Here is a 173,422-nt window from a genome sequence, read left to right as displayed (position 1 = left end):
CGCGACGCCGCCCGCGGTGCGCGGGTGCTCGCCGTGGTCGCGGTGGCCTGCATCATTTTCAGCTGGGGCGTGGCCCAGTGGCCGTACCTGCTGCCGGAGAGCGTCACCGTCTCCGCCGCCGCCGCGCCGACCGGAACCTTGACCGCGTTGCTCGTCGCTGTGGGCGTCGCGGTGGTGATCGTGCTGCCCGGCTTCGTGCTGCTCTACGTGCTCGACCAGCGCCGCCTGCTCCCGGAGGAAGGTGTCGAGGACGCCGCCGACCGCGCGGCCGGCACCGAGGCCGGCTGAGCCGGACCGCAATCACCCCCGAAAGGTGATTGCCGCGCCGCCCGGTCCATCGATCGTCGAAGCAGGCCCGCGACTTCGCGCGTCACGATTGTGAAGGAGCTCCCGTGAACGCCACGACCTCGCCCTTTCCGCGGATCGCCGACTACGCGTTCCTGTCCGACTGCCACACCGGTGCCCTGGTGGCGCCCGACGGGTCCGTCGACTGGCTGTGCCTGCCCGCGTTCGACGCCCCGAGCAGCTTCGGCAACCTGCTCGACCGCGGAGCCGGATCCTTCCGGTTCGGTCCCTACGGGATCAACGTGCCGACCTCGCGCGCCTACGTGCCGGGCACCAACGTCATGACCACCACCTGGCACACGCCACGCGGCTGGCTGCTGGTCCACGACGCTCTGACGATGGGCCCGCGGCGCGGCCACGACACGGTCACGCCCCACACCCGGCCGCCCGCCGACAACGACGCCGACCACCTGCTCGTGCGCACCGTCGAGTGCCTCGAAGGCGCACTGGAGGTCGAGCTGGTCTGCGAGCCGGCGTTCGACTACGGGCGGGAGCCGGCCGTCTGGACCATGGACGGTAACGACCACCACGCCGACGCGAGCGGCGCCGGCCAGACCTTCCGGCTGAGCACCGACATGCTCATCGGCATCGAGGGCGGCACCGCGCGGGCCCGGCACGTGCTCACCAAGGGCGAGAAGGCGTTCTGCGCGCTGTCGTGGGCCGAGAGGCTGTCCTCGCCGGCCGATTTCGCGGAGGCGCAAGCCCGGATCGACGCGACCGTCCAGTTCTGGCGCAGCTGGCTCTCCCGGGCCCGCATCCCGGACCACCCGCTGCGCCCTTCCCTCGAGCGTTCGGCGCTCACCATCAAAGGCCTGACCTACATGCCGACCGGCGCGACGGTCGCGGCGCTGACCACGTCGTTGCCCGAGGCGCCGGGCGGCGAGCGCAACTGGGACTACCGCTACACCTGGATCCGCGACACCACCTTCACGCTCCAGGCGCTGCACTACCTGAACCTCGACTGGGAAGCCGGCGACTTCATGCAGTTCGTCGGCGACCTCGAACCGAACGCCGACGGCGGCCTGCAGATCATGTACGGCATCGACGGCCGCCGCGACCTGGCCGAGTCCACTCGCGACGATCTCGGCGGCTACGAAGGCGCCCGGCCGGTCCGCGTCGGCAACGGCGCGTTCGACCAGCGCCAGAACGACGTCTTCGGCGCGGTGCTCGACTCGCTGCTGCTGCACACCGCCAGGAGCAAGCACCTGCCGCGCCGGCTCTGGCCACTCGTCCAGTCGCAGGCCGCGGCCGCGACCGCGGTGTGGCGCGATCCGGACCAGGGCATCTGGGAGGCGCGCGGCAAGCCGCAGCACTACGTGTCGTCGAAGCTGATGGGCTGGGTGGCGCTCGACCGGGCCGCCAAGCTCGCGAACATCCGCGACGACGACGAGCTCGCGAGCCAGTGGCGCAAAACGGCCGACGAGATCCGCGCGGACATCCTCGAGAACGGCGTGAGCGAACGGGGCGTGTTCCGGCAGCACTACGACACCGACGCGCTCGACGCCTCGACGCTGCTCGCCGCGTTGTTCGGCTTCCTGCCGGGCACCGACGAACGCATGCGCAAGACGGTGGACGCGATCGCCGACGAGCTGACCGAGAACGGCTACGTCCTGCGCTACAAGACCGACGAGACCGACGACGGGCTGTCCGGAAAGGAAGGCACGTTCCTGATCTGCTCGTTCTGGCTGGTCTCCGCGCTCGCCATGGTCGGCGAGATGGACCGGGCGACCAGCCTGCTGGAGCGCCTGCTGCGGATCTCGTCGCCGTTGGGGCTGTACGCGGAGGAGTTCGAGGTCGACCGGGCGCGGCACCTCGGCAACTTCCCCCAGGCCTTCTCGCACCTCGCCCTGATCCAGGCGGCGAGCCGGATCATCCTGTCCGACTTCATGGCGGAGCTGTCGCTGTGACCGCGCGGCGAGCCGGGGACCGGAACGTCGTGGTGCTGGGCGGCGGACTGGCGGGCGTCGCGTGTGCCCGGAAGCTCGGCGACGAGGGCATCGGCGTGACGCTGGTGGACCGCAACGATTACCACCAGTTCCAGCCAATGCTGTACCAGGTCGCGACCGCACAGCTGCCCGCGGAAGACATCGCGCGCCCGCACCGGGTGATCTTCCGCGACCACCCGACGGTCGAGGTCCGCACCGCGCGCGTCACGGAGCTCGACGTCGCGGGCCTTGGGCTGACCCTGTCCGGCGGCGAGCAGGTCAGCGGATCGCACCTGGTGATCGCGGCGGGTGCGCAGCCCGAGTACTTCGGTGTCCCGGGCGCCGCGGAGCACGCGTTCCCGCTCTACTCCGTGGCCGACGCCGTGCGACTCCGGCTGCACGTACAGGACCTGGTGCGGGAGGTCTCGGAAAAACGGCTCGGCGACGACGCTCTCGACATCGTCGTCGTGGGCGGCGGCCCGACCGGCGTCGAGATCACCGGCGCGCTCACCGAGCTGATGACCGCCCTCGCGGCCCAGGAGCGGATCCCGCCCTCGCCACGGATCTTCCTGGTCGACCGCGGCAGCAGGCTGCTCGGCGCCTTCTCCCACCGGTCGCACCAGTACGCCCACAAGCGCCTCACCGAGCGCGGCGCCGAGCCCCGGCTGGACACGGGAGTCGCGGCGGTGCACGCCGACCGGGTGGAGCTCGACGACGGCACCACGATCCGCACCCGCACCGTCATCTGGGGCGGCGGCGAGTCGGCGGCGCCTGTCGTGCAGGCCGCCGCCGAGCTCGGGACCGGCCGTGGCGGGCGGGTCGACGTGCTGCCCGACCTAACGGTCGCCGGACACCCGGACGTGTATGCGATCGGAGACGCGGCCAACATCCCGGCGCGGCATCACGGGACGCTGCCGCAACTGGGCTCGGTGGCCCAGCAGTCCGGCGAATGGGCCGCCGGCAACATCCTGCGCCGGCGAGCCGGACAGCCCGCGAAACCGTTTCAGTACAAGGACAAGGGCATCATGGCCATGATCGGCCGCAACGCCGCCGTCGCCGAGGTCGGCAAGCACCGCCACCAGGTCGACGGGCCCCTCGCGTTCGCCGCCTGGCTCGGCGTCCACGCGATGCTGCTGAGCGGGGTGCACAGCAAGGTCGACGCCTTCATGTCGTGGGCGTGGGACTACTTCGAGCGCGACCACGCCGCGATCGTCGAGTGGTCCACGAAACCGCACCGCGTCGTGTGGGAAGACGACGACGCGGACGTTCCGCACATCTCTCTCGACCGGGGCGACGCCGCGACGCCGGCCGGCCGTTGACGACGAGGACGGCTCGGAACCACTCCGCGCCGGCGGCCGGCCACCGGCGCGGCTCGGCCGGGCCCGGTCAGCGGGAGGTCCAGGGCGTGCGCCAGCCGCCGAACCCGGCCGTGATCTCCTGGGCCGCGGCCGGCCCCCAGGTTCCGGGTTCGTAGGCCTGCACCGGCGGCGGGGCGTCGAGCAGCGGCTGCATGACCCGCCAGGTCTCCTCGACGCCGTCCTGGCGGGAGTACCGGGTGCTGTTCCCGATCATGGCCGCGTGGAGCAGAACCTCGTACGGTGTCGGACCTTCGCCGCCCTCGTCCGCGAACTCCATGTCGAGCTCGATCGGCGCGATGCGGGCCACGTCGGCGCGGAACGCGTCGACCTGGATCCGGACCCCGGTCGACGGGTCGAGCCTCAGGACGAGCTGGTTCGGCTGCGCCGCGTGGCCGATCAGCCCGAACCCCAGCTTGGGCGGGCGCTTGAACACCAGCCGCAGCTCGGTCTGCGTCACCGGCAGCCGCTTGCCGGTCCGGATGAAGAACGGCACGCCGGCCCAGCGCCGCGAACGTCTCGGTGGCCGAGTCGCGCGGAACGCCGTCGATGTCGAGGTAGCCGCGGTACTGCCCGCGTACGTAGTGGGCCGGATTCGCTTCCACCACCGCGCGGAACAGACCGACCTGCGACTCCTTGAGCGTCACCGGGTCGCCCCGTGACGGCGGCTCCATCGCGGCGGCCGCGACCACCTGCATCAGGTGGTTGACGACGACGTCGCGCAACGCGCCGACCGGGTCGTAGAAGTGACCGCGGTCCTCGACGCCGAAGCTCTCCGCCATCGTGATCTCCACGCACTCGAGGTAGTTTCGGCTCCACAGCGGCTCGAGCACGGCGTTGGCGAAACGCAGGTGGAGGATCTCCTGCAGCCCCATTTTTCCCAGGTAGTGGTCGACCCGGAACAGCTGCGCCTCGTCGACGAACTGGTGCAGCTCGTCGGCGAGCGCACGCGCGGACTGCTGGTCGTGGCCGAACGGCTTCTCGATGACGAGCCGGGCGCCGGTGGTCAGCCCGGCCTCGGACAGCCCCTTGACCACGCGGGCGAACAGGAACGGCGGGATCTCCAGGTAGAACACCGGTGTCGCGGCGCCGTGGACGGCGGCTCCGATCCGGTCGTAGGTGGCCGGATCGGTGAAGTCGCCGCTGACGTAGGACAGCCTGGCGGCGAACCGGTCGAAGACCGCCTTGTCGAGGTCTCCGGTCGCTTCGATCGACGACCGCGCCCGTTCGACGAGCTGATCGAGTGTCCAGTCGTCGGCGGCCACCCCGACGACGGGACAGGTGAGCAGGCCGCGGGCCTCGAGGCGGTAGAGCGAACGGAAGGTCATCACCTTCGCCAGGTCGCCGGTGATCCCGAAGATCACGAGGACGTCGGCCAGCGGCGGCTCGGTGGATGTCGATGTCATCCCTGCCTCCAGCTCCGTCACGGCGCCGCGCGGGCTCCGGTCGTGTCCGGGAGCATCGTCGCCGCCGACCGAGCGGCCCGGCCTCATCCGTGGAGGATGAGAGGGGCGCCTCAGCGTTCGTGGCCGATCCACTCCTCGGCCCAGCTGTGGTCGAACTGCGTTTCGTTGCAGCGCGGGTGGTAGACGGCGGTGAGCTCGCGGACGATCTGCTCGCGGTGCGCGGGCAGGCCGCCGGGGACCTCGTAGGTGCAGATGTGGACCTTCCACCGGGAACCCGCGCGCGCGATCCAGCACTGCGCGCGCGGGTGGCGGAACGGCAGGTCCGCCCGGGACAGGTCGCCGGTGTGGCCGACGTAGATCACGGCGTACCGATCGGGCCGGGCTTCGGGTTCGGGGCGGTAGAGCACGGCGTACACCGCGGCGACGGCGGGCGGCGCCCACCCGCCGAGCAGGCGGGGGCCCTCGAACGGGTACCCGGAAGCCGGGCCGAGGCGGATCACTCGTCTTCGCCCACGGCCTCGACCCGCCCGACCGGCAACGACGGCAGCCCGGCCTCCTTCGCCGCGCGGCGGAACTCGGCCGTGGCGAGCGTGATCGCCTTCTCGCGGTCGGGCGCCTCGACGAGCAGGCGTGCGCCGTAGCTCATGGTGCCGATCCCGCTGGCGATCCCGCCCGACGCCGCGACCGCGTCGGCCAGGCTCACGATCTCCTCGCGCGTGAACACGCGGTCGCCGTCCGCTTCGATCCCCACGCTCCACCGCATCGCCGGTGCTCCTCACCGAGCCCGTGGCAGCGCTGCCGCGAGCTCCTCCAGGCTGCGCAGGTCGTGGCCGGCCACCAGCAGGTCCACGTACGGCGCGGCGATCCTCATCCCGAGCGGCGCCGCGCCGAGCGCACCGCCGTGCGGGTTCGTCCACACCAGCCGGTGGCACAGCCGGGAAAGCCGCTCCACCGCCTTCGCCAGCACCTCCGGGTCACCGCGGTCGAACCCGTCGGAGCAGATCACGACCACGCCGCCGCGGCAGCGGCCGCGCCGGCCGAAGGTGCGCACGAACTCGTCGAGCGCGGCGCCGATGCGGGTGCCGCCCTCCCAGTCGACCACGGCCTCGGCCGCTCGCGCCAGGGCCTCGTCGGCGTCGCGGGTGCCGAGCTGGTCGGTGATCCGCGTGAGGCGGGTGCCGAAGCAGAACACCTCGACCTTCGCCGCGGCGCGGCGTGCGGAGTAGGCGAACTGCAGGAGCGTGCGGGAGTAGCCGGCCATGGAGCCGGAGACGTCGAGGACGAGGATCAGCGGCCGCAGCCGCACGCGGCGTTCGCGCCACCGCAGCGCGCGGGGCTCGCCGAACGTCCGCAGCGAGTCGCGGACCGTGCGGCGCAAGTCCGGTTCGTGGCCCTTGCGGGCGGGCCGGGTGCGGCGCGTCCGCCGGCTCGGCGGGGTGAGGCGCAGGCGCGCCATGATGCGGCGGATCGCGGCGAGCTCTTCAGGCGTGCAGGTGCCGAAGGACTTGCGTTTCAGACTGTCCACATCGGACGCGGTGAGCCCGAGGAGGGTGTCGGTCTCGTGTTCTTCTCCGGTGCGTTCGGGTTCGGGCAGCGCCAGCGTGGCGTCGACGCCCGACTCGGCGAGGATCGTGAGCACCGCCGCCGGCGACTCGCCCGCGCCGAGGAAGTAGCGGCGGAACGTCTCGTCGTAGCGGGGAAGGTCTTCGTGGCGCTTCAGCAGCGTGGTGCGGCCGCCCCAGTAGAGGTCGGCGAGGTCGGTGGTGTCGAGGACCGTCATCGCGCGGCAGCAGCCGAGCGCGTCGCCGGAACCCACGGGCAGCCCGGCTTCGCGCAGGGCCCGCGCGAAACCCACCAGCACGCGGGTGAGCTCAGCCACCGGAGGCGAGTTCCGCGAGGTGCGCCCGCACCACGTCGAGGTCGTCGCGGTCTTTCACGATGGCGCCGAGCGTGTCGCCGGCGGAGCGTTCGTCGAGCGTGCGCTCGCCGAGGAACCGCAGCATGCGAGCCCAGTCGATGGTCTCCGCGACCCCGGGCGGCTTGGCGAGGTCCAGCTCCCGCAGCCGGCGCACGGCGGCCACGACCTGACGGGCCAGGGTCTCTTCGACGCCGGGTTCGCGCACGAGCACGATCTCCAGCTCGCGGTCCGCGGCAGGGTAGCCGAGCCAGTGGTAGAGGCAGCGGCGTTTGAGCGCGTCGTGCAGCTCGCGGGTGCGGTTGGAGGTCAGGACCACGAGCGGCGGGCTGGGCGCCACGATGGTGCCGATCTCGGGCACGGTGACCTGGAAGTCCGACAGCAGCTCGAGCAGGAAGGCCTCGAACTCGTCGTCGGCGCGGTCGATCTCGTCCACGAGCAGCACGGCGCCGGCGCCCGCGCGGACGGCGGCCAGCAGCGGCCGTTCGACGAGGAACTCGGGACCGAACAGCTGCTCGACCACCTCGCCGGACTCGGCCTGGTGGTCCTGCAGCGCGCGGATGCGCAGCAGCTGGCGGGCGTAGTCCCATTCGTAGAGGGCCTGGGCGGTGTCGATGCCCTCGTAGCACTGCAGCCGGATGAGGCGGCGGCCGAGCACGGCGGCGAGCGTCTTGGCGACCTCGGTCTTGCCGACGCCGACCTCGCCTTCGAGCAGCACGGGCCGGTGCAGCCGCAGCCCGACCAGCAGTGCGGTGGCGAGGCCGCGGTCGGCGAGGTACGCGCCGTCACGCAGGGCGGCGGTGAGCCCCGCGACGGTGTCCGGGTCGGCCATCCCGCTACGACTGCTCGTCCGCGCCGAGCACGAGGTCACGCACCGTGCTCGTGCCGGGCTTCAGCTTCCCCTCGCGGGCGAGCTGGTCGTGCCACGCCGTGTGCAGGTCGCCGTTCTCGGCGAGCCCGTCGAACCCCACGGCCGACATGCTCTTGCACGAGCGCTGGGGCCCGCAGGCCGCTTCCAGCTCGTCGGCGTCCTGGCCGTGGGCACGCCAGACCTCGCGCAGGACTTGCAGCGCTTCGTCGTCCATGGGGCGAGTCAACACCGCGCGCGCGGTTGTCCGGCGCTGGATTAACCCTTTGCTTAAGGAGTATTGTCCAGGATCCGGGGTTACCGAGAGTATTTGACCATGACACTGGGCCAGCTCAACGCGTTCGTCCTGGTGGCAAGGCTGGGGTCGGTCACCGACGCCGCGAAGGCGCTCGGCGTGAGCGAACCCGCGGTGTCGCAGGCGCTGGCCGCGCTGCGCCAGCACCACGGCGACAAGCTGCTCATCAAGCGTTCCGGCGGCATGACGCTGACCGCGGGCGGCAGCCGGCTGCTGCCCATCGCGTCGCAGATGGTGGCCCTCGGTGCGGAGGCCGACGCCGCCGTGCGCCAGGCCAACGGCGTCGCGGCGCGCTTGCAGCTGGCGGTGACCAGCGAGATCGCGGAGTTCGTGGCCAACCCGCTACTGGAGGCGTTCACGCGAAGATCCGGCAACGCCATCGACGCGTCGTCCGGGCTCGCGCGCACGGCCGAGCTGCCGGTGCTCATCACCAACCGGCTGGCCGACGTGGCGTTGGGCCCCGACGTGACCGGCGACGCCGGTGACCTCGACTGCACGCCGATCTTCCGCGCGTCACTCGTCGTGGTCGGCTCGCCGCACTGCCGCCACCAGGGCAGCCCGGCCCACTGGCCGTGGCTGCTCGACCCGGCCGGCGCAGACCCGGGCAGCGACACCGGCCGGCTGCTGGCCCGCCTCGGCGTGCCCGACGACGCGATCCAGGTCTTCCCGAACCAGACGGCCGCGTGGTCGGCGGCCGCCAGCGGGGGCGGGGTGTCGGTGGCGCTGGAGCACCTCGTGGCGCCGCAGCTGCGCCGCCACGAGCTCGCCGTGGTGCCGACGCGCCACACGCCCATGTCGACGTGCTGGTACGTGACGACGCTGCCGACCGACCGCCGCACGGGTGCCGCTAACTCGCTGCGGCACTTCCTGACGACGCCGGCGGCGATGCACGTGATGCGCGCGCCGGGCAGCGGCGTGCCGCCTTCGCGGTTCCGGCCGCCGGTGTACGTGACGATCTGGTCCTAGGTGCCCGGTCAGGTCAGCGGGCGCACGCCGGCGACGTCGTACTCGGCCACCTCGGCGGCGAGGATCTCGGCGTTCTGCTCGTCGCCGGCGCCGCTGCCCCGGAACGCCTCGACGGCCGCGCGCGACTCCCAGCGCTCGTAGACGACGATGCGGCCGGGGTCCACCAGGTCCGCGGTGAGGGAGAAGCCGAGGCAGCCGGGCGCGTCGCGGGCCTGCTCGACCACGCTCACGCAGCCCGCCAGATAGGGCTCGCGCCGGCCGGGGTCGACGACGAGGTGCCCGGCGACGATGAGCATGTGCCGCTCCTCGGCTGGATCCGATTTCCGTTGCGGCGAAAGAGGTTCAGTGGTCTATTCGCGGTTTTTCAGCGGGGGAGCGGCTTGCGCGTGTTCCCCGTGACGAGGTTCCCGATGCTCACTCCGACACCGACCCCCACCTCGGCCGCCCACGCGAAGCCCAGCGCCGTCGTGAGCGCGATGCTCCACGCCAAACCCGGCTCTTCCTTGCGGGACAACGATTTCACCCCCTCGGTCGTTCTTCGTGGTGTGCTGGTCTGCTCCTGCACGGATGCTGTCATGTCCCCACCGTCCGTCGAGTCAGCGGCGTCCACGCTAACAACGTGAGCCGTCGTGGCCAGGGACTTCACCCGGACGTTGTAATCGACGAGGATCGTGACAGGCAGCGACTCGAAGAAGGAGAGACCACATGGGACTCAAGGACATCACCGCGTCCACAGCGGAGCTGTACACGGCGCAACGCGTCTACGGCGACCCGGTCGAGAAGGATGGCATCGTTGTCATCCCGGCCGCCATGGTGACCGGCGGCGGGGGCGGTGGGCAGGAGGCGCAGGACAAGGAAGGCGTGGGCTTCGGGCTCTTCGCCCGCCCCACGGGAGCGTTCGTCATCCGCGGCTCGGAGGTCACGTGGGTGCCCGCCGTGGACGTCACCGCCTGGGGCCTCGCGGTGGGCGGGATGGTCGTCTCGCTGGCGTGGATCCTCACCCGCGCGACGCGGCACCGGCGGGGCAGAAAGCGCTGACGGGATGCCCGGGGGATTTGCTCGGGTGATTCGCCGGCCGGTCTTCCGGGGATTTCTCGGGTGATTCGCCGGGCGATTTCCCCGGCGGTTTCCCGGTGATTCGGCCGGACAGGTCCGGACCCGTCGCGGCGGTCCGGACCCGTCCGGCCTTGGGGTGGGAGCGGTCAGTCGATGCGGAGCTCGCCCATCGGGCTCCAGCCGGCGCCGGGGGCGTCCAGGCTGACGATCTCCGGGGTACGGGCGATGACGTCGGGCATCCACGCCATCGCCTCCGCGAAGTGCGGCGACTTCACGTGCGCGCGGCCGGCTTCGGGGTCGGCGAACGCCTCGACCAGCACGAACTGGTGAGGCACGTCGACGCTGCGCGACCACTCGAAGAACAGGTTCCCGGGCTCGCGCCGGGTGGCGAGGGTGAAGTCGTCGACCAGGCCGAGCCAGTCCTCGCTCCGCTCGGGCCGGACGGTGAACTTGACGACGATGAAGATCATGCTGTCCTCCGAACGGGGCACAGACGGCGCACGAGGCCACGCTGCCTCGTGACCGGGCGTGAGCCGGGCGCCGCGACCACCCGTACTCACGACCGGCCGCGGCCCCCGGCGGGCGTCCCGCGCCGGGAACCGAGTCCGGGTTCGCCGGGGCTGGGTCCTCGCCCCGGCTGCCGTTGCCACGGCTGCCTCACTTGCCATCGGTACCGGACTTGCCATTGGTACGGACTTGCCATCGATACCGGCAACCTGCCATCGCGGTGGCGGGTTGCCCTGGCAACCGGCTGGTCGGACGGTCCACTTGCCACTGGGTGTGGCACCTTGCCGTTCCGTCGGTCGGTTGCCGTGGGTTTTCGGTCTTGCCACGGCGACTTGCCGTACTCGTGGCGCCGTGCCGTTGGCGCGACGCCTCGCCATGGCGATGGCGATTTGCCGTTGGCGGTGGCTGGTTGCCATGGCTGTGGCGACTTGCCCTTGCCGTGCGCCTTGCTGCTGCCATGGCGCCTTGCGCTTGCCGTGGCGGCTTGCCCATGGCGTGGCTGGCTGTCACGCCGTTCCGGCAACTGGTGATCCGCCGTCGTGGTTTGCCAGTGGGTGCGGCCTGGTCCCATGGCCCCTGGCACGCGACGGATCCGGTGGCGGGATGCCGTTCGACATGGCAAGTTGCCAAACGGGTCGCCGGTGTGTCAGGGCAACCCGCCGGTTCCGGCGGCTCGTTGCCGGAGTCGTCGGCAAGAACCCGTTCCGCACCGCGCTTGCCGATCGGCGAGGCACCCTGCCGCTCGACCAGCCGGCTTGCCACGCCACACCAGCACCGTGCCGCTCGCTCGACGGGACCGAAACCGGTTCCGCTCCCGGTCCCGTCGAGCAAGCAGCGCCCGGCCGGCCGGTCAGTAGATGTTGGACGGCCGCACCATGCCCTCGGCGAGGTCGCCGAAGCCGGGAGCCACGATGGCGCCCGGGTTCTGGACGATCTCCTCCACCACGAGCGTCTCCGTGGTCAGCAGGAGGGCCGCGATGGAAGCCGCGCTCTGCAGGGCCGAGCGGGTCACCTTGAGGGGATCGATGACGCCGGCCTCGAACATGTCGCCGTACTCACCCGTGAGGGCGTTGAAGCCGTGCCCCGGGGCGGAGGAGCCGACGGCTTCCAGCACCTCGTCGCCGTCGTAGCCGGCGTTGATGGCGATCCAGCGCAGGGGCTCGACCAGTGCACGCCGGACGATATCGCGGCCCACGGCGGCGTCGCCGGTGAGGTCGAGGCTGTCGACTTCGGCGCGGGCCTGGACCAGGGCGGTGCCGCCGCCGGCGACGATGCCCTCCTCGATCGCGGCGCGCGTGGCCGACAGGGAGTCCTCCACGCGGTGCTGCTTCTCCCGCAGCTCGACCTCGGTGGCCGCGCCGACGTGGATCACCGCGACGCTGCCCGAGAGCCGCGCGATGCGTGCCTGCAGGCTGTCCTGGTCGTGCTCGTTCTCGGCGCGTTCCAGCTCCCGCTTGATCTGCTCGATCCGCGCGGACACCGCGGTTTCGTTGCCGGCACCGCCGACGAGCGTGGTGCTGCTCTCGGTGATGGTGATGCGCCGGCAGCGGCCCAGCTGCCCGAGGCGCACCGCGTCGATGCTCTGTCCCGCGTCGCCGGTGACGACCTCGCCGCCGGTGAACACGCCGAGGTCGGACAGCTCCGCGATGCGGCGGTGCCCGAAGCCCGGCGCCCGCACCACGACCGACTTGAACGTGTTGTGCACGTTGTTCGCCACGAGCATGCCCAGCGCGGGCCCGTCCACGTTCTCCGCGATGATCACCAGCGGCTTCTGCGTGCGGGTCACCTGCTCCAGGACCGGCATCAGCGTCTGCACCTTTGAGATCTTCTCGTTGGTGAGCAGGATGTACGGGTCCTCGAACACCGTCTCCATGCGGTCCTTGTCGGTGGCCATGTACGGCGAGATGTAGCCGTTGTCGAACTCCACGCCGTCCGCGAAGTTCACCTGCAGCCCGAACGCGGGCGACTCCTCCACGGTGACCACGCCGCCGAGCCCGACGCGGCCCATCGCCTCGGCGATGATGTCGCCGATCTCCGGGTCGTTGTTGGCCGAAAGCGTCGCGACGTGCGCGAGGTCGCCCGCCTCGGTCACCTCGCGCGCCGATGCCTGCAGCACCTCGACCACGCGCTGCACGGCCTTCTGGATGCCGTTCTTCAGCAGCTGCGGGTTGGCGCCCTCGTCGACCGCACGCAGCCCTTCGCGCACGATCGCCTGCGCCAGCACGGTGGCGGTGGTCGTGCCGTCGCCCGCCACGCCGTTGGTCTTCATCGCCACCTCCTTCACCAGCTGCGCGCCCATGTTGGCGAACGGGTTGCGCAGCTGGATCTCCTTGGCGATGGTGACGCCGTCGTTCGTGATCGTCGGGGCTCCGGTGAGCTTCTCGATCACGGCGTTGCGTCCCTTGGGGCCGAGCGTCACCTTCACCGCGTCGGCGAGCGCGTTCACGCCCGACTCCAGCAGCTGGCGCGCTTCGACGTTGAACCGCAAGTCCTTGGCCATGTCTGTCCTTTCCGTACGGAGGTCGTGGTCGCGGCTGAACCTGCCGGCGGTCAGGGCACGAGGATCGCGCGGCCGCGGACGAGGCCGCGGTCCAGATCGTCGAGCGCCTTCTCGAAGTCGGTCAGGGCGTACGTGCTGGTGTGCAGCGCGACTTTTCCTTGCGCGGCGAGCACCATGAGCTCGGCGAGATCCGAATAGGACCCGACGAGGTTGCCGACGAAGTTGATTTCGGTGGAGATGATGTCGATGGTCGGCACCGCCAGCGTCCCGCCGTAGCCGACCACGTAGTAGTTCCCGGCGCGCCGCAGCATCTTCACGCCGGCTTCGATCGCGCCGCCCTCGCCCACGAAGTCGACGACGGCTTCCGCGCCTTCGCCGCCGGTGAGCTCGAGCACCGCCTGGGCTTCCGAGCCGTCGGCCACCACGAGGTGGTCGGCGCCGAGCTCGCCCGCGAGCTGCAGCGCGTCGGCAGACCGGTCGACCACGATCAGCTCGGCGGGGCTGATCGCCTTCAGCACCTGGATGCCGATGTGGCCGAGCCCGCCCGCGCCGATCGACACCACGCGCTCACCCGGGTGCAGGTGGGCCGCCGCCTTGCGGGCGGCGTGGTACGCGGTGAGCCCCGCGTCGGCCAGCGCCGCCACGGCCGCCGGCTCGAGCGAGGAGTCCAGCTTCACCACAGCCCGCGCGTTGGTGCGCAGGTATTCCGCGTAACCGCCGTCGCGGTCGACGCCGGGGAACGCCGACTGTACACAGTGGACGTCGTCGCCCGCTCGGCACGCCTTGCACAGCCCGCACGTGGCGAGCGGGTGCAGGATCACCGGGTCGCCCACCGACACCGACGTGACACCCTCGCCGATCTCCGCGACCCAGCCCGCGTTCTCGTGGCCGAGCGTGTAGGGCAGCGTGACGCCCGACTTCTCCGCCCACTGGCCCTCGATGATGTGCAGATCCGTGCGGCACACGCCGGCGCCGCCGATCCGCACCACCACGTCGAGCGGACCCCGCACGTGGACGTCGGGCACCTCGACGAGCTCGGGGGTGCGGTCGTAACCGCGCAGCTGCACCGCTTTCACGACGGTACCTCCTCTCGCACCTCGTCGCCGGTCCGGTAGTACCGCGGCTTCGTGGTGTCCTCGATGGACACACGCACACCCTTGGCGAACCGCAGCAGGCTCTCGCGCTCGGGGGACTGCTGCGCGTCGACCTGCCAGCCCTCGTCCACCAGCTTGCGCACGGCCCGCTCCATGCAGGCCAGGTGCGCCTCGCGCCGGAACCCCGGCGGCAGCTCGGCGAGCTCACCACCGGCCTGTTCGGGCACCGGGCCGCCGAAACCGGCGGCGGTGACCTCGTCGCCGGCGCGACGGCCCTCCAGCACGATGTCGACCGTGTCGACGCTCGGCAGGCCCAGCACCGCGTCGTGCGCGTCGGCCACCATCAGGTACGCGAAGTTGGGCGCGCAGAAGTACGCGGGCAGCCGCAGCCGCACCGAAACCGAGTGGCCGCGGTCGTTGTGCAGGCGCACGTGGACACCGGCCACGAACCCCAGGTCCGTGATCGGCTCGTGGAACTCGGGGTCCACCACGTCGGCCAGGGCGCGCCACACCCTGCTGGTCAGCGTCTCCGCCGTCGCCGCGGTCATGCCGGGACCTTCGAACCCGTACCGGTGGCCGCGCGGGCACCGGCCATCCCGGCGGTCACCTCCGCGGGCACTTCGAGGCCGTAGAGCTGCGCGGCGTTGAGGCCGAGGATCTTCTTCTTCGCGTCGGTGGTCAGCGTGCCGTAGTCGCCCTGCATGTCCTCCGGGAACTCGAAGTCCACGAAGGACTCGACGAGCCACTTCGGCTGCCAGATCGCGTAGTCGCTGGCGAAGGTGATGCGGTTCTCCCCGAGCCAGTACAACAGCTCGCCCACGACTTGGGCGAAGTAGCGCGGCCGCGTGTGGATGAACGGCATCGCCACGGCGAGGCAGGCGTAGACGTTGGGCTCCCGCGTGGCGATCCAGCAGAAGTCCTCGAACCGGGGCAGGCCCACGTGCTCGACGACGAAGTTCAGGTTCGGGAACGCGCCGGCCGCGTCGTCGATGTCGGCGACGTCGGCCGAGGCCCGCTCACTCCTCTCGATCGCCGGTCCTTTGTGGATGTGGACGTTGCGGATCCCCAGTTGCTCGCACTTCTCGAGGTAGCGGTAGGCCCACGGGTCCGACAGCTGCCAGCCCTTCGACTCGCCCTTCCACTCCGCCGTGTACAGCTTCACGCCCTTGAGGTCCCACCGCTCGGCCAGTGCTTCGAGCTTGTCCAGCCCGGCCTCGCGGTCGCGAGGGTCGAAGGCGCCGTTGACGATGAACTTGCCGGGGTTGTTCTCCGCGACGGCCCCGTCCTGCTCGGTCGTGTTGAACCCGTTGACGTAGAACTCGGTGAGGTAGGTCGGCTGGAAGATGGCCTTGTCCACGTAGCCCGTCGTGAACAGGTCGTCGATCAGCGTCTCCTCGGAGTACTTGCCGAACTTCTCCAGCGACCACAGCCACTCGGCGGGGCTGAGGGTGCGGTGGTGGTCGTAGAAGCACTCGATGAAGCCCTTGCCGTACCGGTTGGCCTGGTTGGCGGGAGAGCCGTCCCAGAAGTGCACGTGGCTGTCGACGATGAAGTAGCTCTCGCCGTCCTTGCGGTACATGGGAGTCCTTTCGCGGAAGGGCGCCCGGGGACCGGGGCCGGGACGGGTGTGCTCCGTCCCGGCCCGGCCCCCCTCGGCGCGAACCGGTGTCCGTGCGCGGGCTACTCGACCGGTTCGAGATCGAAATCGATGTACTCCGCGGCGTCCTCCGGGTTGGCGAACAGGACCGTCTCGTCGTCGAGGTGGACCATGCGGCCGTAGTGCGTCGACATGATCTCCTCGAAGTCCGGCTGCTCGAAGTCGAAGCCGATCGCCTCGGAGATCTCGTCCCAGTTGAAGACGATCTTGTTCGTGCCGTCCACGCGGATCATGGACGGGTACTCCGCCACCGTGACCCCCGGCTTGCCGCGCATGACCTCAGCCACGACGTAGCCGTTCTGGTTGTTCATCAGGGTGACGCCGCACATGTTCGACGCGGTGCGGTCGACGGTAAACTGCCTGCTCGCGGTCATGAAAGCAGCCCTTTCGGTTCGTCGAGGGAGAGGTCGGAAAGGAGGCTGCGCAGGTTGGTCACCGACGCGTCCCAGGACTCGGAGAAGGTCACGACCTTCTCCTGCGGCTGCGACCAGATCGGCTGCAGCGTGCGGGCGGCGGCCACGGAGACCGGCACCCACTTCTCGAGCCACGACGTGAGCACCTGCTTGTTGTGCGCCGAGTGCTCGGCGTCATTGGTGAGCATGCTGAACAGGGCGCGGGTGTAGCCGCGGTCCCGCTCGTAGTCGTGCTCGCCGGCACCGACGACCGTCGGCGTGACGTAGTCGCCGTTGCGGGCGGCCACCTGCATCACCAGGTGGCTGCGGAAGAGCACACCCACCAGGGACTCGAACACCACGTTGGCGGCGAACAGCGACTCGGCCCAGTCGCCGATCGCGGTCAGGCGCTCCACATTCTCCCGCACGCCCTGCCACGCCGGGTCCTCGTGCCACACCGAGCGGTGCACCGCACCGTCGAAGTCGATGCCCGACTCGGTCAGGTCCAGGTTGTAGAGCGCCAGGTCCTGGGCGAAGCGAAGCTTGTGCGCGGTGTTCACGGCGATCGCGTTGTTGATCATGTTCGTGGGAGCGGACCGCTGCTCGGAGCAGAACACGTGCATGCCGAGACCGTGCTCGGCGTGCATCCAGGCACCCAGGTGCCGCTCCACGAACTTGACCCAGCTCGGCGCCCAGTTGTGGTAGGCGCCGGCCTTCTTCGCGTTCTCGAGGTTGAGCTGGATCTGCCGGACGACGTTGGAGTTGTTCCGGAAGATCGTCTGTTCCCACTCCTCGTTGGGGTCGAGGAACTGGTGCCAGTTGCCGGACTTGAGCTCCGTCCACTCCTTCGGGTAGCCGCCGGGGCCGTCCGCGAAGCCGTAGATCCAGCCCTGCGAGAGGTGGCGGTCGGGGTCGGGCTGGACGTCGAAGGTCACGTCCTCGTACATCGTCGCGCGCAGCTTGCGCGGCTTGAAGTAGTTGTAGCTTCGGCTCTTCGAGCTCGGGAAGTCCAGCAGCCCGGCTTCGGCGCCCGTGAACTCCGGCTTCGGGAAGCTCTGCTGGGGCTTTTCCGTACTGACCATGAGCACACCTCTCTGTGTGTGTGGCCTGCTTCGGGTGGGATCGGCCGGCGGTGGTCAGTCCTCCGCCGCGGCCGTGATCGTGAACTTGTCGTAGAAGACCTGATCTGACGGCACGCCCAGGCTTTCCAGCAGGGGCAGGGCCGCGTCGATCATCGGCGGCGGGCCGCACAGGTACACGTCGCATTCGGCGAGGTTGTCCTCTCGCCGTTCGAGCACCTGGGTCACGAGCCCGGTTTCGCCTTCGCCGTCACCCGGCCAGCCTTCGGGAGCGGTGTCGGACAGACACGGCACGAACCGGAACTTAGGCAGCTGCCGGGCGAGCTCCGCCATCTCGTCGAGGTGGAAGAGGTCCCGCTCGGTGCGGGCGCCGTAGTAGTACACGACCTCCCGCTCGTTGCCGCTTTCCGCCATTTGCCGCAGCAGTGCCAGAATCGGGGACATCCCGGCCCCGCCGCCGACGAAGACCAGCCGCCGGTCGGAGCTGACCCGCAGCGTGAACGTGCCGTACGGCCCGGTCACCTCCAGCGGGTCGCCGGCGGAGAGGGGGCCTTCGAGCAGCCCGGAGAACTTGCCACCGGGGTAGCGCTTGATGATGAACTCGAGGATCCCGTCGGCCACCGTGACGTTGGCCATGGAGAACGAGCGGTGCTCGTCCGTGCCCGGGATCCTGATGTCCACGTACTGTCCGGGGTGGAACCGGATGCCCGCGTCCTCGTCCACCTTGAGGCGGACGAGCGAGATGTCGTGGGTCAGGTCGGTGATCGACTCCACCGTGGTTCCCGCCGTGACGACCGGCAGGCCGGACCGGATCATGTCCTCGTCGTAGTTGGTCAGCTCGATCTCGACGTCGGAGTACGCGTGCCCTCGGCAGAGCAGCACGAACCCTTCCTCGCTTTCGTAGTCGGCCAACGCGAACGTGGAGTACCGGTCCATCTGCAGGTCACCCTCGAGCAAGAAGGACTTGCACGCCGAGCACTGCCCCTCCTTGCAGCCGTGCATGAGCATGACGCCCTGCCGGAAGGCCGCATCGAGGATGGTCTCGTCCTCGTCGGCCTCGATGTCGATGCCGACCGGTTCGAACCGGATCTTGTGCTTGTCGCCCATGGACGCCGCTCCTGGGGATGGGGGTACCCACCGGGGCACCCGGGACTCGAACCCGGGAACCCCGGCGGGGACCGTTTCGGGGTGCGGCCTCAGGCCACCGTGACGTTCGGGTTCGCCTTGTACGCGGCGATGTGCGCCTCGCGCTCGGCGTCCGACATCTTGTTGAGCGCGATGTTCGGGCTGCCGAAGGTGATCCCGCGGACGTCGTTCAGGGTCCACAGCTTCTTCGGGTCGTCGAGGTCGAGGTGCGGCTGCGGGATGAGGGTCTTCCCGTCGTCGCGGACGTAGCCGAGGTCGGAGATGATGTCGGCGAGGTCCATGCCGTCGTAGAGCGTCTCCCACTCGCGCTTGCCGGTGAGCCGGCCCATGTTCGGGGTCTCGCGGCCTTCGTACTCGCCGCGGAACGCCGTGGTGTCGGTCCAGGCGCAGGTATCCGAGCAGTAGGTGCGCCACTGGTTGTCGACCTTCTCGGTCACCATGTCCTCGCGGATGAGGCACGGCACCATGCAGGTCCAGCAGCGGTGCGGGTACTCGTAGCCCACGTTCTCGAACGCGATCGGCTTGTTCTTGCCCGGGTAGCGCAGGCGGTTGTACGCCTCCCACCACTTGCCGAACTGGTTGTACCAGCCCGGGTACTTCGACTCGAACCACTCGAAGTCGGTGTCGGTCATCGGGTCGATGCGCCAGTAGTTCACCGGCCAGCCGGTGGCGAAGAACTGCGCCACGCGGTGCACGTAGTGCTTGTTGATGATCCGGTTCCACGCCTCTTCGACGAGGTCGTGGGGGATCTTCAGCCCGTACTTCTCGAGCGGGATGAGGTAGCTGCGGTAGTAGTCGTCGTAGATCCACCGGCGCCACATCTCCGCGTAGCTGTCGCGGTCCTTGCGGCGGTCCTTCGTGCCGTACTCGATGAAGGTGCCGATGGCCGCGTCGACCACGCAGTGGTTGTTCCACCACGCGTACCGCAGGTCGCGCTCGAGCAGCTGCCGGTTGTCCTCGTCCGCCAGCGCCATCAGCAGGATGGAGTAGCCGTTGCTGATGTGGCGGGACTCGTCGGACTGCACGGAGTGGAACACCGTGGGCAGCAGGTAGTCGCCGTTGGCCGCCGCCTCCGAGGGCATGGCGACGAACAGGGTGTTCGTGAACGCGGTCTCGGCCACCACCGTGAGGTAGATGTTGGCCGCGGTGATCGCGTCACCGGTGATGAAGCCCTCGCCGAACTGCCGGCCGATCGTGCCGGCGTAGTTGTTCGAGAACGCCTTCTCCGTGATGTCGAACCCGGCGGGGTCGATGTAGTGGTTCATGTAGAGGCGCTTGAGGTTCATCTGGATCGTCGAGTGGCGAACCTCGTCGATCATCTGCACCGCGAGGCCGTTGTGCACCTCGGGGTTCGGCACCGCGTCGATCGCCATCGGCATCGCGCGGGCGGCCGAGATCTCCGGGAACGGGATGATGGACAGGAACAGCTTCTGCCACTCCATCCAGCGTTCCTGGACCTGGCGGAACATGTTGCCGCGGATGGCGCCGTCCATGGCGCCGAACACGCGGTTGTCCTTTTCCTCCTCCATCGGGAAGTAGGATCGGAGGATCTGCTTGAGCGGGTCCTTCTTGGGGGCCTTGTCGAACTTGTAGTCGGTCCCGAATCGCTTCGCGGGGGTCGCGAAGGTCGGTTCCCACGACAGTTCCGTGATCTTCTTGTGCGCCTTGCTCAGACTTTGTCGACTCACGCCGTGTACCTCCACCTGATCGCCTCGTCGGCAGTTCCTGGCTCGGCTTGGTTCGCGCCGCTCGCGGGTGGTGATCCGGTCCCCGGCCGCCTGGCCGCCGGGCACCGGATGCAGCTCGCACGTCGCCGTCCGGATGCAGGGAATGACACCGCGAGTACCCTGTGATGGTGGTCTCAATATGAGACAGGCAGTGGTCGACGCTGCGGTTATGGTGACTGGCACACGACGTCGTGTGCCTGGCCGGGGCGCACGACGCCCTACTGCCGGGAGGTGAGGCTTTGACCGACGCAGGCGCCTCCATTTCGTCGCCGGACAGGCTGGCGAACGCCAGGGAGCAGTTCTTGTCCACGGAGGAGGTCGACGCGGAAAGCGTCCGCAAGACGATTCTCGCTTCGTGGTGGCGGTCCCGGACGCACCGGGTGGCCGCCGACCACGTGAGAACTCCGTACGTGGCGGATCCCGACCTCGAGACGCCGCTGCTGCAGAGCGCGGGCGCGGTGCTCGACGCCCTGGAGGACAAGCTGAGCGACCTCGCGGTGAGTGTGGTGCTCACCGACGACCAGGCGCTGGTGCTGGACCGCCGGACGGAGGACCGCGCGCTCGAGCGCTACCTCGACGGGGTGCAGCTCGCGCGCGGGTTCAGCTACGCCGAGGAGTTCGTCGGCACGAACGGGATCGGCACGGCGCTCGAAGGCCGGCAGCCGACCGCTGTCTTCGGTCACGAGCACTACGCGGAGAACCTGGACACGCTGGCGTGCGCGGGCGTGCCCATCCGCCACCCGATCTCGGGCCAGGTCCTCGGCCTGCTGGACCTCACCTGCTGGAAGAAGGACGCCGGCCCGCTGCTGCTGGCGCTGGCCAAGGCGACCGCGCACGACATCGAGACCGAGCTGACCAACCAGGTCGGCCTGCGCGAGCTGAGCCTGTTCTCGGCCTACCTGCGGGCGTGCCGGCGCGGGCAGGGGATCGTGCTCGCGGTCAACAACGACCTCGTGATGCTCAACGACCACGCCCGCCAGCTGCTCGTGCCCGAGGACCAGGCCGCGCTGCTGGCCCGGGCCGTCGAGGCGCTGAGCTCGCAGTCGGACCGCTCGCTGTCGATGGACCTGCCCAGCGGCGCCCGCGCGCGGCTGTCGTACACGCCGGTCTCGAGCGACGTCGGCCCGGCCGGCGGCGTCGTGCGGGCCCGGCTGCTGCAGGAGCCGGAGGTCGTGTCCGCGCGCATCGACACGCGCCAGCCCGTGCTGCCCGGCATCGTCGGCACGGGTGCGTTGTGGGTGCGGGCCTGTCACTCGGTCGGCCGCTTCGCGCGCGACCGGAAGTGGACCGTGGTCGAGGGCGAGCCCGGCAGCGGCAAGCTCGCCATGGCCCGCGCCGCGCACTCCGGCTCGACGGCGAGCGCACCGTGCGAGGTTGTGGAGCTCGACGGCGTCAAGCCGGGGGAGTGGGAGGCCCCGGTGCGCCGCGCGCTGCGCAAGGGCCCGGGCACGGTGGTGTTCCGCCACCTGGACAAGCTGTCGCAGGAGGAGCAGCGGGCACTGGCCGCGGTGCTCGACGACGCGCGGCTCGACGCCCGGGTGTGGGGCGTCGCGACGGTGTCGGAGGGTGAGCAGGACGGTCTCGACACCGACCTGATGCGCCACTTCCCGACGTCGGTCACCGTGCCGCCGCTGCGTCACCACATCGAGGACGTCCGCGTGCTCGTGCCGTTTCTGCTCGCGCAGCTCGGCAAGGGCCCGCTGCTGCACTGCTCGCCGGCCGCGCTGCAGCTGCTGCTGCGCAACGAGTGGCCGGGCAACGTCGCGCAGCTGCGGCAGGTGCTGCGCAAGGTCGTGCACACCCGCCGCGCCGGCGTGATCGAGCCCGAGGACCTGCCCCCGGAGTGCCGCACGGTGGTCAAGCGCGTGCTCAACCCGCTGGAGTCGCTGGAGCGCGACGCGATCGTGCGCAGCCTGCTGGACGCCGACGGGAACAAGTCCCGCGCGGCCCACTCCCTCGGCATGTCGAGGGCCACGATCTATCGCAAGATCCGGGACTACGGCATCGACATCCCGTCGTGAGCCGTCTCGAGCGGGGCGCTGCGATCGGGTGCTGGGAGGACGGCGCATGATCGACCTGGAGCACGACCACGGCGTCGCGGTGGTCCGCATGCACGAGAACCCTTGCGGGAGCATGGTTCCCGAGACACTGGACCGGATCACCGCCGCGCTGGGCTACATCGGCGGCTCGTACGCGGTCGTCCTCACCGGCGGCGACGACGTGTTCGCCCGAGGCTTCGCCGGGGCGGCGGACCGGCTGGAACGGGCGGTGCTGGCCATCGCGAACCACCCGAGCCCCGTCGTAGCCGCGATCGGCGGAGACGCGCTGGGCGCCGGCTACGCCCTGGCGGCCGCCGCCGACCTGCGGGTGATGGCGCAGGGGCGGCTCGGGCTCGGGGCCGCCGCGCCCGTGCCGCCCGCCGTCGAGGCGGTGCTGCGCCACCACGCCGGCCCGGTCTGGCGCACGGTCCGCTCGGGCGAGCGCACGTTCACGCCGGCGGCGGCGCTCGTCGCCGGACTGGTGGAAACGTGTTGCGCCCCAACCGATCTGCTCCACGTGGCGGTGGAGCGGGCGGCGCGCCTGGCCGGCGGGGCGAAGCAGTTCTGCTGAGGCTTTCCCGGTGCCCGGGCCTCAGCCGAACTCCTTGCGGATCTGCGGGAGCACCTCGGTGCCGAGCAGCTCGATCGCCTTCATCACCTTCGCGTGCGGCACACCCGACCAGTCCATCTGCATGGCGTAGCGGTCGGCGCCGGTGAGCTTGCCGACGCTGATGATGCGCTCGGCGACCTCGTTGGGGCTGCCGACGAACAGCGCGCGGGCGCCTTCGGTGTACTGGTCGTACTCACGGCGCGTGGGCACGGCCCAGCCGCGTGAACGCGCGCCCCACTTCATCGTCTCGAGCCAGTACGGGTAGAAGGTTTCCTTGGCGTCCTGGGAGTTCTCGGCGACGAAGCCGATGGCGCCCATCGTCACGTCGTGCTCGTCGTCGGCGTGCTCGCCGGCCGCGGCCGCGCGGCGGTAGAGGTCCACGAGCGGCGCGAAGCGTTCCGGCTCGCCGCCGATCACGGCGTAGACCACGGGCAGGCCGAGGAGCCCGGCGCGGATCGAGGACTCCGGGTTGCCGCCGGTGCCGACGGAGATGCGCAGGCGCCGGCCGTACGGGCGCGGGTAGATGTGCGCGTCGTTCAGCGGCGGGCGGAAGCGGCCCGACCACGTGATCGGGTCCTCGCGGTCGATGAGCAGCAGGAGGGCGAGCTTCTCCTCGAACAGCTCGTCGTAGTCGCCGAGGTCCGCGCCGAACAGCGGGAACGACTCGGTGAACGACCCGCGTCCGGCGAGCAGCTCCGCGCGGCCGCGGCTGAGCTGGTCGAGCGTGGTGAACTGCTGGTACACGCGCACCGGGTCCTCGGTGGAGAGAACCGTGACCGCGCTCGCGAGCGTGATGTGCTCGGTGACGCTCGCCACCGCGGCCAGCACGGTGGCCGGGTTCGAGATGGCGTAGTGCTCCAGGTGGTGCTCGCCCAGGCCGTAGAACCCGAGCCCGAGCTCGTCGGCGAGCTTGATGCGCTCCACCGTCTCGGCGAGCCGCTGCGCCACCGACACCTGTTCACCGGTCACCGGGTCGGGCGTCCGGTCGCCGAAGCTGTAGATACCGAGTTCCATGTCCACTTCCTCGCGAGGTCCTGGCGTCGAACCTACCAGGCTTTGCTGACACATCAACATTTGGCGCCGGTAATGTCTGCGGTCACGGACTCAACCTTCCCGCCCGCTCACCCGTTGATCACGGGGGACCGGACGACAGGAGTTGTCGATGCAGGTGAAGACCTTCGCGGCGGGAGTGCTTGTGGCCGCCGCGACCGTGCTGACGGCGTGCGCGGCGCCGCAGGCGGCCACCACGCCGCTGGCCGAGACCTCGAGCCTCGCGCCCGCCACCACCGAGACCACGCCTACCTCGACCGCCCCGCCACCGCCTCCGCCCCCGCCGTGCGCGGTCAGGACCGGCGCGTGCGCGAGCCTGTCGCTGCGGCTCGCGTGGCTGCTCAAGGACGGCGCGGTCGTGTACGGCCCGGTGGCGATGGAGCCGGGCGACGCGAGTCAGCCCACGCCCGTCGGCAGCTTCAAGGTCGCGTGGAAGGACAAGGTGCACACCAGCAGCGAGTACGGCGACCCGATGCCGAACTCGGTGTTCTTCGCGGCCGGCGGGATCGCGTTCCACGCCGGGCCGTTGGACAAGCCCTCGCACGGCTGCATCCACCTGACCGACGCCGACTCGGAGGTGTTCTTCGCCGGGCTGCCGGTGGGCGCGTCCGTCGAGGTCAAGGCCTGATCGGTCCACTGTGGATCCGAAGTGGTCCACTATGGACTCAGTGTCGGCGGTGCGGCACCTCGGGGGAGTCGGTGTCGAGCGGCACGGACGAGCCCCGGACGAGTCCCAGCTGGACCGTCGGGCGGCGGCTCACCGTCGTGAGCGCCCAGTTGGTGGCGGTGCGCAGGCGGTTGCCCGGCATCGCGAGCAGGTGGTACGCGCGGGTCACGATCTTCGCGGGCCAGCCCGAAAGCGGCACGTGCAAGGGGTTGGCCGCCGCACGGCCCGTGCCCAGGTCGACCACGAACCCGAGGTCGTGGTGGCGGTAGGTGCCGGGGCGGCCGTACCCGAGTGACGCGGCGACGTTGGTCCCCGCGAGCTTGCCCTGCCGTTCCGCGTGCTGCGCGGTCATGGCCGTGTACTGCCCGGGCCGCGTCAGATCGGGCACGGCCGCCACGTCGCCGCACGCGAACACGTCCGGGTAGCCCGGCACACCGAGCCGCGGGGTCACGACGACGCGGCCCTGGGCGGTGGGCAGGCCGACGTCGGCGACGAGCGGGTCGGGCCGCACCCCGACACACCACACCAGCGACCGCGTCGGGACGCGTTCCCCCGAGGTGAGCGTGACTTCGTCGGCGGTGGCGTCCTTCACCGACGTCTTCGTCAGCACCTCGACGCCGCGCTCGCGCAGCACCGCGTCGGCGGTCCGGCCCAGGCGTGGCGACAGCTCGGGCAGCACGCGGTCGGCGATGTCGAGCAGCAGCCAGCGCACCGGCTGCCCCGTGAGCTCGGGGTGGCGCGCGACGAGCGCGTCGGTGAACGCCGGGCCCTGGACCGCGACCTCGGTGCCGGTGTAGCCGGCGCCCACGACGACGAACGTGCAGCGAGCCGTGCGTTCCTCCGGATCGTCGGCCGCGGCGGCGAGCTCGATCTGCCGGGTGATGTGGTCGCGCAGGTAGAGCGCCTCCGGCACCCCGCGGAACCCGTGGGCGGTCTCGGCGACGCCGGGGATCGGCAAGAGCTTGTTCACGCTGCCGGCGGCGAGCACGAGCCGGTCGTAGGACAGCTCGTGGGTGCGGTCCTCCGGGTCGGTGTAGCCCACGTTGTGCGCGTCGAAGTCCACAGTGGTCACCGTGCCGAGCGCGAGCCGCACGCCGCGCAGGGTGCCGGGGATCGAGACGGTGATGCTGCGCGGGTCGAGCAGCCCGGCCGAGACCTCCGGCAGCAGCGGCAGGTAGAGGAAGTAGTCGGTGGGGTTGACGACCACCACTTCCACGTCGTCGCCCGCGGTCCTGCGCAGCCGTTTGGCCGCGTTGTACCCGGCGAACCCGCCCCCGACGACCACGACCCGCATCACGTCTCCTCCCGGTTCGGCTGCTCGGACACGCGGCGGGCACCCGGCGGCGGAGCGCGGCATCCCGCGCTCCGCCGCCGGGTGCGCTCAGCCCTGCGGCTGCGTGATGTTGACCATCCAGCCGATGTCGAACTTGTCGACGCACATGCCGAACTCGTCGCCCCACATCTGCTTTTCCAGCGGCACCGCGACGTTGCCGCCCTCGGAGAGCTTGGCCCAGTAGCCGCGCAGCTGGTCACCGTCGTCGCCGCTGAGGCTCACCGAGATGTTGGTGCCGGGGTTGTGGTCCATGCCCGGCGGCGTGTCGGCCGCCATCAACGTGAACCCGTTCTCGGTCTCGAGCTGGGCGTGCATGATGTTGTCCGCCGCGGGGGAGTCCGGCATGCCGGATTCCCCGAACGTGTTCACGGTCAGCGTCCCGCCGAACACGTCCCGGTAGAACTCCATCGCCTGCCGGGCGTCGTCGCGGAAGCTGATGTACGGGTTGAGGATCGAAGCCACCGGACACTCCTTCGTCGTGGACGGGAATGAATCCTCGCAGAAGACGAAGGGGTGGACAACGGGGTCGCTCCGGCGGGTGAAGAAATCGCGCATCCGTAACGGATTCAGGTGTTGCGCGAGCGGGACTTCCGTTGCCGTGTGGCGTTTTCCGGTGTTCTCGGTGAAAAGATTTCGGTTATTGCCGTGCTCACGGGTCGGTGGTGAGTTTTCCGCGAAGTTGTTCCAGGGTCTGTGACAGCAGGCGCGAGACGTGCATCTGGGAAATGCCCACGCGGTCGGCGATCTGCGTTTGCGTGAGACCGCCGAAGAAGCGCATCACGAGGATCGCGCGTTCGCGCGGGGGCAGTTCGCGAAGCAGCGGTTGCAGCGCCTCGTGGTTTTCGATGTGCTCGAGTTCCGCGTCCTCCTCGCCGAGGGTGTCCGCGAGCGAGAGGGGCTCGGCGTCGTCGTGCACGGGCTTGTCGACCGACAGCGTCTGGTACGCGTTGCCGGCGATGAGACCCTCGTGGACTTCGCCGACCTCGAGCCCCAGGTGCTCCGCGAGCTCGGTCGGCGTCGGCGCGCGGCCGAGGGTCTGCGACAGCGCGCTCGAGCCGTGGCTCAGCGCGAGGTGCAGTTCCTTCAGGCGGCGCGGCACGCGCACGGACCAGCCGGTGTCGCGGAAGTGGCGGCGGATCTCGCCCATGATCGTGGGCACGGCGAAGGACAGGAAGTCCGGGCCGCGGTCGGGGGTGAACCGGTCGATGGCGTTGATCAGCCCGATGCGGGCCACCTGCACGAGATCCTCGCGCGGCTCGCCGCGGCCGGTGAAGCGCGTGGCGATGTGCTCGGCGACCGGGAGGAACTCCGTCACCAGCGTTTCGCGCAGGCGCGGGCGGCGCGGATCGTCCGGGTCGAGGGCGGCGAACTCTTCGAACAGCGGCACCGTGTGGGCGTACTCGTCCCGGCGCCGGGTGATCGGTTGCTGGTTCACCTGGCAGTCCCCGGACCCAGCTCGAGGTGGATCGCCAGGGTGTTGCCGGTGGAGTCGTGCCCCGGGGTGCTGGTGGCCGACACGGCGGCGGCCAGCGTCGTGAGCACGTGCCAGCCGAAGCTGTGCTCGCTCGGCAGCCGCGCGTGCCCGGTGCGGGTCTCCACGGTGATCGCGATGCCCTCGGGTGCCACGCGGAAGCGGCACGTCATGGTCTCGCCGAAGTCGGCGAGCTCCACGAGCTGCGCGCACGCCTCGTCGACAGCCATCTTCGCGTCGGCGATCGCGTCGAGCCCGTAGTCGGCGCGCGCGGCCACCGCCTGGGCCAGCATCCGCACCAGGGGGATCTGCCCGGTATCGGCGGGCAGGCGCAGCTCGATCACCTCGTCGAGCAGGTTGTCGACGGCCGGCATCGCGTGGCTCGGCGAGCTGCCGGCTGCTTCGTTCTCCATGAGCCCCGGTTACCCACTCGGCCCGGCTTCGACACCTGGGTTTCTCGCCTCGAATCGGCCGGTGCGGGGGAGTGGCACCGCGTGTCGGACAGGTGATCGGGATGCAGTAATCTCGCCCGAGGACCCGTTAAAGCGCTAGCGGCCAGTGGTGGCGCGCGCCCGGGTCTCGCCTGGTCAGCAGCGCCCTTCAAGTACCCAAGAGAAGGGGCCTGGAAAACATGACCGGCGGCCAGGAACGGCTATCCGCGCGGCTTGACGAAGTCACCGTGGCGATGGAGTCGCTGACCGCGATGCTCGACCACCAGGAACTCGATCTCGGCCAGATGCTGCAGGCGGTCTGCGAGCACGTGGTCCAGGTGGTCGCCGGAGCAGACATGGCCAGCATCACGTTGGTGCGCGACGGGGTCGGGGAGACCGTCGCCAGCACCGACCAGCGAGCGGTGAACTTCGACCGCGAGCAGTACCGCATCGGCGACGGGCCGTGCCTGCGCGCGGCCGAGACGGGCGCGCCCGTGCGGGTCGGGGTCGGCGCGGTGGCCGACCAGTGGCCGCAGTTCGCCTCCGCCGCCGACGAGCTCGGTGTGGCGAGCTTCCTCGCCGCCCCGCTGACCGTCGACGGCGACATGAGCGGCGCGATGAACCTGTTCGGGTTCGGCGAACACGGGTTCAGCGACCTCGAGGTGAAAATCCTGGAGCTCTACACCGCCACGGTGGTGTTCGGCCTGCGCAGCGCGCGGCGCTACTTCGACGCGCAGGAGCTGGTGGCCCAGCTCAACCGCGCGCTGGAGACGAGAGCCGTGATCGACCAGGCGAAAGGCATCCTGATGGCCGCCCACCGCATCACCGCCGAGGAGGCTTTCCAACGGCTCGTGAAGCGTTCGCAGGACGGAAACCGCAAGCTCTACGACGTGGCGGCCGAGTTCGTGGCCGCCGTGTCCAGTTTTACCTGACCCCGCCCCGTTCGGGTACGCGTGCCCGCGCGCGACACTGGGTATGTCCCTGAGGGGGACCAGTCCGGAAGCGGGTGAACCACATGGTGCAAGTGCGGGTCCAGGGTCTCGCCGTCGTCGCCCAGGAGGTGGCGCCGGTGGTGCTGCTGCGCGAGGAAACGGGGCAGCGCCGCTGGCTGGCCATCACCATCGGCGCGCCGGAGGCGCAGGAACTGGCCGCCGCGCAGGAGCAGGTGACCTCGGCCCGGCCGGGCACGGTCGAGCTGATCCTCGAGGTGGTGTCGGCGTTCGGTCGGCATGTGACGAGCGTCGAGGTCACCGAGCTGCGCGACAGCATCTTCCACGCCGACCTGGTGCTCTCGGACGGTGTGCGCGTATCGGCGCGGCCCAGCGACGCGATCGCGGTGGGGCTGCGCGCCCACGCGCCCATCGACGTCGCCGAGGCCGTGCTCGCCGAGGCCGCGGTGGACGTGACAGTGGCGGGCGGCGAGGACCCGGCCGAAGCGCTCGGCGGGGAGCCGGGCGTGGGCACCGAGGACGAGATCCGCCAGTTCCGCGACCTGCTCGACGAGGTCAGCCCCGACGACTTCCGCGACCCCGGCTCCGGGCCCGCCTGAGCGGGAATAGCGATCGCCGCTCGTGATGTTGAACGAGGCGGCCGATGCGCTTCGTGTCCGCCGGGCGCACCCCTCGTCGCAGCGGTGTCTCGTCCGGCTGCCCCGGTATCCGGCCGGCGCCGCGTCGCGCGAACCTGCCGAGAGGCGGGCACAGCGCACCGGCCCCGAGGCGATGGCCCCCGACCTGGCTCCGGTCGGGGGCCATCCTCGTGCCCGGGATGATCGAGGGCGCTCAGCCGCGCAGCTGCGGCGGCTCGCCGTCCACACCGAGGTCGACTTCCGCGTCAAAGGCGTTGTGCTCGTGCCCGGGCAACGGCTGGGCGAGGTCGGTCCCGAGGTCGAAGCCGGCGTGCTCGGCGGCTTCGGCGAGCCCGTCGTTCTCGTCGGACCCGTGCCGGTGGTGGTGGCGCTCGATCATCCCGACATCTTCGGCAGTCCCGACGTCGGCGAACAACCAACGGAGGGTGAACGTGTCACGCGGGCTCGGGGGAGCACTGCCCCAGGATCGTCTTGACGAGCTCCAGCGCGTGGTCGGTGCTGCGTGCGGTGAAGGTGAGGTCCACGAACACGTCGCGAAGGTCGGTGTCCCGGGCGGTGCGCTCGATGGCGCCGACCACGTCGGCCACGCCGGCGCCGGCCCGCGGGTAGACGCGCAGGATCGCGCCCAGCTCCGCCGGGTCCCGGCCGGCTTCCGCGGCCAGCTGCCGCAGGTTCGCCAGCGGCGCGACGATCGCGGTCGCCGGGTCGTACTCGGCCGGCGGCGTGATCACCGGCAGCCAGCCCGCCGCCCGCCGCGCGATCCGGCGCATCGCGGCCGGCGCGTACCCGGCGAGGTACACCGGCGGCGTGCGGACCGGCTTGAACGAGTCGTGGGTCTCGGGCACGGTCCAGTGCCGGCCGCGGTACTCGGCGGGATCGGTGGTCCACAGCGCTTCGAGGGCGTCGAGGCATTCGTCGAGGCGCGCGCCGCGTTCGGTCATCGGCACGTTCACGGCCTCGTACTCCTCGGGAGACCAGCCCGTGCCCAGCCCCGGGACCAGCCGGCCGCCGCTGAGCGCGTCGATCGTGGTGAGCGACCGCGCCAGCAGGGCGGGCGGGTACCAGGGCGCGTTGAGCACGTTGGTGCCGAGCCGCACCCGCTCGGTCACCGCGGCCGCGGCGGCCAGCAGCGCGAACGGGTCGAGCCGCACGGCGAACTCGGCCGGGATCGCGTCGGAGCCGCCGTAGCCGACCGTCGGGTGCACCGGCGCGAGCAGGCGGTCGCCGACCCAGAGGCTCGCGGCGCCGAGCTCCTCGGCGCGCCGGGCGAAGCGGGTGACGCCCGAGCCGTCTCCGGCGAACGGGCCGAACTGGGGCAGGGTGAAACCGATGCGCATGGAAGTCTCCCGGCGTCCGCTGTGGTGGTCCCCGCGGTGATCTTGCCACCGGATCCGGGGTTCGCGGCCGCGGATGTGCGCCGGGGAACCTCTCAGGTGGTGAGCCGCCGCTGGCCGGGGACGCCGACGGGCGAGAGACCCGTGGCGGCGCCCGGGCGTTCGCAGCCGAGCGGCATGAGCTCGAGCAGGCGGCGAGCGGCGTGCGAGTGGCCGGGGTCGACGTAGAAGTCGGTGTCGAACAGCTGCGCCAGCAGCTGCATGCGGCGCAGGACCTTGAGACCGGCGACGGCGAGGAACGTGGTGCGGCTGAGGTCGATGATCACCACGCCGACCGTGCTGCGGATGCGGGCTTCGACGACTTCGGCGAGGTGGGGCGCGGTGCAGAGGTCGACCTCGCCGACCACCTCCACCACGGAAGCACCCGGGACGGGCCGGTGGACGTGCAGGCTGAGCAGGCGTTTCGGGTCGGCGTGGCCGATCCCGGCGGAAGGAGCTTTCGTGCGGCGTAGGGCGCTCATGGCGGCCCGCCTCTCGTAGGCCGCGCACCGGGTGGCGGCCGACGAGGGCCGGAGTTCGGGCATCCCAGCCGATCGGCGCCAACGCTCCCGGAGCACGGTGAAAATCGCGGCGGCTGGTGGCTCAACCAAGACCCAGAGTAGTGCACGTGCACTAGAGCCGCCAGCCACCGCCGGAGTGGTTACCGCCGAACCTGCCTGCCCGCCGCGATGTAGGCGTTGGAATCGCCGAGGAACGAGAACACGACGCCGATCACGGCCGCCAGCGCCGAGAGGTAGCTCAGCCAGGTGCCGCCGTCGCCCGTGATGAGCGACAGGACCTGCAGCGCCGTGAGCACGGTCAGCACGATCCGCGCCCAGTTGCGCCCGGCCCGTAGCTTCACCGCGAAGAGCAGGTACAGCAGCGCGATGACGATCGCGATGACAACCGCCACGACGAGCGCGATGTTCGCGCCCTGTTCGAGCTGGGACTGGCTGAGGTTGGGGTTGGTGCGGCGGGCGGCGTCGACGAGTTCGTCCTTCTGCCCGAACAGCAGCAGAGCGCCGACGATGCCGATCACGGTCGAGACGACGAACGCCCAGAACGCGACCATGATGGTGCTGGGCGCGGCCGGACGTGGGGGTTCACTGGAGGAAGGGGGCTGGTCGGACCCCTCGGGAAACCGCGGCAGATCGCTCATGTGAGGACATTAGGCCCACCGCCGCGGCCCCGCATCACGACGAGGAGACGGTGCCCGTGGCCGTTTCCAGGGTCGGGTGGATCTCCAGCACCGAGTCGAGGTGCAGCAACCCGATCGGCCGCAGCAGGCCGCGCTGCTGGGTCACGATGCGGAACGGGATCCCGGCCTCGGTCGCGCGGCCGCGGACGTCGATCAGCACCGAAAGGCCGCTGGAGTCGCAGAACGGCACCGCGGACAGGTCCACGACGAGCACGTCGGGGCGGGCCTCCATGGCGGTGACCAGCTGGTCGCGCAGTGCTCCCGAAACCGCGGTGTCGATCTCCCCGGCGGCGGTGACCACCGCCGTGCCGCCGGCGGTCGTGGTGGTGATGTCGAGCGTGGGCAGGCGTCGCGCGCCGGCCGCTCTGAGGTCGTCGGTCACGACGGGTTCCCTCCGCGGTCGCGGACCCGCTGGGCCGGACGAGCTCCCCGCGGGCCCGATGCCCGGCCAGCGGCCGGGACAGGGTCTGGTGACGGCTGGGTGCTCAACCGTGGTTCGTCCCGAAAATATCAGCCCCGGCCCGGCCGGGCAGAACAAGCGTTCACCGGCGTGGCGGGCCGGTCTTGGCGATGGGTGGGGACCGGGGGGGTCGACGTCGGGGGAGTCGTGTCGGTGGGTCTGGCCGGTGGGGGGAGGGCGTTGAGGCCGGTGGCCGGGGGTTCGGCCGGTCGTCACTGGTGTGGTGGGCCGGTCTCGGCGACGGGTCGGGACGAGGCGAGGGGGGCGAAGTCGAGGGGTCGGCGCCGGCGGGTCCGGCCGATGGCGGGGGTTCGTCCGGGGCTGCGGGCCCGGGCGTTCCGTGGCGTCATCGCGCCGTCGGCACCGGCCCTTGCCGGTCGGCCTCGACCTCGTCGTCGTCGGCCCGATGGCACGCACCGGCCGCGACCTCACGCTCGGTGTGGTGGTCCGGCGTCGACGACCGTGAGCGAGAGGTCGAGGGGGTCGAAGTGGATCAGGGATTCGAGCCACCACGTCATGCCCGCCTCGGTCAGTGCGCCGAGGTCGACCGTCGGGGGTTGGTCCCAGGCCGGGCTGGCGTTGCCGGCCACCGCGACGTCGAAGGGGCGGTCGGGGGGACGCACGGCGCTGACCAGCCGGGCCAGCTCCTCCGGTGCCGGCGGATGGGGGCCGGCGAGGGGGAAGATGCCGTCGCCCGCGGCGGCGCGGGCGAGGACGCGCGGGTGGTCGGTGGACATCGCGGTCCAGATCGGGATGGGGTGCGGCTCGGGCACGCCGGCGTCGAGGTCGACGTGCAGGTGCTCGCCGCGGTGGTGCACCTCGGCGCCCGACCAGATCGCGCGCACGACCGCCAAGGCCTCGTCGAACTTCGCCGAGCGGGGGCCCAGAGGTTCGCCGAAGCGGCTGAAGTCGCCGGTCTCGTCGGAGCCGAGGCCGGTGCCGAGGATTAGCCGTCCGCGCGAGAGCCGGCTGACGGTCGAGGCCTGCCGGGCGAGCACCCACGGCCGCCGCCGCGCCGGGGGAGTGACCATCGGGCCGAGGCGGATCGTGCCGGTCGCCTGGGCGATCGCGCCGAGCGTGGTCCACGGGTCCGCGATCGGCGGCGCGCCGGGCACGACGTGGTCCCACAGGAACACCCCGTCCCAGCCGGCGGCCTCGGCCCGCACGGCGAGCTCGACGAGCACCGCCGGATCGCCGAACGGTCCGAACGGCGGCAGGTACAGGCCGTGGCGCAGGGTGCTCACCGGCGTCTCCTCACGGATGGGTGCGGGAATCCGGCCACCGTAACGAGTCCGCGTTCAGCGGGCTGAATTGCCTTGCCCGGCAACGGGAACGCGCCCGGGCGGGTGCCGGTCAGCGGCACGAGAGGGGGCCGGACGTGCGGACAAACCGCCTGAACGAAGGGAAACCGGGGCGGGGATCTTGTCACCGCGCCCGCGGTTTGGTTGTGTCGGTGCGGACCCCGGTCGCGGCCGCCAACGCGGGCACGGGTTCCCCACGACACCGATCAGGTGCCGGGTCCGCTGGGTTTTCCCCGTGAACGAAGGAATCTGCATGCCGCGCTTGCGAAGAGTGCTGTGTTCGGTGACGGCCGCGGCGGCCGCCGTGACCGTGGCGGCCGGGTCGGCGACCGCCGCCTCGGGACCCGAGATCACGTCGGCCGCTCAAAACCCGGCTGCCCAGGCTCCGGCAGCCGTGTCGCGGACCGTCCACGAGTGGCTCACGAACCCCGGCGATGCCACGCCCGTCGACACGCAGCTGAGCTGGCAGAGCCCGGCCGCGGCGGCGCCGACGACGGTCCGCGTCGATCCGAACGTGAAGTTCCAGACCGTGTCCGGTTTCGGCGCGGCCATCACCGACTCGTCGGCCCACGTGCTCTACGGCCTCACACCGGGCAACCGCGACGAGGTCATGAAGAACCTCTTCGATCCGCGCGCCGGCGCGGGCATCAGCTTCCTGCGCCAGCCCATCGGCGCGTCGGACTTCGCGGTCGGCCAGGACTACAGCTACGACGATCTCCCGGCCGGGCAGACCGACTACGACATGAAGCACTTCTCCATCGCCCACGACGAGGCGCAGATCCTCCCGCTCGTGCGCCAGGCGAAGAAGCTCAACCCGCAGCTGGAGATCGTCGCGAGCCCGTGGAGCATGCCGGGCTGGATGAAGACGTCCGGCTCGATGATCGACGGCAAGCTCATCGACTCGCCGAAGATCTACCGCGCCTACGCGCTCTACCTCGTGAAGTTCGTGCAGGCCTACCGCAAGGCGGGCGTGCACGTGGACTACCTGACCGTGCAGAACGAGCCGCAGGCCCTGGAGCGCAACAACTACCCGGGCACCGACCTGCCGTGGCAGCAGGAGGCGAAGGTGATCGAGGCCCTCGGCCCCGCCCTGCGCGCCGCGGGGCTCGACACGAAGATCCTCGGTTTCGACCACAACTGGAGCGAGCACCCCGGTGACATCGCCTCGCACCAGCGGGCGGGGGAGGACCCGCAGCCGGAGTACCCGTACGACCTGCTCTCCACCCCGGCCGCGAAGTGGCTGGCCGGCACCGCCTACCACTGCTACTACGGCTCGTCCGACGCGCAGACGCCGCTCAAGGCGTCCTTCCCCGGCAAGGACATCTTCATGACCGAGTGCGAGGGCGGCGACTCGTCCACGATCCTCGGCGTGATGCGGAACTGGGGCCGCAGCTCGATCGACTGGAACATCGCGCTCGACGAGAACCACGGCCCCCACCTGGGCGGCTGCGGCACCTGCAACGGCACGATCACGGTCGACTCGCAGACGAAGGCCGTGACCTACAACGACCAGTACCGCGACATCGAGCACTTCTCGAAGTTCGTGCCGCCGGGCTCGGTGCGCATCGCCTCGTCCGTGGTCTACACCAGCGGGACCAGCACGCCGATCGAGGCGGTCGCGTTCACGACCCCCGACCGCTCGACCGCCGTGGTCGCGCTGAACACCGCGAAGACCGAGCAGAAATTCACCGTCGTCTCCGGTGACCGCTCGTTCGACGCGACCGTGGGCGCCGGCGCCACCGTCACCTTCCAGTGGAGCGGCCGCTGACCGACCGGGTGGTGCGGGGCGGCGGACGACCCGCCGCCCCGCGCCGCGCGCGGTACGTTCGGGTTCCCGGACGAAGGAGTGGCGATGACGGGACTGCCGGCCACCATGCGGTCGTGGCGCGTCACGGCGCCGGGGCCGATCGGCACCGGACCGCTGACGCCCGCGAGCGGACCCGTGCCCGAACCGGCGCCCGGTGACCTGCTCGTGCGGGTGCTCGTGTGCGGTGTGTGCCGCACCGACCTCCACGTCGCGGAAGGGGATCTGCCCGTGCACCGGCCGGCGGTGACACCGGGACACGAGGTGGTCGGCGAGGTCGTCGCCCTGGGTGAAAATCCGGGCGACGCCTTCGCGATCGGTGACCGCGTGGGCATCGCCTGGCTGCGCCACACGTGCGGCACGTGCAAGTTCTGCTTGCGGGGCGCGGAAAATCTGTGCCCCGAGTCGCGCTACACGGGCTGGGACGCCGACGGCGGCTACGCCGAGTACGCCGTGGTGCCCGCGGACTACGCCCACCGCCTGCCCGCCGGCTACGGCGAAGACGAGCTCGCGCCGCTGCTGTGCGCCGGGCTCATCGGCTACCGCGCGCTGATGCGGGCCGAAGTGCCCGAAGGCGGGCGCCTCGGCGTGTACGGCTTCGGCGGCAGCGCGCACCTCGCCACGCAGGTGGCCCTCGCTCGGGGCGCGACCGTCCACGTGGTCACGCGCGGCCGCGCGGCGCAGCGGCTGGCGCTCGACCTGGGGGCCGCGTCGGCAGGGGAGGGTCCGCCACCCGAGCCGCTCGACTCGGCGATCCTGTTCGCCCCCGCGGGCGGGCTGGTGCCCGTCGCGCTCGCCGCGCTGGACCGCGGCGGCACGCTCGCGATCGCGGGCATCCACCTATCCGACGTGCCCGCGCTGAACTACCAGCGGCACCTGTTCCAGGAGCGGCAGGTCCGCAGCGTCACGGCCAACACGCGGGCCGACGCGCGGGAGTTCCTCGCCTTCGCGGGCCGCCACCGCCTCGAAGTGACCACCCGTCCGTACGCGCTGGCCCGCGCGGACGAGGCTCTCGCGGACCTCGCCGCGGGCCGGTTCACCGGTGCCGCCGTGCTGCGCGCCTGACGGGGATTTTCCGCCGGCGTGACTCGTTCGGCCGTTGATAGGTCACTATGACCTAGGTTACGGTGACCTAGATGTGGATCGACGTCCTGCTGCTCGCGAGCCTCGCCAGGCAGCCCATGCACGGCTACGAGCTGCGCCGGAAGGTCGAGGAGTCGAGCGGCCGGGCGCTGTCCAACAACTCGCTCTACCCGGCGCTGCGCCGCTTTGCCGAGGCGGGCGCGGTCACGCGGAGCGCCGAGACACAGGACGGCAAGCCGCCGCGGCACGTCTACACGATCACCGACGTCGGCCGTGAGCTGTTGCACGACCTGCTCGCGGACCTGCCGCCCGACCTGGCCGGCGACTCGACCGAGTTCCTCTCCCGGCTCGCCGGGTTCGGCCGGCTCGAGCCCGCGGAACGGCTGCGGGTGCTCGACGCGCGGGAAGCGGCGCTCGCCGCACAGGGCGAGCGGCTGGGGAAGCTCGCCGAGGCGCAGGAGGACCCGTGGAGCCGGCTGGTGCTGGCCGAGGTCGGGCGCCGGGCCGAGCAGGAACTGAGCTGGCTCGCGACGGTGCGTGCGCGGGCCCGGAAACCGTCACCCGAGGAGGAAACCCGATGACCACCACCGAGCGTGCGCCGCGGCTGCCGTTCGACCGCCCCAACGTGCTCGAGATCGCGCCGCTGTACCAGGTTCTGCGCCGCGAAGGCCCCATCGCGCGCGTGACCACGCCGGCCGGTGACCCGGCCTGGCTGGTCACTCGGTTCGCCGAAGCCCGTGCGGTGTTCGCCGACCTGCGCTTCGGCCGTTCGCACCCGAAGCCGGAGGAGGCCTCGGCGGTGTCCGACGCCGCGGTGCTGAGCGGTCCGCAGGGCGACTACGAGACCGAAGAGGCCGAGCACGCGCGGCTGCGGCGCCTGCTGGTGCCGGCGTTCTCGGCCAATCGGATGCGCAAGCTCGGCGAGCACATCCAGGAGCTCGCCGACCGGTGTCTCGACGACCTCGAAGCCGCGCACGACGCCGCGGGCGGCGAATCCGTGAACCTGCACGACTTCCTGTCGTTCCCCCTGCCGGTGCTGGTGATCTGCGAGCTGCTCGGCGTGCCGTACGCCGACCGCGACAAGTTCCGCGACCTGTCCGACCGCATCGGCGTGCTCGACAGCGGCGGCGACGCGAAGCTCGCGATGGACGAGTTCGCCGCCTACATGGGCGAGCTGGCGGCCAGGAAGCGCGCGGAGCCCTCGCAGGACGTCGTGTCCGATCTCGTCGCCGCCCAGGCCGACGACCCGACGTTCACCGACGACGACCTCGCCCGGCTGGGCGCGGGGCTGCTCTTCGCCGGCCACGAGACCACGTCGAACCGCATCGACCTCGGCGTGCTGTTCCTGCTCACCGACCTCGCGCGCCGTGACGCACTGGCCGCCGACCCCGAGGGTCGCGTGCACGGCACCGTCGAGGAGATCCTGCGGATGTCCGCGCCGGGTGGCCTGGGCCTGCTGCGCTACGCCCACGAGGACGTCGAGATCGGCGGCGTCGCGATCCGGCGGGGTGACGCCGTGATGATCTCGACCTCGTCGGCCAACCGCGACGCGAGCGTGTTCGCCGACGCCGAGGAGTTCGACGCCGACCGCAAACCCAACTCCCACATCGCGTTCGGCTACGGCGGGTTCTTCTGCATCGGCGCGAGCCTCGCGCGCACCGAGCTGCGCGTGGTGTTCAGCTCCCTGTTCCGCCGCTTCCCGAACCTGCGCCTTGCCGCGGACGTCGACGAGCTCGACGTCCGCGGCAACCGCCTCACGGGCGGGGTCTCGAGCGTGCCGGTCACCTGGTGACCGCGCCGGGCCGCACTCCTGCCGGGGGGTGCGGCCCGCGCCGCGCTGCCGTGGAGTGAGAGCATTGATAGGGATGATCCGTAGCGGCGCTATGACTTGCGTAACAGCGCTACGCAAGCAAGATATCTGAGCTACACTGGGTGCATGGACATCCGCACCCAGATGCTGGAGGCCGCCGAGAAGCTGCTCGACGCCTCGCCCGATCGCGACATCTCCACGCGCGCCGTGTGCGAGGCGGTCGGGGTCGGCGCGCCGATGCTGTACCGCCTGTTCGGCGACAAGAACGGCCTGCTCTCGGCGGTTGTGGACCACGGGTTCGACCGCTACCTGGCCACCAAGCGCGCGGCCGAGCCGTCGGCCGACCCGATCGCCGATCTCAAGAACGGCTGGGACACCCACATCGCCTTCGCGCAGGAGCACCCGGCCGTCTACCGGCTGATGTACTCCCCGGCGTTCACCGAGATCCCGAGTGCCGCGCAGGAGGCGTTGCGGCTGCTGCGGGAGGTGCTCGTGCGCTGCGCCGCCATCGGCCGGCTGCGCGTCGACCCGGACGCCGCCGCGCAGCGCGTGATGTCGGCGAACATCGGGGTGGCGCTGAACATGGTCACCCAGCCGGAGGTCTACACCGATCCCGAGCTGTCCCGGCGCGTGCGCGACGCGGTGCACGACAGCCTCCTCACGCCCGAGGACGGCTCCGGCGAAACGGAGAGCTCGACGGCCCCGCTGCCCACCGCGGCCCTGCAGCTCGCCGCGCTCCTGCGCACCGAGGACACCACCCTCGGCACGGAGGAGACGCAGCTGCTGCTGAAGTGGCTCGACGGCCTGGCCCGCGACTGACGGGTCCGAAGTGGACGGATCGCCCCGGCCGGGGCTCAGGGCTCGGTGAGCACGAGGTCCAGCAGGCCGGGGAAGCGCGCGTCGAACTCGGAGCGCCGCAGCCGGTTGTAGCGGCGCGGCCCGCGGTCGAGCTGTTCGAGCAGGCCCGTGGACCGCAGCACCGCGAAGTGGTGGCTCGCCGTCGCTTTCGACACCGGAAGGTCGAAGGTGCCGCACGCGCGCGAGAAGTCCGGCCCGTCCGAGAGCTCGCGCAGGATCGTGCGGCGCACCGGATCGGTCAGCGCGTCGAGCGCTTGCTGCAACGTCACCTCGGCCGGATCCGTGTGGGTCAGCGTCCGCGCCATGCCGCCTCCCGGCGTTCTCGTGTCACTCCGGCGTCCACCTGCGATGGTACCCGCGTCCGGCGAATGGCTCAGACCGCCGAGATCGTGGCCGATCCCGTGTCCAGAAACGGATGCGACGCGGTCACGGTGATCGTCCCGGGGGTGTCGCGCATCGAGCGGATCCACACCGCCGCCGCGCCGCCGAGGGCGCCGAAGTCCAGGAACGGGTCGCCGATCAGGACTCCCGGCCCGTCGACCGCGACGCTGAGCACCCCCCGGGCGTGCGGGCGCGGTGCGCCGTAGCGGTCCACCGACCGGAGCGTGACGCGGGTGGTGTCCTGGCCGTCGGCGGTGATGGCGCCGTCGTCCGCGGCCACGGCCAGCGTGTCGAACGCCGGGTCGGCGCTGAACCTGCGGCGCAGCACCGTCTGCCCCTTCACCCGGCCCTCGATCGTCAGATCCGGGCGCGCGTTGCCGGTCACTGTGAGGTTCACCAGGAACGGCGGGTGCTTCAGGTGGCCGAACCGCGCCCGGTCGGGGTGCACGGTGACCGGCCGACGGCCCGCGACGGTGACCACGAGCTGGTCGCAGTTCGACCAGATCAGCGCGTTGCGGCCGGGTCCGCCCCGCGGCGAGCCGGGCCCGAGGTCCCAGTAGAACGCGGGCTCGATCACCGCACCGCGTGACGGGGCCCGCTGCGCCCGGTAGAAACCCGCGCCCAGCTTGGGAATCCGGAAGAAGTCGACCACGCCGGGGTATTTCACCCCGCGCAGCGAGTGGTACCAGCCGGACGGGTAGTCGAAGCCGCACCACGCGATCAGCCCGCAGTAGCGCGGGTCGGCCGCGGCGTGTTCGTGCACCCACGCGTGCAGCATGCTCTGCTCCCGCTGCACGTCGGCGGCGTCGGTGCGGCGGAAGTACGGCGCGCCCACGAGCGTGCCCACGGCCTCGCTCACCAGGTACGGCACGCCGCGGCGCGGCGGGCGCAGGGGCGGTGGCGCGTTGCGCGACGGTGGGCGGCTGTAGTCGTTGAACGAGAAGACCCCGCCGTTCTCCTTCACCGGGTACAGCGCCGACACATAGCCCTTCTGCCCGGCGACGGCGCCGGTGCACGGCCGCATCGGGTCGAGCTCGGCGGCCAGCTGGTCGGTCTTGCCGTAGAGCGTGTACTGGCCCAGCGTCTCGTTCACGCGTGTGCCCCACACGATGATCGACGGGTGGTTGCGGTCGCGCACGATCATGTCGTGCACGTCGCGCACCGCGAGCTCCTGCCACGCGGTGTCGCCCACGTGGTCCCAGCCCGGCAGCTCCTCCCAGACGAGGATACCGAGCTCGTCGCACGCGTCGAGGAACGCGGGCGACTGCGGGTAGTGCGAGCAGCGCACCATGTTGACGTTGAGCTCGTTCTTGAGGATCTCGGCGTCGCGCCGCTGCACGCGCTCGGGCATCGCGCCGCCGACGAACGGGTACCACTGGTGGCGGTTGAGCCCGAAGAGCTTGAGCGGGCGGCCGTTGAGGCGGAAACCGTCCACAGTGAACTGGGCGTCGCGCAGCCCGGTGCGCACGGGGTAGGTGTGGACCTTGCGCCCGGCGACCGAGAGCGTGACCAGGATGTCGCACATCGCCGGCTCGTCGACGTCCCACAGCTTCACCGCCTCGAGGCCGTCGAGCGTGACGGTGGTGTTCGTCTCGCCCTTGCGCAGCCCGGTGATGTCGGTGACCGCGGTGGCGATCTCGGTACCCGCCTGGCTCAGCGTCGCCGTGAGCCGCACGGGTCCCTTCACCGCCTTGGCCGCGTCGACGGTGCAGTGCACCACCACGGCGCGGTTCGGCGTGAGCACGGCGACCTGCTGGGCGTACACATCGGACAGGTACGCCTGCGGCGTACCGTAGAGGTTGACCGCGCGGTAGATCCCGGCGGGCTGGTAGAAGTCGATGGCCGTCGGGTTCGGGTACTCCGGCAGGTCCGGGGGAGTGTCCTGCTGCCAGCGGCCGTCGACGGCGACGGCGAGCACGTTGTCGGAGGCGGTGAGCAGCCCGGTGATCTCGCACGTCAGCGGCAGGTAGCCCCCGCTCTGCGAGGCGACGCGGCGGCCGTTGAGGTACACGGTGGCGGCGCTGAGGACCCCGTCGAAGCGCAGGAACGCGCGGTTCTTGCGCAGCTGCGGCGGCACGAAGAAGTGCTGGCGGTACACCCACAGGTGCTGCCAGTCGTTCGGGTGCCAGCCCTCCCACGACAACGGCGTGACGCAGTGGGGCACCGACACCAGTGTCATCGACCGGTCGTCGAAGTCCACTTCGGTGCAGCCGGGCACGAACGGGCCGAACAGCCAGTCGGCGCCGAATCCGCCGGTCGCCTCCACCGGCTCGGGGTGGTTCAGCGCGGCCGAGAGCGCGCCCGAAGCCGCGATGACCGCGCCGGCGCCGAACAGGAACGTGCGCCGGGGGTGACCGGTCTTCGGGACAGCCGTGCCCCCGGGTTCTTCCTCCGCCATGCCTATGCGCTCTGCCGGCCGCCGGACTCGTCGTACCCCGACTGCGTGGCGAGGATGTCGACGGCGTGGTCGCGCAGCCAGGAGAACAGGGCCGAGAGCTGGTCGCCGGTGCCGCGGCCGAGCGGCGTGAGGCCGTAGGTGACCTGCGGCGGCGTGGTGGGCTCGACGCGGCGCCACACGAGGCCGTCGCGCACGAGGGTGCGCAGCGTCTGCGCGAGCATCTTCTCGCTCACGCCTTCGATGCTGCGGCGGAGCTCGAAGAACCGCAGTTCCCGCTCCCGCAAGGCGATCAGCACCCACACGCCCCAGCGGCTGGTGACGTGGTCGAGCACCGTCCGCGCCGGGCAGTCGGTGTGAAACACCTCATACCCGTCACGGGTCGACCGGCCCGCGAACTGCGTCCATTCCTCCATGTCGTGAGCTTACTTAAAGGTGCGTCCTTCCGGTCGGGGGACGCGCACGGCACCTTCGTGACCACTGTGGATCGTAAGATTGGGGTAACGAAAATGATCGTGGTGACGGGGGCGACCGGGAACGTCGGCCGCCCGCTGGTGGCGGCGCTGGCCGCGGCGAATGTGCCCGTGACGGCGGTGTCGCGCACGGCGCCGGCCGAACTGCCCGAAGGTGTCGTGCATCGGGTCGCGGACCTGGCGGCGCCGGAATCGCTGCGCGATGTGGTGGCGGGAGCCGACGCGTTGTTCCTGTTCCCGGGCGGCCCGGCTCCGGCGGAGCTGGCCGACGTCGCGAAGGCCGGGGGAGTGCGGCGGCTCGTGCTGCTGTCCTCGCTGGGCGCGGCCACCCGGCCGGAGGCTTACGGGTTTTTCACGGCGTACGAACAGGTCGTGCGCTCGTCGGTGCCGGCGGCGACGATCCTGCGGCCGAGCGGATTCACCACCAACACCTTGGGGTGGGCTCCTTCGGTGCGCGCTTCGCGTCTGGTCGAAGCTCCCTTCGGCGACGTGGCGCTCCCGTTCGTCGACCCGGCCGACATCGCGGCGGTCGCCGCCGCGGCACTGCTGGACGACTCGCACGACGGCGCCGAGTACGAGGTGACCGGTCCGGAGGCGCTGACGCCGCGTGAGCGGGCGGCGGTGATCGGCGCCGCGCTCGGCGAGCCCGTCCGGTTCGTCGAGCAGACGCCGGACGAGGCCCGCGCGGGGATGCTGGAGTTCATGCCACCGCCGATCGCCGAGGCGACGCTGGCGGTCCTGGGTTCCCCGCTGCCCGCCGAGCGCCGGGTGAGCCCCGACGTGCAGCGGGTGCTGGGCCGCCCGGCCCGGACGTTCGCCGAGTGGGTGGCGGAGTCCGTCGCCGCGTTCCGCTGAGGGGCGGGCGGAGATGCCATTCACCCCGGTGCTGGGTTCGACCGTGTACCACCGCGAAACCGGCCGTGGCGCGCCGTTCGTGTTCCTGCACGGCAACCCGACGTCCTCGTACCTCTGGCGTGAGGTGCTGCCCGCGGTCGGGGGCGGGCGCCTGCTCGCGCCCGACCTGATCGGCATGGGCGATTCGGGAAAACCGCCGCTGGCGTACACCTTCGACGACCACGCCCGCCACCTCGACGCGTGGTTCGACGCCCTGGGTCTCGGCGAAATCGTGCTCGTCGGCCACGACTGGGGCGGTGCGCTCGCCTTCGACTTCGCGGCGCGACATCCGGGCCGCGTGCGCGGGGTCGCGTTCACGGAGACGATCGTGAAGCCCCTGACGTGGGCGGAGTTCCCGGCCGCGGGCCGGGAGTTGTTCCGGGCGCTCAAAACCCCGGGCGTCGGCGAGCGGATGGTGCTCGACGACAACGTGTTCCTGCGCGAGCTGCTGCCCGGCTCGGTGTCCCGCGCGCTCGCACCGGCGGACTCGCAGGAGTACCTGCGGCCGTATCCGACGCGGGAGAGCCGGCTGCCGTTGCTGCAGTGGCCGCGCGCGATGCCGCTCGACGGCGAACCCGCCGAGGTCGTCGCCCGGATCGAGCGCTACGGAGAGTGGCTCGCGGCGAGCGCCGACGTGCCGAAGCTGCTCGTGACGTTCGAGCCCGGACCCGGTGTGATGCTGGGGCCGGAGCTGCGGAAGTGGTGCACCGACACGATCGCCGCGCTCGACCACGCGCACCACGCGGTGCCGGCGGGGCACCACACACCGGAGGACCAGCCCGCCGCGCTGGCCGCGTCGATCTCCGCGTGGGCCGACGCGCGCGGGCTGCGGTAGGCCCGGGTCAGGCGAGGCGCGCGGGTCCGCCGACGAGGTCGACCAGGTCGGTCAGGGCCTCGCCCAGCGGAAGGTCGACGCGGACCTGCGCGTGCGCGTCGCCTCGGGTCTGGCCGCGGTTGACGATGAGGACGGGTTTGCCGGTTTTCGCGGCGTGGCGCACGAACCGCAGGCCGGACATGACCGTGAGCGACGAGCCGAGGACGAGCACCGCCGCGGCCTCGTCGACCAGGCGGTAACAGCGTTCGACCCGCGGGCGCGGCACGTTCTCGCCGAAGAACACCACGTCGGGCTTGAGCACACCGGCGCAGGCGGTGCAGTCGACGAGCGTGAACGTGCGCACGGCTTCCTCGGCGAGCTCGACGTCGCCGTCGGGGTTGATGCGGGTGGCGGTGCCGCCGAAGTCCGGGTTGGCCGCGCGCAGGCGGTCGTCGAGCTCCTCGCGCGGCGTGGTGCGGCGGCAGCCGAGGCAGATCACGCGGTCGAGGTTGCCGTGCAGCTCCACCACGCCGCGCGTGCCCGCCGCGCGGTGCAGGCCGTCGACGTTCTGCGTGATCACGCCGGACAGCAGGCCCGCTTCGCGCAGGGCCGCGACGGCGTGGTGCCCGGAGTTGGGCTCGGCGCGCGCGATGGTGCGCCAGCCCAGGTGGCTGCGCGCCCAGTAGCGGCGGCGGCCCTCGGCGCTGCTCGTGAACTCGTCGTAGGTCATCGGGGTGTGCCGGCGCAGGCTGCCGGACTCGCCGCGGTAGTCGGGAATGCCGGACTCGGTGGAGATCCCCGCCCCGCTCAGCACCACCACGCGGCCGCGGGAGACGACCTCGGCCACCTCGGCGACGCTTCCGGTGCGCGGGAGTGGTTCGCCCGTGCCGGTCCAGGTCAGGGTCGGTCGTGTCCGCACCTGATCAGCCTACGCACCCACGAGCTCGCGTTCGAGGTCCTCGAGGCTGCGCCCCTTCGTCTCCGGCATCAGCCGCCACACGAACACGAACGCCAGCGCCGTCATCACGGCGAAGAACAGGAAGTTGAGCCCGGCCCCGAAAGCGTCGAGCAGCGGCGGGAACACGAGCGCGACCGCGAGGTTGAACAGCCAGTTGAAGACCACGCACACGCTCACGGCCGCCGCGCGGATCCGCAAGGGGAACAGCTCCGGCAGCGCGACCCACTGCACCGGGCCCCACGAAACCGAGAACGACGCGACGTACACGGCGATCCCGGCCAGCGTCAGGCCGAGCAGCAGCGGACCCTTCGTCATCCCGCCGAGGTTGACCACGGCCAGCAGCACCATCGCCGCGCACATCCCGAGCGCGCCCACGAGCAGCAGCGGCCGCCGGCCGGCGCGGTCGATGAGCCGCATCGCGGGCAGGGTCATGAGCATGTTCACGGCGCCGATCCCCACATTGGCGAGGATCGCGCCGGACGAACCGAACCCCACGTTGGTCAGCAGCGTCGGCGCGTAGTAGATGATCGTGTTGATGCCCACGAAGTTCTGGAAGAACACGAGCAGCATCCCGACCGTGAACACCTTCCGCAGCCGGCCGCCGGTGAGCATCCGCAGCCGCAACGGCCGTGCCTGCTCGGCCTCGTCGCGGGCGCCGGCGCGGATGTCGGCGAGCTCGGCGTCGGCCGCGTCGTCGCTGCCGCGCAGCCGGGTCAGCACCGTGCGGGCCGTGCGTTCGTCGTGCTTGTTGACCGCGAGCCAGCGCGGGCTCTCGGGCTGTGTGTAGATCCCGGCGACGAGCAGCACGGCCGGCACCACGCCCAGGCCGATCATCCACCGCCACGCGCCCCAGCCCGACAGCGCGTAGTCGGCGATGTAGGCGACGAGGATGCCGACGGTGACCAGCAGCTGCATCAGCGAGGTGAGCTTGCCGCGCACCTGCTTCGGCGCCAGCTCCGACAGGTACATCGGCACCACCACCGACGCGATCCCCACGCCGATGCCCATCACGAACCGGAACGTCACCAGTATCGGCGCCGCGCCCGACACGGCGGCGCCGATCGTGCCGACGATGAACACCACGCCCGAGCCGAGGATCATCCGGCGCCGGCCCAGCGAGTCGGCCAGCCGGCCCGCGAGGCCCGCGCCGGCCATCGACCCGGCCAGCAGCCCGGAGACGACCATGCCCTGCACGATGGGGCTCAACGGGATGTCGCGGCCGATGTAGAGCAACGCGCCGGAGATCACCCCGGTGTCGTAGCCCCACAGGATCCCGCCCAGTGCGCCGAAGAACCAGATGCCGAAGTTCGCCGCCCGCCGCCCGCTCACCGTCCGATCATGACCCGGGCCGCGAAGATCGGCAGCGCGAACGTCGTTTTCGTTGCCCGGCAACACGAATCCCCCGGACGGGGCAGAAGCGGATTCGGTCGCGGCGCGGCTGGGTACCTCACCGGCATGTGGTTCGCGTTGGGTACACCCGTGGTCCTGATGGTCGCCGCCGTGCTGATGGAGCGGTTCGAGCAGCACTGCTCCCGGGTCCCGGCGAGAGCCGAAGGCACAGCGGAACGGCCGGAAAAAGCACGGGATGTTCCGCGTCCGGTGGTGGCGCAGCAGGTGGCGCTGCCGCACTGATGTTCCGCCGGGCGCGGACCACCGGGTGAAACCGGGAACGTGGTGCGGCGCCGGTCACGGCCGCGGGCGGCGGCCAGGGACGGTGATCGGCGTGGGCACCTGCGGGGACAGGGCCGGGCTCCCACCGTCGGGGTGCGGGAGCCCGGCCCGTCGCGCGCTTACTGGGCCGCGCCCGAGGTGAGGGTCTGGTACCACGCGTCCCACGGGTGGTTGGTCGCCGCGTAGTTCGCGGGCGGGTTCGTGGCCAGGCCCGCCGAGTCGAAGTCCCAGCCGCGGACCAGGTGCCCGCTCTGCCGGGCCGAGGTGATGAACGCCGACTCCGTGGCGGGCGCGCCGTAGAACAGCGCGTCCTGCTGCAGCTCGGCCGGGTCGCCCTTCTGGTACTCGTCGAACGCGACCTGCGGGTAGCGCACGCGCTCCCCGGAGACGCGGTCGGTGGCGTAGCGCAGGGTCTGGGCCGGCGTCGGACCGTCGGCGCCGGTCGACACGGTCACCCGGCGGGTGCCCGACGTGCCGGTGGCCTTGGCGAACAGCGGGTCCGCCGTCTTCGCGTTGCCGCTCCAGGTCACGGCGCCGGAGGCGTCGAGCGTGCCCTGCCACTGCCAGTTCTGGCCGGAGGACTGGCTGCGGTGGATCTCGCGCACGCCGGTGCCGGCGAAGGCGACAGTGGGGGACACGCCGTTGTCGTACTGCCGGCTCGCCGACCAGGTCAGCTCGCCGTCGGCGCCGAGCTTCGCCGTGTGGGACCAGAGGGTGGCCGCGGTCTGCGACTGGTGGACCTCGACGAGCCTGCCGGAGTCGTCGAGCGCGATCGCCGGGGTCTGGCCGCTGTCGTAGCGGCCGTGGCGGTTCCAGGTCACGCGGCCGTCGGCGCCGTACGTGCCGGTCCAGTACCAGAGCGCGCCGGCGCCGGAGTCGTGCACCTCCACGACCTGGCCGCTGCCGTTGATCGCCACCGCCGGGTGGTACCCGACGTCGCGGCGGTACTCGGCGCGCGTGCCGCTGTCACCCGAGAGCAGCGTGAGCACCTTGCCGCGCAACGAGTCCGTGGTCGCGCCGGCCGGGTAGTCGGCGGCGAGCAGGAGCCGCGGGCCGAAGGCGGCCTGCAGCTCCTGGTTGACCGCGGCCAGGTTGCCGGCGGCGAAGGAGGTGTTGTCGGTGAGGTCGTCCTTGAGGTCGAGCATCACCACGATCGGCGCGGCCGTGGGGTGCGCGGCCGACCAGGTGTTCACCACGGCGAGCCAGTCACGCAGGTTGTCCGACGCGGGGTTGCCGGCGTGGTCGACGAGGTCGCCCGGGCTGCCGTGCCCGATGCCGTAGTCGTGGGTGGTGGCGTAGCCGTTGTCGTGGACGTCGAACTCGACGAAGCGGATGCCGTGGTCGAGCTGGTAGGCGATCGAGCCCTTGGCGCCGTCCACGTCGCCGGAGTAGCTGTTGTGGGTGGCCTTGAAGATCGTCGAGCTGAACGGCGTGGCCGCCGCGGTGGCGGGTGCCGTGACCAGCGCGAACGCGGTCGCGGCCGCGGCGAGTGCCACAGGCGCGCGGAAGTGGTTCATGTGCGGGGACCCCCAGGTCGAGTGCGGAAAGCGGCGAAATCGTAGCGATCATCCGCCGGGTTCATGGCATGTTCGGACGATGCCGGACAACATCGGGAAAATCTTTGCCGACCAGGTGGCCGACGTGCTGGGCGCGCTGCCCGGGGTCGAGGCGGTCGCGCTGGGCGGATCGCGCGCCCAGGGCAGCGCCGGCCCGGACAGCGACTGGGACGTGGCGGTCTACTACCGCGGCACGTTCGACCCCGGCGACCTGCGCGCGCTCGGTTACCCCGGTGAGGTGTCCGAGCTCGGCGAGTGGGGTGGCGGGGTGTTCAACGGCGGCGCCTGGCTCACGATCGACCGCCGCCGCGTCGACGTGCACTACCGCGACCTCGGCTCCGTCGAGCACGAGCTGGCCGAAGCGCGTGCCGGGCGCTTCCACTGGGAGCCGCTCGCCTTCCACCTCGCCGGCATCCCGAGCTACCTCGTGGTGGCCGAGCTGGCCATCAACCAGGTGCTGCGTGGCACCCTGCCGCGTCCGGAGTACCCGCCGGCGCTGCGGGAGAGCGCGCCGAGGTTCTGGCGCGCCTCGGCGGAGCAGACGCTCGGCTACGCGAAGAGCGCGCACGTCGAGCGCGGGCACACCACCGAGACCGCGGCGTCGGTGGGCGTCGCGGCGCTGCAGACCGCGCACGCCGTGCTCGCCGGGCGGGGCGAGTGGGTCACGAACGAGAAGACCCTCATCGAGCGCGCCGGGCTGCGCGGGCTCGACGACGTGCTCAGCGGCCTCGTCCACGACCTCGAAGGCGCGTTCGCCACGGCCGCCGCGCTGCTGCGGGCGGCCCGCTGACGGTCGACCGAAGTGGCTAGTGTCGACAGTTAAGGCCTCCGGGGCGATGACACCTCGGTAACAGGACGATCCGTACCGAGGGGAATCGAGGCGCCGCTTCGCTTGCGTGACCAGTAATTTTCCTTATCGGGAAAGATCTTTTTTCCGGTCGATCATGGCCATCGTCTCACTGCGACCCTTGACACAGCCTGGGCTGGGGCAGAGACTCTCCCGAAGTGTCGACACCTTGCGAATAGCAGTGCAGCCATCAGCAAGGAGGAGCAGTAGTGAGCAACCCAGAAGTCCGACCGGTTGGGGTGGCGGTCGGCCGATGACCTCGTCGAATGTATGTCTGGACGCGCGTGACCTGCTGCTGGGCCACAAAGCCCGGCGCGGCAACGCGTTCTCCACGGCGGTCCTCGACCTCAACCTCCAGATCATGGACGAGGAGTTCGTGGTCATCGTCGGGCCCAGCGGGTGCGGCAAGACCACGTTCCTCGAAGCCGTCGCCGGGCTGGTCCCGGTCGCCGGCGGTGCGCTCGAAGTGGGCGGCAAGGCCGTCAAGGGACCCGGCCCCGAACGATCGCTGGTGTTCCAGCACGCCTCGCTCTACCCGTGGCGCACGGTGCTGGACAACGTCCTCTTCGGACCGCAGGTGCAGGGCCGGCTCACGCGGCAGGTCCGGGCCCGGGCCGAGGAACTGCTGGAGATCGTGGGCCTGTCCCACGTGACCGGCAAGTATCCGCACGAGCTGTCCGGCGGCATGAAGCAGCGCGTGAACCTCGCGCGGGCCCTGGCCACCGACCCCACCCTGCTGCTGCTCGACGAGCCCTTCGGTGCGCTCGACGCGCAGACGCGCGAGAACCTGCAGGACGAGCTCCTGCGCATCTGGCAGGCGGACACCGTCAGCGCCAAGAAGACGGCGATGTTCGTGACCCACGACGTGAACGAGGCCGTGCTGCTGGCCGACCGCGTGCTCGTGTTCTCCCAGTCCCCGGCCCACGTCGCCCTCGAGGTGAAGATCGACGCGCCCCGCCCGCGGGACGCGGCCTGGCGGCGCAGCTCGGAGTTCCTCGCCTACGGCGACCGGATTCTCGAGGCGCTGCACCACAAACCGGCCGACGAGAGCGTGAACCCCCACCCCACCCAGGACTCCGCGGCTGCGGAAGACTCAGCGAGGAACCATGACAACGGCGTCAACACTGACCAGGCCGCCGAGCACGCCCGGGCCGACCGCGGCAGCGGAGTCCAGGGGACTGTCCGCCTGGGTTCAGCGCCGGCGTAGCGGCCTGCTCGGCGCGGCCGGGCTCGTCATCGTTCTGGTGCTGTGGCAGGTGTGCACCGCCACCGGTGTCGTCGACGTCTCCTTCAGCAGCAGCCCGACGCGCATCGTCGGGGCCGAGATCGACCTGTTCGGCTCGGGCGAAATCTGGCCCGCGCTCGGCGCGACCGGCCTCGAACTGCTGTGGGGCCTGCTGATCACGTTCGTGGTCGGCATCCCGGTGGGTCTCGTGCTGGGCCGCAGCAAGATCCTCCACGACATGACCGAGCCGATGGTCAACATCCTCTACTCCGTGCCGTACGTGATGTTCCTGCCGATCATCATCTTCTGGTTCGGCATCGGCGACGTCTCGCGCATCCTGGTGATCATCTGGGCCGCGATCCTGCCGCTCATCATCAACATCACCGCCGGCGTGCGGAACCTCGACCGCGACTACACCCGGGTGGCGACCGTGTTCTGCACGCCGCGGCTGCGGTTCTTCTACGCCATCGCGCTGCCCGCGACGCTGCCGTACATCCTCGCCGGGGTGCGCCTCGCCGTCGGCCGCGCGCTGGTCGGCGCGATCGTCGCGGAGCTGTTCCTCGCGAGCCAAGGTCTCGGGTACTTCGTCCAGACCCAGACCTCGAATTTCAACATGGACAACGCCATGGCCGGCATCATCATCCTCGCCGTCGTCGCGCTGCTGCTCAACGGCGCCGTGCGGATGATCGAACGCCGCTTCACCCACTGGGCAGGTTCGCAGTGAACAAGAAGATCCTCTCGGCGGTCGCGGCCGCCGCGGCGCTGGCGCTCGGTCTCACCGGCTGTGCCGGCAAGGGCGGCGGCACCGCCCCCGTCAAGGCCGACGCCAACGGCGCCCTGCCGATCACCATCGGCTACACCGCGCTCGGCGCGGGGTACTCCGACCTGTACGTGGCCCAGGACGAAGGCATCTTCGCCAAGCACGGCCTCAAGGTCACGCTCAACCGGCTCAACGACAGCTCGCAGCTGGTGGCCGCGCTGTCGAGCAACAGCGTGAACATCGGGGTCGGCGTCGCGGCGGACTCCGCCGCCGCGATCATGAAGGGCGCCGACCTCAAGTACGTGGCGATGTCGGAGCCGCACTACAACCTCGAGATGTGGGCCAGCCCCGACATCAAGACCATCAAGGACCTCAAGGGCAAGAAGGTCGCGATCTCCTCACCGGGCTCGCAGAGCGACTTCGGGCTGACCGACCTGCTCGAGGCCAACGGCATGAAGCGGGAAGACGTGCAGGCGGTGTTCGTGAAGAGCGTGCCCGCCGAGGTCGCGGCGCTCGGCAGCGGTGCGGTGTCCGCGCTGCTGACCCAGCCGCCCAACGGCACGCAGAGCCGTGAGAAGGGCGCACACCGCCTGGCTTCGCTGGCCGATCTCCAGTTCCCGCTCGGCGCGTACACCGTGCAGAACAAGTTCCTGCAGAACAACCGCGAAGCGGTGAAACGGTTCTACGCCGCGGAAGCCGAGTCGCTGCAGTACCTGCGCGGCCACAAGGCCGAGACCGTCAAGGCGATCAAGAAGTACAGCGGGGTGCAGAGCGACGACCTCGCCAATTACGCGTACGACTTCTTCCTGACGGTGTGGTCGCAGACCCCGGAGGTGGACCCCAAGGTGATCAAGCAGGCGTTCGACGAAGCGGCGCACAACGCGAAGTCGACCCCGCCCGCGGACGTCACGAAGTACATCGACAGCACGCTGGCGGCGGCATGAGCGTGCCGAAGACGGCCGCGGCCGTCTTCGAGGACGGCTGGGCGCCCTACCTGACCGAGCGCGACCGGGCCGTGCTCGCGGCGACGTCGTGGGCCAAGCAGGCGCCCTTCGGCCTCGGCTCGCGCCCGCTGGTCGTGGCCGTCGACCTCTACTACGCCGCGCTCGGCCTGCCGCGCGCCGACATCGTGGAGTCGGTCGCCGACTGGCCCAGCTCGTGCGGAGCGCAGGGCTGGGAGGTCGTGGACCGCACCGCGCCGTTCCTGCGGGCGGCCCGCGACGCCGGCGTGCGCGTGGCGTACTTCCACGCCACTCCACCGGAATACGGGCGCTGGAACCGCAAACCGGCTCCGGCGCTCGCGCCGAAGCCGCGCGCGGTGGACGGCAACGCCATCGTCGCCGAGGTGGCCCCGGCCGAGGGTGACATCGTGCTGAGGAAGATCGGCCCGAGCTGCTTCTTCGAGACCCCGCTCGACACCATCCTCCGGGCGGGGGGCTACGACACGCTGCTCGTGGTCGGTGAGGCGACCAGCGGCTGCGTGCGCTCGACGGTGGTCGACGCGTGCAGCCGCGGCTACCGCGTGGGCGTGGTCGGCGACCTGTGCTTCGACCGGTTCGAGTCCTCGCACTGGCTGAGCCTGTTCGACCTCAACCAGAAGTACGCCGACGTGATCACCGCAGACGCGGCCACCGAGTACGTCCAGGCCCACACGCGACGAGGAGCAGCATGAACGACACCGGTCCCGACCTGCGGCGCTGGCTCGCCGAAGCCGAGCGCGAAGGCGAGGTCCAGCCGATCGAGGGCGCCCATTGGGAGCTGGAGATCGGCGCGCTCTCGCAGGTCAACTACCGGCGCAGCAAGCCGAAGGCGATGCTGTTCGACTCCATCAAGGACTACTCCGCGGGCTCGCGTGTGCTGTCCGGTTCGGTGAGCAACCCGCGGCTGCTCGGCTCCGTGCTCGGCCTCGGCTGGGACAACACCGACGAGGACCTCATGGAGTCCCTCGCGGTGAAGCCGGGCCAGTGGGCGGCCGACGCCGCCGAGTTCCGCGCGGTCACGGTGGCCGACGGGCCGCTGCTGTCCCATGTGGACGACGAGGTGGACCTGCTGAAGTTCCCCGTGCCGCGCTGGCACGAGGGCGACGGCGGGCGCTACATCGGCACGGGCTGCGCTGTAGTCACCCGCGACTACGACACCGGCCGGATCAACCTCGGCGCCTACCGCATGCAGGTGCAGGACGGGGGCCGCTCGGCGACGGTGAACATCGAGGCCGGCAAGCACGGCGCGCAGCACCTGCGCCGCTGGTTCGAGGCCGAGGGCCGCGCGCCGATCGCCGCGTCGCTCGGCCACCACCCGGCCTACCTGGTGGCGGCCGGCGTCGAGGTGCCCGCCGACGTGTCGGAGTACGACTACGTCGGCGCGATGACCGGTTCGCCGGTGCGCACGATCGCGGGCCTGGCCACGGGCCTGCCGCTGCCGCACGACGCGGAGATCGCGATCGAGGGCTGGGTGCGCCCGGCCGAGACGCGCCCGGAGGGCCCGTTCGGCGAGTGGACCGGGTACTACTCCGGTTCGCAGGACCCGATCCTCGCGATCGACATCGAGAAGGTCTACTACCGCGACGACCCGATCCTGCTCGGGGCGCCTCCGGGCAAGCCGCCGCACGATTACTCGTACATGCGCACCGTGATGAAGTCCGCGATCATCACCGACTCGCTGCGCAAGACGGGGCTGCCCGGCGTGCGCGCCGTGTGGGCGCACGAAGCCGGCGGCGGGCGGTCGTTGCTGATCGTGGCGATCGAGCAGAAGTACCCGGGGCACGCGCGCCAGGCCGCGTACCTCACGGCGCAGCTGCCGAACGCCGCGTACATGAACCGCTTCACGGTGGTGGTGGACCACGACGTGAACCCGCGTGACCTCGGCGAGGTCGTGTGGGCGATGTGCGGGCGCACCAACCCCGAGCTCGACATCGAGGTCATGAAGCGGACGTGGGGCAGCCGGGTCGACCCGCTTACGCTGCCGGGCGAGATCCCGTTCAACAGCCGCGCGGTGATCGACGCGTGCCGGCCGTTCGAGCGGCTCAAGGACTTCCCGGCGGTGGCCGAGTCGACCGACGACCTGGTGGCTTCGGTGACCAGGCGCTGGCCCGAGGTGCTCGGCTAGTGACCGACGCGGGCGTCGAGGACCTGCGGAAGGAGCTGTTGTTCAGCGCGTTGCGCGGGTCCGACGGCGACTCGTCGCTCGCGTTCACGATCTTCCGCGAGCTCGCCACGAGCATCGTGGAGGGGAGGCTCCGGCCCGGCCACGAGGTCAACTCGGCCGAGCTGGCCCGGCGGTTCAGCACCTCCCGCACCCCGGTGCGGGAGGCGCTGCTCCTGCTGGAACGGGAGTCGCTGGTGATCGTGCCGCCGCGGCGGCGGCCGTACGTCTCGCCGGTGGACATGCGGCAGGTGCGGGAGATCTACGAGATCCGGGGCAGCCTCTACGGGCTGGTCAGCGAGCTGGTCGTCGCCCGCGCCACGGACGAGGAGATCGACGGCCTGCGCCGCTGGCAGAAGGTGCTGGCCGACGACGCCGAACGCGGCGACGTCCACGGCTACTTCTGGCACAACGTCGGGTTCCGCAACGCGGAGGCGAGCCTCTCGCAGAACGGCGAGCTGCAGCGGCGGCTGTCCTCACTGGGCCTGCAGATGCACCGCTTCCGGCACCTGAGCCTGTCGCTGCCGGGCCGGCTGCTGCACTCGGTCGCCGACCACGAGCGCCTCGTCAACGCCTACGCCGACCGCGACGCGCCGCTCGCCGCGGCGGTCAGCCGCTCGCTGGTGCTGCGGGGCTACCGCGCGATCGAGCGGTCCGGCCAGGTGTGAGGCAGTGCCCGGCATCCCGGCCGGGCGCGCGTAACCGCCGTCTGTGCGCGCGAGGCCCCGACCCGCGCACAGGCGCCGGTCACCCGCGTCCGGCCGGCCACCACCACGGGGCGCTCGGTGCGTTGGCCACACCGAACGCGGCATGGGTTGCGTGGAGCGCAGCCAAGGCGAAGTCATATTTGGTTGCATGAGTGTGACCGGGCGTCGGTGGGATGCGTAGACGTCAGGCAAGTGACTCGGCTGCCGCACCCTGCTCTGGGCGCGGTGTCGCCGACATAGGCCGCCAAGCGAATCGCCGTCCGTTCGACCTTGGTGCGCAGGTCCGGATCACGCGCGCCGAGCCACTCGCGGACCGGCCGGGCCTTGCTGTTCAAGGTGGTGTCCAACCAGGCGAGATCCGCGTTCGGGTCGATTCCGGCTGGCCCGCCGATCGCGCTACCTGAGAGCCGGTGCATCGCGTCCGTGGAGGTGATCCGCCTGCTCGTGCACCCAGCCGAGCTCTTTCATTAGGCGACCTTGTTCAACGCAGCCGAGGCGGAATGGGTGCGTGTCAGGTGAGAGGGCCGGGGGAGCGCTCGACCTGCAGCCCCGACCAGCCGGACTCCTCTATCGCCTGCAGCCCGGCCGTGATGATGGACCTCGTCAGCGCCACGGCCAGCGGGGCGTCGCGGTCGCGGTAGGCCTCCAGGAGCCGCTCGTGGTCGTCCACGGAGCGCGTGAGGCGACCGGGCAGCGACAGGCTCACGTGGCGCAGCTGGAGGGTGCGCAGGCCCAGTGATCCGAGCAGGCGGGTGAGCTGGTGGTTGCCCGCGACCTCCGCCTCGGCCTGGCGGAACGTGACGTTGTGCCAGAAGTAGGCGTCCACGTCGCCGCGTTCGGCGTCCTCGCGCAGGTGGGCCTGCCACGTGTCCAGCACCTCGAGGGCGCTGTCCGGGGCGTTGCGCACGATCAGCTCGCTGACCAGGCCGTGCAGGCTCGCGCGGATCTCGTACATCTCGCGCGCCTGGCTGAGGGTCACCGGGGCCACGCGCGGGCGCCGGCGCGCCGGGATGTCCACGAGGCCTTCGCGCTGCAGGGTGAGCAGTGCTTCGCGCACGGGCGTGCGGCTGCTGGTGTAGCGGCGGGCGAGCTCGACTGAGTTCACGTCGGCGCCCGGCGGCAGGCGGCCGTCGATGATCTGCACCGCGAGGTCCTCGACGATGCGGTCCACGAGCGAGATCTCGGTGCGCCCGTCGCGCAGGATGCGGCGCAGGACGTCGGTGCCGGGCCGTTCGCCGGTTTCGTCCGGCACGGTCACGGGGTCTCCTCGGGGGTCGTGGCCGCGCGCAGCACGTCGAGCATCTGCTGGGCGGCCGGGGGGTGGCTCGCGTTGAGCAGCCGCACGGCCGCGATGCGCCGGCGCGGGGCGGGACCGGCGATGTCCACGGCGACGACGTCGGGCCGCAGGGCCACCAGCGCGAGCCGCGGCGCCGCGCTGATGCCGACGCCCGCCGCCACCAGGCCCTGCGCCGACAGGTAGTCCTCCGTGGCGAAGCCGATGTCCGGTTCGAACCCGGCGAGCCGGCACAGCGTCGTGAACGCCTCGTCATACGGCGGGCGGTGGCTGCGCACCACCCAGCTCTCGCCCGCGAGCTCGCGCAGCTCCACTTCGGACTCGCCGGCCACGGGGTGGTCCACCGGCACGAGCACGCACAGCGGGTCGTCGGCCAGGTGGATCCACTCGATGTCGGCGGGCACCGAGCGCGGGTCGAAGTCGTAGTCCCAGGCCAGGCCCAGGTGAATCGAGCCGTCACGCAGGTTCGCGGGCATGTCGGACGCGTGGGCCGAGCGCAGCACGATCTTCGTGTCCGGGTAGCGCTCCTGGTACGTCCGCACCACGCGCGGGATGAGGTCCGCGCCCGCCGTGGGGAACGCGCCGAGCCGAACGTAGGACTGCTGCGCCTTGAGGTCGGCCATCTCCTGCTCGATGTTCGCGATCGTGCCGAGCAGGCCCGTGCTGCGCTCGGCGAGGATGCGCCCGGAGTCGGTGAGCTCGATGCCGCGCGGGCCGCGGATCATCAACGTCACGCCGAGCTGCCGCTCCAGCAGCGCCATCTGCTGCGACACGGCGGAATGGGTCATGAACAGGGCTTCGGCGGCCGCGGTGAACGAGCCGCGTTCGGCCACCGCCGAGAAGATCTGCAGTCGCCGAGCTTCGAGCACCCGAGTCCTTTCCCGACCGCTCGCGCGGTCCCGCCGTCAGCCACCTTGGGTGAGAGCGTCTTTGCGCCTGGTCACGTCACCGTCCCACGCCGGGGGAGCGAGCTCCCACAGGCCCACCCGGGCGAGCGCGCGGCGGGCGGTGAAGTCCACCAGGTCTTCGATCGTCTCGGGTCGAGAATAGAAGGCGGGGACCGGGGGCGCGATGATGGCGCCCGCTTCGGCCGCGGCGGTCATCGACTTGAGGTGCCCGAGGTGCAGCGGCGTCTCGCGCACCATGAGCAGCAGTGGCCTGCCCTCTTTGAGGCACACGTCGGCGGCACGGGCGACCAGGTCGTCGGTGTAGCCGGTGGCGATGGCCGAGAGCGTCTTGATCGAGCACGGGGCCACCACCATGGCCTCCACGGGGAACGAGCCCGACGCGATGGTCGCGCCGATCTCGCCGGGCCGGTGCGTGACGTCGGCCAGCTCGCGCACGTCCTCGGCGGACAGGTCGCATTCGTGCCGCAACGTCACGATCCCGGCCTTCGACAGGATGAGATGCGTCGAGAAGTCCGGGCGCTCGCGGAGCAGTTGCAGAATGCGCACGCCGTAACACGCACCGCTCGCACCGGTGATGGCCACGACGACGTTGCGCCGCGGCAGTCCTGTCCCCGTCAACGGGCACCCGCCTTTCGCTGTTCACCCGGTCGTGGTGCCGGGCTCCGGTCATCGCATCACGCCGGGTCCCACTCGCGCGAGGGGGGCGCTGTAAGAACTGCTTACCGGGGCCGACAGCAAAGCGCGCTGGTTGCCCCTGTCCTGGCCACCTAGCGTCGAGGAACAGCGAGTTTTCCCACACGTGGTCTTCGGCACTGAGAGGTGAGTCGGACGGACAGCGACGAGATCGTCCCCTACCCGGTCCTCGACACGCACGCGCACATCGTCCCGCCGTCGCTGCTCGCGGCGCTCGAGAAGGCGCCCGCGTGCGGCTTCAGCGCCCGGCGCACTGAGAAGGGCTGGGTCGTCGACGTGCCCGGCATGGGCGAGACCCGCCCGATCGGCGCGCGGATGAACGAGACCGGCCCGCGGGCCGGCTGGCGCGGCCAGACGGGGGTGGCCACCCAGGTCGTCTCGCCGTGGATGGACATCCAGTCGGCGTTCCTCGAACCGCCCGCCGCGCGCGACTGGGCCCGCACGGTCAACGACGCGATGGCCGAGTCGGTGGCCGAGCTCGGCGGCGGCACGACCGCGCTGGCGTCCGTGGCCACCGACGACGGCGAGCAGGCCGCCGCCGACCTGCTGGAGGTGTGGAAGCGCCCGGAGTTCACCGGCGTCATGCTGAGCACCGACCCGCTCACCGGCTCGGCGCCGCACGAGGAGAACTTCGAGCCACTGTGGACGGTCGCCGCGCGCGAGGAGATCCCGGTGGTGCTGCACCCGCCCACGTACGGGCCCTCGGGTGAGCTCGCCACGCTCGGCACCATGGGCAACGTCCACGGCCGGCTGATCGACAACACCGTCGCCGTGACCGAACTCATCCTCCACGGACTGCTCGACCGCCACCCCGGCCTCAAGGTGATCCTCGTGCACGGCGGCGGGTTCCTGCCGTACCAGGCGAGCCGGCTCGACGGCGGCTACCGCACCAAGGAGGCCTACGCGGGGGAGCTGGAGCGGGAGAAGCCGTCGGACTACCTGCGGGACTTCGTCTACGACACCGTCGCCCTGTCCGCGCCCGCCATCCGCTTCCTCACCGGGCTCGTCGGCTCCGACCACGTGGTGCTCGGCAGCGACTACCCGTTCGCGCTGGGCGACCCGCGTCCCGTGCACACCGTGCTGGACGCCGGACTGTCCGAAAGCGACACCGAGGCGATCCTGCGCACCAACGCCGAGAAGATCTTCCGGAGGCCCGCATGATCCCGTCCGCCTCGACCGCGGGCCCGCTGGCGGTCCGCCGCTGGGGCGCGGGCGAGCCCGTGGTGCTGCTGCACCCGCTCGCCACCTCCGGCGAGCTGTGGACGCCGCTGGCCGAGGCGCTCGCCGACGAGTTCCAGGTGTTCGCGTTCGATCTGCGCGGCCACGGCGAGTCGTCCTGGGACGGCAAGCCGTTCTCGATCGCCGACCTGGCCGACGACCTCGGCGCCGCCCTCGACTCGCTTGGGCTGGAGACCGTCTCCCTGCTGGGCCTGTCGATGGGCGGCAGCGTGGGCGTGAACTTCGCCGGCCGCTTCCCGGGCCGGGTGCGTTCGCTCGTGCTCGCCGACACCACGGCGTACTACGGCGACGACGCGCCGCGGGTGTGGGCCGAGCGCGCGGAGAAGGCCGTGTCCGTGCCGCGCTCGAAGCAGGTGGCGTTCCAGCTGGACCGCTGGTTCTCCCCGGAGTTCCGCGAGGCGAACCCGAACGAGGCCGACCGGATCGTGAAGATCTTCCTGCGCACCAACAGCGAGGCGCACGCCGCGGCGTCGATCGCGATGGGGGAGATGGACTCCCGTTCGCTGCTGCCGTCGGTCACCGCGAGCACGCTCGTGCTCGTCGGTGAGCACGACTACGCGACGCCGCCGGAGATGGCGGCCGCGCTGGCCGACGGCATCCCCGGTGCCGAGCTGGAGATCCAGACCGGCCTGCGGCACATGTCCCTGATCGAACGGCCCGCGCTCGCCGAGCGTGTGCGGGCACACCTGAAGACCGGCACGGCCGGCACGGAGACCGCATGAAACCCGGCAGGTTCACCTACCACTCGCCACGCAGCCTCGACGAGGCGCTCGCGACGCTGCAGGTCTACGGCGACGACGCGAAGGTGCTGGCCGGCGGCCAGAGCCTGATGCCGATGCTCAACTTCCGCCTGGCGCGCTTCGAGCACCTGGTCGACGTGAACCGCGTCGGCGCCGAGTACGCCGAGCCGACGTTCGGCGACACGCGCATCACGATCCCGCTGCTCGTGCGGCAGCGCCGCGTCGAACGCTCGGCCGAGGCCGCCGCCGCGCTGCCGGTGCTCACCGAGGCGTTGCAGCAGGTGGCGCACCCGCAGATCCGCAACCGCGGCACCATCTGCGGCAGCCTCGCCCACGCCGACCCGGCGGCGGAGCTGCCGAGCGTGCTCTCGGTGCTCGACGCGACCTTCACGATCGCTTCGTCGCGCGGGGTGCGCGAGGTGCCGGCGGAGGAGTTCTTCCTGTTCCACCTCACCACTTCGCTCGAGCCCGACGAGCTGCTGCTGCAGGTCAGCGTGCCGCGTCCACCGGCGAACCAGTTCTCGGCGTTCCGCGAGTTCGCGACGCGGCGCGGGGACTTCGCGCTCGCCGGCGTGGCCGCGGTGTGCGAGGTCGACGCCGCGGGCGTGGTGACCGCGTGCCGGATCGCCGCAGCCGGAGTGGCCCCCACGCCGCACCGGCTCACCGACGTCGAGGCGCTGGTGACCGGCGCGTCCCTGCACGAGGACCTGTGGCCCGACGTCGAGGCCGCAGCCCGCGCGCAGGTCGATCCGACCGGCGACATCCACGCGAGCGCCGAATACCGCAGCCGGCTCACCGGCGTCCTGGTCAAGCGCGCGCTCGCCGACATCCGAGGAAAACTGGAGGCCACCCGTGCGTGACCACGCGACGGAGTTCCCCACCCGCACACAGGACGAGACGCACACCGTGGGGTGCACGGTCAACGGCCGCGAGTACGAGGCCGTCGTCGACCCGCGGATGACGCTCGCCGACTTCCTGCGCGAGAAGCTGCGCCTCACCGGCACCCACCTCGGCTGCGAGCACGGCGTCTGCGGCGCGTGCACCGTGATCGTCGACGGCGCGGCCACGCGCTCGTGCCTCATGCTCGCCGTGCAGGCCGACGGTGCCGAGGTCGAAACCGTGGAGGGGCTCGCCGAAGACGGTGAGCTGGCGCCGTTGCAACAGGCGTTCAAGCGCAACCACGCGCTGCAGTGCGGCTTCTGCACGCCCGGCTTCCTGATGAGCGTCACGGCCGCGCTGCGCGAGGAGAGCGTGACCGACGAGGAGCAGGCCCGCGAGGTGCTCAGCGGCAACATCTGCCGCTGCACCGGCTACACCGGCCTGGTGAAGTCCGTGCTGGAAGTCGCGCAGGGCAAGGAATCGCAGGGGAAGGACACCGAGGCATGAGCGACACCCTGGTCCCCGAAGGCACGATGATCGGCCGGCGCCTGGAGCGCCGCGAGGACGAGCGCCTGCTCACCGGCCACGGCGGTTACCTCGACGACCTCGACCTGCCCGACGCGCTGGCGGCTGCGTTCCTGCGCTCGCCCCACGCCCACGCGAAGATCCGCTCCTTCGACGCCACCGAGGCGCTCGCGCTGCCCGGCGTGATCGCCGTGTACTCCGGCGCCGACCTGATGGAGATCCAGAAGCCGCTGGCGCCGAAGGTCCAGCACCCGCAGCTGCGCGACTACCCGCGCCTGCCGATGCCGCCGGTGGAGCTGCACTACGTCGGCGAGCCGCTCGCCGTCGTCGTCGCCGAGTCCCGGTACATCGCCGAAGACGCGCTGGAGCTCATCGAGGTCGACTTCGAGGTGCTGCCCGCGGTCGCGTCCACCGCCGTCGCGTTGCAGGAGAACGGCCCACTGGCGCACTCCGGCGACGAGAGCAACGTCGCCGTGCTGCTCACCCAGAGCGCGGGCGACGCGGCGAAAGCGCTCGCCGAGGCGCCGAACGTGCTCTCCGAAGAGTTCTTCGTGATGCGCGGCGGCGGTCACTCGATGGAGACCCGCGGCGTGGCGGCGCGGTTCGAGGCGGCGACCGGGCAGGTCACCATCTGGGACACGACGCAGGCCCCGCACTACGCGCGCCAGCAGCTGTCGGTCATCTACGAGATGGCCGAGGACGACATCCGCGTGATCGCGCCGGCCGACGTCGGCGGCGGCTTCGGGCCGAAGGCCCAGTTCTACGGCGAAGAGGTCGTGATCCCGTGGGTCGCGATGAAGCTGGGCCGCGCGGTGAAGTGGGTCGAGGACCGCCAGGAGAACATGGTCACCTCGATGATGGAGCGCTCGCAGACCCACCGCGTCGACGTCGCGTTCGACGACAACGGGCTGCTGCTCGCGGTCAAGGACGTGATCGAGCACGACCAGGGCGCCTACTGCGCGGGCCTGCAGGTCCCGTCGATCACCACCTCGACCGTGCCCGGTCCGTACCACGTGCCGAACATCGCGATCGAGCTGCGCGCGTGCTACACGAACATGGTCCCGACGTCGTCGGTGCGCGGCGCGGGCCGCCCGCAGGCGGTGTTCGTGATGGAGCGGATGATCGACCGGATCGCCGAGCACCTCGGGCTCGACCCGGCGGACGTGCGCCGCCGCAACCTGATCCAGGCCGACGAGTTCCCATACAAGGTCGGCATCATGTTCCGCGACGGCAGCCCGCTGACCTACGACAGCGGGAACTTCCCGGCGCTGCTGGAAGGCACGCTCGAGCGGATCGGCTACGACGAGGCGCGCGAGCGGCAGGCCGAGCTGCGCGCCGAAGGCCGCTACGTCGGCATCGGCCTCTCGGTGTACATCGAGGGCTGCGGTCTCGGCCCGTACGAGGGCGCGAAGATCCGGCTGACCAACAAGGGCCGTATCCTCGTCACGCTCGCGGCGGCCGGGCAGGGCCAGGGCTACGAGACCGTCTACGCGCAGATCGCCGCCGACGGCATCGGGCTCGACATGGACTTCATCGAGGTCAAGACCGGCGACACGAGCCGGATCCCGTTCGGGCAGGGCACGTTCGCCTCGCGCATCACGGCCACCTGCGGGCCGGCCGTGATGGACGCGGCGAAGCAGATGCGCGAACGCCTGCTCGACACCGCGGCGGTGCTGCTCGGCTGCGACGCGTCCGAAGTGGACTTCGTGGGCGACAAGGCCTGTCTCGGCGGGGACCTGGAGAAGTCCGTTTCCCTGCAGCAGCTCGCGCAGACGGCGAACATCGGCAAGCACGGCATCACGATGCCGCGTGGCATCAAGGCCGGCATCGAGACCTCCAGCTACTTCTCGCCGGAGCGGGCCGCGTACGCCAGCGGCGCGCACGCCGCGCTCGTGGAGGTCGACCCGGAGACCGGTGAGATCGAGATCCTCAAGTACGTGATCGGCCACGACTGCGGCAACGTGATCAACCCGCTGCTCGTCGACGGCCAGGTGCTCGGCGGCTTCGCCCACGGCATCGGCAACGCGATGTACGAGGAGCCGGTGTACGACGTCGAAGGCCAGCCGCAGGCCACGAGCTACCTCGACTACGCGCTCGTGTCGGCCACCGAGGTGCCGGCGGTCGAGCTGTTCCACATCCAGACCCCCAGCCCGCTCAACCCGCTCGGGGTGAAGGGCGCGGGGGAGGGCGGCACGATCCCGGCGCCCGCCACGATCGCGAACGCCGTCGAGGACGCGCTGCGGCCGCTGCGGGCCCGCGTGACGCGTGCACCGATCACCCCGGCGCGCATCGTCGACGCCATCCACCGCGCTGAGTCGACCAGCGCCGACCAGGACTGAAAGGCGCCAGATGCTCATCGAGAACTCCTTCGACGTCGCCGCCGACCCGGACGAGGTCTTCACCTTCCTGCAGGACGCGCACAACGTCGCCGCCTGCTTCCCGGGCGCCGAGCTCGTGGAGGACCTGGGCGACGACTCCTACCGCGGCAAGGTGAAGATCAAGGTCGGCCCGGTCACGGCGGCCTACCAGGGCGTCGCGAAGATCGTGGAGAAGGACGGCACCGCGCGCGTGGCCGTGCTGGTGGCCGACGGCAAGGACACCCGCGGGGCCGGCACGGCGAAAGCCACGGCGACCATGCGCGTGACGCCGGCAGAGGGGGGAGCCCACGTCGCCCTCGAGACCGACCTGACCATCTCCGGCAAGCTCGCGCAGTTCGGGCGGGGCATCATGTCCGACGTGTCCGGGCGGATGGTCGGCGAGCTGGCTTCGCGGGTGCGGCAGCGGATCGAAGCCGGGGAAGAAGCCCCGGCCGCGGCTCCCGCTCCCGCGCCGGCCGCCGCGGTCAGCGGCTCGGCCGCTCCGGCCGCGGCCGCACCCGCCGCGGCAACCGCCACCGCGCCCCGTCCCGCTCCCCGGTTCGACGAAGCGCCGCCGATGAAGGCGTCGGTGCTGATCCGCATCGTGCTCGCCGGCTACCTCGAACGGTGGGCCGCGCGCCTGCGCAAGTCCACCGAAGCCTGACCCGTCCACCGTCCGACCGGTCCACGCTCCGCTCCCCGTCCCCCCGTTCGATGGCCGCCACAGCCGTCCGTCATCGCTTGGAGCTCCCCCATGGCCGTCACCGCCGCCGCCACGGCTCCTGCTGCCACGCCCGAAACCGAACCCGTGCCGATCTTCGACATCGGGATCGACGACAAGGTCAAGATCTCGAGCTCGATCGGGCTCGGGGTCCAGAACATCCTCGGCATGGCCGGGCTGCTGATCTTCCCCGCGCTGATCGGCACCGCGTTCAAGCTGTCGGCCACCGACACCGCCTACCTCTACGGCGTCACGTTCATGACGTCCGGGCTCGTGGTGATCCTGCAGTCGGTGTTCCTGCTGCGGCTGCCGATCGTGCAGGGCCCGTACGCCGGTTCGCTGGCCGCGCTGCTGGCCGTGGGCCACGGCAGGGGCGGGCTGGGTGCCGCGTTCGGCTCGATGGTCGTGGCCGGGCTGATCTGGTGCGTGCTCGCGATCCCGCTCAAGAAGTACGGGCTCATCACGTACCTGTCGAAGTTCGTGCGCGACCCGATCATCTGCGGGGTGCTGGTGCTGATCCTCGCCACCCAGCTCACCAGCACCGCGTTGCCGAACGTGCTGGGCACCCCCGGTTCAGCCGGGTTCCCAGGCATGAACCTCGTGTCGGGCGCGGTCACGGCGCTGGTCGTCATCCTGCTCACGTTGCTGCCCAAGGGAACCATCCTGCGTCGCGGCGCCGTGCTGGTCGCGGTGATCGTCGGCACGGTCGTGTACGCGCTCTTCGAGCCGACGCACTTCGCGGGTGTGGTGCACAACGTCGGGTTCACGGTGCCGCGGATCTTCCCGTTCGGCTTCGCCGTGCAGGGCGACCTCGTGGTGATCTTCTTCATCACGCTGTTCCCGGCGATCGCGGAGAGCATCGCGACCTACGACATCGTCGCCGGCTGGGGCGGCCAGGAGCTGTCCGGCCACCGCGTCTCGCAGGGCGTGTTCGGCGAGGTCCTCGGCAGCACGGTCGGCGCGGTCTTCGGCGGCATGTCCACGCTGGCCTACCCGGACAACATCGGCCTGCTGCGCGTGACGAAGGTCGGTTCCCGCTACGTGACGCTGGCGACCGGCGTCATCCTGCTCGTGCTGGGTGGCCTCGGCCCGTTCGACCACCTGCTGCAGGCCGTGCCCCTGCCCGTGCTGGCCGCGGCCGGCACCGTCCTGTTCGGAGTGCTGTTCGCGAGCGCCATCGACACCCTCTCGGGTGTGCACTGGTCCCGCGACAACCTGATGCTCGCGGGCTTCCCGTTCATCACCGCGATCGGCGGACTGTTCGTGCCGCCCGCGACGATGAAGGTGCTGCCGCAGGTGGTGCAGCTGATCCTGCAGCAGCCGCTGATCCTCGGCACGGTGCTGCTGCTCCTGATGAAGGCCGGGTACGGCTTGCGCCGCAAGGAGTCCTGAGACTCCGCAGGCCCGGTCAGAGTGAGCAGGCGGTGGCCAGCTCCGCGGGAGTCGCACCCGCGGGGCGGGCCACCGTCGCCGAGGCCGGCGGCCGCACTCCGCGCAGCCAGTCCGCGAGCGCGGTGAACGCCGTGCGGAAACACGGGGCGATCGGCCGGAGCCGGTCCGGGAACGTGTCGACCAGCCCGTCGACGTGATTGCCGTCCTCGATGCGGTAGTAGCGATGCAGCGCGCCACGGCCGGCGCGCTCGACCATCCGGTCGTAGACGTCGGAGTCGCGGCTGATCGGCAGGAGGCTGTCGAGCGTGCCGTGCAGGGTCAGCAGCGGGCGGCCGATGCGCCCGGTCAGCGCCACGCGCGCCACCGCGTGGTGCACCGCGGCGGGGCGCTCCGCGTAGTCGTAGTCGGCGTCGCACGCCGGGGTTCCGCTGGTGCAGAACGGGATGCCGGCGGAGAGCGCGCCGTCGAAGCCGGGATCGACCTCGGCGCGGTAGGTGCGTTGCGTGAGGTCCCAGTAGACCTGGTCGTGGTAGGGCCAGAGGAACTCCGAGCCCGGTGCGAAGCCCGCGTCCAGGATGGCTTGGTGCGCTTGGGGATCGCCGGCCGCGTAGGCCGGGTATTCGCGCAGTGCCGGGGGCAGGAACGTGAGCAGGTTCGGTCCGCCGGCCGTCCAGAGCGTGCCCTCCCAGTCGACGCCGCCGTCGTAGAGCCACGGCCGGTTCTCCAGCTGCCAGCGCACGAGGTAACCGCCGTTGGACAGCCCGGCCGCGATCGTCCGCGCCGGCGCGCGGCCGTAGTGCCGTGCCAGGGCGAGCTTCGCGGCCACGGTCAGCTGGGTGACGCGGTCGTTCCACTCGGCGAGCGCGTCGCCGGGGTTGCGACCGTCGGTGTGGAAGTCCGTGCCCGTGTTCCCCTTGTCGGTGGCCGCGAACGCGTAGCCGGCGGCGAGCACCTGGTCGCCGATCGCGCGGTCGTTGGCGTACTGGCGGCGGGTGCCGGGGGAGCCGGAGACCACGAGGCCGCCGTTCCAGCGGTCCGGCAGCCGCAGCACGAACTGCGCGTCGTGGTACCAGCCGTGGTTGCCGTTGGTCGTCGAGGTGTCGGGGAAGTAACCGTCGACCTGAACGCCCGGCACGCCGCTCGGTGCGGGCAGCGCGGCCGGTGTCAGGCCTGCCCAGTCGGCCTGGACGGTGTGGCCGGTGGCGAGGGTGCCGGTGGTGGTCAGGTCGGCGAGGCACGCCTGTTCCTGGTGCGCCGCACCGGGAACGGGGACCGGCGCGCACCGGGCCGCGGTCGCCGCCGGGGCCGCGAGGACGGTGCCGGCGAGCAGGCCGGCGAGGACGAGGGGGAGCCGCCGCGTACGCATGCCGGAACCGTAGGTCCGGACCATCGCGGGCGGTATCCGGCGGGACCACACAAACCGGGCGCGAGTTGTGGTGATCCGCACCGTGGGAACGCGGAGTGTGGTGTTCCTACGCTGAGCGTGACGGTGCTCACCGAGGTCACAAGGAGGTGGTCGGTGTGCGGAAGGTCCTCATCGGGCTGCTGGTGTCGGTTCTGCTGGTGCTCCTGCCCGGGTTCGCGTCGGCGGCGGCGATCAAGGAGGTCACGGGGTTCGGGTCGAACCCCGGCGCGCTGAAGATGTACGAGTACGTGCCCGACGGGCTGCCCGCCGGTCGGCCTGTGGTGGTGGCGTTGCACGGCTGCACGCAGAACGCGACGGGTTACGGCCAGGGCGCCGGCTGGGTCGAGCTGGCCGAGCGCCGGCACTTCGCCGTGGTGCTGCCGCAGCAGCAGGCGGCGAACAACATCACCAGCTGTTTCAACTGGTTCCAGGCTGCCGACACCACCCGCGGGTCGGGGGAGGCCGAGTCGATCGCGCAGATGGTGCGGCGCGCGGTCGCGGACACGGGTGCCGACGCGTCGCGGGTGTACGTCACCGGTCTGTCCGCGGGCGGGGCGATGACTTCGGTGATGCTGGCCGCGTATCCGGAGTTGTTCGCGGGCGGCGCGGTGGTGGCCGGTCTGCCGTACGGGTGCGCGTCCTCGGCGCTCGACGCGTACTCGTGCATGTACCCGGGCAAGGACCTCACGCCCGCGCAGTGGGGAGCGAAAGTCCGCGCCGCGGCGGCGGTTTCCGGCCCGCGGCCCACGGTGAGCCTGTGGCAGGGCACGGCGGACTTCACCGTCTCGCCGGTGAACCTGCGTGAGCTCACGGAGCAGTGGACGAACGTCGCTGGCGTGGCGGCCACACCGTCCACAACGGACACTGTCGGTGGATACCCGCACGCGGTCTACCGCGACGGCGCGGGCCGCGCGGCGGTCGAGACGTACTCGATCACCGGGATGGGCCACGGCCAGCCGATCGCTCCCGGCACGGGTCCGGACCAGTGCGGGCGCGCCGGCGCGTACCTCCTCGCCGTGGGCGTGTGCGCGGCGGCGCAGGTCGGGAAGGCGTGGAATCTGGCCTCCTGACGCGGGGGACCGGGTCGCCCGCTTGCCTCCGCCGCGTCACCGGCGGATGATGGGCGGCTCGGTATCCCCGAGGTCAGGGAGGCGCGCGATCGCCGGCAACGCTGCCGAACCCGGGCGCACGGTACTCAGCCGTGCGTTCGCGATCCTGGATTCGTTCCTCGACGGCCGCCCCGAGCAGACGCACGGCGAGATCACGCGGGCCACCGGGTTCGCGCCCGCCACGGTGTACCGGCTGCTCGCGGAGCTGGTCGGCTGGGGCGCGCTCGAACGCACCGGCCGCGGCCGCTACCGCATCGGCCTGCGGCTGTGGCAGCTCGGCTCACAGGCGCCGAGCGGGCGGGAGCTGCGGGACGTCGCGCTGCCGTTCCTGCAGGACCTGCTGCAGGTGACCCACGAGGTCGTGCACCTCGTGGTGCTCGACGAGGGCCGCGCGCTCTACCTCGAAAAACTCGAGGCGCACCCGGACGTGGTGGTCACCTCCCGCGTCGGGAAGCGGTTGCCGCTGCACGCGACCGGGCCCGGCAAGGTGCTGCTCGCGCACGCGCCCGTGGAGTGCGTGGACGAGGTGGTGTCGGCCGGCCTGGACCGCCGCGCCAGCGGCACCATTACCGATCCCGCGCAGCTGCGCGGCGTGCTCGCCGAGATCCGCCGCTCCGGGTTCAGCATCTCGCGCGACGAGATGACCGAAGGCGCGTCGTCGGTCGCCGCGCCGGTGCGCGGGCTCGCCGACGAGGTCATCGCGGCCATCTCCGTGGTCGTGCCCAGCAGCACGCCGAACCTCTCGCCGCTGATCCCGGTCGTCCGGATGGCCGCGCTCGGCGTGTCCCGCGCGATCCAGACGGGCTGAACTTTTCCGTCCAGTGCGAGGCGGGCTGGGCGCCACGGCCGGACGTAACGGACACTCCTGAGCCACACCCGCCAGGGAGGTTCCTTGCTCGCCACCGTCCGAGACGCCGCGTTCGACGTCCTGCGCCGCTACGGCGCGACGACGTTGTTCGCCAACCCCGGCTCGACCGAGATCACGCTGCTCACCGACCTGCCGGGCGACTTCGAGTTCGTGCTGGCGCTGCACGAGGGCTCGGTGGTCGGGATGGCCACGGGCTGGGCGCTCGCGGCGGACCGGCCGGCGGTCGCGATCCTGCACACCACCGCGGGCCTGGGCAACGCCGTGGGCGCGCTCGCGACCGCGCGCGCCAACCGGGCGCCGCTGGTCGTGCTCGTCGGGCAGCAGGACCGCCGCCACCTCGCGCTGGAGCCGTTCCTCGCCGGGCACCGGCTCGACGACGTCGCCGCGCCCGCGCCCGTCTGGGTCGGCGAACCACCTCGGCCGCAGGACGTGCCGGGCGCGCTGGCCCGCGCGTGGCACGAGGCCCGAGACCATCGGGGCCCCGCGCTGGTGATCGTGCCGATGGACGACTGGCTCGCGCCGGCCGGCGAAGACGAGCCGCTGCCCGCGCCGGCGCGGCTGGTCCGGACCACCGCGGCGGAGCCGGAGGTCGTCGCCGAGCTCGAGAAGTTCTTGGCGGAGGCGGAAAAACCGGTGCTCGTGGTCGGCGCGGGCGCGGACGACGCGGACTCGTGGCAGGCGCTGGAAGCGCTCGCTCAGCGGCTGCGGTGTCCGGTCTGGCAGGAGGCGTTCGGCGCCCGCGCCGGGTTCCCGCAGGACCACCCGCAGTTCGCCGGGCACCTGCCCGCGGGCCGCGCGGAGCTGCGCAAGGTGCTCGCCGGCCACGACGCCGTCCTCGCCGTCGGCGCGCCGGTGTTCCGCCAGTACCCGCGCGAGCCCGGCCGGCTGATCGGCCCGGGCACGCGGATCGCCGTGGTCACCGACGATGCCGACGAGGCCCACCGCAGCCCGGCCGACCTCGCGGTGCTCGCGCGGCCCGCCGCCGTGTGCGGTCCGCTGGCGCAGCGTCTCCCGGCCCGGCCGGCGCCCGCCGAGCCGCCGGGACGCACGATCGCCCTGCCCGAGCCGCCCACCGCCGGGCCGGCGCCGGAGCACGTGTTCGCCGCACTGGCCCGGCGGATCCCGCGCGACGCGGTGCTCGTGGAGGAGACCCCGTCGAGCCGTCCGCTGCTGCACGCGCTGGTGCCCGCTCGCACACCGCTCGGTTTTCTCAGCGCCGCCATGGGAGGTCTCGGTTTCGCGGTGCCCGCGGCGATCGGCGTGCGGATGGCGCGCCCGGACCGCCCGGTCGTCGCGGTCGTCGGCGACGGCTCGTCGCTGTACGCGATCCAGGCGCTGTGGAGCGCCGCCCACTACGGCGTGGGCGTGCTCGTCGTGGTGCTCGCCAACGGGCGGTACGCGATCATGGACGAGCTGGCCGCCCGGCACGGGGAACGGTCGGCCGCCCCCGGAGCCGCGCCGTGGCCCGCGTTCGACGAGATCAGCGTGAGCGCTCTCGCGCGCTCGCTCGGGTGCCCCGCCCGGCGGGTCGAGACCCACGAGGACCTGGAGTCCGTTTTGGACGAGGTACTGCCCGCACTGGCGCGGGCCACTCGACCGCTCGTGCTCGACGTGGCGGTGGCCCGGTGACCGCCCCGGCCGGCCCGCTGCTCGGCGGGGTCCGTCGGCGGGGAAGGACTATCTCCGGCGGCTGGGGGCCCGGCTCCGGCGGCGAGTACGACCCCGGCCACCGACGTGCCGCAGGCGGCCGAGTCCGCGCGGCGCCCTCGCGGTGCTCGACGACGCGGATGTGGAGCAAGCCGTGTCGGTCGGCTCGTTCAACCACTCCGGGCAGATCTGCATGGCCACCAGCCGTCACCTCGTCGCGGGCGGGACCGCCGCCGACTACGCGGCCGCGCGCGCCGAGCACGCCGCCCGCCTGGCCGTGGGCGACCCGGCCCGGGCCGACGTCGCCGTCGGCGGTCATCGACGCCGGGCAGCGCCACCGCATCCACGAAATCGTGACGAGCAGCGTCGACGCGGGCGCGAAGCCCGCCGCCGGTGGCACGTCCGAAGGTCTTTTCCGCAGCCCGACGGTGCTGACCGATGTCCCGCTCACCGCGCCGGCGTACGCCCAGGAGATCTTCGGGCCCGTCGTGCTGTTCTCCACAGTGGACGAAGCGGTCCGCCTGGCCGGCGGTACCGCACACAGGCTGTCACTGGGCATCCTGACCCGGGACGTCGCGAAGGGGCTCGCGCTCGCCGAGCGGATCCCGTCCGGGCTGGTGCACATCAACGACCAGACCGTGAACGACGAGGCGCGCGCGCCGTTCGGCGGGGCCGGCGAGCCGGGCACGGGCTCCCGGCACGGTGGTGCGCAGGCCAGCCTGGAGGCGTTCACCGAGACGCAATGGGTCACCGTGCGCGGTGACCTCCCGCAGGATCCCTTCTGACGCACCGGTTTCCCCAGTCTCCTCCGACGACGCAGGTGATGACATGACGGTCTCCTCCCCGATCGACCCCCGGGCCAGGTACGCGCGCTGGGTCGCCCCGCTCTGCTGGACGGCGGTGGCGCTCGAAGGGTTCGACCTCGTGGTGCTGGGTGTGGTGCTGCCCGCGCTGCTCAAGGTGCCGAGCTGGGGCTTGGATCCCAACTCGGCCTCGCTGATCTCGGTGGTCGGCCTCCTCGGCGTGGCCGTGGGCGCGCTCGCCATCGGCCCCGTGAGCGACCTGTTCGGCCGCCGCGGCACGATGCTGCTCACGGTCACGAGCTTCTCCGCGTTCACCTTGCTGTGCGCGGTGGTCGACGGCCCCTGGCTGTTCGGGCTGCTGCGCTTCCTTGCCGGGCTCGGTCTCGGCGGCGTGCTGCCGACCGCGCTTGCGCTGATCACCGAGTACGCGCGGGTGGGCCGCGGCGGCAGCTCCACCACGGTGCTCATGACCGGTTACCACGTGGGCGCGGTGCTCACCGCGTTGCTCGGCATCCTCGTGGTGGAGCGCTACGGCTGGGAGTGGATGTTCGTGATCGGCGCCGCGCCGGCGGTGATCCTCGTGCCGCTGATGGTGAAGTTCCTGCCGGAGTCGGCCGAGTTCCTCAAGGCGCGCGGCACCCGCGCGGCCCGGCCGCCGCGCGAGCGCAACCCGATCGGCATCCTGTTCCGCCACGGCTACGGGCGCGCGACCATCGCGTTCTGGGTCACGTCGTTCATGGGGCTGCTGCTCGTGTACGGCCTCAACACCTGGCTCCCGCAGATCATGCGCGAGGCCGGTTACGAGCTCGGCGCGGCGCTCGCCCTGCTGCTGGTGCTCAACGTCGGCGCCGTGATCGGCCTGCTGATCGGCGGTCGCGTCGCCGACCGGCTGGGCTACCGCCGCTCCACCATCGTCTGGTTCACCGCGGCGGCGGTGTTCCTCGCGCTGCTGAGCATCAAGCTGCCCGGCTTCAGCGTGTACGTCGGCGTGCTGCTCGCGGGGATCTTCACCTTCAGCGCGCAGGTGCTCGTGTACGTCTACGTCGCCCGCGTCTACCCGGCCGCCGCGCGCGGCACGGCGCTGGGCGCGGCCAGCGGCATCGGCCGCTTCGGCGCGATCTCCGGCCCGCTGGTCACCGGGTTCCTGCTCACCGCCGGGCTCGCGTACCCGTGGGGCTTCTACCTCTTCGCCGTCGTCGCGGCCATCGGCGCGGTCGCCATCACCGTCGTCAACCGCGATCCGGCGCCGGACGCGCCGCTGGAAGTGGCGGCGGAGGAGGATTCCGCGACCCGCGCCGAGTGACGGCCGGGGTCAGGCCCGCTCGTCGAGATCCGTGAGCTGGAGGGCGGCATCGAGGACCAGGTTCCGCAGCCAGGTGTGCAGCGGGTCGGCGTCGAGGCGTGGGTGCCAGGCCATGCCGTAGGCGAAGTCCTCCAGCTGTTCGGGGGCGGCGGCGACGCGCACGTCCCGCTCCGGGACGTGGTCCACCAGGCGGCTCGGCAGGACCGCGACGAGCGGCGTGCCGGGCAGCGCCGCGATCGCGCCGGTGAAGAACGGGACGCGAAGGCCCGGCCGCGCGGTGATGCCCAACGTCGCGAGCCGGAACTCCGCGAGCATCCGCTCGGCGCCCAGCACCACGACGCTCGCGTGCGGGTACGACGCGAGGTCCTCGACCGTCAAACGGTCGGCCGTCAGCGGGTGGTCGCGCGAGAGGACGCAGACGAACCGCTCGGTGAACAGCGGCTGCCAGCGCAGGGGAGCCGGCGGCGGCACGGGGGTGAGGACGAGGTCGGCGCGACCGTGTTCGAGGTCGTCGAACGACTCCGGCGAGAGCCGGCCGGCCTGCACGGAGATCCCCGGCGCCTGCCCGAACACCTCGCGGAACAGCCGGTGCCCGAGGACCGCGGCCGCGTAGTCGGTGAGCTGCAGGCGCACGACGTCGGTCGCGGAGGCGGGCGAGAACTCGTCGCCCCGCACGATCGACCGCAGCCGCGGCATCACGAGCGCCAGCTCGCGCTGGATCGTGCGCGCTCGCGGGGTCGGCTCGAACCCCCGGGCCGTGCGCACGAGCAGCTCGTCGCCGAACGTCGCGCGCAGGCGCGTGAGGGTGCGGCTCATCGCCGACTGGCTGAGGTGGATCCGCGCCGCCGCCCGCGTGAGGTGCCGTTCCTCCAGCAGGACCTCGAGGGCTTTCAGGAGGTTGAGGTCCGCGTTCTCGAGTTGCACGCGGTGCATGTTGGACCTGAGCACCATGCAGTGGACGCTGGATCGGTCCGGGGCGAAGGTGGTGGGGTGCAGCCCGAGAAGCGGACCGGAACGATGACGAAAACCGAACCGGCGACCGTGCTCGACCGGCTCGCCGACGCGCTCGGCGGGCGGGCGGCCCTCGAAGCCGTCGCGGTCGAGCGGACGGTGGCCACCGGGTGGCGGCGGCACCCGGGGTGGGCACCGATCCCGCGAAACCCGAGCTGGTCGCCGATTTCACGGCGGCACTGGATCTCGACGTCGCCGGGCCGCGCTACCGGTGGGCGCACCAGGCCGAGACGTACCTCGTGCCGACGGAGCTGGACTACGTGGAGCTCGGGAACGGCAGCCGCCGCCACGTGTCCGGTGTGGACTTCATGTTCGACATCCGGCCCGTGGACACCGACCTCCCTTCCTGGCGGGTGGGCGCGCGGCTGCGGCACTTCGGCCTGACCTCGCCCTGCGGCTCGTCCGCAAGATGCTCTTGCCCGGCGCCGACGTGACCGTCGAGCGGGACGGCGGCGGGGACGCGATCCTGACGCTGCGCGAGTTCGGCCGTCCGCCGATCCGGCTCACGATTGCCGCGGCGACGGAGCTCCCGGTGTCCGTGGCGGTGACTGAGGAGCACCCGCCGCTCGGCGACGCCGCGGTCCGCGTCGCGTACGACGACTTCCGCCGGGTTTCGCGCGTGCTGCTGCCGTTCCGGGTGGACATCACGATCGGCGATCTGCACGTCCACAGTGAAACGCGGACGGAGGCGGCCGTCGCCGATTCCGCCGACGACGCGATTTTCGGCTCGGGGGAAGGGAAAATCGCCGAATCGACCGTGGCGCAGGCCGCCTACGCGCTGACCTCCACCCAGTGGATCATGAACTACGCCTACTCCGGGGTGCGGTTCTACTTCGACCTGCGGACGGCTCCCGTGACGCCGGAACCGGCCGATCTCGCGCCCGGTGTGAAGCTGGTGATCGGGCCGAGCCACAACACGCTGGTCGTGGAGCTCCCGGACCGCCTGCTCGCGGTGGAATCGCCGCTGTACGACGACTACAGCCGGGCCGCGCTCGCCCAGGTGAAGACGCGTTCCCGGGCAAGCCCCCGCGTGAGCTCGTCTGCACGCATTTCCACTACGACCACGTCGGCGGCGTGCGGGAGTTCGCGGCCGACGGCGACCTGACCGTCCACGTCGGAACCCCGTCGGTGGCGTTCTTCGAGCGGGCACTGGCCGCGCCGCACGAGGTGGACCCGGACCGCCTCGCCACGACGCCCGCGAAGACGACCGTGCGCGGCATCGACGACACGCTGACCTTCGAAACGGCCGGCGGCGGGACCGTCTCGGTCCACCGGATCGTCAGCGACCACGCCGACGACATGGTGATCGTCCACGTGTCGTCGGGGAAGCTGGTCTTCAACTCCGACCGCTGGAACCCCACCCCGGCCCCGCCGGCCCCGGCTGACCAGCGCGGCCGCCTGACCACCGAGCTGTACGACGCCATCCAGGCCCTGGGGCTCGACGTCGACACCGTCGTCGGCGGGCACCGCGGCAGCGACGGCACCACGTGGGCGCACGCGGCACCGCTCGAGTACCTGAAGCGGGCGGCCGGGTACTGACCGAGAGTCCTTTGTGGACGCCTGCGCCGGCGGGAAGGGACAAATCACCCGTCGGCGCAGGCGTTCAGCCGAAGTTCAACCGGTGGCCACCGGCGGGGTCACCCGGGGCTCAACCGCGGCCGAAAGCCTGTCGGAGCTCCCCACCGTGCCCAAGCCGGAAGGATTCCGATGACCGACGCCCCGGAGAACGACAGAACCGGTCTGACCCGCCGCAGGTTGTTCGGCGCCGCGGCCGCCGGTGGCCTGGCCGCCGCCGCATCCGTGCTGCCCCCGAACGTGCGCAGCGCGCTCGCGTCCCCGCCGCAGTCCGGCGGGCGCCTGCGCGACATCGAGCACGTCGTGCTGCTGATGCAGGAGAACCGCAGCTTCGACCACTACTTCGGCACGCTGTCCGGCGTGCGCGGGTTCGACGACCCGCACGCCCTGCGGCTGCCCGGCGGGCGCTCGGTGTTCCACCAGCCCGACCCGTCGCACCCGGACGGTTACCTGCTGCCCTACCGGCTGAACACGAAGATCAGCGCGGCGCAGGCGATCCCGTCCACGAGCCACGCGTGGGGTGTGCAGCACCAGGCGTGGAACAACGGGAAGATGGACAACTGGCTGCCCGCCCACCTCGCGGCCGACGGCGCCACCAACGGTCCTTACACGATGGGCTACTTCACGCGCGAGGACATCCCGTTCCAGTACGCGCTCGCGGACGCGTTCACCCTCTGTGACGCCTACCACTGCTCGGTCCTCGGCCCGACGTGGCCCAACCGCTACATGTGGCTGGCCGGCACCATCGACGCGGACGGCGAGTTCGGCGGCCCTTCGCTGGAGACGGGCAACGTGCCGGACGGGCACTTCACGTTCAAGACCTACCCGGAGCGGCTCACGGAAGCCGGCGTCAGCTGGAAGGTCTACCACTCGCCGGGCGGTGCGACCGGGCTGCCGCCGTTCAACGCGATCAAGCAGTACGCCGACGCGCAGCCGGGCTCGCCGCTCTACGAGCAGGCGATCAAGCCGTCGCCGCTGGGCCAGTTCGAGTACGACGCACTGCACGACCAGCTGCCCACCGTCAGCTGGCTGCTGCCGCCGAGCGCCGCCGACGAGCACCCCGCCCACCTGCCGGCCGCGGGAGCACAGTTCGTCGCCGGCAAGATCGACGCGATCGCCGCCAACCGGGAGGTCTGGGCCAAGACGGTGTTCATCCTGTCCTACGACGAGAACGACGGCCTGTTCGACCACGTCCTGCCACCCACCCCGCGCCCGGGCACGCCCGGCGAGTTCGTCTCCGGCACCTCGCCCAGCGGCGTCAAGGGCGGCGGCCTGCCGACGGGGCTGGGCTACCGCGTGCCGTGCATCGTCGTCTCGCCGTGGACCGCCGGCGGCTGGGTGAGCTCGGAGCTGTTCGACCACACCTCGCAGCTGCGCCTGCTGGAGAAGGTGACCGGCGTCGCCGAGCCGAACATCAGCGACTGGCGCCGCCGCACCGTCGGCGACCTGACCTCGGTCTTCCGCTTCCACGACGCGAGCAAGCACGCGCCGGTCCTGCCGGACACCCAGGGGCAGTACAACCTCGCCCAGTACGAGGTGGCGCAGCTGCCCAAGCCGACTGCCCCCGGTGGCGGGCAGGAAGTGCCGCACCAGGAACGGGGTCACCGCCCGCAGGTGCGCTGAGCGGGCTTTCCGGTCAGGTGACGGTGTCGCCGTGCCGGTGGGCCACGCGCCACACCCCGTCTTCGCGGCGGTAGACCTGCGTCGCCCGCAGGGTGTAGGTGCGTGGCTCACCGTTCACGGACACCGTGGTGTGCTCGAAGCCGGTGGTGTAGGCCATGTTGCCGACGACGTCGCACGCCAGCACCTCGAAGCGGTAGGCCGTACAGCCGGAAAAAGCCTCGCCCAGCGCCGCGAACAGGCCGTCGACCTCGCGCCGGCCGCAGGCGTTGCGCCACGCGCCCAGCACGCTCACCGGCTCGGCCCGCGACCAGATCGCCCGCCGGGGCGCCGGGTCTCCGTTGTGGAGCGCGAACTCCGCGTCGTGCAGCGCGCTCTCGACCCACGCCAGGAACTCGTCGCGATCGCTCATCGCCTCATGGTGCGCCGGGGCGGGCGGGAAAGCACCGGCCCGGATTTCACCCGCTACAGGGTTGTGGTGCCGAGGACCTTTGAGCCGGATGGAAGCAGGTCCTGCGGCGTTGGGGCACACACGCGGAATCATGGACCGCTGGGCTGAACGAGTGAACCGCGTTGGAGGTTAAGCCCTGGGTCGCCCACCGGCTGTTAGCCATGACTCATGGAGTTTCTGGGATTGCTCTCCGCTCCGCTGGCAGCGACAGTCGATCTCTTCCTCCGTCGACGGCGGGCGGAGGTACTGGTACATCGGGGGCACTTCCTTGACAACTCTTCGCCGCCGGTCACCGGCGCGCCATCGCCGGCCGGCGATGGGTATCCGGCGGCCGATCCTGTGGCTGAACAACTTTTCGTGAAGATCGTCAACCGATCGCGTGTGGACCTCGAAGTCACGCACGTCTGGTTCGCGACGAAGCCGCCGGTGCAACTGCTCAACGACGGGCGGCGGTTACCGGCGCGACTTCGCCCCGACGAGACGTACGAGACTTGGGTTCCAGCGGCCGCATTGCCTCCCCAGCCGAACCTGGAGAAGCTGGCCCGCGTCCGGTTGTCCGTCGGGCGAACGGTCAAGTCGAGAGCCAACAAGAACGTACCGCCGTTCGGATACGCCGCGGGTGGGGGCAGCGCCTAGCGCACGCTGGTTCCGCCCGGCCCGGATTTCACCCGGACTACGACGTGGACTCGGCCGGACGGCGGGAAGGCGCCGTCCGGCCGAGGGCTGGAGGGGGAACTCTCAGTTGTAGAAGTGGAGGTAGCGGAAGTCGGCCTTGTTCAGGTCGTGGACGAGGTAGTGGCCGTCGCCGGCCCAGTTGTAGTCCTCGACCGTGACGGTGGAGCCGTGGACGCTGTCGACGACGGCGACGTGGCCGTAGCGGCCCGCGTCGGTCTGGGCGATGGAGCCGGGGGTGGGTGTGTTGTCCACGCGGTAGCCGTGCTTGCGGGCGTTGTCGTCCCAGTACTTGGCGTCGCCGTAGTTCGAGGCGCTCTCGCCGTGGCGGTCGATGGTGAACGCGGCCCAGGAGACGCACTCGCGGTTGTACATGTTCCAGTCGTCGACGACGGAGTCCTGCGGGATGTTGCGCCACTTCGCGGGATAGTTGTCGCCGATGAGGTCGACCTTCGCCGACGGCGCGAGGGTGCCGAGCCGGGCGGCCATCGACATCGGGCGGGCGGCCGCGGTCGCCGTGGCAGGTGGGGGCACAGCCGGCGCGGCGGCCGAAGCCGGCACAGTGGTCGCCGCGCCGGTGGCCGTCAGCGCGGCCGCGGCGGCGAGGGCGGTCAGGGTCCGGGTGAGACGGCGCATGGCGGTGCCTTTCCGGGGGACGGGGATCGGGGGAGTGGCGTGGCGGACGGTAACCAGCCGCGGACCGCGCGTTCCAGACCGAAGTGGACAGCCCCGTGCCGGGCGCCAAGGATTCGCAGGTCGGCGGCTCGTGTTCACAGAATTGGCGTCACCACGTCCAGCACGCGCCGTGGATGCCGGGCCGCGCGTCGCGGGTGGCGAACGTGACGGCGTGGGTCGTGCCGACGCGCAGCGGGTCGCCGGTGCGGCGGGGTCCGTCGGGGCCGCGGCGTTCGAAGGAACGGACCTGCCGCGGCAGCCGCAGGCCGAACTGCACCTGGCACACGTACTCGCGCACCGGCCGCGTGAACCGCCGGCCGTACTCCTGCGCGGGCGTGCCGGGCGGCAGCACGATCTCGTACTCGACGGCCGTGACCTCACCGGCCGCGAGCACCCGGTCGAGCAGCAGCTCACCGGCCGTCATACCGGTGTCGCGGTCGACCCGCACGCGCCCGACGCGCGCGAACCGCACGCCCTGGTAGCGCGGTTCGGCCGGCAGCGGCCCGTCGGCCTGGTGGTAGGTCATCATGCGGTCGACGCCGTCCATCGTGGCCTCCTCGACGAGCCGCACGTGCAGCGCCCGCTCGCACCCGTCGTCGTCGTCGACGGCGACGCGGTCGTGCACCGACCAGAACGCGAGCTGCCCGTCCGGCGGCGGTTTGAGGTCCGCCGTGAGCGGCCGCAAGTCCGGCCACAACCGGCGGCGCTCCACGCGGTCGGGCGGGTGGCCGAGCCAGCGCCCGCGCGGCGCGCGCGGGCCGAGTAGCGACGTGAGCGAGCCGGGGGAGAGCTCCAGCACGGCTTCGAGCTGCGTCACGGCGTTCAGCGACGTCTCGCGCTCGGGCCGGGAGCGGCCACGGCGCCAGTAGGACAGGGCGGAGCGCGAGAGCGTCACGCCTCGGGTGGCGAGGTGGTGGCGGACCCGGTCGAGGGAAAGCCCGGAGTCTTCGATCGCGGCGTCGAGCGTGACCGCGAACGAGCCGGGGTGCTGCGCAGGCACGTCCCCAGCATGATCAACAGGCCCGCCGCCCGGAACCGACGAAAGTCGGGGTCACTCGCGTCGCTTGGTCTCAACCTTTAGCATGTCCCACCCGTCGGACGGGGAGGAACTGTCACCGGAGAGCTGGGGAAGTGCGTGGCGCAGGACGAAACGCGGGCGCGGGAACCGTTGCGCGCCTCGCGGAAACCGTTGCCGGAGCGGAGATCCGCGAGGAAGAAGAAAGGTTTCCTGCGCACCTACGGTTGGCGCGTCTACGCGCTGCCGGTCATGGTCGTGCTCACCGTGCTCGTGCTGGTCAACACGGCCACCACCTCGGCCCCGTCGACAGCGGCGCAACAGCCCGCTTCCGCGCCGGTGCGAGCACCCGCCCGCGTGGAGTCCTCGGTGGACTCCGCCGAGCCGGGCGTTCCCGAGAACCCCGCGAAACCGGCCGATCCGAACGCCCCCACCGCCGACCTGCCCGCCGGCGGCCCGTACACCCGGACCGGTCAGGGCAAGTGGCATGTGATCCCCGGCTCCGGGCCGAAGATCGGCACGGGCCGCCTCTACCGCTACACCGTCGAGGTCGAGGACGGCGTCGACCCGGCGAGCTACGCCGGTGACGACAGCTTCGCGGCCGCCGTGCAGGGCATCCTGTCCGATCCGAAGAGCTGGACGGCCGACGGCAAGGTCGCGCTGCAGCGCGTGGACGCGAGTGACCCGCACCCGGACTTCCGCGTCAGCCTCTCCACCCCCGACACCACGCACCGTGCCGACGCCTGCGGGTTTTCCATCACCTACGAGGCTTCCTGCTTCCGCCGCAGCATGCACCGCGTGCTGATCAACCTCTCCCGCTGGGTGCGCGGCGCGAAAGCGTACGGGGCGAACCTGACCGCCTACCGGCAATACGCGATCAACCACGAGGTCGGCCACGCGCTGGGCCACTCCCACGTCGGCTGCGCCGGCACCGGCCGGCCGGCGCCGGTGATGATGCAGCAGACCTTCGGCGTCGCCGACGACTACGTCGCCCACCTCAACAACGTCCCCGGCGGCGACCAGGGCGCCGTGCGGTCCGACCACCGCGTGTGCGTCACGAACTCGTGGCCGTTCCCCTAGCGCACCGAGCTGTATAACGACCTATACGGCGGCCGAGGATGCAGTGCGGTCACGGCAGGACGACGATCGCCACCTTCGCGAGCCGCTGCGGATCCGCGATCACCTCGTACGCGGAGATCCGCCCCGCCGTCACCGTCACCTTGAGCACGCCCGTCAGCCGGCCGTAGGGCGCCAGCACCAGCCCGGCGGTGCCGTCCACCAGAGCCGGCTCAGCGAGCCGCGCGCGGCCGGCGAACGCGGTCGTGCCGCGCGCGACGGCGTCGGCGCCGCGGAGGACGGCGGCGGCGCCCGGCGGCAACGCGGCCGCGTCGGCGTGCCGGACGACGTCGGGCGCCAGTAGTTCGAGCAGCGCGGCGAGATCACCGCCGCGGGCCGCAGCCAGGAACGCCTCCACGACCTTCCGGTGCTCACCCGGCTCGGAACCGGCCGCGGGGGTGCCGCGCACCCGCAGCCGCGCCCGGCTGGCAAGCTTCTTCGCCGTCGCGGGCGTGCGGTCCAGGATCGGGCCGACGGCGTCGAACGGCACCGAGAACAAGTCGTGCAGCACGAACGCCACGCGCTCGGCGGGCGCGAGCGTCGCCAGCACCACCAGCAGGGCCCGGCCGACCTCGTCGGCGAGCGCGAGATCCTCCTCCGGGCCCGCCACGCCGTGGTCCGGAACCTGCTCGACCGGCGTCTCCCGCCGCGCCCGCAGCACGTCGAGGCAGATCCGCGAGACGACGGTGGTCAGCCACGCCGGCAGGTTGTCGATCCCGGACGCCGACGCCAGCCGCAGCCAGGATTCCTGCACGGCGTCCTCGGCTTCGGCCGCCGAGCCGAGCATCCGCCGCGCGAGCGCGCGCAGCCGGGGCCGTTCCGCTTCGAACCGGGCGGCGAGGGTTTCGGGCATCGGTCACCTTTCCTCTTCGTGGTGCGTCGGGGTGGGTGAGTGAGGCCGACCCGCTGGACCTGAGGAGAGGAACCGGATGACCGACATGCTAGCGCCCCTGCTGCGCATCGACTCGAGCGCCGACGGCGCGGAGTCCGTGACGCGGCGGCTGACCTCGCTGTTCGTGCGGCACTGGCGCGGCGAGGTGCGCCATCGCGACCTGGCCGCCGACCCCGTGCCGCCGATCCGCGAGCCCTACGCCCGCCTCGGTCGCCGCGTCGAACGCCGGGGGAGCGTGCCGCCGGGCGCCGTCGCCGCGCTGGCCGCCGACGAACTCGAACGCCGCGAATGGGCGCTGACCCTGCCGCTGGTCACGGAGCTGCGCGAAGCCGGCACCGTGCTGCTGGGCGTGCCGATGTACAACTTCTCGGTGCCCGCCGCGCTGAAGGCGTGGATCGACCGCGTGACGTTCCCCGGCGTGTTCGCGGACGCCCTGAGCGCCACCAGGTTCGTGGTGATCACCGCGCGCGGCGGTGCCTACGGGCCGGGCACTCCGCGCGAAGGCTTCGACTTCCAGGAGCCGTACTTGCGGGCGTACCTGACGAACTTGGGCGTCAGCCCCGAAAACGTCGCGTTCGTGCACGCGGAGCTGACGCGCGTCGACGACCTGCCCGCGCTGGCCGGGCTGGAGGACCTGGCGGAGAAGTCCCTGGCACAGGCTCGGCAAAGAATTCTCGAGCTGGCCGCATGACCGCGCGCACCAGAAAACGCGGGGCGCTCGCGGGAAAAGTCCCGCGAGCGCCCCGGCACTCACCTCACGTCAGATCCGAACACTTCAGCGCGTCCGGATCTTTCGCTCCGCCTGGCGACCACCTCACGTTCGCGAACGACGCCGAGAACGGCCCGTCGGTGTAGACCAGGAACGGCGTGTTGACGTTCTCGAAGTCGAGCCCGTTCGCGAAGCACGACAGCGGGATCTTCACCGTCGACTTCTGGCCCGCCGGCAGATCCGTGAACAGCTTGGTGGCGTTGACCTCCGAGAAGCACGGGTAGACGCAGTGCATGCTCACCACGGTCCGGTTCACCGGCGGCGAGTTCACGATCACGTCGAACTCGAGCGCCCCGTCCGCGTTGGGGTACCCGCGCAGGTCGCTGGTCGCGGGGCTCTGCAGGTACAACTGCGCCGCACCCGTGCCGGTCCACGTCGTCTTGAGGCCGTCGGCCTGCACGTTGACGTCGGCCGGGGTCACGGTGATCTCCGGGTGCTCCGCGGTGCCGTCGGGGCCGATCTCGGTTCCGCCCCAGTTCGAGGCCGAGCCGATGTAGCTCTTGTACGGCGCGATGTCCGTGCGGTCGAAGATCGACAGGTCCTCGGTCGCGGTGCCCCCGCCGCCGGTCGACCCGCACGTCGTCGGACCCTCGGTCTCGTCGAGCTTCGCCACGGTGGCACGCTGGCCGGTCTTGAGGCCGTAGCCCAGCGCGAACAGCGGGTCGTAGTCCGGGCTCCACGGGTTGAGCGGCGTCTGGCACGCGCTCTTCGGCCAGGAGTAGGACAGCTTGCCCTGGTACCCCGTGCCGTCCTTGCCCTTCACCATCATGTCCGCCACGCCGCCGCCCTCGGTGCCGGGCAGCCACGCCGCCACGAACGCGTCGGAGCGGTTGATCTCCTTGTTCAGGTACAGCGGGCGGCCGCCGACGTAGGCGGTGACGACCGGGACACCCTTGCCGCTCACCTTGTCCAGCACGGCGAGGTCCTCGGGGTAGAGCTTCGCGGCCTCCAGCGACTTGCGCTGCAGGTCGCCCACGCCTTCGGCGTACGGCGTCTCGCCGATCACGGCGATCACGGCGTCGTACCCGGCCGGGTCGACGTCGCCCTTCTCGCTGAAGGTGACGTTGGCGTCGCCGAGGTCTTCCTTGAGCCCGCCCAGGATCGAGGTGGCGTTGGGGAAGTCGGCGTTGGTGTTGCCCGTGCCCTGCCACGACAGCGTCCAGCCGCCGGTCTGGTTCTGGATGCTGTCGGCGCTCTTGCCGACCACCAGTACCTTCGACTTCGGCTTGAGCGGCAGCACGTTGCCGTTGTTCTTCAGCAGCGTCTGCGACTCACGCACGGCGTCGCGGGCGAGCCACTTGTCCGTGAGCGCCTCGTCGGAGTTCGCGTAGGAGCGGTCCGACGGCTTCTGCTCGTCGAGGATCCCGGCGCGCAGCTTCACCCGCAGGATGCGGGTCACGGCGTCGTCGATGCGGGCCATCGGGATCTGCCCGTCGTTGACCTGCGCGACGGTGTTGGTGATGAACGCCTTCCAGTCGGCGGGCACCATCACGAGGTCGACGCCGGCGTTGATCGCCTGCGGGCAGCTCGCGTTGGTGCAGCCGGGCACCTGGCCGATGCCGTTCCAGTCCGACACGACGAGGCCGTCGAAGCCCATCTTGCCCTTGAGGATCTGGTTCAGCGCCTTGTCGCTGCCGGTCAGCTTGCCCTCGTTGATGCCGAGGTCGGCGTTGGTCCAGCTGTTGAATGACACCATCACGGTCTGGGTGCCGGCGGCGAGCGCGCCGTAGTAGCCCTGGCCGTGGATGTTGATCATGTCGGCCTCGGACGAGGGGTTCACGCCCTGGTCCTGGCCCTTGATCGTGCCGCCGTCGCCGATGTAGTGCTTGGCGGTGGCGATCACGCCGTTGTAGTCGATGCGCTTGGTGGCGCCGTCCTGCAGGCCGTTGATGGCCTCGTAGCCGTAGGCGCGGGTGATGCGCGGGTCCTCGGAGAAGCCCTCGTACGTGCGGCCCCAGCGGTCGTCCTGCACGACGGCGAGCGTGGGCGCGAAGGCCCAGTCCTGGCCGGTGGCCCGGATCTGGCGCGCGGTGGCGTTCTCGACGTCGCGGACCAGGCACGGGTCGTGGGCCGCACCGAGCGCGATGTTCTGCGGGAAGACGGTGGCGCCGTAGACGTTGTTGTTGCCGTGCACGGCGTCGATGCCCCAGATCACGGGGATCTTCGTGCGGCTGGTCTTCGAGGCGCTCCAGTACGCGTCGGCGAGGTTCAGCCAGTCCTGCTGCGTGGCGTGCTTGTTGCCGCCGGGCCACGAGCCGCCGCCGTTGAGCACCGAGCCGATGGCGTACTGCTTGACCTCGTCGGGGGTGATCGCGTTGATCTCGGGCTGCGTCATCTGCCCGACCTTCTCCTCCAGCGTCATGCCGGAGAGGATCTTCGCGATGCGCGCCTCGTCTTGCGGGTTCTTCTTGATCTTGCTGTCGACCTTCGGCCAGTCCGCAAGGGTCGGCAGGGTGTTCTCGATGCGCGCGCAGCCGTCCTTGCCGAGCGCGGGCTGCCCGATCTCGGGCTGCGCCGCGGCGGGCGTGGCCGGTGCGGCGGGGGCGGGCGCCGCGTTCGCGACGCCGCCCAGGAGGGTGAGGCTCGCGAGCGCGGCGAACGTGGTCCTTCGGGCCCGGGACCACCCGGGGGATCTTCTGGCCATCGACAGTCCGTTCTGCAGAGGGCGGCGGGGACGGGCCCAAAGCGGGCCTTGGCGATCCTGACCGGACAAAGAGGATGGCGTCAAGAGGTCCGGACCCTACGGAAGTCCGTTATTTCTCGCCTCGAATTAAGGTGTGATGGCACCTGGGTCACGGATGGACCAGACCAGTGCGCGCCTGGGGCAGACCCGGGTGGCCGCGAAGGCAGACTTCGCCGGATCGTCAGCGGATCGCATCGGCGGGGAGTACGGCGTGCACACCCCAGGTCTGGTTGGCGACCTGCGTGACGCGCAGGTCGACCACCGGGCTCGCGAGCGCCAGCGCGGTGGGGCGGTCGAGTTCGTAGAGCTTCTGCAGCCACGTCAGCATCGCGCCGAGCGCCTCGGCGGTGGCCTCGTTGAGGTCGGTGTGGAAGCCGAACGTGATGCGGCCGGCAGGTGTCTCGGCGTGGATGCCGGGCACGGGCCGGTCGGTGGTGAGGTTCAGCGTGAGCTCCGTGGTCATCGGGCATTCGATGGCCGTGCCGCCGACTTCGCCGTCGCCCTGGGCCGCGTGCCCGTCGCCGGCGAGCAGCCGTGCGCCGGGGACCGTCACGGGCAGGTACAGCGTCGAGCCCGCCACGAGCTCGCGGCAGTCGATGTTGCCGCCGCCTTCCGGGCGTGGCGGCACGGTGGAGTGGTCGCCCGGCTCGGCCGGCGGCAGGCCGATCACGCCGAGGAACGGGGCCAGCGCGACGGTCTGGCCGCGGTCGTTGGTCCCGGTCCGCTCGCCGGCGTCGAGCTCCCACAGCAGCCGTCCGGGCGGGCCGCCGGCGACACCGAGCTTGCGCGTGAGCCAGTTGTCCTTCGACGCCGAGACGGTCCAGCCCCAGTCGCCGGGCCGCAGGTCGTCCAGGTGCACGGCGAGCACGGTGCCCGGCTCCGCGCCGCGCACGGCGATCGGGCCGGTGAGGCAGTGGCCGCGGCTCGGGTCGATCATCCGCGGCCGCTGCTCGCCGGGCGTGCGCTGGCGTTCCAGGAACCCGTGGCAGTCCAGCGATCCCACCACGACCGTGTCCCCGGGGTCGACGGTCAGGACGGGCTCGGTGTCCCGGTTGAAGACGTCGATCGTGGTTTCACAGGTCGGATCGAGGTGGTGCCGGGCCATGTGGGCGCTCCCTGGGGTCGGTGCTCGCCCCGGATCGTCGCACGGACACTCGTCCGCCGGCGCCGCCGAGTGAGAAATGCCGCCAGGCGGCCGAGGCGTTCGTCGGCGTCGCGGTGGTCGCGGCGCGTCTGGTGGTCGAGCTGCCAGGCCAGGTTCGGAGTGATCACGGTGCGCTCCTTCGTCGTCGGGTCGTCGCAGGGACGACTCACGGGCGAGCGCGAAACAGACAGCCCTCCGCTATCCGGTGCGATTCGCCCGTTCAACGACCGCGCCGGCGACCACCGACGCGAACACGCTCAGCGCCACGATCAGCTCGGCCCACAGGAACGCCGTGTAGTCCAGCAGCGTGCCGATCGGCGGCGAGCCCGGCGCGGCATTGCGGAAGGACGCCAGCGCGAACAGCGACGCGGCCATGAACCCGAACGCCGGCCACACCAGCCCGCGGCCTCGCGCGATGAGGTGGCGCGCCCCGAGCGCCACCGCGACGGCGATCGCCCACATCGCGAACATCATGAACAGCGCGAACACGAGCACGCTCGTCGCGCGGGTCAGGCGGATGTCGAGACCGCCGGAGCTGTCGGAGCCGGTCACCGCGAGGCCGAAGAGGCTGTCGACCTTGTCCACGGTGAGCAGCACCGGCACCGGCCTGCCGTCCTGCACGGCGGCGAACTGGATGTGGCTCTCGTAGCCGTCGAACGGGTAGTCGGTGATCGCGCCGCCCGTCAGCGCGATCGGCAGGTCGGCGCTCGCGATGCGCTCGTGGGCGGGGAACGTCTGGTCGCCGCGCAGGCTCGAGGAGTTCAGCAGCGTGAGGTCGCCCGCCGGCGCGACCCCGTCGTCCTCGCCGAGCCGCCCGCGCGGCACCACGAGCACCCGCAGCGTCACCTCCCGCCCGACGGCGTCGACCTTCTGCACGGTGGCGTTCACGTCGATCCGGTCGGGCTCCTCCGTGCCGATGGAGTGCCACGTGTCCCCGGCCGTGCGCTCGGCCGCGTGCACCCACACCCCGGCCCCCGCCGCGAGCCCGATGCCCACCAGTACGCCCGCGGCCCAGGCCACGCCCTTCCACCTCATGGCGGTGATGGTGACACCGGCGGTCCCGGCCCGCTCCTCCGCTCACGCAGGCGGGTGACTGGTCGTCGCGCATGATGAGCTGCCTGACGCGGTGGATTCGCTATCCCCGGAGTGACGAAGACCTGACCTGCTTCATCGAATTCGGCGACGACGGGTGGGCGATCCGGCACGCCGAGGCCGATCAGGTCGTCGAGATCTCCGGTGCCGAGTTCGAACGAGTGTGGGTGCCTGCTCGTCGTGCCCTGGATCAGGCCGGCCCGTCCGCTCACGCAGGCGGGTGACCCCGGCCGAGAGGGGAGACGAACCGGTTCGTATCCTCAATCCATGACGTTCTTCTCAGTGGCCCGCCACGGGCGGTGGACGTTCACCGGACCGGACGGCGCGCCGTTCCCCTCGATCGGGGTCGCGCACGCGCACGACACGAACCTCCGGTACCCGCACAACCAGGACATCTGGCGCACGCGCTACGGCGGCTCGCGGGAGAAGTGGCTTCACGAGGGCCTGGGCGCGGACCTGCGCGCCTGGGGGTTCACCACGGTCGGCTCGACGGCGGAGTACATCAGCGGCACCGGGCTCGGCGTCACGGGCACAGTCGTGGACCTGGGGCACGCCGAGGACCTGCCGGGTGCGGAGGTCGCCGCGGCCGGGTTGCCGTACGTGCAGGCGTTGCGGGTCGCGGAGATCGAGTCGTGGAACGGGCACCCGGCCTACCGTGACCCGCGCTCGCCCGCGTTCGCCGAGTACTGCGACCACCTGGCCCGCACGCTGTGCCGGCCGGAGGATCCGTTGCTGCTCGGGTACTTCCTCGTCGACGGGCCGGCCTGGGCGCGCCACCCGACGGGCGCGGGCTGGCCCGGCCCGCTCGCCGAGACGGCCGAGGCCTACTACGCCACCGCCACCGCGGCGATCCGCCGCCACGACCCGAACCACCTGATCCTCGGCGACCGCTTCGGGACGAAAGCGGGCGCACCGGACGAAGTCCTCGACGCGGCCGCGCAGTACATCGACGTCCTGTCGGTGCAGACCTTCCCGGGCCCCGGCGCGCTCGACACGGCGCTGGAGACACTCGCCCGCTGGCACACGAGGACCGGACTGCCCGTGCTCGTCGCCGACACCGGCAACTGGTGCCCCACGCGACTGAGCCCACACCGCAGCGGCAGCATGCGCGGCCAGGCCGACCGCGCCGCCGGCTACGTCCGCACCGCCGAGGCGTTCGCCGCGCTGGACTGGTGCCTGGGCTGGCACTGGTGCGCCTACGTCGAAAACCCGCAGCGCGGCTGGGGTCTCAAGGATCCGTGGGACGAGCCGTACGAGGACCTCGTCGGCCCCGTCACCGAGGTCAACCGGCGCGTGGCCGGGGCGTGGGCGGTGCGCGGTGCCTGACGCCACCCGCCGCAACCCCCAGGTCCATCGCGCGATCCTCGACGCCGCCTGGGACCTCACCGCCGCCGGCGGCTGGGCGGCGGTCAGCGTCGACGCCATCGCCGCGCGCGCCGGCGTCGGCAAGCGCACCGTGTACCGCTGGTGGACCGGCAAAGCCGACGTGGTGCTCGAAGCCTTCCTCGACCGCGCCCGCGCCGACCCGGTCACCACCCGCGCCACCACCGCCGAAGGCCTGCTGCGCGCCCACGCCCGCCACTTCGCCGACCTCTACGTGGACACGGTGCTGGGCGGCGTCTTCACCGGCCTGCTCGGCGCCGCACAGCAGGACCCCGACCTCGCCGCCCGCCTCGACGAGCACTGGTTCGAGCCCCGCCGCGCCCCCGTCCGCGACGCGGTCCGCGAACTCGTCCCGCCGGACGTCGACGTGGACCTCCTGCTGGACTTGGTCTTCGCGCCGCTGCACTACCGCCTCCTCACCGGCCGCCGCCCGCTCGACCACGCCTACGCGGACGCCGTCGTGACCTCGGTCGTGCGCGGGGTACTAGGTTGACGATCGAGAGCCAGCAAGCTGATCGACAGGAGTGACATGCGCAAGGAGAAGGTGGACGTTCCGGCCGCCGACGGGGTCGCCGACTCGTACCTGGTCGTTCCCGACAGCGGGCCGCACCCCGGGGTGCTGCTGTTCATCGACGCGTTCGGGCTGCGGCCGCGGATCGAGGAGATGGCGGAGCGCATCGCCGAGGCCGGTTACGCCGTGCTCGTCCCGAACCTGCTCTACCGCGGCGGCCCGGCGCCGCAGATCGACGTGTCGGAACTGGGTGATCCGGACAAGCGGGGCGAGATCTTCGGCAAGATCATGCCGCTGATCCAGGCCCTGGGCACGGACAACGCGATCCAGCGCGACGCCGAGAAGTACCTCGACTTCTTCGCCGCGCAGGAAGGTGTCGCGGAGGGTCCGGTCGTGATCACGGGCTACTGCATGGGCGGCACCAACGCCCTGCGCGTGATCGAGGCGTTCCCCGAGCGCGTCAAGGCGATCGCGGCGTTCCACGCGGGCGGCGTGGTCACGGACGGGCCCGACAGCGCCCACCTGGGTGTCGGCTCGATCACCGGCGAGGTGTACTTCGGGCACGCCGACCAGGACCACTCGATGTCGGCCGAGCAGATCAAGACGCTGGAGGCCGCGCTCGACGAGGCCGGGGTCACCTACCGCTCGGAGGTCTACGAGGGCGCGACCCACGGGTACACCATGACCGACACGGCGGCGTACGACGAGGCCGGCGAGAAGCGGCACTGGGAGAACCTGTTCGCGCTGCTCGAGCGCGTGAAGTGAGCCAGGGGGCGGGGTGGCTCGCGAAGAGCCGCCCCGCCCGCCGGTCAGTCCCGGCTGCGGTGGAAGATCATCCGGTAGGCGACGAGGATGATCAGCGCGCCGAGGATGGCCAGGCCCCACGTGCGCAGGTCGAAGAACGTGCCGAGCTGCACGTGGAACAGCGTCTTGCCGACCCAGCCGCCCACGAACGCGCCGCCGATGCCGAGCAGGATCGTGATGATGCAGCCGCCGGGGTCCTTGCCCGGCATGAGCGCCTTCGCGATCAGCCCCGCGATCAGGCCCAGCACGATCCAGCTGATGATTCCCATGACTGTCCTCCCGGCCGCGGTGCGGCGTCGAGCTCCGGCGCGAACCGCGCGTTCTTGAGCGCACAGGATGGCAGGCACCCGGACGGGTGGCGCGGCGAGCGGACCGGACGTGACCTGGATCTCATCGGGTGGCCGGACCGGGACCATCCACAAAGGACACGAGGCCCGCTCGATCGGCGGGGGGTGCGGACATCTGGGACCGTGGAGGTACAGACCCGTCCGACCCACGTACGCGCCGAACAAAGGAGCGGTCCATGGCCCAGCCCGCACCGGTCACGAAGAATCCCGACAAAGGATATCTGGCCGTGCTCGGCTGGAGTCTCAACGCGGTGGAGGCGCTCGACCGCTTCGACCGCCGCTACGTCGTGGTCGCGCCCGACTGGGCCGAGGAGTACTGCGCCGAGCACGGCATCCCTTACCTGCCGTGGAATTTCGAGAGACTCAACGACCGGTCGATGGAGATCGCCGAGACCCTCAAGCAGGAAGGGGTCGACGTCGCCATCCCGCTGTTCGAGGAGACGGTGGAGTGGGCCGGGGCGATCAACTCCGTGCTGATGGACAACCCGCGCCTGTTCGGTCAGGCGATGTTGTTGCGGGACAAGGCTTTGATGAAGCGCCGCGCGCAGCTGGGCGGCATCCGCGTCGGCATCTTCGAAGAGGCCCACGCGCGGGACGACGTGGTGCGGTTCCTCAAGCGCGTCAACCAGACGCTGCTCAAGCTCGACGGCGACCCCAACGACCCGATCCACCTCAAGGCGTTCGACAAGGCGGGCTGCCTGGGCCACCGCGTGATCCGCACCCCGGACGAGATCGACATGATCCCGGAGGAGGAGTTCCCCGTCCTCATGGAGTCCCACCTCGACGGCTGGGAGTTCGCCGTCGAGGCGTGGATCCACCGCGGGAAGATCAAGTTCCTCAACATCTCCGAGTACGTCACGCTCGGGTATTCGGTGTTCGTGCCCGCGACGCCGGAGCTGGAGCGCTACCGGCCGCAGATCACCGCGCAGATCGAGAAGCTCGTGAAGACCTTCGACATCGAGTTCGGGTTCGTGCACCCCGAGTACTTCGTGACCAGCGACGGCGAGATGTACTTCGGGGAGGTCGCCTACCGCCCGCCGGGCTTCAAGGTTTTCGAGCTGCTCGAACGCGCCTACGGCTTCAACGCCTACCAGGCGCTGGCGCTCGCGTTCGACCCGAAGACGACCGAGGAGGAGATCGACGCCTTCTTCCCGCGCGAGGTCGTCGACGCGACCGGCGTCGCCGGCTGCTTCGGGGTCTACCCTCGGCGGCGGGTCGTCAGCGAGCTGCGGATCCCGGAAGAGACCGAAGACGACGACTACTACGAGTCCCACGACCTGTCGGCGCCGCTGGAGGAGACGGTGACCAAGCGGACCGCGTTCGGCACCCACTGGGGACTGCTGTACTTCTTCGGTGACGACGCCTACCGGATGCGCGAAACGCTGAAGAAGCAGGAAGAGCTCGACTTCTACGTCTGAGAACCAGGCGGGAGAGCCGACCGGGGTAACACCAGTGAATCCGAACGCCGACGCCACGGGCGGCACCACCCTCGCCAAGCGGGTGGCTTCGCTCGACGACGCCGTCCAGGCCATGGCCGAGACGCGCGATTTCGGCAAGCACACGAAGCTGCGGCGGGTCCTGGAGGCCCTGCGGCGCGTGCTGCTGCAGCCCGGCGGGGCCGCCGCCGTGCAGGCCCGCGCGCAGGCGCTGGACGAAGCCGGTCTCTACCAGGGCACCGACTGGGCCTCGCCGGAGATCCTCCTGCCGGCGCTGGTCGGCCCGGGGCTGCACAGCGGGGAAGCGGACACCGTCGTGATCGAGGCGGCGAGCGAGCTGCGCATGCTCGCCGTCGCGCTGGGGGAGTACACCCATCCGACGCTGTCGGCCGAGGACGCCCGCGGGTTCCTCTCCCAGGTGCTCGCGATGAACCTGGAGCTGCTGTTCACCCCGCCCACCGAGGCCGAGCGGGCGCACGAGGGCCGCACCGCGCAGCTCATCCGCGCGCTGTTCCGCCACGTGGCCGACGGGATCGGCTACGCCAGTGTGCTCGACAAGCTGGTCGAGGAGATCTGGCGGATCCTGCGCCAGCGCCCGATCCAGGTCGAGCAGGTGCAGTCGCTGATCACGCGGATCTCCGTCTACCGCGGCGACCCCGAGGTCGACCTGGGCCCGAACTCCGGGCAGGGGCTCGACCGGCTCATCACGAGCCTGTTCGGCACCACCGAGGCCTGCCGGGAGGACCCGGGCTTCGAGGTCTTCCGCTCGCGGCTCGAGGCGATGGACGGCGGCGGCCTGCAGTACGAGGCGTCCGGCTTCGCCCGGGCGATGCACGACACCGGGCTGGTTTCGCCCTACCACGCCGAGCTGCTGCGGTTCGTGCGCCACGAGGGCGACTACCTCGTCGCGGAGGCGCTCGGGCTGTCCGACACCGGCCGCAACTGCCTGCTGCGCTACCGCGATCTCGTGCACCAGCTCATCGAGGAGGCCGTGCACCCGGAGACCGCGCAGTGCGTCTACGGTCTCGCGCTGCTGCTCGACCGCGGCATCCTGCACGAGCCGCCGGTGGTGCCCGCCCTGTGGCGCCAGCTGGCCCTCACCCTCGGCCCGGCCGCGCGCGAACGGCTCACGGCCGTGTTCGGCCCCGCGCCCGACGCGAAGGCGCGCCTGACCGCGGGCGTGCTGTCGATGCTCGGCCTGCCGCTCGGCGTCGGCCAGGGCGACAACCCGACCTGCCAGTCGGCCCGCGCGCTGTCGATGTGGGCGGGCAACGACCCGGACTACCTGCTGCAGATGGTCGTGTGGGCGGCCCGCGACGACGAGATCACCATGCACTTCGAGGGCCGGCCGATCTCCTCGCGCGAGAGCGAGGGCGGCGTCGCGCGCAAGCTGCCGGCGGACCTCGACCCGGTGTCGCTGCTCGTGGTGCCCCACCTCGACCGCATCTACGCCGAGATGGGCCGGCGCTGCGCCGACCGTCCCGGCGACCCGCACCGCTGGGTCAACCCCGAGTTCCACGGCTGGTGGGCGTTCCGCGGCTTCCGCATCAACGTCGACGTCGCCACCGGCAACCTGATCGACCTCGACGAGTTCCTGCGGGCCTTCCACGCCAGCTACCACCCGGCCTACAACGGTGACCAGCCGCTGATCCACCCCCAGCCGGCCGGCGTCGCCGTGACCGACAGCGCGGCGCGCTACGTCGGCTGGCACGCGATCACGATCCTGCGCGTCGCGCCCGACCCGCAGGACGTGATGCGGGTGTACTTCTTCAACCCCAACAACGACAGCGGCCAGGACTGGGGCGACGGGGTGGTCGTCTCCACGGCCGGCAACGGCGAACGCTTCGGCGAGGCCTCGCTCCCGTTCGACCAGTTCGCCTCGCGGCTCTACCTCTTCCACGTCGACCCGCTGGAACACGGCGAGCCGCAGAAGGTGCCGGCCGAGGACGTCGAGCGGATCATCGGGTACCTCGAACGCAGCTGGGGCGCCGACCGGCTGCCGGCGGGGAGCTTCCAGGCCGCGCCGCCGCCTCACTGAGCCGTGTCCCGCCGCCCCCGTGGCATCATGGACAGGCGGAACACTGTTCCGTTCCGGGTGAGGAGAGCTGTGGTGAACGAGGAGCCCGTCGCGCGGACGAAGCGGGCCGACGCGCGGCGCAACGAGGAGTCGCTGCTGGCCGCGGCGGCCGCGGTGTTCGTCGCGTCCGGGGTCGACGCGCCGGTGCGCGACATCGCGGCGAAGGCCGGCGTCGGGATGGGCACGATCTACCGCCACTTCCCGACGCGGGCGGACCTGATCGTCGCGGTGTACCGGCACCAGATCGAGGCGTGCGCGCAGGCGGGACCCGAGCTGCTGGCCGCGGGCCCGACGCCGCACGTCGCGCTCGGGCGCTGGATCGAGCTGTTCGTCGACTTCCTCGTCACCAAGCACGGGCTGGCCGGCGCGATGCAGTCCGACGAGGCCGGGTTCGAGGCGCTGCACTCGTTGTTCCTCGATCGCCTGATGCCGGTGTGCGCGCAGCTGCTCAGCGCGGCGGCCGAGGCCGGCGAGATCCGCGCCGACGTCGGGGCCTACGAGCTGATGCGCGGCGTCGGCAACCTCTGCATCGGTGCGGAGAACGACAACCGCTACGACGCGCGCCGCCTGGTGTCGCTGCTGGTCGCGGGGCTGCGCACGTAGGGGTCCGGAACCGGCTGGACCGGCCCGGCGCCCGGCGCTACGCTCCGCGTGGCCCGAGTCCGGCCGATGCGGAAAGGTGCAGATGACTGCGTCGACGACGATCCCGCACCGGGAGAAGCTGCTGCGCGAAGGCATGCGCCGGCTCTACGTCCACGGCTTCCACGGCACCACGATCGACGCGATCCTCGAGGGCGCCGGCGTGCCGAAGGGCTCGTTCTACCACCACTTCGGCTCGAAGGAAGGCTTCGCGAAGCAGGTGCTCGCGCGGTACGTGCAGTTCCAGCTCGATCAGCTCGGCGAGTGGAGCGGCCGCGCGGACCTGACCACCCCCGCGGTGCTGTCGGGGTACTTCCGCGCGATGGCCGACCGGTTCATCGCCTCGGGGCACCGGGACGCCTGCCTGGCGGGCAAGCTCGCCACGGAGCTGTGTGCGGAACACGACGCGTTCCGCGCGCAGCTCGCCGGGGACCTGGGTGTCTGGAAAGGACGGATCGCCGAGCTGCTGCGCCAGGGCCAGCGCCGCGGTGACGTACGGGCGGACCGACCGGCCGAGGCGCTCGCCGACGCCGTGCTCGCCTTGCTGCAAGGCGCTTTCGTCGTCGCGCTGGCTTCGCACGACGACGCTTCGCTGGCCTCGGTGGGCGCCGCGCTGGAACTCCTGGTCGCGCCGCCCGGCTGAGCGTCCTTTGTGGACTCGGAACACGGGGACGCCGCCGGTTGCGGCGTGCCGACCGCCCCGGACGTGATCGCTAACCGGGGCACCTCGACGGTGCGTCCGTCGAGACCGATGAGGTCGTGGTGCCCGTGGCGCCGGGTGGAGTCGCCTCGGAGGTGCTCGCGACGAGCGGGCCGGACGAGGCCCCGTCACTCGTCGAGCCGCCGCACGCGGTGGGGGGCACGGCGAGCGTGGCGAAGGAGAGATGGAATCCGGTTCAGCGCAGGGGTTTCCGGCCGGTGACCAGGTGCGACGCGCCGGTGGACCAGGGCCGGGAAGGGGGTGCGGGCCGATGCGCCTACGCTGTACAGTCATGGCGGATCGCGCGCTGTGCCTGGAGCCACTGGAGCTGTCCGGGCGGGAACGGTCGGTCCTGCGGAGCGTTGCGGTCCGCGGGGCGTCCTCGTCGTTGTACTGCGAGCTCGAAGCAGGACACGGCCACGAGCACGTCGCGGGCGTCCGCGGTGACGGGCCCGGCGGCCCGAGCTGGTGGTTGCGCTGGTGGCCGGGCCGGCGCGTGCTGGAGGCCCGCGCGGAGTGCGGCGCGCTCGCCGAAGACGGCGCGGTGTGCCGCGTGCCGGGCGGCCACGAGGGCGGTCACACGTCCGACCTGGTGGACCTCAAGCACGTCGAGGAGCTGGCCGACGCGGCGAGGTTGGCCGGACCTCGGTAGAGTCGCGGTTCATGCGCGAAGGCTTCAAGGACGACCTCGACCGGCTCGACGAACGGCTTGCCGGGATGGGTGAGGCCGCGGCCGCGGCGATGCGGTCCGCGACCCGCGCGTTGCTGACCGCGGACCTCGCGCTCGCCGAGCAGGTCATCGGCGCCGACTCCGCACTCGACGACCAGCGCGCCGAGTGCGAGGAAGAGGCGTACTCGCTGCTCGCCTTGCAGGCCCCCGTCGCCGGCGACCTGCGTGGCGTGCTCGCGGTGGTGTACTGCGCCGAGAAGATCGAGCGGATGGGTGACCTGGCCGCCCACATCGCCAGCACCGCCCGGCGCAGCCACCCCGAGCGCAGCGTGCCCGCCGACCTGGAGCCGGTCTTCGCCGAGCTGGGCGACGTCACCGCCCGCATGGCCGACCGCCTCACCCAGTTCATCCGCGGCGGCGGCGTCGAGGGCGGCTACGCGGAGCTCAGCCGCTCCGACGAAACCGTCGACGCCCTCCACGCGCGCGTCCTCGCCACGATCACCTCCGCGGACTGGACGCACGGCCAGCGCACCGCCGTCGCGGCCACGCTGCTCACCCGCTTCTACGAACGCTTCGCCGACCAGACCGTCTCGGTCGCCAAGCGCCTGGAGTTCGCGGCGACGGGCGCGCTGCCGGGCCCGCGCTGACCTCGCGACCGGCGCGCGCCCGCGTCGACCGCGCGAGCCGCCTCCGCGCGCGTGCGGTTTGTTGCACTGAGCGCATTACTGGCGCCGGAGTGTCGGCCACCGCGCGTCCGGAACTCGCGGCGACGAACACTGTGACGTGCCCCATCGAGTTCGTGGGCCGGCGGTTCCTCGCGCTGGGCGCGGTCGCAGTCTCCTCGCGCTTGCTGGTGTTGCTACGAACGCTTCACCGACCGGACCATCCTGCTCGCCAAGCGCCTCGGGTCCGTGGCGACGGGTGCGTTGCCGGGCCCGCGCTGACCCTGCGGCCCTGTGCTTCCTCCCGCCAGGCGAGGCCGCGCCGGCCGTCGGCCATGTCCGATGTGGACGGTCAGCCGCGGAGCCCGGTCATCCCAGGCACTCGCGCAGCGCGGTGACGAGGTGGGTGGCCCGCGCGTCGCCGTGGCCGACCATGCGGTTGGCGACGTAGGCGAAGCCCACGCCGTGCTCGTCGTCGGCGAAGGAGAACTGGCCGCCGGCGCCGTCGTTGCCGAAGCTGCGCGCGCCGAGCATCGGGCGGAACGCCGAGTCGAGCAGGAAGCCCGAGCCCCAGCGGGCGCCCGCGTCGAAGCCGAACCAGTCCTTGCCGGCGGAGACCTCGCGGACGGCGTCGGTCACGGTGTCCGGGGACAGCAGCCGGGGCCCGCCGCCGAGGCCGGTGACCGCGGCCGCGTACAGGCCGGCGAGCCCGCTCGCCGAGGCGGTGGCCCCCGCGCCCGGCAGTTCCATGCCCAGCAGTGCCGGGTCGTTCCAGCCGTGGGGCTCGTCGAGGCCCGGGAACACGAGTGCGCCGTTCATCGTGACGATCCGGGTCAGGATGTGCTCGGGCGGCGGCATCGGCGGGCGGCCCTCGGCTTCCGCCAGCCTTGCCCGCGCCGCCATCTCGGCCGGGGGCAGCCCGAGCCAGGCGCGCAGCCCGAGCGGCTCGCCGACCGCCGAGCGGAAGTACGCACCCGGCGTGAGCCCGGTGAGCCGCCGCACGAGCTCGCCGAGCAGGAACCCGAACACGTGGCCGTGATAGGCATACGTGGTTCCCGGCTCCCACAACGGTTTCTGCTCCTCGATGGCGCGGATCACCGGAGTCCACCGCGCGATCTCGTCGAACGGCACGGTCTTGTCGAGCACCGGCAGCCCCGCGCGGTGCCCGAGCACCATCCGCGGCGTGAGGTCCTCTTTGCCCTCCGGTGCGAACTCGGGCCAGTACCGGCTCACCGGCGCGTCGAGGTCCAGCCGTCCCTCCTGCGCGAGCAAGTGCGCGCAGAGGCTCACGATCGCCTTGGCACAGGAGAAAACCGGCACCACGGTATCGCGTTCCCACGCCCGGCCCGCGGCCTCGTCCGCGACGCCGCCCCACAGCTCCACGACCTTGCGGCCGCCGACGAACACCGTGACCGCGGCGCCCAGTTCCGGGAACTCGGCGAAGTTCCGTGCGAACGCGTCGGCGACGGCTCCGAACCGCTCGTCGGCTTCCCCGTGGTAGGTCGTGCTCACTGTCCCGCTCCTCCGTGCTCGATGCCGACGCGCACGCTACGGCGCGAACCCCGGCCCGACCACCGAATTTGCCGCCGGTCACCCGGCGGTGCCAAGATCCGCGCATGCCGAGCTTCGCCGCGCCGGACGGGACCGTCCTCGCCTACCGCGTGCTCGGTTCGGGCACCCCCGCCGTCTGCCTGCCGGGCGGCCCGATGCGCGACGCGGCCTACCTCGGCGACCTCGGGGGACTGGCGGCGCACCGCAGCCTGCTGGTGCTCGACCTGCGCGGCACGGGGGCGTCCGCGGAGCCCACGGACCCGGGCACCTACCGCTGCGACCGCCAGGTCGGCGACGTCGAGGCCCTGCGCGAGCACCTCGGCCTCGAACGCCTCGACCTGCTCGGCCACTCCGCGGGCGCGAGCCTCGCGATGGGGTACGCGGCCGCGTGGCCCGATCGCCTCGGCCGGCTCGCGCTGATCACCCCGAGCGCCCGGTCCGTTGCGCGGGAACAGACCCCCGGCCGGCGCCGGCACGCGATCGCCCGCCGCGCAGCGGAACCGTGGTACGCCTCCGTCGCGGCGGCGTACGAAGAAATCGCCGCCGGCCGTGCCACGAGTGCCGCCTGGGCCGCCCTCGCGCCCCTGTACTACGGCCGCTGGGACGACGCCGCGAAAGCCCACCACGCCACCGAATCGGCGCAGCGCAACGCCCGCGCCGCCCGCGGCTACAACTCCGAAGGCGCCTTCGACCCGCCACGGACGCGAGCCGGGCTGGCGGCCGTCCGGGCCCCGGTGCTGGTCCTCGCGGGCGAGCTCGACTGGATCACCCCGCCCGAGGTGGCCGCCGCCATCGCGGCCCTGTTCCCGGACGCGCACACGGTGACCCAGCACGGCGCGAGCCACTACCCGTGGATCGACGACCCGGCCGCCTTCACCGAGACCGTCGCGAAGTTCCTGTCCTGACGCGGTTCCGGGCGCGCCTCAACGCCGCTTCCGCCGTGCCGCCCGTTGCCATTCCGCATCTTTGACCCGCAGCCCGAACGCCGCCTTCACCTCGGGCCGCTGCAGTGGCCGCAGCACGGCCTGCGCCAGCAGCAGCCACAGGAAGATGCCCACCGGAGCGGCGCCGCCGCCCGAGTCCGACGAAAGCAGCGTGACAAGACCGCCCACCAGAAGGATCAGCGCGAACCCGAGCTCGATGCCGAGCGTCGTCCACCACACCGCGGGCCGGCGGCGGCCGAGCAGGACCGCGCAGACCGCCACCGCCACGGCCAGCGCGGCGTCGAGCGCGGCGAGCGCGAGGACACCGCCCAGGCCGTCGGTGTCGTCAAGGCTCGTCACGAGGACCCAGACGAGCACCGACAGCGCGAGGTAGAGCGTCGCCTGAGCGGCCATCGCCCACCGGGCCGAGGAGATGGCGTGGCGGATGTCTTCGTCGTCGTACTGATACTGCGGAGCCGGCAGCTCGAAGGGACTCGGGTCGGACACGGCGGGCACCACCTCTCGGGAACGTTCGCCGAGCAGACCCCCGCGGGGCGCTTTCCGGTGGACGGCGGCAGGAACCGGCCAAGACCACCACACCCGGGCGGGACCGGTCCCGGCGTCGCCGATCAGCTCGGCCGGCCCGACGGGCTCAGCTGTCCGTGGTCTTGCTGCACGTCACCGGTTTGCCGGGCCCGGGGGACGTCGCCTTCGCGAGTTCCTTCTGCTTGTCGAGCAGGATCCGGCACGTCAGCGTGGCGTTGCCGGTGGGCGTGGCGGTGACCGAGGCGTCGCGGCCCGCGCTGATGATCACGTCCTGCTTCCACGGCAGCCCGAGCGGGCCGGTGAGCTGGTGCTGCGTCGAGTCGTCCTGGTAGCGGTCGACCGACTGCGAGTAGGTGATCCCGCTCGTGGTCCCGCTGCCGGTGACCTCGTAGCTGATGGCCCACGACTTCCCAGTGGGGTTGGTGCAGGCGACGAGACCGAGGAGCGCGGCGGGTACGACCGCTGCGGAGAGTGCCTTCTTGATCACGCGGCGACTGTACTGGGTGTCCGGTTCGCCCGCCCGGCAGGCAAAGGGCAGGATCGGGGTATGACGGCGTTGACGACGACCAGGCGTTCCCTGCACGGTGTGGCCGAGCTGCTGCTGGCCGGACCGCAGTTCCGCACGTCCGAGCGCATCGAGCTGCGCGTGGTGGGTGAGGGGTTCGCGACGATCGCCGAGCCCGATCTGGCGGTGGAAGGAACCCGGCTGCGGACGCCGACCGGGGCGGTCGACCTGAGCGGCCGCACCTACCGCGAGGTGGCGGCGTCGGTCGGCGTGGAGCCGAGCGACCTGGCGGACGTCTACTCCGACGGGCCGTCCGTGGGTGCCGGCGAGACGATCGAGCTCGACGCCGAAGCGGTGGCCACCCTGCTGTCCGCCTTCGCCGCCGGCGACCGGGCGCTGCGGGAGTTCGCGCCGGACGAGACCCCGGTGCTGTGGCCGGAACACTTCGACGTCGCGATCACGCTCGGCGCGGTCAACTACGGCGTCTCGCCCGGCGACGGCTACCTGCCCGAGCCGTACGCCTACGTCGGCCCGCACGAGCCGCGCGAGGGCGAGTTCTGGAACGCGCCGTTCGGTGCCGCGCACCCGGTGCGGGAGCTGCCCGACCTCCTGGCGTTCTTCCGCGAAGGCCAGGCGCTCGCGGGATGACCGCGTGTCGCTGACCTCGGAGCTGGCCGACCCGGCGAGCGTCCTCACGTCCTGGTGCGCCCGCGTGTTCACCGGCACCCCCGCCGTGGCGACCCGGGTCGAGGCGGCGGTGCAGGACGTGCGCCCGGTCCGCCCGGCCGCCCGCGACGTCCCGCGCCGCCACTGGGCGGAGATCGGGGGCGCGTTCGGGCAGCGCGTGGCCGATCTCGTGCAGCCGGCGCCGCCGTACTACGCGCTGCTCGGGCTCGTCGGCGCGCAGTGGGCCACTGGGGCGTGGGCGCACGCGCAGGCCGCCGAGTACCCGACGCACCGCGGGTTGCCGGCCGAGTTCCGCGCCCGCGCGCTCGGCGTCCGGCCCGCCGCGACGACGTGGCTGGATCTCGGTGATCGGCTCGGCGGCGCGGTCGCCGAGCCGCTGCCCGGCGTGGCCGACGCGTGGGCCGAGTTCTTCGACCGCACGCGCGCCTACCAGGACCGGCACGCGCCGCCGGGCACGCTCGGGCCGCCGGGAGTCGAGGCCGGCCTGGCGCGGACGAACTTCGTGCTCTCGGCGTGCGAGGACGTCTACCGCTCGGGCGGGATCGACCCGCGGCTGGCGCGGGTCGTCGACGGCGGCGGCGCGAGCGTCGACGCGCTGCGCGGGCTGGCGACGGACGACCAGATCTCGGAACTGGCGGAAATCGCGAAGCGGCTGCACGACCGGGGCGCTTTGTGGGAGCTGCGCCGGATGGGCGGGAACCCGCCGGAGGGCGCGCAGCTCGGCATCGCCGGGCCCACGATCGTGCCCGGCTGGGCCGACGGCGACGTGCTGCTGGGCGCGATCGACCCGGCCGGCGGGATCGGCGACGGCACGGCGACGCTGCTCGACGTGAAAACCGTGGTCGGCGTACGCGATCCCGACCGCGTCGGCCGCTGGCTGTGGCAGCTGCTGCTGTACGCGTGGCTCGACGTCGGGGACCTCTACCGGATCCGCGACGTCGGGCTGCTGCTCGCGCGGCACGGCACCGTGGTGACGTGGCCGGTGGAGCAGCTCGAAGAAGAGCTGCTGGGCACGCCGGACGTCATCGAGTTCCGTCGCGACGAGGCGCGCGAGCTCGTGGGCGCCATCCTCGCGTCGGCGGGGCTGGCGTTCCCACGGAGCTGACCTCCCGCGGCGCGCGGCCGGCGAAACACACCGCCGCCACGACGACCGCGCAACCGGCCAGCTGCAGCACCGTCGGCTCCTCGCCGAGCAGCACGATGCCGTAGACGACCGCGCCGATCGGCTGCAGCAGCATCAGGACCGAGCCCGTCGCGGACGTCATCCGCGGCAGCCCGGCGGCGATGAGCAGCCAGCCGACAACCTGGCCCACGAGCGCGAGCGCCACGAGCCAGCCGAACGCGGGCCACCCCGGCGCGAAGTCGAGCCGGTGGGTGGGCACGCCGAGCGCGACCGCGACGGCGCCGGCCGAGAGCGTCGCCAGCAGCAGCGACCGGATCTGGGTGGAGGGGCCGCTGCTGAGCCTGATGAACAGCAGGTAGCAGGAGTAGCCCGCGCCCGCGGCCAGCGCGAGGAGCGCTCCGCTGAGCGGATCGGAGCCGACGGCGCTCTTGCCGAGGAACCCGCCGCTCAGCACGATGCCGACGAGCAGCGCCGGGGCGGTCAGCAGGAAGCGGCGGCCGGGGCGTTCGGCGAGGAACAGCAACGCCAGCAGCGGCACGATCACGACCTGCACGCCGAGCAGGACCGTCGCGATCCCGGCGCCGACACGGGGGATCGACTCGCCCCACAGCACGAAGTCGAGGCCGAGACCGATGCCGCCCAGCAGCGGGAACAGGATCTTCGGCCGCACGCCCGTGCGCCGCCACTCCCAGAAGGCGAGCGCGGCCAGCACGGGGATCGAGAGCAGGCACCGCCAGAACGAGCTCGTGGAGCCGCTCGTGCCCGACACCTTGATGAACACCGACGACAGCGCGATGCAGAGGCTGCCGGCCGCCGCGAGCAGGCGTGGGTCGATCCGTTCGGTGAGAACGGTGATCGGCCCGGCCACCGGGGGACGCGACGGGAGCTCGGTCGTGGTCACCCCCCAAGCCTGCGGTGCACGACTGTCAAGGACAAGCGAATGTTCCTGAGCGGAACTCGGTAGCATCACTACCGTGTTCAGCCTCGACCGGATGCGCGCCCTGCACGCGGTCGCCCAGCACGGCTCGGTGGCCGCGGCGGCCGCGTCGCTGCACGTCACGCCGTCCGGGGTGTCGCAGCAGCTCGCGAAGCTGGAACGCGAGGCCGGGCAGGCGCTGCTCGAACCCCGCGGCCGCGGCGTGCGGCTCACGCGCGCGGGCCAGGTGCTCGCCGGGCACGCCGGCCGGATCCTGGCCCAGGTCGCGCAGGCGCGGTCGGATCTGGAGCTGCTGAACGAAGACGTGCTCGGCCCGCTGCGCCTTGGCGCGATCCCGACGACCATCCACGCCCTCCTGCCGCCGGCCCTCGCGACGCTCGCCGCCCAGCACCCGCGCCTCGAGGTGACCCTGCGCGAGGGCGAGGCCGAGCAGACCCTGCCCCAGGTCGTGGCGGGCGATCTCGACATCGCCGTGGCCGAGAGCTGGGCGGACCGCCCCACGGTGCTCCCGCCGACGGTCACCGCCACCACGCTCTTCTCCGACGTGGCCGACCTCGCGCTCCCCGGCACCCACCGCCTCGCGCACCGCCGTACCGTCGACCTCGCCGAGGTCGACGACGTGCCCTGGATCGCCTGGACCGCCGGCTCGGGCTGCTACGAATGGCTTGTCCACGTCCTGCGGGCGCAGCAGCTGGAGCCGAAGATCAGCTGCACCGTCGGCGGTTATCCGACGCAGCTGGCGCTGGTCGCCGGCAACGCGGGCGCCGCGCTCGTGCCTCGCCTGGCCCGTGGTACGCCGCCGGCCGGGGTGCGGATCCTGACCACGCGACCCGCGTTGTCGCGCACGATCGTGGCGATCTGCCGCGCGGGCGAGGAGGAGCACAGAGGGATCCGGGCCGCACTGGACGCGCTGCTCGCCGCGTCGGCGCGCTTCGCGACGGGAGCGCAGCCGGCCCGCTGACGCCGGACGTCGAGGCGCTCCCGCTGAGGCTCCGGCCGGACGTCCTCGCCGCCCGCGTGGGTCGGGCGGAGGCGGCGGCCGGTTCAGGCTTTCGGGCCCGGGTCGTTCGGATGCGGTTCCAGGACCGTGATCTCGACGGTCATCCAGTCGTGCAGGGGGAGCGTGCCCAGGACGTCGCTGCGGAGGGCGGCTTCGGTGTCGGCGCGCCAGAGGCCGATGCTGCGCAGCTCACCGACCGGGCGCCACAGGCGGCCGAGGTGGCCGGTGGCGGCCAGCTCGCGGGCGCGCACGGCTTCGGCGGCGCGGCGGCGGTCGACCTCGGCCGGGGCGGTGCCGTCGGGGACGGTGGTGGTGATGCGGACCAGGAACTCCTGCATGGCTGTCTCCTCGCGAAGCCGTATCCGACAGGGAGATCCTGCGCCGCACGGGCCGAGGGGCGCCACGACCGGCTCACTCGCACGTCGGAGGCCGGGGCTCACACGGGGTCGGCCGTGCGCCGCGAGTACGGGTCGGTCGCGGGCAGCCACGTGGAGTCGTCGAGACCAAAGGTGCCGAGGTCCGTGGTGAGGGCGTCGACGACGGCGCGCACGGAAGCGCGGGTGTCGTCGCGGCGGGTGACGAGCGACCAGGTCCAGCACGGGGTCGGGTCGACGATGGGGCGGCGCACCAGGTCCGGCGGCAGGGGAGTGGTCTGGCCCTTCGGCGAGTTGACCACGGGCCGGCGCAGGCGGCGGACGTGCTCGAAGAACGCGGGGCCGGTGACACCGCCGTCGTCGGTCTGCACGACGGTGGCGCCGGTGTCGCGGGCGAACTGACCGGCGTAGAGGTTCCACGACGACCAGCTGAGCGTGTCGGAGTCGACCAGCACCGCCAGGTCCTTCGCCGCGACGGGTGAGGTGTCGGTGCCGGTGGACACCGCGTAGAGGTGGTCGGCGCCGATCAGCCGCGCGGTGAGGTCCTGGTCGGCGAGGTCGGGCGTCTGAACCCAGCAGATGGCCAGGTCGATGCTGCCGTCGGCGACCCGCCCGGCCTGCGCGTGCGAAGGCAGCACCCACGCGTCGACCTGCACGCGCGCGACGCCGGCGGTGCGTTCGACGAGGTCGGCGGGCCGCCAGTTCACGTAGCCGAGGCGCACGGCCTCGGTGCCCGACAGCCCCGTGGCCTGGCGGCGCAGGTCGTCCGCCTGCTGCAGCAGCGCGCGGGCGCCCGGCAGCAGCGACTCGCCGATCGTGGTCAGCGCCACCGAACGGCGGTCCCGGTCGAACAGCCGCACGCCCAGGTCGCGCTCGAGCGCCTTGATCTGCTGGGAGAGCGAAGGCCCGGCGATGTGCAGCCGTTCCGCGGCCCGCCCGAAGTTCATCTCCTCGGCGACGGCGACGAAGTACCGCAGCTGGCGCAGTTCCACCAGCGCATCGTAGTTCCCGCGTCACGCGCCGCCGACGAACACCGGCGTGAGCGACACGGCCAGCCGCACCGAGCCGTCCGCGACGTCGGTCGCGACGGGCACCCCGAACGCGTCGACGGCGCTCGCCTCCGGCGCGGACCACGGCAGGCACACGGAGACCGGCGGCTCGTGCTCCCCGTCCACCGGGTCGCGCTGGTCCCACACCACCACCAGCGGACCACGCCCGGCGCGCTCGACGGAGTACGCCGGTACCTCGGCGTCCATTCGCGACACTCGCTCGACCCCCGCGAACCGCTCGACGACCAGGGAAAACGTGTCCGCCATCGGTCGCCGCACCTCGAGGGACCGGCCGCGGTAGCCCAGCAGCGGCAGCTTCCCGAACAGCAGGTGCATCATCTGCAGCGGGTCGACCGGCCCGGGCACCTCGGGCGCGAGGTTCCAGTAGGCCGTGCGCCGGATCCCCGCCGCGAGTGCCAGCACCGTCCGCACCACGAGCTGCCGGCAGCCGATCCGGTCGCGCAGCGCGCCGAGCTCGGGCGGGCAGCCGTCGAGGAACATCTGCAGCCGCGGCGGCAGCTCGGCCATCCGTGCGTACAGCGATCGCATCGCGGCGCGTTCCGGCGTCTCCCGCGCCGCGCGCTCCTGCAGCTCGCCGGTGCTCTGCGTGGCGGGCGCGTCCGCGAGCGCGCTCAGGAACGCCTGCTGCATCACGGGTTCCAGCTCCGGGAACTCGAACGGCACCGGCCCGCCGTGCTCGCCCGCGACGATCGGCTTGGGCTCCCCGTGCGCGGCCATCATCGCGCGCGCCTGGTCCACAGAGGACGGCACTGTCAGCGGATCACCGTAGAGGTGCACGCTGAACACGTCGAAGTGCTCGCGCCCCGCGGACACGAGGTGGTCGAAGAACCGCCGCGGCTCACTGCCGGGTTCGCTGGCGAGCACGTCGTAACCACACCCGCCGAGGACGACCAGCGCGGCCGGATCGACCTCCCTGACCACGTCGTGCAGCACCTCCAGCTGCCCGACGTACTCCTCGGCCGTCCCGGCCCACAACAGCCCGGTGTTGCTCGGTTCGTTGTCGCACTGCCAGAACTTGACCCGGCCCGCGCAGTGGCGCACCAGCTCCCGGACGAACCGCCGGTACGCGGCCGGGTCGTGCGCCGGCGAAGGCGGCAGGAAGTCCGTGGGCACCTTCGTCGCCCACGGTGAGCTGGAACAGACGGTGAGCCACACCTCCTCGTCGCCGCCGAGCTGCGCCAGCAGGGTGTCGACCGCCGTCCAGTCGTACTCGCCGGGCCGCGGCTCGACCTGGCTCCAGAACACGTAGGCGCGCAGCAGCCCGGCGCCGAGCGCGCGAGCCTGCGGCACGAACTCGTCCGGCTCGCCGAACAGCCCGTAACTGATGCCCCGCACCACACCCAGCCGGACACCCGGCAGTGCTTCAGTCACCGCATCCCCCTGAAAGTTTCACTAATAAACTCAAACTATATGCGATAAACTCAAGCCATGCCAGCAGAGCCCCCGTTGATCTGGACGCTGCCCCCGCCTCCGCCGCGCCAACGCGCCCTCGGCCGCGACGAGATCGTCGCCGCCGCGATCGCCCTGGCCGACGAAGGCGCCGCGGTCACGATGAAGTCCGTGGCCGCGCGGCTCGGCCCCTACACGTCGATGGCGCTCTACCGCTACGTCCACAGCCGCGAAGGCCTCAGTGACCTCATGCTCGACACGGCCGTCGCCGAGGTCCCCGTGCCCGCCGCCCCGAGCGGCGACTGGCGGGCCGACCTGCGCGCCCTCGCGTTCGACACACGGCGCATGCTCGGCCGGCACCCGTGGTGCGCCCTGCTCGCGCACACGCGTCCGCCCGCCGGCCCGCACCTCATGCGGCGCCTCGAGTTCATGCTCGCCGTGCTCACCGGGCGAGGTGCCACGCTGCCCGACGCGATGACGTACGCCGCGCTGATCGACCGGCACGTCCTCGGCAGCGGCGTGCAGGAAGCCGAAGAAGCGCGCCACGAACCCACCGGCGAGGCCTTCACCGAGGCGCTGGCGTCCGTGCGCGACCTCGCCGCCGCGGACCCCGCCGTGCCCTTGCTCACCGCGTGGCTCACGAACCCGGCCGGTCCGCCTCGTGACGCCCAGTTCGACCTCGGCCTCGGGTTCCTCCTGGACGGCATCGAGTCCCGGCTGCCGGCGCGGTGAGGCTCAGCCGCGCCGCTGCGCGAGCCACGCCGGGATCCGGCTGCGCGAGCTGAAGCCCAGCTTGCCGAGTATGTGGTCCACATGGGACTCCACCGTCCGGCGGCTGATCACCAGCCGTTGCGCGATCTCCTTGTTCGTCAGCCCCTCGGCCACGAGCTCGGCCACCTCGAGCTCGCGGCTCGTGAGCTCCGGCTCCGACGTGTCCCGGACGGGCGTGACCCGAGCGGGCGGGGCGACATTTTCACCGAGCAGGTGGGCGAGCGCGGCCTCGAACCCGGTCGACGCCTCGACACCGAGCTTGAACGCCGTGCGAAAACGGGCATCACCCAGGGCTTCCCGCACCTCGCGCTCGCAGGCGGCGTGCTCGTCGATCATGCGGCCCAGCCCGAGCATCGCCTTGCCGCCGACGAGCGGCCACACGCGGTTCGCCACGCCGAGGCGCTCGGCCGCCAGCTCGGTCCGGCCGGTCGCGGCGGCGGTCCACGACAACAGCTCCACCGACAGGGCCGCCCCGAGGATGTCGTTGAACAGCCGTGCCGTGCGAAGTCCGCGCAGCAGCCCCGTTTCCGCCGCCTCGTGCTCGCCGAGCATCCACTGCGCGAGCGAACGCGCGTACAGCAGGTGCGTACGGGCGCGGAGCTCACCGGTGGATTCGCACGCGGCCAAGCCCTCGTCCGCGACGGTCACCGCCGTCGCCGGGTCACCGCCCCACGCCTCGGACTGCGCCACCGTGCCCAGGCTGAGGACCTTGATGCTGGTGTAGCCGGGAATCGCGGCGAACCGGGTGTTCGCTTCGCGGAACAACGCCGTGGCGGTGGCGAAATCGCCCTCCAGGAAGCGGCACGCGGCCGTGAGCATCTCCGTGTAGCTGAGCACGACCTCGTCGCCGCTGCGGCGGCCCCACTCCTCGGCCTCGCGGATGAACGGCAGCGCCGCGCGGGGTTCGCCCATCAGGCACGCGGCGTACGCGCTGATCCACAACGCCCGCGCGCGATCGCGGCTCGGCCGGGGGTTCACGCCCAGCGCCCGCGCGAGCCACAGCCGCCCCTCGGTGAGATGCCCGCAGTGCAGCCAGAAGAAGTGCAGCGCGACGACGAGGTCGAGGCCCGCTTCGAACCGCTCCGGCGTGCCCAGGTCGTGGTCGAGCGCCGTGCGCAGGTTGGCGTGGTCGCGCCGCACCGTCGCGTAGACCTCGACCTGGCCGGCTCCCGTGTCCCAGTCGCTCTGCGCGCGCCCGGCCAGGCGGTGGAAGTACTCGCTGTGCCGGTCGCGCAGCGCCCCTTCGCCGCCCGTTTCGGCCAGCTTCTGCCGGCCGTACTCACGGATCGTCTGCAGGAGGCGGAAGCGCGTCGGCGCCCGGTTGGCCGAGGTCTGCACGATGGACTTGTCCACGAGCCCCGCCAGCAGGCCGAGCACGTCGCCGGCTTCGATGCCGTCGCCGGAGCACACCTCCTCCGCCGCGGCCAGGTGCAAGCCGCCGGAGAACACCACCAGCCGTGTCCACAAAACCCGCTGACGCGGCGTGCACAGCAGGTAGCTCCAGTCGATCGTACCCATCAGCGACTTGTGCCGCTGCGGCGCGACCGGGTTGGGGCTCAGCAGCTGGAAGGTGTCGTCGAGCCGGTCGAGCAGCTCGTCGATCGCCAGGGTGCGCAGCCAGACGGCCGCGAGCTCGATCGCGAGCGGCAGCCCGTCGAGGCGGCGGCACACCTCGACGACGGTGGACCAGTTGGTGCTGTCGAGGGTGAACCCGCTCGATACGGCGGCGGCCCGTTCGGTGAACAGCGTTACCGCGTCCAGGCCTATGGCGTCGGCGAAGTCGTGGACTTCCGGCACCGCCAGCGGCGGCACCGAGTAGACGCGTTCTCCTTCGATGCCCAGCACATGCCTGCTGGTGGCGAGGATCCGGAGATCCGGTGCGCGCGCGAGGAGGTCGCGTGCGAGCCGTGCGCACGCTTCGGCGAGGTGCTCGCAGTTGTCGAGCACGAGCAGCGGGCTCTTGTCGCGCAAGTACTCGGCGAGCCGGCCCGGCGGGTCCTCGTCGGCGTCGCGGATCCCGAACGTCGCGGTGACGGTCTGGGCGAGCAGCGCGGGATCGTGGAGGTCGCCCAGCTCGATCAGCCAGACGTCGTCGGGGAACGTGTGCGCCACCTGGTCGGCGACGCGCACGGCGAGGCGGGTCTTGCCGACACCCCCGGCTCCCGTGAGCGTGACGAGGCGCCCCGCGGAGAGGAGCCTGCGGATCTCGACCAGTTCCCGCTGCCGGCCGATGAAGCTGGTCAGCTCCGCGGGCAGCGTCCCCATCGAGACCACCTCCACGAGTTGCAGTGAGAGTACGTCTCGCGGTGGCCGATGTCAGATTGGTCCGTTTTACCCCGGGCGGCACTGGACCCCGTACCACGTCGTGTGCTCCGTGGTACGGGGTCCAGCGGGTCGGCTCACTCGATCGGGGGGAGAGTGAGGACCTCCTTTCCGCGGCGGCGGGTTTCCTTTCAGGCAGCCAGATCCGTTGCGGGCGGTCTGGTGTCCGGTGCGGGGGAGTGCAACGCTTCCCGGTCACGCCCGGCCGGCTCGCAGCCGGGGCGCCAGGTACCCACGTGCGTCCACTGGCGGCCCCACCAGTGACTGATGAGGACCGTGGACCGGAAGCAGACCGGGCACGGCTGGCGAAGGGAGTCGATCGCCATGGGGGCCTCCGTGTCGGTGGTGCTTCGTGCTCTCCCAGAGTCGCGGCCCGAGCCCGCCGGCACATCGGGAGTCCTACGGAGAAACTACGTACGTATCCGGTTCGGCAGAGGTTCATCGCCGCTCCAGCCTCCGGACAGGTCCGGGTCGACCGCGCCGGGTGGACTCACCCGGATCCGCTTGAGGCAAGGGAGAAACCCACAGTGTTCACCTCGTCACGCGCTCGGCGCGTGCTCGCGGCAGCCGTCGTCGTCGCAGGGGCGGCGGCGGTCCTCACACCGGCCGCCGACGCTTCGGTGCCCGGTCCCGCCGGCTACACCTGGACCACCGACGTGCTCGCGCCGGGCGTCACCGTGCGCACCGGTGTGCTGAGCCGCTCGGCCCACCCTCCGTTCTGGACGGTCACGATCACCGCGCCGGCCGAGAACATCCTCACCGGCGCCGCGACGACCGCCGAGCTCGGCACGGTGGCGTGGGCGCGTGACACCGCCGCCCGGCTGCAGGCCGCGGGTTACCCGGCGCGGCAGGACACCGTGCGGTGGCCCGGCTTCTCCGACACCCCGCACGGCGTCGAGGGCGTGCGCGTGCGCACCGGCTCGTACCCGACGCAGGCAGCGGCCACCGCCGCCGCGTCGACCCTCAAGGCGGCCGGGTTCAGCGCCGTGGCCGAGTGGACCGGCTACGACGCCGACTCCGCGCCCGACGCGGAACGGGTGCACGTCGCCGTGATCGACCGCGGCCGCTTCCACGGCAGCATCGAGGCGACGCACGACGGCACGGTGGCGCAGCGGGAGACCACGTCGTCGATCGCGGCGAAGACCGGCGCGCTCGTGGCCGTGAACGGCGGGTTCTTCGTGACCGCCGACGCCGACGGCTTCCAGGGTGTGCCGGCCGGGCTCGCCGCGTACGACGGCAAGCTCGAGTCGCAGTCGTCCGGCGCCCGCGCGGCGCTGGTCCTCGGCCACCGCGGCGACGTGTCCATCGAGAACCTGACCTCCACCGTGACGCTGCGCTCCGGTGCGGCGGCCCACACGGTCGAAGGCGTGAACCGCAAGCCCGGTGTCGTGCGCGACTGCGGCCGGTCCGGCCTGACGCCGACCACGAAGCCGCGGCAGGACTTCACCTGCACCACCGCCGACGACCTCGTGCTCTTCACCGCCGAGTTCGGTGCCGCCCTGCCGGCCGGCGCGGGCACGCAGGTCACGCTCGACCGCACCGGCCGCGTGCTCACCGTGGGCGCGCGCGGCGGCGCGGTGCCCGCCGGCGGTTCCGCCGTGCAGGGCATCGGCCCGGCCGCCGAGTGGCTGGCCGCCCACGCCGTCGCCGGCCGCCGGCTGACCGTCGACGAGCGCGTGCGCACCGCGTCGGGCCGGCCGGTCGACCTGCGCGCCGGCGACGGCATCGTCAGCGCGGCACCGGTGCTGCTGCGGCACGGCCGCCAGGCCATCGCCGCCGCCACCGAGGGTGTGCTCGACCCGAAGGACCTGTCGTTCGGCTACGCCTGGGCCGAGCAGCGCCAGCCGCGCACGATGGCCGGGCTCGACGCGCGCGGCCGCCTGCTGCTGGTGACCGTCGACGGCCGTCAGCCCGGCGTGAGCGAAGGTGTGACGATCGAGGAGGGTGCGCAGCTGATGCGCAGCCTCGGCGCGGTCGACGCGCTCAACCTCGACGGCGGCGGCTCCACCGCCATGGCCGTCGCGGGACAGCTCGTGAACCACCCGTCGGACGCCACCGGCGAGCGCCCGATCGGCGACGCGGTGCTCGTGCGATGACCCGTCCGGCTGGGCGCGTCCACTCCGCCCGGACGCGCCCAGCCGGACAAACCGGGCACCGCACCTTCCCCCGCAGCTCTTGACGAGCGGGGCCCGCCCGGCCTCCGACATCGATGTCATCACGGCCGATTCTTGTCTCTCTTGTCTTCTTGACGGGCGGCTGAGCGGCCGGGAAGCTTCCTGGCAACGTTGTCACCCGTCGACGTCGACGCCTGCGGTCCCCGCGTCACGTGGACGGGTTTTGCCTCGAGAGCGGGAGATCCCATGACGTTGGACCAGAGCGGCGCGCCGGGCGCGGATTCGGCACTGTCGCGCCGGGGCGTGCTGGCCGCCGGCACCGGGTTGCTGGCCGGGTTCGGCCTGACGGCGGTGCTGCCCGGCGTGGCTTCGGCGGCGCCCGCGTCGCCCGCGGTCACCGACGGGCACACCTCGACCGACCTGGCGCTGTTCCGCCCCGTGCAGGTGTCCTCCACCGACTACGCGGCCACCCCTGCGGAGTTCGCGGTGGACGGCCTCGCGCAGGTCGGTGTGCAGGGCTCGGGCTGGCGCGCGGCCGGCGGCGGCTCGCAGTGGATCATCGTGGACCTGCAGGGACGCTGCCAGGTCGACTCCGTCGTGCTCACGTTCGAGGCCCGCCCGGGCGACCCGGCGTTCGACCCGACCGCCTCGCGCAGCAACACGAAGGGCACCGAGGTCCAGTCGAGCTACGCGACCGTGTTCGACCTCGACGTCTCCCAGGACGGCAAGTCCTGGCGCACCGTCTACGCCACCGCGCAGGGCACCGGCGGCGTCGTGACCATCCCGCTGAAGCCGGCCGTCACCGCGCGCTGGATCCGGCTCACGAGCTCCGCCGGCTCGACCACGAACCCGTTGGGGCTCAACGGGTTCCAGGTCTACGGCTCGACCCGCGACAACCGCCCGGCGGTGCGCGGCTGGACGTCGTTCCCGGTGCGCGGGCACGACAACCCGCCGGCACTGGCGGTGGCCGCCGACGGCTCCGTGCCGCTGGAGTCCGGCTGGGTGCTCACCATGCAGGACTGGGCGCCGAGCACCGACGGCGCCGTCCTTTCGGGCACCGCGGTCGACACGCGGGGCTGGCTGCCGGCGTCCGTGCCGGGCACCGTTCTCGGCTCGCTCGTGGACCAGGGCCAGCTGCCCGACCCGGTCAAGGGCATGGGCAACATGCACATCCCGGAGGCCCTGTCGCGGCACTCCTGGTGGTACCGCCGCACGTTCTCCGTGCCGCGCGGCCTCGACACCTCCGCGGGCCGGCACGTGTGGCTGGAGTTCGACGGCGTCAACCACGAAGCCGACATCTGGCTCAACGGCGCCCACGTCGGCAACCTGGCGCACCCGTTCGGCCGGGCCGCGCTCGACGTCACGGCCGCGCTGCGCCGCACCGGTGACCAGAACGTCGCGGTGAAGATCGCGCCGATGCCGTTCCCGGGCAGCCCGGGCGACAAGGGGCCGGCCGGGCAGTCCTTCGTGGACGCGGGTGGCACGATGTTCGCCAACTCGCCCACGCTCGTCGCGGTGTCCGGCTGGGACTGGATGCCCGCGGTGCGCGACCGCGCGTCCGGCATCTGGAACCACGTCCGGCTGCGCTCGACCGGCGCGATCGTGGTGGGCGACACCCGGGTGGACACCAAGCTGCCCAACCTGCCCGCGACCGACGTCGCCGAGGTGAACATCACGGTCCCCGTCCGCAACGCCGGTTCGGTGGCGCAGCGCGTGAAGGTCACCGCGGCGTTCGACGGGATCTCGTTGTCCAGCACGGTCACCGTCGCCCCGGGTGAGGAGGGCGCGGCCGTCTTCGCGCCGTCGGCCTTCCCCGAGCTGCGGATCAAGAACCCGAAGCTGTGGTGGCCCAACGGCTACGGTGACGCGACGCTGCACGACCTCACCGTGACCGCCGCCATCGGCTCCGCGGTGAGCGACCGCAAGAGCCTCAAGTTCGGCATCCGCCAGATCACCTACACCTACGACGTGCCGATCGTGCCCGTCGACGGCGTCGCCGCCCAGACCGTGGACTTCGCGCCGCAGCGGGCGCAGTACGTCCGTGTCCAGTGCGACAAACGCGCCACCGGCTGGGGTTTCTCGCTCTGGACGATGTCCGTGGTGGACAGTGCGAACGCCGGCACCGACCTCGCCCAGGGCAAGACCGGCACCAGCTCCACGGTCGCCGACGGCAACCCGCCGCAGAACGCGTTCGACGGCGACCCGAAGACCCGCTGGACGTCGGAGTACGCCGACAACCAGTGGCTGCAGGTCGACCTCGGCGCCACGACGTCGTTCGACCGCGTCGTGCTGGCGTGGGAGACGGCGTACGCGCAGACGTTCCGGATCCAGGTCTCGGCCGACGGCGACAGCTGGACCGACGTGGCGTCGGTGGACAACTCCGCGAAGCCGCTGACGTTCATCGTCAACGGGGTCAAGGTGTTCTGCCGCGGCGGCAGCTGGGGCTGGGACGAGCTGCTGCGCCGGATGCCGCCGGAGCGGGTGGACAACGTCGTCGCGATGCACCGCGACATGAACTTCACCATGCTGCGGAACTGGATCGGCTCCTCCTACCGCGAAGAGCTGTTCGAAGCGTGCGACCGCTACGGCATCCTCGTGTGGACGGAGTTCTGGGACGGTTTCTCCACCGACCCGGCCAACCATGACATCTTCCTGGCCCAGGCCAAGGACACGGTGCTGCGCTACCGCTCCCACCCGTCGGTCGCGGTGTGGTTCGGCTGCAACGAGGGCACGCCGCCGACGGTGATCGACCAGGCGCTGCGCGAGATCGTCACGGAGAACACGGACCTGCTGTACCAGAGCAACTCCGCCGGCGGCGTGATCACCGGCGACGGCCCGTACCGCTGGCTAGACCCGAAGCAGTACTTCACCGGTGAGGCCACCGGCGGCAAGGCCGGGTTCTGGAGCGAGATCGGCATCCCCACCGTGTCGGTGGTGGAGAGCATGCGCAACCTCGTCGGCGACGGCGACCCGGGCTGGCCGATCGGCGCGCCGTGGTTCCTGCACGACTGGTCCACTCAGGGCAACCAGTCGCCGCAGACCTACCTCGCGGCGATCGACGCCCGGCTCGCGCCGTCGTCGAGCCTGGAGGAGTTCTGCCGCAAGGCGCAGTTCGTGAACTTCGAGAGCATGCGCGCGATCTTCGAGGCGTGGAACTCCAAGCTGTGGAACGACGCCACCGGCGTGCTGCTGTGGATGTCGCACCCGGCCTGGCACAGCACGGTGTGGCAAACCTACGACTACGACCTCGACGTCAACGGCAGCTACTACGGCTCCCGCAAGGGCTGCGAGGCGCGGCACGTACAGGCCGACCTGACGACGTGGCAGGTGCGGGCGATCAACCACACGCCCGACGCGATGAGCGGCATGACCGTCACGGCGCAGCTGCACGGGCTCGACGGCAAGCCGCTGGGTGCGGCGCAGACGCAGAAGGTCGACGTGGCCCCGATCTCGGGCACCGCCGCGTTCACGGTGCCGTTCGGCGCGGACCTGCCGGCGCTGCACCTGCTGCGCCTGACGATGACGGACTCGCACGGCACGGTCGTCTCGGAGAACACGTACTGGCGCTACCAGGCGGACACGGCGATGCGCGCGCTCAACCAGCTTGGGCGCACGCAGCTGTCCACCAGCCTCAAGTCGGCGGGCAAGGACGGTTACACCGCGACGATCCGCAACACCGGCCAGACCGTGGCGGCGATGGTGCGGCTGTCGCTGCGCGAGAACAACGGCAAGGACCGCGTGCTGCCGACGATCTACGGCGACAACTACTTCTGGCTGCTGCCAGGGGAGTCCCGCACGGTCACGGTCGCGCCGCGGCGGTCCGTCAAGTCCCCGCGGCTGCAGGTGGAGGCGTACAACGTGCCGGCGAAGCTGAGCTGACTCCCGGTTGCCGGGGCCGGCTGCAGGGCGTCCCCGGCAACCGGTCCCCGGTTTCGGGTCCGGTCAGGCGAGGGTTTCGCGCAGCCGTTCGGTGAACGTCCTGTCGTCGAGGCCGTCGGTGAGGTGCGTGGCGTAGGCGCCGTCGGGGTCCAGCACGTAGGTGATGGCGGTGTGCGGCACCGCGTAGCCGTCGGGGTCCACGGGATCGTCCTTGCGGCGCGCGAAAACCCGGAAGGCGCGCTTGGCCCGCTCGATCTGTTCGGGCGTGCCGGTGAGGCCGGTGAAGCGCGGGTGGTCGCCTTCGAGGTAGGCGCGCACGACCTCGGGACAGTCGCGCTCCGGGTCGACGGTGATGTACAGCGGCCGCACCTTGTCGGCCGACGGCCCCAGCTCGTCCAGCGCGGTCGTGAGGCGGCCGAGCGCGCGCGGGCACACCATGCGGCAGTGGGTGAAACCGAAGAGGACCGTGACCCACTTGCCGCGGTAATCCCGCTCGGTCACGGCCGTGCCGTGGTGGTCGACGAGGCTGAAGGTGGCGTCGATCGGCGTCACGCCGGTTCCTCCTGTCGTGCTGGTCTGTCGCGCATCGCGACGCTACTCCGCGGCGCCCCGCACTACCCTGGTCCGGTGGCCACCGAGGCGCTTCACCGCGCTCTGACCGATCCCGGCGACCCACCCGTCCGGGCGCTGCCACCGGCGGCGGCGGAAGTGCTGGCGGCGTTCGAAGGCCCCCGCGCCTGGCTGCCCACCTGCGCCTGGTGCACGACGTCGCGTGGGACCTGACCGCCTGGCTCCTGCGGTCGTACCCGACGGTCGAGTTCGACCGGGCCGCGGTGCTGTTCGGTGCCGCGACCCACGACATCGGCAAGGTCCGCCACCCCCGCGAGCTGTCCGGGCCCGGCTCGGACCACGAGGCGGCAGGCTACGAGCTGCTGCTCGGACAGGGCATCGACGAGCGCCTGGCGCGGTTCGCGCAGACTCACGGCTGCTGGGACCGGCCCGGGACCGAACTCGAGGACCTGCTGGTCAGCCTGGCCGACAAAGTGTGGAAGGCCAAACGGATCCCGGACCTGGAGCGGCTCGTCGTCGGCCGCCTCGCCGAGGCCTCCGGCGAGCAGGCGTGGCAGACGTTCCTGAAGCTCGACGAAGAACTCGACCGCCTGGCGACGGGAGCCGACCGTCGACTGGACTTCCAGAACCGGTATCCCGTGGCGGCGTAACCGCTCGTCAGCCGAGGCGGTGGATCACCGGGAGGATCCGGAAGTCGACGGTCGCCTGGTCGATCATCGCGTGCACGGGGGAGCCGGCGAGCTCGGTCATGATGCCGGCGGCGCCGGCGCGAGCGTCGGCGCCGCCGTCCCACCCGACGACGTCGACGACGGTGCCGTCCTCGTCGTGGGTGATGCGCCGCCAGCGGAAGCCGGGGCGGGTCTTGAGGTAGGCGTCCACGTCCTTGTTCATCGCGACGAAGTCGGCGCCGCCGAAGTCGCCGGCGAGGTGGAACGTGGTGATCTCGAGTGCTTCGGTCATGGTCGCCTTCCGGAGGGGGTCGCCACCCACCGGTTTGAATTCAAGCGCTTGACTTAACTCGCGAAGATCCGGTTGACTGTTCACGAACCGCAGGCGTGACGTGGGGAGGAGCAACAGTGGCCGGAGTGACCGGGAAGGCGATCCGCGCGGAGACGACGCGGGAGCGGATCCTCGCCACGGCCGAGCGGCTGTTCGCCGAGCACGGCGTGTACGCGGTGTCCAACCGTCAGATCAGCGAGGCCGCGGGCCAGGGCAACAACGCCGCCGTGGGCTACCACTTCGGCACGAAAGCCGACCTCGTCCGCGCGATCGTCCGCAAGCACGCCGAGGGCATCGAGCTCACGAGGGCGCGCATGGTCGCGCGGGTCCCCGAGGACGCCGGCGTGCGCGACTGGGCCGAGTGCCTGGTGCGGCCGGTCACCGAGCACCTGGCCGCCCTGCGCGCCCCGACGTGGTTCGCGCGTTTCGCCGCGCAGGTGATGACCGATCCCGCGCTGCGCGGGATCATGATCGAGGAGGCCCTGAGCGCACCGGCGCTGCACCGCATCCTCCACGGCCTCGACACCTGCCTGCCCCACCTCGCCCCCGCCGCCCGCACCGAACGCGACGCCATGGCGCGCCTGCTCATGGTCCACACCTGCGCCGAACGCGAACGCGCCCTCGCCGAAGCCACCCCCACCCCGCGCCCCGACTGGTCCACCGCCGGCACGGGCCTCGTCGACGCGATCGTCGGCCTCTGGCTCGCCCCGGCGACACCCGATGCCCGCTGACGCACACCCCGGCCGCGCCGGCGCACGACTGCTGGGGTGCCCGGGCAAGCGCCCGAACCCGGCACGCGCACTCGCCCGCCGGGGCGCCGGCTCGCCACGGTTGACGGGACGGCAACCGACCGCCGGGGACAGGCCCGCCGGCCGTGCCTGCTCAGGTGCGTGCGCCGGGTCGCCGCGACAGGCGCCGCAGCCCCGTGCGTCGTGGGCCCGGGTCAACGCCGCCGCTGCCCTGCACCCCGGCCGCGGCGCACCGCGAGACGGCTGACCACACAGCACCGTCCACTTCAGACCGAAGAACCCCACCCGACGCGGAGGAACGCATGACGAGCACGCTGGACCAGGCCACCCCGGGCGCCGACGAGGTGCCCGGCTTCCCCATGGCCCGGGCGGCCGGGTGCCCGTTCGACCCGCCGCCGCGGGCGCGTGAGCTGCAGGAGGCCGGGCCGCTGGCACGGGTACGGCTGTGGGACGGCAGCACACCGTGGCTGGTGACGCGGTACGCGGACCAGCGGGCCCTCCTGGCGGACGCCCGGGTGAGCGCGGACATCACGCGGCCGGGCTACCCGAGCCCGGCGCCGTTGCCGCCGGGTGGGTCGGCGATCAGCTTCATCCTGATGGACAACCCGGAGCACGCGCGGTTGCGCCGGATGGTGACGGCGCCGTTCACGGTGCGGCGGATCGAGGCGCTGCGGCCGGCGGTGCAGAAGATCGTGGACGACTCGCTCGACGCGATGCTCGCCGGGCCGAACCCGGTGGACCTCGTGGAGGCGTTCGCGCTGCCGGTGCCCTCGCTGGTGATCTGCGAGCTGCTCGGCGTGCCGTACCGCGACCACGACTTCTTCCAGGCCAACAGCAAGGTCATCATCAAGCGCGACGCCGACCCGGCCGAGCGCGCCGCCGGGCACGCCGCGCTCCTGGGGTACCTCGACGAGCTGATGGGGGAGAAGCTCGCCCACCGGCAGGACGACCTGCTGTCCGGGCTCGCGGACCGCGTCGAGGCCGGGGAACTCACGCGCGCCGAGGCCGCGCAGATGGGTGTGCTGCTGCTGATCGCGGGCCACGAGACCACGGCCAACATGATCGCGCTCGGCACGCTGACCCTGCTGCGCCACCCGGACCAGCTCGCCCTGGTCCGCGAGACCGACGACCCGGCCGTGATCGCCGGCGCGGTCGAGGAACTGTTGCGCTACCTCACGATCACGCACAACGGCCGCCGTCGCGTGGCGATCGAGGACATCGAGATCGCCGGCGAGACGATCCGCGCGGGCGAGGGCCTGATCATGGCCAACGACATCGCCAACCGCGACGAGAGCGTCTTCCCCGACCCCGACGGGCTCGACGTGCGCCGCCCGGACTCGCGCCGGCACGTGGCGTTCGGCTTCGGCGTGCACCAGTGCCTCGGGCAGCCGCTCGCGCGCCTGGAGCTGCAGGTCGTCTGCAACACGCTCTACCGCCGCGTCCCGACGCTCGCCCTCGCGGCCGGCCTGGACGAGATTCCGTTCAAGCACAACGGTTCCGTGTACGGCGTGTACGAGCTGCCCGTCACGTGGTGATGCGGAGCCCTTCCAGCACGACGTCGAGGTAGGGCTCGGCGGTGCGGCCCGTCGCCGGGTCCTTCGGCAGGGCACCGACGAGGGTGAGCACCTGCGTCGGCGTCACGTCGGGCCGCACGTGGCCCTCGGCGCGGGCACGGTCGAGCAACGCGGCGAAGCTCGCCTTCATCGGCGCGCACGTCGTCGCGACCGGGGAGCCGTCGTCGGCCAGCCCGTTGCCGACGTGCCCGCTCAGGCCCGGGTACTCGGTGGCGGCGCGGTCGTAGAGCCGCAGCCACTCCGGGAGCCGGGCGGCGCCGTCGGGCGCGTCGAGCAGTTCGCGGGCGCGCGCGGCGAGCAGATCGGCGCTGTCGCGCATGATCGCGGCGAACACGTGCTCGCGCGACGGGAAGTGCCGGTACAGCGTGCCGCGTCCGACTCCCGCCTCCTGCGCGACGACCTCCAGCGGTGCGTCGGTGCCCAGGCGCGCGAAGACGTCCTTCGCGGCTTCGAGGAGCACGTCGTAGTTGCGGCGCGCGTCGGCGCGCCGGCGTTTGGCCGGACCGGTCACGCCCCGAGTGTATCCGGACGCCGTGTCCGCTATCACCGTGACAACCGGACGCGGTGTCCATATCGTCGGCGACAGGAAACGGACACGACGTCCGGATGGAGAGGAGATCCCATGGCTCCCGTGATCGCCGTGGTCACCGGCGCGAGCCGCGGCGCCGGCAAGGGCATCGCCGTGGCGTTGGGCGCGACCGGCGCGACCGTCTACGTCACCGGCCGCAGCGCGAAAGCCGGCGACTCGCCCCACGGCGGCACGGTCGCCGGCACCGCGGCGCTGATCGACGAGGCCGGCGGCACCGGCGTGCCCGTGGTCGTGGACCACGCCGACGACGAGGCGGTCGCCGAGCTGTTCGCCCGCGTCGGGAGGGAGCACGGCCGGCTCGACATCCTCGTGAACAACGCGGCGAAGGTCGGCGAGCCGATGCGGCCCGGCGGGTTCTGGGCCAACCCCGTCGAGGCGGCCGACCTGATCACGGTCGGCCTGCGCTCGCACTTCGTCGCCGCCTACCACGCCGCGCCGCTGCTGCTGGCCAACGGCCGCGGCCTGATCGTCCACACCGGTCACTACGGCGCGGTCTCCTACCACCAGGGCCCGGCCTACGGCGCGCAGAAGGCGGGCGCGGACAAGATGGCCGCGGACATGGCCAAAGACCTGCGCCCGCACCACGTCGCCGCGGTCTCGATCTGGATGGGCGGCCTGCGCACCGAGCGCGCCGAGGCCCACCTCGCGACGCTCCCGCCGGCCGCGCGGTCGGCCGTGCCGCGCGAATCCCCGCAGTTCACCGGTCGGGTGATCGCCGCGCTCTACGCCTCACCCGACCTGATGGCCCACTCCGGCCGCGCGCTCATCGGCGCGGAGCTCGGGGCGCGGCTCGGGGTCACCGACGTGGACGGCACCGTCCCGCTCAGCCGCCGCGACGAGCTCGGCGCGCCTCCCGAGCCGCACCCGTCGCTGCTCGGCTGACGGGCCGGGAGAAACTTTTCGCCACCTTCGTCGCGCCCTGTCGAGTTACGGTCGGGCTGTTCGTCATCCTCTCCGGACGACCTGGACCAGATGAGGCGGAGGATCCGTGCAGTACATGCTGCTGATCTACAACTGCGTACGCCCCGAACCGGGCGACCCCGGGTTCGAAGAGGCGGTGGCGCGGGTGAACGCGTTCGCCGACGAGTGCCGGCGCCGCGGCGTGTGGGTGGAGGGCAAGCCGCTGCAACCGGAGTCGACGGCGACCACCGTGAGCGTGCGGGACGGGCGCACGTTGATCACCGACGGCCCGTTCGCCGAGACCCACGAGCACCTCGGCGGGTTCTACCTCTTCGACTGCCGCAACCTCGACGAAGCCCTCGAGCTCGCCGCGCTGTGCCCGATGGCGGAGGAAGGGTCGATCGAGGTGCGGCCGGTCGTCGGGATCCCGGGGGTGGGCCACGCGCCGGTCGACGCGGCGGTCCCCGCTGAGTGAACCGGCGGCCGCCGCGGTGGAGCGGGTCTACCGGGCGGACCGCGCGCGGATGCTCGCCGCGCTGATCCGCGTGCTCGGCGACTTCGAGCTCGCGGAGGACGCGCTGCAGGAGGCGTGTGCGCTCGCCCTGCGCAAGTGGGCCGCCGTGCCCGACGACCCGGTGGCGTGGCTGCTCACGGCGGCGCGCAACACCGCGATCGACCGGCTGCGCCGCGCCCGGCTGGGCCGGGAGAAGCTCGCGGTGCTCGGGGTCGAGCCGGAGGTGGTGCCGATGTCCGACTTCTCGGACAGGCGCCTGCTCGAAGTGGGCGACGAACGGCTGAGCCTGATCTTCACCTGCTGCCACCCGGCGCTCGCCGAGCCCGCGCGGGTGGCGCTGACGCTGCAGGCCGTGGTCGGGCTGACGGCCGGGCAGATCGCGCGCACGTTCCTCCTCGGCGAAGCCACGCTCGCGCAGCGGCTGGTCCGGGCCAAGCGCAAGATCCGCGACGCCGGCATCACGCTCGAAGTCCCGCCGGACCACCTGCTGCCCGAACGGCTCGCCGGCGTGCTCGCCGTGGTGTATCTGATCTTCACCCAGGGCTACACCGCCGCGGCCGACTCGCCCGAGCACACCGCGCTGCGGCAGGAGGCGATCCGGCTCGGCAAGCTCGTGGCCACGCTGATGCCGGACGAACCGGAGGCACTCGGCCTCGTCGCCGTGCTGCTGCTGCACGATTCGCGCGCGGCGGCGCGGCACGACGGCGAAGGCGACGTGGTGCTGCTGGAAGACCAGGACCGGACGCGGTGGGACCGGGCCGAGATCGCGGAGGCCCTGGGGCTGCTGGACCGCGCGTTGCGCCACGGCGAGCCCGGCCCGTACCAGGTGCAGGCCGCGATCGCGGCGCTGCACGCGCAGGCGCCGTCGGCCGAGCTCACGGACTGGGCGGGCATCGCGGGCCTGTACACGCGGCTGCTGGAGCTCACGCCTTCGCCCATCGTCGCGCTCAACCACGCCGTGGCGGTCGCGATGGCGCAGGGCCCGGCCGCCGGGCTCGCGCTGATCGAGCGGATCGACGGGCTCGACCAGTACCACCTGATGCACGCGGCGCGCGCGGACCTGCTGCGCCGCCTCGGCCGGCGCGCCGAAGCGGCCACCGCCTACCGGCGCGCCCACGAACTCGCCCACACGCCGGCGGACCGGCGGTTCCTCGCCCGCCGCCTGCTCGACCTCGACGCGCTCGACCCCGGGGAGACACCGTGAGACTGTCCATTCTGGAGCGCGGCCACCGCCGGCGCGTGAAGCTGTTCCTCTCGGCCACGGCCGCCGTGTCCCGAGTGGACAGTCCCCACATCGTGCGGACGCTGCTGTACCGGCCGGAGTTCTTGACCCGCGCCCTGCTGGACCTCACGGCACCGGCCATGCGCGGCCCGTCGTCCTGGACGGCCGCCGAGCGCGAGTACCTGGCGATGGGCACGGCGAAGCTGCACGAGTGCCCCTTCTGCATCGTCACCCACGCCGAGCTCACGCGCATCGCCGGCGCGGGCGAGGTCGATCCGGACGAGCCGGCGTCCGCCCGCCCGGAACTGCGGGCGGTCCGGGCCTTCCTCGACACCGTTTCGCGGCCGGGCGGCGAGCCCGACGCGTCGCTGGTCGCCGAGGTGCCCGCGCCGGCCGTGCTGGAGGCGCTGCGCGTGAACCTGGTGTGGGACGTGGTCAACCGCCTGGCCAACGCGTTCGGCTTCGTGCTGCGCGACGGCCAGCTCGAGAGCGGCACCCAGGCGCTGCACCGCTTCGGCTACCGCTTCCCGGGCTTCCTGCTCTCGGGCGGCACGAAGACCGACCACGGCGACGTCGTCGAAAACCTCCGCCACGTGGTGGTCGAGGGGCGCGGCGTCACCGACCGGGCCCTGCGCGCGGCGCTCGTCGCGGGCGATCCGGTGGCCGAGCCGTGGCAGACCTACGCCGACACCGTCCGCACGGCGTCCTCCCGCGTGACCGACGCCGACGTCGCCGCGCTGCTGGCCGCCGGTCACACCGAGGACGAGGTCTTCGAGGTCACGGCCGCGGCCGCGACCGGAGCCGCACTGACCGCGTTCGACCGGGGCCGGAAGGCGCTCGGAGCGTGATCCGGCGGCCGGCTGCTGGGCCTTGACCTGGCACGGCAAAGACTTCGCGGTACGGGATCGCATTCGCCGGTGCCGCACCCGCGGCCGGGAAACCCCGCGGCCGCGAGCCGGTGGGTGTGTCCATACCGGACACACCCACCGGCCGGCGTCACGCGGCGACGGGCTCCCACGCGGCCCGGCCGAGGAAGGCCAGCATCCGCGTCTGGTCGTCCGAGCCGGGCGGCGGGGTGAGTTCCGGGCCGAAGAAGCCGGGGGCGCGCACGGCGTGCGCGCGGGCCCAGTCGAACGCGGCCGTGACGGTGGCGGGGTCGAGGCGCACGTCTGCGCCCAGGGCGTGGCCGATGTCCCACGTGTGGGCCACCAGGTCGGTGGTCAGCAGGCTCACCACGGCCGCGACCGGCACCTCGCCGAGGCCCGGGATCGTGGTGGTCCGCGCGAGCGCCTCGGGGGTCAGCGCGGCGAGGCAGGCCGCACGGGCTGCGCGCCAGCTCGTGAGCGGGTCGTCGCCCGCGAGGGGCGCGGGATGGGGTGAACCGGGTGCGCCCGAGCGGTCGGCGTAGTCCTCGCCGGTGGCCCAGGCACGCAGCTGGTGCTGGCCCCACACCGCGTGGCCTGCGAGGTCGCGCACCGACCACTCGGGGCAGGTCGAGCGCGCGTCCCGGCGCTCGGCGGGCACCGCGGCGAGCACCGCGTCGAACCCGTCCTGCGCCTGCCGGTACAACGCCAAAGTGTCCATTGTCCGTCCTTTCGACGAGGTCCTTGCACCCCGAGGACGAACGGACCGGGCCTGACTCGACACCCGATCACGGGCTTGCGGCAAGGAACACGAAGGCCGCCAGCAGCGCGAGGTGGACGCCGCCCTGCAGGCGCGTCGCGCGCCCCGGCACCACGGTGAGGACGCCGACCACGACGGTGATCACCAGCAGCACGATCTGCGTGGCGTCCAGGCCCAGCAGCAGCGGACCGCTGAGCCAGATCGAGGCGAGCGCGATCGCGGGGATCGTGAGGCCGATGCTCGCCATCGCCGAACCCAGCGCGAGGTTCAGGCTCACCTGCACGCGATCGCGCCGCGCGGCGTTGGTGGCGGCGAGCGTCTCGGGCAGGAGCACGAGCAGCGCGATCACCACGCCGACGAACGACTGCGGGAACCCCAGCGCCGCCACGCCGGCCTCGATCGCCGGCGATTCCACTTTGGCCAGCCCGACCACCGCCACGAGCGCCACCAGCAGCAGTCCGAGGCTGAGCAACGCCGTGCGGGTGGTCGTCGGCTTCGCGTGGGAGTCCTCTTCTACCACGGCGCCTTCGTCGTCTATCGGCAGGAAGAAGTCGCGGTGCCGCACGGTCTGCGTGACCACGAAAAGCCCGTAGAGGATCAGCGACGCGAGGGCGGCGAACCCCAGCTGCCCGGGAGAGAACTCCGGGCCGCTGCGGGAAGTCGTGAACGTGGGCAGGACGAGGCTGAGGGTGGCGAGCGTCGCGACGGTGGCCAGTGCGGAGCCGGTGCCCTCCGCGTTGAACACCGTCGTCTTGCGCCGCCACGCGCCCACCAGCAGTGAGAGGCCGAGGATGCCGTTGCACGTGATCATCACGGCCGCGAACACCGTGTCCCGCGCGAGCGAAGCCGTTTTCGGGCCGCCCGAGATCATGAGCGTGACGATGAGCGCCACCTCGATGACCGTGACGGCCACCGCCAGCACGAGCGACCCGAACGGCTCGCCGACCCGGTGCGCCACCACCTCCGCGTGGTGCACCGCCGCGAGCACCGCGGCCGCCAGCACCACCGCGACGAGGATCACCGGCACCGTCCCGAGCACCCGCCCCCACGTCACGGCCAGCACGACCACCGCGACCGCCGGGGCGATCGTCGTCCACCGCAACCAGGGAGAACTCGTCCGGGAAGCCATGAAAGGCAGCTTCGCAGATCGCACCGGGAAACGCGCCCGGAGCGCGCCGCGCCGGGTGACGGCCGGTTTCGGCCGGTGCGGCACGGGCAACTCCGGCGGAGGAAGGGTGGACCGGCGGCGGTTCACCGCGACTCGTCCGAACGGGGGACACCGCATGCGCATCGGGTACACGTTGATGACCGAGCAGGCCGGGCCGAAGGAACTGGTCGCCCACGCGGCGGGGGCGGAGCGGGCCGGCTTCGACTTCGAGGTCTGCAGCGACCACTACTCGCCCTGGCTGGCGGAGCAGGGGCACGCGCCGTACGCGTGGAGCGTGCTCGGCGCGGTGAGCCAGGTGACCGAACGGGTGGACCTGATGACGTTCGTGACCTGCCCGACGATGCGCTACCACCCGGCCGTCGTCGCGCAGAAGGCCGCGACGATCCAGCTGCTGTCCGACGACCGGTTCACCCTCGGCCTCGGCGCGGGGGAGAACCTCAACGAGCACGTCACCGGGCAGGGCTGGCCGCCGGTCAACGTGCGCCACGACATGCTCGCCGAGGCCGTGCAGATCATCGGCGGGCTGTTCGACGGCGGGTCGTTCAGCTACGAGGGCAGGCACTTCCGCGTGGACTCCGCGAAGCTGTGGGACCTCTCGCCGACGCGGGTGCCGATCGGGATCGCGGTGTCCGGCAAGCAGTCCGTGCACCGGTTCGCCCCGCAGGCCGACGTGATGATCGCGGTGGAGCCCGACCCGGCACTGTGCGGCGAGTGGGACGCCACCCGCCTCGGCCCGCCGACCCGCAAGGTCGCCCAGCTGCCGGTGTGCTGGGATCCCGATCGCGACGCGGCCGTCCGGCGGGCGCACGACCAGTTCCGCTGGTTCAGCGGCGGGTGGAAGGTCAACTCCGAGCTGCCGGGTCCGGCCGGCTTCGCGGGAGCCACGCAGTTCGTGCGCCAGGACGACGTGGCGGCGGGGATCCCGTGCGGTCCGGAGGCCGGGCCGATCCGGGACGCGGTGCGGCAGTTCGCGAATTCCGGCTTCACGGATCTGGCGCTGATCCAGGTCGGCGGCGACCGGCAGGAGGAATTCCTGGCGTTCGCGGAGAAGGAGCTCTTGCCGGCTCTGCGGGAGTAGCGCCGGTGAAAAACCGACTGATTTCCCGGTGGCCGCACGGGGTATCCGGCTGGCATGAGCCGCAGCCGTGGAAAAGTGGAGATCTCGGCCCGGGTCCGCCTCGACGGTCCCGAGGACCTGGTGAGGGAGTACACGCCCGGGGTCGCCGAGGTGGCCGAGCGGGTGGCCGAAGACCCGTCCGCGCTGATGCGCGAGACGGTGAAGGCCAACTCGGTCGCGATCGTGTCCGACGGTTCGGCGCTGCTCGGCCTCGGCGACCGCGGCCCGGCCGCAGCGCTGCCCGTGATGGAGGGCAAGGTGGCGCTGCTGAAGCGGTTCGCCGACGTCGACGCGTGGCCGATCTGCCCCGTCAGCCGGGACCCGGACGACCTGGTGCGCACCGTGAAGGACCTCGCGACGTCGTTCGGCGCGATCAACCTTGAGGACATCGCCGCGCCGAGGTGCTTCACGGTCGAGCGCCGCCTGCACGACGAGCTCGACATCCCCGTCTTCCACGACGACCAGCACGGCACCGCGGTGGTCGTGCTCGCCGCGCTGCACAACGCGATGAAGCTGACCGAACGCGAGCCCGCCGGCACGTCCGTGGTGATCTCCGGCGCGGGCGCGGCGGGCAGCGCCACGGCCCGGCTCCTGCGCGAGGCCGGCTACGAGCGCATCGCCGTCTGTGACAGTCAGGGTGTGCTGCACCCCGGCCGCGACCTCGTCGGCGAGAAGCGCTGGCTCGCCGAGAACACCAACCGTGACGGCGCCGTCGAGGGCAGCCTGCGTGACGCGCTCTCCGGCGCCGACGTCTTCATCGGCGTCAGCGCCGGCGGCCTGCTCGGCGAGGACGACATCGCCGCGATGGCCGGCCGCGCGATCGTCTTCGCGCTGGCCAACCCGGACCCCGAGATCGACCCGGACCTCGCGGGCAAGCACGCGCAGATCGTGGCGACCGGCCGCAGTGACCACCCGAACCAGATCAACAACGTGCTGGTGTTCCCGGGCGTCTTCCGCGGCCTGCTCGACTCCGGCGCGCCCCGCGTCACGAGCCGCATGCTCCTCGCCGCGGCCCGCGCCCTGGCCGACGTCGTCGCCGACGACCTCACCCCGCAGCACATCGTGCCGACCCCCTTCGACGACGGCGTGGTGGACGCCGTCGCGGGCGCGGTGATGGGGGTGGCGGAGGAGGATTGAGGCAGGACGAAGGGCCGGCCGGACTGCGGTGTCCGGCCGGCCCTTCGCGTTGTGGAGCACGACGGGAGTCTCGCCCGAGTCGGCCCGCTTCGTGCCCGGTCACGCTGTCACGGGTGCCCCGCGGGACCACGAGGTGGCGCCGGTGGTGCGCAGCGGATGGGGCCGCGCGCGTGCGGAGGAAGACTGAGACACGGTGCAGATAAAGCCGGCCGGACCGTGGTGTCCGGCCGGCCCTCGTCGTGGTCGGTTTCCGGGCGGTGCGGGCACACCCCGCCGAGTGTCCGCACCGCCCGGGGGTCACGGGTGGCGCAGAAGGGCGGCGAACCCGCCGGGCAGGTCGAGGCGCTCGTCCATCACCACGACGTCCGCGCCGACGGCGACGGCGGCGTACGGGAGGGCCTCGTCGGCGCGGTGTGGTGCGGGGTCGGGAGCGCCGAGGGCGGCCAGCCGGGGTGCGGCGACGCCGACTTGGGTGGGTTCGCGCCCGGTGAGCACCTCGGCGTCGCCGGGGTCGCCGACGAGCAGGGTGGCGACGTTGGCCTCGGACAGCGCCGCCGTGACGGCCTCGAGGCCGCTGACGGCGAGGCCCGAACCGCGACCGGCCTCGGCGCGGAAGCGGTCGGCGAGGTCGTCCAGCTCGCGGAGGTGGCGGCCGGCCAGCAGCTCGTGGACGTGCTCGTCCAGCTCGCCGCGGTCGGTGCCGGCGGCGCGGCCCCCGGCGTCGGTCTCCTCGGTGATCGCGCGCACGGGCTCCGGCAGCAGGCCCAGCAGCTCGGCGCGGGCCTGCACCTCGCCGGCCAGCACGACCAGGCGGGCGCCGGTCCGTTCGACCGTCTTGGCCACGGCCACGGCGACGTCCTCGAGGTTGTGCCGCACGGCTTCCTGGGTGCGGTGCTGCAGGTTCCGGTGCGCCGGACCGCCGCCGCGGACCTTGTGCACGTCGTTCTCGGAGCCCTGCACGGTTTCCGCGCGCACCGTGCCGTCGGGGTGGCGCACCTCGACGTCGGCACCCTGACGGTCGACGAGCACCACCACGTGCTCCGGCGCGTCCTCGGCGTGCGTCACCACCGGCAGGAAGTACGGCAGGTCCGAGTAGCGCGCCTCCTGCGCCGCGGGCGGCGCGGCGAGCCGGCGGTCGGCCACGATCTCGCCGCGCGCGGCGATGAGGCTCCGCCCGGCCTGCCCGACGGGCGGGGGAGTGGTTTCGATCGCGTCGACGATCGCGGCGACCGTGTCCGGGTCGGCGTCCTGCTCGGACAGGGACACGTTGATCTCCTTGAGTCGCAGGCGAAGCTGCTTCGCCGCGTCCTCGGTGTCGTGTGACTCGTCGAAGTGGACCGAGGCGAACGGTCCGGTCGCGGTCGTCAGTGGACGCAGGTCGTGCGTGTCCACAAGGGACTCCTTTCTGGTGCGCGGGATCAGGTGCGCATCGGCAGGAGCTCCTGGACCTTCGTCTTGAGGCCCTGGGCGACCAGGTGCCACGCGTTCGGGTCGCCCTTGAGCACCGATTCGGTCATGGACTTGATCTGCTCGAACGTCGCGTGCGGCGGGATCGGCGGCACCTCCGGGTCGCACCGCACGTCGAGCACGGTCGGCACGTCGGCGTCGAGCGCCGTGGCCCAGGCGTCGCCGAGGCGCTCGGGGTCGTCGACCGCGATGCCGCCCAGCCCGATGCCGCGGGCGAAGTCCGCATAGGACACTTCGGGCAGCGACTGCGACGGCTCGAACTTCGGCGCGCCACCCATCGCGCGCAGCTCCCACGTGACCTGGTTGAGGTCACCGTTGTGGAAGACGCAGATCACGCATCGCTGGTCGGCCCAGAGCTCGCGGTAGCGCGCGAGGGTGAGCAGCTCGGCCAGGCCGTTCATCTGCATGGCCCCGTCGCCCACGAGCGCGACCACCGGGCGGTCGGGATGGGCGAACTTGGCGCCGATCGCATACGGCACGCCCGGGCCCATCGTCGCCAGCGTCCCCGACAGCGAAGCGCGGATCCGGCCGCGGATGCGCAGGTTGCGGGCGTACCAGTTGGCCGTCGAGCCGGAGTCGGCGGTGACGATGGCGTCTTCCGGGATCCGCTCGGACAGCTCGTGGACGATCCGCATCGGGTTGATCGGGTCCGCCGCCAGCATGGCCTGCCGCGTGACGGTGTCCGACCACTCGGTCACGTTCTTCTCGATCCGCTCACGCCACGCGCGCTCGGTCTTGCGTTCCAGCAACGGGATGAGCTGTTCCAAAGTGGACTTGGCGTCGCCGAGGAGGGTGACCTCGGTGGGGTAGCGCAGGCCCAGGAACCGCGCGTCGAGGTCGATCTGCACCGCGCGCGCCTGCCCGAACGGCGGCAGGAACTGGCTGTACGGGAAGCCGGAGCCGATGATCAGCAGCGTGTCGCAGTCGTTCATGAGCTCGTAGCTCGGGCGCGTGCCCAGCAGGCCGATCGCGCCGGTCACGTACGGCAGGTCGTCGGGCAGCACGTCCTTGCCCAGCAACGCTTTCGCCACACCCGCGCCCGTCAGCTCGGCGACCTCGCGGACCTCGGTCACGGCGTTGCGCGCGCCTTGGCCGATCAGGATCGCGACCTTCTCGCCGGCGTTGAGGACCTCGGCCGCTCTCGTCAGCTCTTCGTCCGGCGGCACGACCTTCGCGCGCGGGTGGCCGGGCGGGCTGGAGGGCACGTGCTTGAACTCGTGCTCGGGCGGCGAGTACGGCAGCTCCTGCACGTCCGCCGGGATGATCAGGGCCGTGGGGGCCCGCTGCGCGAGCGCGGTGCGGATGGCGCGGTCGAGCGCGTTGGGCAGCTGCTCCGGCACGTTGACCTCGACGAGGTACTCGCTCGCGACGTCCTTGAACAGCGCCTGCAGGTCGACTTCCTGCTGGTAGCTGCCGCCCATCGCGCTGCGCGCGGTCTGGCCGACGATCGCCACCACGGGCACGTGGTCGAGCTTGGCGTCGTAGAGCCCGTTGAGCAGGTGGATGGCGCCGGGCCCGGACGTCGCCACGCACACGCCGACGCGTCCGCTGAACTTCGCGTACCCGACGGCCTCGAACGCCGCCATCTCCTCGTGCCGGGCCTGCACGAACCGCGGCTCGTCGCCCGCGGCGCCGAACGCGGTGACGAGGCCGTTGATGCCGTCCCCGGGATAGCCGAACACCTGCTCGACGTCCCATTCGCGCAGCCTCTGCAACACGTAGTCAGCAACGGTTGTGGTCATGCCGCCCGGGTACCGCCGGGCCGTGGCGGGCAAACATCCGCGGCGCCGCTGATCGGCAACGCTCAGTCTCCGTGCGAGCGCCGGCGCAGGATGAGCCGCAGCACGACGATCAGGCCGACCAGGCTCGCGAAGACCGGCACCGGGTTGGCGCGCACGGTGTCGGCGCCCTGGCGGAACTTCGCGGCCGCCGGTTCGCCGACGACCGTGCCGACCTTCGCCTCGGCCTGGTCGAGCCGGTCGTCGATGCCCTGCCTGATCTTCGGGCGCACGTCGAGCTTCTGCTCCAGGGTCTCCAGCGTCTGCGCGAGCTCGGCGCGCGTGGCATCGCGGTCGATGCGGACCTCGTCCGGGGTCTCCGGGAACTCGCGGTTCACGAGCGCACCTCCTGCCGCACGACCTCGACGTCCTCGCGGACGCCCTCGATGGCTTCCCGCGGCACCGGCGGTGTCGCGTTCTTGATCTGCGTGCGCCCGACGAGCGCCGCGATCCCGGCGACGGCGAACAACGCGCCCGCGACGACCAGCGCCGAGGCCCATCCGGGCAGCACCAGCGCGAGCGCCATGATCGCGGCGGCCACCAGCGCCCCGGCACCGAACAGCGCGACGAGCCCGGCGGCGCCGAACAACCCGGCGCCCACGCCCATCCGCGTGCTCTTCTCCTTCAGCTCCAGGACCCCGAGCCGGACCTCGTCGCGCACCAGCCGTTTCACCTGGTCGGTGAGGTCGGAGACGAGCTCGCCGAACGAGCGTTCCTTCGCCGGAATCGGCTGCACCTCTTCGGTCACCACAGCACCTCCATCGTCGCTCCGCGCTCCGGCGCGGGCCGCCGGATGATCCCCGGGTGCCCGGTGTCTCGGCGGCTCAACCTTCGGTGGGCGCGGCCCGCCTCACGGCCGTGCGCTCCTGCGGGTCGAGTGCACCGGATCAGGCGACGACGACGGTGTGCTCGCCGGCCGGCAGCAGTTCGCCGATGACCGGGTAGCCGGGAACTTCGCCGGCGATCAGGAGCCCGCCCGAGGTCTGGGCGTCGGCCAGGAGCAGGGCCTCGTCCTCGGGGACGCGGGAGAGGTCGGTGTGGGGGCGGACCCAGTCGAGGTTGCGGCGGGTGCCGCCGCTGATGTGGCCGGCGGCGAGGGCCTCGCGGGCACCGTCGAGATACGGGACGGCGGCCGGGTCGAGGCGGGCGGTGACGTGGCTCGCGCGGGCCAGCTTGTGGAGGTGGCCGAGCAGGCCGAAGCCGGTGACGTCGGTCGCGCAGGTGGCGCCGGCGGCCAGCGCGGCGCGGGCGGCGCCGGCGTTGAGCGTGGTCATGGTGGCGACGGCGTGGTCGAAGCGTTCGCCCGTGGCCTTGTGACGGGAGTTGAGCACGCCGATGCCGAGCGGCTTCGTGAGGGTCAGCGGCACGCCCGGGCGGCCGGAGTCGTTGCGCAGCAAGCGATCCGGGTCGGCGATGCCGGTGACGGCGAGGCCGTACTTGGGCTCGGGGTCGTCCACGCTGTGCCCGCCCGCGAGGTGGCAGCCGGCCGGGCCGCAGACGTCGAGGCCGCCGCGCAGGACCTCCGTGGCCAGCTCGAACGGCAGCACACCGCGCGGCCAGCCGAGCAGGTTCACGGCGACCACGGGAGTCCCGCCCATCGCGTACACGTCGGACAGCGCGTTCGCGGCGGCGATGCGGCCCCAGTCGTAGGGGTCGTCGACGACGGGGGTGAAAAAGTCGGTCGTCGCGATGAGGGCCGTGCCGCCGGAGATCCGCACGGCGGCCGCGTCGTCGCCGTCGTCGAGTCCCACGAGCAGCTCGCCGGGCGGATTGTCGGGCGACTTGCCGGTGAGGCCGCGGACCACGTCCTCGAGCTCGCCGGGCGGGATCTTGCACGCACAGCCCCCGCCGTGCGCGTACTGCGTCAGCCGGTACTCCACGCGGCCCATCGTGCCCGGGCTGCGGCCGCGCCGCGACCTTGGCAGGATGGCGGCATGCTCCAGGGAGGCGTCTCCGGCCTGGTGGCCGGCGCGGTCTTCAAAACCGTCGGGCGGCAGGCGCTGTCGCCGGCGGGTTCGATTCCCGTCCGCCTCCGCCGGGAGCGCCGCGGGTGACCGATCCGCGCCGGGCCGTGCCCCGCACCGACGCGCTGCTCGCCGACCCGCGCATCGCCAAGGCCGGCGAGCTGCTCGGTCGTGACCTGGTGAAGTCCATCGTGACCGGCGCCCAGCAACGGGTCCGGGCGGGCCTGCTCACCCCCGAGGCGATCGTCGACGACATCCTGGCCCGCCTCCCCGGGCACGCGGCTTCGCTGCGGCCGGTCGTCAACGCCACCGGTGTCGTCGTGCACACCAACCTCGGCCGGGCGCCGTTGTCGCGGGCGGCGGTGGACGCCGTCGCCGCGGCCGCGGGGGCCACGGACGTCGAGTTCGACCTCACCACCGGCCGGCGTGCCCGCCGGGGCCGCGGTGCGCTCACGGCCCTGGCCGAAGCCGTGCCGGCGGCGGGCGGCGTGCACGTGGTGAACAACAACGCCGCCGCCCTCCTGCTGTGCGCGCTGGCGCTCGCGCCGGGCCGCGAGATCGTGGTCAGCCGGGGCGAGCTCGTCGAGATCGGCGACGGTTTCCGGATCCCGGACCTGCTGGCTTCGACCGGCGCGCGGCTGCGCGAGGTCGGGACGACGAACCGCACGCACCTCGCCGACTACGCCGCCGCGATCGGCCCCGAGACCGCGTTCCTGCTCAAGGTCCACCCGTCCAACTACCGCGTCACCGGCTTCACGGCGGAAGCGCCGGTGGCGGACCTGGCCGGGCTCGGCGTGCCGCTGGTCGTGGACATCGGCTCCGGGCTGCTCGCGCCGCACCCGCTGCTGCCGGACGAACCCGACGCGGCCACGGTGCTCGCCCAGGGCGCGCACCTCGTCACCGCGAGTGGCGACAAGCTCCTCGGCGGCCCGCAGGCCGGCCTCCTGCTCGGCGACGCGGCGCTGGTGGAGCGGCTGCGCCGGCACCCGGCGGCGCGGGCGCTGCGCGTGGACAAGCTGACGCTGGCGGCACTCGAGGCGACGTTGCGCGGCCCGCGTCCCCCGGTTCAGGAAGCGCTGCGGATCCCGCTGCCGGAATTGCGCGGCCGCACGGACGAGCTGTGCGCGACGCTGTGTGCGGCCGGAGTGGACGCCGAGGTCGTCGAGTCGGCGGCCGCCGTCGGGGGCGGGGGAGCGCCCGGAGTCGAGGTGCCGAGCGTGGCCGTCGCGTTGCCCGCGCGCTACGCCGAAGCGCTGCGCACCGGGCAGCCACCCGTCGTCGGCCGCCTCGTCCGCGACCGCTGCCTGCTGGACCTGCGGACCGTCCCGCCCGGCGACGACGCCACGATCGCGGACGCGGTGCTGGGGTCCGGGTGATCGGGTGCGGGTGATCGCCACCGCCGGTCACGTGGACCACGGCAAGTCCACGCTGGTGCGGCGGCTCACCGGGATGGAACCCGACCGCTGGGCGGAGGAACGCCGCCGCGGCCTCACGATCGACCTGGGCTTCGCGTGGACCCGGATCGGCGGCGAGGACGTGGCGTTCGTCGACGTGCCCGGCCACGAACGGTTCGTGCCCAACATGCTCGCCGGTGCCGGACCGGTGCCGGCCGTGGTGTTCGTGGTGGCGGCCGACGAGGGCTGGAAACCGCAGTCGGCCGAGCACCTCGCCGCGCTGGACGCGTTCGGCGTGGACCGCGGCCTGCTCGTGGTGACCAAGGCGGACCGCGCCGAGCCGGGGCCCGCCACGGCGGCGGCGCTGCACGAGTTTTCCCCGACGTCGCTGGGTTCTGTGCCCTCGGTCGCGGTCAGCGGCACGACCGGCGCCGGGTTCGACGAGCTGCGGGCCGCGTTGGGCGAGCTCGTCGCCACATTGCCGGTGCCGGACGCTCAGGCCGACGTGCGCCTGTGGCTCGACCGCGCGTTCACGGTCCGCGGCGCGGGCACGGTCGTGACCGGGACCCTCGCCGCGGGCACGATCTCGACCGGTGACGAGCTGGACCTCGGGGGTGTCATCGTCACGGTGAAGGGGATCGAAGCGCTGGGGGAGCCTCGGGACCGCGTGACCGGTGTCGCGCGGGTGGCGGTGAACCTTCGAGGCGTCGCACGCGAGCAGGCCCGGCGCGGCGACGCACTGCTGACTCCCGGAGCGTGGCTGACCACGACCGAAGCGGACGTCCGCGTGAGGGGCACCCGCTCCGCGGACCTGCACCAGTCGCTGGTGCTGCACCTGGGCACCGCGGCCGTCGCGGCGCGGGTCCGTCCACTCGGGACGGACACCGCGCGGCTGACGCTGCGGACTCCGCTGCCGCTGCGCGTCGGCGACCGGGGCCTGGTCCGTGACCCGGGCGCCCACGTCATCCCGGCCGGGGTCGAGGTGCTCGACGTCCGGCCGCCCGAACTGCGGCGCCGGGGCGCCGCACGCGCGCGAGGTGACGAGCTGACGCGCGAGCCGGCGCCGGCCCACCTGGAACGGCGGGGGTTCGTCAGGGCGACGGAGTTCCGGGCGATGGGCTTCGCGCCGACCGGCGAGCGCGTGGGCGAATGGCTGGTGGATCCCGCACGGTTCGCCCACCTCAAAGCGCTGGTCGGTGAGGAGGTCGCCGCCTGGACCCGTGACCGCCCCGTTGCCGCGGGCATGCCTGAAGAGACTCTGCGGCGAAGGCTGGAGCTGCCCGCGCAGGAGCTCCTACCGCCGCTGCTCACCGGGTTGGAAACCCGCGACGGGCTGGTGCGCCTGCCCGGCACCGGTCTCGAACCGCGCGTCGCCGAGGCCGTCGCCGAGCTGGAGGCCGAGTTCGCCGAGCACCCCTTCCGCGCCCCCGGGACCGATCACCTCCGCGAACTGGGGCTGGGCCGGCGCGAACTGGCCGCCGCCGTCCGCCACGGCCGCCTCACGCTGCTGGCCGAGGGCGTCTACGTCGCCCCGGGCATCGAGGAACGGGCGGCGGCGGTCCTGCCCGGCCTCGCCCAGCCGTTCACGGTCGCCGACGCCCGCCGCGCCCTCGACACGACCCGCCGCGTGATGGTGCCGCTGCTCGAACGCCTCGACGCGGCGGGAGTCACCGAGCCCCTCGGCGACGGCACCCGCCGGGTGCGGTGACCGGGTCGGGCCGCCGGGAGCCGCCGCCCCGCACGGGTGAGAGACCTGCGCTGCGCGCGCGAAGGGATTAGGTTGGCGAGCATGGGTGTCCGGCGGTGGATCGAAGGCTGGCCCGTGTACCGGCAGCTGACCGGTCCCGACCGGCTGGCTCGCGGTGCCGCGGCGAAGTCCGGCGGCTCCGAGACCTGGCACGCGCGCACCCAGGACGCGGACCGTGTCGTGAAGTCGGTGTGCCCGTACTGCGCGGTCGGGTGCGGGCAGCAGGTCTACGTCAAGGACGAGCGCGTCACCCAGATCGAGGGCGACCCCGACTCGCCCATCTCGCGCGGCCGCCTGTGCCCCAAGGGCTCGGCCAGCAAACAGCTGGTGACGAGCCCGAGCCGGGTCACCGAGGTGCTCTACCGCCGCCCGTACGGCACCGACTGGGAGCGCCTGCCGCTCGGCGAGGCGATGGAGCTGATCGCCGAGCGGGTCCTGCGTACACGCGCCGAAACATGGGAGGAATCCGACGCCGACGGGGCGCCGCTCAAGCGCACTCTCGGGCTCGCCAGTCTCGGCGGCGCGACGCTGGACAACGAAGAGAACTACCTGATGAAGAAGCTCTACACCGCGCTCGGCGCGATCCAGATCGAGAACCAGGCCCGGATTTGACACTCCGCCACGGTTCCCGGTCTGGGGACCTCCTTCGGTCGTGGAGGCGCCACGACGTTCCAGCAGGATCTGGTCAACGCCGACTGCATCGTGATCCAGGGCTCCAACATGGCGGAGGCCCACCCCGTGGGGTTCCAGTGGGTGATGGAGGCCAAGGCCCGCGGGGCGAAGATCATCCACGTCGACCCCCGGTTCACGCGCACGAGCGCGGTCGCGCACACCCACGCGGCGCTGCGCGCGGGCTCGGACATCGCGTTCCTCGGCGGCCTGATCAAGTACGTCCTGGACCACGAGTTCGACTTCCGCGAGTACGTGCTGGCCTACACCAACGCCGCCGCGATCCTGCGTGAGGACTTCCGGGACACCGAAGACCTCGACGGTGTCTTCTCGGGCTACGACCCCGAGAACAAGCAGTACGACGTGTCCACCTGGGCCTACGAGGGTGTCGACACCCTGCCCGCCGCGGGCAGCGGCGAGGCCGAGCTGCCGGGAGAGCAGCACCACGGCGGAGAGGGCCACCAGAGCGCCGCGCGCGCCGAGTCCTACGGCAGCGGCGGCGCTGCGGTGGGCGGGAAACCGCACCTGGACGAGACGCTGCAGCACCCCCGCTGCGTCTACCAGGTCCTCAAGCGCCACTTCTCGCGCTACACGCCCGAGGTCGTCGCGGACGTCTGCGGCGTCCCGGTGCGGCAGTTCCTGGAGATCGCCGAAGCGGTCACGAAGAACTCCGGCCGCGAGCGCACGACGGCGTGGGTGTACTCGGTGGGCTGGACCCACCACACGGTCGGCGCGCAGTACATCCGCGCCGCCTCGATCCTGCAGACGTTGCTCGGCAACATCGGCCGCCCCGGCGGCGGGATCCTGGCGCTGCGCGGGCACGCGAGCATCCAGGGCTCCACCGACATCCCGACCCTGTTCAACATCCTGCCCGGCTACCTGCCGATGCCCCACGCGCACCAGCACTTCGGCCTCGACGACTACGTCGCCACCGACGCCGGCGCCACCGGCTTCTGGGGCAACATGAACTCCTACATGGTGAGCCTGCTGAAGGCGTACTGGGGCGACGCCGCCCAGCCGCACAACGACTTCCGCTTCGGCCACCTGCCGCGCCTGACCGGCGAACACGGCACGTACGCCACGGTGCGCAACCAGATCGAGGGCACGTGCAAGGGCTACTTCCTCGTCGGCGAGAACCCCGCCGTCGGCTCGGCCAACGGGAAGATGCAGCGCCTGGGGCTGGCGAACCTCGACTGGCTCGTGGTGCGCGACCTGCAGATGATCGAGTCCGCGACGTTCTGGAAAGACGGGCCGGAGATCGAGACGGGAGAGCTGGCGAGCACGGAGATCGGGACCGAGGTCTTCTTCCTGCCGGCCGCCGCCCACACCGAGAAGGACGGCAGCTTCACGAACACGCAGCGTCTGCTGCAGTGGCACCACAAAGCCGTGGAGCCGCCGGGGGAGGCGCGCAGCGACCTGTGGTTCTACTACCACCTGGGCAGGCTCATCAGGGAAAAGCTGGCCGGCAGCACGGATCCACGGGATCTGCCGGTGCAGGAGCTGACGTGGAGCTACCCGACCGAAGGACCGCTCGACGAGCCCTCGGCCGATTCGGTGCTCGCCGAGATCAACGGCCACGGTCCCGAAGGTCCGCTGTCGGCGTACACGCAGCTCAAGGCCGACGGGTCCACCTCCTGCGGCTGCTGGATCTACTGCGGTGTGCGCGCCGGCGGCCACAACCACGCGGCGAACCGCAAGCCCGGGTCCGAACAGGACTGGGTGGCGAGCGAATGGGCGTGGGCGTGGCCGGCGAACCGCCGCATCCTCTACAACCGCGCGTCGGCCGATCCGGCCGGGAACCCGTGGAGCGAGCGCAAGAAGTACGTCTACTGGGACGAGGAGCAGGGCCGGTGGGCCGGGCCCGACGTCGCCGACTTCGAGGTGACCAAGCGGCCGGACTACGTGCCGCCCGCGGGCGCCAAGGCGCAGGACGCCCTCGGCGGTGCCGACCCGTTCATCATGCAGACCGACGGCCGCGCCTGGCTTTACGTGCCCGCCGGGCTCGCCGACGGGCCGCTGCCCACGCACTACGAACCGTTCGAGTCCCCTGTGGACAATGCGCTCTACGGCCAGCCGGACAACCCGGCGCGCCAGACGCTGATCACGCCGTCGAACCCGTACAACCCGGCCCGCAGCACGGCCTTCCCGTACGTGTTCACGACCTACCGGCTCACCGAGCACCACACCGCGGGCGGGATGAGCCGCACCCTGCCGTACCTGGCCGAGCTGCAGCCGGAGTTCTTCTGCGAGGTCTCGCCGGAGCTCGCGGCCGAGCGCGGGCTGGAGAACGGCGGCTGGGCCACGATCGTCTCGGCTCGCACCGCGATCGAGGCCCGGGTGCTGGTGACGGCGCGGATGAAACCGCTCAAGGTGCGCGGCCGCACGATCCACCAGGTCGGCCTGCCTTATCACTGGGGACCCAACGGGCTTTCGCGCGGCGACGCGGCCAACGACCTGCTCGGCGTCGTGCTGGACCCGAACGTGCACATCCAGGAGTCGAAGGCGGCGACGTGCGACATCGTGCCGGGCCGTCGCCCACGGGGCCCGGCGTTGCTGGACTTCGTGCAGGAGTACCGCAGGAGGGCGGATGGCTGAGTACGGCGAGCAACCGCGGATGGGCTTCTTCACCGACACCTCGGTGTGCATCGGCTGCAAGGCGTGCGAGGTGGCGTGCAAGGAGTGGAACGAGGTGCCCGGCGGGGGCCTCGACCTGCTCGGGACGTCCTACGACAACACCGGTGACCTCGGGGCGAACGCGTGGCGGCACGTCGCGTTCGTGGAGCAACCCGTGCCGCCGGCGCCGCCCGCCGTCGAGCTCGGGATGCCGACCGTGGGCGCGCCCACGCAGGACGGCGATGCCGAAGAACCCGGGGTGCGCTGGCTGATGTCGAGCGACGTCTGCAAGCACTGCACCCACGCCGGGTGCCTCGACGTCTGCCCGACGGGGGCGCTGTTCCGCACCGAGTTCGGCACCGTCGTGGTGCAGCAGGACATCTGCAACGGCTGCGGCTATTGCGTGCCCGCCTGCCCGTACGGCGTGATCGAGCGGCGCGAGAGCGACGGCCGCGCGTTCAAGTGCACCCTCTGCTACGACCGGCTCGGCGCCGGCCTGGAGCCGGCGTGCGCCAAGGCGTGTCCCACGGACTCGATCCAGTTCGGCGTGCTCGACGAGTTGCGCGAGCGCGCCGACGAGCGGGTGCGCGACCTGCGTGGGTCCGGTGTGCCCGAGGCGCGGCTCTACGGCCGTGACCCCGATGACGGCGTCGGCGGCGACGGCGCGTTTTTCCTGCTGCTGGACGAACCGGAGGTCTACGGGTTCCCTCCCGACCCCGTCGTGCCGACACAACACCTGCCGCAGATGTGGAAACGCGCGGGGGCCGCGGCACTGGGCGTGGCAGGCACCCTCGTGGTCTCGTTCCTGGGGCGGCGGCGATGAGCCCCCGCCGCGAACCGGCGATGGTCGACCCGGTCGAGTTCACCTCGTACTACGGACGGCCGATCCTGAAGGAACCGGCGTGGAAGCAGCCGGACGTGCCGCTGTACCTGTTCCTCGGCGGGGCCGCGGGCTCGTCGGCGACGATGGCGAGCCTGGCGACGCTCACCGGCCGGCCGGGCCTCGCGCGCGTCGGCCGCCTGGTCGCGGCCGCCGGCGCGAGCGCGAGTGTCGTCGCGCTGGTCCACGACCTCGGGCGGCCGGCACGGTTCCTGCACATGCTGAGGGTGCTCAAGCCGACGTCGCCGCTTTCGGTGGGTTCGTGGATCCTGGCGCCGTTCTCGGGGCTGGCCGCGGTGTCGGCCGGCTCCGCGGAAACCGGCCTGCTGCGCCCGGTCGGCAAGCTCGCGGGCGCCGCCGCGGGCGTGCTGGGGCCGGCGATGTGCACCTACACCGCGGTGCTGCTGGCCGACACCGCGACGCCGTCGTGGCACGAGGCGCGGCGGCACCTGCCGGTGCTGTTCGCGGGCAGCGCGGTGACGAGCGGTGCCGGCGCGGCGTTGCTGGCGGCGCCGTCCGCCGAGCTCGGGCCGGTGGTGCGCGCGGGGCTCGCCGGCGCGGTGGCCGAGCTGGCGGTGGCGCAGCACCTGGAGCACGGCCTCGGGATCGTGTCCGAGCCGTACCGCACCGGCCGCGCGGGCAAGCTGATGAAAGCCGCCCGCGGTCTGACGGCTGCAGGCGCCGCGTTGTCGCTCGCGGCCCGGCGCAGCAAGGTGGCCGCGGTGGCGAGCGGCGCGGCCTACCTCGCGGCCGGCCTGTGCACGAGGTTCGGCGTCTACCAAGCGGGGGTGGCGTCGGCACAGGACCCGAAGTACGTCGTGGTCCCGCAACGCGAGCGGCTGGCGCAGGCGCGCGGCGACTGAGCGGGCGGTGGTTGGCGCGGCGGCCCGCGGGTACCCGCCGGGCCAGGAGGTGTTCCCATGACCGACTACCGGCACAGCGCCACGGTGGAACTGCCCGCCGACGAGCTCTTCGCGTACCTGCGCGAGCCGCGCAACCTGCCGCACTATTTCTCGCAGATGCAGGCGGCGCGCCCCGAAGGCGGTGACACCGTCCACGTCGAAGCGGAGGTCCACGGCCGGCACGTGGAAGGCGATGCCTGGCTCAAGGTGGACGAAGGCACCCGCACCCTGTCCTGGGGCGCCGAGGGCCCGGACGACTACCACGGCACCCTCTCGATCGACGAGGCCGGACCCGCCGCCAGCCGCGTGGAGGTGACCTTGAGCAGCGTCCGCGAAGGCCACAGCGGCGAGATCCAGCGCGGCCTCGAAGAGACCGTCGCGGCACTGGCCCACACCGCGGTCGCCGACTCCACAGTGGACCCGTGAGCACTGTGGACCTGTGAGCGGGCGGCGTTGCCGGGTGTGCACCCGGCAACGCCGGCTCTCAGCTCTTGGTGTGGACGTCCACCTGCACGAGGGCGGCGGCGAGGCGGGCCACGTCGTCGCCGGCCACCAGGCCCGCGAGCTTCTCGGGATCAGCCGGCAGCCCGGCCTTCTTCGCACCGGCCAGCGCCCGCTTGCCGAAGTACGGGCGCACCCACGGCCACACGGCCTGGATCTCCTCGCAGAAGATCTGCGCGCCGGTCGGGCCGATACGGGGGAACTCCGTGAGCAGCTTCTTCAGACGCTGCGGCGAGCCGTCGGCGGCTTCGGCGAGGTTGCGCAGGTCGTCCTGGTAGCGCTCGCGCAGGAACTCCGCGCTGTCCACCAGGTAGCGGGCGGTGCTCTCGTCGTAGCGCACGTAGTGCGCGCGCCCCAGCGCGTGGACGGGGTCGGCCCACTCGGAGGCGCGCATGGCCTTCGGGGTCCGCCAGCCCGCCCGCCACAGCTCCTTCGCCGCGTCCACGGCGATGTCGGACCCGATGCGCGCCGACATCAGCGTGGTGAGGACGAGCAGCCGGTACAACGGCTGCGGCTTGTCGGCGAGCTTGATGCCGGCCTGCTCGGCATGGGTGGTTCCGTACTCGGCCAGCACGTCGTCCACTGTGGTCATCCGCCTGGTCCTCCGGTTGCGGCTGCGTGCGATCGGTCCTCAGCGGACGGGTCAGCGCCGCGCGGACGCGATCGACGAACCCGGTCCCGTCCGCACCGGTCGGTCAGGGACAGGTGCGGGCCGAGCGCGCGCCACGGGCGGTAAGGCCCCGTGACGCGGGCGCCGGCGAGGTTGTCCAGCGGTGTCTTGACCACCCAAGGGCCGAGGCGCACGTACAGGCCCTCCGCGTCGAGACGGAGGCCGTTGCGGTCGCCGAGGAAGCGCCGCAGCCACGCGGGGCCGGCGGAGCGGGCCCACATCCGGTGGTGCACTTCGGTGAACCGCGGGCGTTCGGCGGCCTGCCTCGGCCCGGTCGCTTCCAGGGCCGGCCGCTGTTCGCGCTGCATGGACCCTCCTGGGTGCTCGCGTGGGGAAACGGGCGGGGCTCAGCGCCGGGGCAGAACACAGAACTCGTTGCCCTCGGGGTCGGCCAGGACGATCCAGTGCTCGTCGTCCGGGTCGTCGAGGATCTTCGCGCCGAGGGTGACGAGGCGCTCGACCTCGTCGCGCTGCTCGACGGAGCCGGGCGCGACGTCGAGGTGCAGCCGGTTCTTCACTGTCTTGCCCTCGGGCACGGGCTGGAACAGCAGCGACGGCCGGCCGGGCTCCTTGAGCTCGACGTAGGTCAGCCCCTCATGGTCGGTCCAGCGTTCGGTGGCCGGGTAGTCCAGGGCTTCGCGCCAGAACTCGGCCAGTGCCTCGGCGTTGCGGCAGTCGATGGTGACGGCGATCAGCCGGCTGCTCACGAGTGGCCTCCCTCGTCAGGAGAACAGTCCACAGCGGACGCGCCGATCCCGTCGGCAGGGGGCTGCCGACGGGATCGGGCCCGGGCCCTGTCAGCGGCCCAGCGCGTTCTGCAGTTCCTTCTTGGTCATGCTCGAACGGCCCTTGATGTTGCGTTGCTTGGCCTCGTTGTACAGCTGGTCCTTGGTCGGTCCGCCCGGCCCGAGGCCCCGGCCGCTGCGTTCCCCGCCGCGTTGCTGGGGGCTCTTGTCGCGGATCGAGGTCTTGCCGGCGGTGCGGGACTCGCCGGAACGGGCGCGGTTCTTGTTCACCGTGCGGGCGGCGATCTCCTCAGCCCGGGAAGTGCTGGCACCGCGTTCCTTCTGCGACGACTTGATGTGCTCGTACTGACGCTCGCGTTTGTCGCTCCAGGTTTCCTGAGGCACGGCTCCTCCTTCGCTCGTGACCGGCGGATACCCGTTGCGGCGCAGGGCAAACCCGTCAAGAGCCCGACTGCGGGTCGGTGTCGTCGTGCGGGTCCCGCGAGGTGCCCTGCTCGCCGCGGACGGTCTCGCGCCGCTCCTCGGCGGACTCGCCGTAGGGATCGTCGCGTTCTTCGTGCTTTTCCGAGTCGCTCATGGTGAGTCCTCCTGGTGCTCGCCGGAATCCGCCGCCCCGGAACCGGCGCCCATGGGGTCCGGGCGCGAGTCGCGGGCTTCCTGGGCGGCGTCCTTGGCCTCGCTGATCGCGTGGCGCACTTCTTCGAGCTGCTCGTCCAGCTGCTTCTCGTCGGCAGTCATGGGTGGCTCCCTTCCTGCGTGCCGGTTACCACCGCGCACGGGCGGTGAAACCGGCTCAGTGCTGAGGTGGGGGAGCGACGTCGCCGCGCCAGGTGCCGGTCTCGCGGCCGTCGCGGTGCTCGATGAACGTCTTGAACCGCTGCATGTCTTCCTTGACGCGCCGGTCGAGGACGCCGAGCTTGTCGGCCGCCTTCTCGGCGAAGCCGTCGGGGTCCAGCTCCATCTGGGCCGTCACCCGGGTGGTCTCGTCGTCGAGCCGGTGGAACGTGATCACGCCCGCGTGTGTCGGCCCGGAGTCCGACGTCCACGCCACCCGCTCGTCGGGGTGCTGCTCGGTGATCGTCGCGTCGAACTCCCGGGTGACCCCGCCCAGCGCGATCTTCCAGTGCGTGTGCGTGTCGTCGACCTGGCGCACTTCCTCCACGCCGTGCATGAAACGCGGGAACGACTCGAACTGCGTCCACTGGTTGTACGCCGCGGAGACCGGCGCGTGCACGTCCACGAACTCGGTGATGGTGCTCATGGTGCTCCCTTCGTCGTGTGCGTTCCTTCGCGGCCTACCCGGTGCGCGCGGATCGAAACGGCGCCCGCCGGGGTTCATTCACTCTTTCCGGAAGTTACGTCGGAAGCCTGTGCGTCACAGTTCGATTTGTGGTCTGATATGCCTCGCTATCCGGTTTGGCACTCGAGGGGGATGGATGAAAAGCGTGGTTTGGTGGTCTGTGGGCCTGCTGTTCGGGCTGGGGTTGATGGCGCTCGGCCTGTTCGGCACCGGGTCGGCCGGCAAGGTGCTGTGCGGCAGCGACGAGATGCGGCCGGGGCAGACCTGCGAACGGACCCAGTACGGCGTGACGTCGAGCGAGACCTACGAAGAGAAGCTGCAGGAGTCGATCGACGACGCGAAGACCTTCGAGGGCGGCGGCCGCTGGGTCACCTTCGGGATCGGCGCGGGGATCGCGGCCGCGTGCGGGTGGCGGCTGGTCGTCGCGATCCGGCGACGGGCCAACCGGGGCGCCGCTCCGGTTTCTCAGCCTGTGCCAGGCCAGCAGGCCGGCTTCGCTCCGCCGCCTGGATTCCCTCCCGCGCCTGCGTTTCCGCAGTCGCCGCCGCAGGGGTACCCGCAGCAGCCGGGATTCCCGCCACCGCAGGGGTTTCAGCAGGCTCCGCCGCCGGGCTACCAGCAGCCGCGCCCTCCGTATCAGCAGTAGCGGCTCAGGCCGCCGCGGGCAGGAACTCCCGCAGTACCTCCGCCAGGCGGTCCGGCTGGTCTTCCGGGACGAGCGTCCACGAGTCGGCGATCTCGACGAGCCGGCCGCCCGGGAAGAGTTCCGCCAGGCGGCGGCCGTGGGAGACCGGCATCATGCGGTCCTCCGGCGCCCACACGACCAGCACCGGGCGGTCGAAGTCGGACAGCCGGGCGGTCCAGCGCAGCAGGACGTCGCGGTCCGGAGTGGACACGGCGAACTTCGCGAGGTCGCGGCGGATCGCGCGGTCGCGGGTGGCCGGGGCGAACCAGTCGTCGAGCACGGGGTCGGGGATGCCGTGCTTGGCGAGCCCGCCGTAGGTCTTTTCGTTGTGGCGGAAGAACTTCGTGCGCAACAGGCGCATGAGGAGCCAGACGCTGCCGGGCGCTCGGGCCAGGAGCGCCAGTGGCCGGGCGGGCGGCGGCGGGAAGTTGTCGAACGCCTCGCACGCGACGAGCACGAGCCGGCCGACGCGGTCGGCACGGCCTTCGGACACGAGGAACTGCGGGCCGCCCCAGTCGTTGAGGACGAGGGTGACGTCGGTGAGACCGAGGCGCGCCAGGAACTCGCCGAGCAGCAGCGCCTGGCCGCGCTGGGAGAGGTCCGCGTCCCGGTGCATCGGCTTGCGGTGGGCGCCGAGGGGGAGCGTCGGGAGCACGCACCGGTAGCCGGGCAGCAGCGGGACGACCTTGCGCCACTGCGTCTCGTTCATCGGAAAGCCGTGCGTGAACACGACCACGGGCCCGGCCCCGCCGGTGTCGACGTAGTCGATCGGCCCGGCGGACAGCTCGATCGTCGGCATGGCACCTCCCGCTAGAGCGATCGCTCTAGTCAGGCTAGGGGCGCGGGGCGGTCCTGTCGAGCGCGGGCGCTTCGCCGATCCGCTCCTCGTCGGCGGCGTTCAGCACCGCGTCGAGAAGGCCGGGAAACCGCTGGTCGAGTGCGGTGCGGCGGAGGGTGACGAAGCAGCGTGTGCCGTCTTCGCGGGTTTCGGTGACGCCGGCACCGCGAAGGGTTTTCAGGTGGTGGCTGAGCGTCGACTTCGCGACGGGTGCGCGCAGGTCGCCCCACTTGCGTTCGGCGCCGTCGGCGAGCTGGCGCACCAGGCCGAGGCGGACGGAGTCGCTCAAGGCGGAGAGCACCTCGGCCAGCTTCATGTCCTCGGGCGCCGGCGGGGGCGTCGGGTGCCTCATGCGGATCCGTTCGTCGGGGGAGTGCCGCCCGTCATTCTACGATGGCCGAACAACGTGCTACGTTCGACGTTCGCAGAACATCGAATGAAGGAGCAGCCCGTGGACCCGACGTCGAGCGAGCTGTCCGGACACGTCGTGATCGTCACCGGCGCCGGCTCGGGCATCGGCCGCGCGAGTGCGGAGGCGTTCGCGCACGCGGGGGCGAAGGTCCTCGTCGTCGGCCGGCGCGCCGACGCCCTCGCCGAGACCGCCGCCCGGCATCCGGCGATCGAGGTCCACCAGGCCGACCTGGCGCACACCGGGGCCGCGGAGTCCGTTGTGGACGCCGCGCTGCATCGCTGGGGCCGGCTCGACGTGCTGGTCAACAACGCCGGCATCTTCACCGGGATGTCGCTGGCCGAGACCACCGCCGAGGGGATCGAGCGCCTGTTCGCCGTCAACGTCGTCGCGCCGAGCCTGCTCGCGCGAGCCGCGCTGAAGCCGCTGCGGGAAAGCCGGGGGTCGATCGTCAACGTCTCCAGCACCTTCGGCCACCGCCCGCTGGCCGGCGCGGCCCACTACGGTGCGTCGAAGGCGGCTGTCGAATCCCTCACGCGCAGCTGGGCGCTCGAGCTGGCGCCCGGTGGTGTGCGTGTCAACGCGGTCGCCCCCGGGCCGACGGAGAGCGAAGCGCTGGTGTCCGCGGGGCTGTCGCCGGAGGAGGTCGACCGCGTCAAGGCGGCCGAGGCCGAGCGCATTCCGCTGGGCCGCCGCGGTCGTCCGGCCGACGTGGCCGCGTGGGTCGTCCGGCTGGCCGACCCGCACGCGGCGTGGCTCACCGGGCAGGTCCTCGCCGTGGACGGCGGGCTGGCGCTGGCCGCTTGAGCCGGGGGCGGTCGGGCGACTCCGGCCGGATGGTCGCGGCACCCGGCCGGGGACGGCGCCGCTTCAGGGACGAGTCCCGCAAGATCGTCGCGTACAGCGCCCGCTCGAAGTTCTCGTACAGCTCGACGAACGGCGGCGGCACGAACGGCAGCGACTGGCTGTAGATCGCGCCCGTCACGCGGTTCACCGGATCCACCCAGAAGAACGAGTTGCACAGCCCGGCCCACGTCCCGCTGCCCGCGGCGCGCATACCGGGCCGCTGCTCGCTGTTGAGCACGAGTCCCAGTCCCCACTTGTGGCCCGGCCCCGCGGCGAAGTCGAACGACGACGTCGGGTCCGCGGTCGAGATGCGCGCCGGGAAGTCCAGGTCGCCGATCTGGTTGGTGAACGCGGCGTCCACAGTGGAGCGTTCCAGCACCTTTGTGCCGTCGAGCGTGCCGCCGCCCAGCAGCATCCGCTGGAACTTGAGGTAGTCGCGCGGCGTGGAGTACAGGCCGTGGCCGCCGGCCCAGTACTCGGGCTGCTCGGGGATGTTGATGTCGGTGGCCACCCACTTGCCGTCCTCGCCCAGGACGTGCACCGGGGCCAGGTTGGCGCGCTGCGAGCCGGTCGGGGCGAACGACGTCTCGGTCATCCCCAGCGGCCCCGTGATGTGTTCCTTGAAGAACACGTCCAACGTCACCCCGGCGACGGCTTCGACCACCTGGCCCAGCCAGTCGGTGTTGGTGCCGTACTCGACCTTCGTGCCGGGGTCGGCGACCATCGGGGCGGTCAGCACGATCTTCCGGCCCGACAGCACGTTGGGAACGCCGGTGGCCCGCTCCCACTTCACGATGTCGCCGTTCCAGAACCAGTAGCTCAGGCCCGAGGTGTGCGTCATCAGCTGCCGCACGGTCGCCTGCGAGGCCGGCGCCCGCAGCTTCGCCCGGTCGCCGTCGAAACCTTCGAGCACCTTCATCTCGGCGAACTCGGGCCGGTACCGCTCGACCGGCGCGTCGAGGTCGAGCTGCCCTTGGTCGGCCAGCTTCAACGCCGCGGTGGTCGTGACCATCTTCGTCATCGACATGATGCGGAAGTGCGTGTCCGCGGACGCCGGGTCGGCGCTGCCGGCGGCGCGCGGGCCGGCGGCGCCTTCGTAGCTGATGCCGTTGTCGTCGGCGGCGATGGCCACGACGTTGGGCACGTCGCCGGAGTCGACGGCGTCGCTCAGGATCTTGTCGATCGGGGCGGTCGAACTCATCGTTGAGTCCGTTTCGGATGTGTGGGTGGGTTGTGCTCGGCCCGGCGCAGGTGCCGGCCCCATTCCCGGGCTTTCGCCGCGAGAGTGGCTGCGAGGAGGGCCAGTGCGCCCGGCGGCTTCGTTGCCGTCGTACGCACCCCGGACACCGCGGTCTCCTCCACGGCCGCGGCGAAATGCTCGAACATGCGCCGGCTGACGTCGCCGGCCAGCGCCCGGCCGAACTGCGCGATCCGGCCGGTCAGGTACACCTGCGCGGTCGCCCGCAGCCGTGTCCCGGCACCGGCTTCCTCCGCGACGAGCAGGATGTCGGCCTGGGTGCGCCCGCCCCCGGCGTCCTCGCCCTGGCCGATCACCCGCAGGCGGTGCGCGTCGGCGTGGCGTTCGGTCACTTGCGCCAGCCCCGCGAACGACAGCCGGATCGGCCCGACGGAGACCCGCGCGCGGCCGCGGTACCGGTCCTCGCCGAGGTGCTCGGTGATCTCCGCGCCGGGCAGGCACGCGGCGACGAGGTCGATGTCGTCGAGCACCGCCCACGTCTTCTCCAGCGGCACGGTGAGCTCGTGGGTGACCTCGACCGTGAACGTCGGGTCCCCTTGCGGCAGCTCGATCTCCCGGACACCCGTCGCTTCGGGCGCGGCCTTGGCGCCGGGCTTGGCCGCGGTGTGGCCCATCAGCACGTGCTGCCCGCAGTTGCGCGGCTCGGGGATGCCGTCGCGGTGCGCACCGGCCACTTCGGACACCGCGGAGAGGATGTTGCGGTACCCCGTGCACCGGCACAGCACGCCGGACAGCTCCACGGGCAGGTCCTCCTCGGCGACGTCCGGCTTGTGCGCCAGCAGGTCGTAGGAGCTGAGCAGGAACCCCGGGGTGCAGAACCCGCACTGCAGTGCGTGGTGCGCGCCGAACGCCTCCTGCAACGGGTGCAGGTCGTCCGGGCGGCCGAGGCCTTCGACCGTCACGATGTCCGCGCCGTCGAGCTGGCAGGCGAACAGCAGGCACGCGCGGGCGGCGGAGCCGTTGATCAGCACCGTGCACATCCCGCACACGCCGTGCTCGCAGCCCAGGTGCGTGCCGGTGAGGCCGAGGTGGTCGCGCAGCGCGTCGGCGAGCGTCACGCGCGCGGGCAGCGACAGCGTCACCTCCGTGCCGTTCACGGTCATCGTCACGTCGACGGGCTCGCCGGCCTCCGCGCGGACCGGCCGCGGCAGCGTCATGCCGATCCTCCTTCCGCCGCTCGCCGGGCCCGGGCCAGCTCGCGCACGGCCAGTGCCGCCACGAGCCGCTGCCGGTACTCGCGCGAGCCGTGGGTGTCACCCGCGGTGTCCACGAGGCCGCGGGCCAGTTCGGCCACCTCGTCGTCGCCGAGGCCGGTGACGTCGCGCGTGACCGGACGATCGGACACCCCGAACGCGGTGAGCACGGCTTCCCCGTCGCCGGCCCGGACCCGCGTGGCCACCCCGGCCAGCGCGAAGTCCCCGTGGCGGCGCGCGATCTCGGCGAACCCGAAACCCTCACCCGGGCTGGCCACGGGGAAGCGCACCGCGGCCAGCACGTCCTCGGCGCCGACCGAGGTGGCCATGGCGCCGTGGAAGAACTCGGCCGCGGTCACGGTGCGCCGGCCGCCCGGACCGGCGATCTCGAGCGACGCGCCCAGGCAGCAGGCCACGGCGGGCAGCTCGGCGGCGGGGTCGGCGTGCGCGATGCTGCCGCACACCGTGCCGCGGCTGCGCAGCTCGCGGTGCCCGATCCACGGCAGCGCCAGGCGCAGCAGGGGCACGGCCGTGGCGAGCGGATGCCCTTCCAACGCCCGCTGGCGCACCAGGGCCCCGATCGCGAGCTCGTCGCCCTCGCGGCGGACGAAGTCCAGTTCGGACAGTGCCCCGATGTCGACCACGGTGGACGGACGTGCCAGCCGCATCGCCAGGATCGGCACCAGCGACTGGCCGCCCGCGAGCACCTTGCCCTCACCGGCGCTGCGCACGAGCTCGGCGACGGCGTCGTCGAGCGTCGCGGGCCGGACGTAGGCGAACGGTGCGGCTTTCACGGCTCAGCGCCCCTGGAACTTCGCGGGCCGCTTCTCGGTGAACGCCGCCACGCCCTCGGCGAAGTCGTGGCTCGCCCGCAGCATCGCGTACGCCTTGCGTTCCAGCTCGATGCCGGTGTAGAGCGGCCCGTCGACGCCCTTGTCGAGCACCTCCTTGGCGGTGCGCGCCGCCATGGGCGAGTAGCCCAGCAGCGTCTCGACGACCTTGTCCGTCTCCGCGTACAGCTCGTCGCGGTCGGCCGCGAGCTTGGCCACCAGCCCCCAGTCCAGCGCCTGCTCGCCGGTGATCCGCTCGGCGGTGAGGATGTGGAACTTGGCGCGCGACAGCCCGATCAGCCGTGCAAGCCGTTGCGTGCCGCCGCTGCCGGGGATCATGCCGAGCTTCATCTCGGGCAGCGCGAACCGGCTGCGCGGCGTGGCCAGCCGGATGTCCGTGGACAGCACGAGCTCCAGCCCCACGCCGAAGCAGTAGCCGTCGACGGCGGCGACCACGATCTTCTTGCTGCGCGAGGGCGCCGTGACGTTGTGGCCGAGGTCGGTGAAGTCCACCGGCTCGACCTCCATGAAGCCCGGGATGTCGCCGCCCGACGAGAAGTGTTCGCCGTCGGATTTCAGCACCACCACGCGCACGTCGTCGTCGGCGTCGATCTCGGCGAACAGCTCCGCCATCCGCTGCCGCATCTCCCACGTGATGATCGTGAAGCGGCCGTGGGAGAGCGTCAGCTCGGCGACCTGCCCGTCGTGGGTGCGGCCGAGCCGGATCTCGCCTCCGGTGAGCGCCATCAGGCCTTCCTTTCCAGTAGTTCGTGCACGACGTTGCCGTGCAGGGGCAGGGTCGTGACCTCGATGCCGAGCGCGTCGGTGACCGCGTTGGCGATCGCCACCGGCAGGCTCATGCTCGACCCCTCGCCGCAGCCCTTCGCGCCGAGCGTGGTGAACGGCGAGGGCGTCTCGAGGTGGTCGCTGATCAGCGGGTAGCCGGCCTCCGCGCTGGTGGGGCAGAGGTAGTCCATGAAGGTCGCCGACGTGGGCTGGCCCGAATCGGCGTAGCGGAGCTCTTCGTACAGCGCGCCGCCGAGCGCGTGCGCGAGAGCGCCGTGCACCTGGCCTTCCAGCAGCTTCGGGCTCAGGATCGTGCCGGCGTCGTGCACCGTCGACACCAGCTCGACCTGCACGGCGAGGCTCACCGGGTCGATCCGCACGGCGACCAGCTCGGCGACGAAGCCGTAGCAGAGGCTGGAGTTGATCTGGTCCCCTGTGGACGGTGCCTTGGCCTGGGGCGGGTTGAACGCCGCCTCTTCGTACAGCCGCGCCGGCACCCCTTCCGGCAGCGACCCGGGGTCCCAGTGCACCAACCCGGCGGCGTGCCGGAACGCCACGCGCCGATCGGGCACGTCGCGCTTGCGCACGAACCCGGCGGCCAGTTCCAGCTCGGCCGGATCCGTGTCGAGCAGCACGCCGGCCGCGGCCTGGATCGTCTCGGCGATCTTGTCAGCCGCCGCGACGAGCGCGCTGGTGAGCAGGGGAGCGAAACGCGAGGAGTAGCTGCCGGAGGTGATCGTCCACGGTGTGGTGGCCGTGTCCATCTCGACCACCGGCCGCACGGACTCCTGCGGCAGCCCCAGCCGCCGCGCCACGATCTGGCGCGCGACGGTGGCGTGTCCCTGGCCCTGCGGCACGGTGCCCAGCAGCACCGACACCACGCCCTGCGGGTCGACGCTGATCCGGACGTGCTCCGTGCTGCCGGATTTGCCGCGCCCGGTCGCGCGCTGCTCGGCCGGGGTGGCGAGGCCGACGTAGCCGATGTTGGTGGCCGACGGGTCGACGATGGTCGCCATGCCGATGCCGAAGTACTCCCCGGCTTCGCGCGCCTGACGCTGACGCACCCGCAGTTTGTCGTAGTCGGCGTTGCGCAGGGCCAGTTCGAACGCCCGCGGGTAGTCGCCCGAGTCGTACACGCCGCCGCTGGGCGTGTGGTACGGGAACGAGCCGGCCTGGATCAGGTTGCGCCGCCGGATCTCCGCGGGGTCGAGGTCGAGCTCACGGGCGACGCGGTCCATGATCCGCTCGAGCCCGAAGTAGAGCTGCTGGCCGCCGAAGCCGCGGTTGAGGCCGGTGGGTGTCTTGTTCGTGACCACCGCTCGCGCCCGGATCGCCACCGCGCCGATGCCGTACGCGCCGGTGATGTTGCCGAAGCAGCGGTAGAGCGTGCTGGGCTCGGGCGGGCGCAGGTACGCGCCGACGTTGTCGACGAGGTCCGTGCGCAGGGCCTCGACCTTGCCGTCGGCGTCGACGGCGGCCTCGAACCGCATCCACCGGTCCGAGCCGGCCGAGCTCGACAGCAGGTGCTCCACGCGGTCCTCGGTCCAGCGCACGGGCCGGCCGCAATGCTTGCTGGCCAAGGCCATCAGCGCGACGTAGGGGTAGATGCCCGACTTGATGCCGAAGCTGCCGCCGATGTCCGCGGGCACGCGCAGCCGCACCCGTGACGTCGGCAGCCCGAGGCCCGCCGCCAGCACCGGGACCATGGAGAACGGCCCGTGGAAATTGGCCCACGCGGTGACACCCGGCCCGTCGACGTCCTCCACCCACTCCGCGACGACCGAGTAGCACTCCATGGGCGCCGACGTGTAGCGCGGGAACCGGTACTCGCCGGTCACCACGTGCGCGGCGCCGGCGAAGATCTCGTCGACGGGACCGAAGCCGAACGTGCGGTCGGTGGCGACGTTGCTGCCCAGCTCTTCGTGCAGCAGCGGAGCGTCCTCGGCGATCGCGCGCGTGGCGTCGACCACGGGCGGCAGCGGCTCGTAGTCCACTTCGACCAGTTCCGCAGCGTCCTCGGCCGTGTAGCGGTCGGTCGCGACGACGACGGCCACCGGTTCGCCGACGAACCGCACCTTGTCGGTTCCGGTGGGGTAGTAGCGGATCGGCGTCTTGAGCGAGAGCGGGAACGGCTTCAGCCCCGCGAGCACGTCGTCCGGCCCGAGGACCACGGCGACGCCGGGGTGGGCCCGGGCGCGCGACAGCTCGACGGACCGGATGCGCGCGTGCGGGTGCGGGCTGCGCACGACCGCCGCGACCAGCGAACCGCGCATCGGGTCGAGGTCGTCGAGGAACTTCCCCTTGCCGCACAGCAACGGGACGTCTTCGATCCGGGCCGCGGTCATGCGCGCTCCTTGCCGGGGACGAGCTGAGCCAGCTGCCGGTAGTGGCCCGCGGTGAGCTCGCGGCGCAGGATCTTGCCGACGGCCGACTTGGGGATGCCGGCCACGGCCAGGTAGCGCTTGGGCCGCTTCAGCGACGGCAGTCCCGAGTGTTCTCGGGCGTAGGATTCCAGCTGCGCCAGCGTTTCCTCGGGCCGGTGCCCGGCCTCGGGCACGACGAACGCCGTGACCGCGCTGCCCCAGCGGTCGTCCGGCAGCCCGGCGACCACGATCTCGGCGACGGCCGGGCAGCGCACGAGGGTGTCTTCGATGTCCTCGGGGTAGATGTTCTCGCCGCCGGAGTTGATCATGTCGTCGACGCGGCCCGCGACCCACAGGTCGCCGTCCTCGTCCTCGGTCGCGAGGTCGCCGGTGAAGTACCAGCCGGCGCGCAGCGACTTCGCGTCGGCGTCGGGCCGGTGCCAGTACCCGCTGAACGCTTCCGGGCTCTCGAGCGACACCGCCACCTGGCCCGGTTCGCCCGGCGCCACGACGTCGTCCGGGGACGCGCCTTCGGCCGGGCTGACCAGGCGGACGCGGGAGAAGACCCCGGCGCGGCCGGCGCAGCCCGGTTTGCGGCGCACGTCGGGCCCGATCGTGAAGGTGTAGATCTCAGTGCTGCCGAAGTGGTTGACGAACACGTCCGGGTGAAGGTCGGCGTCGAGCCGCTCGGCGAGAGCGGGGGTCATCGACGCGCCCGCGTAGGCGAGGCGGCGCACGGACTTCGCCTCCGGCAACCGTCCTGTGTGGACCAGTGACCAGTACGCCGTGGGCACCAGGTAGAGCGCGCTCACGTCCTCCTGGGTGATGAGCTCCAGCGACTCCTCGGCGTCGAACTTCTCCTGCGGCACCCAGGTGCCCGCCGCGACGATGCTCGCCAGCAGTGCGCGCATGCCCATCGTGTGGAACATCGGCATCACGCCGAGGGCGACCTCGCCGGTGCGGTGCTGGGTCTGGATCAGGTGCGCCACCGCGGCCGCGTGCTCGGCGGAGTGGCGGCGCGGCACGCCTTTCGGCCGGCCCGTGGTGCCCGACGTGTAGAGCATGACGCTCGTGTCGCCCTCGGCCGGTTGGTGCTTCGGTGCGGGGGAGTCGAGCAGCCGGGCCAGCGGCGTCACCCGCTCGGGCGCGTCCAGCGCGGCTCCGGAGTGTGCGCGGGCCGGCAGCTCGGCGAGGCCGGCGACCGTCGGGTCGGTGGTGCTGTCGGTGACCAGGAGCGTGGGGGAGCAGTCGCGCAGGCAGTAGGCCACGTCGTCGGCGCTGAAGCGCGTGGACAGCGGAACGGAGATCGCGCCCGTCTTCTGCACGGCGAGGTGCAGGCTCGCGAGCGGCTCACCGCCCGCGAGCAGGAGGGCGACGTGATCGCCGGGGCGTACCCCCAGCCGGGTCAGCGCGCCGGCGAGGCGGTCGGTGCGGTCGTCCCATTGGGCGTAGGTCATCGGGTGCCGGCCGCCCACGGCCCGGCGATGCGGATAGCGCTCCGCCGTCCAGCGGAACGATCTCACCAAGTCCATCGTCGCACTCCCGGAGATCGATAGTCCGAATCGCATCGTCTGTTTCGGACCATGGGCGAAATTACGGTAGGGTCGGGGGCATGTCAAGCGGACGGTTGAGCACGACGTCGTACGTCGTGCTGGGGACGATCGGGCTGCGTGGCCCGTCCACGCCGTACGACCTCAAGCGCGCCGTCGGGCACTCGGTGGGGTACTTCTGGTCGTTCCCCCACGCGCAGCTGTACTCGGAGCCGGAGCGGCTGGAGCGCATGGGGCTGCTGGAGGTCGAGACCGAGCAGACCGGGCGGCGCCGCAAGGTCTACAGCCTCACCGACGAAGGCCGCGAAGCCGTGCGCGCGTGGCTCGCCGCGCCCACGCACGAGCATTTCGAGATGCGCGACATCGCCGAGATGAAGCTCTTCTTCAACGAGCTGGGCGACTCCGGCAACATCGTCAACCTCGCGCGCGAGCAGATCAAGCAGCACGAGGAACGCATCTCCGTGTACGAGGACATGCAGCGCCGCTTCGGTTCCGAGCCGAAGTACGCGCGCCGCATGATCCCGCTGCGGCTCGGGCTGGAGATGGAGCGAGCGGCACTGCGGTTCTGGTCCTCGATCGCCGAGGAGTTCTGAGCAGGCCCATCGGTTCGGCCGGGGCCGAAGCGCGGCGCCCCTAGCGTGGGCACTCGTGAACGATCACGTCGCGATCACCCCTCGCATCCTGTACTTCGGCACCCCGGTCGCCCTGCTGACCACGGAAAACGCCGACGGTTCCCCGAACATCACGCCGATGTCGTCGGCCTGGGCACTCGGTGAGGTCGTGGTGCTCGGGCTGGCCCGCACCGGCCACGGCGCGCGCAACCTGACCGAGCGGCCCGACCTCGTGATCAACCTGCCCGGCCCCGGGCAGTGGGCCGCAGTGGAACGCCTCGCGCCGTTGACGGGCGCCGACCCGGTGCCCGAGCACAAACGGGACCGGTTCCGGCACGAGCCGGACAAGTTCGCCGCGGCCGGGCTGCGGCCGCAACCCGCCGAGCTGGTCCGGCCGCCGCGCATCGCCGAATGCCCGCTGCAGCTGGAAGCCCGCGCCGCGGCTGTCCGCGAGCGCGCCGGGTTCCTCGTCATCGAGGCCGACGTGCTGCGGGTGCACTGCGCGCCGGAGCTGGTCGTGCCCGGCACGCAGCACGTGGACCCCGCCCGGTGGAGCCCGCTGATCTACAACTTCCGCCACTACTTCGGGCTCGGCGAGCAGCTCGGGCACAGCTTCCGGTCGGAGACCCCGGCCATCGCTTCGGGCAGCTGCGGTTAGCGCCCGTCGGTCGGTCGCGAGGCAGCCGCGCGAAGGGCGGATCCGCGTTGCCCGGTCGCCCGGGAAACTCCGCCCGGCGGGGGCTCGGGCGGGTGGGCGTGCGGCCGTAGCGTGGTCGTGCTGTTCACCGCCCGCGAGCCGAAGGGGCCGGCCATCACCGACGTGTTCACGCCAGGGCCGGGCCGGACGGTGTTCGGCCTCCGGCTGCCACCGTCCGTTGTGGACCGGTTTTGCGCGGAAGGCGTTTGGCGCGACGGAAACCCGCTGCGGGATCTCGCGCGGTGGCGGGACGAGACTCCGGACGTGACCGCCCTCATCGCGCTGCGGACGGCGACGGGGGAGACGACCCGGTTGACCTATCGCGAGTACGCGCTGCGTGGAGCGGTACGCCGGCGCGCTGACCGAGCTGGGCGTGGGGCCGGGGCAGGTCGTGGCGGTGCAGCTGCCGAACGTGTGGCAGGTCGATCCGTTGCTGCTGGCCTGTTTCCGGGTCGGCGCGCTGGTGGCGCCGGTGATGCCGACGATCCGTTCGCGCGAGCTGGAGCGCGTGCTCAGGCGGGTGGGCGCGGCGGTGTGCGTGACAGCCGACGTCCGGGACGGCTACGACCACGCGGCGGCGGTGGCCGAGATGGCACCGCGGCTTCCGAAGCTGGCCACCGGGTCGTGCTGGGCTCGCGGGTCTCGGCGGACGAGGTCGACTTCACGCGCCACTTCGGCCGGCCGTGGGAAACGCGGCACGCCGCCGCCCTCGACGACGCCCGGCCGGATCCCGACCAGGTCTGCCTGGTGCTGTTCACCTCCGGCACCACCGGCGGGCCGAAGGGCGCGCTGCACACGCTCAACACCGAGTACGCCACCGCCGCCGCGCACATCACGGCCGACGACCAGGGGCCGGCCGAGCGGTTCTTCACCCCGCACTCCCTCACGCACACCGGCGGCAACTTCTGCTGCCTCATGCGCCCCCTCCTCACCGGCGGCTGCGGGGTCGTCGCCGACCGCTGGGAGCCCGAGGCGATCGGCGCGTACCTCGAAGAGACCGCCGTGACGCAGCTGCTGATCGCGCCGGTGTTCCTGGCCCAGCTGCTGCCGTACGCGCGGCCCGGCCGGCTGCGGACCGTGACGACGCTCGGCACCGCGACTCCCGCCGCGCTCGTCGCGGCCGTCGCCCGCATCGTGGGCGTGCCGCTGCGCACGTGCTGGGGTATGACGGAGTCCGGCGGCACCCTCATGCGCGCCGACGACCCGCCGGACTGGGCTCGGCACAGTGTCGGCCGGATCTCCCGGCAGCGAACTCGATCTGCGCTCCGGCCTGGGGGTGATCACCGCCGAGCGACCGGGCCGGCTCCACGTCCGGGGCGCCACCGTGTGCCTGGCCACCGTCGGCCGCGACACGGGGGAGCTCACCGTGCCGGCGGACCACGACGACGGCTGGTACGACACCGGCGACCTCGCGATGCCCGCGACGCCGACCGCGTCGGCGGCGTGCTCATGATCCGGCGGCCGACGTGGAGTCCGCGCTGCTGGAGCACCCGGCCGTCCGCGACGTCGCGCTCGTCGGCTACCCGGACGCCACGGGCGGCGAGCGGGCCGCGGCGGTCGTCGTGGCCGCCGCCGAGCCGCCGACGCTCACCGATCTGCGCGACCACCTCGCCGCGCTGGGCATGACGGAGTGGTACTGGCCCACACGCCTGGAGCTGGTGGCGCGGCTGCCGCGCACCGCGATGGGCAAGGTGCGCAAGGACGTCCTGGCGCGCAGCCTCACGTGCTGACGTCGAAGCCGGCCGTCTCGAGCGTGGTGACGCGGAGCGTCGCGGCTCGTGCCCGGGTTTCGGTGACGAGGGAAGCGGCGCCGTACTTGGCCCGGTAGGCCTCGTCGATCCCGGCCGTGCCCTCCCCGTCGGCGGCGAACGCGACGGCGCGGCTCAGCGAGCCGACCCGGATGCGGCCCCGGCCGTGGTTCGACGCGGCCTGGAACCACCGGGAGCCGGGACCGCGGAACGCGCGGACGAACAGCGTCCCGTCGACGAGGACGAAACCGACCTCCACCCAGGCGTCGCCGTCGGACCCCGCGCTGAGCTCCAGCGACTCCGAAGCCGAAAGCGCGGCCAGGTCCGCGGCGGTCCAGGTCATCGCTCGGCCGCCGAGTGTTCGGCGTGCCAGGACAGCAGGATGTCCAGCGCGTCGCGGGACGGGGTGCCGGGCTCGGCGGTCAGAACCATCAAGCGCTGGCCGGAGTCGTCGGGGCTGAGCCAGGTGTCGCAGTCGAGCGTGAGGTCGCCGACGAGCGGGTGCCGGTAGTTCTTGGTGCCGAAGCCCGCGCTGGTGACCCGGTGCTCGGCCCACCACGTGCGGAAGTCCCCGTCCTGCACGGAAAGCTCGCCGACCAGGCGCGCCAGCTCCGGATCCTCGGGATCGCCCGCCGCCTCCATCCGCAGCGCGGACACGGCCACGCGCGCGTCGCGCTGCCAATGCGGGTGCAGGGCGCGGAACGCCGGCTCGGTGAACATGAGGTGCACGTAGTTGCGCCGTGCGGGCGCGAGCTGGGCGAAGTCGACGTACAGGGCGGTCGCCGCGGTGTTCCACCCCAGGATGTCGAGCCGGTTGCCGAGGACGATCGCGGGGGTCTCGGTGAGCTGGTCGAGCAGGCGGCGGATGGCGGGCCGCACGCGTTGCGCGGTGCGCCGCCGGCGCGGGCGGGCGTCGGCCTTGCCCGCGAGGTCGTAGAGGTAGGTCTGCTGGTCGTCGTCGAGCAGCAGGGCGCGGGCGAGCGTGGCCAGAACCGTCGCGGACGCCTGCACCCGACCCTGCTCCAGCCGTGTGTAGTACTCGACGCTGATGGCGGCCAGCTGGGCGACCTCCGTGCGGCGCAGCCCCGTGACCTTGCGGCGGGCGCCGGTCTCGGGCAGTCCGACGTCGCGAGGGGTCAGCTGGGCCCGGCGCGCCTTGAGGAAGTCGCCGAGCCGCGCGGAGCCGGACGGAGTGGTCATGCGTTCATTCTGCGCCCGGTCCGCCGCGCGCAAGAGGGCCAGGATCTTGACCACCCGGAAACCCGTCTCTGGTGGGGGCCGAGGGGCCGCCCGATCGTGGAGACAGACCCCGGCACCCCGCCGGGCACAGATCCCCAGGGAGTACCCCCGTGCCGAAGATCGATGTCACCTTCGACAGCGCCGGCGTCCGGCTCGCCGGCCACCTCTCCGTCCCGGCCGAGGCCGGCGGCCCGAGCCCGGCCGTGATCGTCGGTCACCCCGGCAGCGGCGTGAAGGAGCAGACCGCCGGTCTCTACGCGGCCCGCCTGGCCGAACGCGGGTTCGTGACGCTGGCGTTCGACGCCGCCTACCAGGGCGAGAGCGGCGGCGAGCCGCGCGGTCTCGAAGACCCCGCCCAGCGCGTGGAGGACTTCAAGGCCGCCGTGTCGTTCCTGACCACCCGTTCCGAAGTGGACGCCGGCCGCATCGGCGAGCTCGGCATCTGCGCGTCCGGCGGCTACGTGCTGGCGGCCACGGGCAGTGACCGCCGCGTGAAGGCCGTCGCGACCGTCAGCGGCGCCGACATCGCCCGCCAGTTCCGCCTCGGCGCCGACGGCACGCAGGACGCGGCCGTGTTCGAAGGCCTGCTGGACGCCGCCGCCCACGCCCGCACCGCGGCGGCCGCCGGCGAGAAGCCCGCGCCCCTCACGCTGTTCCCCGAAACCGCCGAACAGGCGCGCGCCCTCGGCGGCGAGCACGGCGCGGAGGGCTTCGAGTACTACCGCACCGCGCGCGGACACCACCCGCGCTCGGCCGAATCCTTCGACTGGACGAGCATCGACAAGTTCGCCACGTTCGACGCCTTCGCCGCCGTGCCGCTGATCGCCCCGCGCCCGCTGCTGCTGATCACCGGGACGCGGGCGATCACCGCGTGGATGGGCATCGAGGCGTTCCAGAAGGCCACGGGCCCCAAGGAACTGCACCACATCGAAGGCGCGAGCCACGTCGACCTCTACGACAAGGAGCAGTACGTCGGCCCGGCGGTGGAGAAGCTGGCGGGGTTCTTCGGCGAGAGTCTCTGAGTGTTGGGTCCACAGTGGACTCCAGCGTCGGCGTGAGGTCGGCCTCGGGCTTCTCGCCGAAGCGGCCGGCAGTGCCGGACACCGCCGGTGTTCCCGGTTGAACGCCGCCCGCCGGATGGGGCAAGCTCGGCCGGGTGAAAATCGATCCGCCGAGACCGCTCACGGCGAAGGAACGCGCGATCCTCGACCTCGTGCTCTCGCCCGACTTCGCCGGTGCGGCGGAACTCCGGCACCAATCGACGTCCGCCGTCGTCGTCGGGCGCTGTGCCTGCGGTTGCCCGTCGGTCGACCTGCGGACGGAGGACTCCGCACCGATCGCCCGTCCGGGTTCGAGGCTGGTGCCGTCCGAACTCGAAGTCCTGCCCTCCGGCGACGAGCCCCCGGGCCAAGTGATCCTCTTCACCGATGGCGGCAGGCTGAGCTACCTCGAGTACGTGTGGTTCGGCGAGCCGTCCACCGAATGGCCCGAATTGAGCCGGGTCCGGGTGGTCGGGCCGTGAGCCATCGCACCCGGATCGAACGGGAGGCGGCGTGATCGCCGACCGGCAGCCGGACTCGGCCGAGATCGAGGCGCGGTTCGTCGCGCTGCTCGACGGGACCTCGAGCCGTGACGCTCACGGGCCCGATGGCGACTACCTGCACGACGACAGCCAGGTGCGGAGCCGGCTGGCTGAGCTCAGGAGCCGGTCAGCTCTTCGACCAAGCTCCGGACCTCCTCCGGATGCGCGAACGAGCCGCTGAAACTGTTGCGCGCCAGGGTTTTCACCTCGGTTTCGGTCAGGCCGAGTGCCTCGGTGACGGCCGCGTAGTTCTCGTTGACGTAACCGCCGAAATAGGCCGGGTCGTCGGAGTTGACGGTCACCGGGACGCCGGCGTCCATCAGCCGCTTCAACGGGTACGTCGTGAGGTCGTCCGTGACGTGCAGGCGCAGGTTCGACAGTGGGCACATCGTCAGCGTCACCTGGTCGCCGGCCAGCCGGGCGACGAGGTCCGGGTGCTCGGCCGCCGCGTAGCCGTGGTCGATGCGCTCCACGCGGCACTCCTCCAGCGCCTCGGCGACGTAGGCCGCCGGACCCTCCTCCCCGGCGTGGCACGTGGTGCGGTAGCCCTCCGCCCGAGCGGCGGCGAAGTAGCGAGCGAACTTCGCCGGCGGGTTCCCCCGTTCGGCACCACCGAGGCCGGCGCCGAGGACCCGGTCCCGCCACGGCCGGACCAGCTCGAGCAGCTCCAGCGCGTCGGCCTCGTTGCGGTGACGATGCGCGCTGACCAGGAGCGCGCCGTCGATGCCGTGCGTTTCGCGGGCTTCGGCAATCGCATCGGTGATCCCGCCGACCTGGTCGTCGACCGGGATGCCGTGGTCGAGGAACGCCTGCGGCCCGAACAACATCTCCGCACGCCGCACCCCCTGGCCGGCGGCGCGCTGCAGGTAGGCGAGGGTCAGCTCGCGGAAATCCTCGCGCGTGCGCAGCACCCGGCAGCCCTGGAAGTACACCGACAGGAAGTTCTCCAGCCCGGTGAACGTGTACGCGGCCCGCAGCTGTTCGGCGCTCTGCCACGGCAGCTCCACGCGATTGCGGGCGGCGAACCGGACCAGGTCCTCGGGTTCGAGCGTGCCCTCGAGGTGGACGTGCAGTTCGGCTTTGGGCAGCACGGTCAAGATTCCTCCCCGGCTCTCGGCGAAGTGAACTGATCGATTCACTTCTGGGGGAGTGTACCTACCCGGGCAGCAGCGCCGCGACGGCCCGCTCATGCGCGGCGTCGACCTCGGTCGCGGGCGTACCGCAGATGAGCAACATCTGCAGCCCCCGCCACAGCGCGACGATCGCCACCGCGGTCTCCTCGGGCTGCGTGACGGTGGCGTCACTACGAAGCGCGCCCGTCACGACCTCGACCCACCGGTCCCGCGTCTGCGCGAGGAACTCCGGGTGCCGGCCCGGCACGTCGGCGGCCATGCCGAACCTCGCGAAGAACAGCCGCAGATGCGGCCGCCTCGCCGGGTCCGCGATGTGCCGCCACGCCGCGGCGACCCGCTCGGCCGCCGTCCCCTCGCCGGTGAGCAGCTCGCCGAGCCGATCGAGCAGTGCGGTTCCGCCGAGAATCTCGTCCACCGCGGCCGCGAGCAACGCATCGAGCGACCCGAAGTGGTACAGCAACATCCGGTTGTTGGACCCGATTCCCCGCGCAAGCTCGCTCAGTGACAGATCGACCACACCCCGGCCCAGGATGAACTCGCACGTCTCACGCAGAAGCCGCGCACGCTCGACCGGTCCACTCGCCACGCTGCGATCGTAGGGCAGGCCCTGACCCACCACGCTCCACGCGACGACAAGGTCTGCTCACCCAGCCACCGCGTACCCCACGGCGCGCATCAGGTCGCTGAGCCAGACCAAGTAGTAGGCAAGCGGATCCAGCTCGCCCTCCAGCAACGGCCGAACATGCTGTTCACACTCCGACAACTGACCGATGGTGAGCTTCCGCGGCTCCTGGGCGACCTCGTAGAGAGCGTCGGGCGGGATGGCCCAGAAGTAGTCGGCGGCCACCTCCACGGTGTCTCCGTGCACCTGCCTGACATGCTCGAAAAGCCTCTCGGCCGCCGCGGCCAACTGGTCGAGCCGGATGACGTCAGCGGTGGTCAACTCGATCCGCCTTCCCGGTGGGGCTGCCTGCTGATCGTATTGGCTGTTTCGCAACACCTCCTCGGGTTTTCCTCGCAGCACGACGCAGGCTGCCCGGCGCCTGTCCGCCCTTCTCGCCGGCCACGGCGCAGCCTCGGCCCGGGCGCGTGCCTGCCGTCGGCGGCCCCCGCTCGATCCGGCCGGGTGCGCCACGGGTCGACGATGCCCGACACCTACCGGTCCGTGGCCTGTTCGGGAGGCCTGCGGGTGTCACCCTCTGTTGCCGTGGTTTCCGCAGGTCAGGGCGTAAATGTGGGCCTCCCTGCAACCCCCCGATCGCGACCCGCTACAGTACTCACATCGCGCTTCACGGAGCACCTCCGAGGAGCACGGGTCCGGGCTGTGGCGCAGTTTGGTAGCGCACTTGACTGGGGGTCAAGGGGTCGCAGGTTCGAATCCTGTCAGCCCGACCGGAGATTCAAAGGGCCCGTGGGTAGCAAACTCGCTGCTCACGGGCTCTTTTGCTGACTGCGCTGACTTGTGCCGTTGATCTACGCGTGCGCGTCAGCGTGGACCAGTTGTGGACCAGCCAAGTAGGCCACACTGTCTCGACCCGTGTTCGTGTCGTGCTTCGCGCCGCTATTGGACGGATCGCGCGGCGGCCCGCCTCGCGCATCCACTCGACTGGCCCGGTACGGGCAGGGTCCGCTGCCGGCCCCTTGTCGCGCAGTGGCGGCTTCGTTTTGAATCCAGCCCGGAAACGGCCCCTGACCTGTGCGGTAGCTGATCCCCCGGTTGCGTGGACCGGAAATAGATCGTGACCCGCTCGGAAAGCAGGCGGGGCGTCCACGAGCTGAGTGGCCCACTAGAGCTCGCGCCGCTGGGACGCCGAGCGTGACCTGAGGGGTACTGGCCTTGCCGTGGTGCATCGTACGGTCGGTGCGCCGACCGAATACCCGCCACCGCGTACGCGGCCACCACGAGCGGATGAACAGCAAGTAAGCCACAGACGAAGACGTTGTAGGAGGTCCCATGGAGTCACCAGCACGACGTCGATACGACATCGTCCACTGTTCGGTCGTCGGCCACGCACACTACGGTCTCCTGGTCGAGTCCCAGGACGGTGAAAGCGGTTATGTGGACAGCTCGCACATCACGGACAAGCCCGGCGAACCGTGGCCGGCGATGGGTCAGCAGCTGCGGTGTGTGGTCCTGGGATACACCAAGGAGAACAGGCTCCGAGCGGCGGCGACACCCTCGTACGTCGAAGCGATAGCTGCAGCAGGCGACCCTGCGGCAGCGGCGAACGCTTGGAGTCGGCGAACATACGGGCCGCCACGATGCGAGTGAATCTGGCCGTTCGGGAGCGATTGTCAAGAGTTGGGGGTGAGCTGAGTTCAGCGCTGACTCTGGCGTTTGAGGCTGACCGTGGCGGTGTTGCGGATCCGCTTGGTGCGGCCGTCTTCGGCGAGGATCTCGAGGGCGGAGGTGCTCGACTCGACGGCGGCCTTGAGTTGGAGCCAGTCCGACGCTGCGACCAGGTCGTCAGTGCGCCAGGACAGGTTGAGCGTGATGGCGCGGAAGAGCGACCACTCGTGCAGGCGTCGAGTTAGGTAGGGATGGCCGATCGCGGCCTGCGCCATCGCCTTGGACCACTCGACGTAGGCAGGGTCGAGATGGAGGTCAGCGGCTCGGCGGTCCAGGTGCCGCACCATCGCGGACTGAGCCATCGTCTGGTCCGGATCACTGAGGACGTGGCTGATCAAGTCGGCCTCGTCCGCTTCAGCGATTTGCTGCAGCTGATCGATGTAGGCCGCGAAGCGGGCGTGCTCGTCCGGCTCCTGCGCGGTGTCGTGGGCGTTCATGCGGGCTGCTCCTGGCGCTCGACCAGGACGCTGTTCTCGAACGTCGCTCCCGCGCGGACGGGCACCACGTGGGCGCCCGTGATCGCACGCCAGCGGGCCTGCGCTGATTCGACGAGCTTGAACACCATGGCGAGGGCCGCTGCCGGGCTGCCGGCGCCGCGGGTGACCTTGGTCCGCAGCGTGACAGTGGAGAACGTGGACTCGATCGGGTTGGCGGGTAAGAGGTTGAGAAAGGCGGTGGGGTCGAGGGAGTTGCCGGTCCTCGTCGCCTCCACGATGACGTACTCCAGCGCAGTCGGCCATCGCCCTTGGGGCGGTGGCCACGTCGAGTCGTTATGCCGCATCGAGCCAGCGACACCCGGCAATCTCATCGAGCTTAGCTCGAAGTGCCGGCGCCAACTCGTCAAGCTCTCAGTCGTACGCCGTGATGGCAGCGCCAGGGCCGGGCTCGATTCGGTATTTGAAGGAGGGAAGGAACTCAGCGATCCAGAACTTCAGCCGCTGCACCTGGGACTCATCCAGGGTCAACTGCGGGTCGCTCGCCACCAGTTTCAACACTCGCCAATGCTACGGCAGCCACCAAAGCGGCATGATCGGCGCGACCTTCTGTCGCCGTACCGAAGCGCCGAACGGCGAAGCCACCTCTCGCTGTTGACAGCAAACGGTACCTCCCGCGGCCACGGTCGATTAGGGAGGCAGCAGAGACGCTGACCAAGCATCTGCCTGTGCCCAAGCGGCCAAGGCTCCGGGCGGGGCCCGATGAGATTCGAACTCTCAAGGGACGGGTTTTGAATCCAGCCCGGAAATGGCCTCTGACCTGCACGGAAGCTGACCTATGGGCTGTGTGGACCGGGCATAGACCGTGCCAGGCCGTGAGTATGCCCGCTGTCCGGTCTTGACCGCGCGAGGTGCGTGACTGATCTCAGCCGCCGCCGAACCTCCATGCACCACGGGAGAGGACCGGACTCACGTCCTGATGAACGCGTCCGCGACCACGGGCGCGGCTTGGTCGAGCCAGGTGTTCAGCGTCTGAGTTCAAGATCGCGGCTGCTTCTTTGAAACCAGACCCACGCCCTCGATCGCGTTCGATTCATCGGCCTCGCGCTTTGCGTGACAGGTTGTTCGTCTCGGGGTAAAGCCCAGCCTTCCGCAATGTGGCGACACCTGTGCGCAGTCGACCGGCTAGGTCGACTTCTATCGTCCGTGTGCCAGTCGATGTTCCTGATCGACGCTGTGCCCGCGAGCCGTTAGTGGACGAGGAGGCCGATCGCGGTCGTCATGCGGCCGAGATACGCCTCCCGGGTCGCCACCTGGTGCTTCAACCCGACCGAGGCGCTGATCAAGGTCTGCGCGACGCCGGCTGCCGGCTCCCCGCCCACCGCGGCGACGACGAGTTCTTCGAAACGCTTCGGGGCCGTGTGGGTGATCGGCCCGAGCAGGTCCGGGTTCTGAGCGATGACGTCCGGGACGTCGCGGCTCATCGGTCCGACGTAGCGGCCAGCCCACCGGTCGAACGCGCCGACCAGCCGCTCCCGCAACGGCTTTCCGGCGTCGGCGAGGATCTCCTCTGCCGCAGCGAGGTCCCGCTGAAGCGCCCGGGTGACCGCCGCGCGGAACAGGTCCTGTTTGGACGCGAACAGGAAGTACAGCCCCGGCCGGGAGATCCGGGCCGTGCGCGCGACTTCCTCCATGGAGGTCTTCTGGTACCCGTGCCGGGCGAACGTCAGCAGCGCCGACTCGAGCACCGTGTCACGGCGACTGGCCTCGGTGGCGTCGTGAGCTTCGGAAACGGCCATGCGGCAACTCTACGGGTCCCAATCTGACTATACAAGTTCTGTTTAGTCTGTATAGTTCGCGGCATGACCGCGCGAAAGCTCATCACCACGCCGTTCACCGCCACCAGCACCGCGGACGAAGTGCTGGCGGGCGTCGACCTCACCGGCGTCCGCGCGATCGTCACCGGGGCGTCTTCCGGCATCGGCGCGGAAACTGCTCGCGCGCTGGCCGCGGCGGGAGCCGAGGTGACCCTGGCGGTCCGGAACGCGGCCGCGGCGGTCCTGGGGCCACGTTCGCGTGTCGCCCGGATCGACCTCGCCGACCAGATGTCCGTCCGCCGGTTCGCGCAGGAGTGGGACGGGCCGTTGCACCTCCTGGTGAACAACGCGGGCATCGTCACCGGCGGACCGGCCTACACCGCGCAGGGCTGGGAACTGCAGTTCGCAACGAACCACCTCGGGCACTTCGCCCTGGCCACCGGCCTGCACGCGGCACTCGCCCGCGGCGCCGCAAACCGCGGCGAGGCGCGGATCGTCTCGGTCAGTTCGACGGCGCACATGCGCGCCGGCGTCGACTTCGCAGACCTGCACTTCACACGCCGCGCATACGACCCTCAGATCGCTTACGCCCAATCGAAAACGGCGAACTCGCTGTTTGCGGTGGAAGCAACCCGCCGCTGGACGGCCGACGGGATCTTCGCGAACACCGTCAACCCCGGTGGCGTCGCCACCGGACTGCAGCGGAACTTCAGCCCAGCCCAGAAGGAATCCCTCGCCGCGGCCGAAGCCGCGGGCATCTTCACTTACAAGACGGTCGAACAGGGAGCAGCGACGAGCGTCGTCGCTGCGGTCGCCCCGCAGTTCGCCCACACCGGCGGCCACTACCTCGACGACGCGCAGGAGGCCTACACGGTGCCGGACGACGCCGAACTCGCCGACCACCCGCACGGGGTAAAGGAATGGGCCCTCGACCCGGCGACCGCGGAGCGCCTCTGGAGGGTGTCGGCGGACCTGACCCGGGGCTGACCGCGGTCAGCCCGCAGCACCGACATCGTCCACCACGAGGTGAGCAGTGCCCGAAGGAGGCGTTGCTCGCGGTCGGTGCCACCCGGCCGTCGATGACGTGCGAGCAGCCCGTCAGCAGAACGAGCAAGCCTGCGACGATCCCGGCCAGCGCACGCGATTCTCCCCTGGGGGCCGGACTCAAGATCGCCGAACCGAGGGCGGGCGTTACGGCGACCGACGGAAAGAGGCACGGACCCCGCCGGATCCGTACTGTCCCCCCGATCACAACCTCAGCTCGACAAGTGACGCTGCCCTGACACAACACAGCGGTGCGCCTGCCTGATCGTGGAGCTCGATCGCTACACCGCGGTCACTTGACCCCCAGGACTCAGACACTCCTCTGACCTGCAAAAACAGCAACGACGGAGTCATCCTTCGTCTCCCAACTCCTGCTGTGTCTCGTCTGTTGCTGAGGTTGCTGTCCCCAAGTTGTCCCCGACTCCGCACACAGCGTGGACACCGCCGGGATGGCGTTCGTGGCCGAGTTGCGCCGGCGGTGGGTTGACCGCGCACGATGTCCACAGCCCGCTCGCCACGGTGTGCGCGTCAGGTAACCACCACATGCTCGTGCGCCACAACTCGAGCCGCGGCCCGGCAGCGAGATGTGAACACCGGCTACTGAGCCCGTCCGCACGTTCACCACGACCAGGCACCAGTGGCTGGTCGGCTGGGACGCGCACGTGCCGGCGGTGGAGGACTGCTCGTTCCCGGATGTTCAGCGTGCCCGAGATCCAAGCGGCCATGGCGTTTCACGCCTGACTACCTGACCACCGGGAACAAGCGCGAAGTAGTCCGTCAGCTCGGCAACGGCGTCACGCCGCCCGCTGCCGAATTCCTGGTCGGCGCTGCCGTCGACTCGCTCGCGCGCCGCGGCCGGCAGGGACAATGCGCGGCCGCATAGCTAGTACTGTACCGGCGGAACCCTGTTCCGCCGGTACTCTGAGCTACACACGCACTCCTGCTTGCGTGAGTGAAGGGGCGACGGCTTGGCGCCGCCGCCCGTTCACTTCGGACGTCAGGGAGTTGTGACCACGGTCGAGACCGTGTTGGTCACCGGTGGTACTGGATGCACATCACCGTCGGGCTTGCACGCCGCCGTGCTGAGTGCCACGAAGGCCACAAGGACGATAATTGGCTTCCATCGAGGGCACGACCTGGAGGCCGTCGATGCTTTCCAACTGGGACTCATGAGTCCCAGTGTAAACGACTCAGCAAACGTTGATCTGGCATACGAACTGGGCGTCGGAGAAGAGAACGTTGTTTCCGGGCCCAGGGTTGGTTTCGTCGCCGACGTTTCCTGCGCTGATAACGCCGAGGACGATGAGTCCCCCGGTGGTGTCGTGCACCTCGACCGGACCGCCACTGTCACCGTGTTGCACCAGTCGACTTCCATTCGATGAATAGCCGGTGTCGATACCACATACCGTGAAGTTTTCGATGAGCGCACAGCCCTGAACTATGTCAATGATTCCGCTGCAGTTCTCGCCGGTGAAGGATCCATCCGTGCAGAAGCTGCTTCCTGAAATAGTCGAAGAGATGGCGTGTTCCGGCAAGGCATCGTTATCAGTGACGTAGACGGCTGGTGCGACGTAACCCGGTGGATTCGAGGCGTTAGGATCGATGGACTCGGCATCCGTTTGGTTGTTTCCCCAGGCGCGCGCGGTTACGGCACCCATATTTCCAGTGGTGTAGAAGGTGCCACCGCTGACGTAGCCCTGCTCCACTGTTACGTTTTGATCGAAACAGTGACCTGCGGTGAACATTCCCGCCTGGGCGACGAAGCCGGAAGTGCATTGGGTAACGACACCGTTGGAGTAGTATCCAATCCGGTCTCCTGCCCAATATGGGACTCCGTCAAGAAAGCGATCCGGAGCCGCATCCAGCTTCGCAGCTTTGGTAGCACTGGTTGTCTTCGTGGTCGCGACTCGGACTACCGAATTCACTTTGTCTGTCCGAGTTGCCACACGATTGGCGTCGGTGGCACGGAATTCGACAGCGTCTCCGTAGCGTTGATCTGCGAAGTCCACGATCGACGTGTCGAGCCGAGTTACATCGAGGCGGACCTTGTTATCGGACGCTACGATACCCCAATCAGTGAGCGTGTCGCCCAGGCGTAGGCGCAATTCGTTGGCTGGATCACGAAGTTTATCTACAATCGCGTTCAGGTCCGCGGAAGAGTGCTTTGCCGTTTTCACTTCGACGGGAAACTGTTGGACAGTTTGTGTGCTACTGCTGATGCTTTGAACTTTTTTTGCAATGGCATCAAATTTGTCTATCGATGGTGTTGTGATCACATATCGTTGTGACTTTTTGTCGAAGTAGATCCCGCCGAAGCCTGCAGCGTCTTGTTTTAAGGTATCCGCTAGGCGCCCAGCGCTGGAATTATCGAGGGTAATTTGCTTTAAAACTTCAGAATCATTGCTTGCTTGAGCTGCGCCGGATGAAATGAAGGAAACCGTCAGTAGAACTGTGGTTCCAATAAGAATTAGAGGTCTTGCTCTCCATTTGGTAATCATTGTTCCCCCGCGAATTCCTTTCAAGAGTTTTCTTGAACCTCTAATGACGCTATAGGCGCCTGATCGTCAGTGACAATCGTCTGTGAGGGTGAAACGGAGGCCAGAGGCGCAAAGCTTGATCGACTGAATGGTCTAGATAAAAGGGTTAACTCTTGCGTAACGGACTATTTGAGGACAGTTCTAGCCCGCGGGACCGCCGCCCCTGCGCCGTACATACCCAGCGCGGTGTGCGGCACAGCACTACCGATGCACCGCTTACTTGATTGGAGAACCGTCATGCCCAGCACGCCTGGCAGCTCGCCCTCGCCGAAGCACCTGTGGTCGGTGTGCGCGCTACGGTGTCGAACTCTCGGATGAGGACGCGCAATCCAGCAACGGCAACTTCCTCGCGGACGCCCCGACTTGGGTACCGGAGGCGGCCCGGTACTCGAAGCTCGCGGCCATGCCGCTGCCCGACCTCCCAGGTCTGGCAGGCCGGCCGTGCGCAGGGGCTGGGCAAACCCGCAGACTTCGCTGCGCGTGACGCGCTACGATCCCGGCGTGCCGGATGGTGGAAACGACCCATTCGGGTGGACACAGGATCCGTCGGTCGTCATGGTTTGTACGACGTTTGTTGAAAGGTTGTCGCCGACGCCGATCTTTGAAGTTCTCCACGCGGAGCAGCCCAACTCGCGGATGTCGTCTACGCAGTTGGCCATCGCGGTCGGCGATGACCGCGAGGGGATTCGTGTCGCGGACATTGGATCTTGGGCCCTCGTCATCGAGCTTGAGTCGCTGGTTGCTGTCCGTGACGAGATCCTGGCGAGGCACTCCCGAAGTCGCAGACGTGTCGTCCAGGTCTATAGGACCGGCTCGGGGATGGAGAGTTTCGGCTACTGGCGCGACGGCGAGTCGCAGTGTCGGTTTGAACCGACCAATCCTGCGAGGCGAACAGGAAGAGACCCGGATGTGCTTGTGGGCGAGATGCGAGCTTCAGGGATTGATCCTGCATCCGCTGAAATGTTGCCGGGATACGAGATGTACACGCTGGCTGCCGAGGTGATCGGCGTGATCGCTGATACTGGTGTGGTGGTGGAGGCGGAGCTTGAGGCAGGTCTGGTGGCTCGCAGACGTCGTCGAGTGAGCTGACTCGTCAGGAGTGACGGGTTTCCGGGGTCAACAATCCGGAAACCCGCTGTCGCCGCGCCTTGCGATTGCATCACGTCATACTCGACCCCCAGGACTCAGGCACACCGTTGACCTGCGAAAACAGCATAACCCGATGATTCTCCTGTCTCCCGCGTCCTGCGGTTACTCCGTTGTTGCACGCTCTGCTGTCCCCAGGTTGTCCCCGCGCTGCTGCGCTGGCCTTCCTGGCCCCTGGACGTCACGTCGACTCGACGCGACGCAGCATTCCTTTGGCAAGCCAACCCACAAGGGTCGACGCGAGCAACACCGCAGACTGCGCTTCTTCGAGCGAAACATCCTCGTAGTCACCTCGCCCATGACGATCTGTCTGACTATGCCAGAGAAGCTGCATCATGGAGACGACCTTGTCGACAGAGGTGCCGCCTTTGGAGTCTGCCATCGCAAACCTCCATTTGTGCAGGCTGGTTCGGAGAACACTTATGTCCTTGCCCAGTGTTGCGGTTGTGTCTCGCGGTGAAATAAGGGGGCACGAGAGAATCTCTACTGAGCGCACGGCGTCGAAATACGCATGACTGGGACTCGGGTTAACGCCAAAGGCAAAATTCCATGCTGAGCGAAGCATTTCACTCGATTTGCCATTGACTGAAAGAGTCGATTCGACGACATCTAAAACTGCGCTCGGCAGCACCTCGACAAGGCGGTATCGACCCTGGATTGCCTTCACGGTCCAGCTCGATCCAGAGTCCCTGAGTATCTTCTCCACGTCTTGCACGCGCTGGGGCGCTCGGGAGTTACCCTGAATGGCGGTGATCCTAGATAGCTCGAAGTCGACGAGCCACGTTAGATGAGTGTCACTGAGCTGGCGAAACACCTTATATGCATCGGAAATAGTGGTGAACTGTGCCGCCAAGAAACCTAAATCAACGCGAATGGATTGCTGAAATTCGAGCATGAACGACCATGGTATAACATGGCTTTCGTATTGGTTTCCGGTCAGCCATCGATATATTGACTCATTTGCATGTGAGGGTAGGCCGTCACGGAGGGCCAAGAAAGTTTCCAGCTCGGATTCGTCTGCGCCAGGTGGGGTCCATACAAACTCGTCGTTCACCAACTGATTATGTCAGACTCGCGTCGCTCGCATCACCTCATCGTCACAGCAGTCCGGGACGCGCTGCCTGTTCGCGTCGGCCGCGGTGACCCGACGCGCACGCTTACCTCTTGAGGTCGGATGCTGGGCGGGAGCGTCCTCGGCTAGTCCACATGGTTGAAATAGAACACGTGTTCGACTTCTTGGTGTTGTGCAGCGTTGGCCACCAGCAGGCCAAAGCTGAAGTGGCCGCCGGGCTAGTGCTGCGTCACGCAACGTTGGGTAGGTAATCCGGGCGGCGGATCTTCGAGTTGACTGCGAAGTGACGCTTCGGGTGGCAATGGCGGTTGC

General features: G+C 71.5%; 173 protein-coding genes, 2 tRNA genes and 5 pseudogenes. 89 read left to right on the top strand and 91 right to left on the bottom strand.

What is annotated here, in order from left to right; all coding sequences use genetic code 11:
• From AB0K15_RS31820 to AB0K15_RS31810, 3 genes are all read left to right on the top strand, one after another.
• Window positions 1-288: cytochrome d ubiquinol oxidase subunit II (locus AB0K15_RS31820; protein WP_364058699.1), on the top strand; the 288-nt coding region annotated here is incomplete at its 5' end.
• A gap of 104 nt (window positions 289-392) precedes the next feature.
• Window positions 393-2,252, top strand: coding sequence for a glycoside hydrolase family 15 protein (locus tag AB0K15_RS31815; RefSeq protein WP_364058696.1), 1,860 nt, complete (start codon window positions 393-395; stop codon window positions 2,250-2,252).
• Window positions 2,249-3,589 (top strand): NAD(P)/FAD-dependent oxidoreductase, encoded by a 1,341-nt coding sequence (locus tag AB0K15_RS31810; protein ID WP_364058693.1) that lies wholly within the window; start codon window positions 2,249-2,251, stop codon window positions 3,587-3,589. The genes AB0K15_RS31815 and AB0K15_RS31810 overlap by 4 nt, the downstream gene beginning before the upstream one ends.
• Before the next feature lie 67 nt (window positions 3,590-3,656).
• Here the strand turns inward: AB0K15_RS31810 and AB0K15_RS31805 are convergent.
• The 6 genes and pseudogenes from AB0K15_RS31805 to AB0K15_RS31780 form a co-directional block, all read right to left on the bottom strand.
• A pseudogene (locus tag AB0K15_RS31805) lies at window positions 3,657-4,953 on the bottom strand (glucose-6-phosphate dehydrogenase (NADP(+))).
• Between the two features lie 188 nt (window positions 4,954-5,141).
• A complete protein-coding gene (locus AB0K15_RS31800; protein ID WP_364058690.1) occupies window positions 5,142-5,531 on the bottom strand; it encodes a hypothetical protein in 390 nt (129 codons plus the stop codon).
• Window positions 5,528-5,794, bottom strand: a complete 267-nt coding sequence (locus tag AB0K15_RS31795) for a hypothetical protein (RefSeq protein ID WP_364058687.1) — start codon at window positions 5,792-5,794, stop codon at window positions 5,528-5,530. Before AB0K15_RS31795 ends, AB0K15_RS31800 begins: the two co-directional genes overlap by 4 nt.
• A 12-nt stretch (window positions 5,795-5,806) precedes the next feature.
• Window positions 5,807-6,910 (bottom strand): VWA domain-containing protein, encoded by a 1,104-nt coding sequence (locus tag AB0K15_RS31790; RefSeq protein ID WP_364058684.1) that lies wholly within the window; start codon window positions 6,908-6,910, stop codon window positions 5,807-5,809.
• Complete coding sequence (locus AB0K15_RS31785; RefSeq protein ID WP_364058681.1) at window positions 6,903-7,778, bottom strand: MoxR family ATPase; 876 nt, start codon at window positions 7,776-7,778, stop codon at window positions 6,903-6,905. Before AB0K15_RS31785 ends, AB0K15_RS31790 begins: the two co-directional genes overlap by 8 nt.
• A gap of 4 nt (window positions 7,779-7,782) precedes the next feature.
• Window positions 7,783-8,031: a hypothetical protein gene (locus tag AB0K15_RS31780; protein WP_364058678.1), complete on the bottom strand. Its 249-nt coding sequence runs from the start codon at window positions 8,029-8,031 to the stop codon at window positions 7,783-7,785.
• 99 nt (window positions 8,032-8,130) lie between these two features.
• Between AB0K15_RS31780 and AB0K15_RS31775 the strand changes: the two genes are divergently transcribed.
• A complete protein-coding gene (locus tag AB0K15_RS31775) occupies window positions 8,131-9,075 on the top strand; it encodes a LysR family transcriptional regulator (RefSeq protein ID WP_364058675.1) in 945 nt (314 codons plus the stop codon).
• Between the two features lie 8 nt (window positions 9,076-9,083).
• Here AB0K15_RS31775 and AB0K15_RS31770 read toward each other — a convergent pair whose 3' ends face one another.
• Both AB0K15_RS31770 and AB0K15_RS31765 read right to left on the bottom strand, forming a co-directional pair.
• Window positions 9,084-9,371, bottom strand: coding sequence for an antibiotic biosynthesis monooxygenase family protein (locus tag AB0K15_RS31770; RefSeq protein ID WP_364058672.1), 288 nt, complete (start codon window positions 9,369-9,371; stop codon window positions 9,084-9,086).
• Window positions 9,372-9,439: 68 nt separating this feature from the next.
• The gene (locus AB0K15_RS31765) at window positions 9,440-9,652 is read right to left on the bottom strand and encodes a hypothetical protein (protein ID WP_364058669.1); all 213 of its coding nucleotides are present in this window, start codon (window positions 9,650-9,652) and stop codon (window positions 9,440-9,442) included.
• A 128-nt stretch (window positions 9,653-9,780) separates the two neighbouring features.
• On the opposite strand from AB0K15_RS31765, the gene AB0K15_RS31760 reads away from it, so the two are divergent.
• A complete protein-coding gene (locus AB0K15_RS31760; RefSeq protein ID WP_364058666.1) occupies window positions 9,781-10,113 on the top strand; it encodes a hypothetical protein in 333 nt (110 codons plus the stop codon).
• A 164-nt stretch (window positions 10,114-10,277) separates the two neighbouring features.
• Here the strand turns inward: AB0K15_RS31760 and AB0K15_RS31755 are convergent, their stop codons facing one another.
• From AB0K15_RS31755 to AB0K15_RS31715, 9 genes are all read right to left on the bottom strand, one after another.
• Window positions 10,278-10,601, bottom strand: coding sequence for a putative quinol monooxygenase (locus AB0K15_RS31755; protein ID WP_364058663.1), 324 nt, complete (start codon window positions 10,599-10,601; stop codon window positions 10,278-10,280).
• Between the two features lie 887 nt (window positions 10,602-11,488).
• A complete protein-coding gene (gene groL, locus AB0K15_RS31750; RefSeq protein ID WP_364058660.1) occupies window positions 11,489-13,138 on the bottom strand; it encodes a chaperonin GroEL in 1,650 nt (549 codons plus the stop codon).
• 50 nt (window positions 13,139-13,188) lie between these two features.
• Window positions 13,189-14,214, bottom strand: coding sequence for an NAD(P)-dependent alcohol dehydrogenase (locus AB0K15_RS31745; protein ID WP_364058657.1), 1,026 nt, complete (start codon window positions 14,212-14,214; stop codon window positions 13,189-13,191).
• Complete coding sequence (locus AB0K15_RS31740; RefSeq protein WP_364058654.1) at window positions 14,211-14,780, bottom strand: iron-sulfur cluster assembly protein; 570 nt, start codon at window positions 14,778-14,780, stop codon at window positions 14,211-14,213. Before AB0K15_RS31740 ends, AB0K15_RS31745 begins: the two co-directional genes overlap by 4 nt.
• Window positions 14,777-15,811 (bottom strand): amidohydrolase family protein, encoded by a 1,035-nt coding sequence (locus AB0K15_RS31735; RefSeq protein WP_364058651.1) that lies wholly within the window; start codon window positions 15,809-15,811, stop codon window positions 14,777-14,779. Before AB0K15_RS31735 ends, AB0K15_RS31740 begins: the two co-directional genes overlap by 4 nt.
• A 101-nt stretch (window positions 15,812-15,912) precedes the next feature.
• On the bottom strand, window positions 15,913-16,263 hold the full coding sequence (mimD, locus tag AB0K15_RS31730) for a propane 2-monooxygenase effector subunit MimD (protein ID WP_360603108.1): 351 nt from the start codon (window positions 16,261-16,263) through the stop codon (window positions 15,913-15,915).
• A complete protein-coding gene (locus AB0K15_RS31725) occupies window positions 16,260-17,363 on the bottom strand; it encodes an aromatic/alkene monooxygenase hydroxylase subunit beta (RefSeq protein ID WP_364058648.1) in 1,104 nt (367 codons plus the stop codon). The genes mimD and AB0K15_RS31725 overlap by 4 nt, the downstream gene beginning before the upstream one ends.
• Window positions 17,364-17,417: 54 nt before the next feature.
• Window positions 17,418-18,467: an FAD-binding oxidoreductase gene (locus AB0K15_RS31720; protein ID WP_364058645.1), complete on the bottom strand. Its 1,050-nt coding sequence runs from the start codon at window positions 18,465-18,467 to the stop codon at window positions 17,418-17,420.
• An 89-nt stretch (window positions 18,468-18,556) separates the two neighbouring features.
• Window positions 18,557-20,194 carry an aromatic/alkene/methane monooxygenase hydroxylase/oxygenase subunit alpha gene (locus AB0K15_RS31715; protein WP_364058642.1) on the bottom strand — a complete coding sequence of 546 codons (1,638 nt, stop codon included), beginning with the start codon at window positions 20,192-20,194 and terminating at the stop codon, window positions 18,557-18,559.
• A gap of 341 nt (window positions 20,195-20,535) precedes the next feature.
• On the opposite strand from AB0K15_RS31715, the gene AB0K15_RS31710 reads away from it, so the two are divergent.
• Both AB0K15_RS31710 and AB0K15_RS31705 read left to right on the top strand, forming a co-directional pair.
• On the top strand, window positions 20,536-22,254 hold the full coding sequence (locus AB0K15_RS31710) for a helix-turn-helix domain-containing protein (RefSeq protein WP_364058639.1): 1,719 nt from the start codon (window positions 20,536-20,538) through the stop codon (window positions 22,252-22,254).
• Between the two features lie 46 nt (window positions 22,255-22,300).
• Window positions 22,301-22,843 carry an enoyl-CoA hydratase-related protein gene (locus tag AB0K15_RS31705; protein ID WP_364058636.1) on the top strand — a complete coding sequence of 181 codons (543 nt, stop codon included), beginning with the start codon at window positions 22,301-22,303 and terminating at the stop codon, window positions 22,841-22,843.
• A gap of 21 nt (window positions 22,844-22,864) precedes the next feature.
• On the opposite strand, the gene AB0K15_RS31700 is transcribed toward AB0K15_RS31705, so the two are convergent.
• A complete protein-coding gene (locus AB0K15_RS31700) occupies window positions 22,865-23,896 on the bottom strand; it encodes an LLM class flavin-dependent oxidoreductase (RefSeq protein WP_364058633.1) in 1,032 nt (343 codons plus the stop codon).
• A 148-nt stretch (window positions 23,897-24,044) separates the two neighbouring features.
• Between AB0K15_RS31700 and AB0K15_RS31695 the strand changes: the two genes are divergently transcribed.
• Window positions 24,045-24,560, top strand: a complete 516-nt coding sequence (locus AB0K15_RS31695; RefSeq protein WP_364058630.1) for a L,D-transpeptidase — start codon at window positions 24,045-24,047, stop codon at window positions 24,558-24,560.
• Window positions 24,561-24,597: 37 nt separating this feature from the next.
• Here AB0K15_RS31695 and AB0K15_RS31690 read toward each other — a convergent pair whose 3' ends face one another.
• The 4 genes from AB0K15_RS31690 to AB0K15_RS31675 all read right to left on the bottom strand — a co-directional run bounded on the left by AB0K15_RS31690 (window position 24,598) and on the right by AB0K15_RS31675 (window position 27,816).
• A complete protein-coding gene (locus tag AB0K15_RS31690) occupies window positions 24,598-25,893 on the bottom strand; it encodes an NAD(P)/FAD-dependent oxidoreductase (protein WP_364058627.1) in 1,296 nt (431 codons plus the stop codon).
• Window positions 25,894-25,980: 87 nt separating this feature from the next.
• Entirely contained in the window at window positions 25,981-26,394 is a 414-nt protein-coding gene (locus AB0K15_RS31685) for a VOC family protein (RefSeq protein ID WP_364058624.1), read from the bottom strand.
• A 187-nt stretch (window positions 26,395-26,581) separates the two neighbouring features.
• Entirely contained in the window at window positions 26,582-27,367 is a 786-nt protein-coding gene (locus AB0K15_RS31680) for a SigB/SigF/SigG family RNA polymerase sigma factor (protein ID WP_364058621.1), read from the bottom strand.
• Window positions 27,364-27,816, bottom strand: a complete 453-nt coding sequence (locus tag AB0K15_RS31675; RefSeq protein ID WP_364058618.1) for an ATP-binding protein — start codon at window positions 27,814-27,816, stop codon at window positions 27,364-27,366. The genes AB0K15_RS31680 and AB0K15_RS31675 overlap by 4 nt, the downstream gene beginning before the upstream one ends.
• Before the next feature lie 218 nt (window positions 27,817-28,034).
• On the opposite strand from AB0K15_RS31675, the gene AB0K15_RS31670 reads away from it, so the two are divergent.
• Both AB0K15_RS31670 and AB0K15_RS31665 read left to right on the top strand, forming a co-directional pair.
• The gene (locus AB0K15_RS31670; protein ID WP_364058615.1) at window positions 28,035-28,766 is read left to right on the top strand and encodes a GAF and ANTAR domain-containing protein; all 732 of its coding nucleotides are present in this window, start codon (window positions 28,035-28,037) and stop codon (window positions 28,764-28,766) included.
• Window positions 28,767-28,849: 83 nt separating this feature from the next.
• Window positions 28,850-29,383, top strand: coding sequence for a bifunctional nuclease family protein (locus AB0K15_RS31665; RefSeq protein ID WP_364058612.1), 534 nt, complete (start codon window positions 28,850-28,852; stop codon window positions 29,381-29,383).
• 232 nt (window positions 29,384-29,615) lie between these two features.
• Here the strand turns inward: AB0K15_RS31665 and AB0K15_RS31660 are convergent, their stop codons facing one another.
• From AB0K15_RS31660 to AB0K15_RS31635, 6 genes are all read right to left on the bottom strand, one after another.
• Entirely contained in the window at window positions 29,616-29,801 is a 186-nt protein-coding gene (locus AB0K15_RS31660; protein WP_364058609.1) for a hypothetical protein, read from the bottom strand.
• A gap of 55 nt (window positions 29,802-29,856) precedes the next feature.
• Window positions 29,857-30,759 carry a TIGR03619 family F420-dependent LLM class oxidoreductase gene (locus AB0K15_RS31655; RefSeq protein WP_364058606.1) on the bottom strand — a complete coding sequence of 301 codons (903 nt, stop codon included), beginning with the start codon at window positions 30,757-30,759 and terminating at the stop codon, window positions 29,857-29,859.
• Window positions 30,760-30,851: 92 nt separating this feature from the next.
• A complete protein-coding gene (locus AB0K15_RS31650; RefSeq protein WP_364058603.1) occupies window positions 30,852-31,277 on the bottom strand; it encodes an STAS domain-containing protein in 426 nt (141 codons plus the stop codon).
• 179 nt (window positions 31,278-31,456) lie between these two features.
• Window positions 31,457-31,954 (bottom strand): hypothetical protein, encoded by a 498-nt coding sequence (locus tag AB0K15_RS31645; protein WP_364058601.1) that lies wholly within the window; start codon window positions 31,952-31,954, stop codon window positions 31,457-31,459.
• Between the two features lie 34 nt (window positions 31,955-31,988).
• A complete protein-coding gene (locus AB0K15_RS31640) occupies window positions 31,989-32,375 on the bottom strand; it encodes an STAS domain-containing protein (protein ID WP_364058598.1) in 387 nt (128 codons plus the stop codon).
• Between the two features lie 506 nt (window positions 32,376-32,881).
• Window positions 32,882-33,697 (bottom strand): LLM class flavin-dependent oxidoreductase, encoded by an 816-nt coding sequence (locus tag AB0K15_RS31635; RefSeq protein ID WP_364058595.1) that lies wholly within the window; start codon window positions 33,695-33,697, stop codon window positions 32,882-32,884.
• 310 nt (window positions 33,698-34,007) lie between these two features.
• Between AB0K15_RS31635 and AB0K15_RS31630 the strand changes: the two genes are divergently transcribed.
• The 5 genes from AB0K15_RS31630 (at window position 34,008) to AB0K15_RS31610 (ending at window position 39,270) form a co-directional block, all read left to right on the top strand.
• Window positions 34,008-35,522 (top strand): glycoside hydrolase family 30 beta sandwich domain-containing protein, encoded by a 1,515-nt coding sequence (locus AB0K15_RS31630; protein WP_364058592.1) that lies wholly within the window; start codon window positions 34,008-34,010, stop codon window positions 35,520-35,522.
• 105 nt (window positions 35,523-35,627) lie between these two features.
• Entirely contained in the window at window positions 35,628-36,623 is a 996-nt protein-coding gene (locus tag AB0K15_RS31625; protein WP_364058710.1) for a zinc-binding alcohol dehydrogenase family protein, read from the top strand.
• Window positions 36,624-36,694: 71 nt separating this feature from the next.
• Window positions 36,695-37,222: a PadR family transcriptional regulator gene (locus AB0K15_RS31620; RefSeq protein ID WP_364058589.1), complete on the top strand. Its 528-nt coding sequence runs from the start codon at window positions 36,695-36,697 to the stop codon at window positions 37,220-37,222.
• Window positions 37,219-38,433 (top strand): cytochrome P450, encoded by a 1,215-nt coding sequence (locus tag AB0K15_RS31615; protein ID WP_364058586.1) that lies wholly within the window; start codon window positions 37,219-37,221, stop codon window positions 38,431-38,433. Before AB0K15_RS31620 ends, AB0K15_RS31615 begins: the two co-directional genes overlap by 4 nt.
• Before the next feature lie 144 nt (window positions 38,434-38,577).
• Window positions 38,578-39,270: a TetR/AcrR family transcriptional regulator gene (locus tag AB0K15_RS31610; protein ID WP_364058583.1), complete on the top strand. Its 693-nt coding sequence runs from the start codon at window positions 38,578-38,580 to the stop codon at window positions 39,268-39,270.
• Between the two features lie 35 nt (window positions 39,271-39,305).
• Here the strand turns inward: AB0K15_RS31610 and AB0K15_RS31605 are convergent, their stop codons facing one another.
• From AB0K15_RS31605 to AB0K15_RS31595, 3 genes are all read right to left on the bottom strand, one after another.
• Complete coding sequence (locus tag AB0K15_RS31605) at window positions 39,306-39,614, bottom strand: helix-turn-helix domain-containing protein (RefSeq protein WP_220241202.1); 309 nt, start codon at window positions 39,612-39,614, stop codon at window positions 39,306-39,308.
• Between the two features lie 68 nt (window positions 39,615-39,682).
• Window positions 39,683-42,088, bottom strand: coding sequence for a glycoside hydrolase family 2 TIM barrel-domain containing protein (locus AB0K15_RS31600; RefSeq protein ID WP_364058580.1), 2,406 nt, complete (start codon window positions 42,086-42,088; stop codon window positions 39,683-39,685).
• 2 nt (window positions 42,089-42,090) lie between these two features.
• On the bottom strand, window positions 42,091-42,501 hold the full coding sequence (locus AB0K15_RS31595; protein WP_364058577.1) for a helix-turn-helix domain-containing protein: 411 nt from the start codon (window positions 42,499-42,501) through the stop codon (window positions 42,091-42,093).
• Between the two features lie 93 nt (window positions 42,502-42,594).
• On the opposite strand from AB0K15_RS31595, the gene AB0K15_RS31590 reads away from it, so the two are divergent.
• Window positions 42,595-43,413 carry an NAD(P)H-binding protein gene (locus AB0K15_RS31590; protein WP_364058574.1) on the top strand — a complete coding sequence of 273 codons (819 nt, stop codon included), beginning with the start codon at window positions 42,595-42,597 and terminating at the stop codon, window positions 43,411-43,413.
• Window positions 43,414-43,426: 13 nt separating this feature from the next.
• Window positions 43,427-44,287 (top strand): haloalkane dehalogenase, encoded by an 861-nt coding sequence (locus tag AB0K15_RS31585; protein ID WP_364058571.1) that lies wholly within the window; start codon window positions 43,427-43,429, stop codon window positions 44,285-44,287.
• Window positions 44,288-44,294: 7 nt separating this feature from the next.
• On the opposite strand, the gene AB0K15_RS31580 is transcribed toward AB0K15_RS31585, so the two are convergent.
• Window positions 44,295-45,185, bottom strand: a complete 891-nt coding sequence (locus AB0K15_RS31580; protein ID WP_364058568.1) for an NAD-dependent protein deacetylase — start codon at window positions 45,183-45,185, stop codon at window positions 44,295-44,297.
• Between the two features lie 9 nt (window positions 45,186-45,194).
• On the bottom strand, window positions 45,195-46,553 hold the full coding sequence (locus tag AB0K15_RS31575; protein WP_364058565.1) for a sugar porter family MFS transporter: 1,359 nt from the start codon (window positions 46,551-46,553) through the stop codon (window positions 45,195-45,197).
• Window positions 46,554-46,562: 9 nt separating this feature from the next.
• Between AB0K15_RS31575 and AB0K15_RS31570 the strand changes: the two genes are divergently transcribed.
• On the top strand, window positions 46,563-46,856 hold the full coding sequence (locus AB0K15_RS31570; RefSeq protein ID WP_364058562.1) for a hypothetical protein: 294 nt from the start codon (window positions 46,563-46,565) through the stop codon (window positions 46,854-46,856).
• A gap of 158 nt (window positions 46,857-47,014) precedes the next feature.
• Here AB0K15_RS31570 and AB0K15_RS31565 read toward each other — a convergent pair whose 3' ends face one another.
• Window positions 47,015-48,412 carry a hypothetical protein gene (locus AB0K15_RS31565; RefSeq protein ID WP_364058559.1) on the bottom strand — a complete coding sequence of 466 codons (1,398 nt, stop codon included), beginning with the start codon at window positions 48,410-48,412 and terminating at the stop codon, window positions 47,015-47,017.
• Window positions 48,413-48,491: 79 nt separating this feature from the next.
• Here AB0K15_RS31565 and AB0K15_RS31560 point away from each other — a divergent pair, with 79 nt between their 5' ends.
• The 7 genes from AB0K15_RS31560 (at window position 48,492) to AB0K15_RS31530 (ending at window position 55,092) form a co-directional block, all read left to right on the top strand.
• Entirely contained in the window at window positions 48,492-49,241 is a 750-nt protein-coding gene (locus tag AB0K15_RS31560; protein WP_364058556.1) for a nucleotidyltransferase domain-containing protein, read from the top strand.
• A 310-nt stretch (window positions 49,242-49,551) separates the two neighbouring features.
• Entirely contained in the window at window positions 49,552-50,505 is a 954-nt protein-coding gene (locus tag AB0K15_RS31555; RefSeq protein WP_364058553.1) for an ABC transporter ATP-binding protein, read from the top strand.
• 37 nt (window positions 50,506-50,542) lie between these two features.
• Window positions 50,543-51,247 carry an ABC transporter permease gene (locus AB0K15_RS31550; RefSeq protein WP_364058550.1) on the top strand — a complete coding sequence of 235 codons (705 nt, stop codon included), beginning with the start codon at window positions 50,543-50,545 and terminating at the stop codon, window positions 51,245-51,247.
• The gene (locus tag AB0K15_RS31545; protein ID WP_364058547.1) at window positions 51,244-52,227 is read left to right on the top strand and encodes an ABC transporter substrate-binding protein; all 984 of its coding nucleotides are present in this window, start codon (window positions 51,244-51,246) and stop codon (window positions 52,225-52,227) included. The genes AB0K15_RS31550 and AB0K15_RS31545 overlap by 4 nt, the downstream gene beginning before the upstream one ends.
• Window positions 52,224-52,955 carry an isochorismatase family protein gene (locus AB0K15_RS31540; protein ID WP_364058544.1) on the top strand — a complete coding sequence of 244 codons (732 nt, stop codon included), beginning with the start codon at window positions 52,224-52,226 and terminating at the stop codon, window positions 52,953-52,955. Before AB0K15_RS31545 ends, AB0K15_RS31540 begins: the two co-directional genes overlap by 4 nt.
• Window positions 52,952-54,388, top strand: coding sequence for a UbiD family decarboxylase (locus tag AB0K15_RS31535; RefSeq protein ID WP_364058541.1), 1,437 nt, complete (start codon window positions 52,952-52,954; stop codon window positions 54,386-54,388). Before AB0K15_RS31540 ends, AB0K15_RS31535 begins: the two co-directional genes overlap by 4 nt.
• Window positions 54,388-55,092 carry a GntR family transcriptional regulator gene (locus AB0K15_RS31530; RefSeq protein WP_364058538.1) on the top strand — a complete coding sequence of 235 codons (705 nt, stop codon included), beginning with the start codon at window positions 54,388-54,390 and terminating at the stop codon, window positions 55,090-55,092. Before AB0K15_RS31535 ends, AB0K15_RS31530 begins: the two co-directional genes overlap by 1 nt.
• Before the next feature lie 550 nt (window positions 55,093-55,642).
• Here the strand turns inward: AB0K15_RS31530 and AB0K15_RS31525 are convergent.
• From AB0K15_RS31525 to AB0K15_RS31515, 3 genes are read right to left on the bottom strand one after another with little or no spacing between them, the layout of a single operon-like run.
• On the bottom strand, window positions 55,643-56,389 hold the full coding sequence (locus AB0K15_RS31525; protein ID WP_364058536.1) for a GntR family transcriptional regulator: 747 nt from the start codon (window positions 56,387-56,389) through the stop codon (window positions 55,643-55,645).
• Complete coding sequence (locus AB0K15_RS31520) at window positions 56,386-57,294, bottom strand: LysR family transcriptional regulator (RefSeq protein ID WP_364058533.1); 909 nt, start codon at window positions 57,292-57,294, stop codon at window positions 56,386-56,388. Before AB0K15_RS31520 ends, AB0K15_RS31525 begins: the two co-directional genes overlap by 4 nt.
• A gap of 36 nt (window positions 57,295-57,330) precedes the next feature.
• Window positions 57,331-57,951: a UbiX family flavin prenyltransferase gene (locus tag AB0K15_RS31515; protein WP_364058530.1), complete on the bottom strand. Its 621-nt coding sequence runs from the start codon at window positions 57,949-57,951 to the stop codon at window positions 57,331-57,333.
• 201 nt (window positions 57,952-58,152) lie between these two features.
• Between AB0K15_RS31515 and AB0K15_RS31510 the strand changes: the two genes are divergently transcribed.
• From AB0K15_RS31510 to AB0K15_RS31480, 7 genes are all read left to right on the top strand, one after another.
• Window positions 58,153-59,187 carry an amidohydrolase family protein gene (locus AB0K15_RS31510; protein ID WP_364058527.1) on the top strand — a complete coding sequence of 345 codons (1,035 nt, stop codon included), beginning with the start codon at window positions 58,153-58,155 and terminating at the stop codon, window positions 59,185-59,187.
• Window positions 59,184-59,987, top strand: a complete 804-nt coding sequence (locus tag AB0K15_RS31505; protein ID WP_364058524.1) for an alpha/beta fold hydrolase — start codon at window positions 59,184-59,186, stop codon at window positions 59,985-59,987. Before AB0K15_RS31510 ends, AB0K15_RS31505 begins: the two co-directional genes overlap by 4 nt.
• Window positions 59,984-60,865: a xanthine dehydrogenase family protein subunit M gene (locus tag AB0K15_RS31500; RefSeq protein WP_364058521.1), complete on the top strand. Its 882-nt coding sequence runs from the start codon at window positions 59,984-59,986 to the stop codon at window positions 60,863-60,865. Before AB0K15_RS31505 ends, AB0K15_RS31500 begins: the two co-directional genes overlap by 4 nt.
• Before the next feature lie 46 nt (window positions 60,866-60,911).
• The gene (locus AB0K15_RS31495) at window positions 60,912-61,391 is read left to right on the top strand and encodes a (2Fe-2S)-binding protein (protein WP_360603401.1); all 480 of its coding nucleotides are present in this window, start codon (window positions 60,912-60,914) and stop codon (window positions 61,389-61,391) included.
• A complete protein-coding gene (locus AB0K15_RS31490; RefSeq protein ID WP_364058518.1) occupies window positions 61,388-63,748 on the top strand; it encodes a xanthine dehydrogenase family protein molybdopterin-binding subunit in 2,361 nt (786 codons plus the stop codon). The genes AB0K15_RS31495 and AB0K15_RS31490 overlap by 4 nt, the downstream gene beginning before the upstream one ends.
• Before the next feature lie 10 nt (window positions 63,749-63,758).
• The gene (locus tag AB0K15_RS31485) at window positions 63,759-64,430 is read left to right on the top strand and encodes an SRPBCC family protein (RefSeq protein WP_364058515.1); all 672 of its coding nucleotides are present in this window, start codon (window positions 63,759-63,761) and stop codon (window positions 64,428-64,430) included.
• Window positions 64,431-64,520: 90 nt separating this feature from the next.
• Complete coding sequence (locus tag AB0K15_RS31480; RefSeq protein ID WP_364058512.1) at window positions 64,521-65,879, top strand: solute carrier family 23 protein; 1,359 nt, start codon at window positions 64,521-64,523, stop codon at window positions 65,877-65,879.
• A gap of 16 nt (window positions 65,880-65,895) precedes the next feature.
• Here the strand turns inward: AB0K15_RS31480 and AB0K15_RS31475 are convergent, their stop codons facing one another.
• Window positions 65,896-67,245, bottom strand: coding sequence for a tannase/feruloyl esterase family alpha/beta hydrolase (locus tag AB0K15_RS31475; RefSeq protein WP_364058509.1), 1,350 nt, complete (start codon window positions 67,243-67,245; stop codon window positions 65,896-65,898).
• Between the two features lie 155 nt (window positions 67,246-67,400).
• Here AB0K15_RS31475 and AB0K15_RS31470 point away from each other — a divergent pair, with 155 nt between their 5' ends.
• From AB0K15_RS31470 to AB0K15_RS31450, 5 genes and pseudogenes are all read left to right on the top strand, one after another.
• Window positions 67,401-68,354 (top strand): PHB depolymerase family esterase, encoded by a 954-nt coding sequence (locus tag AB0K15_RS31470; RefSeq protein ID WP_364058506.1) that lies wholly within the window; start codon window positions 67,401-67,403, stop codon window positions 68,352-68,354.
• Between the two features lie 49 nt (window positions 68,355-68,403).
• Window positions 68,404-69,201 (top strand): IclR family transcriptional regulator, encoded by a 798-nt coding sequence (locus tag AB0K15_RS31465; RefSeq protein WP_364058503.1) that lies wholly within the window; start codon window positions 68,404-68,406, stop codon window positions 69,199-69,201.
• A gap of 84 nt (window positions 69,202-69,285) precedes the next feature.
• Window positions 69,286-70,890 carry a thiamine pyrophosphate-dependent enzyme gene (locus AB0K15_RS31460; RefSeq protein ID WP_364058500.1) on the top strand — a complete coding sequence of 535 codons (1,605 nt, stop codon included), beginning with the start codon at window positions 69,286-69,288 and terminating at the stop codon, window positions 70,888-70,890.
• A 133-nt stretch (window positions 70,891-71,023) separates the two neighbouring features.
• Window positions 71,024-71,693, top strand: a pseudogene (locus AB0K15_RS31455) (aldehyde dehydrogenase family protein); the annotation flags it as partial.
• A 43-nt stretch (window positions 71,694-71,736) separates the two neighbouring features.
• Complete coding sequence (locus AB0K15_RS31450) at window positions 71,737-73,014, top strand: aromatic acid/H+ symport family MFS transporter (protein WP_364058497.1); 1,278 nt, start codon at window positions 71,737-71,739, stop codon at window positions 73,012-73,014.
• A 9-nt stretch (window positions 73,015-73,023) separates the two neighbouring features.
• Here AB0K15_RS31450 and AB0K15_RS31445 read toward each other — a convergent pair whose 3' ends face one another.
• Window positions 73,024-73,965: a LysR family transcriptional regulator gene (locus tag AB0K15_RS31445; protein ID WP_364058494.1), complete on the bottom strand. Its 942-nt coding sequence runs from the start codon at window positions 73,963-73,965 to the stop codon at window positions 73,024-73,026.
• 170 nt (window positions 73,966-74,135) lie between these two features.
• On the opposite strand from AB0K15_RS31445, the gene AB0K15_RS31440 reads away from it, so the two are divergent.
• The 3 genes from AB0K15_RS31440 (at window position 74,136) to AB0K15_RS31430 (ending at window position 77,223) form a co-directional block, all read left to right on the top strand.
• Window positions 74,136-74,459: a hypothetical protein gene (locus AB0K15_RS31440; protein ID WP_364058491.1), complete on the top strand. Its 324-nt coding sequence runs from the start codon at window positions 74,136-74,138 to the stop codon at window positions 74,457-74,459.
• A 358-nt stretch (window positions 74,460-74,817) separates the two neighbouring features.
• Window positions 74,818-75,564, top strand: a complete 747-nt coding sequence (locus AB0K15_RS31435) for an MBL fold metallo-hydrolase (RefSeq protein ID WP_364058488.1) — start codon at window positions 74,818-74,820, stop codon at window positions 75,562-75,564.
• A 168-nt stretch (window positions 75,565-75,732) separates the two neighbouring features.
• Window positions 75,733-77,223, top strand: a complete 1,491-nt coding sequence (locus AB0K15_RS31430) for an alkaline phosphatase family protein (RefSeq protein ID WP_364058485.1) — start codon at window positions 75,733-75,735, stop codon at window positions 77,221-77,223.
• Window positions 77,224-77,236: 13 nt separating this feature from the next.
• On the opposite strand, the gene AB0K15_RS31425 is transcribed toward AB0K15_RS31430, so the two are convergent.
• Complete coding sequence (locus AB0K15_RS31425) at window positions 77,237-77,632, bottom strand: nuclear transport factor 2 family protein (protein WP_364058482.1); 396 nt, start codon at window positions 77,630-77,632, stop codon at window positions 77,237-77,239.
• 207 nt (window positions 77,633-77,839) lie between these two features.
• Between AB0K15_RS31425 and AB0K15_RS31420 the strand changes: the two genes are divergently transcribed.
• Window positions 77,840-78,307 carry a hypothetical protein gene (locus AB0K15_RS31420; protein WP_364058480.1) on the top strand — a complete coding sequence of 156 codons (468 nt, stop codon included), beginning with the start codon at window positions 77,840-77,842 and terminating at the stop codon, window positions 78,305-78,307.
• Between the two features lie 102 nt (window positions 78,308-78,409).
• Here AB0K15_RS31420 and AB0K15_RS31415 read toward each other — a convergent pair whose 3' ends face one another.
• Window positions 78,410-78,979, bottom strand: a complete 570-nt coding sequence (locus AB0K15_RS31415; protein WP_364058478.1) for a CHAP domain-containing protein — start codon at window positions 78,977-78,979, stop codon at window positions 78,410-78,412.
• 148 nt (window positions 78,980-79,127) lie between these two features.
• Window positions 79,128-80,018, bottom strand: a complete 891-nt coding sequence (locus AB0K15_RS31410; protein ID WP_364058476.1) for an XRE family transcriptional regulator — start codon at window positions 80,016-80,018, stop codon at window positions 79,128-79,130.
• Window positions 80,019-80,207: 189 nt separating this feature from the next.
• On the opposite strand from AB0K15_RS31410, the gene AB0K15_RS31405 reads away from it, so the two are divergent.
• Window positions 80,208-81,113, top strand: a complete 906-nt coding sequence (locus AB0K15_RS31405; RefSeq protein ID WP_364058707.1) for a DUF3152 domain-containing protein — start codon at window positions 80,208-80,210, stop codon at window positions 81,111-81,113.
• A 49-nt stretch (window positions 81,114-81,162) separates the two neighbouring features.
• Here the strand turns inward: AB0K15_RS31405 and AB0K15_RS31400 are convergent, their stop codons facing one another.
• Window positions 81,163-82,002 (bottom strand): sigma-70 family RNA polymerase sigma factor, encoded by an 840-nt coding sequence (locus AB0K15_RS31400; protein WP_364058474.1) that lies wholly within the window; start codon window positions 82,000-82,002, stop codon window positions 81,163-81,165.
• Between the two features lie 76 nt (window positions 82,003-82,078).
• Between AB0K15_RS31400 and AB0K15_RS31395 the strand changes: the two genes are divergently transcribed.
• A complete protein-coding gene (locus AB0K15_RS31395; protein WP_364058472.1) occupies window positions 82,079-82,732 on the top strand; it encodes an NAD(P)H-dependent oxidoreductase in 654 nt (217 codons plus the stop codon).
• 64 nt (window positions 82,733-82,796) lie between these two features.
• Here AB0K15_RS31395 and AB0K15_RS31390 read toward each other — a convergent pair whose 3' ends face one another.
• From AB0K15_RS31390 to AB0K15_RS31380, 3 genes are all read right to left on the bottom strand, one after another.
• Window positions 82,797-85,454 (bottom strand): exo 1,3/1,4-beta-D-glucan glucohydrolase, encoded by a 2,658-nt coding sequence (locus AB0K15_RS31390; protein ID WP_364058469.1) that lies wholly within the window; start codon window positions 85,452-85,454, stop codon window positions 82,797-82,799.
• A 220-nt stretch (window positions 85,455-85,674) separates the two neighbouring features.
• A complete protein-coding gene (locus AB0K15_RS31385; RefSeq protein ID WP_364058466.1) occupies window positions 85,675-86,598 on the bottom strand; it encodes an acetamidase/formamidase family protein in 924 nt (307 codons plus the stop codon).
• A 237-nt stretch (window positions 86,599-86,835) separates the two neighbouring features.
• On the bottom strand, window positions 86,836-87,672 hold the full coding sequence (locus AB0K15_RS31380; protein ID WP_364058463.1) for a DUF4436 family protein: 837 nt from the start codon (window positions 87,670-87,672) through the stop codon (window positions 86,836-86,838).
• A 74-nt stretch (window positions 87,673-87,746) separates the two neighbouring features.
• Between AB0K15_RS31380 and AB0K15_RS31375 the strand changes: the two genes are divergently transcribed.
• The 4 genes from AB0K15_RS31375 to AB0K15_RS31360 are packed head-to-tail and all read left to right on the top strand — an operon-like array spanning window position 87,747 to window position 90,388.
• Entirely contained in the window at window positions 87,747-87,953 is a 207-nt protein-coding gene (locus tag AB0K15_RS31375; protein ID WP_364058460.1) for a hypothetical protein, read from the top strand.
• A 43-nt stretch (window positions 87,954-87,996) separates the two neighbouring features.
• Window positions 87,997-89,055 carry an agarase gene (locus AB0K15_RS31370; RefSeq protein ID WP_364058457.1) on the top strand — a complete coding sequence of 353 codons (1,059 nt, stop codon included), beginning with the start codon at window positions 87,997-87,999 and terminating at the stop codon, window positions 89,053-89,055.
• Window positions 89,048-89,605 (top strand): TetR/AcrR family transcriptional regulator, encoded by a 558-nt coding sequence (locus AB0K15_RS31365; protein ID WP_364058454.1) that lies wholly within the window; start codon window positions 89,048-89,050, stop codon window positions 89,603-89,605. Before AB0K15_RS31370 ends, AB0K15_RS31365 begins: the two co-directional genes overlap by 8 nt.
• 36 nt (window positions 89,606-89,641) lie before the next feature.
• Complete coding sequence (locus AB0K15_RS31360; protein ID WP_364058451.1) at window positions 89,642-90,388, top strand: dienelactone hydrolase family protein; 747 nt, start codon at window positions 89,642-89,644, stop codon at window positions 90,386-90,388.
• 44 nt (window positions 90,389-90,432) lie between these two features.
• On the opposite strand, the gene AB0K15_RS31355 is transcribed toward AB0K15_RS31360, so the two are convergent.
• Complete coding sequence (locus AB0K15_RS31355) at window positions 90,433-90,696, bottom strand: GlsB/YeaQ/YmgE family stress response membrane protein (RefSeq protein ID WP_364058448.1); 264 nt, start codon at window positions 90,694-90,696, stop codon at window positions 90,433-90,435.
• A 254-nt stretch (window positions 90,697-90,950) separates the two neighbouring features.
• On the opposite strand from AB0K15_RS31355, the gene AB0K15_RS31350 reads away from it, so the two are divergent.
• From AB0K15_RS31350 to AB0K15_RS31325, 6 genes are all read left to right on the top strand, one after another.
• Window positions 90,951-92,192 (top strand): carboxylate--amine ligase, encoded by a 1,242-nt coding sequence (locus AB0K15_RS31350; RefSeq protein ID WP_364058445.1) that lies wholly within the window; start codon window positions 90,951-90,953, stop codon window positions 92,190-92,192.
• Between the two features lie 34 nt (window positions 92,193-92,226).
• Entirely contained in the window at window positions 92,227-94,248 is a 2,022-nt protein-coding gene (locus tag AB0K15_RS31345) for a hypothetical protein (protein WP_364058442.1), read from the top strand.
• Between the two features lie 72 nt (window positions 94,249-94,320).
• Window positions 94,321-94,890 carry a TetR/AcrR family transcriptional regulator gene (locus AB0K15_RS31340; protein WP_364058439.1) on the top strand — a complete coding sequence of 190 codons (570 nt, stop codon included), beginning with the start codon at window positions 94,321-94,323 and terminating at the stop codon, window positions 94,888-94,890.
• Between the two features lie 82 nt (window positions 94,891-94,972).
• Window positions 94,973-95,569, top strand: coding sequence for a TetR/AcrR family transcriptional regulator (locus AB0K15_RS31335; RefSeq protein WP_364058436.1), 597 nt, complete (start codon window positions 94,973-94,975; stop codon window positions 95,567-95,569).
• 349 nt (window positions 95,570-95,918) lie between these two features.
• Window positions 95,919-96,278, top strand: a complete 360-nt coding sequence (locus AB0K15_RS31330) for a hypothetical protein (protein WP_364058433.1) — start codon at window positions 95,919-95,921, stop codon at window positions 96,276-96,278.
• Window positions 96,279-96,289: 11 nt separating this feature from the next.
• The gene (locus tag AB0K15_RS31325; protein ID WP_364058430.1) at window positions 96,290-96,943 is read left to right on the top strand and encodes a phosphate uptake regulator PhoU; all 654 of its coding nucleotides are present in this window, start codon (window positions 96,290-96,292) and stop codon (window positions 96,941-96,943) included.
• Between the two features lie 384 nt (window positions 96,944-97,327).
• Here the strand turns inward: AB0K15_RS31325 and AB0K15_RS31320 are convergent, their stop codons facing one another.
• Window positions 97,328-98,470, bottom strand: a complete 1,143-nt coding sequence (locus AB0K15_RS31320; RefSeq protein WP_364058427.1) for a serine hydrolase domain-containing protein — start codon at window positions 98,468-98,470, stop codon at window positions 97,328-97,330.
• 104 nt (window positions 98,471-98,574) lie between these two features.
• On the opposite strand from AB0K15_RS31320, the gene AB0K15_RS31315 reads away from it, so the two are divergent.
• Window positions 98,575-99,414 carry an alpha/beta hydrolase gene (locus tag AB0K15_RS31315; RefSeq protein WP_364058424.1) on the top strand — a complete coding sequence of 280 codons (840 nt, stop codon included), beginning with the start codon at window positions 98,575-98,577 and terminating at the stop codon, window positions 99,412-99,414.
• An 18-nt stretch (window positions 99,415-99,432) separates the two neighbouring features.
• On the opposite strand, the gene AB0K15_RS31310 is transcribed toward AB0K15_RS31315, so the two are convergent.
• A complete protein-coding gene (locus AB0K15_RS31310) occupies window positions 99,433-99,939 on the bottom strand; it encodes a hypothetical protein (RefSeq protein WP_364058421.1) in 507 nt (168 codons plus the stop codon).
• A gap of 145 nt (window positions 99,940-100,084) precedes the next feature.
• Window positions 100,085-100,465, bottom strand: a complete 381-nt coding sequence (locus tag AB0K15_RS31305; protein ID WP_364058418.1) for a hypothetical protein — start codon at window positions 100,463-100,465, stop codon at window positions 100,085-100,087.
• A 60-nt stretch (window positions 100,466-100,525) separates the two neighbouring features.
• On the opposite strand from AB0K15_RS31305, the gene AB0K15_RS31300 reads away from it, so the two are divergent.
• Complete coding sequence (locus AB0K15_RS31300; RefSeq protein ID WP_364058415.1) at window positions 100,526-101,131, top strand: hypothetical protein; 606 nt, start codon at window positions 100,526-100,528, stop codon at window positions 101,129-101,131.
• Window positions 101,132-101,135: 4 nt separating this feature from the next.
• Window positions 101,136-102,275 carry a hypothetical protein gene (locus AB0K15_RS31295; RefSeq protein WP_364058412.1) on the top strand — a complete coding sequence of 380 codons (1,140 nt, stop codon included), beginning with the start codon at window positions 101,136-101,138 and terminating at the stop codon, window positions 102,273-102,275.
• Here AB0K15_RS31295 and AB0K15_RS31290 read toward each other — a convergent pair.
• Entirely contained in the window at window positions 102,193-103,194 is a 1,002-nt protein-coding gene (locus AB0K15_RS31290) for a DMT family transporter (RefSeq protein WP_364058409.1), read from the bottom strand. The two genes, AB0K15_RS31295 and AB0K15_RS31290, sit on opposite strands and share 83 nt — an antisense overlap.
• A gap of 73 nt (window positions 103,195-103,267) precedes the next feature.
• On the opposite strand from AB0K15_RS31290, the gene AB0K15_RS31285 reads away from it, so the two are divergent.
• Window positions 103,268-104,191 carry a LysR family transcriptional regulator gene (locus tag AB0K15_RS31285; RefSeq protein ID WP_364058406.1) on the top strand — a complete coding sequence of 308 codons (924 nt, stop codon included), beginning with the start codon at window positions 103,268-103,270 and terminating at the stop codon, window positions 104,189-104,191.
• 83 nt (window positions 104,192-104,274) lie between these two features.
• Here AB0K15_RS31285 and AB0K15_RS31280 read toward each other — a convergent pair whose 3' ends face one another.
• The 3 genes from AB0K15_RS31280 to AB0K15_RS31270 all read right to left on the bottom strand — a co-directional run bounded on the left by AB0K15_RS31280 (window position 104,275) and on the right by AB0K15_RS31270 (window position 107,045).
• Window positions 104,275-104,568 (bottom strand): muconolactone Delta-isomerase family protein, encoded by a 294-nt coding sequence (locus AB0K15_RS31280; RefSeq protein ID WP_364058403.1) that lies wholly within the window; start codon window positions 104,566-104,568, stop codon window positions 104,275-104,277.
• 98 nt (window positions 104,569-104,666) lie between these two features.
• Window positions 104,667-105,596, bottom strand: coding sequence for a LysR family transcriptional regulator (locus tag AB0K15_RS31275; RefSeq protein ID WP_364058400.1), 930 nt, complete (start codon window positions 105,594-105,596; stop codon window positions 104,667-104,669).
• 21 nt (window positions 105,597-105,617) lie between these two features.
• Window positions 105,618-107,045 (bottom strand): hypothetical protein, encoded by a 1,428-nt coding sequence (locus AB0K15_RS31270; protein WP_364058398.1) that lies wholly within the window; start codon window positions 107,043-107,045, stop codon window positions 105,618-105,620.
• A gap of 57 nt (window positions 107,046-107,102) precedes the next feature.
• On the opposite strand from AB0K15_RS31270, the gene AB0K15_RS31265 reads away from it, so the two are divergent.
• Window positions 107,103-107,795, top strand: coding sequence for a TetR/AcrR family transcriptional regulator C-terminal domain-containing protein (locus AB0K15_RS31265; RefSeq protein WP_364058395.1), 693 nt, complete (start codon window positions 107,103-107,105; stop codon window positions 107,793-107,795).
• A gap of 3 nt (window positions 107,796-107,798) precedes the next feature.
• Here the strand turns inward: AB0K15_RS31265 and AB0K15_RS31260 are convergent, their stop codons facing one another.
• Entirely contained in the window at window positions 107,799-110,099 is a 2,301-nt protein-coding gene (locus tag AB0K15_RS31260) for a LuxR C-terminal-related transcriptional regulator (RefSeq protein WP_364058392.1), read from the bottom strand.
• 584 nt (window positions 110,100-110,683) lie between these two features.
• Between AB0K15_RS31260 and AB0K15_RS31255 the strand changes: the two genes are divergently transcribed.
• Window positions 110,684-112,252: a phosphodiester glycosidase family protein gene (locus AB0K15_RS31255; RefSeq protein ID WP_364058389.1), complete on the top strand. Its 1,569-nt coding sequence runs from the start codon at window positions 110,684-110,686 to the stop codon at window positions 112,250-112,252.
• Window positions 112,253-112,516: 264 nt separating this feature from the next.
• A complete protein-coding gene (locus tag AB0K15_RS31250; RefSeq protein WP_364058385.1) occupies window positions 112,517-116,149 on the top strand; it encodes a discoidin domain-containing protein in 3,633 nt (1,210 codons plus the stop codon).
• A gap of 63 nt (window positions 116,150-116,212) precedes the next feature.
• Here AB0K15_RS31250 and AB0K15_RS31245 read toward each other — a convergent pair whose 3' ends face one another.
• Window positions 116,213-116,701 (bottom strand): SCO family protein, encoded by a 489-nt coding sequence (locus AB0K15_RS31245; protein ID WP_364058382.1) that lies wholly within the window; start codon window positions 116,699-116,701, stop codon window positions 116,213-116,215.
• Window positions 116,702-116,907: 206 nt separating this feature from the next.
• Between AB0K15_RS31245 and AB0K15_RS31240 the strand changes: the two genes are divergently transcribed.
• Window positions 116,908-117,369 (top strand): HD domain-containing protein, encoded by a 462-nt coding sequence (locus AB0K15_RS31240; protein WP_364058379.1) that lies wholly within the window; start codon window positions 116,908-116,910, stop codon window positions 117,367-117,369.
• A gap of 7 nt (window positions 117,370-117,376) precedes the next feature.
• Here AB0K15_RS31240 and AB0K15_RS31235 read toward each other — a convergent pair whose 3' ends face one another.
• Complete coding sequence (locus AB0K15_RS31235) at window positions 117,377-117,679, bottom strand: hypothetical protein (RefSeq protein ID WP_364058376.1); 303 nt, start codon at window positions 117,677-117,679, stop codon at window positions 117,377-117,379.
• A 125-nt stretch (window positions 117,680-117,804) separates the two neighbouring features.
• Between AB0K15_RS31235 and AB0K15_RS31230 the strand changes: the two genes are divergently transcribed.
• Complete coding sequence (locus AB0K15_RS31230) at window positions 117,805-118,449, top strand: helix-turn-helix domain-containing protein (RefSeq protein ID WP_364058704.1); 645 nt, start codon at window positions 117,805-117,807, stop codon at window positions 118,447-118,449.
• A 320-nt stretch (window positions 118,450-118,769) separates the two neighbouring features.
• Complete coding sequence (locus AB0K15_RS31225) at window positions 118,770-120,002, top strand: cytochrome P450 (RefSeq protein WP_364058373.1); 1,233 nt, start codon at window positions 118,770-118,772, stop codon at window positions 120,000-120,002.
• Here AB0K15_RS31225 and AB0K15_RS31220 read toward each other — a convergent pair.
• Window positions 119,992-120,552 (bottom strand): TetR/AcrR family transcriptional regulator, encoded by a 561-nt coding sequence (locus tag AB0K15_RS31220; protein WP_364058371.1) that lies wholly within the window; start codon window positions 120,550-120,552, stop codon window positions 119,992-119,994. The genes AB0K15_RS31225 and AB0K15_RS31220 overlap by 11 nt on opposite strands.
• Window positions 120,553-120,663: 111 nt before the next feature.
• On the opposite strand from AB0K15_RS31220, the gene AB0K15_RS31215 reads away from it, so the two are divergent.
• From AB0K15_RS31215 to AB0K15_RS31200, 4 genes are all read left to right on the top strand, one after another.
• Window positions 120,664-121,512 carry an SDR family NAD(P)-dependent oxidoreductase gene (locus AB0K15_RS31215; RefSeq protein ID WP_364058369.1) on the top strand — a complete coding sequence of 283 codons (849 nt, stop codon included), beginning with the start codon at window positions 120,664-120,666 and terminating at the stop codon, window positions 121,510-121,512.
• Between the two features lie 106 nt (window positions 121,513-121,618).
• A complete protein-coding gene (locus AB0K15_RS31210; protein WP_364058366.1) occupies window positions 121,619-122,005 on the top strand; it encodes a YciI family protein in 387 nt (128 codons plus the stop codon).
• Window positions 122,006-122,021: 16 nt separating this feature from the next.
• Window positions 122,022-123,248: a DUF6596 domain-containing protein gene (locus AB0K15_RS31205; RefSeq protein ID WP_364058364.1), complete on the top strand. Its 1,227-nt coding sequence runs from the start codon at window positions 122,022-122,024 to the stop codon at window positions 123,246-123,248.
• Window positions 123,245-124,114 (top strand): hypothetical protein, encoded by an 870-nt coding sequence (locus AB0K15_RS31200; protein ID WP_364058361.1) that lies wholly within the window; start codon window positions 123,245-123,247, stop codon window positions 124,112-124,114. Before AB0K15_RS31205 ends, AB0K15_RS31200 begins: the two co-directional genes overlap by 4 nt.
• A 148-nt stretch (window positions 124,115-124,262) precedes the next feature.
• Here AB0K15_RS31200 and AB0K15_RS31195 read toward each other — a convergent pair whose 3' ends face one another.
• Both AB0K15_RS31195 and AB0K15_RS31190 read right to left on the bottom strand, forming a co-directional pair.
• A complete protein-coding gene (locus tag AB0K15_RS31195) occupies window positions 124,263-124,850 on the bottom strand; it encodes a TIGR03086 family metal-binding protein (RefSeq protein WP_364058358.1) in 588 nt (195 codons plus the stop codon).
• Window positions 124,851-124,917: 67 nt separating this feature from the next.
• The gene (locus AB0K15_RS31190; RefSeq protein ID WP_364058355.1) at window positions 124,918-126,018 is read right to left on the bottom strand and encodes an ionic transporter y4hA; all 1,101 of its coding nucleotides are present in this window, start codon (window positions 126,016-126,018) and stop codon (window positions 124,918-124,920) included.
• Window positions 126,019-126,172: 154 nt separating this feature from the next.
• Here AB0K15_RS31190 and AB0K15_RS31185 point away from each other — a divergent pair, with 154 nt between their 5' ends.
• Complete coding sequence (locus AB0K15_RS31185) at window positions 126,173-127,135, top strand: TIGR03557 family F420-dependent LLM class oxidoreductase (RefSeq protein WP_364058352.1); 963 nt, start codon at window positions 126,173-126,175, stop codon at window positions 127,133-127,135.
• Window positions 127,136-127,189: 54 nt separating this feature from the next.
• The gene (locus AB0K15_RS31180) at window positions 127,190-128,311 is read left to right on the top strand and encodes a malic enzyme-like NAD(P)-binding protein (RefSeq protein ID WP_364058349.1); all 1,122 of its coding nucleotides are present in this window, start codon (window positions 127,190-127,192) and stop codon (window positions 128,309-128,311) included.
• Between the two features lie 297 nt (window positions 128,312-128,608).
• On the opposite strand, the gene AB0K15_RS31175 is transcribed toward AB0K15_RS31180, so the two are convergent.
• From AB0K15_RS31175 to selD, 5 genes are all read right to left on the bottom strand, one after another.
• Window positions 128,609-129,703, bottom strand: a complete 1,095-nt coding sequence (locus AB0K15_RS31175) for a hypothetical protein (RefSeq protein WP_364058346.1) — start codon at window positions 129,701-129,703, stop codon at window positions 128,609-128,611.
• Window positions 129,704-129,729: 26 nt separating this feature from the next.
• Window positions 129,730-131,520 carry a thiamine pyrophosphate-requiring protein gene (locus AB0K15_RS31170; protein ID WP_364058343.1) on the bottom strand — a complete coding sequence of 597 codons (1,791 nt, stop codon included), beginning with the start codon at window positions 131,518-131,520 and terminating at the stop codon, window positions 129,730-129,732.
• A 62-nt stretch (window positions 131,521-131,582) separates the two neighbouring features.
• Window positions 131,583-131,894, bottom strand: a complete 312-nt coding sequence (locus AB0K15_RS31165; RefSeq protein WP_364058340.1) for a DUF3618 domain-containing protein — start codon at window positions 131,892-131,894, stop codon at window positions 131,583-131,585.
• On the bottom strand, window positions 131,891-132,304 hold the full coding sequence (locus AB0K15_RS31160; RefSeq protein WP_364058337.1) for a phage holin family protein: 414 nt from the start codon (window positions 132,302-132,304) through the stop codon (window positions 131,891-131,893). Before AB0K15_RS31160 ends, AB0K15_RS31165 begins: the two co-directional genes overlap by 4 nt.
• A gap of 139 nt (window positions 132,305-132,443) precedes the next feature.
• The gene (selD, locus tag AB0K15_RS31155) at window positions 132,444-133,436 is read right to left on the bottom strand and encodes a selenide, water dikinase SelD (protein ID WP_364058334.1); all 993 of its coding nucleotides are present in this window, start codon (window positions 133,434-133,436) and stop codon (window positions 132,444-132,446) included.
• Window positions 133,437-133,499: 63 nt separating this feature from the next.
• On the opposite strand from selD, the gene AB0K15_RS31150 reads away from it, so the two are divergent.
• The 7 genes from AB0K15_RS31150 (at window position 133,500) to AB0K15_RS31120 (ending at window position 142,151) form a co-directional block, all read left to right on the top strand.
• A tRNA-Sec gene (locus AB0K15_RS31150) sits at window positions 133,500-133,591 on the top strand.
• Window positions 133,592-133,606: 15 nt separating this feature from the next.
• Complete coding sequence (selA, locus tag AB0K15_RS31145; RefSeq protein WP_364058331.1) at window positions 133,607-134,896, top strand: L-seryl-tRNA(Sec) selenium transferase; 1,290 nt, start codon at window positions 133,607-133,609, stop codon at window positions 134,894-134,896.
• Between the two features lie 4 nt (window positions 134,897-134,900).
• A complete protein-coding gene (gene selB, locus AB0K15_RS31140) occupies window positions 134,901-136,622 on the top strand; it encodes a selenocysteine-specific translation elongation factor (protein ID WP_364058328.1) in 1,722 nt (573 codons plus the stop codon).
• A gap of 81 nt (window positions 136,623-136,703) precedes the next feature.
• On the top strand, window positions 136,704-139,925 hold the full coding sequence (fdh, locus tag AB0K15_RS31135; RefSeq protein ID WP_364058325.1) for a formate dehydrogenase: 3,222 nt from the start codon (window positions 136,704-136,706) through the stop codon (window positions 139,923-139,925).
• Window positions 139,918-140,766 carry a 4Fe-4S dicluster domain-containing protein gene (locus AB0K15_RS31130; RefSeq protein WP_364058322.1) on the top strand — a complete coding sequence of 283 codons (849 nt, stop codon included), beginning with the start codon at window positions 139,918-139,920 and terminating at the stop codon, window positions 140,764-140,766. Before fdh ends, AB0K15_RS31130 begins: the two co-directional genes overlap by 8 nt.
• Window positions 140,763-141,686, top strand: coding sequence for an NrfD/PsrC family molybdoenzyme membrane anchor subunit (nrfD, locus tag AB0K15_RS31125; protein ID WP_364058319.1), 924 nt, complete (start codon window positions 140,763-140,765; stop codon window positions 141,684-141,686). Before AB0K15_RS31130 ends, nrfD begins: the two co-directional genes overlap by 4 nt.
• Window positions 141,687-141,743: 57 nt before the next feature.
• Window positions 141,744-142,151, top strand: a complete 408-nt coding sequence (locus AB0K15_RS31120; RefSeq protein WP_364058316.1) for an SRPBCC family protein — start codon at window positions 141,744-141,746, stop codon at window positions 142,149-142,151.
• A 58-nt stretch (window positions 142,152-142,209) separates the two neighbouring features.
• Here the strand turns inward: AB0K15_RS31120 and AB0K15_RS31115 are convergent, their stop codons facing one another.
• The 7 genes from AB0K15_RS31115 to AB0K15_RS31085 form a co-directional block, all read right to left on the bottom strand.
• Window positions 142,210-142,818 carry an endonuclease gene (locus AB0K15_RS31115; RefSeq protein ID WP_364058313.1) on the bottom strand — a complete coding sequence of 203 codons (609 nt, stop codon included), beginning with the start codon at window positions 142,816-142,818 and terminating at the stop codon, window positions 142,210-142,212.
• Window positions 142,815-143,204: a hypothetical protein gene (locus AB0K15_RS31110; RefSeq protein WP_364058310.1), complete on the bottom strand. Its 390-nt coding sequence runs from the start codon at window positions 143,202-143,204 to the stop codon at window positions 142,815-142,817. Before AB0K15_RS31110 ends, AB0K15_RS31115 begins: the two co-directional genes overlap by 4 nt.
• A gap of 39 nt (window positions 143,205-143,243) precedes the next feature.
• Window positions 143,244-143,603, bottom strand: a complete 360-nt coding sequence (locus AB0K15_RS31105; RefSeq protein ID WP_364058307.1) for a VOC family protein — start codon at window positions 143,601-143,603, stop codon at window positions 143,244-143,246.
• Window positions 143,604-143,693: 90 nt separating this feature from the next.
• Window positions 143,694-144,026: a plasmid stabilization protein gene (locus AB0K15_RS31100; protein WP_364058304.1), complete on the bottom strand. Its 333-nt coding sequence runs from the start codon at window positions 144,024-144,026 to the stop codon at window positions 143,694-143,696.
• A 55-nt stretch (window positions 144,027-144,081) separates the two neighbouring features.
• Window positions 144,082-144,219 (bottom strand): hypothetical protein, encoded by a 138-nt coding sequence (locus tag AB0K15_RS31095; RefSeq protein WP_364058301.1) that lies wholly within the window; start codon window positions 144,217-144,219, stop codon window positions 144,082-144,084.
• Complete coding sequence (locus AB0K15_RS31090; RefSeq protein WP_364058298.1) at window positions 144,216-144,380, bottom strand: hypothetical protein; 165 nt, start codon at window positions 144,378-144,380, stop codon at window positions 144,216-144,218. The genes AB0K15_RS31095 and AB0K15_RS31090 overlap by 4 nt, the downstream gene beginning before the upstream one ends.
• A 55-nt stretch (window positions 144,381-144,435) precedes the next feature.
• Entirely contained in the window at window positions 144,436-144,903 is a 468-nt protein-coding gene (locus AB0K15_RS31085; RefSeq protein WP_364058295.1) for an SRPBCC family protein, read from the bottom strand.
• A 199-nt stretch (window positions 144,904-145,102) separates the two neighbouring features.
• Here AB0K15_RS31085 and AB0K15_RS31080 point away from each other — a divergent pair, with 199 nt between their 5' ends.
• Window positions 145,103-145,588, top strand: coding sequence for a hypothetical protein (locus tag AB0K15_RS31080; protein ID WP_364058292.1), 486 nt, complete (start codon window positions 145,103-145,105; stop codon window positions 145,586-145,588).
• A gap of 4 nt (window positions 145,589-145,592) precedes the next feature.
• Here the strand turns inward: AB0K15_RS31080 and AB0K15_RS31075 are convergent, their stop codons facing one another.
• Window positions 145,593-146,426, bottom strand: a complete 834-nt coding sequence (locus tag AB0K15_RS31075; RefSeq protein ID WP_364058289.1) for an alpha/beta hydrolase — start codon at window positions 146,424-146,426, stop codon at window positions 145,593-145,595.
• Window positions 146,427-146,460: 34 nt separating this feature from the next.
• On the bottom strand, window positions 146,461-146,817 hold the full coding sequence (locus AB0K15_RS31070; RefSeq protein ID WP_364058286.1) for an ArsR family transcriptional regulator: 357 nt from the start codon (window positions 146,815-146,817) through the stop codon (window positions 146,461-146,463).
• 99 nt (window positions 146,818-146,916) lie between these two features.
• Between AB0K15_RS31070 and AB0K15_RS31065 the strand changes: the two genes are divergently transcribed.
• A complete protein-coding gene (locus tag AB0K15_RS31065; RefSeq protein WP_364058283.1) occupies window positions 146,917-147,681 on the top strand; it encodes an SDR family oxidoreductase in 765 nt (254 codons plus the stop codon).
• Here the strand turns inward: AB0K15_RS31065 and AB0K15_RS31060 are convergent.
• Genes AB0K15_RS31060 through AB0K15_RS31035 form a run of 6 tightly spaced genes read right to left on the bottom strand, consistent with a single transcriptional unit; the run spans window position 147,632 to window position 155,682 of the window.
• Window positions 147,632-148,921: a serine hydrolase domain-containing protein gene (locus AB0K15_RS31060; protein WP_364058280.1), complete on the bottom strand. Its 1,290-nt coding sequence runs from the start codon at window positions 148,919-148,921 to the stop codon at window positions 147,632-147,634. The two genes, AB0K15_RS31065 and AB0K15_RS31060, sit on opposite strands and share 50 nt — an antisense overlap.
• Window positions 148,918-150,135 (bottom strand): 2Fe-2S iron-sulfur cluster-binding protein, encoded by a 1,218-nt coding sequence (locus tag AB0K15_RS31055; RefSeq protein ID WP_364058277.1) that lies wholly within the window; start codon window positions 150,133-150,135, stop codon window positions 148,918-148,920. The genes AB0K15_RS31060 and AB0K15_RS31055 overlap by 4 nt, the downstream gene beginning before the upstream one ends.
• Entirely contained in the window at window positions 150,132-150,965 is an 834-nt protein-coding gene (locus tag AB0K15_RS31050; RefSeq protein WP_364058274.1) for an FAD binding domain-containing protein, read from the bottom strand. The genes AB0K15_RS31055 and AB0K15_RS31050 overlap by 4 nt, the downstream gene beginning before the upstream one ends.
• 3 nt (window positions 150,966-150,968) lie before the next feature.
• Window positions 150,969-151,748, bottom strand: a complete 780-nt coding sequence (locus AB0K15_RS31045; protein ID WP_364058271.1) for an enoyl-CoA hydratase/isomerase family protein — start codon at window positions 151,746-151,748, stop codon at window positions 150,969-150,971.
• The gene (locus AB0K15_RS31040; RefSeq protein ID WP_364058268.1) at window positions 151,748-154,132 is read right to left on the bottom strand and encodes a xanthine dehydrogenase family protein molybdopterin-binding subunit; all 2,385 of its coding nucleotides are present in this window, start codon (window positions 154,130-154,132) and stop codon (window positions 151,748-151,750) included. The genes AB0K15_RS31045 and AB0K15_RS31040 overlap by 1 nt, the downstream gene beginning before the upstream one ends.
• Window positions 154,129-155,682 (bottom strand): AMP-binding protein, encoded by a 1,554-nt coding sequence (locus AB0K15_RS31035; RefSeq protein WP_364058265.1) that lies wholly within the window; start codon window positions 155,680-155,682, stop codon window positions 154,129-154,131. The genes AB0K15_RS31040 and AB0K15_RS31035 overlap by 4 nt, the downstream gene beginning before the upstream one ends.
• Window positions 155,683-155,762: 80 nt before the next feature.
• On the opposite strand from AB0K15_RS31035, the gene AB0K15_RS31030 reads away from it, so the two are divergent.
• From AB0K15_RS31030 to AB0K15_RS31005, 6 genes and pseudogenes are all read left to right on the top strand, one after another.
• Window positions 155,763-156,293: a PadR family transcriptional regulator gene (locus AB0K15_RS31030; protein ID WP_364058262.1), complete on the top strand. Its 531-nt coding sequence runs from the start codon at window positions 155,763-155,765 to the stop codon at window positions 156,291-156,293.
• 55 nt (window positions 156,294-156,348) lie between these two features.
• On the top strand, window positions 156,349-156,969 hold the full coding sequence (locus AB0K15_RS31025) for a flavin reductase family protein (protein WP_364058259.1): 621 nt from the start codon (window positions 156,349-156,351) through the stop codon (window positions 156,967-156,969).
• Between the two features lie 376 nt (window positions 156,970-157,345).
• Window positions 157,346-157,651, top strand: a pseudogene (locus AB0K15_RS31020) (AMP-binding protein); the annotation flags it as partial.
• A pseudogene (locus AB0K15_RS31015) lies at window positions 157,543-158,187 on the top strand (AMP-binding protein); the annotation flags it as partial. The pseudogenes AB0K15_RS31020 and AB0K15_RS31015, both read left to right, overlap by 109 nt.
• A 46-nt stretch (window positions 158,188-158,233) precedes the next feature.
• Window positions 158,234-158,461 carry a hypothetical protein gene (locus tag AB0K15_RS31010; protein ID WP_364058713.1) on the top strand — a complete coding sequence of 76 codons (228 nt, stop codon included), beginning with the start codon at window positions 158,234-158,236 and terminating at the stop codon, window positions 158,459-158,461.
• Window positions 158,462-158,474: 13 nt separating this feature from the next.
• Complete coding sequence (locus tag AB0K15_RS31005) at window positions 158,475-158,738, top strand: hypothetical protein (protein ID WP_364058255.1); 264 nt, start codon at window positions 158,475-158,477, stop codon at window positions 158,736-158,738.
• On the opposite strand, the gene AB0K15_RS31000 is transcribed toward AB0K15_RS31005, so the two are convergent.
• Window positions 158,728-159,099 carry a DUF2255 family protein gene (locus tag AB0K15_RS31000; protein WP_364058252.1) on the bottom strand — a complete coding sequence of 124 codons (372 nt, stop codon included), beginning with the start codon at window positions 159,097-159,099 and terminating at the stop codon, window positions 158,728-158,730. The genes AB0K15_RS31005 and AB0K15_RS31000 overlap by 11 nt on opposite strands.
• Window positions 159,096-159,956: a helix-turn-helix domain-containing protein gene (locus AB0K15_RS30995; protein WP_364058249.1), complete on the bottom strand. Its 861-nt coding sequence runs from the start codon at window positions 159,954-159,956 to the stop codon at window positions 159,096-159,098. Before AB0K15_RS30995 ends, AB0K15_RS31000 begins: the two co-directional genes overlap by 4 nt.
• Window positions 159,957-160,105: 149 nt before the next feature.
• Here AB0K15_RS30995 and AB0K15_RS30990 point away from each other — a divergent pair, with 149 nt between their 5' ends.
• Window positions 160,106-161,017, top strand: coding sequence for an alpha/beta hydrolase (locus AB0K15_RS30990; RefSeq protein WP_364058246.1), 912 nt, complete (start codon window positions 160,106-160,108; stop codon window positions 161,015-161,017).
• A 134-nt stretch (window positions 161,018-161,151) separates the two neighbouring features.
• Window positions 161,152-161,517, top strand: coding sequence for a hypothetical protein (locus AB0K15_RS30985; protein WP_364058243.1), 366 nt, complete (start codon window positions 161,152-161,154; stop codon window positions 161,515-161,517).
• 176 nt (window positions 161,518-161,693) lie between these two features.
• Here the strand turns inward: AB0K15_RS30985 and AB0K15_RS30980 are convergent, their stop codons facing one another.
• From AB0K15_RS30980 to AB0K15_RS30970, 3 genes are all read right to left on the bottom strand, one after another.
• A complete protein-coding gene (locus AB0K15_RS30980; RefSeq protein ID WP_364058702.1) occupies window positions 161,694-162,668 on the bottom strand; it encodes an adenosine deaminase in 975 nt (324 codons plus the stop codon).
• A gap of 64 nt (window positions 162,669-162,732) precedes the next feature.
• Complete coding sequence (locus AB0K15_RS30975; RefSeq protein ID WP_364058240.1) at window positions 162,733-163,296, bottom strand: hypothetical protein; 564 nt, start codon at window positions 163,294-163,296, stop codon at window positions 162,733-162,735.
• Window positions 163,297-163,353: 57 nt separating this feature from the next.
• A complete protein-coding gene (locus AB0K15_RS30970; RefSeq protein WP_364058237.1) occupies window positions 163,354-163,734 on the bottom strand; it encodes a hypothetical protein in 381 nt (126 codons plus the stop codon).
• A 294-nt stretch (window positions 163,735-164,028) separates the two neighbouring features.
• On the opposite strand from AB0K15_RS30970, the gene AB0K15_RS30965 reads away from it, so the two are divergent.
• Window positions 164,029-164,102 (top strand) — tRNA-Pro (locus AB0K15_RS30965).
• A gap of 927 nt (window positions 164,103-165,029) precedes the next feature.
• Here the strand turns inward: AB0K15_RS30965 and AB0K15_RS30960 are convergent.
• From AB0K15_RS30960 to AB0K15_RS30945, 4 genes and pseudogenes are all read right to left on the bottom strand, one after another.
• Window positions 165,030-165,497 carry a hypothetical protein gene (locus AB0K15_RS30960; protein ID WP_364058234.1) on the bottom strand — a complete coding sequence of 156 codons (468 nt, stop codon included), beginning with the start codon at window positions 165,495-165,497 and terminating at the stop codon, window positions 165,030-165,032.
• A pseudogene (locus tag AB0K15_RS30955) lies at window positions 165,494-165,709 on the bottom strand (IS256 family transposase); the annotation flags it as partial. The pseudogene AB0K15_RS30955 and the gene AB0K15_RS30960, both read right to left, overlap by 4 nt.
• Before the next feature lie 199 nt (window positions 165,710-165,908).
• Complete coding sequence (locus tag AB0K15_RS30950) at window positions 165,909-166,055, bottom strand: hypothetical protein (RefSeq protein WP_364058231.1); 147 nt, start codon at window positions 166,053-166,055, stop codon at window positions 165,909-165,911.
• A 689-nt stretch (window positions 166,056-166,744) separates the two neighbouring features.
• Window positions 166,745-167,293, bottom strand: a complete 549-nt coding sequence (locus AB0K15_RS30945; protein ID WP_364058228.1) for a TetR/AcrR family transcriptional regulator — start codon at window positions 167,291-167,293, stop codon at window positions 166,745-166,747.
• A 63-nt stretch (window positions 167,294-167,356) separates the two neighbouring features.
• Here AB0K15_RS30945 and AB0K15_RS30940 point away from each other — a divergent pair, with 63 nt between their 5' ends.
• Complete coding sequence (locus AB0K15_RS30940; RefSeq protein ID WP_364058225.1) at window positions 167,357-168,298, top strand: SDR family NAD(P)-dependent oxidoreductase; 942 nt, start codon at window positions 167,357-167,359, stop codon at window positions 168,296-168,298.
• A gap of 1,247 nt (window positions 168,299-169,545) precedes the next feature.
• Here the strand turns inward: AB0K15_RS30940 and AB0K15_RS30935 are convergent.
• A complete protein-coding gene (locus AB0K15_RS30935) occupies window positions 169,546-170,853 on the bottom strand; it encodes a hypothetical protein (protein WP_364058222.1) in 1,308 nt (435 codons plus the stop codon).
• A 519-nt stretch (window positions 170,854-171,372) separates the two neighbouring features.
• On the opposite strand from AB0K15_RS30935, the gene AB0K15_RS30930 reads away from it, so the two are divergent.
• Entirely contained in the window at window positions 171,373-171,981 is a 609-nt protein-coding gene (locus AB0K15_RS30930) for a DUF6461 domain-containing protein (RefSeq protein WP_364058219.1), read from the top strand.
• 238 nt (window positions 171,982-172,219) lie between these two features.
• On the opposite strand, the gene AB0K15_RS30925 is transcribed toward AB0K15_RS30930, so the two are convergent.
• Window positions 172,220-172,933: a hypothetical protein gene (locus AB0K15_RS30925; protein ID WP_364058216.1), complete on the bottom strand. Its 714-nt coding sequence runs from the start codon at window positions 172,931-172,933 to the stop codon at window positions 172,220-172,222.
• Window positions 172,934-173,422: the final 489 nt, after the last annotated feature.

The sequence above is a fragment of the Amycolatopsis sp. NPDC049253 genome, assembly GCF_040678995.1.
In the GTDB taxonomy this organism is placed as follows: domain Bacteria; phylum Actinomycetota; class Actinomycetes; order Mycobacteriales; family Pseudonocardiaceae; genus Amycolatopsis.
This window is presented reverse-complemented; position numbering and strand designations above follow the sequence as displayed.

Bases quoted from the DNA above. Each gene is read 5' to 3' on its own strand.
- AB0K15_RS31795 (WP_364058687.1), bottom strand. From the start codon at position 5,794: ATGCGGTGGAGCGTGGGGATCGAAGCGGACGGCGACCGCGTGTTCACG.
- AB0K15_RS31785 (WP_364058681.1), bottom strand. From the start codon at position 7,778: ATGGCCGACCCGGACACCGTCGCGGGGCTCACCGCCGCCCTGCGTGAC.
- AB0K15_RS31780 (WP_364058678.1), bottom strand. From the start codon at position 8,031: ATGGACGACGAAGCGCTGCAAGTCCTGCGCGAGGTCTGGCGTGCCCAC.
- AB0K15_RS31775 (WP_364058675.1), top strand. From the start codon at position 8,131: ATGACACTGGGCCAGCTCAACGCGTTCGTCCTGGTGGCAAGGCTGGGG.
- AB0K15_RS31770 (WP_364058672.1), bottom strand. From the start codon at position 9,371: ATGCTCATCGTCGCCGGGCACCTCGTCGTCGACCCCGGCCGGCGCGAG.
- AB0K15_RS31765 (WP_364058669.1), bottom strand. From the start codon at position 9,652: ATGACAGCATCCGTGCAGGAGCAGACCAGCACACCACGAAGAACGACC.
- AB0K15_RS31760 (WP_364058666.1), top strand. From the start codon at position 9,781: ATGGGACTCAAGGACATCACCGCGTCCACAGCGGAGCTGTACACGGCG.
- AB0K15_RS31755 (WP_364058663.1), bottom strand. From the start codon at position 10,601: ATGATCTTCATCGTCGTCAAGTTCACCGTCCGGCCCGAGCGGAGCGAG.
- groL (WP_364058660.1), bottom strand. From the start codon at position 13,138: ATGGCCAAGGACTTGCGGTTCAACGTCGAAGCGCGCCAGCTGCTGGAG.
- AB0K15_RS31740 (WP_364058654.1), bottom strand. From the start codon at position 14,780: ATGACCGCGGCGACGGCGGAGACGCTGACCAGCAGGGTGTGGCGCGCC.
- AB0K15_RS31735 (WP_364058651.1), bottom strand. From the start codon at position 15,811: ATGTACCGCAAGGACGGCGAGAGCTACTTCATCGTCGACAGCCACGTG.
- mimD (WP_360603108.1), bottom strand. From the start codon at position 16,263: ATGACCGCGAGCAGGCAGTTTACCGTCGACCGCACCGCGTCGAACATG.
- AB0K15_RS31725 (WP_364058648.1), bottom strand. From the start codon at position 17,363: ATGGTCAGTACGGAAAAGCCCCAGCAGAGCTTCCCGAAGCCGGAGTTC.
- AB0K15_RS31720 (WP_364058645.1), bottom strand. From the start codon at position 18,467: ATGGGCGACAAGCACAAGATCCGGTTCGAACCGGTCGGCATCGACATC.
- AB0K15_RS31705 (WP_364058636.1), top strand. From the start codon at position 22,301: ATGATCGACCTGGAGCACGACCACGGCGTCGCGGTGGTCCGCATGCAC.
- AB0K15_RS31700 (WP_364058633.1), bottom strand. From the start codon at position 23,896: ATGGAACTCGGTATCTACAGCTTCGGCGACCGGACGCCCGACCCGGTG.
- AB0K15_RS31695 (WP_364058630.1), top strand. From the start codon at position 24,045: ATGCAGGTGAAGACCTTCGCGGCGGGAGTGCTTGTGGCCGCCGCGACC.
- AB0K15_RS31690 (WP_364058627.1), bottom strand. From the start codon at position 25,893: ATGCGGGTCGTGGTCGTCGGGGGCGGGTTCGCCGGGTACAACGCGGCC.
- AB0K15_RS31675 (WP_364058618.1), bottom strand. From the start codon at position 27,816: ATGGAGAACGAAGCAGCCGGCAGCTCGCCGAGCCACGCGATGCCGGCC.
- AB0K15_RS31670 (WP_364058615.1), top strand. From the start codon at position 28,035: ATGACCGGCGGCCAGGAACGGCTATCCGCGCGGCTTGACGAAGTCACC.
- AB0K15_RS31665 (WP_364058612.1), top strand. From the start codon at position 28,850: ATGGTGCAAGTGCGGGTCCAGGGTCTCGCCGTCGTCGCCCAGGAGGTG.
- AB0K15_RS31660 (WP_364058609.1), bottom strand. From the start codon at position 29,801: ATGATCGAGCGCCACCACCACCGGCACGGGTCCGACGAGAACGACGGG.
- AB0K15_RS31655 (WP_364058606.1), bottom strand. From the start codon at position 30,759: ATGCGCATCGGTTTCACCCTGCCCCAGTTCGGCCCGTTCGCCGGAGAC.
- AB0K15_RS31650 (WP_364058603.1), bottom strand. From the start codon at position 31,277: ATGAGCGCCCTACGCCGCACGAAAGCTCCTTCCGCCGGGATCGGCCAC.
- AB0K15_RS31645 (WP_364058601.1), bottom strand. From the start codon at position 31,954: ATGAGCGATCTGCCGCGGTTTCCCGAGGGGTCCGACCAGCCCCCTTCC.
- AB0K15_RS31630 (WP_364058592.1), top strand. From the start codon at position 34,008: ATGCCGCGCTTGCGAAGAGTGCTGTGTTCGGTGACGGCCGCGGCGGCC.
- AB0K15_RS31625 (WP_364058710.1), top strand. From the start codon at position 35,628: ATGCGGTCGTGGCGCGTCACGGCGCCGGGGCCGATCGGCACCGGACCG.
- AB0K15_RS31620 (WP_364058589.1), top strand. From the start codon at position 36,695: ATGTGGATCGACGTCCTGCTGCTCGCGAGCCTCGCCAGGCAGCCCATG.
- AB0K15_RS31615 (WP_364058586.1), top strand. From the start codon at position 37,219: ATGACCACCACCGAGCGTGCGCCGCGGCTGCCGTTCGACCGCCCCAAC.
- AB0K15_RS31610 (WP_364058583.1), top strand. From the start codon at position 38,578: ATGGACATCCGCACCCAGATGCTGGAGGCCGCCGAGAAGCTGCTCGAC.
- AB0K15_RS31605 (WP_220241202.1), bottom strand. From the start codon at position 39,614: ATGGCGCGGACGCTGACCCACACGGATCCGGCCGAGGTGACGTTGCAG.
- AB0K15_RS31600 (WP_364058580.1), bottom strand. From the start codon at position 42,088: ATGGCGGAGGAAGAACCCGGGGGCACGGCTGTCCCGAAGACCGGTCAC.
- AB0K15_RS31595 (WP_364058577.1), bottom strand. From the start codon at position 42,501: ATGGAGGAATGGACGCAGTTCGCGGGCCGGTCGACCCGTGACGGGTAT.
- AB0K15_RS31590 (WP_364058574.1), top strand. From the start codon at position 42,595: ATGATCGTGGTGACGGGGGCGACCGGGAACGTCGGCCGCCCGCTGGTG.
- AB0K15_RS31585 (WP_364058571.1), top strand. From the start codon at position 43,427: ATGCCATTCACCCCGGTGCTGGGTTCGACCGTGTACCACCGCGAAACC.
- AB0K15_RS31570 (WP_364058562.1), top strand. From the start codon at position 46,563: ATGACCCGGGCCGCGAAGATCGGCAGCGCGAACGTCGTTTTCGTTGCC.
- AB0K15_RS31565 (WP_364058559.1), bottom strand. From the start codon at position 48,412: ATGAACCACTTCCGCGCGCCTGTGGCACTCGCCGCGGCCGCGACCGCG.
- AB0K15_RS31560 (WP_364058556.1), top strand. From the start codon at position 48,492: ATGCCGGACAACATCGGGAAAATCTTTGCCGACCAGGTGGCCGACGTG.
- AB0K15_RS31555 (WP_364058553.1), top strand. From the start codon at position 49,552: ATGACCTCGTCGAATGTATGTCTGGACGCGCGTGACCTGCTGCTGGGC.
- AB0K15_RS31540 (WP_364058544.1), top strand. From the start codon at position 52,224: ATGAGCGTGCCGAAGACGGCCGCGGCCGTCTTCGAGGACGGCTGGGCG.
- AB0K15_RS31535 (WP_364058541.1), top strand. From the start codon at position 52,952: ATGAACGACACCGGTCCCGACCTGCGGCGCTGGCTCGCCGAAGCCGAG.
- AB0K15_RS31505 (WP_364058524.1), top strand. From the start codon at position 59,184: ATGATCCCGTCCGCCTCGACCGCGGGCCCGCTGGCGGTCCGCCGCTGG.
- AB0K15_RS31500 (WP_364058521.1), top strand. From the start codon at position 59,984: ATGAAACCCGGCAGGTTCACCTACCACTCGCCACGCAGCCTCGACGAG.
- AB0K15_RS31490 (WP_364058518.1), top strand. From the start codon at position 61,388: ATGAGCGACACCCTGGTCCCCGAAGGCACGATGATCGGCCGGCGCCTG.
- AB0K15_RS31485 (WP_364058515.1), top strand. From the start codon at position 63,759: ATGCTCATCGAGAACTCCTTCGACGTCGCCGCCGACCCGGACGAGGTC.
- AB0K15_RS31480 (WP_364058512.1), top strand. From the start codon at position 64,521: ATGGCCGTCACCGCCGCCGCCACGGCTCCTGCTGCCACGCCCGAAACC.
- AB0K15_RS31475 (WP_364058509.1), bottom strand. From the start codon at position 67,245: ATGCGTACGCGGCGGCTCCCCCTCGTCCTCGCCGGCCTGCTCGCCGGC.
- AB0K15_RS31465 (WP_364058503.1), top strand. From the start codon at position 68,404: ATGGGCGGCTCGGTATCCCCGAGGTCAGGGAGGCGCGCGATCGCCGGC.
- AB0K15_RS31450 (WP_364058497.1), top strand. From the start codon at position 71,737: ATGACGGTCTCCTCCCCGATCGACCCCCGGGCCAGGTACGCGCGCTGG.
- AB0K15_RS31445 (WP_364058494.1), bottom strand. From the start codon at position 73,965: ATGGTGCTCAGGTCCAACATGCACCGCGTGCAACTCGAGAACGCGGAC.
- AB0K15_RS31430 (WP_364058485.1), top strand. From the start codon at position 75,733: ATGACCGACGCCCCGGAGAACGACAGAACCGGTCTGACCCGCCGCAGG.
- AB0K15_RS31425 (WP_364058482.1), bottom strand. From the start codon at position 77,632: ATGAGCGATCGCGACGAGTTCCTGGCGTGGGTCGAGAGCGCGCTGCAC.
- AB0K15_RS31420 (WP_364058480.1), top strand. From the start codon at position 77,840: ATGGAGTTTCTGGGATTGCTCTCCGCTCCGCTGGCAGCGACAGTCGAT.
- AB0K15_RS31415 (WP_364058478.1), bottom strand. From the start codon at position 78,979: ATGCGCCGTCTCACCCGGACCCTGACCGCCCTCGCCGCCGCGGCCGCG.
- AB0K15_RS31400 (WP_364058474.1), bottom strand. From the start codon at position 82,002: ATGCCCGAAACCCTCGCCGCCCGGTTCGAAGCGGAACGGCCCCGGCTG.
- AB0K15_RS31395 (WP_364058472.1), top strand. From the start codon at position 82,079: ATGACCGACATGCTAGCGCCCCTGCTGCGCATCGACTCGAGCGCCGAC.
- AB0K15_RS31390 (WP_364058469.1), bottom strand. From the start codon at position 85,454: ATGGCCAGAAGATCCCCCGGGTGGTCCCGGGCCCGAAGGACCACGTTC.
- AB0K15_RS31385 (WP_364058466.1), bottom strand. From the start codon at position 86,598: ATGGCCCGGCACCACCTCGATCCGACCTGTGAAACCACGATCGACGTC.
- AB0K15_RS31380 (WP_364058463.1), bottom strand. From the start codon at position 87,672: ATGAGGTGGAAGGGCGTGGCCTGGGCCGCGGGCGTACTGGTGGGCATC.
- AB0K15_RS31375 (WP_364058460.1), top strand. From the start codon at position 87,747: ATGAGCTGCCTGACGCGGTGGATTCGCTATCCCCGGAGTGACGAAGAC.
- AB0K15_RS31370 (WP_364058457.1), top strand. From the start codon at position 87,997: ATGACGTTCTTCTCAGTGGCCCGCCACGGGCGGTGGACGTTCACCGGA.
- AB0K15_RS31360 (WP_364058451.1), top strand. From the start codon at position 89,642: ATGCGCAAGGAGAAGGTGGACGTTCCGGCCGCCGACGGGGTCGCCGAC.
- AB0K15_RS31355 (WP_364058448.1), bottom strand. From the start codon at position 90,696: ATGGGAATCATCAGCTGGATCGTGCTGGGCCTGATCGCGGGGCTGATC.
- AB0K15_RS31350 (WP_364058445.1), top strand. From the start codon at position 90,951: ATGGCCCAGCCCGCACCGGTCACGAAGAATCCCGACAAAGGATATCTG.
- AB0K15_RS31335 (WP_364058436.1), top strand. From the start codon at position 94,973: ATGACTGCGTCGACGACGATCCCGCACCGGGAGAAGCTGCTGCGCGAA.
- AB0K15_RS31330 (WP_364058433.1), top strand. From the start codon at position 95,919: ATGGCGGATCGCGCGCTGTGCCTGGAGCCACTGGAGCTGTCCGGGCGG.
- AB0K15_RS31325 (WP_364058430.1), top strand. From the start codon at position 96,290: ATGCGCGAAGGCTTCAAGGACGACCTCGACCGGCTCGACGAACGGCTT.
- AB0K15_RS31315 (WP_364058424.1), top strand. From the start codon at position 98,575: ATGCCGAGCTTCGCCGCGCCGGACGGGACCGTCCTCGCCTACCGCGTG.
- AB0K15_RS31300 (WP_364058415.1), top strand. From the start codon at position 100,526: ATGACGGCGTTGACGACGACCAGGCGTTCCCTGCACGGTGTGGCCGAG.
- AB0K15_RS31280 (WP_364058403.1), bottom strand. From the start codon at position 104,568: ATGCAGGAGTTCCTGGTCCGCATCACCACCACCGTCCCCGACGGCACC.
- AB0K15_RS31265 (WP_364058395.1), top strand. From the start codon at position 107,103: ATGCCAGCAGAGCCCCCGTTGATCTGGACGCTGCCCCCGCCTCCGCCG.
- AB0K15_RS31260 (WP_364058392.1), bottom strand. From the start codon at position 110,099: ATGGGGACGCTGCCCGCGGAGCTGACCAGCTTCATCGGCCGGCAGCGG.
- AB0K15_RS31250 (WP_364058385.1), top strand. From the start codon at position 112,517: ATGACGTTGGACCAGAGCGGCGCGCCGGGCGCGGATTCGGCACTGTCG.
- AB0K15_RS31235 (WP_364058376.1), bottom strand. From the start codon at position 117,679: ATGACCGAAGCACTCGAGATCACCACGTTCCACCTCGCCGGCGACTTC.
- AB0K15_RS31225 (WP_364058373.1), top strand. From the start codon at position 118,770: ATGACGAGCACGCTGGACCAGGCCACCCCGGGCGCCGACGAGGTGCCC.
- AB0K15_RS31215 (WP_364058369.1), top strand. From the start codon at position 120,664: ATGGCTCCCGTGATCGCCGTGGTCACCGGCGCGAGCCGCGGCGCCGGC.
- AB0K15_RS31195 (WP_364058358.1), bottom strand. From the start codon at position 124,850: ATGGACACTTTGGCGTTGTACCGGCAGGCGCAGGACGGGTTCGACGCG.
- AB0K15_RS31190 (WP_364058355.1), bottom strand. From the start codon at position 126,018: ATGGCTTCCCGGACGAGTTCTCCCTGGTTGCGGTGGACGACGATCGCC.
- AB0K15_RS31185 (WP_364058352.1), top strand. From the start codon at position 126,173: ATGCGCATCGGGTACACGTTGATGACCGAGCAGGCCGGGCCGAAGGAA.
- AB0K15_RS31180 (WP_364058349.1), top strand. From the start codon at position 127,190: ATGAGCCGCAGCCGTGGAAAAGTGGAGATCTCGGCCCGGGTCCGCCTC.
- AB0K15_RS31170 (WP_364058343.1), bottom strand. From the start codon at position 131,520: ATGACCACAACCGTTGCTGACTACGTGTTGCAGAGGCTGCGCGAATGG.
- AB0K15_RS31130 (WP_364058322.1), top strand. From the start codon at position 139,918: ATGGCTGAGTACGGCGAGCAACCGCGGATGGGCTTCTTCACCGACACC.
- nrfD (WP_364058319.1), top strand. From the start codon at position 140,763: ATGAGCCCCCGCCGCGAACCGGCGATGGTCGACCCGGTCGAGTTCACC.
- AB0K15_RS31120 (WP_364058316.1), top strand. From the start codon at position 141,744: ATGACCGACTACCGGCACAGCGCCACGGTGGAACTGCCCGCCGACGAG.
- AB0K15_RS31115 (WP_364058313.1), bottom strand. From the start codon at position 142,818: ATGACCACAGTGGACGACGTGCTGGCCGAGTACGGAACCACCCATGCC.
- AB0K15_RS31110 (WP_364058310.1), bottom strand. From the start codon at position 143,204: ATGCAGCGCGAACAGCGGCCGGCCCTGGAAGCGACCGGGCCGAGGCAG.
- AB0K15_RS31095 (WP_364058301.1), bottom strand. From the start codon at position 144,219: ATGAGCGACTCGGAAAAGCACGAAGAACGCGACGATCCCTACGGCGAG.
- AB0K15_RS31090 (WP_364058298.1), bottom strand. From the start codon at position 144,380: ATGACTGCCGACGAGAAGCAGCTGGACGAGCAGCTCGAAGAAGTGCGC.
- AB0K15_RS31085 (WP_364058295.1), bottom strand. From the start codon at position 144,903: ATGAGCACCATCACCGAGTTCGTGGACGTGCACGCGCCGGTCTCCGCG.
- AB0K15_RS31075 (WP_364058289.1), bottom strand. From the start codon at position 146,426: ATGCCGACGATCGAGCTGTCCGCCGGGCCGATCGACTACGTCGACACC.
- AB0K15_RS31070 (WP_364058286.1), bottom strand. From the start codon at position 146,817: ATGAGGCACCCGACGCCCCCGCCGGCGCCCGAGGACATGAAGCTGGCC.
- AB0K15_RS31060 (WP_364058280.1), bottom strand. From the start codon at position 148,921: ATGAGTTCGACCGCCCCGATCGACAAGATCCTGAGCGACGCCGTCGAC.
- AB0K15_RS31055 (WP_364058277.1), bottom strand. From the start codon at position 150,135: ATGACGCTGCCGCGGCCGGTCCGCGCGGAGGCCGGCGAGCCCGTCGAC.
- AB0K15_RS31045 (WP_364058271.1), bottom strand. From the start codon at position 151,748: ATGGCGCTCACCGGAGGCGAGATCCGGCTCGGCCGCACCCACGACGGG.
- AB0K15_RS31040 (WP_364058268.1), bottom strand. From the start codon at position 154,132: ATGACCGCGGCCCGGATCGAAGACGTCCCGTTGCTGTGCGGCAAGGGG.
- AB0K15_RS31035 (WP_364058265.1), bottom strand. From the start codon at position 155,682: ATGGACTTGGTGAGATCGTTCCGCTGGACGGCGGAGCGCTATCCGCAT.
- AB0K15_RS31030 (WP_364058262.1), top strand. From the start codon at position 155,763: ATGTCAAGCGGACGGTTGAGCACGACGTCGTACGTCGTGCTGGGGACG.
- AB0K15_RS31000 (WP_364058252.1), bottom strand. From the start codon at position 159,099: ATGACCTGGACCGCCGCGGACCTGGCCGCGCTTTCGGCTTCGGAGTCG.
- AB0K15_RS30995 (WP_364058249.1), bottom strand. From the start codon at position 159,956: ATGACCACTCCGTCCGGCTCCGCGCGGCTCGGCGACTTCCTCAAGGCG.
- AB0K15_RS30960 (WP_364058234.1), bottom strand. From the start codon at position 165,497: ATGAACGCCCACGACACCGCGCAGGAGCCGGACGAGCACGCCCGCTTC.
- AB0K15_RS30945 (WP_364058228.1), bottom strand. From the start codon at position 167,293: ATGGCCGTTTCCGAAGCTCACGACGCCACCGAGGCCAGTCGCCGTGAC.
- AB0K15_RS30940 (WP_364058225.1), top strand. From the start codon at position 167,357: ATGACCGCGCGAAAGCTCATCACCACGCCGTTCACCGCCACCAGCACC.
- AB0K15_RS30935 (WP_364058222.1), bottom strand. From the start codon at position 170,853: ATGATTACCAAATGGAGAGCAAGACCTCTAATTCTTATTGGAACCACA.
- AB0K15_RS30925 (WP_364058216.1), bottom strand. From the start codon at position 172,933: ATGCTCGAATTTCAGCAATCCATTCGCGTTGATTTAGGTTTCTTGGCG.